The 230,686-nt window shown below is 31.7% G+C and carries 205 protein-coding genes and 2 tRNA genes (1 of these 207 cut by a window edge); 121 read left to right on the forward strand and 86 right to left on the reverse strand.

Going from position 1 to position 230,686, the window contains the following annotated elements; genetic code table 11:
• Positions 1-125 precede the first annotated feature (125 nt).
• Positions 126-617 (reverse strand): YciI family protein, encoded by a 492-nt coding sequence (locus LY08_RS00005; RefSeq protein WP_111658381.1) that lies wholly within the window; start codon positions 615-617, stop codon positions 126-128.
• Between the two features lie 12 nt (positions 618-629).
• On the reverse strand, positions 630-1,097 hold the full coding sequence (locus LY08_RS00010; protein ID WP_111658382.1) for a CYTH domain-containing protein: 468 nt from the start codon (positions 1,095-1,097) through the stop codon (positions 630-632).
• Positions 1,098-1,218: 121 nt separating this feature from the next.
• Between LY08_RS00010 and dinB the strand changes: the two genes are divergently transcribed.
• Complete coding sequence (dinB, locus tag LY08_RS00015; RefSeq protein WP_111658383.1) at positions 1,219-2,322, forward strand: DNA polymerase IV; 1,104 nt, start codon at positions 1,219-1,221, stop codon at positions 2,320-2,322.
• 254 nt (positions 2,323-2,576) lie between these two features.
• On the opposite strand, the gene pyk is transcribed toward dinB, so the two are convergent.
• From pyk to LY08_RS00040, 5 genes are all read right to left on the reverse strand, one after another.
• Positions 2,577-4,019, reverse strand: coding sequence for a pyruvate kinase (pyk, locus tag LY08_RS00020; protein WP_111658384.1), 1,443 nt, complete (start codon positions 4,017-4,019; stop codon positions 2,577-2,579).
• Complete coding sequence (locus tag LY08_RS00025) at positions 4,019-4,504, reverse strand: IPExxxVDY family protein (RefSeq protein WP_111658385.1); 486 nt, start codon at positions 4,502-4,504, stop codon at positions 4,019-4,021. Before LY08_RS00025 ends, pyk begins: the two co-directional genes overlap by 1 nt.
• 137 nt (positions 4,505-4,641) lie before the next feature.
• Complete coding sequence (gene rnc / locus LY08_RS00030; protein WP_111658386.1) at positions 4,642-5,388, reverse strand: ribonuclease III; 747 nt, start codon at positions 5,386-5,388, stop codon at positions 4,642-4,644.
• An 8-nt stretch (positions 5,389-5,396) separates the two neighbouring features.
• Entirely contained in the window at positions 5,397-6,647 is a 1,251-nt protein-coding gene (gene fabF, locus LY08_RS00035; RefSeq protein ID WP_111658387.1) for a beta-ketoacyl-ACP synthase II, read from the reverse strand.
• A gap of 12 nt (positions 6,648-6,659) precedes the next feature.
• Positions 6,660-6,893 carry an acyl carrier protein gene (locus LY08_RS00040; RefSeq protein ID WP_013869581.1) on the reverse strand — a complete coding sequence of 78 codons (234 nt, stop codon included), beginning with the start codon at positions 6,891-6,893 and terminating at the stop codon, positions 6,660-6,662.
• Between the two features lie 182 nt (positions 6,894-7,075).
• Here LY08_RS00040 and purN point away from each other — a divergent pair, with 182 nt between their 5' ends.
• The 4 genes from purN to LY08_RS00060 all read left to right on the forward strand — a co-directional run bounded on the left by purN (position 7,076) and on the right by LY08_RS00060 (position 11,314).
• Positions 7,076-7,642, forward strand: coding sequence for a phosphoribosylglycinamide formyltransferase (gene purN, locus LY08_RS00045; RefSeq protein WP_111658388.1), 567 nt, complete (start codon positions 7,076-7,078; stop codon positions 7,640-7,642).
• Positions 7,643-7,670: 28 nt separating this feature from the next.
• Positions 7,671-8,312: a ribonuclease H1 domain-containing protein gene (locus LY08_RS00050; RefSeq protein ID WP_111658389.1), complete on the forward strand. Its 642-nt coding sequence runs from the start codon at positions 7,671-7,673 to the stop codon at positions 8,310-8,312.
• A gap of 68 nt (positions 8,313-8,380) precedes the next feature.
• Complete coding sequence (locus LY08_RS00055; RefSeq protein ID WP_111658390.1) at positions 8,381-9,307, forward strand: PfkB family carbohydrate kinase; 927 nt, start codon at positions 8,381-8,383, stop codon at positions 9,305-9,307.
• 108 nt (positions 9,308-9,415) lie between these two features.
• Complete coding sequence (locus tag LY08_RS00060) at positions 9,416-11,314, forward strand: amidophosphoribosyltransferase (RefSeq protein ID WP_111658391.1); 1,899 nt, start codon at positions 9,416-9,418, stop codon at positions 11,312-11,314.
• A gap of 272 nt (positions 11,315-11,586) precedes the next feature.
• On the opposite strand, the gene LY08_RS00065 is transcribed toward LY08_RS00060, so the two are convergent.
• A complete protein-coding gene (locus LY08_RS00065) occupies positions 11,587-12,195 on the reverse strand; it encodes a superoxide dismutase (protein ID WP_111658392.1) in 609 nt (202 codons plus the stop codon).
• 194 nt (positions 12,196-12,389) lie between these two features.
• On the opposite strand from LY08_RS00065, the gene LY08_RS00070 reads away from it, so the two are divergent.
• The 5 genes from LY08_RS00070 (at position 12,390) to LY08_RS00090 (ending at position 22,026) form a co-directional block, all read left to right on the forward strand.
• Positions 12,390-15,545, forward strand: coding sequence for a UvrD-helicase domain-containing protein (locus tag LY08_RS00070; protein ID WP_111658874.1), 3,156 nt, complete (start codon positions 12,390-12,392; stop codon positions 15,543-15,545).
• Between the two features lie 73 nt (positions 15,546-15,618).
• Entirely contained in the window at positions 15,619-16,812 is a 1,194-nt protein-coding gene (gene kbl / locus LY08_RS00075; RefSeq protein WP_111658393.1) for a glycine C-acetyltransferase, read from the forward strand.
• Positions 16,813-16,937: 125 nt separating this feature from the next.
• Entirely contained in the window at positions 16,938-18,365 is a 1,428-nt protein-coding gene (locus LY08_RS00080) for an OmpA family protein (protein ID WP_111658394.1), read from the forward strand.
• 71 nt (positions 18,366-18,436) lie between these two features.
• The gene (locus tag LY08_RS00085) at positions 18,437-21,187 is read left to right on the forward strand and encodes a PD-(D/E)XK nuclease family protein (protein ID WP_111658395.1); all 2,751 of its coding nucleotides are present in this window, start codon (positions 18,437-18,439) and stop codon (positions 21,185-21,187) included.
• Positions 21,184-22,026: an alpha/beta hydrolase family protein gene (locus tag LY08_RS00090; RefSeq protein ID WP_111658396.1), complete on the forward strand. Its 843-nt coding sequence runs from the start codon at positions 21,184-21,186 to the stop codon at positions 22,024-22,026. The genes LY08_RS00085 and LY08_RS00090 overlap by 4 nt, the downstream gene beginning before the upstream one ends.
• Here the strand turns inward: LY08_RS00090 and LY08_RS00095 are convergent.
• The gene (locus tag LY08_RS00095; RefSeq protein WP_111658397.1) at positions 22,023-24,389 is read right to left on the reverse strand and encodes a 7TM diverse intracellular signaling domain-containing protein; all 2,367 of its coding nucleotides are present in this window, start codon (positions 24,387-24,389) and stop codon (positions 22,023-22,025) included. The two genes, LY08_RS00090 and LY08_RS00095, sit on opposite strands and share 4 nt — an antisense overlap.
• Positions 24,390-24,525: 136 nt before the next feature.
• Positions 24,526-25,323 (reverse strand): universal stress protein, encoded by a 798-nt coding sequence (locus LY08_RS00100; protein ID WP_111658398.1) that lies wholly within the window; start codon positions 25,321-25,323, stop codon positions 24,526-24,528.
• 90 nt (positions 25,324-25,413) lie between these two features.
• Between LY08_RS00100 and LY08_RS00105 the strand changes: the two genes are divergently transcribed.
• Positions 25,414-26,748, forward strand: coding sequence for an MATE family efflux transporter (locus LY08_RS00105; protein WP_111658399.1), 1,335 nt, complete (start codon positions 25,414-25,416; stop codon positions 26,746-26,748).
• Positions 26,749-26,770: 22 nt separating this feature from the next.
• Positions 26,771-26,941 (forward strand): hypothetical protein, encoded by a 171-nt coding sequence (locus LY08_RS13535; protein WP_170120589.1) that lies wholly within the window; start codon positions 26,771-26,773, stop codon positions 26,939-26,941.
• 93 nt (positions 26,942-27,034) lie between these two features.
• Here the strand turns inward: LY08_RS13535 and LY08_RS00110 are convergent, their stop codons facing one another.
• Positions 27,035-27,676 carry a 2OG-Fe(II) oxygenase gene (locus LY08_RS00110; RefSeq protein WP_111658400.1) on the reverse strand — a complete coding sequence of 214 codons (642 nt, stop codon included), beginning with the start codon at positions 27,674-27,676 and terminating at the stop codon, positions 27,035-27,037.
• Positions 27,677-27,768: 92 nt separating this feature from the next.
• Between LY08_RS00110 and LY08_RS00115 the strand changes: the two genes are divergently transcribed.
• Together LY08_RS00115 and LY08_RS00120 are read left to right on the forward strand one after the other, a co-directional pair.
• Complete coding sequence (locus LY08_RS00115) at positions 27,769-28,221, forward strand: 6-pyruvoyl trahydropterin synthase family protein (protein WP_111658401.1); 453 nt, start codon at positions 27,769-27,771, stop codon at positions 28,219-28,221.
• 144 nt (positions 28,222-28,365) lie between these two features.
• Positions 28,366-29,121, forward strand: coding sequence for a UDP-2,3-diacylglucosamine diphosphatase (locus tag LY08_RS00120; RefSeq protein WP_111658402.1), 756 nt, complete (start codon positions 28,366-28,368; stop codon positions 29,119-29,121).
• Here LY08_RS00120 and LY08_RS00125 read toward each other — a convergent pair.
• The 4 genes from LY08_RS00125 to LY08_RS00140 are packed head-to-tail and all read right to left on the reverse strand — an operon-like array spanning position 29,118 to position 33,253.
• Complete coding sequence (locus LY08_RS00125) at positions 29,118-29,777, reverse strand: peptidoglycan-binding domain-containing protein (protein WP_111658403.1); 660 nt, start codon at positions 29,775-29,777, stop codon at positions 29,118-29,120. The genes LY08_RS00120 and LY08_RS00125 overlap by 4 nt on opposite strands.
• A 36-nt stretch (positions 29,778-29,813) precedes the next feature.
• A complete protein-coding gene (locus LY08_RS00130) occupies positions 29,814-31,088 on the reverse strand; it encodes an MFS transporter (RefSeq protein WP_111658404.1) in 1,275 nt (424 codons plus the stop codon).
• 1 nt (position 31,089) lies between these two features.
• Entirely contained in the window at positions 31,090-32,778 is a 1,689-nt protein-coding gene (gene recJ / locus LY08_RS00135) for a single-stranded-DNA-specific exonuclease RecJ (RefSeq protein ID WP_111658405.1), read from the reverse strand.
• A 55-nt stretch (positions 32,779-32,833) separates the two neighbouring features.
• Positions 32,834-33,253, reverse strand: a complete 420-nt coding sequence (locus LY08_RS00140) for an OsmC family protein (protein WP_111658406.1) — start codon at positions 33,251-33,253, stop codon at positions 32,834-32,836.
• Positions 33,254-33,315: 62 nt separating this feature from the next.
• On the opposite strand from LY08_RS00140, the gene LY08_RS00145 reads away from it, so the two are divergent.
• Positions 33,316-33,906 (forward strand): carboxymuconolactone decarboxylase family protein, encoded by a 591-nt coding sequence (locus tag LY08_RS00145; RefSeq protein ID WP_111658407.1) that lies wholly within the window; start codon positions 33,316-33,318, stop codon positions 33,904-33,906.
• An 86-nt stretch (positions 33,907-33,992) separates the two neighbouring features.
• Here the strand turns inward: LY08_RS00145 and rsmI are convergent, their stop codons facing one another.
• Positions 33,993-34,667 (reverse strand): 16S rRNA (cytidine(1402)-2'-O)-methyltransferase, encoded by a 675-nt coding sequence (gene rsmI, locus LY08_RS00150; RefSeq protein ID WP_111658408.1) that lies wholly within the window; start codon positions 34,665-34,667, stop codon positions 33,993-33,995.
• A gap of 94 nt (positions 34,668-34,761) precedes the next feature.
• Here rsmI and LY08_RS00155 point away from each other — a divergent pair, with 94 nt between their 5' ends.
• The gene (locus LY08_RS00155) at positions 34,762-38,160 is read left to right on the forward strand and encodes a DUF7933 domain-containing protein (RefSeq protein WP_111658409.1); all 3,399 of its coding nucleotides are present in this window, start codon (positions 34,762-34,764) and stop codon (positions 38,158-38,160) included.
• Here LY08_RS00155 and LY08_RS00160 read toward each other — a convergent pair.
• Positions 38,157-38,888 carry a hypothetical protein gene (locus LY08_RS00160; RefSeq protein WP_111658410.1) on the reverse strand — a complete coding sequence of 244 codons (732 nt, stop codon included), beginning with the start codon at positions 38,886-38,888 and terminating at the stop codon, positions 38,157-38,159. The two genes, LY08_RS00155 and LY08_RS00160, sit on opposite strands and share 4 nt — an antisense overlap.
• 120 nt (positions 38,889-39,008) lie before the next feature.
• Between LY08_RS00160 and LY08_RS00165 the strand changes: the two genes are divergently transcribed.
• From LY08_RS00165 to LY08_RS00210, 10 genes are all read left to right on the forward strand, one after another.
• On the forward strand, positions 39,009-39,656 hold the full coding sequence (locus LY08_RS00165; protein WP_111658411.1) for a thymidine kinase: 648 nt from the start codon (positions 39,009-39,011) through the stop codon (positions 39,654-39,656).
• Positions 39,649-40,755: an alanine racemase gene (gene alr / locus LY08_RS00170; RefSeq protein ID WP_111658412.1), complete on the forward strand. Its 1,107-nt coding sequence runs from the start codon at positions 39,649-39,651 to the stop codon at positions 40,753-40,755. Before LY08_RS00165 ends, alr begins: the two co-directional genes overlap by 8 nt.
• Before the next feature lie 94 nt (positions 40,756-40,849).
• On the forward strand, positions 40,850-41,254 hold the full coding sequence (gene mscL, locus LY08_RS00175; protein WP_111658413.1) for a large conductance mechanosensitive channel protein MscL: 405 nt from the start codon (positions 40,850-40,852) through the stop codon (positions 41,252-41,254).
• A gap of 149 nt (positions 41,255-41,403) precedes the next feature.
• The gene (locus tag LY08_RS00180) at positions 41,404-42,393 is read left to right on the forward strand and encodes an aspartate-semialdehyde dehydrogenase (protein WP_111658414.1); all 990 of its coding nucleotides are present in this window, start codon (positions 41,404-41,406) and stop codon (positions 42,391-42,393) included.
• 103 nt (positions 42,394-42,496) lie between these two features.
• On the forward strand, positions 42,497-44,662 hold the full coding sequence (locus LY08_RS00185; RefSeq protein ID WP_111658415.1) for a prolyl oligopeptidase family serine peptidase: 2,166 nt from the start codon (positions 42,497-42,499) through the stop codon (positions 44,660-44,662).
• Positions 44,663-44,753: 91 nt separating this feature from the next.
• Positions 44,754-45,662, forward strand: a complete 909-nt coding sequence (locus LY08_RS00190; protein WP_111658416.1) for an ABC transporter ATP-binding protein — start codon at positions 44,754-44,756, stop codon at positions 45,660-45,662.
• Between the two features lie 121 nt (positions 45,663-45,783).
• Positions 45,784-47,790: a histidine kinase dimerization/phosphoacceptor domain -containing protein gene (locus LY08_RS00195; RefSeq protein ID WP_111658417.1), complete on the forward strand. Its 2,007-nt coding sequence runs from the start codon at positions 45,784-45,786 to the stop codon at positions 47,788-47,790.
• Positions 47,791-47,797: 7 nt separating this feature from the next.
• Positions 47,798-48,598 (forward strand): response regulator, encoded by an 801-nt coding sequence (locus LY08_RS00200; RefSeq protein WP_111658875.1) that lies wholly within the window; start codon positions 47,798-47,800, stop codon positions 48,596-48,598.
• Between the two features lie 111 nt (positions 48,599-48,709).
• The gene (locus LY08_RS00205; protein ID WP_111658418.1) at positions 48,710-51,262 is read left to right on the forward strand and encodes a T9SS type A sorting domain-containing protein; all 2,553 of its coding nucleotides are present in this window, start codon (positions 48,710-48,712) and stop codon (positions 51,260-51,262) included.
• On the forward strand, positions 51,259-51,813 hold the full coding sequence (locus LY08_RS00210; RefSeq protein WP_111658419.1) for a hypothetical protein: 555 nt from the start codon (positions 51,259-51,261) through the stop codon (positions 51,811-51,813). The genes LY08_RS00205 and LY08_RS00210 overlap by 4 nt, the downstream gene beginning before the upstream one ends.
• Positions 51,814-51,873: 60 nt before the next feature.
• Here the strand turns inward: LY08_RS00210 and LY08_RS00215 are convergent, their stop codons facing one another.
• The 12 genes from LY08_RS00215 to pdxA all read right to left on the reverse strand — a co-directional run bounded on the left by LY08_RS00215 (position 51,874) and on the right by pdxA (position 63,216).
• The gene (locus LY08_RS00215; RefSeq protein WP_111658420.1) at positions 51,874-52,335 is read right to left on the reverse strand and encodes a 3-oxoacyl-ACP synthase; all 462 of its coding nucleotides are present in this window, start codon (positions 52,333-52,335) and stop codon (positions 51,874-51,876) included.
• Positions 52,328-53,014, reverse strand: coding sequence for a monofunctional biosynthetic peptidoglycan transglycosylase (gene mtgA / locus LY08_RS00220; protein WP_111658421.1), 687 nt, complete (start codon positions 53,012-53,014; stop codon positions 52,328-52,330). Before mtgA ends, LY08_RS00215 begins: the two co-directional genes overlap by 8 nt.
• Before the next feature lies 1 nt (position 53,015).
• Positions 53,016-54,128 (reverse strand): NAD(P)/FAD-dependent oxidoreductase, encoded by a 1,113-nt coding sequence (locus tag LY08_RS00225; RefSeq protein ID WP_111658422.1) that lies wholly within the window; start codon positions 54,126-54,128, stop codon positions 53,016-53,018.
• Between the two features lies 1 nt (position 54,129).
• Positions 54,130-55,482, reverse strand: coding sequence for a hypothetical protein (locus tag LY08_RS00230; protein ID WP_111658423.1), 1,353 nt, complete (start codon positions 55,480-55,482; stop codon positions 54,130-54,132).
• A 6-nt stretch (positions 55,483-55,488) separates the two neighbouring features.
• Entirely contained in the window at positions 55,489-57,441 is a 1,953-nt protein-coding gene (locus tag LY08_RS00235) for a hypothetical protein (RefSeq protein ID WP_146603180.1), read from the reverse strand.
• 18 nt (positions 57,442-57,459) lie between these two features.
• Positions 57,460-58,134, reverse strand: coding sequence for a hypothetical protein (locus LY08_RS00240; RefSeq protein ID WP_111658425.1), 675 nt, complete (start codon positions 58,132-58,134; stop codon positions 57,460-57,462).
• Between the two features lie 85 nt (positions 58,135-58,219).
• Positions 58,220-59,572, reverse strand: a complete 1,353-nt coding sequence (accC, locus tag LY08_RS00245) for an acetyl-CoA carboxylase biotin carboxylase subunit (protein ID WP_111658426.1) — start codon at positions 59,570-59,572, stop codon at positions 58,220-58,222.
• Positions 59,573-59,656: 84 nt separating this feature from the next.
• Entirely contained in the window at positions 59,657-60,139 is a 483-nt protein-coding gene (accB, locus tag LY08_RS00250; protein WP_111658427.1) for an acetyl-CoA carboxylase biotin carboxyl carrier protein, read from the reverse strand.
• A 36-nt stretch (positions 60,140-60,175) separates the two neighbouring features.
• Positions 60,176-61,171: a beta-ketoacyl-ACP synthase III gene (locus tag LY08_RS00255; RefSeq protein WP_111658428.1), complete on the reverse strand. Its 996-nt coding sequence runs from the start codon at positions 61,169-61,171 to the stop codon at positions 60,176-60,178.
• Between the two features lie 176 nt (positions 61,172-61,347).
• A complete protein-coding gene (gene rpmF, locus LY08_RS00260; protein ID WP_111658429.1) occupies positions 61,348-61,548 on the reverse strand; it encodes a 50S ribosomal protein L32 in 201 nt (66 codons plus the stop codon).
• 9 nt (positions 61,549-61,557) lie between these two features.
• Entirely contained in the window at positions 61,558-62,097 is a 540-nt protein-coding gene (locus LY08_RS00265; RefSeq protein ID WP_111658430.1) for a YceD family protein, read from the reverse strand.
• 72 nt (positions 62,098-62,169) lie between these two features.
• Positions 62,170-63,216 (reverse strand): 4-hydroxythreonine-4-phosphate dehydrogenase PdxA, encoded by a 1,047-nt coding sequence (gene pdxA, locus LY08_RS00270; protein WP_111658431.1) that lies wholly within the window; start codon positions 63,214-63,216, stop codon positions 62,170-62,172.
• Between the two features lie 66 nt (positions 63,217-63,282).
• Between pdxA and LY08_RS00275 the strand changes: the two genes are divergently transcribed.
• A complete protein-coding gene (locus LY08_RS00275) occupies positions 63,283-63,873 on the forward strand; it encodes a riboflavin synthase (protein ID WP_111658432.1) in 591 nt (196 codons plus the stop codon).
• On the opposite strand, the gene LY08_RS00280 is transcribed toward LY08_RS00275, so the two are convergent.
• Positions 63,862-64,068: a hypothetical protein gene (locus LY08_RS00280; RefSeq protein WP_111658433.1), complete on the reverse strand. Its 207-nt coding sequence runs from the start codon at positions 64,066-64,068 to the stop codon at positions 63,862-63,864. The two genes, LY08_RS00275 and LY08_RS00280, sit on opposite strands and share 12 nt — an antisense overlap.
• A gap of 259 nt (positions 64,069-64,327) precedes the next feature.
• Positions 64,328-65,872: a hypothetical protein gene (locus tag LY08_RS00285; RefSeq protein WP_111658434.1), complete on the reverse strand. Its 1,545-nt coding sequence runs from the start codon at positions 65,870-65,872 to the stop codon at positions 64,328-64,330.
• Positions 65,873-66,021: 149 nt separating this feature from the next.
• Here LY08_RS00285 and LY08_RS00290 point away from each other — a divergent pair, with 149 nt between their 5' ends.
• Genes LY08_RS00290 through leuB form a run of 4 tightly spaced genes read left to right on the forward strand, consistent with a single transcriptional unit; the run spans position 66,022 to position 70,304 of the window.
• Positions 66,022-67,197 carry a 2-isopropylmalate synthase gene (locus tag LY08_RS00290; protein ID WP_111658435.1) on the forward strand — a complete coding sequence of 392 codons (1,176 nt, stop codon included), beginning with the start codon at positions 66,022-66,024 and terminating at the stop codon, positions 67,195-67,197.
• A 2-nt stretch (positions 67,198-67,199) separates the two neighbouring features.
• Positions 67,200-68,582, forward strand: coding sequence for a 3-isopropylmalate dehydratase large subunit (gene leuC / locus LY08_RS00295; RefSeq protein ID WP_111658436.1), 1,383 nt, complete (start codon positions 67,200-67,202; stop codon positions 68,580-68,582).
• 1 nt (position 68,583) lies between these two features.
• Entirely contained in the window at positions 68,584-69,174 is a 591-nt protein-coding gene (gene leuD / locus LY08_RS00300) for a 3-isopropylmalate dehydratase small subunit (protein ID WP_111658437.1), read from the forward strand.
• 11 nt (positions 69,175-69,185) lie between these two features.
• The gene (gene leuB / locus LY08_RS00305) at positions 69,186-70,304 is read left to right on the forward strand and encodes a 3-isopropylmalate dehydrogenase (RefSeq protein ID WP_111658438.1); all 1,119 of its coding nucleotides are present in this window, start codon (positions 69,186-69,188) and stop codon (positions 70,302-70,304) included.
• Between the two features lie 128 nt (positions 70,305-70,432).
• Here the strand turns inward: leuB and LY08_RS00310 are convergent, their stop codons facing one another.
• Genes LY08_RS00310 through LY08_RS00320 form a run of 3 tightly spaced genes read right to left on the reverse strand, consistent with a single transcriptional unit; the run spans position 70,433 to position 73,080 of the window.
• Positions 70,433-71,665 (reverse strand): ammonium transporter, encoded by a 1,233-nt coding sequence (locus tag LY08_RS00310; protein ID WP_111658439.1) that lies wholly within the window; start codon positions 71,663-71,665, stop codon positions 70,433-70,435.
• A gap of 5 nt (positions 71,666-71,670) precedes the next feature.
• On the reverse strand, positions 71,671-72,009 hold the full coding sequence (locus LY08_RS00315; protein ID WP_111658440.1) for a P-II family nitrogen regulator: 339 nt from the start codon (positions 72,007-72,009) through the stop codon (positions 71,671-71,673).
• Between the two features lie 54 nt (positions 72,010-72,063).
• The gene (locus LY08_RS00320; protein WP_111658441.1) at positions 72,064-73,080 is read right to left on the reverse strand and encodes an outer membrane beta-barrel protein; all 1,017 of its coding nucleotides are present in this window, start codon (positions 73,078-73,080) and stop codon (positions 72,064-72,066) included.
• A 457-nt stretch (positions 73,081-73,537) separates the two neighbouring features.
• Between LY08_RS00320 and gltB the strand changes: the two genes are divergently transcribed.
• On the forward strand, positions 73,538-78,034 hold the full coding sequence (gene gltB, locus LY08_RS00325) for a glutamate synthase large subunit (RefSeq protein WP_111658442.1): 4,497 nt from the start codon (positions 73,538-73,540) through the stop codon (positions 78,032-78,034).
• 3 nt (positions 78,035-78,037) lie between these two features.
• Complete coding sequence (locus LY08_RS00330) at positions 78,038-79,504, forward strand: glutamate synthase subunit beta (RefSeq protein WP_111658443.1); 1,467 nt, start codon at positions 78,038-78,040, stop codon at positions 79,502-79,504.
• 153 nt (positions 79,505-79,657) lie between these two features.
• Here the strand turns inward: LY08_RS00330 and argH are convergent, their stop codons facing one another.
• From argH to ilvD, 14 genes are all read right to left on the reverse strand, one after another.
• Positions 79,658-80,932, reverse strand: coding sequence for an argininosuccinate lyase (gene argH / locus LY08_RS00335; RefSeq protein ID WP_111658444.1), 1,275 nt, complete (start codon positions 80,930-80,932; stop codon positions 79,658-79,660).
• A gap of 86 nt (positions 80,933-81,018) precedes the next feature.
• Positions 81,019-82,080, reverse strand: coding sequence for a M20 family metallo-hydrolase (locus tag LY08_RS00340; RefSeq protein ID WP_111658445.1), 1,062 nt, complete (start codon positions 82,078-82,080; stop codon positions 81,019-81,021).
• Entirely contained in the window at positions 82,077-82,853 is a 777-nt protein-coding gene (argB, locus tag LY08_RS00345) for an acetylglutamate kinase (RefSeq protein WP_111658446.1), read from the reverse strand. The genes LY08_RS00340 and argB overlap by 4 nt, the downstream gene beginning before the upstream one ends.
• A 77-nt stretch (positions 82,854-82,930) precedes the next feature.
• Positions 82,931-83,866: an N-acetylornithine carbamoyltransferase gene (locus LY08_RS00350; protein WP_111658447.1), complete on the reverse strand. Its 936-nt coding sequence runs from the start codon at positions 83,864-83,866 to the stop codon at positions 82,931-82,933.
• Positions 83,867-83,931: 65 nt separating this feature from the next.
• Positions 83,932-85,071 (reverse strand): aspartate aminotransferase family protein, encoded by a 1,140-nt coding sequence (locus tag LY08_RS00355; protein ID WP_111658448.1) that lies wholly within the window; start codon positions 85,069-85,071, stop codon positions 83,932-83,934.
• 93 nt (positions 85,072-85,164) lie between these two features.
• A complete protein-coding gene (gene proC, locus LY08_RS00360) occupies positions 85,165-85,965 on the reverse strand; it encodes a pyrroline-5-carboxylate reductase (protein WP_111658449.1) in 801 nt (266 codons plus the stop codon).
• A 49-nt stretch (positions 85,966-86,014) separates the two neighbouring features.
• Complete coding sequence (argC, locus tag LY08_RS00365; protein ID WP_111658876.1) at positions 86,015-86,998, reverse strand: N-acetyl-gamma-glutamyl-phosphate reductase; 984 nt, start codon at positions 86,996-86,998, stop codon at positions 86,015-86,017.
• A 78-nt stretch (positions 86,999-87,076) separates the two neighbouring features.
• Complete coding sequence (locus LY08_RS00370; RefSeq protein ID WP_111658450.1) at positions 87,077-88,264, reverse strand: argininosuccinate synthase; 1,188 nt, start codon at positions 88,262-88,264, stop codon at positions 87,077-87,079.
• The gene (locus LY08_RS00375) at positions 88,254-88,880 is read right to left on the reverse strand and encodes a GNAT family N-acetyltransferase (RefSeq protein WP_111658451.1); all 627 of its coding nucleotides are present in this window, start codon (positions 88,878-88,880) and stop codon (positions 88,254-88,256) included. Before LY08_RS00375 ends, LY08_RS00370 begins: the two co-directional genes overlap by 11 nt.
• A 434-nt stretch (positions 88,881-89,314) precedes the next feature.
• Positions 89,315-90,583 carry a threonine ammonia-lyase gene (gene ilvA, locus LY08_RS00380; protein ID WP_111658452.1) on the reverse strand — a complete coding sequence of 423 codons (1,269 nt, stop codon included), beginning with the start codon at positions 90,581-90,583 and terminating at the stop codon, positions 89,315-89,317.
• A gap of 108 nt (positions 90,584-90,691) precedes the next feature.
• Positions 90,692-92,194, reverse strand: coding sequence for a ketol-acid reductoisomerase (gene ilvC / locus LY08_RS00385; RefSeq protein ID WP_111658453.1), 1,503 nt, complete (start codon positions 92,192-92,194; stop codon positions 90,692-90,694).
• 11 nt (positions 92,195-92,205) lie between these two features.
• Entirely contained in the window at positions 92,206-92,736 is a 531-nt protein-coding gene (ilvN, locus tag LY08_RS00390; protein WP_111658454.1) for an acetolactate synthase small subunit, read from the reverse strand.
• 1 nt (position 92,737) lies between these two features.
• Positions 92,738-94,471, reverse strand: a complete 1,734-nt coding sequence (gene ilvB, locus LY08_RS00395) for a biosynthetic-type acetolactate synthase large subunit (RefSeq protein WP_111658455.1) — start codon at positions 94,469-94,471, stop codon at positions 92,738-92,740.
• A gap of 18 nt (positions 94,472-94,489) precedes the next feature.
• Positions 94,490-96,169 carry a dihydroxy-acid dehydratase gene (gene ilvD / locus LY08_RS00400; RefSeq protein ID WP_111658456.1) on the reverse strand — a complete coding sequence of 560 codons (1,680 nt, stop codon included), beginning with the start codon at positions 96,167-96,169 and terminating at the stop codon, positions 94,490-94,492.
• A 389-nt stretch (positions 96,170-96,558) separates the two neighbouring features.
• Here ilvD and LY08_RS00405 point away from each other — a divergent pair, with 389 nt between their 5' ends.
• From LY08_RS00405 to LY08_RS00430, 6 genes are all read left to right on the forward strand, one after another.
• Entirely contained in the window at positions 96,559-97,866 is a 1,308-nt protein-coding gene (locus LY08_RS00405) for a tyrosine-type recombinase/integrase (protein ID WP_158526718.1), read from the forward strand.
• 11 nt (positions 97,867-97,877) lie between these two features.
• Complete coding sequence (locus tag LY08_RS00410) at positions 97,878-98,687, forward strand: hypothetical protein (protein ID WP_111658458.1); 810 nt, start codon at positions 97,878-97,880, stop codon at positions 98,685-98,687.
• Between the two features lie 95 nt (positions 98,688-98,782).
• Positions 98,783-99,070, forward strand: coding sequence for a helix-turn-helix domain-containing protein (locus LY08_RS00415; protein ID WP_111658459.1), 288 nt, complete (start codon positions 98,783-98,785; stop codon positions 99,068-99,070).
• A gap of 1 nt (position 99,071) precedes the next feature.
• Positions 99,072-99,734 (forward strand): hypothetical protein, encoded by a 663-nt coding sequence (locus LY08_RS00420; RefSeq protein ID WP_111658460.1) that lies wholly within the window; start codon positions 99,072-99,074, stop codon positions 99,732-99,734.
• A gap of 6 nt (positions 99,735-99,740) precedes the next feature.
• A complete protein-coding gene (locus tag LY08_RS00425) occupies positions 99,741-100,469 on the forward strand; it encodes a P-loop NTPase family protein (protein WP_111658461.1) in 729 nt (242 codons plus the stop codon).
• Positions 100,470-100,604: 135 nt separating this feature from the next.
• A complete protein-coding gene (locus LY08_RS00430) occupies positions 100,605-100,946 on the forward strand; it encodes a hypothetical protein (RefSeq protein WP_111658462.1) in 342 nt (113 codons plus the stop codon).
• Between the two features lie 68 nt (positions 100,947-101,014).
• Here the strand turns inward: LY08_RS00430 and LY08_RS00435 are convergent, their stop codons facing one another.
• The 16 genes from LY08_RS00435 to mce form a co-directional block, all read right to left on the reverse strand.
• Positions 101,015-102,778: a hypothetical protein gene (locus LY08_RS00435; protein ID WP_111658463.1), complete on the reverse strand. Its 1,764-nt coding sequence runs from the start codon at positions 102,776-102,778 to the stop codon at positions 101,015-101,017.
• 94 nt (positions 102,779-102,872) lie between these two features.
• Positions 102,873-106,334 carry a DEAD/DEAH box helicase family protein gene (locus LY08_RS00440; RefSeq protein ID WP_245907528.1) on the reverse strand — a complete coding sequence of 1,154 codons (3,462 nt, stop codon included), beginning with the start codon at positions 106,332-106,334 and terminating at the stop codon, positions 102,873-102,875.
• A 33-nt stretch (positions 106,335-106,367) separates the two neighbouring features.
• Positions 106,368-106,901 (reverse strand): hypothetical protein, encoded by a 534-nt coding sequence (locus LY08_RS00445; RefSeq protein WP_111658465.1) that lies wholly within the window; start codon positions 106,899-106,901, stop codon positions 106,368-106,370.
• A 2-nt stretch (positions 106,902-106,903) separates the two neighbouring features.
• Positions 106,904-107,503, reverse strand: coding sequence for a hypothetical protein (locus tag LY08_RS00450; protein WP_111658466.1), 600 nt, complete (start codon positions 107,501-107,503; stop codon positions 106,904-106,906).
• Positions 107,493-108,179 (reverse strand): hypothetical protein, encoded by a 687-nt coding sequence (locus tag LY08_RS00455; protein ID WP_111658467.1) that lies wholly within the window; start codon positions 108,177-108,179, stop codon positions 107,493-107,495. The genes LY08_RS00450 and LY08_RS00455 overlap by 11 nt, the downstream gene beginning before the upstream one ends.
• Positions 108,179-109,000, reverse strand: coding sequence for an EcsC family protein (locus tag LY08_RS00460; RefSeq protein WP_111658468.1), 822 nt, complete (start codon positions 108,998-109,000; stop codon positions 108,179-108,181). Before LY08_RS00460 ends, LY08_RS00455 begins: the two co-directional genes overlap by 1 nt.
• Before the next feature lie 15 nt (positions 109,001-109,015).
• Entirely contained in the window at positions 109,016-111,820 is a 2,805-nt protein-coding gene (locus tag LY08_RS00465; RefSeq protein WP_111658469.1) for a cold-shock protein, read from the reverse strand.
• Between the two features lie 309 nt (positions 111,821-112,129).
• Entirely contained in the window at positions 112,130-112,600 is a 471-nt protein-coding gene (locus LY08_RS00470; RefSeq protein WP_111658470.1) for a hypothetical protein, read from the reverse strand.
• 39 nt (positions 112,601-112,639) lie between these two features.
• The gene (locus tag LY08_RS00475; protein ID WP_111658471.1) at positions 112,640-113,773 is read right to left on the reverse strand and encodes a restriction endonuclease subunit S; all 1,134 of its coding nucleotides are present in this window, start codon (positions 113,771-113,773) and stop codon (positions 112,640-112,642) included.
• Positions 113,773-115,359: a class I SAM-dependent DNA methyltransferase gene (locus LY08_RS00480; RefSeq protein WP_111658472.1), complete on the reverse strand. Its 1,587-nt coding sequence runs from the start codon at positions 115,357-115,359 to the stop codon at positions 113,773-113,775. Before LY08_RS00480 ends, LY08_RS00475 begins: the two co-directional genes overlap by 1 nt.
• Positions 115,360-115,406: 47 nt before the next feature.
• A complete protein-coding gene (locus tag LY08_RS00485; protein ID WP_111658473.1) occupies positions 115,407-116,684 on the reverse strand; it encodes a DUF2130 domain-containing protein in 1,278 nt (425 codons plus the stop codon).
• A 67-nt stretch (positions 116,685-116,751) separates the two neighbouring features.
• Positions 116,752-117,933, reverse strand: coding sequence for a hypothetical protein (locus tag LY08_RS00490; protein ID WP_111658474.1), 1,182 nt, complete (start codon positions 117,931-117,933; stop codon positions 116,752-116,754).
• A complete protein-coding gene (locus LY08_RS00495; protein WP_111658475.1) occupies positions 117,933-120,428 on the reverse strand; it encodes an N-6 DNA methylase in 2,496 nt (831 codons plus the stop codon). Before LY08_RS00495 ends, LY08_RS00490 begins: the two co-directional genes overlap by 1 nt.
• Positions 120,429-120,487: 59 nt before the next feature.
• Entirely contained in the window at positions 120,488-121,486 is a 999-nt protein-coding gene (locus LY08_RS00500; protein ID WP_111658476.1) for a helix-turn-helix transcriptional regulator, read from the reverse strand.
• Between the two features lie 229 nt (positions 121,487-121,715).
• Positions 121,716-121,789, reverse strand: a tRNA-Ile gene (locus tag LY08_RS00505).
• Between the two features lie 56 nt (positions 121,790-121,845).
• Positions 121,846-122,247 (reverse strand): methylmalonyl-CoA epimerase, encoded by a 402-nt coding sequence (mce, locus tag LY08_RS00510; protein WP_111658877.1) that lies wholly within the window; start codon positions 122,245-122,247, stop codon positions 121,846-121,848.
• An 82-nt stretch (positions 122,248-122,329) separates the two neighbouring features.
• Between mce and rbfA the strand changes: the two genes are divergently transcribed.
• Complete coding sequence (rbfA, locus tag LY08_RS00515; RefSeq protein ID WP_111658477.1) at positions 122,330-122,725, forward strand: 30S ribosome-binding factor RbfA; 396 nt, start codon at positions 122,330-122,332, stop codon at positions 122,723-122,725.
• On the forward strand, positions 122,726-123,931 hold the full coding sequence (locus LY08_RS00520) for an ABC transporter permease (RefSeq protein WP_111658478.1): 1,206 nt from the start codon (positions 122,726-122,728) through the stop codon (positions 123,929-123,931).
• On the opposite strand, the gene dusB is transcribed toward LY08_RS00520, so the two are convergent.
• Positions 123,932-124,927 carry a tRNA dihydrouridine synthase DusB gene (gene dusB / locus LY08_RS00525; RefSeq protein ID WP_111658479.1) on the reverse strand — a complete coding sequence of 332 codons (996 nt, stop codon included), beginning with the start codon at positions 124,925-124,927 and terminating at the stop codon, positions 123,932-123,934.
• 71 nt (positions 124,928-124,998) lie between these two features.
• Between dusB and LY08_RS00530 the strand changes: the two genes are divergently transcribed.
• Genes LY08_RS00530 through LY08_RS00545 form a run of 4 tightly spaced genes read left to right on the forward strand, consistent with a single transcriptional unit; the run spans position 124,999 to position 127,517 of the window.
• Positions 124,999-125,742: a prolipoprotein diacylglyceryl transferase gene (locus LY08_RS00530; protein ID WP_111658480.1), complete on the forward strand. Its 744-nt coding sequence runs from the start codon at positions 124,999-125,001 to the stop codon at positions 125,740-125,742.
• Positions 125,732-127,126 (forward strand): radical SAM protein, encoded by a 1,395-nt coding sequence (locus tag LY08_RS00535; RefSeq protein ID WP_111658481.1) that lies wholly within the window; start codon positions 125,732-125,734, stop codon positions 127,124-127,126. Before LY08_RS00530 ends, LY08_RS00535 begins: the two co-directional genes overlap by 11 nt.
• Positions 127,123-127,323, forward strand: coding sequence for a hypothetical protein (locus LY08_RS00540; protein WP_111658482.1), 201 nt, complete (start codon positions 127,123-127,125; stop codon positions 127,321-127,323). The genes LY08_RS00535 and LY08_RS00540 overlap by 4 nt, the downstream gene beginning before the upstream one ends.
• Entirely contained in the window at positions 127,320-127,517 is a 198-nt protein-coding gene (locus tag LY08_RS00545) for a hypothetical protein (protein WP_111658483.1), read from the forward strand. The genes LY08_RS00540 and LY08_RS00545 overlap by 4 nt, the downstream gene beginning before the upstream one ends.
• Here the strand turns inward: LY08_RS00545 and LY08_RS00550 are convergent.
• Positions 127,485-127,883 (reverse strand): DUF4345 domain-containing protein, encoded by a 399-nt coding sequence (locus LY08_RS00550; protein WP_111658484.1) that lies wholly within the window; start codon positions 127,881-127,883, stop codon positions 127,485-127,487. The two genes, LY08_RS00545 and LY08_RS00550, sit on opposite strands and share 33 nt — an antisense overlap.
• Positions 127,884-127,976: 93 nt before the next feature.
• A complete protein-coding gene (locus tag LY08_RS00555; protein WP_111658485.1) occupies positions 127,977-129,203 on the reverse strand; it encodes a M28 family peptidase in 1,227 nt (408 codons plus the stop codon).
• 59 nt (positions 129,204-129,262) lie between these two features.
• Between LY08_RS00555 and LY08_RS00560 the strand changes: the two genes are divergently transcribed.
• Complete coding sequence (locus tag LY08_RS00560) at positions 129,263-130,372, forward strand: TolB family protein (protein ID WP_111658486.1); 1,110 nt, start codon at positions 129,263-129,265, stop codon at positions 130,370-130,372.
• Here LY08_RS00560 and LY08_RS00565 read toward each other — a convergent pair.
• On the reverse strand, positions 130,369-132,774 hold the full coding sequence (locus LY08_RS00565; RefSeq protein ID WP_111658487.1) for a TonB-dependent receptor domain-containing protein: 2,406 nt from the start codon (positions 132,772-132,774) through the stop codon (positions 130,369-130,371). The two genes, LY08_RS00560 and LY08_RS00565, sit on opposite strands and share 4 nt — an antisense overlap.
• Positions 132,775-132,931: 157 nt before the next feature.
• Between LY08_RS00565 and lepA the strand changes: the two genes are divergently transcribed.
• On the forward strand, positions 132,932-134,728 hold the full coding sequence (gene lepA / locus LY08_RS00570) for a translation elongation factor 4 (RefSeq protein ID WP_111658488.1): 1,797 nt from the start codon (positions 132,932-132,934) through the stop codon (positions 134,726-134,728).
• Positions 134,729-134,764: 36 nt separating this feature from the next.
• Here the strand turns inward: lepA and LY08_RS00575 are convergent, their stop codons facing one another.
• Positions 134,765-136,609 carry a cation:proton antiporter gene (locus LY08_RS00575; protein WP_111658489.1) on the reverse strand — a complete coding sequence of 615 codons (1,845 nt, stop codon included), beginning with the start codon at positions 136,607-136,609 and terminating at the stop codon, positions 134,765-134,767.
• A gap of 210 nt (positions 136,610-136,819) precedes the next feature.
• On the opposite strand from LY08_RS00575, the gene LY08_RS00580 reads away from it, so the two are divergent.
• The 7 genes from LY08_RS00580 (at position 136,820) to LY08_RS00610 (ending at position 145,139) form a co-directional block, all read left to right on the forward strand.
• Positions 136,820-137,683: an MBL fold metallo-hydrolase gene (locus LY08_RS00580; RefSeq protein ID WP_111658490.1), complete on the forward strand. Its 864-nt coding sequence runs from the start codon at positions 136,820-136,822 to the stop codon at positions 137,681-137,683.
• Positions 137,684-137,703: 20 nt separating this feature from the next.
• A complete protein-coding gene (locus tag LY08_RS00585; RefSeq protein ID WP_111658491.1) occupies positions 137,704-139,320 on the forward strand; it encodes a S8 family peptidase in 1,617 nt (538 codons plus the stop codon).
• Positions 139,321-139,397: 77 nt separating this feature from the next.
• Entirely contained in the window at positions 139,398-141,218 is a 1,821-nt protein-coding gene (locus tag LY08_RS00590) for a M1 family metallopeptidase (protein WP_111658492.1), read from the forward strand.
• A 138-nt stretch (positions 141,219-141,356) separates the two neighbouring features.
• Positions 141,357-142,157, forward strand: a complete 801-nt coding sequence (locus tag LY08_RS00595) for a LexA family transcriptional regulator (protein ID WP_111658493.1) — start codon at positions 141,357-141,359, stop codon at positions 142,155-142,157.
• A gap of 5 nt (positions 142,158-142,162) precedes the next feature.
• Complete coding sequence (rnpA, locus tag LY08_RS00600; protein WP_111658878.1) at positions 142,163-142,528, forward strand: ribonuclease P protein component; 366 nt, start codon at positions 142,163-142,165, stop codon at positions 142,526-142,528.
• A 37-nt stretch (positions 142,529-142,565) separates the two neighbouring features.
• Entirely contained in the window at positions 142,566-144,200 is a 1,635-nt protein-coding gene (locus LY08_RS00605; RefSeq protein WP_111658494.1) for a S41 family peptidase, read from the forward strand.
• Positions 144,201-144,260: 60 nt separating this feature from the next.
• Positions 144,261-145,139: an OmpA family protein gene (locus tag LY08_RS00610; RefSeq protein ID WP_111658495.1), complete on the forward strand. Its 879-nt coding sequence runs from the start codon at positions 144,261-144,263 to the stop codon at positions 145,137-145,139.
• On the opposite strand, the gene LY08_RS00615 is transcribed toward LY08_RS00610, so the two are convergent.
• The 3 genes from LY08_RS00615 to rpiB form a co-directional block, all read right to left on the reverse strand.
• A complete protein-coding gene (locus tag LY08_RS00615; protein ID WP_111658496.1) occupies positions 145,136-145,579 on the reverse strand; it encodes a GNAT family N-acetyltransferase in 444 nt (147 codons plus the stop codon). The genes LY08_RS00610 and LY08_RS00615 overlap by 4 nt on opposite strands.
• Positions 145,580-145,683: 104 nt before the next feature.
• The gene (locus LY08_RS00620; protein WP_111658497.1) at positions 145,684-146,601 is read right to left on the reverse strand and encodes a cation diffusion facilitator family transporter; all 918 of its coding nucleotides are present in this window, start codon (positions 146,599-146,601) and stop codon (positions 145,684-145,686) included.
• A 1-nt stretch (position 146,602) separates the two neighbouring features.
• Complete coding sequence (gene rpiB / locus LY08_RS00625) at positions 146,603-147,037, reverse strand: ribose 5-phosphate isomerase B (protein WP_111658498.1); 435 nt, start codon at positions 147,035-147,037, stop codon at positions 146,603-146,605.
• A 700-nt stretch (positions 147,038-147,737) separates the two neighbouring features.
• Here rpiB and LY08_RS00630 point away from each other — a divergent pair.
• From LY08_RS00630 to LY08_RS00650, 5 genes are all read left to right on the forward strand, one after another.
• Entirely contained in the window at positions 147,738-149,975 is a 2,238-nt protein-coding gene (locus tag LY08_RS00630) for a ribonuclease R family protein (RefSeq protein WP_111658499.1), read from the forward strand.
• Positions 149,976-150,089: 114 nt separating this feature from the next.
• Complete coding sequence (locus LY08_RS00635) at positions 150,090-150,392, forward strand: YbjQ family protein (protein ID WP_111658500.1); 303 nt, start codon at positions 150,090-150,092, stop codon at positions 150,390-150,392.
• A 131-nt stretch (positions 150,393-150,523) separates the two neighbouring features.
• Positions 150,524-151,201, forward strand: coding sequence for a LysE family translocator (locus tag LY08_RS00640; protein WP_111658501.1), 678 nt, complete (start codon positions 150,524-150,526; stop codon positions 151,199-151,201).
• Positions 151,202-151,212: 11 nt separating this feature from the next.
• A complete protein-coding gene (locus LY08_RS00645) occupies positions 151,213-151,737 on the forward strand; it encodes a GldL-related protein (protein WP_111658502.1) in 525 nt (174 codons plus the stop codon).
• A 9-nt stretch (positions 151,738-151,746) separates the two neighbouring features.
• Positions 151,747-152,097, forward strand: coding sequence for a ribose-5-phosphate isomerase (locus tag LY08_RS00650; protein WP_111658503.1), 351 nt, complete (start codon positions 151,747-151,749; stop codon positions 152,095-152,097).
• A 229-nt stretch (positions 152,098-152,326) separates the two neighbouring features.
• On the opposite strand, the gene LY08_RS00655 is transcribed toward LY08_RS00650, so the two are convergent.
• Positions 152,327-152,397 (reverse strand) — tRNA-Cys (locus LY08_RS00655).
• Positions 152,398-152,437: 40 nt separating this feature from the next.
• A complete protein-coding gene (gene folB / locus LY08_RS00660) occupies positions 152,438-152,809 on the reverse strand; it encodes a dihydroneopterin aldolase (RefSeq protein ID WP_111658504.1) in 372 nt (123 codons plus the stop codon).
• A gap of 147 nt (positions 152,810-152,956) precedes the next feature.
• On the opposite strand from folB, the gene LY08_RS00665 reads away from it, so the two are divergent.
• The 4 genes from LY08_RS00665 (at position 152,957) to LY08_RS00680 (ending at position 157,062) form a co-directional block, all read left to right on the forward strand.
• A complete protein-coding gene (locus tag LY08_RS00665) occupies positions 152,957-154,960 on the forward strand; it encodes a glutamine--tRNA ligase/YqeY domain fusion protein (RefSeq protein WP_111658505.1) in 2,004 nt (667 codons plus the stop codon).
• Positions 154,961-155,050: 90 nt separating this feature from the next.
• Positions 155,051-155,542 (forward strand): DUF1761 domain-containing protein, encoded by a 492-nt coding sequence (locus tag LY08_RS00670; protein WP_111658506.1) that lies wholly within the window; start codon positions 155,051-155,053, stop codon positions 155,540-155,542.
• Between the two features lie 67 nt (positions 155,543-155,609).
• Positions 155,610-156,767, forward strand: coding sequence for a GNAT family N-acetyltransferase (locus tag LY08_RS00675; protein WP_111658507.1), 1,158 nt, complete (start codon positions 155,610-155,612; stop codon positions 156,765-156,767).
• A gap of 85 nt (positions 156,768-156,852) precedes the next feature.
• The gene (locus LY08_RS00680) at positions 156,853-157,062 is read left to right on the forward strand and encodes a hypothetical protein (protein WP_111658508.1); all 210 of its coding nucleotides are present in this window, start codon (positions 156,853-156,855) and stop codon (positions 157,060-157,062) included.
• A gap of 51 nt (positions 157,063-157,113) precedes the next feature.
• On the opposite strand, the gene LY08_RS00685 is transcribed toward LY08_RS00680, so the two are convergent.
• The gene (locus LY08_RS00685; RefSeq protein ID WP_111658509.1) at positions 157,114-158,034 is read right to left on the reverse strand and encodes an SPFH domain-containing protein; all 921 of its coding nucleotides are present in this window, start codon (positions 158,032-158,034) and stop codon (positions 157,114-157,116) included.
• A gap of 77 nt (positions 158,035-158,111) precedes the next feature.
• On the opposite strand from LY08_RS00685, the gene LY08_RS00690 reads away from it, so the two are divergent.
• Positions 158,112-158,795 carry a hypothetical protein gene (locus LY08_RS00690; RefSeq protein ID WP_111658510.1) on the forward strand — a complete coding sequence of 228 codons (684 nt, stop codon included), beginning with the start codon at positions 158,112-158,114 and terminating at the stop codon, positions 158,793-158,795.
• A gap of 50 nt (positions 158,796-158,845) precedes the next feature.
• On the opposite strand, the gene gltX is transcribed toward LY08_RS00690, so the two are convergent.
• The 3 genes from gltX to LY08_RS00705 all read right to left on the reverse strand — a co-directional run bounded on the left by gltX (position 158,846) and on the right by LY08_RS00705 (position 163,678).
• Positions 158,846-160,354, reverse strand: coding sequence for a glutamate--tRNA ligase (gene gltX / locus LY08_RS00695; RefSeq protein ID WP_111658511.1), 1,509 nt, complete (start codon positions 160,352-160,354; stop codon positions 158,846-158,848).
• A 111-nt stretch (positions 160,355-160,465) separates the two neighbouring features.
• Positions 160,466-161,512, reverse strand: coding sequence for an alkane 1-monooxygenase (locus LY08_RS00700; protein ID WP_111658512.1), 1,047 nt, complete (start codon positions 161,510-161,512; stop codon positions 160,466-160,468).
• Between the two features lie 117 nt (positions 161,513-161,629).
• A complete protein-coding gene (locus LY08_RS00705) occupies positions 161,630-163,678 on the reverse strand; it encodes a T9SS type A sorting domain-containing protein (protein WP_111658513.1) in 2,049 nt (682 codons plus the stop codon).
• A gap of 256 nt (positions 163,679-163,934) precedes the next feature.
• On the opposite strand from LY08_RS00705, the gene LY08_RS00710 reads away from it, so the two are divergent.
• The 6 genes from LY08_RS00710 to LY08_RS00735 all read left to right on the forward strand — a co-directional run bounded on the left by LY08_RS00710 (position 163,935) and on the right by LY08_RS00735 (position 173,259).
• Complete coding sequence (locus LY08_RS00710; RefSeq protein ID WP_111658514.1) at positions 163,935-167,363, forward strand: DUF4175 family protein; 3,429 nt, start codon at positions 163,935-163,937, stop codon at positions 167,361-167,363.
• Complete coding sequence (ybeY, locus tag LY08_RS00715; RefSeq protein ID WP_111658515.1) at positions 167,356-167,775, forward strand: rRNA maturation RNase YbeY; 420 nt, start codon at positions 167,356-167,358, stop codon at positions 167,773-167,775. Before LY08_RS00710 ends, ybeY begins: the two co-directional genes overlap by 8 nt.
• 66 nt (positions 167,776-167,841) lie before the next feature.
• Positions 167,842-169,713 (forward strand): tRNA uridine-5-carboxymethylaminomethyl(34) synthesis enzyme MnmG, encoded by a 1,872-nt coding sequence (mnmG, locus tag LY08_RS00720; protein WP_111658516.1) that lies wholly within the window; start codon positions 167,842-167,844, stop codon positions 169,711-169,713.
• A gap of 47 nt (positions 169,714-169,760) precedes the next feature.
• Positions 169,761-170,621, forward strand: a complete 861-nt coding sequence (locus LY08_RS00725) for a class I SAM-dependent methyltransferase (RefSeq protein WP_111658517.1) — start codon at positions 169,761-169,763, stop codon at positions 170,619-170,621.
• Positions 170,622-170,852: 231 nt separating this feature from the next.
• A complete protein-coding gene (locus LY08_RS00730; RefSeq protein ID WP_111658518.1) occupies positions 170,853-171,353 on the forward strand; it encodes an OmpH family outer membrane protein in 501 nt (166 codons plus the stop codon).
• A 136-nt stretch (positions 171,354-171,489) separates the two neighbouring features.
• Positions 171,490-173,259, forward strand: coding sequence for a hypothetical protein (locus LY08_RS00735; RefSeq protein WP_111658519.1), 1,770 nt, complete (start codon positions 171,490-171,492; stop codon positions 173,257-173,259).
• A 9-nt stretch (positions 173,260-173,268) separates the two neighbouring features.
• Here LY08_RS00735 and LY08_RS00740 read toward each other — a convergent pair whose 3' ends face one another.
• Both LY08_RS00740 and LY08_RS00745 read right to left on the reverse strand, forming a co-directional pair.
• Complete coding sequence (locus LY08_RS00740) at positions 173,269-174,186, reverse strand: diacylglycerol/lipid kinase family protein (protein WP_158526719.1); 918 nt, start codon at positions 174,184-174,186, stop codon at positions 173,269-173,271.
• 1 nt (position 174,187) lies between these two features.
• Entirely contained in the window at positions 174,188-175,342 is a 1,155-nt protein-coding gene (locus tag LY08_RS00745) for a DNA polymerase III subunit (protein ID WP_111658521.1), read from the reverse strand.
• Positions 175,343-175,469: 127 nt separating this feature from the next.
• On the opposite strand from LY08_RS00745, the gene LY08_RS00750 reads away from it, so the two are divergent.
• Genes LY08_RS00750 through LY08_RS00765 form a run of 4 tightly spaced genes read left to right on the forward strand, consistent with a single transcriptional unit; the run spans position 175,470 to position 180,873 of the window.
• Positions 175,470-177,044 carry an SPOR domain-containing protein gene (locus LY08_RS00750; protein ID WP_111658522.1) on the forward strand — a complete coding sequence of 525 codons (1,575 nt, stop codon included), beginning with the start codon at positions 175,470-175,472 and terminating at the stop codon, positions 177,042-177,044.
• A 16-nt stretch (positions 177,045-177,060) separates the two neighbouring features.
• Positions 177,061-178,248 (forward strand): phosphoglycerate kinase, encoded by a 1,188-nt coding sequence (locus tag LY08_RS00755; RefSeq protein ID WP_111658523.1) that lies wholly within the window; start codon positions 177,061-177,063, stop codon positions 178,246-178,248.
• A 39-nt stretch (positions 178,249-178,287) separates the two neighbouring features.
• Positions 178,288-179,871 carry a lytic transglycosylase domain-containing protein gene (locus LY08_RS00760; protein WP_111658524.1) on the forward strand — a complete coding sequence of 528 codons (1,584 nt, stop codon included), beginning with the start codon at positions 178,288-178,290 and terminating at the stop codon, positions 179,869-179,871.
• 24 nt (positions 179,872-179,895) lie between these two features.
• Positions 179,896-180,873, forward strand: coding sequence for a DUF4837 family protein (locus LY08_RS00765; protein ID WP_111658525.1), 978 nt, complete (start codon positions 179,896-179,898; stop codon positions 180,871-180,873).
• A gap of 63 nt (positions 180,874-180,936) precedes the next feature.
• Here the strand turns inward: LY08_RS00765 and tatA are convergent, their stop codons facing one another.
• A complete protein-coding gene (tatA, locus tag LY08_RS00770; RefSeq protein WP_111658526.1) occupies positions 180,937-181,116 on the reverse strand; it encodes a twin-arginine translocase TatA/TatE family subunit in 180 nt (59 codons plus the stop codon).
• Between the two features lie 114 nt (positions 181,117-181,230).
• Here tatA and LY08_RS00775 point away from each other — a divergent pair, with 114 nt between their 5' ends.
• From LY08_RS00775 to LY08_RS00870, 20 genes are all read left to right on the forward strand, one after another.
• A complete protein-coding gene (locus tag LY08_RS00775; RefSeq protein ID WP_111658527.1) occupies positions 181,231-182,100 on the forward strand; it encodes a M23 family metallopeptidase in 870 nt (289 codons plus the stop codon).
• The gene (locus LY08_RS00780) at positions 182,100-183,602 is read left to right on the forward strand and encodes a GH3 auxin-responsive promoter family protein (RefSeq protein ID WP_111658528.1); all 1,503 of its coding nucleotides are present in this window, start codon (positions 182,100-182,102) and stop codon (positions 183,600-183,602) included. The genes LY08_RS00775 and LY08_RS00780 overlap by 1 nt, the downstream gene beginning before the upstream one ends.
• A gap of 38 nt (positions 183,603-183,640) precedes the next feature.
• A complete protein-coding gene (locus LY08_RS00785) occupies positions 183,641-185,323 on the forward strand; it encodes a DUF6909 family protein (RefSeq protein WP_111658529.1) in 1,683 nt (560 codons plus the stop codon).
• 13 nt (positions 185,324-185,336) lie between these two features.
• Complete coding sequence (locus tag LY08_RS00790) at positions 185,337-186,395, forward strand: GumC domain-containing protein (RefSeq protein ID WP_111658530.1); 1,059 nt, start codon at positions 185,337-185,339, stop codon at positions 186,393-186,395.
• Complete coding sequence (gene rfbB / locus LY08_RS00795; RefSeq protein WP_211305911.1) at positions 186,391-187,401, forward strand: dTDP-glucose 4,6-dehydratase; 1,011 nt, start codon at positions 186,391-186,393, stop codon at positions 187,399-187,401. The genes LY08_RS00790 and rfbB overlap by 5 nt, the downstream gene beginning before the upstream one ends.
• A complete protein-coding gene (gene rfbA, locus LY08_RS00800; protein WP_111658532.1) occupies positions 187,401-188,267 on the forward strand; it encodes a glucose-1-phosphate thymidylyltransferase RfbA in 867 nt (288 codons plus the stop codon). The genes rfbB and rfbA overlap by 1 nt, the downstream gene beginning before the upstream one ends.
• Before the next feature lies 1 nt (position 188,268).
• The gene (gene rfbC, locus LY08_RS00805; protein WP_111658533.1) at positions 188,269-188,814 is read left to right on the forward strand and encodes a dTDP-4-dehydrorhamnose 3,5-epimerase; all 546 of its coding nucleotides are present in this window, start codon (positions 188,269-188,271) and stop codon (positions 188,812-188,814) included.
• Positions 188,811-189,668, forward strand: coding sequence for a dTDP-4-dehydrorhamnose reductase (rfbD, locus tag LY08_RS00810; RefSeq protein ID WP_111658534.1), 858 nt, complete (start codon positions 188,811-188,813; stop codon positions 189,666-189,668). Before rfbC ends, rfbD begins: the two co-directional genes overlap by 4 nt.
• Positions 189,668-190,678: an SDR family oxidoreductase gene (locus tag LY08_RS00815; RefSeq protein WP_111658535.1), complete on the forward strand. Its 1,011-nt coding sequence runs from the start codon at positions 189,668-189,670 to the stop codon at positions 190,676-190,678. Before rfbD ends, LY08_RS00815 begins: the two co-directional genes overlap by 1 nt.
• Positions 190,679-190,696: 18 nt before the next feature.
• A complete protein-coding gene (locus tag LY08_RS00820; RefSeq protein ID WP_111658536.1) occupies positions 190,697-191,968 on the forward strand; it encodes a nucleotide sugar dehydrogenase in 1,272 nt (423 codons plus the stop codon).
• An 84-nt stretch (positions 191,969-192,052) separates the two neighbouring features.
• Positions 192,053-192,673 (forward strand): DNRLRE domain-containing protein, encoded by a 621-nt coding sequence (locus tag LY08_RS00825; protein WP_111658537.1) that lies wholly within the window; start codon positions 192,053-192,055, stop codon positions 192,671-192,673.
• A gap of 11 nt (positions 192,674-192,684) precedes the next feature.
• Complete coding sequence (locus LY08_RS00830; RefSeq protein WP_158526720.1) at positions 192,685-193,353, forward strand: DNRLRE domain-containing protein; 669 nt, start codon at positions 192,685-192,687, stop codon at positions 193,351-193,353.
• Positions 193,354-193,803: 450 nt separating this feature from the next.
• Positions 193,804-194,535, forward strand: a complete 732-nt coding sequence (locus LY08_RS00835) for a hypothetical protein (RefSeq protein ID WP_146603182.1) — start codon at positions 193,804-193,806, stop codon at positions 194,533-194,535.
• Positions 194,532-195,854: an oligosaccharide flippase family protein gene (locus tag LY08_RS00840; protein ID WP_111658540.1), complete on the forward strand. Its 1,323-nt coding sequence runs from the start codon at positions 194,532-194,534 to the stop codon at positions 195,852-195,854. The genes LY08_RS00835 and LY08_RS00840 overlap by 4 nt, the downstream gene beginning before the upstream one ends.
• A gap of 9 nt (positions 195,855-195,863) precedes the next feature.
• On the forward strand, positions 195,864-197,096 hold the full coding sequence (locus tag LY08_RS00845; RefSeq protein ID WP_111658541.1) for a hypothetical protein: 1,233 nt from the start codon (positions 195,864-195,866) through the stop codon (positions 197,094-197,096).
• Complete coding sequence (locus LY08_RS00850) at positions 197,093-197,926, forward strand: glycosyltransferase (RefSeq protein ID WP_111658542.1); 834 nt, start codon at positions 197,093-197,095, stop codon at positions 197,924-197,926. Before LY08_RS00845 ends, LY08_RS00850 begins: the two co-directional genes overlap by 4 nt.
• 7 nt (positions 197,927-197,933) lie before the next feature.
• The gene (locus LY08_RS00855; RefSeq protein WP_111658543.1) at positions 197,934-198,359 is read left to right on the forward strand and encodes an adenylyltransferase/cytidyltransferase family protein; all 426 of its coding nucleotides are present in this window, start codon (positions 197,934-197,936) and stop codon (positions 198,357-198,359) included.
• Positions 198,360-198,364: 5 nt separating this feature from the next.
• Positions 198,365-199,189 carry a polysaccharide deacetylase family protein gene (locus tag LY08_RS00860; protein ID WP_111658544.1) on the forward strand — a complete coding sequence of 275 codons (825 nt, stop codon included), beginning with the start codon at positions 198,365-198,367 and terminating at the stop codon, positions 199,187-199,189.
• 3 nt (positions 199,190-199,192) lie between these two features.
• Positions 199,193-200,023, forward strand: a complete 831-nt coding sequence (locus LY08_RS00865; protein ID WP_111658545.1) for a LicD family protein — start codon at positions 199,193-199,195, stop codon at positions 200,021-200,023.
• Positions 200,024-200,031: 8 nt separating this feature from the next.
• A complete protein-coding gene (locus LY08_RS00870; protein WP_111658546.1) occupies positions 200,032-200,535 on the forward strand; it encodes a metallophosphoesterase in 504 nt (167 codons plus the stop codon).
• Between the two features lie 219 nt (positions 200,536-200,754).
• Here LY08_RS00870 and LY08_RS13590 read toward each other — a convergent pair whose 3' ends face one another.
• The gene (locus tag LY08_RS13590; protein WP_211305907.1) at positions 200,755-200,898 is read right to left on the reverse strand and encodes a hypothetical protein; all 144 of its coding nucleotides are present in this window, start codon (positions 200,896-200,898) and stop codon (positions 200,755-200,757) included.
• On the opposite strand from LY08_RS13590, the gene LY08_RS00875 reads away from it, so the two are divergent.
• The 8 genes from LY08_RS00875 (at position 200,897) to LY08_RS00910 (ending at position 210,064) form a co-directional block, all read left to right on the forward strand.
• Positions 200,897-201,802: an O-antigen ligase family protein gene (locus LY08_RS00875; RefSeq protein WP_211305908.1), complete on the forward strand. Its 906-nt coding sequence runs from the start codon at positions 200,897-200,899 to the stop codon at positions 201,800-201,802. The genes LY08_RS13590 and LY08_RS00875 overlap by 2 nt on opposite strands.
• Positions 201,789-202,382 carry a sugar transferase gene (locus tag LY08_RS00880; RefSeq protein ID WP_245907529.1) on the forward strand — a complete coding sequence of 198 codons (594 nt, stop codon included), beginning with the start codon at positions 201,789-201,791 and terminating at the stop codon, positions 202,380-202,382. The genes LY08_RS00875 and LY08_RS00880 overlap by 14 nt, the downstream gene beginning before the upstream one ends.
• A 2-nt stretch (positions 202,383-202,384) precedes the next feature.
• The gene (locus LY08_RS00885; RefSeq protein ID WP_111658549.1) at positions 202,385-203,512 is read left to right on the forward strand and encodes a DegT/DnrJ/EryC1/StrS family aminotransferase; all 1,128 of its coding nucleotides are present in this window, start codon (positions 202,385-202,387) and stop codon (positions 203,510-203,512) included.
• Between the two features lie 100 nt (positions 203,513-203,612).
• Entirely contained in the window at positions 203,613-205,574 is a 1,962-nt protein-coding gene (locus LY08_RS00890; RefSeq protein ID WP_111658550.1) for a polysaccharide biosynthesis protein, read from the forward strand.
• Between the two features lie 5 nt (positions 205,575-205,579).
• Entirely contained in the window at positions 205,580-206,878 is a 1,299-nt protein-coding gene (locus LY08_RS00895) for a UDP-glucose dehydrogenase family protein (protein WP_111658551.1), read from the forward strand.
• Positions 206,878-207,867 (forward strand): UDP-glucuronic acid decarboxylase family protein, encoded by a 990-nt coding sequence (locus LY08_RS00900; RefSeq protein ID WP_111658552.1) that lies wholly within the window; start codon positions 206,878-206,880, stop codon positions 207,865-207,867. The genes LY08_RS00895 and LY08_RS00900 overlap by 1 nt, the downstream gene beginning before the upstream one ends.
• A gap of 6 nt (positions 207,868-207,873) precedes the next feature.
• Positions 207,874-209,283, forward strand: coding sequence for an exopolysaccharide biosynthesis polyprenyl glycosylphosphotransferase (locus tag LY08_RS00905; protein ID WP_111658553.1), 1,410 nt, complete (start codon positions 207,874-207,876; stop codon positions 209,281-209,283).
• A complete protein-coding gene (locus LY08_RS00910; RefSeq protein WP_170120590.1) occupies positions 209,252-210,064 on the forward strand; it encodes a glycosyltransferase family 2 protein in 813 nt (270 codons plus the stop codon). The genes LY08_RS00905 and LY08_RS00910 overlap by 32 nt, the downstream gene beginning before the upstream one ends.
• Here the strand turns inward: LY08_RS00910 and LY08_RS00915 are convergent.
• Positions 210,048-211,355: a phenylacetate--CoA ligase family protein gene (locus LY08_RS00915; RefSeq protein WP_111658554.1), complete on the reverse strand. Its 1,308-nt coding sequence runs from the start codon at positions 211,353-211,355 to the stop codon at positions 210,048-210,050. The two genes, LY08_RS00910 and LY08_RS00915, sit on opposite strands and share 17 nt — an antisense overlap.
• A gap of 164 nt (positions 211,356-211,519) precedes the next feature.
• Here LY08_RS00915 and purD point away from each other — a divergent pair, with 164 nt between their 5' ends.
• On the forward strand, positions 211,520-212,791 hold the full coding sequence (purD, locus tag LY08_RS00920; RefSeq protein ID WP_111658555.1) for a phosphoribosylamine--glycine ligase: 1,272 nt from the start codon (positions 211,520-211,522) through the stop codon (positions 212,789-212,791).
• A gap of 3 nt (positions 212,792-212,794) precedes the next feature.
• Here purD and LY08_RS00925 read toward each other — a convergent pair whose 3' ends face one another.
• Positions 212,795-213,022: a DUF6341 family protein gene (locus tag LY08_RS00925; RefSeq protein WP_111658556.1), complete on the reverse strand. Its 228-nt coding sequence runs from the start codon at positions 213,020-213,022 to the stop codon at positions 212,795-212,797.
• A 38-nt stretch (positions 213,023-213,060) separates the two neighbouring features.
• On the opposite strand from LY08_RS00925, the gene LY08_RS00930 reads away from it, so the two are divergent.
• The gene (locus LY08_RS00930) at positions 213,061-213,984 is read left to right on the forward strand and encodes a DUF6427 family protein (RefSeq protein WP_111658557.1); all 924 of its coding nucleotides are present in this window, start codon (positions 213,061-213,063) and stop codon (positions 213,982-213,984) included.
• On the opposite strand, the gene upp is transcribed toward LY08_RS00930, so the two are convergent.
• Positions 213,973-214,632 carry a uracil phosphoribosyltransferase gene (upp, locus tag LY08_RS00935; protein ID WP_111658558.1) on the reverse strand — a complete coding sequence of 220 codons (660 nt, stop codon included), beginning with the start codon at positions 214,630-214,632 and terminating at the stop codon, positions 213,973-213,975. The two genes, LY08_RS00930 and upp, sit on opposite strands and share 12 nt — an antisense overlap.
• Positions 214,633-214,744: 112 nt before the next feature.
• Here upp and LY08_RS00940 point away from each other — a divergent pair, with 112 nt between their 5' ends.
• A complete protein-coding gene (locus LY08_RS00940; protein WP_111658559.1) occupies positions 214,745-215,353 on the forward strand; it encodes a DUF4254 domain-containing protein in 609 nt (202 codons plus the stop codon).
• A gap of 37 nt (positions 215,354-215,390) precedes the next feature.
• Positions 215,391-216,416 carry a glycosyltransferase family 9 protein gene (locus LY08_RS00945; protein WP_317046865.1) on the forward strand — a complete coding sequence of 342 codons (1,026 nt, stop codon included), beginning with the start codon at positions 215,391-215,393 and terminating at the stop codon, positions 216,414-216,416.
• Positions 216,417-216,620: 204 nt separating this feature from the next.
• Here the strand turns inward: LY08_RS00945 and LY08_RS00950 are convergent, their stop codons facing one another.
• Positions 216,621-217,670 (reverse strand): ferredoxin--NADP reductase, encoded by a 1,050-nt coding sequence (locus tag LY08_RS00950; protein ID WP_111658561.1) that lies wholly within the window; start codon positions 217,668-217,670, stop codon positions 216,621-216,623.
• Between the two features lie 151 nt (positions 217,671-217,821).
• On the opposite strand from LY08_RS00950, the gene LY08_RS00955 reads away from it, so the two are divergent.
• The 15 genes from LY08_RS00955 to LY08_RS01025 all read left to right on the forward strand — a co-directional run.
• Positions 217,822-219,291: a DUF5687 family protein gene (locus LY08_RS00955; RefSeq protein WP_111658562.1), complete on the forward strand. Its 1,470-nt coding sequence runs from the start codon at positions 217,822-217,824 to the stop codon at positions 219,289-219,291.
• Positions 219,292-219,315: 24 nt separating this feature from the next.
• Entirely contained in the window at positions 219,316-220,026 is a 711-nt protein-coding gene (locus LY08_RS00960; protein WP_111658563.1) for an ABC transporter ATP-binding protein, read from the forward strand.
• Between the two features lie 149 nt (positions 220,027-220,175).
• Positions 220,176-222,722 carry a type IX secretion system periplasmic lipoprotein PorW/SprE gene (gene porW / locus LY08_RS00965; protein WP_111658564.1) on the forward strand — a complete coding sequence of 849 codons (2,547 nt, stop codon included), beginning with the start codon at positions 220,176-220,178 and terminating at the stop codon, positions 222,720-222,722.
• A 12-nt stretch (positions 222,723-222,734) separates the two neighbouring features.
• On the forward strand, positions 222,735-223,121 hold the full coding sequence (locus LY08_RS00970; RefSeq protein WP_111658565.1) for a bactofilin family protein: 387 nt from the start codon (positions 222,735-222,737) through the stop codon (positions 223,119-223,121).
• Positions 223,090-223,314, forward strand: coding sequence for an AtpZ/AtpI family protein (locus LY08_RS00975; protein ID WP_111658566.1), 225 nt, complete (start codon positions 223,090-223,092; stop codon positions 223,312-223,314). Before LY08_RS00970 ends, LY08_RS00975 begins: the two co-directional genes overlap by 32 nt.
• Positions 223,307-223,693, forward strand: a complete 387-nt coding sequence (locus LY08_RS13665; protein ID WP_111658567.1) for a DUF6168 family protein — start codon at positions 223,307-223,309, stop codon at positions 223,691-223,693. Before LY08_RS00975 ends, LY08_RS13665 begins: the two co-directional genes overlap by 8 nt.
• A 96-nt stretch (positions 223,694-223,789) precedes the next feature.
• Positions 223,790-224,980, forward strand: coding sequence for a F0F1 ATP synthase subunit A (gene atpB / locus LY08_RS00985; RefSeq protein WP_111658568.1), 1,191 nt, complete (start codon positions 223,790-223,792; stop codon positions 224,978-224,980).
• A gap of 38 nt (positions 224,981-225,018) precedes the next feature.
• Complete coding sequence (gene atpE, locus LY08_RS00990; protein ID WP_013993139.1) at positions 225,019-225,207, forward strand: ATP synthase F0 subunit C; 189 nt, start codon at positions 225,019-225,021, stop codon at positions 225,205-225,207.
• Between the two features lie 94 nt (positions 225,208-225,301).
• Positions 225,302-225,802, forward strand: coding sequence for a F0F1 ATP synthase subunit B (locus tag LY08_RS00995; protein WP_111658569.1), 501 nt, complete (start codon positions 225,302-225,304; stop codon positions 225,800-225,802).
• A gap of 7 nt (positions 225,803-225,809) precedes the next feature.
• Positions 225,810-226,346, forward strand: coding sequence for an ATP synthase F1 subunit delta (gene atpH, locus LY08_RS01000; RefSeq protein ID WP_111658570.1), 537 nt, complete (start codon positions 225,810-225,812; stop codon positions 226,344-226,346).
• Positions 226,347-226,352: 6 nt separating this feature from the next.
• On the forward strand, positions 226,353-227,933 hold the full coding sequence (atpA, locus tag LY08_RS01005) for a F0F1 ATP synthase subunit alpha (protein WP_111658571.1): 1,581 nt from the start codon (positions 226,353-226,355) through the stop codon (positions 227,931-227,933).
• A gap of 81 nt (positions 227,934-228,014) precedes the next feature.
• Positions 228,015-228,875 carry an ATP synthase F1 subunit gamma gene (gene atpG, locus LY08_RS01010; protein ID WP_111658572.1) on the forward strand — a complete coding sequence of 287 codons (861 nt, stop codon included), beginning with the start codon at positions 228,015-228,017 and terminating at the stop codon, positions 228,873-228,875.
• A gap of 169 nt (positions 228,876-229,044) precedes the next feature.
• Positions 229,045-229,506, forward strand: coding sequence for a hypothetical protein (locus tag LY08_RS01015; RefSeq protein WP_111658573.1), 462 nt, complete (start codon positions 229,045-229,047; stop codon positions 229,504-229,506).
• A gap of 16 nt (positions 229,507-229,522) precedes the next feature.
• Complete coding sequence (locus LY08_RS01020) at positions 229,523-229,984, forward strand: hypothetical protein (protein ID WP_111658574.1); 462 nt, start codon at positions 229,523-229,525, stop codon at positions 229,982-229,984.
• Positions 229,985-230,038: 54 nt separating this feature from the next.
• A protein-coding gene (locus LY08_RS01025; protein WP_111658575.1) for an oligosaccharide flippase family protein crosses the window boundary here: on the forward strand, positions 230,039-230,686 show its 5' end (the start). The gene runs 777 nt beyond the window's last position; 648 of the gene's 1,425 nt are visible here — the first part of the coding sequence; it begins with the start codon at positions 230,039-230,041; its stop codon lies beyond the right edge, outside the window.

Genomic DNA, 230,686 nt, shown 5'->3' on the forward strand with positions numbered 1-230,686 from the left:
AAGAAGTCAATTCTTTATCGTTAGTGGTAACCCACAAAAACAATAAAAACACACTAATAGTTTACAACCAAAACAAAATGTAAACCATAAAAAAAGCCTTACTAAATTTTAGTAAGGCTTTTTTGTTATCGTAAACTATATCCTTTAGCTGCCCACCATGGATGGAGCTCTATTACTAATCGTCCTGCCTTTACCATTGGATCAGAATTTGCTAAACTATCTGCCATTTTTAATGTTGGTACATTATAAATAGTAATACCTCTTATGTCTCCATCATCACCAAAAGGTCCTGAAATATCAGCATAACCTAAATCGTACATTTTGCCTAAATGTGCACGATGTTGCTTTTGTAAAATTGCAGCTTCTTCTTCATTTTGATTTCTTATTGGACCACTTTTTAAAAAGGCAATAAAATACTGCTGCATAATAACGGTATCTTTTGTTTTTTCATCAACATAATCAAACGTTTCAAAACCTTTAGATTTTAAAGAATCTAGTAGTTGTTTTGCTGTCTGCTTTACTTCTGTTTTTGCTTCTTTTAAAACAGGAGTTACTTCTTTTGTTTTGTTATTACAAGCCATTAACATGACCACAATAATTAATACTAATCTTTTCAAAATCTATTTATTTTACCACTTTTTAAATGGTGTTTTACTTAATTGCGAGTTATAATATTTTACGTCACCAGTGACTTCTTTACCCAACCATTTGGGTTTAGAAAAAGATTCTTTTTCTGAGGTTAGCTCTATTTCTGCAAGAATTAAACCTTCATTTTTTGCAAAAAATTCATCCACTTCAAAGATGTGGTTATCTACTTTTACTTCATAACGTATTTTATCAATTACGCCTTTTTTACAAATTTTTAAAAGTTGTTCTGCTTCTTCTTTTGGTATTTTTCTTTCCCATTCAAAACGCGACAGACCGTTTTTAGAGGATATCCCTTTTATAGTTAAAAACCCTTGTTCTCCTTTTAATCTTACTCGTACAGTTCGTCTTTTATTTGTGCTTAAAAAACCTTGAATTATTCTGGTTTTTTTAAAAGCTTCAGCTTTAAAAGCGTTACTAGTCACTAAAAATTTGCGTTCTATTTCAATCATGAGTTAAAAAGAGTTCTCGATACATTTTCATTTAAAAAATGAAAACACTCGAACTGACATTAGTATTATTTTTCTCTTTCATAGAGATTCCTGCCTACGCAGGAATTAGTAAATTTACAAGATGCAAAACGATTTACCAATAAGAAAGATTATTCATGTCGATATGGATGCATTTTATGCGTCTGTAGAGCAAATGGATAACCCAGAACTTAAAGGAAAACCATTAGCTGTTGGAGGAAGTGGAACGCGTGGTGTTGTTAGTGCTGCAAGCTATGAGGCTAGAAAATTTGGAGTGCGAAGCGCAATTAGTGGTGTTAAAGCAAGACGACTTTGTCCTGAATTAATTTTTGTACGACCACGATTTGATAGGTATACTGAAATTTCAAAAAAAATACGTGCCATTTTTTATGATTACACTGACTTGGTAGAACCTTTATCGTTAGACGAAGCCTACTTAGATGTTACCGAAAACAAAAAAGGAAACCCAAGTGCATCGCTTATTGCAGAAGAAATTAGAACTCGGATTTTTAATGAGGTAGGTTTAACCGCTTCTGCTGGAATTAGCATAAATAAATTTGTTGCTAAAGTAGCAAGTGATTACAATAAACCTAATGGTCAAAAAACAGTAAATCCGGAGGAAGTTTTAGACTTTTTAGAAGCATTAGACATTAGAAAATTTTACGGAATTGGTAAAGTTACTGCCGAAAAAATGTACCAAAAAGGTATTTTTACTGGTCTTGATTTAAAATCTAAAACTAAAGACTATCTAGAAGCTAATTTTGGAAAATCTGGCAAGTCTTATTATTATATTGTTAGAGGTATCCATAACAGTGAAGTCAAACCAAATAGAACCAGAAAATCTTTAGCAGCAGAACGTACGTTTAATGAAAACTTGTCTTCTGAAGTATTTATGCTAGAAAAGCTAGAACACATTGCAGAAGAGGTTGCACGACGTTTAAGCAAAAGTAAAGTGGCAGGTAAAACAGTGACTTTAAAAATAAAATATAGCGATTTTACCTTACAAACACGAAGTAAAACGTTGCCTTATTTTATTGCAGATAAAGCTGTTATTTTAGAAACCGCTAAAGAGTTATTGTATCAAGAAAAAATGAGCAACTCTGTACGTTTATTGGGTATTTCATTATCTAATTTAAACACCGAAAAGAAAGCTAAACCAATTACAAAAGACAAAGAGGTGAGTGTGCAGTTGCGTTTTGAGTTTTAAATTAAAAAAACCAGTTATATTTCTATAACTGGTTTTAATTATAAATACTATTGTTGGCCATGTACTTCGACTTCGTTCAGCATGACACGTTAGCGATTACTCATTCATTTTATTTAGGAAGAAATCGTGATTACTTCGTAGTTGAAACAACATCCTTTTTTGTGCGCGCTTATGCGCAAAAAAGATATAGTGGATAGCGCGACCCTTGTGGTAACGCCCAAAAAGAGATTCTTCACTTCGTTCTGAATGACAAACTAGAAACTACAACTAGTAATCTCTGTCACTCTTAACGTATTAACCATTCCTTTTTCTTGGATTGGCATAGCTGCTAAACTAATTAGCATATCTCCTACTTCTAAAAATCCTTTTTTACATGCAATTGCGTTAACGTCTTCAATGGTTTCGTCTGTGCTAACAAACTTATCGTAATAAAAGGCTGTAACTCCCCAAAGTAAACTTAACTGTGTTAAAATACGCTTATTTGAAGTAAATACTAAAATATGCGTGTTTGGTCGCCAAGCAGAAATCTGAAAGGCTGTATAACCACTATTGGTTAATGTTGAAATAGCTTTAGCATCAATATCATTAGCCATATGCGCTGCATGATAACAAATAGATTTTGTGATGTAACGTTTAGTACGAATATGTGGTGGTGATTGTGGCACTTGGATTAAGTCCGAATCTTCTACACTTTTTATAATGTTTGACATCTGACGGATAACTTGCACTGGATAACTTCCTACACTAGTCTCTCCAGATAACATCACTGCATCTGCACCATCCATAACACTATTGGCTACATCATTAACTTCTGCACGTGTCGGTGTTAAACTAGTAATCATGGTCTCCATCATTTGGGTAGCAATAATTACTGGTATTCTGGCACGTTTAGCACGAAGCACTAACTTTTTTTGAACTAATGGTACTTCCTCTGCTGGGATTTCTACTCCTAAATCACCACGTGCTACCATTAAGCCGTCACAATAGGCTACAATTTTGTCTATATTTTCTACTGCTTCTGGCTTTTCAATTTTAGCTATAATTGGAATTTTATGCTCGCTATGTTTTTTAATTAGCTCTTCCAATTGCATTAAATCTTCTGCATGACGTACAAAGGATAAAGCAATCCAATCTACACCAAGTTTACATGCAAAAATAGCGTCTTCGATATCTTTTTCTGTTAAAGCAGGTTGAGAGATATTGGTGTTAGGAAGGTTTACACCTTTTTTAGATTTAAGTGGACCACCTTGTATGACTTTGGCTTTAACTTCAGATTTTTTGTCTGTTGAAACAACTTCAAAAATTAATTTCCCATCGTCCAAAAGGATGCGCTCACCTGGATTAGCGTCTTGTGGAAATTTATCGTAAGTCATGTAAACACGTTGTTTAGTGCCTTCAAACTTTTTACCGGTTGCAAAAATAATTTCGTCTCCAGGATTTACTATAACTTCACCTTTCATGACACCAACACGAAGTTTTGGACCTTGTAAATCTCCTAAAATAGAAGCATTGTAACCAAACTCTTCGTTTAAATCTCTAATCATTTGTACACGTTCTTCAACGTCTTTATAATCTGCATGAGAAAAGTTGATTCTAAACACATTAGCACCTTCGTCTAACATACCTTTAAGGACCTCTTTACTACTGGTTGCTGGACCTAGCGTAGCTACTATCTTTGTTTTTTTTCTTTTTGGCATTAGTTGAATATTAAATTGTCTTTAGATTTTAAGGTGTCTGCAGCAATACTGTATGCAGTGACAACTTGCGGAATCTTTAGAATTTTATTTAAAATTTTTTTTTCTTTATGCTGAAACTCTGTTTCTATTTTTAACAGATAATTTACTTTTTTATATTCTGGCAACAGGTAATAATTAGTTGCTCCTGCTGTATCTTCTCCAAATAGCGAGTTTGATTGTTGCTTTAAGTTATCGTGTTGTACTTTACAAGTATTAGCTACTAAATGGTAGGTTGTTAGTTGTTTTTGATCAACCCATTCAAAAATAGAATATGCTGTACTTAGACTTGGATTGGTAACATCTTCAGATTTTCTTTTTAATTTGATGTCCAATGTTTTATTTATTAAAAAAGCCAAACGATAATCTTCTATTACACAATGAATACCAATTAATGCGTAATACTCTTCGTCTAAAAAATCGTCTAAAGAGAGTTTTCTAACAGCCATTTTACTTAGCAAATTAAATGTAAATATAGCATTAAAACACTTACTTGCAGCCTATTTTACTTAAACTTAACAACAAATAGTTACGAAAACGATATAGTAAAATCTTGACTTTTAAGTTAGAAAAGGATTAGCAGCAATTAAATAAATCCCGCTTTAGAAATTTGAGATTGTAAAGCAAAAAAAGCACGTTTTGAAGCTTTTTCTTCAGCTTTCTTTTTTGAAGTCGCTCTAGCTTTAGCTACAATTTTATCGTTTATGGATAGTTTTACTGAAAAATGTTTTACATCATCGTTACCTGTATCTTCATACACGTGGTAATCAAAAATCTTTTTTTCTTTTTGACACCACTCTATTAACAAGCTTTTATAACTAATAACTTTACCCTCTAATTTTTCTATATCTACATAAGGGTTAATTACGCGTTTTTGTATGAATTTCTCACAGTATTTATAACCTCTATCTAAATAAATAGCTCCAATTAAAGCTTCAAACAAATTTCCATGAATATTATCTCCAAATTGTCCTTTAGGTATTTTGCTTTGAACATGTTTAATTAATTCAAGATCTTTTCCTAATTCATTTAAATGCTCGCGACTAACTACTTTAGATCGCATTTTAGTTAAATACCCTTCATCACCTCCTGGTACTTCCATATACAAGTGATGGGCAATAACAGCGCTAAGCATAGCATCTCCTAAAAACTCTAACCGCTCATAATTAATGATATGACCTTTACCATCTTTTATGTTCATAGAACGATGTGTAAAAGCAGTTTGGTAATGCTTAATTGTTTTAGGTTTAAACTTTAAGATTTTAGAAATGGACATAAAAAAATCCCCATGGTCTTTAGACTGGGAATTAAATATGTTTCGAATGCGCTTCATTCGGGTAACTAATCTAATTTTTTAAACAATACACAAGCGTTGTGACCTCCAAATCCAAAAGTATTGCTCATAGCAACTTTTATGTTTCTTTTTTGAGGTGTGTTTAAAGTTAAGTTTAGTTCAGCGTCTATATTTTCGTCTACTGTTGTATGGTTAATAGTTGGTGGTACAATACCGTGTTCCATTGCTAATATAGCAGCAATAGACTCTACAGCTCCTGCAGCACCTAACAAATGACCAGTCATAGACTTGGTAGAATTAATATTAATAGTTTTAGCATGTTCGCCAAAAACTTCTTTAATGGCTTTTAATTCTGCGACATCACCTAATGGTGTAGACGTACCGTGTGTGTTGATATGGTCTACATCTTCTGGTTTTAATCCAGCATTTTCAAGACAATTTTTCATAACAGCAATAACGCCAATTCCGTCAGGATGTGGTGCTGTCATGTGGTACGCATCAGAAGATAATCCGCCTCCTAAAACCTCAGCATAAATTTTTGCGCCTCTAGCTTTAGCATGCTCATACTCTTCTAATATAATAGCTCCTGCACCTTCACCTAAAACAAAACCATCTCTAGTAGCATCAAAAGGTCTTGATGCAGTTTCCGGACTGTCGTTTCTAGTTGATAAAGCATGCATAGCATTAAATCCTCCCATTCCTGCAATAGTTACTGCAGCTTCACTACCTCCTGTTACAATAACATCACAATGTCCTAAACGAATATAGTTTAAAGCATCAATCATTGCGTTAGCAGAAGATGCGCAAGCAGATACAGTAGTATAGTTTGGACCCATAAAACCATTTTTTATCGAAATGTTTCCTGGAGCAATATCTGCAATCATTTTTGGTATGAAAAAAGGATTAAATCTTGGTGTTCCGTCTCCTTCAGCATAATTTAATACCTCGTTTTGAAACGTTTCTAAACCACCAATTCCTGCTCCCCAAATAACGCCAACTCTAAGTTTGTTGACCTTATCTAAATCAAGGTTTGAGTCCGCAATAGCCTCGTCTGACGCGACCATTGCGTACTGTGTAAACCTATCCATTTTTCGTGCTTCTTTTCTATCAAGAAAATCTGTAGCTACGAAGTTTTTTAACTCGCAAGCAAAGTTAGTTTTAAACTTTTCAGTGTCAAAATAAGTAATTGGTGCAGCACCACTTTTACCACTAATAAGACCAGACCAATACTCGTCTTTAGTGTTTCCAATTGGTGTTAATGCTCCTAAACCTGTAACTACTACTCGCTTAAGTTCCATAAATTATTGTGCTTATTTAGCAGCTTCAATATAAGATACAGCTTGACCTACTGTTGCAATGTTTTCTGCTTGGTCGTCTGGAATCTGGATATCAAATTCTTTTTCAAATTCCATGATTAATTCTACAGTGTCTAATGAATCTGCTCCTAAGTCGTTAGTGAAGCTAGCTTCAGTTACAACTTCGTTTTCATCAACACCTAATTTGTCTACGATAATCGCTTTTACTCTTGATGCAATGTCTGACATAATTTTAATTTTTTTAGTTTTAATTAAGTGGCAAAAATAAAAAACTTTAATTTAAAACACACGATTAGTTAAAAAATGTGCTACTAATTTAATTATTTAAATTGAAGAATTTTGGTTTTAGCCTGTAATTGTTAATAATTATTGCTTTTTTTGTTTGAAGATTTTAACATTGAAACTAGAAAATGAAACGTGTAGTAATTTTTGCGTCCGGAAGCGGAAGTAATGCTGAAAATTTAATAAGGTTTTTTCAAAATAGCGACAATGCGTCTGTTATTCAGGTACTAACTAACAATCCTCATGCCAAAGTATTAGAGCGTTGTAAAAAACTGAAAGTTAGCGCGTTATCATTTAACAAAATAGCATTTACCGAAACGGAAGATGTCTTAAACATCCTTAAATCATCCAATCCAGATCTTATTGTATTAGCAGGTTTTTTATGGAAATTTCCTGAAAATATTATTAAACAATTTCCAAATAAGGTGATAAATATTCATCCTGCTTTACTTCCAAAATTTGGTGGAAAAGGCATGTACGGGATGCATGTTCATGAAGCAGTTGTAGCTAATAAAGAAACCGAAACAGGGATAACAATTCATTACGTAAATGAACATTATGACGAAGGAACGATAATTTTTCAAGCAAAATGTGATGTTTTAACGTCAGATTCTGCTCAAGATGTTGCTGAAAAAATACATACATTAGAAATGGAACATTTTCCGAAAGTGGTAGAGAAACTATTGAAAAATTAAATAATTTCCGCTTTTGTAGTAATGAAAGATGAGTAAAAAAAAGAAAAAATATTACACCGTTTGGAAAGGGCATCACACAGGTGTTTTTGAATCTTGGGATGACTGTAAAGCCCAAATCAAAGACTATCAAGGTGCTATTTACAAGTCTTTCGCCACTTTTGATGCAGCTAAAAAGGCATTAAAAGGCAACTATAAAGACTATATAGGTAAAGACAAAACGTTTAAAAGTGAACTGAGCGAACTTCAGCTAAAAAAAATAGGACAACCAAATTATAATTCTATTGCTGTAGATGCAGCGTCTTCTGGTAATCCAGGAATTATGGAATATCGCGGAGTTGACACTAAAACAAAAAAACAATTATTTATTCAAGGTCCTTTTGATGAAGGCACCAATAATATTGGTGAGTTTCTGGCTATCGTCCATGGATTAGCATATTTAAAACAGCGTAATAGTGATAAACTTATTTACACAGACTCTAAAACTGCAATAAGTTGGGTGAAGAAAAAGCATTGCAACTCTAAACTAGAACGTAATGAGAAAAACAAGCCCGTTTTTGATTTAGTAGATCGTGCAGTTACTTGGCTAAAAACCAATACTTATACGACAACACTAGTTAAATGGGAAACTAAAGCTTGGGGAGAAATTCCTGCAGATTTTGGTAGAAAGTAACTAATACAATCTTTACTTAAATTAGTCCATAAAAATCGTATATTTGCGCCTTAATTTAAAACGCTTTTATGAGCAAATTAGTCATTGTTGGTACTGTAGCTTTTGATGCTATAGAAACACCTTTTGGAAAAACAGATAAAATTCTTGGTGGAGCTGCAACCTATATAGGGTTGTCTGCGTCTAATTTTAATGTTGATGCAGCAGCAGTTTCTGTTGTTGGTGGAGATTTCCCTCAAGAGTATTTAGACCTTTTAACAAATAGAGGTGTAAATATAGATGGTATAGAAATTATTAAAGAAGGAAAAACATTTTTCTGGAGTGGTAAATATCATAATGATATGAACTCTCGTGACACCTTAGCTACAGAATTAAATGTTTTAGAACATTTTAATCCTGTTGTACCAGGTGATTATAAAGATGCAGACATTGTGATGCTTGGCAACCTGCATCCTTCTGTACAACAAAGTGTTTTAGACCAAATGACAACAAAGCCAAAGTTAGCTATTTTAGATACCATGAATTTTTGGATGGATATCGCCTTAGACGATTTAAAATCTGTTATTAAAAACGTAGATGTAATTACTATTAATGATGAAGAGGCTAGGCAATTATCAGGAGAATATAGTTTAGTGGTGGCTGCAAGAAAGATACATGAAATGGGTCCAAAATATGTCGTGATTAAAAAAGGAGAACATGGCGCATTATTATTTCATAATGACGAGGTGTTTTATGCACCTGCTTTACCATTAGAAGAAGTGTTTGATCCAACAGGAGCTGGAGATACGTTTGCTGGTGGTTTTGCTGGATACTTAGCAAGCACAGGAGATACTAGTTTTGAAAATATGAAAAACGCTGTAATTTACGGTTCGACCTTAGCTTCGTTTTGTGTGGAAAAATTCGGTACAGAACGCATGCTAAATTTAACAGACAAGGAAGTGTACAAACGCTTACAGGCTTTTAAAAACTTGACACAATTTGATATCAAATTAACATAACAAAAAGCGCTCAAAATATAGAGCGCTTTTTTTTGTACTAGACTTGTATCAAAATGATTTTATAATATTTTTGTATAACAACATTGACCAACTCACAACACAACAACAATGAGTGATGCTTTAAAACACGAGTGCGGAATTGCACAAATTAGACTTCTTAAGCCTTTAGAATTTTACAAAGAAAAATACGGAAGCGCTTTTTACGGAGTTAATAAAATGTATTTAATGATGGAGAAACAGCACAATCGTGGTCAAGATGGTGCTGGATTTGCAAGTATTAAACTAGACACCAAACCTGGTGAACGTTATATTAGTAGAGTACGCTCTATCGCGCAACAACCTATACAAGATATTTTTGCTCAAATTAACGAACGTGTTAATAAAGAGTTGACAGAGCATCCAGAATATCAAGATAATGTTGGATTACAGAAAAAACACATACCATATATAGGAGAAGTCCTTTTAGGTCATGTTAGATATGGGACGTTTGGTAAAAACAGTGTAGAGAGTGTTCATCCCTTTTTAAGACAAAATAATTGGCAACATCGTAATTTAATTTTAGCTGGAAACTTTAATATGACTAATGTTAAAGAGCTATTTAAAAATCTGGTAGAACTTGGGCAACACCCAAAAGAATACACAGATACCATTACCATTATGGAAAAAATTGGTCATTTTTTAGATGATGCTGTAAGCAAAATTTATAGAGACCTAAAAAAGGAAGGATACGATAAGCATGAATGTTCACCGTTAATTGCAGAGCGTATAAAGATTCATAAAATCTTAAAACGTGCAGCAAAAAATTGGGATGGTGGATACGCTATGGCTGGTTTATTAGGTCATGGAGATTCTTTTGTATTGCGTGATCCAGCAGGAATCCGCCCAGCTTATTATTATAAAGATGACGAAATTGTTGTGGTTGCTTCAGAGCGTCCAGTAATTCAGACCGTATTTAATGTAGAATTTGATGATGTTAAAGAATTAAGTCCTGGACATGCAATTATTACTAAAAAATCTGGCGAGACTTCAATTAAAAAAATATTAGAACCTTTAGAACGTAAATCGTGCAGTTTTGAACGCATCTATTTTTCTAGAGGTAGTGATGCCGAAATCTATCAAGAACGAAAAATGCTTGGTCGATTATTGATGCCTCAAGTACTAAGAGCAATTGGTGATGACACCCAAAACACAGTGTTTTCATACATACCTAATACAGCAGAAACTTCTTTTTATGGTATGATTGAAACGGTTGAGGAGCACTTAAACCAGAAGAAAACTCAAGCTATATTAGACGGAAACGGTAAACTATCTGCAGAACATGTTACCTCTATTTTAAAAGAAAGACCTAGAATAGAAAAAATAGCCATTAAAGATGTTAAGCTTAGAACTTTTATTACAGAAGATTCTAGTCGTGATGATTTGGTTGCACATGTTTATGATGTGACTTACGGAGTTATTAAACCCACAGACAATTTGGTTATTATAGACGATAGTATTGTTCGTGGTACCACTTTAAAAAAGAGTATTATAAAAATGATGGACAGATTACATCCTAAAAAGATTGTAGTTGTATCCTCTGCTCCACAAATACGTTATCCTGATTGCTACGGAATTGATATGGCTAATCTAGAAACTTTAGTTGCTTTTAATGCAGCTTTAGAGTTATTAAAAGAAAACAATAAATACAGTTTAGTAGAAGAAGTCTACAAAAAGTGTAAAGCACAAGAGGATTTAGAGGATAAGGACGTCACTAATTTTGTAAAAGAAATTTACGACCAATTTACACCAGAACAGATTTCGGAAAAAATATCAAGTTTGTTAACGGATGATTCTGTTAAAGCAGAAGTAGAAATCATTTTTCAACCTGTAGACAATTTACATAAAGCTTGTCCAGATCATTTAGGAGATTGGTATTTTACTGGTAATTATCCAACGGTTGGTGGAAATAGAGTAGTAAACAGAGCGTTTATTAATTTTTATGAAGGTAACAAAGAGCGCGCTTACTAATTTTAATGCAGTAAGGTTTTTCTAGTTACACATCCTTTAACCGAATATTTTTACTTTTTAACTATATTTTATAATAAATCAATTTAAATGTCGTTATATTTGAGCTTACCATAACATAAGTAGGTTAAGTTCATGGTAGATTTGGGGCAAAAAAGGTGAACTCTCGTTCACCTTTTTTATTTGCCCAAACTTTTCTAAAAAACAACTTTTCAAGCATAAAAAAAGCAGACTTTAAAAAGTCTGCTTTTCTATTTTTATAAATGTGTAAAAGCCTATTTAGCTTCTGCGTAACGTCTTTCAACTTCATTCCAGTTTATAACATTAAAAAATGCATCGATATAATCTGGACGTCTGTTTTGATAGTTTAAGTAATAAGCGTGTTCCCAAACATCTAATCCTAATATAGGCGTCCCTCCACAAGTTACACCTGGCATCAATGGATTATCTTGATTTGGTGTAGAGCATACTTCTACTTTTCCACCTTTATGGACACATAACCAAGCCCAACCAGATCCAAATTGTGTTGCTGCAGCTTTACTAAATGCATCTTTAAAAGCATCAACAGATCCATAAGCTGCTTCAATAGCATCTTTTAAATCTCCAGATAAACGTCCTTTTCCTTCTGGATTCATCACTTCCCAAAATAACGAGTGGTTATAAAATCCTCCTCCATTATTTCTAACAGCCATGTTTTTCATATCTAAATTAGTTAGAATATCTTCTATAGATTTTCCTTCTAAATCAGTCCCTTCAATAGCACTATTTAATTTGGTTGTATAACCGTTATGATGTTTTGTGTGATGTATTTCCATTGTACGTGCATCAATATGTGGTTCTAATGCATCATACGCATATTTTAGTTTTGGTAATTCAAAAGCCATAATTGTATGTTTTTAAGTGTTAATATTCTATTACCTCAAAATTAAACATTAAAGCCCTCAATTGAAAATATTTAGACCATTGTTTAATTGTATTTAATAATACTTTAACATCGTAGTTTAAATATTGAAGATAGTTTTAAAAAAAATTTAGCAACCATTAATTTGTTATTATCTTGTCTAAAATTTAAATGTTAATGTCCAAAACCCCTTCCTTTAAAGTTTATGATGCTTCTGCTGGTAGTGGAAAAACCTTTGCTTTAGTTAAGGAGTATTTAAAGCTTTTATTTACGTCTACTTTTAATGATAGTTACAAGCATATTTTAGCCATTACCTTTACCAATAAGGCTGTAGCAGAGATGAAAACTAGAATTCTGGATGCATTACAAGAGTTTCAGTTTAGAGATAGTAGTATGTTTTTAGCTATTGTAGAAGAACTAAATTTAGACCCTGAATATGTCCGAAAAAAATCAAAAGCTATATTACATTCTATTATGCATAATTATGCTGCTTTTGATGTGTCTACTATAGATGGATTTAATCATAAGTTAATTAGAACGTTTGCACACGATTTAAAAATTCCAATAAATTTTGAGGTTGAACTAGACACACCTTCATTGCTTAGTCAAGCAGTAGATAGTTTAATTGCAAAAGCAGGTACCAACCAAAAATTAACCAAAATATTAATAGATTTTGCAATAGAAAAAGCTGATGATGATAAAAGTTGGGATGTCTCTACTGACTTTAACAACATAGCAAAATTGCTAATTAATGATAATGACTTACCACATGTTAATAGTATTAAACATAAAACGCTAGACGATTTTGATGCATTAAAAACACAATTGGTAAAAAGAATTAATACCATTGAAAAACAAATTGTAAAAGTTTCTGAAAACGCATTATCATTAATTAAAAATTCTGGTTTAGAATTTGAAGATTTTTCTGGAGGAAAAAACGCCTACATCCCAAAATATTTTTCAAAGCTAAAACACTTAGACATTAGCATAGATTATAGTGCATCTTGGGTGGTAAATCTTGAAGAAAAACCATTGTACCCTAAGGCTAAGAGCGATGAAATTAAAGCTGTTTTGGATGCTATAAAACCTGAAATTGTTTCTGCTTTTAACCAAACTAAAGCAGCAGTTTTTGATTTAAAGTTTTTAAAAGCTATTTACAAAAACATTACTCCGCTTTCTGTATTAAATGCTATAAATAAAGAGTTAACTACTATCAAGGAAGACGAAAACAAGTTGTTAATTTCAGAATTTAACTCGATTATTAGTAAAGAAATTAAAAACCAACCAACCCCTTTTATTTACGAGCGTTTAGGAGAAAAATTTAGACATTATTTTATAGACGAGTTTCAGGACACCTCAGAAATGCAGTGGGACAATTTAATACCCTTAATAGAAAACACACTTTCTGGTCAAAACCTTAAAGGTGAGAAAGGAACAGCAATGATTGTAGGAGATGCCAAACAAGCTATATATAGATGGCGAGGTGGAAAAGCCGAACAATTTATAGAGCTAACAAAAGATGAAGATAATTACCCACAACAAAACCCTTTTCCTGTAGAAAAACAAGTTGTAAATCTAAAAGCTAATTACAGAAGTCACAAAAACATTATACAATTTAATAATCAATTTTTTAAATATCTATCAGAACAAAGCTTCCGTAATACGGACTATTCAGAATTATATAAAAAAGCTACACAAGAGCCCATGCTAAAACCTGAAGGGTTTGTTAGTATTAAGTTTTTAGATATTCAAAAAGAAGAAGACCAAAATGACATTTATTCTCAAGCAGTTTTTGAAACTGTAGAGAAATGTCTAACAAATGGTTACCATTTAAAAGACATTTGCGTTTTAGTTAGAAAGAAAAAAGAAGGTGCAGCAATTGCCCAATTTTTAAGTGAAAAAGGAATAAAAATAACGTCCTCAGAAACCATGCTAATTGATAACTCTGAGGATGTAAATTTAGTGGTTAATATTTTTAGATTATTAATTAACCCTAAAAATATGGAAGCTAAAATCAAAATATTATATCATGTCGCTGCATTAAATAATATTAAAGATAAGCATCATTTTTTTATCACTCACTTAGCCTTATCCATTGATGCATTTTTTAAAAGTTTTACAAAATTTTCTATAGATGTTAACCCTTCACATCTATTACAATTGTCATTGTATGATATGGCAGAAACCATTGTTAGAAGTTTCAATCTAACAAAATCTTCTAATGCTTTTATTCAATACTTTTTAGATGTTGTTTTAGAGTTTTCGCAAAAGCAAATTTCAGATATTTCAGCATTTTTAGAATATTACGATGCTAAAAAAGAGAACTTAAACATTGTCTCGCCAAGTAATCAAGACGCTATTCAGATTATGACTATACATAAGTCTAAAGGATTAGAGTTTCCAGTGGTTATTTTTCCTTATGCCCAATTAGACATTTACAGAGAAAAAGGACCACAAGAATGGTTTCCTCTAGATAAAAATGAGTTTAATGGGTTTTCTAAAGCGCTTTTAAATTTTAATAAAGATTTTGAACAGTTTGGAGACATTGGTGAAGCCATTTATTTTAAGCATCGATCAGAACAAGAATTAGACAATATTAACCTGTTATATGTTGCCTTAACTAGACCAGTAGAACAACTTCATATCATCTCTAAATTAGATATATCTAAAAAAGATGGTGTACCATTTAAAACATATTCCGGATTACTTATTAATTATTTAATCCATAAAGGGCTATGGAATGAAGCCCAATTAGAATATAGCTTTGGAAATGAGAATAAAGATATCGAACAAGAAACTACAACCCATTCTACAATTGAAACCCAAAAATTTATTAGTGTAGCAAAACAAGATCATGACATAAAAATTATAACTAAATCTGGCTATTTATGGGATACAAACCAACAACAAGCTATTGAAAAGGGTAATTTAATTCATGATATTATGGCAGATATAAAAACCATAGCAGATGTAGAATTTGTAATTAATGATTATTTAAATACTGGAGTTATAAATAAAGAGCAATCGACTTTGCTAACTAACACAATTACAAGCATCATAAACCATCCTGAAATTTATAAGTATTACACCAATAACTATACAATTTATAACGAGCGTGATATCCTATCAAAATCTGGCACTATAGTTAGACCTGATCGCTTAGCAATTAAAGATAATGATGCTGTTATTATAGATTATAAAACGGGGCTGTCAAACCCTAAATACCAACAACAGCTTGAGTATTATTCTGATATTTTAAAAGAAATGAATTTTACAGTTAGTAAAAAAATTCTTGTTTATTTAAACCAGCAAATAGATATAGTGACTTATTGATAATAAAAGATTAATTTTTTAGGGTTTAATATGCTTAAAACCTTTTAAATTTGTTGAAACAAAATTATAGTGTATGTACAATAAGATAAAAGAACATTTACAAAAAGAATTACAGGACATAAAAGACAATGGGCTTTTTAAAGAAGAGCGTATTATAACCTCAGCTCAAGGGGCAGAAATCACTTTAAATACCGGAGAAACAGTTTTAAACTTTTGCGCAAATAATTATTTAGGATTATCCTCTCATCCAGAGGTTGTAAAAGCTGCACAAGACACAATGGAAACCCATGGTTTTGGAATGTCTTCTGTTAGATTTATTTGCGGTACACAGGACATACATAAAACTTTAGAACATAAAATAGCAGAATTTTATGGTACAGAAGACACCATATTATATGCTGCTGCTTTTGATGCTAATGGAGGGGTTTTTGAACCTTTATTAGGTAAAGAAGATGCAATTATCTCGGACTCTTTAAATCATGCTTCAATTATAGATGGTGTTAGATTATGTAAAGCTGCGCGTTACCGTTATAAAAACAATGATATGGCAGATTTAGAGCAACAGCTTATTGATGCTAATAAAAATGGGGCTCGTTTCAAAATTATCGTTACAGATGGTGTATTCTCAATGGACGGGCTAGTCGCACCTTTAGATAAAATCTGTGACTTGGCTGATAAATATGATGCGTTAGTAATGATAGATGAATGTCATGCAACTGGCTTTATAGGCGAAACTGGACGTGGAACTTTAGAGGAAAAAGGTGTAATGGATAGAATTGATATCATTACCGGAACTCTAGGTAAAGCTTTAGGTGGAGCAATGGGAGGCTATACAACAGGTAAAAAAGAAATTATAGAAATGTTGCGTCAGCGATCTAGACCTTACTTGTTTTCAAATTCGTTAGCACCAGCTATTGTTGGCGCTTCCATAAAGGTATTTGACATGTTAGCTAACGATAATTCTTTAAGAGATAAGCTAGAAGACAACACTAATTTTTTCAAAAAAGAAATGAAAAAAGCTGGCTTCGATATAATAGATGGAGATTCTGCTATAGTTCCTGTAATGTTGTATGACGCTAAACTCTCACAAACTATGGCAAATATGCTACTAAAAGAAGGCATTTATGTTATTGGATTCTTTTTTCCAGTAGTCCCAAAAGGAAAGGCTAGAATACGTGTTCAATTATCTGCTGCTCATACTAGACAACACTTGGAAAAGGCTGTTAATGCATTTGTTAAAGTTGGTAAAACACTTGAAATTATTTAGAAACAATCTATAATACCAAAACAAAAGCACGAAATAATCAATATTTTTATATATTTGTCTTTGTTAATAATATTTAACAACTTATTTTTGCTTCTAATTAACACTTAAAAATTAAATTTTTGAATATGAAAAATCTTAGCAGATTATTGTTCACAATGTTACTACTTACAAGTTTAGGTAACGTTATGGCGCAAGACCAAAACAACCCATGGGCAATCAACTTCGGTATAAACGCAGTAGATGTTTTCCCAGTAGGTGAAAACACTCCACAAGGAGGTTACTTTGATGAATTTTTTAACGTTGGAGATCACTGGAGTATTTTACCATCGTTATCTACCGTTTCTGTATCTAAATACGTAGGAGATAACTTTACAATCCAAGCTGGAGGTTCTATAAACAGAATTGACAAATGGGGACAAGATAGTACTAACCCAAGCCTTCCTGTTAATGATTTAGCTTACTATGCTATTGATGGTAATGTAAGATATCATTTAGGAAATTTAATCGGTTCAACTAAACTAGATCCAGCTATTGGAGTTGGTGGTGGTTACACTTGGATTGAAGAAGGAACTTATAACACATTTTCTACAACTTCAGGTAATGCAGTTGGAGCAGGAACTGTTAATGCTTCTTTAGGATTAACTTACTGGTTCTCTGATAACATTGGTTTCTTTGTTGAGTCTAAATACAAGCACTCTTTTGAGGATTATTTAACTAAGCACTTCCAACACTCTGCAGGTTTATCTGTAAGATTTGGAGGAACTGATACAGATGGTGATGGTATCTACGACAAAAATGATGCTTGTCCTGATGTACCAGGATTAGAGGCATTTAATGGATGTCCTGATACTGACGGTGATGGTATTGAAGATGCTAAAGATACTTGTCCAAACGAAGCTGGTTTAGCTGAGTTTAACGGATGTCCTGATACGGATGGTGACGGTGTTTCTGATAACAACGATGATTGTCCACAAGTAAAAGGATTAAAATCTTTAAAAGGTTGTCCAGATGCTGACGGTGACGGTGTTGCTGATGCTAAAGACAAATGTCCAAGTGAGGCTGGTCCAGCTGCAAACGGTGGATGTCCTTGGCCAGATACTGATGGTGATGGTGTTTTAGACAAAGATGATAACTGTCCAAAAGAAGTTGGAACTGTAGCTAACAATGGTTGTCCAGAAGTAGTTGCTCAGCCAACTCAAGAAGTTATGGATAAATTAAACAGCTATGCTAAAACAATCTTATTTGACACTGGAAAATCTAGCTTCAAAAAAGAAACTTACTCTGTATTACAGTCTATTACTGCAATATTAAAAGAGTACCCAGATTCTAACTTTACTATCGAAGGTCACACTGATAGTGTTGGAAGTAAAACTTCTAACCAAACTTTATCTGATGCTAGAGCTAACGCTGTAATGGCTTACCTTATCGAAAACGGTATTGATAGTGAAAGATTAAACGCTTACGGTTTTGGAGAAGATTACCCAATCGACTCTAACGCTACAAGAGCTGGTAGAGCTAACAACAGACGTGTTGAAGTTAAACTTAAAAAATAAGTTTTAACACATTCACATAAGTTTTATAGAAAAACGCTTCGGGAATCCGAAGCGTTTTTTATTTTTATATAATGACAAGTTTTATTCAAGATGTATTAATTGACCTTAAAAATAAAGACGAAGATTTTAGTCAACTTATCTTTGTGTGTCCAAGTAGACGTTCTGGTATTTTTCTTAAACAAGAATTAAGTCTACTTTTAAATAAAACCATCTTTGCACCAAAAATAATTAGTATTGAAAATTTTGTTGAGGAATTATCGCAATTAAAAACAGTATCTAATACAGAGCTGTTATTTCAGTTTTATAATACGTACATCCAAATTACTCCAAAAAGTGAGCAGGAAGGGCTTGATAGCTTTTCTAAATGGGCTCAAATCATTCTTCAAGATTTTAATGAGATTGATCGCTATCTAGTACCAGAAAAAAAGATATTTGATTACTTAAAAGCAATTAAAGATTTAGAGCATTGGTCATTACAACCCAATCAAACAGAAGTTGTAAGTAGTTACCTTAAATTTTGGAATAAGCTTAATGACTACTACACAACTTTTACTCAGTCTTTAATTTCCCAAAAAAAAGGATATCAAGGTTTATTATACCGTGAAGCTTTTGAAAATATAGAAGCTTACATAAATAGCACAACAAATAAACATGTTTTTTTAGGCTTTAATGCTTTAAATAAGGCAGAGGAAACCATCATTCAAGAGCTTCTACAAAATGATTTAGCTTCAATTTATTGGGATATTGATAGCACATTTATAGACCATAAAATTCATGATGCAGGTTTGTTTATTAGGCAACATAAAGCACAATGGAAATACTTTAACAAAACCCCTTTTAACTGGATTAAAAACTACTATAAGCAGCAAAAGAATATAAACGTATTTGGAGTTCCAAAAAATATTGGACAAGCCAAAGCTATCGGATCTATTTTAGAAGAACTATCAACTAAAGATGCTTCTTTAAAAAACACAGCATTGGTCCTAGGCGACGAAAACTTATTAATTCCAGTACTTAATTCTATTCCAGAAACTGTAGAAACGTTAAATATCACAATGGGTTTTCCATTAAAAGCTATTCCTTTAGCTTCTTTATTCGAATATTTATTTACACTACAAAAAAAGAATGGCAATACGTTTTATTATAAAGATGTGATAAGTATTTTATCACATCAATTTATACAACCCTTATTTAAAAAAGGAAGTGCTATAGGAATAATAGAATTGATTAATAAAAACAACCTAGTATATCTTACTAAAGACCGTTTATTGTCTATTTGTAAGGAAGAACAAGAATTATTAAGCATCTTATTTAGTAATTGGGAGAACAATCCGGAAATAGCTTTAAATAACTGCTTTAAACTTATTAATACAATTAAAATACAACAAACTGAGGATAAGAAAAAAAATCAACTAGGATTAGAGTATTTATATCGATTTAACACCTTGTTTAACGAAATAAAACGACTTAATGATACTTACAACCACATAAAAGATATTAAGGCGTTATATAGTATATATAAAGAATTATTAAGTTCTGAAACATTAGATTTTCAAGGAGAACCCTTGCAAGGTTTACAAATAATGGGTATGCTAGAATCTCGTGTTTTAGATTTTGAAACCGTAATAATCTCTAATGTTAATGAAGGTATTTTACCCTCTGGAAAAACTAACAACTCATTTATTCCTTTTGATGTTAAGATAGAAAACAACTTACCTACTTATAAAGAAAAAGACGCTGTATATACTTACCATTTTTATCATTTGCTACAACGTGCAAAAAATGTTTACATTTTATATAACACAGAAATTGATACTCTGGTTGGAGGCGAAAAAAGTAGGTTTATCAAACAACTAGAACTTGAGGGTATACATGATATCAATCATAAAATACTTACCCCTAAAGTGCCTAACTTTAACAACCAGCCTGCATCCATTATAAAAACAGATGCTGTAATTACAATTTTAAAAAAAATTGCTGAAAAGGGATTCTCTCCTTCGTCCTTAACTAGTTATATTAGAAATCCATTAGATTTTTATTATCAAAAGTTATTAGGGGTTTCAGATTTAGAGGAAGTTGAAGAAACTATTGCTACCAATACACTTGGTACAGTTGTACACAATACATTAGAGACTTTATACTTGCCTTTTATAGGAGAATACTTAACAGTCGCTAAAATAAATGCTATAAAACCAAAAATTGACACCCATATCTCTAACTTTTTTAAAGACGAATATAAGGAAGGTGATATGACCAAAGGTAAAAACCTTATTGTCTTTGAAATTGCAAAACGATATGTTCTTAATTTTTTAAATCTAGAAATTAAGTCTCTTGAAAAAGGAAATACAATAAAAATAATAGCTTTAGAAGCTAAAGTAGAACGAATACCTTTACAAATAGACGAATTAGATTTTACAATACATTTAAAAGGTACTGTTGACCGAGTTGATGAGTATAACGGAACCATTAGAATAATAGATTATAAAACAGGACAGGTTGATCAAAGCAAGGTGTCTGTTATAGAATGGCAAGACTTATTAATAGATTATACAAAATATAGTAAATCTTTTCAAGTATTAATGTATGCTTATATGCTTTATAAAGCTAGGTTAGTTACATTACCTTTAAATGCGGGAATCATATCATTTAAAAATTTAGGTGTTGGATTTATTCCGTTTACAAAAAAAACAAGTTCACATAGTAGAAATAATGAAACATTAATCACTAAAGATATGTTAGATTTATTTGAAACCCAGCTTAAAACCTTAATATTAGAAATTTGTAATCCAGAAATTAATTTTATCGAAAAAGAGCTAAAATGATTCTAAAAAATCAAATTTTAACCAGAAATAAGCAAAAACCTATAGTTTTTGACCTTTTTTTTAATAAATCCTCCAAATCTAAACCACTAGTTATTTTTTGTCATGGTTATAAAGGTTTTAAAGATTGGGGAGCTTGGGATTTGGTCGCTAATACATTTAAAGACCATGATTTATTTTTTGTGAAATTTAATTTTTCACACAATGGTGGCACTGTAGATCAACCAATAGATTTTCCGGATTTAGACGCTTTCGCTGAAAATAATTATAGTAAAGAGTTAAAAGATGTAAATGATATGCTTTCTTTTTTATGTTCAAAAAAAAATTCTTACTTAAACCAAATTGATACCACAAATATTATTTTAATAGGTCATTCTAGAGGTGGTGGAATAGCAACAATAAAAGCAAGTGAAGATAATAGAGTCACCAAATTAATTACTTGGGCAAGCGTTAGTGCATTTGGACAACGCACCACTACTACAGGCGATTTAGAACAATGGAAAAAAGATGGTGTTAAATACGTATTAAATGGTAGAACTAAACAGCAAATGCCTCATAACTATCAATTTTATCTAGATTTTAAAGCAAATGAAGACCGCTTAAATATTAAAAAGGCTTGCAAGAATATTCAAATACCACACTTAATTATTCACGCAAAAGACGACTTAACCGTTACATTTAAAGAAGCAAAAGCTTTACATAACTGGAGCCCTAACAGTCAATTAATTGCAATAACTAATAGTAACCATGTTTTTAACACAAAACATCCTTGGGTTAAAGACACATTACCAAAATCAATTAATTCTGTAATAGAAAGCTCTATTGCTTTTATCTTAGATTAAGCAATCTTTAAGTGGTTATTAACGCACTTAGATATTTTTTGTAATAATTCTTTTTTATTAACTGGTTTAGTCATGTAGTCGTTCATCCCAATAGCTAATACTTTTTCTTTTGTTTGTTGCATTGCATCTGCTGTTACAGCAATAATAGGTATAGATTTAATTTTAGGACCATAAATACCGCTTCTAATTAGTTTTGTAGCTTCATAACCATCCATTACAGGCATTTGTAAATCCATTAATATTAAATCAAAATTGTCTTTATTTAGCATTTGTATTGCTTCCTCTCCATTTTTAGCAATACTTAATGAGATTTTATTATCAGCACCAAGTAATTTTTTAATCACCATTTGATTTAATCTATTGTCCTCTACAGCTAAAATATGTACTTCTCTATTTAAAAAATTGTCTTCATTAGGGAATTTACTTTTATAAACATCTATCTTTTTAACCTTTAAAGGTAAATCTATAAATACTCGTGTTCCTTCATTAAGCTGACTTTCTATTTTTAAGTCACCTCCAAATAAATGTACCAATTTTTTTACAATTGTTAAACCTAATCCTATGCCTCCAAATTTTCTTTTGTGATTATTCTTCATTTGGTTAAAGCTTTCAAATATTTTATTCTTAACCTCCGTAGTCATTCCAACTCCAGTGTCGGAGACTTGTATTTCAAAACAATTAATATTATCAGCTTTAGGACAGCAATTTATTTTTACTTCAATATGCCCTGAGGAAGTAAACTTAACTGCATTACTTAATATATTATTTAAAATTTGAATAAACCGTTCAGAATCACTTTCTACAAATTCTGGAATGTTTGAATCCATTATAAAATTAAATTCTAGTCCCTTTCTTTCAGCTTCAACTTTCCAGTTATTACAGATTTCATTTAAAGGTACTAAAGGGTTAAATACTTCTTTATTTAATTCTAATTCGTTTCTAACTAATTTATCAAAATCTAAAATATCATTGACGTTACTTAATAAACTAATGGATGAGTTTTTAATTATCTCATAATTTTTTTTAGTGTCTTCATCTGCATCTTTTTCTAATTCTGTCTCTGCAATTCCCATAATAGCATTAATAGGTGTTCTAAGCTCATGACTTATATTAGACATAAAAAAAGATTTAAGTTGAAGTATCTCTTGGGATTTATTTAGTGCTATTTTTTTGGACTCTACTTCAGAATATTTTAGTCTTTTTATTAGATTGGTCATCGATAACGATAAAAAGATTACTTCAATAGCACTTCCTATTTTAACACTATTTTCTGTAAAAGCATTGTTAGGAATAATGCTTAGGTTATTCATAACAAATCCTAATAATCCTACTATTAAAAATAAAATACCTATTGAAAAATAAATATCTACAAATACTTTATTATATCGAAGTGTTAATATGGTACCTAAAATTAAAACTAAACTCACTAGTCCATTAATGTTACTAAGTGGGTAAGCATATTCCATTGTTTTTGGTGATAAAAACAACATTATAAATGCCACTCCTAAAGAACAGAAAATAACATTATAATAAATTTTAAATTGTTTTAATTTTTTGTTTACTCTTAGAAAATATTGGCAATATTTAAGTAAGAATAAATTAGATAATATCCCTGTAATTAATACTGCACGACTATTTATATACCCAGATCCTGGAAAAACAAATTCAAAGATATAACCATCTAAAGCTGCTTGTAATAGTGCTATAGAAAACACATATAATCCATAATACAAAAATATCTTATCCTTTAAACTTGTGTAAAAAAACAAATAAGATATACCTGCTAATAACAGTAAACCATAAAACAATCCAAATAACAGCTGTTGCCTATAGTTCATCCACCAAAATTCAGACTCTGTATATAATTTAAGTGGGACATTTATGGTTTCGCCATCGCTGGCAAACTCCATATAAACATCTTGCTTGGAGTTTGGTTCTAAATTTAACTTAAATACAGTTGATCTGTGTTTGACTTGCCTTTCGGAAAATGGAATTTGGTCTCCGCTTTTAAATTTTTTAATATCAGTACTAGCACTATCTATAACAAATAAATTAGCCTTATCTGTAATTGGTCTTGCTGTTTCTAAGTAATAGGTTAATGGTCTGTCTGAACTGTTTTTTAGGGCAAATTTAACCCAATAATGGTCTGAAGTAAAACCTAGATTTAAGTTATCTGAATCTAAATCTTCAAATTTTAAATCTTGTTTAGTTAAAAACTCATCAATAGTTAAATCTGTTTTTCCTAAACAAGTGTACTGCGCATAATGGTATAGCTCGCCTTTACTTACTAATGGGTCAAAGGGTGTGTTTTGACCGCAAACAGTAAGGCTAATAAAATAGATAAAAATGAATATCTTTCTCATTTACAAGCTTCTTTTTCATAAAACTAGTAAAAAGATACTACTTTTTTTTAATAAGATATAAAATTTTGAAGCTATTTAAATGTTCTCGCTAAAAAGACTCGTTAACCGGATTAAAAGGAAGAAATATTTTTTAGTTTTATTTTAAACCACTAAGTACCAACACTGGTAGCGTCGACACATAGAAATCTTTTTTTAAGATGCTGTTTTTTTCCCACATCTTAGCAAAAAAACCTCGTTTACGTCTAACTACACAAAGTAAATCAGGATTGTAAGTTTTATAATGTTCTAAAACTCCCTGAAAAGTTGTGGCATTCTCTGTTTCTTCAACAGAAGACACAATGGTTTTAAGCTCTTCATTAATATTAAAATCATTACTATTATGAAATGGTGTTTTAACTAACAACAAATCCAACTTAGCTTTATATTGATCTTTAATATCTTTTAAAGGTTTTAATGCGTTTTCTTTATTGATAATTGCAGATTTAACTGCCATTAAAATTGAATTAATTGGTTTGTATGTAAAATTTTCTGGTACAATTAAAGCTGGTATGTTAGTTTGTTTTACAATTTTCCCAGAGGTTTTACCTAAATAAACTTCATCTTTTATAGAATTAGTCCTAGGTTCTACCAATATCAAATCAATTTCTAAAGTTTTACAAACTAACTCTAAGGTATCAACTAATTTGCCTTTAAAAGTTTTTACTATTACTTCTACATTTTTAGTGTCTACTTTTGCGATATGATTGTTTAAAAACTCTAAACTTTCGCGTTCTAAAATATGGTCTATTTTAATCATGGTTCCAGATTTAGTGTACACATTGTAAACTTGTACCACATATAATTTAGCGCCAAAAGCTTGAGCAAAATCTACAGCATATTGTAAGTGACTTTGTGCATTTTTTGAGGATCCAACAGGTACTAAAATAGATTTCATAGTAATTATATTTAAGAAACAAAAATACAGATTTTTATTCAGTAATTTAGCAGTAATTTTTATGACCTTAGCAATACCATTATAATTGTTTTGAATAATCCCATCAGTTTCAAAAATATAAACAGATTAGCTATTCCTGCATTAATTTCAGGTATTTCAGAGCCTATTTTGTCTTTAACTGATGCTGCTGTGGTAGGAAATGTAGAATTAAATCCAACAGAATCTTTAGCTGCTATAGGAATTGTAACTACGTTTTTGTCCATGTTAATATGGGTTTTAGGCCAAACTAGAAGTGCTATTTCTTCTATCATCTCTCAGCATTTAGGCGCTAATAAATTAGATAAGGTAAGAGAATTACCGGCTCAAGCCATCTTTTTAATTACATCATTAAGCCTAATTATTATTGCATCCACTTATCCATTTGCCTCGCAAATCTTTAAATTGTATAACGCTTCAAATTTAATATTAGAATATAGTGTAGACTATTATAAAATTAGGGTGTTTGGTTTTCCGTTTACCTTATTTGTCATTGCTGTTTTTGGTACCTTTAGAGGATTACAAAACACGTTTTACCCTATGGTAATAGCCATTTTAGGGGCTTTATTAAATGTGGTCTTAGACTTTGCTTTAGTATATGGTATTACTGGTTTTATAGACCCTATGCACATACAAGGTGCTGCTTATGCTAGTGTTATTGCTCAAATATTTATGGCTGTATTATCTGGTTATTTACTGCTAACTAAAACCTCTATTCCGTTACGACTTAAATTTCCTTTTAATGCACAAATTAGCAACTTTGTTTTAATGATTTTAAATCTTTTTATTAGGACTTTAGCCTTAAATATTACACTATATTTTGCCACAAAATATGCGACAGGTTATGGTAAAAATTACATTGCAGCATACACTATTGCTATAAATTTATGGTTTTTAGGTGCATTTATTATAGATGGTTATGCTAGTGCAGGTAATATCCTATCTGGTAAGTTATTTGGCGAGAAAAACTACAAAACATTATTGCAACTAAGTACAAGATTAATTAAAATAGGTATTCTATTAGGTTGCGTGGTTGCGGTTATTGGAGCTATATTATATTATCCAATTGGAAGAATCTTTACTCAAGAACCTGAAGTATTACAAGCCTTTTATGAAGTGTTTTGGATAGTCTTAGCCATGCAACCGTTGTGTGCATTAGCATTTATTTTTGATGGTATGTTTAAAGGACTTGGTAAAATGAAAGACTTACGCAATCTACTTTTACTGTCTACCTTTTTAGTGTTTTTACCTGCTTTATTTTTGGCAGATTATTACCATTTAAAGCTCACAGGAATTTTTATTGCATTTACTTTGTGGATTGTCGCTAGAGGTTTTCCGTTAATTATTAAATTTAGAAAACAATTTTTGCCACTAGCGCAAAACCATTAACTTTACTTTAAATTAACCAACTATGCTTCTAAGTATCTTACAAGTAAATATTGAAGAAAAAATAAAGAATGCTCCAGAGGATAGTGGTTATGAAATTGGCATATTGATAGGCTCTTATTTACCTTTAATGGTACTTGTAGTATTAGCCTATTTACTTTACAGATATAACAAAAACAGAAATTCAGATCTTTAATCTAAACACAATATCATGGGAAACAGAATTTTTCTAATACTAGCAGTAGTTTTAATTGTCATCTACTTTTATAACCGCAATAAAAGACGCTAACTATCGTGTTTTTAACCAACCCGTAATGCTTAAACGCTTAGTTTCTACAGGCTTAACCTCGTGTTCTAAAACTTGGCTTTCAAAAATTACTACACGACCAGGAAAAGGATAGATAACTTGTTCTGTCTCTTGACCGTTTGAATTTAAATACAATACCAATTCGCCACCATTTTCAGGTTGCCAATCTTCATGATTTAAATAACAAACAAAAGATAGTTTACGTCTGTCATCGTTTTTAAACGTGTCTAGATGTCGTTTATAAAAAGTACCCTTAGGGTACAACGCATAATGAAACTCTTTATATAATATTCCTAAAAAACAGGTAGTATTTAAATAGCTAATTAGGTTATTTATTTTATCAAAAAATAAAAGTTCGGCAGAATTTGCTGTAGTTTCATCAATCCATAAAATAATATCACCTCTTATAGATTTTACAATGGTTTCATCAAACTTATTGCCAATTGCTGCTTTTTTAAATGCATCTTCTTCATGTTTCTGTATTAAAGATTCACGTAAAACAGCAACCTCATCTTCTGTAAAAAAATCATTTACAACACTATATTTTTGCGTAGCAATCTCAGAAATAATACGCTCATAAAGCGGATTTTCAACAAAATCTAACGCTTCAAAAAGCTGGCTCATACCATATCTATAATTTAAAGAGTGCGCAAATGTAATCTAATATCCATTCGCTTTTACAAAATCAATATCTTTGTGCAATAAATATTTGGTTAATGAGCAACATACGCATTACAAAACAATTTACTTTTGAGACTGGTCACGCACTATATGGCTATGACGGAAAATGTAAAAACGTCCATGGACACAGCTACAAATTAGATGTAACTGTTATTGGTAAGCCTATTTCGGACACTACAAATGTTAAGTTTGGGATGGTTATAGATTTTTCCGATCTTAAAAAAATTGTCAAAGAAGAGATTGTAAATGTCTTTGACCATGCAACTGTTTTTAACAAAAACACACCACACGTAGAGCTTGCTAAAGAGCTTGAAGAAAGAGGTCACAATGTGCTACTAGTAGATTATCAACCAACCAGTGAAATGATGGTGATTGATTTTGCAGAAAAAATAAAAAACAGGTTACCCAACAGTATAAAACTACACTCGTTAAAACTATCCGAAACTGCAACCAGTTACGCACAATGGTATGCAAGCGATAACCAGTAAATAATTTGGGCGTTACCACAAGGGTCGCGCTTTACACTATATCTTTTTTGCGCATAAGCGCGCACAAAAAAGGATGTCGTTTTAATCGCTAACGCACGCACCAGCTAACCAATAGCATTCACAGGAATTAATTATATTTACAACATGCAAATTCCAGAAGGAAAAAAAATATACTTCGCCTCAGACAATCATCTGGGTGCGCCAACAAAAACAGACTCACTTCCTCGAGAAAAAAAGTTTGTCGCTTGGTTGGACATGATTAAAGATGATGCTGCTGCTATTTTTTTATTGGGCGATTTATTTGACTTTTGGATGGAATACCGCAGAGTCATCCCAAAAGGGTTTACCAGAACGTTAGGGAAGTTAGCAGAAATTAGTGACTCTGGAATCCCAATTTACTACTTTGTAGGTAATCATGATTTATGGATGAATGGTTATTTTGAAGAAGAGCTTAATATCCCAGTGTACCATAAACCACAAGAATTCACCTTTAATAATAAAACCTTTTTTATTGGTCATGGAGACGGTTTAGGACCACATGACAAAGGATATAAGCGCATGAAAAAACTGTTTACCAATCCAGTTGCAAAATGGTTGTTTCAACGGTTATTGCATCCAGATTTTGGCATGCGATTAGGTAATTATCTGTCTGTAAAAAATAAAATGATTTCTGGTGATGAAGACGCTAAATTCTTAGGAGAAGATAAAGAATGGTTAGTACAATACTGCAAGCGTAAACTAGAAACCAAACATCGTGATTATTTTGTGTTTGGACACAGACATTTACCACTTAATATAGATTTAGGAAATAATTCTAAATACATCAATCTTGGCGATTGGATCCAGTATTTTACTTATGGTGTTTTTGATGGAAACACTATGGAGTTGAAAGAGTATTAATCCAACAAAGCTTCTAAAGTAACCTCATCTATATTACCATCTGCAAATAAATTATTTTTAGCTTCAAAGTCCTTAATAGCATTAGCAGTAATGGTCATGTAAACACCATCTACAGGTATATCATATCCTTTTTTAACCAATAGCTTTTGTATTTCAAAAACAAAAGGGCTTCTTTCACCTGTTCTTAAATTGGTTTTAGGAAGTGCGTTTAGTAATCTGTTTTTAAATTTTTCGTTATTTACATGAGTATTGTAAGCTTCTACTGTTAATCCTATCTGTTCAAAATTCTGAATATCTGCGTTAGTATATCCTTTATCTTTTAATTGTTTAGACTGTTCTAATTTAGTTTCGTAAAACTTCACTTTTGCTAACTTTTTAGCATATGTATTAACTGCCAAAGTGGTTTCTGCATCATCACTTTCTGGGCTTTTAACATCTATTTCATTAGCGCTCCATTGCATAGTTGCATAGCTATTTAGTTGCTCAACCGCTTCATTATAGTTGTAAACCATTTCTTGATTATGGTAGTTTAAATCTATGGATTCACTAATTTTATAATTAGCATGTTTTGGATGAAAACGCTGGAATTCTTTATATTGGTTGTAAGAAAATATCAATACAATTACGACTAATATAGCGATTAGAATTTTTTTCATTTTAATTGAAGTTTAAGACTTTACAAATATAATAGATTAATTAGTTTCACTTTCGTGCTCCTCAATATCTTTAGTTAAATCCAGATTTCTTAAGGTTTTATTTTTAGTTCCAATAGCTACTACAGTTAGCAAAGTCATAATACCTCCAAAAATAACTGCTCTTGCAGCTCCACCTAAGTATTTAGCAGCTACACCACTTTCAAAAGCACCAAGCTCGTTAGAAGATCCTACAAACATACTATTTACAGAGGCTACACGTCCACGCATGTGGTCTGGTGTTTTTAGTTGTAAAATCGTTTGACGGATTACCATAGACACACCATCTGTTACACCAGAAAAGAACAAGGCTACAACACTTAACCAAAATAATTTTGACATCCCAAAAATGATGATACATACTCCAAATCCAAAGATTGAAATTAATAACTTTTTTCCTGCATTTTTACTAACTGGAAGGTAGGTTGTAATAAACATGGTTAAGATACTTCCAATAGAAATAGAGGCATTTAAAATACCAAATCCTTTAGATCCAACATGTAGAATATCTTGGGCAAAAACCGAGAGTAATGCTACTGCACCTCCAAATAAAACTGCAATCATATCTAAAGATAAAGCCCCTAAAATTGCTTTATCACTAAACACAAATTTGAGTCCAACTTTTAAACTCTCTTTTACAGACTCGCCAATATTTGGATTTAAAATTGGTTTTTTCTGAATTTGAAAGGTGATAATAAAAGATAGTGCGACTAAAATAAATACGGTACACAAGGTCATAGCTACACCAATCCAATCGATTAAAAATCCTCCAAATAGTGCACCTAAAACTGTTGCTGCTTTCCAAGTACTACTACTCCAAGTTGCTGCATTTGGATATATTTTTTTAGGAACTATTAGCGCGATTAACGAGAAAATAGTCGGTCCAAAAAACGATCGTAAAAACCCTCCAAAAAATACTAATGCGTATATACCATACAAAATAGACTGTGTAGACCAGTCTCCTACTACTTTATCCCAAGTCAGTAAAAACAAACCTAAACTAATTAACGAAAAAGCAGCAATGCATAAGGCTAGTAGATTTCGTTTTTCTTTTTGATCGACAATATGTCCTGCAAACAACGCCATAGTGAAGGCAGGAATAATTTCCATTAAACCTATTAAACCCAGGTATATGGGTTCTTTGGTAAGTGTATACACTTGCCATTCGATGACAATAAATTGCATAGACCAACCAAATACTAAAGCAAAACGCAATAATAAAAATATGTTGAATTCTTTAATCCTAAGCGCAGCGTATGGGTCGTTTTTTTGCATATTAGGCTTTTAAATCTCTTATTTTAAGTTGAAGCGACACATTACCATTCCAGTGGTTTTCATCTATAGAATACACAGCTCTAAACGGTTTATTATCTTTTATCAAATTTAGCTTATCGCCTAAATTAAAACCAATACACACTAATTTTTGTCGTCCATTAGTAGCAGTAAATCTAAGGTGTTTGTCATCTTCTCCTACACATTTTCCATAACCTGTATCTTTTAGATTTTCGGTCATAAATATAGGCGTCATATTACCTGGTCCAAAAGGTGCAAACTGACTTATAATACGCCAAAACTTATCGTTAATAGTATCCAAATCTAACGTTGTGTCTATCTTAATTTCTGGCGTCAATAAACTTTTGTCAATAGTTTTACTAACTTCATCTTCAAACGCTTGTTTAAAGGCGTCGTAATTTTCTTCTTTAAGGGTTAATCCAGCAGCGTATTTATGTCCTCCAAACTGCTCGATATGTTCCGCACACGCTTCTAAAGCATTATAGACATCAAATCCAGAAACCGATCTAGCAGATGCTGCTAATTTGTCTCCACTTTTTGTAAACACTAAAGTTGGCCTGTAATGGGTTTCAATTAATCTAGATGCTACAATACCAATAACACCTTTATGCCAATTATCTTGATATACAACGGTTGTAAGCCTATCTTCTTCTTTGTTCTTTTGAATTTGCTCTAAAGCTTCAATAGTGATGTTTTTATCGGCTTCGCGTCTGTCTGTATTAAACTCTTCAATTTCTTGAGCATATTTTACTGCAGTTTGCAAGTCCGTTTCGGTAAGTAAATCCACTGCATATTGACCATGTTTCATGCGTCCAGCTGCATTAATACGAGGTGCAATAATAAAAACCACATCCGTAATAGTTAGTGTGTCTTTTTTAATCTGATTAATTATAGCTTTAAAACCAGCTCTTGGGTTTTGATTAACGACTTGTAATCCAAAGTAGGCTAACACTCGGTTTTCACCAGTTATTGGTACAATATCTGCTCCAATTGCTGTTGCTACTAAATCTAAATATGGTATTAAATCGTCTATAGTTTCGCCTGATTGTTCAGCAAGAGCTTGAATAAGTTTAAACCCAACACCACAACCGCATAATTCTTTATATGGATAGTTACAATCGTCTTGTTTTGGGTCTAAAACTGCAACTGCATTTGGGACTTCGTTTCCTGGTCTGTGGTGGTCACAAATAATAAAATCAATTCCCTTTTTTTCCGCGTAAGCGACTTTATCTATTGCTTTTATACCACAGTCTAATGCAATTATTAAACTAAAACCATTGTCTTCTGCAAAGTCAATACCTTTGTATGAAATCCCATAACCTTCATCATATCTATCTGGAATATATGTGGCTACTTGAGGTGTTTTAGTCTTTAAATAAGAAGACATTAATGCAACCGAAGTGGTACCATCTACATCATAATCGCCATACACTAATATATTTTCATTAGACTTTATTGCTTGTAGAATTCTAGCAACAGCTTTGTCCATATCTTTCATTAGATAAGGATTATGAAGGTCTTCTAAACTTGGTCTAAAAAAGGTTTTAGCCTCTTCAAACGTTTCGATGCCACGTTGCACTAAAAGTGACGCTATAGATGGATCTACTTGTAAGCTATTGGCTAATGCATTTACAGTTTCAGGATTAGGTTTTGGTTTTAATGTCCAGCGCATTTAGTTAGTTAAAAAGTTTTAATGTTGAAAGTATAAAAAGTTGGCTTAGTAAAATCTAAACATTATGAAAATGAATATTAGTTTTTACTTCGGCAAATTGCCTAAACATGTCCATGACTCCGCAATACTTTTCAATAGATAATTGTACTGCTCGATTTATTTTTTCTTTGTTTAAATCTTTTCCTGTAAAGTGATAATCAAGAGTTACTGTATGGTAGGTTTTTGGATGCTCATCTGTTAATAAACCTTCTACTTCCATTTTAAAGTCATCTACAACTACTTTCATTTTTTCTAAAATAGACACTACATCCAAACCCGTACAACCTGCAAGTGACGATAACATTAAGGCTTTAGGAGATAAACCTTCCCTAAGTTGTCCTTCTACATCAGTATCCATTAATACATGGTGACCACTAGGGTTATCAGAATCAAACAGCATGTTTCCTTTCCAATTGGTTGTTATTTTATGAGTCATAATTAAATTATTTTTCGTTTATTGATATCAATCAAAAATACTACTTAAAATTCAAAAAAACCATGCCATTAGTAACTCCTTTACCAGCAGAACACGATTTAGAAACCAAAGAATTAGCCGATTTTTTTAATGAAACTCTTGGATTTTGCCCAAACTCGGTATTAACCATGCAACGCAGACCTGCTATTAGTAAAGCGTTTATAAATTTAAATAAAGCGGTTATGGCAAATGAAGGACGCGTGACCTCTGCTTTAAAACGCATGATTGCTTGGGTAAGTAGTAATGCTACTGGTTGTAGATACTGTCAAGCTCATGCTATAAGAGCTGCAGAACGTTATGGTGCAGAACAAGAACAATTAGATAATATTTGGGAGTACCGCACACATCCCGCTTTTAATGAAGCAGAACGTGCTGCTTTAGATTTTAGTTTGGCTGCTAGTCAAGTACCTAATCAAGTAGATGGTGTTATTAAAAAACGCTTACACGAGCATTGGGATGAAGGCGAAATTGTAGAAATGTTGGGTGTAATTTCGTTATTTGGCTATTTAAATAGATGGAACGATTCAATGGGAACTACCCTTGAAGAAGATGCTATTGAAAGCGGAAACCAATATTTAGGAAAACATGGTTTTGAGGTTGGGAAGCATGTGTAAATAGTTTGCAGTAAAAAAGTCTTAGTTTGCAATACTTACTGTTGTAAAATATAGAACAAAACCTTACTAGAGATAGTAAGGTTTTTTTATTTAAATTTACCTCCAACACAAATCACAATCTCTCCTTTTGGTGGTTTGTTTGTGTAATGTTCTAATACTTCTTTTGCTGTACCACGTATGGTTTCTTCATATAATTTTGTTAATTCTCTAGATACAGACACTGGTCTGTCTTCTCCAAAATACTCGCAAAATTGAGTGAGTGTTTTAATAAGTTTATGCGGACTTTCATAAAATATAATCGTCCTAGTTTCTTCAGCTAATAGTTTTAATCTGGTTTGACGTCCTTTTTTTACTGGTAAAAAACCTTCAAAAATAAATTTATCATTAGGAAAACCACTATTGACTAATGCAGGTACAAAAGCGGTTGCACCAGGAAGACAATCGACTTCTATATTGTGTTCTATACACGCTCTGGTTAGTAAAAATCCAGGGTCAGAAATGGCAGGTGTACCAGCATCACTAATTAAAGCTATAGTTGTTCCTGCTTTTAGTTTTTGGATCAAGCTGTCTACCGTTTTATGCTCGTTGTGCATATGGTGGCTTTGCATTGGTATGCCAATCTCATAATGTTTTAATAATTTTCCTGAAGTCCTTGTGTCTTCTGCTAAAATTAAGTCAACGTCTTTTAAAACTTCTATTGCTCTAAAAGTCATGTCTTTAAGGTTTCCTATAGGTGTAGGAACGATATAAAGTTTGCTCATTATATTTTTGCTTGTAATTCAAATTTACAATCTTTTTAAGATAGTTAGCGCAACCTTTTACTTATTTAGACATCTACTAAGAAACTAACCAACTATGAAAAAATCGCTATATCTAATCTTTTTGTGTTTTTCTATTCTCGTAAGTCATGCACAAACTACAGATTTATCAATAGTAGTAGAAGCGCAAAATTTATCTGGTAATCCAATCTCACAAGTCAATATTTATGAAGATTATCAATATCTAGTAACTATTTTTAATTCTGGTGATGCTGTAAATAACGCAACATTTTCTCAGACATTAGATCCTAATTTAACTATTGAAAATGTTACAAGTCTTAATCCAACTGGAGGAGCAAGTTTAGTAACTGCATTAACTATTAGTGGTAATACAATAAATGGTACAGTTGCAAACCTACCTTCAAATAGTAATGTACAAGTTAAAGTTATAGTAAGAGCTCCTTTAATTCCTGGTGGAATTGCTACAACTGTATCCATTACAGAACCTAATGGAATAGTTGATACTAATACTGAAAATAACATTTCTATTATATCATTTAACGTTGTAGAGTTTCCTGTTAATTTCTCGGTCGTTTATAACCAAATATCACCTACACCAGGAAATTCTATTACGGATTGGAATCAAACCATAACCTATCAATTTACCATTACAAATAACACTAATGTTGTTTTTCCTTTACAAGGGTTTAAAAGTCAGTTTTATAACAATCTTAGTGTACTAAATGGTGTTCCTGTTGTAAAGCTAAATAGTTTACAATGTATTGGAGCCACAAACGGAATGACTTGTCCTGACGTTTCAGGAGTTTTAGGTACACCTGTTAGTGTGTCTTCTACAGCTGATTTATTTAGTTTTAATTCAGAAATCGAGTTTAGTGTAGGTGGTTCTCTAACTTTTGAAATGGAGGTTTTGTATCAAGAACCAGAATGTGGAACAGAATCAAATCCACTAGAATTGACTAGTTTAATAGAATTAAGTTTCACTCCTTTTTTTATAAATCAATCTTCAAATTTATCCAATGACATTACAAACCCATTACCTTTTGGAGAAATATGTGGTTTTGCAGATTTGTGTATTAGTACAATACAAATTAACCCAAATACATCTCAAGTAGTAGATTGGTTTGAAAACGTTACTTTAGAAACTACCATTTGTAATATGGGACCTGAAGAAGCCTATATGCGCTTCTTCTTATTAAATCTATCACCTATACCTTGGGATATAACCTCAATAACTTGTGATGGTACTAATGGAAGTGTGTCTTGTAGTGATTTTACTATTACAAATCAAGGTCAATTTTGGGAAAGTAATGAGTTTTTTCTACCAGCAGGAACAACTATTACTATTACAACAGTTTTAAATTATCCTTTACCTGATGGCTGTTCTGTTGTGCCTGAAAATATCAATGCACTTTATGCAAGTAATGTAAATTTATTAGATAATTTACTTGTTGACCCTATTGAGATAAATGATTTTGATTTTGATCAAACTTTACTACCTTCATTACCATTATGTGATGATACTGATGGAGATGGAGGAAATGGCACTCAGCTTTCAATAACTAAAACACAAATTGATCCTGTGTTTCCTATTGGTTCTGGTACAAATAATACTGCTGCTTGGGGAGAAATAACCTACGAAATTATAGCAACTAATAGTGGAGAATTAGCTGTTAATGTAGAGATAATTGATTTTCTGTCCACACAAACTCTAGGAACTTTAGTAAGTGTTGATTGTGTCGCAACTACAGGAAATGCAGAATGCTATGATATTATAAATGCTAATATTGGAGTCTTACAAGATGGAATACCTGAAGTTGGACAACAAGATGTTTTTTGGGAAATTACGCCTGCTGAAAATTTTTTCTTACCAGCGGATAGCTCTATTACTTATCACGTTGTAATCGATTGGCAGCCAGAATGTAGTATTGCTTCAATACCTGTACAAAACAATGTAAAGATTAATAATCTAAGTAATTTTGAAGAAGCAGATTTAACTGATAATGAAGCTTCATCTATTTCTTATTTAGCACCTTGTATAGACTTAATAGTCCAAACATATCCAGAGTTTACTTCAGTTGGTGTTTCAGAAACATTTAATTGGTATATTGATATTACTAATAGCGATATTAGTACTGAAACTTTTAATATCTTTTTTGAAAATACATTAGGCTCTCAATATAATATTAATGGTACTCCTACTTGCGCTGTAACAAATGGTAGTGCAACTTGTATCTCTAGTTTTAGTGTAAGCGGTAATACCATTACAGGTGTAATACCAAGTATGACTGCAGAATCTACATTACAAATAACCATTCCTGTGATGGCTCCTAACTTTGGTGGTGCTTTTACTAATTCCGCAGAAGCAACTCCGGAGCCAAATGATTTTTATGAAATAACTCCTGAAACCAATATATCCATTAGTAATGTTCAAGTTATAGCACCAGAAATAGAAAAATCGTTTACTCCTAATCAAATTATTGTTGGACAACAAAGCATATTAGAGTTTACCGTTTATAATCTTGCAGGTAATCCGGCTCAATCTAATATAAGTTTTACAGATAATTTACCAACAGGAGTGACTGTTTCAGGTCCAATAAGTTGGGTAAATGCTAATGGATGTACAGCTATTTTTACAAGTACAATTGGTGGAACAACTATTGGTGTAACTGATCTAACCATTCCAAATGGAGTAGACAGTTGTACGTTTTCTGTTAACGTTACTTCTTCAGTAGTTGGTGATTATTTAAACAACGCTACAAATTTTACAGACCAAAATAATATTGACAGCTCCCAAGCAAGTGCTACCTTAGAAGTATTAGAAGACACCTCTAATGTTGACATAGAAGTTTTAAAATCGGTTACACCAACCGAAGCCTCAATTGGAAATCTTGTGGTTTTTACTGTCATTACAACTAATGCTGGTACAACAGAAGCAACAAATATTTCTATTTTAGAAAATTTACCAATTGGGTACCAATTTATTTCTGAAGTAACTAGTTATGGGACTTATGATATATTAACTTCGTTATGGAGTTTACCAAACTTATTACCAAATCAATCTGAAACATTACACATAACTGCTCAAGTTATTTCATCAAATAATTTATTAAATGTTGCAAGTTTAAACAGTGTCTTAGAAGTGGATCGTGATGATACTAATAACGAAGATTATGCAGAGGTTACTGTTGATGGGTGTTTACAAATCCCAAGCGGTTTTTCACCAGGTAATGATGCTGTAAACGACACTTTTGTTATCCCATGTATAGAAGATTATCCAGAAAATATTCTAAAAATTTATAATAGAAACGGGACTTTAGTTTACCTAAGCAATAATTATATTAATGATTGGAATGGCATACCAAATCAAGGACCAATAAACCAGAGCAAAGTGTTACCAGTTGGTACGTATTATTATGTGTTGACTATAAATAGTATTAAACAACCATTTGTTGGTTATGTGTATTTAAATTACTAATCAAATTTAGCTTCAATAATTTCCATAAATCTTGCTTCATAATCTTCTTTTCCATCCCAATTATTATAATCTGGTTTAACCACATTTCTAATTAGGTTTGTTGCTTCAGCTAAAGATGTTGTGGTGTTTAATTGAGATAATACACGATCATAATCTTCATTTTTACCATCAAACAAGTGCTTGATGAATGCTAATTTATCGTTAAGACCAATAGTTAAGCCTAATTTTAGTTTATCGTTTAACGACTTTTTTTCATTGTTTTCAGACTTAATGACTGGTTCAAAAATTGGTGTTTCTTCAAATCCAGCGGTAATTTCTTCTAAATCGTTTTTATGGTACTCTGTTTTAGGGATTACCTCTTCAATTAAAGCATCTACTTGGTGGGTTTCGTTAGGCATTTGCGCAACCATATCTTTAATTTTTTCCATTACAGGCTCCATGATATCATCATCTTCAACATCATCTAAATTAATATAGGTTTTATTATCAACTTCAATATTGTCACTAACTTTATTATTAAATGCCGAGTCCAACATCTCAAAAAATGACGAGTCGTTTCCAATAGTTGGTAGGTCGCTTTCAAAATTATCGTTAGCAAATTTTAAAACCGTCAATTTTTCATATAATGCAGCAACCTCTGCATGCATTTTATTAACATCATCTTTACCGCCTAATTTTAGAATCCTGTGCGCAATACTCATTAATTCTGATTCTAATTTCTTCTTCATGGATTTATTTTTTTATAATTATTTTGAATTTATTGCAAGTTACCCTTTTGATTTTTAATAAATTTGAGCCACCTTTATACAAAACGTAAACACATTACGTTTTAGTGCTAAATTTACGAAATGTTTCTTGAAAATACAGTAAATCAAAAAGAACAATTTGGATGGATTGAAGTCATCTGCGGATCGATGTTTTCTGGTAAAACAGAAGAATTAATCCGACGATTAAAGCGTGCGCAATTTGCAAAACAAAAAGTAGAAATCTTTAAACCTGCAATTGACGTGCGTTATGATGATGAAAAAGTCGTGTCTCATGACGCCAACGAAATTAGATCTACACCTGTTCCTGCTGCTGCAAATATTCCAATTTTAGCAGATGGTTGTGATGTGGTTGGTATTGATGAAGCACAGTTTTTTGACGATGAGATTGTTAGAGTCTGTAACGACTTAGCCAATAAAGGTATTCGCGTTATTGTTGCTGGATTAGATATGGATTTTAAAGGTAATCCTTTTGGACCAATGCCTAATTTAATGGCAACTGCAGAATATGTTACTAAAGTACACGCTGTTTGCACCAGAACAGGAAACTTAGCGCAATACAGTTTTAGAAAATCTAAAAGTGATAGCTTAGTATTATTAGGTGAAACAGAAGAGTACGAACCACTAAGTCGTGCTGCTTATTACAAAGCTACTATGCGTGAGAAAATAAGACACATGAAAGTGAATGATGCCGAAGAATTAGACGCAAAATCCAAAACATCTAATGGCTAAGGCACAAGAAACTATTTTAGAAATAGATTTAAAAGCACTACAACATAACTTTGAGTTTTTAAAATCTAAACTGTCTACAAACACTAAATTTTTAGCAGTTGTAAAAGCGTTTGCTTATGGTAGTGATGCTATCGAAGTGGCTAAATATCTTCAAGATTTAAACGTTAATTATTTTGCAGTAGCTTACACCTATGAAGGTGTTGCTTTACGCAATGCAGGAATCACAACACCTATTTTAGTGTTACATCCGCAACCCAATAGTTTTGATACTATAATTGAGCGTTGCTTAGAACCTAGTTTATATTCGCACCGAGTTTTGGATTTATTTATCGCTTGCGCTGAACAACATAAGCAGAGTAACTATCCTATTCATTTAAAGTTTAACACAGGCTTAAATAGGTTAGGATTTGCTGAAGAAAATATTTCGCAAATAATTGATCGTTTAAGTAAAACTGAAAGTATAAAAGTGCGTTCTTTATTTTCGCATTTAGCTGAAAGTGAAGAATTAATAGATACAGACTTCACTTTAAAACAAATTGAACACTTTACAAATAGTTATAAAAAAATTTACAAAGCACTAAATTATCAACCATTTCTTCATTTATGTAATACGTCTGGAATTATCAACTACCCAGAAGCCCATTTTGATATGGTTAGAAGCGGTATTGGTTTATATGGTTTTGGTAATGATCCAAAGGTTAATCAATATTTAAAACCTATAGCGTCTTTAAAAACTATTATTTCTCAAATACACACAATTAAAAAAGGAGAAAGCTTAGGATATAATAGAGGGTTTATAGCAACGCAAGAAACAAAAACAGCAACTTTACCTATTGGTCATGCAGATGGTATTAAGCGTCAATATGGTAATGGAAACGGATTTGTAACCATTAACAATCAAAAAGCCAGTATTTTAGGAAATGTCTGTATGGACATGATTATGGTAGATGTGACCAATATTAATTGTCAAGAAGGAGATGAAGTTATTGTTTTTGACCAAAATCATACTGCCGAAACTTTAGCAGAAAATGTCAATTCTATCTCCTACGAATTACTTACAGCTATATCTCAACGTGTAAAACGTGTATTTCGTCGATAATTTGTTATTCAGTCACCATCGTAATTCTTTTTTGTGTTAAAATTTTAACTAAATTCAGCATAATTAATATTAACTAACATTAAAATTTAACATTATGCTTAAAGAATTTAAGGATTTTATTATGACAGGAAATGTGATTGAATTCGCAGTTGCTGTAATTATGGCTGGAGCATTAGGCCAAGTAATTAATGGTTTTGTAAACAACATAGCAATGCCATTTGTAGGATATTTTGCAGGAGGAATGAATTTTGGAGACCTTCATATTGCAATGGATGGAAAAGAATACGAAACTTTAGCAGCAGCACAAGAAGCAGGAGGAGCTGTAATAGCTTATGGAAGCTGGATTAATTCAATAGTAAATTTAATTATTGTTGGATTAGTAATGTTCATCATTGTTAAAGCTTATAATAAAACTAAAAAACCAGCTCCAGATGCACCACCAGCTGGACCAACAGATAACCAATTATTAATGGAAATTAGAGATGCTTTAAAAAAGTAATCTAAATTTTTAAATTATCATTAAAACCGATTTTAAATTTAAAATCGGTTTTTTTTATGCCTAATTTTTAGGAAAAAATTAATGTCTTTTTTAACTCTACTTCAACCAAATACGCTAATTTTAGTCGCTCAAATTTAAAAGTACTTAAAATGAAAGTAGCAGTAGTTGGCGCAACAGGAATGGTTGGCGAAGTCATGTTAAAAGTTTTACAAGAAAGACAATTTCCGGTAACCGAATTTATACCAGTAGCTTCAGAGCGATCTGTAGGTAAATCTATTTCTTTTAATAATAAAGACTATACTATAGTTGGTTTACAAGACGCAGTAAACTTAAAACCTGATATTGCTTTGTTTTCTGCAGGCGGAAACACCTCTTTAGAATGGGCTCCAAAATTTGCAGCGGTTGGCACAACAGTAATTGATAATTCTTCAGCATGGAGAATGGATCAAGATAAAAAATTAGTGGTACCAGAAATTAATGCAAATCAATTAACTAAAGACGATAAAATTATTGCCAATCCTAACTGTTCTACCATTCAAATGGTGATGGTTTTGGCGCCACTTCATAAAAAATATAAGATTAAAAGAATTGTTGTTTCTACTTATCAATCTATTTCTGGAACTGGTGTAAAAGCTGTTCAACAACTAGAAAATGAATTAGCAGGAATAAAAGGAGAAATGGCATACCACTATCCTATCTTTAAAAATGCAATTCCGCATTGTGACGTGTTTGAAGATAATGGTTACACAAAAGAAGAATTAAAATTAGTTAGAGAAACTCAAAAAATATTAGACGACAAATCTATTGCAGTTACAGCTACAGCGGTAAGAATTCCAACAGCAGGTGGACACAGTGAAGCAGTAAATATTGAGTTTGAAAACGATTTTGACGTAAACGACATTAGAGACATACTAAGCAAAACAGATGGTGTCGTGCTTCAAGACAATGTAGATGTAAACACCTATCCAATGCCTCTTTACGCTAATGGTAAAGATGATGTGTTTGTTGGTCGTATCAGACGTGATTTGTCTCAAGCTAACTCCATAAATATGTGGATTGTTAGTGATAATTTACGTAAAGGAGCAGCAACCAATACTGTACAGATAGCAGAATACTTAATTAAAAATAATTTAGTGTAAAGCTTAAACAATTATTAAAATAAATCTCTTAAAAAGCACTTGTTTATAATATTCAAGTGCTTTTTTGTTTAAATTTATTGTCGAAATAAAAATCCCTATTAATATGAAGAAATTACTTATTAGTTTTTTAACGGTTATTATTATTATGTCTTGTAAAGAAGAAACCAAACAAATAGAGCGAAACATTGTAGTTGATTATCCTGTGACAGCACAAGTTGACACAGTAACAAACTATTTTGGAACCGAAGTTAAAGACCCTTATCGTTGGTTAGAAGATGATAGAAGTCCAGAGACAGAAGCATGGGTAAAAGCACAAAATAAAGTAACATATGGCTACTTAGATAGTATTCCGTATCGTGACCAATTAAAAAAACGTTTAGAGAAATTATGGAATTACGAAAAAATTGGTGCACCATTTAAAGAAGGCGACTACACTTATTTTTATAAAAATAATGGCTTACAAAACCAATATGTAATATATCGTTATAAAACCGGTGAAGATCCAAGTACAGCAACCGTGTTTTTAGACCCAAATACATTTAAAGAAGACGGTACTATTTCGCTTGGAGGCTTAAGCTTTTCTAAAAACGGAAAAAAATTAGCGTATTCTATATCTGAAGGGGGAAGTGATTGGCGTAAAATTTTAATCATGGATGCAGAAACTAAAGAGATTATTGAAGATACTCTAGTAGACATTAAGTTTAGCGGTATGTCTTGGTATAAAAACGAAGGATTTTACTATTCTAGCTACGAAAAACCTAAAGGAAGTGAATTATCTGCTAAAACCGACCAGCATCGTGTGTTTTATCATAAGTTAGGGACGCCACAAAAGGAAGATCAATTAATTTTTGGTGGTACACCTGAAGAAAAACACAGATACATTTATGGAACTGTAACAGAAGATGATAGATACTTATTAATAACACCTCGTGTGTCAACTTCTGGAAACAAATTATATATCAAAGATTTAACGCAACCAAATTCTAAATTAGTAGAAATTATTGGCCATACAGATAGTGATACTTATGTTATAGAAAATGAAGGCTCAAAGCTATTTATAGTCACTAATTTAAATGCACCAAATCAAAAAATTGTAACGGTTGATGCGTCAAATCCAACTCCAGAAAATTGGGTGGATTTTATTCCAGAAACTAAAAATGTTTTAAGCCCATCAACAGGAGGTGGTTATTTCTTTGCAGAATATATGGTAGATGCGGTTTCAAAAGTATTTCAATATGACTATAACGGTAAATTAGTACGCGAAGTAGAATTACCAGGTGTTGGTAGTGCTGGTGGTTTTGGTGCTAAAAAGGAAGACAAAGAACTGTACTATTCGTTTGCTAATTACGTAACTCCCGGAAGTATATATAAATATGATATCGAAAAAGGGACATCGGAATTATTTCGTAAGCCAGATATAGATTTTAATCCAGAAAATTACGAGAGTAAGCAAGTATTTTATACCTCTAAAGATGGTACCAAAGTTCCAATGATAATCACACACAAAAAAGGATTAGAACTTAACGGTAAAAACCCAACCATACTATATGGTTATGGTGGTTTTAATGTTAGTTTAACACCAAGTTTTAGCATAGCTAATGCGGTTTGGATGGAACAAGGAGGTGTTTACGCAGTGCCAAATTTACGAGGTGGTGGCGAGTACGGAAAAGCATGGCATGATGCAGGAACACAATTAAAAAAGCAAAATGTGTTTGACGATTTTATTGCTGCTGCAGAATATCTTATAGAAAATAAATATACCTCATCAGATTATTTAGCGATTAGAGGAGGCTCTAATGGTGGATTATTAGTGGGTGCAACTATGACACAGCGTCCAGATTTAATGAAAGTGGCATTACCAGCAGTTGGTGTTTTAGATATGTTACGTTACCATACATTTACAGCTGGAGCTGGTTGGGCTTACGACTATGGGACAGCAGATGATAGTAAAGAAATGTTTGAGTACTTAAAAGGATACTCGCCAGTGCACAATGTTAAAGAAGGCGTGCAATATCCAGCGACTTTAATTACCACTGGAGATCATGATGACCGAGTAGTACCTGCACATAGTTTTAAATTTGCTGCCGAATTACAAGCTAAACAAACAGGTAACAATCCAACTATAATACGTATTGAAACAGATGCTGGTCATGGTGCCGGAACACCAGTTAGTAAAACTATAGAGCAATATGCGGACATTTATGGGTTTACCTTATTTAACATGGGATTTGATGTATTACCAACTAAAATTGAAGATTTTAAAGACTAATTTTAGATTGTACTAAATATAGACTAAGAGTCCTAAAATTTAAAACCGTTCAAGTTATTGAGCGGTTTTTTTATACTATTTTTGCTACACGATGCTAACAGTAAAAAACCTGTCTTTTTCATACCAAAAAACACCAGTTTTAAAAGGGATATCTTTTAAAGTTAAACAAGGTGAATACCTTGCAGTTATTGGAGAAAGTGGATCTGGAAAAAGCACTTTACTTAATCTTTTATTTGGTGAATACGATTTAGATAAAGGCGAAATATTTTGGAAAGACAACCAAATTTTAGGTCCAAAATATAATCTAGTTGTTGGTTACGATTTTATGAAGTATGTGCATCAAGAATTCAATTTGATGCCCTTTATAACTGTTGAAGAAAATATAGGCAAACACTTATCTAATTTCTTCAAAAAAGAAAAAAAAGAACGTACTGCAGAATTATTGGAAGTTGTCGAGCTAACAGCATTTGCAAAAACTAAAGTTAAAACTCTAAGTGGTGGACAAAAACAGCGTGTTGCACTTGCACGTGCTTTGGCAAAGCAAACCGAAATTATATTGTTAGACGAGCCTTTTAGTCATATCGATAATTTTAAAAAACAATCACTACGTAGAAGTGTTTTTAAATATTTAAAAGACAATAATATCACTTGTATTGTTGCCACACATGACAAAGAAGACGTGTTAGGTTTTGCAGATAATATGATTGTTTTACATGATACTAAAATAGCAGTTAACAACACACCTGAAAATCTATTTAAAAATCCTAAAACACCATTAATAGCCTCGTTTTTTGGTGAGTTTAATGTGATAAATAATGATATTATTTACGCACATCAATTACAAGTAGTCGAAAAATCTGAGCTGAAAGTAATTGTTACTAAAAGCTATTTTAAAGGTCATTATTATTTAATTGAAGGTGATTTAGATGGTGAGACTGTGTTTTTTGAACATGAACATAAACTAAAAGCAAACCATTCTGTTTATTTAAAAAAGAAATAAGTTCTCAGTCTAGTGAAAATCTTTAAGTTTTCGATGAAAATTATGCAATTATAATTTTGTAGGATAAAACTGTTGTTTTACAGTATTTTAACTTTTATCTTTAATGTCTAACTACTAATCAATGAGACATTTATACCTTTCAGCACTTTTTTGTGTTTTTTCTATTTTTCTTTTTGGGCAACAAACAAATATTGATAGCTTAAAGCTAGAATTAAAAAAATTATCTACTAAAAACGTAAATGAAATTTATAATTTTTGTAAATCTAAAATTGATGAAAGCGATTTAGAATCTTACAAATATTTAGTCGAATTTCTACTAGAAAAATCTAATAATAAAAACGATTTTAAAATTAGTGCTTTAGGTAATCAACTATTATCTGACAAATATCAACGAGTAGGAAAATATGATAAATCCATTTTATATAGCAATAAATCTCTAAGAATTGCTAAGAACAATTTGAATGATTCACTTAATATCATTTTTTTAAATCAAAAAGCAACTGTTTATAAATTTTTTGACAAGGTAGATAGTTCAGAATATTATTTTCAAAAAGCAATTGACTTGGGTTTAAAATCAAAACAATATAGTCCTTTAGGTTATTCATACAATGGTATGGCTTCTTTAAAAATGAATATTGGTAAATACACTGAGAGTATTAATATGCAATTAAAATGTTTATCAATTGCATCTCAACATAGTCTTGAATATCTTGAAATTTCTTCGTTGATTAACTTAGGTTGGCTATATATAAATTTAGAAAATTATGATAAAACAATAGAATATTTAAAAGATGCTCAAACAAGATATTTTACACATAAAGAAAGTAATAAAGAACAATTATGTGATATATATAGGTTTATGGGATTAGCACATTCAAGAAAAGGAAATCTTGAAGAGGGCAATAAATTAAATAAAAAAGCACTTCATTGCTTAGAAGAAACGGGGAATTTAATGCTAGCTGCTGATGTTACAAATACAATTGGAGTAAATTTTATTAGAAACAAACAATATAGGGAGTCTATACCTTTTTTTAAGAAACTCATTCATAATGCTCAATCTTTAAAATCTAAAGGTCTTGAAAACTACGGAATTATTAATTTGTCTAGCGCATATATAGAAACTAATAATCTAATTGAAGGAGAAAAAATTTTATTAAAAATTTTAAATGACACTATAAATAAAGAGATTTTACCCAAAGACCTGGAAAAAGTTGTTTATCAAAATTTATCAGATTTATATGATAGAGGTACAAATTTTAAAAAAAGTTTACATTATCATAAAAAATTTAAGCATTTAGAAGATTCACTAAACCAAGTAAATAATGTAAATGAAGCAATAGAAATAGAAACTAAATACCAAACCGAAAAAAAAGAAAAAGAAAACCTTCAGCTAAAAGCTGAAAAAGCACAGCAAGCAGAACTATTAGCAAAAGAAAGTAAACGCAAATGGCAATTTGGAGGTGGTTTAGCAACAGCGCTTATAGGACTTGGAGTTTTTACATTTTATTACAGACTTAATAAAAAACAAAAAACGGTTATTGAAAATCTTCAAAAAGAGTTACATCATCGAGTAAAAAATAATCTAGCAATTATAGATACCTTTATAGAAGTTGTTAAAGACGAATTTGATGACCAAGCAATAGGATTAAAACTAACCGAACTTCAAAATAGAATTGACAGTATTAACGAAGTACATAAACAACTGTATACAAGTGATAATGTAACCAATTTAAACTTAAAAAAGTATATCAACTCTTTAGCAAATAATGTGCAGCAGTCTTTTAATGTTGAACATGTAATAATAGATCAAAGCATAGACGAAACACTAAATATTAGCCCTGAAAAATCATTCCCAATAGGTTTAATAATTAATGAGTTTGTGACAAATTCTTATAAATATGCTTTTTCAGAAAACAAAGGAAACATTGGAATAAAAATAGAAGAGATTGGCAATAAAATTAGTTTATCATTATCAGATAATGGAAAGGGCTTATCAGAAGATTTTTCTATAGCAAATGCAAGTACTTTTGGTATTAGAATTATGAAATTATTAACCGATCAATTAAACGGAAGCTTCAATTTAACCAATGATAATGGTGTAAAATTACATGTTGAATTCCCAAAATAGACAAAAAATGAAAGAGCATATTTTAATTGTAGAAAACGAAGCTATTTTGTATGAGCGTTTACGCTCTAAACTAATCAAAGAGCATTATAGTATAGATGAGTTTACACCTAGCGTAGAAAGTGCAATTGCTAAAATAAATAGTAAGCGACCAGATTTAGTGCTATTAGATATCCATTTAGAAGGGAAACAAACAGGGTTAGATTTAGGAGAATTATTATCTAAAACCTATAACATACCTTTTATATATGTCACACAATTTGATGATGACCAAACATTTTATAAAGGTTTAAGTACCAATCATGAAGACTTTGTGGTAAAAACAAAACCTAGATTAGATATAAAAGAATTAGTCAGAAAAATTCAAACGGTATTACAGCGACATCTAAAGCCTAAAAACTCAAATTTTAAAGAGGGGATTATGGGTCTTATTTACTATCTAGACAATATTAAAGACCTTGACAAAAATACCATTACAAGAGTCCCAATACAATATAAAGATATCGCCTTTTTTACAGTAAAACCTTTTATTAATGAAGACAATAAAGAAGAGGCTTTACGTGCTAACTATTTGTGGTTTCAAACCAAAAATAAAGATTATTTTTTCTTAAAAACCTCACTTCGTGATTTACAAAAATCGTTACCATACCATTTTGTCCGAATTAACGAAAGTTATATAGTTAATATAGCTCCAGATATGTTTGATGGACGTATTAATGGGGCAAAATTGTCTATTCTAAACCAAGAGTTTATTATTAACTCAACTTACAAAGAAGAAGTAAATTCAAGGTTAAAACATTACTATTCTTAATAAGTAACTCTAAGTCTTTTTATATTATCACTAGTATCCATAGCATTTTCACTATTAATTTTTTAGCTTAGAATTTTGTTTCATTTTAGTTGTTAACATAAACAATTACTAATGAAACGAATTTTGTTTTTACTACTCTTTCCATTGTTTGGATTATCTCAAAATCAGTATGTTGCTTTTTCAAAAAAAAGTGAAGTGGGTAATTTTGGAACCATTATTAAAATTAATGATAATGTGCCACAAACTATATTTGACTTTAATGATAATGGACAATTTCCTTATGATTATTTTGTTGAAATTAATCAAACAATTTATGGAGTTACAGAAGACAATGGAGGGTTAAATGGTGGGACTTTCTATAAATATGATTTAATCAACAATAATTTTGAGATCTTAATCCATTTTGAACCCATAGGCCCTAATTCATATTTTAACAACCTATGTGCAGGAAATGGGAAAATATATGGTATCAGAACAGATTTCTTTTCTGGAACAACACTTATAGAATTTGATATAACTACTCAATCAACAACAACCCTTACGTCATTAGCTGTAGGAGAAATTAAAGATTTAGAATTTATTAATGGAAAAATATATGGTGTTACTGATGTTAGCACAGGAAGTAATATACTTTTCTCTTATGATTTAAACACAAACATAGTTACAACAGAATTTACATTTAATAACACAGATGGAAATTTCTGCCATTCAATTTTAGCTCACAGTAATGGGAATATTTATGGAGCGACAACCTATGGTGGTACAAATAGTGAAGGTGTTGTTTTTGAATTTAATACAACCACAAACACTTACAATAAATTATATGATTTAACTTCTTCAGAAAAAGCAGATAATCTAACTGAAGGAAGTAATAATGATTTATATGGATACGTAAATCCAATTACTGGTGGTGGTGGAAGGATATATAAGTTTGACTTAAGTAATAATTCTTTTACAAACCTTCACTATTTTTCTTCTAGTTATACACTTAATGGTAACGAAGCATGGTTCAGAGATTTTTATCCTCCTGTATTCAATAATGGTTATTTATATGGAGTTAGTGGAACAACTAATACCCAAAATGCTCTTTTGTTTAAGTATGATATTAGCAACAATTTCCTTGATGAATTCTCTATAAAAAGACCTTCTTCGCCTTTAATGTTGGCTAGTAATGGTGAGTTTCTGTATCAATCAAAATTTGAAACTACAAATGGCGGATTATTGAAATACGATAATACCACTAATATTATAACAAGAATTGATGAAGCTGAATTTGGTAATAATGGTTTAAAACCATACAAGATGATAAAAGCATCCTCTGGATTAATTTATGGTATAACTTCAGGTGAAGACTCTAATATAATCCCAACAGGTGTTAGGCTTTTTAGCTACAACCCAAATACTGAAGAATATAATGTATTAGTAAATTGTGAAGAAGAAAATTATGGGACGCTACCTACAGATATTATAGAAACAACAAGTGGTAAAATATATTTTTATAATTCTTATCAAACATCCTCTGGTGGAAAACTAATAGAATATAACCCTGTAACTAATACTCATTCTTTGGCATATGATTTTGGAAGTTTATGGACAAGTTCTCCATCTGTAGAAAACATACGATTCTTTGAAAAGGACAATATACTCTATGGAATTGTTGGGTATGTTGGTAATGAAACAAACACTACTGGTATTATTTTTTCTTATAATACCTTAACCAATACATTTAATATTTTGCATCAATCTATAGATATGGCAAAAACAAGATGGACTTATTTATCATCAAATAACATTATGTATGGAGTAACATTTTTACCAGGTGTAAACACAGGAGATTTTCCTACGTACAAAGATTTGTTTTCATATAATCTAATAACAAATAATTTCACAATTTTAGAAACTAATATTGGAGGGACTATCTCTGGTAATCGTAATCTATTTGTTGAAACAGAATCTAACGAGATTTTTGGTTATTTTACGAATACTAGCTCAAGTAATGGAGAAATTTTTAAAATCGATACTAACACCAATGCATATTCTGTTTTTTATGATTTTGGAAATACCACTGGAGGAACTATTCCCTTTAATCCTTTCGGAATTAAAGCTGTAAATAATAATATTTATGTAGCAAGTCAAAGAGCTTCTAGTACAACTTATGCAAGAAATTATTTATTAGAATTTGATTCTCTAGATGCATCTTCTTATAACACAATATTAGAAGTCACTACAACAAATAATAATATCAGTGAGATTATAAAAAGTGAAATGTATGTTACTAATGATGATAAATTGTTGTGCAGTACAGATGTATTTGCTTTTTCATTTACTCAAGGAGATACAAGTGCTCAACCTATTTTTAATTTTGACTCAAATATAGAAACAGCTTTTAATTTTATTGATTTAAATGACCCTCAATTATCAATAAATGATTTTAGTCTAGAAACGAATATTTCTATCTACCCAAACCCAACTACAACCTACATTAATATCAATAGTGAAACTAATTTAAATAATGTTACACTATACACAATCAACGGACAAAAGATAAAAACAGATATACTAGATAATAAAATAGATGTTAGACATCTTACTAATGGGCTATACTTTTTAAATATTATAACTGAAGACAACCAAACTAAAACCTTTAAAATAATAAAACAATGAAAAAACTTAACTTAATTATTGTATTCCTCTTTACTATTACTTGTTATGGTCAAAAATGTAAAGCTCATTTAACGAATACAGATGAAATTACTGAAGTAAAAACAGAGCTTTGGGGAGGAAAATTACATTCTAAATCAACTATAGTAAACGGAAAAGGTCATGATATTAAACTATTAATTGCAAAAGATAAAGACACAAACAAATCCTATGTGATTTTAAATATAGTTAGTAAAGCACCTGCTGACGATTCTGATATTTTTGATGTTAATTTCACTGAAGGTGTTGACTATATTTTAAAAACAGAAGGTGGTTTAATTAAACTTAAAATAGATAAAATTTTTAAAAGTAATAACCGATTTATGAGTACTTATTCGGTAACTAATCAAATTATAAGTTATTTAAGTGATGAAGATTTAAAATTATTAACCACAAAAAGTTTAACTATGTTTAGAGTTGTTACTGAAAATGGTCAAAAAATTGAAGGAAAAGTAAGCAAAAAAAATTCTAAAAAATTAAAATCTCAATTTGAATGCTATATAAATAATAACTAATTTGCTATTAACCAATTTTAATTAGTTAGTTAGCCTCCAATATGTTTTATTGGAGGTTTTTTATATCACACTGTTTACTTTAATTTCCTGTCCTCTAAAAACCACCTCATCTCCAACTGTTTTTCCTATTAATAATTGAGCTATTGGTGTGTTGGCAGCAATCGCATAAAACTTAGTGTCTTTTATTATTAATTCACCTGCACTAATTGCAATATAGTAGTTAGCTTGTGTGGTATACACGACACTACCTAAGCTAATTGTTTTAGAAGTACTTTCCGTACTAATTTTAGCTAATAATTGATTGATTTTTTGGATTTCCGACAATTGCTTTCCTGCCTTCTCGCGTTCTAATTGTAGCATCGCGCGACCAGTTTCATGCTTATCACCTGCACTACTTTTAGTTTCTGAGGTTAGAGAGTCTTGTAATTCTTGTATGGTGTTATTAATGGTATCCAATCTGTGTTGCGTAAACGCTACACATTTGTTATATAACTCTAATTTTATATAGGTTTTGTTACTCATTTTTAGAATTATAATTTAATTGACCTACAACATTCATTTGAGTTAGTATCCAACGTTTTCTGGATGCAATATAATGTGTCACTGGATTGGCTTTATAGTTTCTAGGATTGGGTAAAATAGCAGCTATTGCAGACGCTTCTAACTTAGAAAGTTTTGAAGCAGGTTTTTTAAACCAATATTGTGCTGCTGCTTCTGCACCATAAATACCATTACCCATTTCTATACTATTTAAATAGACTTCCATTATACGCTCTTTAGTCCAAAATAATTCGATTAAAAAAGTAAAATAGGTTTCAAACCCTTTGCGTAACCAACTACGTTGTGGCCATAAAAACACGTTTTTAGCTGTTTGCTGACTTATTGTGCTACCTCCTTTAATACGTTTGCCTTTTTTATTGTTTTCAATTGCTTTTTCTATTGCTTTAATATCAAAACCGTTGTGCTTTAAAAAGTTTTGATCTTCGCTACAAACAACTGCTAATTGTAAGTTTTTAGAAATATTTTCAATAGGTTCCCAATCGTGTTTTAATAGTTTTGGACTGTCTTTTTCAAAATATCTAATAACCATTAATGGCGTTATAGGTACTGGAACCCACTTAAAAAGTATGACTAATCCGATAGATATAATAAAAAACCAAGCTATTGTTTTTGCAATAAATTTGAAAAGTCTTTTTATCATTTTAGTCAATAAGATTAGCTAATTCTTGACCAATCAAACTACCTATAGCAACTCCCATTCCTCCCAAACGCACACCACAAAACACATTGTTGCTTAGAGGTTTTACAATAGGCTTTTTCTGATTTCCAACACCCATAATTCCGCTCCAGCGATGTTCAACTTCAAAAGAAATATTAGGCAAAATGGTGGTTTTTAAAAGGTCTTCTAATTTATTTTGAATTAAAGCTGTTTGTGATAACTCTGTAGTTTCTTCACCTTTAAAATCGAGATTACGACCACCTCCAAGTAGTATTCTGTTATCTATGTTTCTGAAATAATAATAGCCTTCATCTAAATGAAACGTGCCTTTTATATGAAGGTTTTTTATGGGTTTAGTAATTAATACTTGTGCTCTAGCGGGTTTGACCTCTGGAATATTTAAAGTAGAAGCAAAGCCATTTGTAGCAATCAATAGTTTAGAGGTAGAAAAATCAAACTGATTGGTTTTTACGTTTACAGAATTTACATCTTCTGAAAAACCTTCGACAGACACATTGTTAAGAATTTTAATGCCTTTTAAGAGCGCTTTTTGCAATAAAGCCTCCATCATCTTACCTGTGTCTATTTGTCCTTCAAATTGATTAAAAACGTATTGGTTACGGATGTTTTTAAAACCAAACGTATTCTGTTTTAAACTGAAAACCTCAGCATTGAAAATTGGCTTTAGCAGTTTATTAATTTGACTTTTTCTTTCAATACAGTTTTCAAATAAATTATCAGTTTCTGTAAACAACTCGTAGCCACCTAACTGTTGGTAGTCAATAGTTTTGTCTCCTAAAGTGTTTCTTAATAATTGAAGTCCATTAATTCGTTTTTGAACTAATTCTAAAACTTCTTCTTCTGTGTGTGTTTTTAGATCGCTAATAATTTCGCTCAAGCTACCAAAGCAAGCAAATCCTGCGTTTTTGGTACTTGCGCCTTGTGGTAACGTGCCTTTTTCTAGAATAAGAATATTTGCATTTGGAAAACGATTTTTAAGTTGTAATGCACAATTAATTCCTACAATTCCGCTTCCAACAATAGTATAATCTATGTTGCTAAGCCACGATTTTATTTCCCAGTAACTTAAATTCATTTTACTCTAAATTTTCCATGACTAATTGTACCAATGCATTAATATCTTTATTTGCAAATTGGACTTTTCCTTCTATTTGTAGGGTTTCGTCTTTGTTAAAAGTACCAATTGTTTTTAAGGTTAACAATTGTTCTAAATAACTGTTTAACATCGGGAAGTGGTTTTGTTGCTTCAGTTTTTTAAAATCTATATTCAACTCTAAAACATTTGTGTTTTCTGTTTCTATAAACACTTCAGGTTTATGTATGTTAGTACTGGCTAATAAACTGGTTGTTGTTGTATCTATTTTAAATTGATATAACGGAAATAGCTCTTTATTTAACATACCTTGTTTAATTATTGATGCGCGTTCTAGGTACTTATACAGTTTAGAACCCTTTGAAGAAAGCTGCACATTAATTTCTGGCACCTCCTTTTTAACTGCAGATTTAGTTTCTACCTTTTCAAAATCATCATTATATGTATAAGAAATGATAGAATCTATTTGCGTTGTTGTTTGTGCAATTTCTAATGCGATATGCCCATTATAATAGTCGTTTAAACTATCTACTTTAATCTCTGTACCTTCAAAATCAAACGATACATACTGTAGTGTAGAAAACACATTTAGATTTAATGTTGCGCTAGCATCCTTAGAGAATTGCACTCCTGTATAAGTTCTTGGCACATTTAAAAATACTGGTAACTCTAAATTTCCAGTAATAGAAATGTTTCCAGAATTAAAATCTAAGTGTAAGTTATTGTTTTTGGTTACATAGTTAATATGTGAGTTGGCGTCTTTAATTTTTGACCATTTTTCATCGGATTTACTAAGTGTTTTGTTATCTATTAATAACTCTGAAAACACCTCGTTTATATTTTCTTTACTTGGGTTATATGCCATTACACATTGCTTGTCGTTAAACGCAATTAAGAAGTTATGGTCGTTAGTTGTAGCGATTGTAATACCTTTGGATGTTTCAAAATTTTCAATTTTAAAATCAGACATTAAATGGTTTGTAAAATTGGAAGAATCCGTTAATTTTAATGACGTAAAAAAAGTTGTTGAAGGTTTGTTTTTTATGGTATACACAAACAGATTGGCTGGAATTGAAAATCCTTTACCTGTTTTTTTATCTGTTTTAAGTGAGTCTTTTTCTGTGGATGTTCTGTTATAAAATGATGGATTAGAAATTGCATTAAATACAATAGTTTGTATCAAACCATCAACTTTTACTTTTATAATATGGTCTGCATTTTCATGAATGACATCTTGATAAGATGCATAATTACGATACATCAAAAAACCCTTAAAAAGCAAAAGCAGCACACTAATGATAATGGCTGCTCTTATTACTATTTTTTTAATATTCATTAAAAATTATTTTGCAAATGTTTCAATAATATTGAACATGTATTTTAAAGCATTCTCTTCTGTAGATGGGATGTTAACTACTAGTTCTGTCTCTAAAGTATTTCCTTTTATTTTAGACGCTTTCATATAAGCATCTTCAGACGTATTTAAAAACCATTCTAGTTTTCCTGATCTATCTATACCCATTTCTTTAATAGGTAATTGTGATGCCAATTGTTTTGCGCTTATAAAAAATGAATAGCTATTGTTTAGCATCATTTTTTTATGTGTTGAAGAGACTTTAGCATTAAAATTTCCTGAAACAATTTTTCTCATTTCTAAATCTGATGTACCTAAAAACACAATACCATCTTTAATCATAAAATGAACTGCTAAAGGACTTTGTGGTGTTTTAAACGTATAATACCCATTTTGAAAGGTCACCATCTCTTTATTTCTAGTATAATTAATTAACTTGGTTAACATACTTGGATCTTCTGTAGATGCCATTAACAAAAAGTCTGGTAAGGTTTCTGTTTTGGTTTTTTCAACCTCAATATACTCGTAATCATCATTATACTCGTAGCTAGTATAAGTTACTTCTTGTTGCGAGATTCCGGATAATAAAAACAACATATCGCCTTTTAATACTTTAGCTACTGCTTCTTCATCTAATAATAATGAAAACAAGTCGATACCTAAACTAGCTTCTTCACCATAATAGGGCATGCTTCCATAAATAGATTTCATAAGTTTTGGATACTCTTCCAGGGTTGCTTTTGTATCTACAGAATAGCTTAAGTAACCAATCATTCTATCTTCATTAACATAATTTAAAAACTTTTTATTAAGTTTTCTAGAAGTCATTTTTTTATAGCTACTTGCCATCTCATCAGACATAGTATACGTTGTATTCAACATCATTTTATCGTCTTCCATAAACAATTTAGCTGTCAGACCATTATTAGCATACATACTTGCTAAATCCATGCCTAGCATATTATTGTAGTAAGAATTGCTTAAAAAACTAGCATACAATTGTCCAAAATCGTTAACCCAAAGTGTTGCTTCTGCTTTATTGTCTAAGCTTTTTACATACGATTTATTGTTTAAGATAGAATTGCTTTCTGGTTGCATCAAGATTTGTTTTGCCTTTAACATTGACCATTGTTTAGCAAGTTCTCTTTTTAAGGTATAACTAGAGTTTAGATTGTCGTAATAGTCGTAGTTATAATCTTCACCTTCGGTAGATTCAATAACTGTTTCTTCAACTTCTTCCTCATCATAATCGTAACTTTCAGTAGATTCAATTACTGTTTCTTCAATCTCTTCGTCTTCATAATTATAATCTTCTGCAGACTCTATAACTGTTTCTTCTATTTCTACTTCCACATCTTCATCTGCTTCTTCATAGGCTGCAGCTGGAGCAGGTATAGCTTCTACTTCATAAGCTGTTTCTGGCCAACCGTAATTTTCGGTCTGTATACCATAGCGTTCTGACACGTCTTCGTTTTCAAAATAAGCATAATTGGTATCTCCCATAACCACCACTAATGTCGTATTATCCCAAACAATTGCAGGACTATTGTCTCCAGAAATAGTTTTTATTCCGTTTTGATTTACTATTTCTTCTTTATTAGATCTAGTAATCAAGTCCTCAAACTGACTTACATTTTTTAATGGAATAACAAAAGCATTATAATTAATGCTATCGTTGACTTGCATAAAATAATGTGCAGACGCATTTAAATTAAATCCAAAATCTTCTAAAGATGAATAAGTGTTGCCTCCTCTAGATAATTCTTTTAAAATTTCTGATCCTAAAAAAGAGTTGTTTAACTCTTCCATAGATATTAATTGTAATAAATTTTCGCCTTTAATTGTTGCTACTATTGAAGCGTCACTGGGTATTTTTGAAGCTGTGTTTTGGGCAAATGTATATGACGATATACATAATAATAAGCAAAGTAATTGTTTCATTGGTTTATTAGTTTGAGGTTATTTTTGTAATGTTATCTGTGTACTAAAGTTTCCTGTTCCGTTAATAATATCTAATGCGCTAACACGTTGCATAACTGCTTTTTTAGAATTAGAGACTTTAGCTTGTTTGTTGTTTTGAGATTCCACTTCTTTATCAAATCTATAGATTACGGTATAAGAGGCATCATCAAATACTTTTTTGTTTTCGGATTTTAGCTTATTGTATTGTTTTTTTACGTCGCTAGAATAGGTGTATTTTCTTTTAAAACTTCCATTATTCTTATCAAAAAAGTAAGCGTTTAATCCTGTATTATGCTTTTGCTCTCCTGCTACTTTGTTAGTTAATTTGTTGATGTTTTCTATAGATTTAAAATCGCACTTCACAGAAAATATAAAGTTATCATAATCTGCTGTTTTCTTGATGTTAGTTAATCCTTCTGCTTTGTTTAATTCAGACACCATTTGGTCTAAGCTTTTTTGGATGTCTGCTCTAGAAGGCACTTTATATCCATTAATAGAATCTAAAAGCATAATAGAAGCTAGCTTACTTTTACTTTTACTCATGTTTAAAGTAAACGTCATTGTGCCTGTACCATCACTTTTCAAGTCTATTTCTTCTATGATTTCAAAACAAGAGGTTAGCCCAAAAAAGAGGAGTAACAAACAAGCTTTTAAGCTATTAGATAATTTCATTTACTTTAGATTTATATTCAAATATACAGAAGCTTTTTGGCTAACAAAAAAAAACTCCGAAATTCATTTCGGAGTTTTTTAATATTTATTCTTCTGTTGGTTTTTCCATAACAAAATCTTCCATAAACTTTGTTGTGTAATTACCAGCTAAATAATCTGGATGATCCATTAATTGTCTATGAAACGGAATGGTAGTTTTAATACCTTCAATAACAAACTCGTCTAAAGCACGTTTCATTTTATTAATTGCCTCTTCACGTGTTTGCGCTGTTGTAATTAACTTAGCAATCATAGAATCGTAATTTGGCGGAATACTATAACCTGCATAAACATGCGTATCTAAACGAACTCCATGTCCTCCAGGCGCATGTAGTGTTGTTATTTTTCCAGGAGATGGTCTAAAATCATTATACGGATCTTCTGCATTAATACGACATTCAATTGAGTGTAAGTTAGGTGTATAGTTTTTACCTGAAATTGGCACACCTGCAGCCACTAAAATTTGCTCGCGTATTAAATCAAAATCAATAACTTGTTCTGTAATTGGGTGCTCTACTTGAATACGTGTATTCATTTCCATGAAGTAGAAGTTTCTGTGTTTGTCTACTAAAAACTCTACGGTTCCTGCACCTTCGTATTTAATATATTCTGCTGCTTTTACTGCTGCTTCACCCATTTTTTTACGCAATGCAGTTGTCATAAAAGGAGAAGGTACTTCTTCTGTTAATTTTTGATGACGACGTTGTACAGAACAATCTCTTTCTGATAAATGACAAGCTTTACCAGTAGAGTCACCAACAATTTGTATTTCGATATGTCTAGGCTCTTCAATAAGCTTTTCCATATACATATCATCATTACCAAATGCTGCTTTAGATTCTGTTCTAGCAGATTCCCAAGCATTTTGTAAATCTTCTTCTTTCCAAACAGCACGCATTCCTTTACCTCCACCTCCAGCAGATGCTTTTAGCATGACTGGGTAACCGGTTTCTTTTGCAACTTTAAGGCACTCTTTAAAATCTTTAATAATACCGTCACTTCCTGGGACTACAGGTACACCTGCTGCAATCATTGTTGCTTTGGCGTTTGCTTTGTCTCCCATTCTGTCTATCATTTCTTCTGAAGCACCAATAAATTTTATTTGATGTTCTTCACAGATTTTAGAAAATTTTGCGTTTTCAGATAAAAAACCATATCCAGGGTGTATGGCATCAGCATTAGTGATTTCTGCTGCAGCAATAATATTAGACATTTTTAAGTAAGACTCGCTACTCGCTGGTGGACCTATACAAACTGCTTCGTCTGCAAACTTAACGTGTAAGCTTTCTGCGTCTGCAGTAGAGTATACTGCTACTGTTTTAATGCCCATTTCTTTACAGGTTCTAATAACACGTAGTGCTATTTCTCCTCTATTGGCAATCAATATTTTTTTAAACATCTTTATTAAATTAGATAATTAGACAATTGGATTATTTTACTTTTCGATTTTTTTAGATAAATCGAAAGCACTAATAACCTAAATTTAAGATGGGTCTACTAAGAATAATGGTTGGTCAAATTCTACTGGAGAAGAATCGTCAACTAAAATTTTAACAATTTTACCTGATACTTCAGATTCTATTTCGTTGAATAACTTCATAGCTTCAATAATACAAAGTACATCACCTACTGCTATGGTTTGACCAACTTCTACAAACAATGGTTTATCTGGAGAAGGTTTTCTATAAAATGTACCAATAATTGGTGATTTTATAGTTATATATTTTGAATTTTCGTCAGCAGCTGCAGGTGCATCTGTTGTTGCAGCAGGTGCAGGTGCTGGAGCCTGAGGTACCGCTTGTTGCATTGGCATTTGTGCTTGCATTGGTACTTGCTGAACGTAAGTTGTTTCTGTTTCAGAACCTGTTCTTATAGTTATTTTAACGTCTTCTGTTTCTAATTTAACTTCACTTGCACCAGATTTGGCAACAAATTTAATTAAGTTTTGAATGTCTTTTAAATCCATAATAATTAAGTTATTAATTTAGTTTTAGTTAGTTTGTTAAGAATTGTAAGCCCATTTAAGATAAATAGAACCCCAAGTAAAACCACCTCCAAAAGCTGCAAATATAATATTGTCACCTTTTTTTAATTGTGATTCGTAATCGTTTAATAATAATGGTAAGGTTGCTGAAGTTGTATTACCATATTTTTCAATATTCATCATCACCTTTTCAGGTTCTAATTCTATACGGTTAGCAGTTGCATCTATAATTCTTTTGTTTGCTTGATGGGCTGCTAGCCATGCAATATCATTTTTTGTAAGGTTGTTGCGCTCTAAAATTTTAACTGCAACATCTGCCATATTAAAAACCGCGTTTTTAAAGACGGTTTTACCATCTTGAAAAACAAAGTTTTCTTTTCTGTCTATTGATTCCTTAGTGACTGGATAAGAAGAACCACTTGATTTTACTTGAAGAAATTCTCGTCCATCTCCATTACTTCTTAAATATTCGTCTTGAAGCCCTAAACCGTCTGTATTTGGTTCAAACAAAACTGCTCCTGCACCATCTCCAAATATGATACATGTTGCTCTGTCTTCATAATTAATCATTGAAGAGTTTTTATCTGCACCTATTAGAAGAACATTTTTATATCGACCAGACTCTATATATTTTGCAGCTACAGACATACCATATAAAAAGCTAGAACAAGCTGCTTCTAAATCAAAAGAAAAGGCATTGGTAGCTCCTATTTGTGTTGCAGTATAAGCAGCTGTAGATGCTGCTTGCATATCTGGTGTTGCGGTAGCAACGATAACTAGTTCTATATCTTTAGGGTTTAAGCCTTTTTTATTTAAAAGGTCATTGGCAGCTTTTATAGCCATGTAAGAAGTCCCCTTTCCTTCTCCTTTTAAAATGCGACGTTCTTTGATTCCCGTTCTAGTGGTTATCCATTCGTCATTTGTATCAACCATAGTTTCAAGAATTTGATTGGTTAATACATATTCTGGCACATAGGCACCAACAGCGGTAATTGCAGCAGAAATTTTGCTCATATTTTAGCTATTTTAGTCAAAAAAAGGTCAAAAATGACCAAATTTGACTTTAATTTAATAAAATTAGTCATTTTAGGACTAATTCTATGCAAAGTAAATGCTTTTTAACGTAAAGAAAAATTAATCATAAAAAAAACGCCCACGAATGAGCGTTTTATTATATGCGTGCATAATAATTATGCTTCGTTTTCTTCTACTGAATTGTCAATTAACACTTGACCTCTGTAGTAAAGTTTTCCTTCACTCCAGTGTGCTCTATGATATAAGTGAGCTTCACCTGTTGTTGGGCAAGTTGCAATTTGTGGCGCAGTTGCTTTGTAATGTGTTCTTCTCTTATCTCTTCTAGTTTTCGAGATTTTTCTTTTAGGATGTGCCATTTTATATTGTTATTTATCCGTTAATAGTTTTTTTAATGTATTCCAACGAGGGTCTGTTTCCTCTTTGTCTTCTTTTGTGTCTTTTAGCTTTGGGCTAAGTTCTTCTAATTTATCAAGTATTTCTGAATCTAATGTTCCGTCTTCAATTCCAGGATGCACACGTTTACTTGGTAATGCTAACACGACTAATTCATATATATATTGTTGGATATTAATTTCATATTCGCCATGTGGAATAATTAATATGTCAATATGTTCGTCGTTATATTCCTCGCCAAACTTTACTACCAATTCAAACTCATTAGAAATGGCTTGATCGTAAGGCTCGTTAGTAACATCACAGTTTACATTTACTGTTCCTGTAATTTGGAAATTTAATTCTAGTAACGTTGATTTTTTTTCTAATATTAAATCAACCTGTATGTTGCAAGAATTAAAGTCTTCATACTCAAAATGATTAAAGAACGTTTGATCTATACTATAATCAAAATGATGTTTTCCTACCTTTAAACCTACAAATGGTATTGTAAATTCTTTTAATTGCTTCATTACCACATCTATTTTGAGCCTGCAAATATATAAAATTTTCTTTATTTAGTAGACTTATAAACAATTTTTTGTTTATATCTTTCGTTTGGAAAATCCTAGTGGGTTTTGACTGATCTCTTGATACTCTTTTCTGTTTCTAAAAATTTTAATTCCGGTAAAAATAGCTTCTTTAAAAGAGCTAATGTCTGCAGTCCCTTTTCCTGCTATTTCATAGGCTGTTCCATGATCTGGTGAAGTTCTGACACGGTTTAATCCTGCAGTATAATTAACTCCTTGTCCAAAGGATAAAGTTTTAAATGGTATTAATCCTTGATCATGATAGGATGCAATTATAGCATCAAAGTTTTTATAATTGTTAGAACCAAAAAAGCTATCTGCTGCATATGGCCCAAAAACTAATTTACCCGATTCTTTAATTTTATTTAAGGTAGGGCGTAATACCTCATCGTCTTCGTTTCCTATTACACCATTATCTCCTGTATGTGGGTTAATACCTAAAACCGCAATTTTAGGTTTGTTAACTTTAAAATCTTGTTTGAGAGAAGCGTATACGGTGTTTATTTTTTCTTCAATAAGTTGTGGTGTAATATGGTTGGCTATATCTTTTACTGGGACATGATCTGTAAATAATCCTATTCTTAACCCTTCTGTTACCATAAACATAAGACTATTACCTTCTAATTCTTGGTTTAAATAATCTGTATGTCCCGGAAATTTAAAAGTTTCAGATTGAATATTATGCTTATTTATTGGAGCGGTTACTAAAAGGTCAATATCTTCGTTTTTTAATGCTTTTGTTGCTTGTTCTAAAGATTTTATAGCATACTCACCAATTTTTAAATCTTCTTGTCCAAAAATAATATTAACGTTTTCTTTCCAGCAATTTAATACATTAACACGACCAGTTAAAGCCTGTCCGACAGTATGAATACCATTTAATTTAATATCTAAGTTAAAATGGTTTTTTACAAAACTCATGGTTTTTATAGATGCAAAAATAATTGGCGTACAAAACTCTAACATCCTATTATCTTCAAAAATTTTTAAAACAACTTCTGCTCCAATACCGTTAAGATCGCCTATAGAAATTCCTACTTTAATATTTTCTTCTTTCTTCATTAATACTACTAACTATTGTTTGTAAATTTACCAAAGCAAATTTAACTAAATAATACGATTAAGTTTATGTTTACAGGAATAATTGAAACACTAGGCACCGTAAAGCAATTATCTACCAAAAAAGGTAATCTAGATATCACTATTGCTAGTGATATAACTAGCCAATTAAAAATAGATCAAAGTGTTGCACATAATGGTGTGTGTTTGACTGTTGTTAGAATAAATAATAATGAATACACTGTAACTGCAATAAAAGAGACTCTAGATAAAAGTAATATAGGTGATTTAAAAGTTAACGACCAAGTAAACTTAGAACGTGCTATGAAACTTGGTGATCGATTAGATGGTCACATAGTTCAGGGTCATGTGGACCAAACTGCTACATGTATAGAAGCTAAAGAAACTAATGGAAGCTGGTTATATACTTTTGAGTATGATCCAAAACTAAACAATATCACTATTGAAAAAGGATCTATTACAGTAAATGGAGTAAGTTTAACAGTAGTAAATTCGGCTAAAAACAGCTTTAGTGTTGCAATTATACCTTATACTTTTGAGCATACAAATTTTAAAACCTTTAAAAAAGGCACTAAAGTAAATTTAGAGTTTGATGTAATAGGAAAATATGTAAAACGTTTAACCGAACTAAACGTTTGATTTTTTTATAGATAAGATAAGTTTGTAAACACCATAAATTAATCCCATAACAACTAAAATAACAACACCATTATCTATAGGAAGACCAGGTGGAGGTGGTTGTTGTGGAGGTGGTGGTGTCACAATTTGAGACACACCAATTACGCTTATTAATAAAAATAAGACTGTAGCTATTAATGTTTTCTTTTTCTTCATCGCTGATTTGAGGGTGTAAATGTATGAAAAAAACTATGCTATCAAAACTTTTAAAACCCTTTTTTATATAAAAACCTCTTTAAAACGCTATTTTTATCGTTAAAATGCTAAATTTAGTCGTTTTTAGTATGATTTTTGACAACTTGGTTATATGACTTTACACTTAATATTTTATTAAGCCTTGTATAACTAACTAAAATGCTAAACATTTATTTTAAAAACAGTTTAGAATTTTACTTATTATTTCTTAATCAGATTATTAGGCATAAAGTTGTAAATATTTATCTTTTACTATTTGGCCTACTGGTTTGTTTTCAATTTTACTTTCAAGCCAAGAGATGATATCTAGATATAAAAACGCACGACGCTCGTATGGATGGTCTTCATATTGTTTTAAAACTTCTAGTAATTTTTTAAATTCGGATTTAATATCCTGTGGATAAATATCTTGCAACCCTCTTATAAATTTTATCATTTCTTTTTGGACTTCATGTAAGTCATTCATTTTTATTAAAAACTTATACGTACTACGTAATAAAGATTCTAAATGATAATCTAAACCTGCTTCGTAGTGTGCCACAAGGTTAAGAACCCTAGAAAAACAAAGAAGGTCCTCACGCATTGACAAGGATTTATTAGATATAATTTTATCTAAATATTTTATGCAATCTTTATTGTTTCCTACTCCAAAATGTAAGCTAGCAAACTTATAGTAAAAAATCATTTTATGATGTTCGTCTATTTTACTTTCAAACTGGGTTAATTCTGCTTCTATCTTTGGTATCATTATCAAACCCTCTTCAAAACTACCATCTATAAAATGCTGATTGATATTATGAAAATTACCATATAAAAAAACTAACGTAGATACGTTTTCGTCTTTTGGAAAATTGGATTGACTAACTACGGTATTAAATTCATTAAGCTTACTAATAAATTTTGGCTTATTTTTTATAAAGTACAAAGCTTCTAGTAAATAGTTGTTTCCTTTTAAGAAAAAAACTGGATTTAAGCTTATCATATTTGGGTTTTCATAAAATAAGTTAACCCATTTTAACGCGTATTTATAGCAGTTTAAAAAATCTTGCATTAAAAAACTATACCACAAATGTGCTTTGTAATACCATAGTTTTTCTCTAAAACCCAATTCAGAGAATGTAAGTTTTGGCAATCTATCGTTAAAATATTTGGTAATGGCTTTGCTTTCTGCTTCGTTTTTAACGTAACCTGTTTTTAAAATAATACTATACAGCTGTAATGATAAATTAGAAAGTTTGCTTGTAATTACATTTAACTCGCTTAATTCTTTTGCTTGAATGGTTAGTTGATCTGCACGATTACTAATACTTCTGGTGATGTACTGAGCTTCAATAATTTTTTCAAGCTCTACAATTTCAAAAGCTAAGTTTTTTTCTTCATTAACAATAGCTAATTCTTTTGCCTTATCTAAAATTTTTAAGCTTTGTTTATACAATCCTTTATGATACAAAATGGAAGCAAAATCCAATTGTTCTCTAATCTGAGAGCGGATATTTTGGTGCGATGGATTTAATTTTAAGCTTATTAGAATCTGCTTATATAAATGGGCTTTGACATTTGCTAATTGCTGTTTTTTAACAATTCCACTTTTTAAAATACTTGTTTCGTCATAAACCTGTGCTTTATCTAAGAGATTAAAAAGGTTTAAAAATTTAGAATCAGAATTAACACCAAGTCGACCAACATACAATTTAAATTGACGTTTTTCAGATTTAGTTAAGGATTTAACCAATAAAAATAAATTATCTTTTTGCTCTTTAGTCATCAACTAATTTGTTGTTTAAAGCTTTGATTATCAGTGTTTTGTATTGCATTTTATTAGTTGAACATCGTAACATATACAATGTTCAATAATTGTAACAGATAACCAAAGTATAAATTAGTCTTTCAAAAGAAAAATAATTCTCTCTTAAAATGTCAAAAAACAAGATTCAAATATTTGATACTACGCTTCGAGATGGCGAGCAAGTACCTGGTTGTAAATTAAATACAGAACAGAAAGTTGTTATTGCTAAACAATTAGATGGCTTAGGTGTAGATGTCATTGAAGCTGGCTTTCCAGTCTCTAGTCCAGGCGATTTTAAATCGGTTGAGGCCATTTCTAAAATCGTAAAAAACGCTACTGTTTGCGGATTAACACGTGCTGTAGAAAATGATATAAAAGTTGCAGCTGAAGCTTTAAAATATGCTAAAAAACCTAGAATACATACTGGGATAGGCACCTCTGACTCGCATATAAAATTTAAATTTAAATCAGACAGAGAAACCATTATACAACGTGCTTTTGATGCTGTAGCTTACGCAAAATCGTTTGTAGAAGATGTCGAATTTTATGCTGAAGATGCTGGTCGTACAGACAACGAGTACCTAGCTAGAGTTTGTGAAGCAGCTATTAAAGCTGGTGCAACAGTTTTAAATATTCCGGATACCACTGGTTATTGTTTACCAAGCGAATATGGTGCAAAAATGAAATACCTTATGGAAAACGTTAAAGGTATTGAAAAAGCTATTTTATCTTGTCATTGTCATAACGACTTAGGACTAGCTACTGCAAATTCTATTGAAGGTGTTATTAATGGTGCGCGACAAATTGAATGTACCATAAACGGTATTGGTGAGCGTGCAGGAAATACCGCTTTAGAAGAAGTGGTTATGGTTTTAAAACAGCACCCTTATTTAAATCTAGACACCAATATTGATACCACTAGGCTATATGGTATCAGTCAATTGGTAAGTGATAGTATGGGTATTTACACACAGCCAAACAAGGCTATTGTAGGTGCTAATGCATTTGCGCATAGCTCTGGAATCCATCAAGATGGTGTGATAAAAAACCGTGAAACATACGAAATTATTGACCCTAAAGATGTTGGTGTTACAGAATCTGCAATTGTTTTAACCGCTAGAAGCGGAAGGGCTGCTTTGGCTTACAGAGCTAAAAACGTTGGTTATGAGTTAACCAAATTGCAATTGGATGATGTGTATGCTAATTTTCTTGATTTTGCAGATAAAAAGAAAGAAATAAACGATACTGACATTTATCAAATTATTGAAACTAGTAATGTGTATCAACAAATAATATCGGCTTAATTATGGCAAAAACACTGTTTGATAAAGTTTGGGATGCTCATGTAGTGGATACTATTAAAGATGGTCCTCAAGTTTTATATATAGATCAACATTTAATTCATGAGGTTACAAGCCCACAAGCGTTTAACGAGTTGGAACAACGTCACATTCCCATTTTTAGACCTAACCAAATTGTGGCTACCGCAGATCATAACACACCAACGTTAAATCAGCACTTACCTGTCAAAGATTTGTTGTCTAGAAACCAATTACAACAACTGTCTGAAAATTGTAAAAAAAATAATATTACCCTATACCAATTAGGTCATAAATACAATGGAATTGTCCACGTAATGGCTCCAGAACTAGGGATTACACAACCAGGAATGACCATTGTTTGCGGCGATTCTCACACCTCAACTCATGGTGCTTTTGGGACTATTGCTTTTGGTATTGGTACCAGCCAAGTGGCTCAAGTTTTTGCTAGTCAATGCTTGTTATTAACCAAGCCAAAAAGTTTAAGAGTAACTGTTAATGGTCAATTAAAAAATGGGGTTTTACCAAAAGATGTCATTTTATATATTATCGCCAAATTAGGTACTAATGCAGGTACAGGATATTTCTGTGAATATGCTGGAGATGTTTTTGAAAACATGTCTATGGAAGGTCGTATGACAGTTTGTAACATGAGTATCGAAATGGGAGCACGAGGTGGCATGATTGCACCAGACCAAACTACTTTTGATTACGTAAAAGGACGCGAATTTGCACCAAAAGGAGAAGCGTTTGATAAAAAAGTAGCCTACTGGAAAACATTATCTACAGATGAAGGAGCGACTTTTGACAAAGAATACTTTTTTGATGCAGAAGATATTGAACCTATGGTTACTTATGGTACAAATCCTGGAATGGGAATAAAAGTATCCGAAAACATACCATCGGTAAATGATGCCTCTTTCGAGAAATCTTTGGAATATATGAATTTTAAGAAAGGTGAGTCTCTTATTAATAAACCCATTAATTATGTGTTTATTGGCAGTTGCACAAATTCTAGAATAGAAGATTTTAGAGTTGCTGCTAACTACATTAAAGGAAAACATAAAGCAGAAAATGTCACTGCTTGGTTAGTACCAGGAAGTAAACAAGTTGAAGCTCAAATTATTCAAGAAGGTTTAAAGGATATTTTTGATGCTGCAGGCTTTGAGTTACGTCAACCTGGTTGCAGTGCATGTTTAGCAATGAATGACGATAAAATCCCGCAAGGCGAATATTGTGTTTCAACTTCTAATAGAAATTTTGAAGGTAGACAAGGACAAGGATCACGTACTATTTTAGCTAGCCCATTAGTGGCTGCAGCTACAGCGGTAGAGGGTAAAATTGTGGATATCACTAAACAATTAAATTAAGATGGAAAAATTTACAACATTACAATCTACAGCAATTCCGTTAGCAATTGAAAATATAGATACAGACCAAATCATTCCTGCTCGTTTTTTAAAAGCAACAGACAGAAAAGGTTTTGGCAACAATGTGTTTAGAGATTGGAGATACAATAAAGATGGTTCAATAAACAAATCCTTTGCTTTAAATAACCCTAAATACTCTGGAAGTATACTGGTTGCTGGAGATAACTTTGGGTGTGGATCTAGTAGAGAACACGCAGCTTGGGCTTTAAACGATTATGGCTTTAAGGTGATTGTGTCTAGTTTTTTTGCAGATATCTTTAAAGGAAACGCATTAAATAATGGGTTACTACCAGTACAAGTTTCTCCAGAATTTTTAAACGTGTTATTGACTGAAGTCTCTGAAAAACCTGAAATTAAATTAGAAGTAAATCTAGAAGCTCAGACAATTTCAGTGGAAGGCACCTCTTTTAGTGAATCTTTTGAGATTGATGCTTACAAAAAAACCTGTATGATTAATGGTTATGATGATATAGACTATTTATTAAGTAAAAAAGAAATGATTACAGCTTTTGAAGCTAAAAAAACAGACTAATTAAATATAAAATGAAATTAAATATAGCAGTTTTATCAGGCGATGGTATTGGTCCAGAAGTCACCGACCAAGCCATAAAAGTATTAAAAGCTATTGCTTTAGAGTTTGACCATACCTTTTTGTTTAAAGAAGCTCCTGTAGGTGCTATTGCAATAGACCAACATAACAATCCTTTACCAGACCCAACTTTAGACTTATGCAAGTCTAGTGATGCCATTTTATTTGGTGCGATAGGTCATCCAAAATACGATAATAACCCTAACGCAAAAGTACGTCCAGAACAAGGATTACTTAAGCTTAGAAAAGAATTAGGATTATACGCCAATATTAGACCTGTTAAAGCCTATGAGACGCTATTAGATAAATCTCCTTTAAAAAGAGATATTATAAACGGGACAGACATTAGTATTTATAGAGAATTAACTGGAGGAATTTATTTTGGAAAAAAGTATCTAAGCGAAGACGGTAATTCAGCATCCGATTTATGTGAGTATTCTCGTGAAGAAATCGAACGTATATCACATTTAGCTTTTAAAGCTGCTCAAAGCAGAAAGAAAAAAGTGACTTTAGTTGATAAAGCCAATGTTTTAGAAACCTCTCGTTTATGGAGAAAAGTGGTTACTGAATTAGCAATAGATTATCCAGATGTGGAGCTAGACTTTTTATTTGTAGATAATGCAGCTATGCAAATGATTTTAAATCCAAAACAGTTTGATGTAATATTAACAGAAAACTTATTTGGAGACGTTATTAGCGATGAAGCTAGTGTTATAGGTGGATCTATTGGATTATTAGCTTCAGCATCTGTTGGAGACAAATACGCCATGTTTGAACCTATTCATGGGTCATATCCACAAGCAACAAGTAAAGGTATTGCAAACCCAATTGCTTCTATATTAAGTGCTGCTATGTTATTAGAACATTTTGGATTGTATGACGAAGCAGAACTGATAAAAAAAGGGGTTGATAAATCTTTAAAATTAGAAATAACAACTCCTGACTTAAATACTAAAAACGATAATGTTACCACTTCTAAAGTGGGCGATTTTATAGCCGATTTTATAAGTAACCCAAATGATACGAATATTAACTTTGCTAATATTCATTTAGGACAATCTACAATTATATAATATTTTATTATTAGTCGTTAAATACTCAGTAATTATATTACTGGGTATTTTTTTTGCTGAAAAAATCATACAAAAAAAACCCTCAAAGCATAATGCCTTGAGGGTTTTTCAAACAAACTAACTAAATTCTAATGCTCATTTAGTCTAAAGTCTGGATAAGCATCCATCCCATGTTCATGAGCATCAAGTCCTTCTAATTCTTCTTTTTCAGAAACTCTAATACCAACGGTTTTCTTCATAATAAAAATGATTATAAACGAAGACACTATACAAATAGCTGCATAAGAAGCCACACCAATTAGCTGACTTACAAACTGTGCACCACTTGCTAAATTTCCAAAAATACCTACTGCTAATGTTCCCCAGATACCGCATACTAAGTGTACTGCTATGGCACCAACAGGATCATCTAATTTTAACTTATCAATTAACGATACTGCAAATACAATAATAGCACCAGCTACTGCTCCAATTATTACAGCATCTGTTGGGCTCATTTGGTCAGCTCCTGCTGTAATACCAACTAAACCTCCTAAGATTCCGTTTAAGAACATTGTTAAATCTAAATTTTTATGTAATACAGTAGAGGTTAGGGCTGCAACAACACCTCCAGCTGCTGCTGCAAGACAGGTTGTTACTAATGTTAACGAAGTTAAAGATGGATCTGCAGATAATACAGAACCTCCATTAAATCCAAACCATCCTAGCCAAAGGATTAATACTCCAGCTGTTGCTAACGGAATGTTATGTCCTGGTATGGCTTGTAATTTACCATCTTTAAATTTACCAATTCTTGAGCCTAATAAACAAACTGCTACTACAGCAGCCCATCCACCAACAGAGTGTACTAACGTAGAACCTGCAAAGTCATAAAAAGGGGTTTCTAAGCTGTCTAAAAATCCGCCTCCCCATTTCCAAGATCCTGCTATTGGGTAAATTAATCCAACGTAAAGTATGGTAAAGACCATAAATGGTCCTATTTTCATACGCTCTGCTACAGCTCCAGAAACAATTGTTGCTGCAGTAGCTGCAAACATCCCTTGAAACAAAAAGTCTGTCCAGTAAGTATACCCTTCGTTATAAGCTAAATCTAAAGCGCCTTCTGCAGTTAAAGGAGCGTCTAAACCAAATCCTGCAAATCCTAAGAAACCATTAAATTCTCCTGGATACATTAAATTAAATCCCACTAAGCAATACAATAGCAGTCCTACTGTAATTATAAAAATGTTTTTAAAAAGTATATTAATTGTGTTTTTTTGACGTGTCAGTCCAATTTCTAAAAATGCAAATCCTAAGTGCATAAAGAAAACCAGTGCTGTACAGATCATCATCCATACATTATTTGTTGTAAGTAATTCCATGTTTTTTATTTTAAAGTGTTACCGCCTTTTTCTCCTGTTCTTATTCTGTAAACTTCATCGATTTTTGAAACGAATATTTTACCATCACCTACTTCACCAGTGCTACCTGCCTCAAGTATGGCTTTGATGGTTACCTCTTCAAAATCGTCATTTACAACTATGGATAAGTAACGTCTTTGTATATCGCTTGTACTGTAAGACACACCTCTGTAAACGTGACCTTCTTTTTCGTTTCCAAGTCCTGTAACATCCCAATACGAGAAGAAATTAACACCTACTTCATGTAGTGCCTTTTTAACTGCAGAAAATTTAGATTTTCTGATAATTGCTTCAACTTTTTTCATTTTTTTGAGTTTTTAATTTCCGCTATAGCGAAAACCTTATTAATATTTAGTTAGTTAAAATCTATAAATAGCTGCTAATGTAAACGCAGATAAGCTACTTGCATCTTCTCCATCTGCATCAAAGTATGCAGCATCATTATTACTCCAAGAGTCTAATCTAATTTCTGGCTTAATAATTAAATTGCTGTCCACTGTGTAACTTCCTGTTAAAGTTGCAGCAAATACACTTGGTAAATCATCAATATCTTTATCGTGATACCCAAAATACTCTCCTCTTAACCCAATGCTAAAATCGTCTGATGTTGCAAATTGAGGATATATAGCAGCTCCATAAAACCCACTCCCATCATTGTCATTGTATGCAGCATTAATTCCTAAAAATAAATCTTCAGACACATCAAATCCACCAGTATAATCAACTTCAAAACCTAATCCTCCATTATTACCACTGTCATAGTAAAAATTTAAGAATTGACCTGAATAGCCTAATTGAGCACCAAATGAATATTCACCTGTAAAAGAAGTGTCATTAGTATCCCAAGGGTTCATCACTGCTAACATTAAGCTAAAGTCATCAGATAAAGCAAAATCAGCTTTTAAACCAACATGAGAGAATGGTCCGTGAGAAAATAAATAAGAGGTACTGTAGTTAAAGTTTGCTGCTGGTGCAATAACTTCGTAACCTAAAAAGGTATTAAAACGTCCCATTGTTAAGGTTGTTTTTTCTGAAACATTCCAGTAAGCATAAGCTTGGTTTACAATTCCATCAACAATATCATTGCTAAAAGTTGCTCCTGCACCTCTTGGTCCAGTTACTAAATCAAGTACAGCTCCTACTTTTCCACTTTCGTAGCTAGCAATAATGTTACCCATACCTAAAGCAAATCCTGTTTGCCCTGCAAAAGCAGTCCCAAATGATTGTCCTGAATCATCAGAAGCTGTTAAATATGTTTGATAATAAGCATCAACACTTCCTTCGAAAGTGAATTTTTTTTCTGGAGTAGTTGTCTCGTCCTGTGCAATTAAAATTGTTGTTGCAAATAGAAGTGTAAGGGTCAATAATTGTTTCATAATATTTCTGTGTTAATAATTAGTTTTCAATTAGTTTTCGTTTTCAAATCTATATTAAAAAATAATTAACCCCTAAAAAAATAGGGTTTCAACACTCATTTTTATTAATATTAAAATTATACCCCTATTTTTTGAGGGGTATATTAATTTGTATGTTGCTTTTTTATTAAATTCATATTAACGGAATTGCTTTAATCTCAACAAAAAAGACTTTTTAGTAAATTTTATTCAAATTTTTAATTATTACGAAAACGTTTTCGCAATTATTGTGTGTTTTTATTGAGATTATTCTATTGTTTATTTCTTAAAATAAGCGCCTTTTAATTACTCAAATTGCATTTTAAACCTGTCTCATTCAGAATTTCGAAAAAGTGAACGGAACGTTTTCATTATCAAACATTAGCATATATATTAGAAGCTAAATAAGGTGGTAAAATGCCTTAAAAATTGAAGAGTTATGCTAAAAAAACAAGGACTGTATTTACCAGAATATGAACACGATAATTGTGGTGCTGGTTTTATCTGTAGTTTAACAGGAAAACGTTCTAACGATATTATACATAAAGCGTTAGAAATTTTAGTGAAATTAGAGCATCGTGGTGCAGTAAGTGCAGATGGAGTTACAGGTGATGGTGCAGGTATTTTAATTGATATTCCACATAAATTTTTTAAGATTTTTTGCGAATTTGATTTACCTGAAGCTGGAGACTATGCTGTAAGTAATGTGTTTCTGCCTAAAAAAGAAAATCAGCGTCAATATTGTATTGATGTATTTGAAAAAGAAATTGAAAACCAAGGGTTAAAATTGATTGGCTGGAGAGATGTCCCTGTTAATAGTGACGTTTTAGGTGAAATTGCTAAAGTCACAGAGCCTTTTGTTAAGCAAATTTTTATAGGTAAAGCAAACGACCAACAAACCGAAAGAGAATTTAACTTAAAACTTTTTGCTGCACGTAAGATTGCAGAACATATTATATATGGTTCTAAATTATCAGAATCTAAATTCTTCTATCTTCCAAGTCTGTCCACAAAAATTATCATTTTTAAAGGCTTATTAATGCCAGAACATATTAACGAGTATTATTTAGACTTGTTTAATTCGGCATTAGATACACGTTTAGCGTTAGTACATCAACGTTTTTCTACCAATACCTTCCCTACTTGGGATTTAGCGCAACCGTTTAGATACATCTGCCATAATGGTGAAATTAATACCGTTAGAGGTAATGTGTCTCGAATGTTTTCTCGTGAAGAAATCATGGAAAGCCCATTGTTTGGTGACGACATAAAAAAGATAATTCCAACTGTTTTAAAAGGAAAATCAGATTCGGCAACCTTAGATATGGTTGTAGAATTATTATTAATGACTGGCAGATCACTTCCAGAAGCTATGATGATGCTTGTCCCTGAAGCATGGGAGAAAAATCCAAACATGTCTGATGCCAAAAAAGCGTTTTATGAGTATAATTCTTGCCTTATGGAACCTTGGGATGGACCAGCTTCCATACCATTTACAGATGGTAATTTTATTGGTGCTGTATTAGACCGTAATGGTTTACGTCCTTCAAGGTATACTGTTACAAAATCTGGAAACGTAATCATGTCTTCAGAAACTGGAGTAGTAGATATTAAACCTGAAAACGTTGAGTATCATGGTCGTTTAGAACCTGGTAAAATGTTTCTGGTTAACATGAATGAAGGCAGAATTGTTAATGACGAAGAAATAAAAGAAGAAATTGCATCAAAACATCCCTATAGACAATGGTTAACTGAAAATTTAGTACACCTTAGAGATATTGAAGCTAAAAAAGGACCTATACAGCATGACGAAATTGAGTTATCAAAACGTGAAGTTGTTTTTGGGTATACTGAGGAAGATTTAAACACCATTATTCGTCCGATGGCGCAATTAGGAAAAGAGCCAATTGGTTCTATGGGAAGTGATGCGCCTATTGCAATTTTATCTGAAAGACCTCAACTGGTGTATAACTATTTTAAACAGTTATTTGCTCAAGTTACTAATCCGCCTTTAGATGGTATTCGTGAAGAATTAATTACAGATATAAGCTTAACTTTAGGTAGCGATGTCAACCTATTTGATATTAATGCAGAGCATTGTAAAAAACTAAAAATACAGAATCCTGTCATCTCTAAACACGATTTAGATAAGATTAAAAACTACGATACTAATCCAGATTTTAAAGTCGAATCTATTTCGATGTTATACGAAGTTAATCGAGGATTAAATGAATTGGAAGTAGCTCTAGAAAACTTAGTCACTAAAGCCTCTAAAGCGATTGACGAAGGTGCTAACATTATTATTTTATCAGACAGATTTGTGGATGAAAACCACGCACCAATTCCTGCACTATTAGCTTGTTCTTACGTAAATCATGCGCTTCATAAATTAAAAAAACGTTCAAAAATCAGTTTAATTATTGAATCTGCTGAGCCTAGAGAAGTACATCACTTTGCTTTACTTTTTGGTTACGGAGCAAGTGCTGTAAACCCATATATTGTTAATGAAATTGTTCAGAAGCAAATCAATAATAAAGATGTTACCGATTTAGAGTATTTAACTGCTATTAAAAATTACAACAAAGCAGTTGGAAAAGGTATTCTGAAAGTGATGAACAAAATCGGAATTTCAACTTTAAATTCTTACAGAGGATCTCAATTATTCGAATGTATTGGAATTAACTCAGCAACGGTTGAAAAATATTTCCCAAATACAACTACTAGAATTCAAGGTATTGGATTAAGAGAAATTGAGCAAGAAATAGTAAAACGTCATAAAAAAGCATTTCATAAAAATATAGAACCCGCTATTGAAGTTGGAGGTGATTATAGATGGAGACGTGGACAAGAAAAACACATGTTTAACCCGTTAACAGTTGCTAAACTTCAAGAATCGGTAAGAACTAATAAAGCCTCTACCTTTAAGGAATATTCGGAATTGGTAAATAACCAATCTAAAAACTTAATGACTATTAGAGGGTTGTTTGAATTTGATCAATTTGACCCTATTCCAATTGATGAAGTAGAACCTTGGACTGAGATTGTAAAGCGTTTTAAAACTGGGGCGATGTCTTATGGTTCTATTAGTAAAGAAGCTCACGAAAATTTAGCAGTAGCTATGAATAGAATTGGAGGAAAATCTAATTCTGGAGAAGGTGGCGAAGATCAAGAACGTTTTTATAAATCTTCACAAGGCGACTGGAAAAATTCAGCAATTAAACAAGTAGCATCTGGTCGTTTTGGAGTAACATCAAATTACTTAACAAGTGCAAACGAAATTCAAATAAAAATAGCTCAAGGTGCAAAGCCTGGTGAAGGTGGACAATTACCAGGACCAAAAGTCAATCGGGAGATAGCAAAAACCAGAAACTCTACACCTTATGTCGGATTGATTTCGCCTCCACCACATCACGATATTTATTCTATTGAAGATTTATCACAATTAATATATGATGTAAAATGTGCTAACAGAGAAGCCAGAATTAATGTAAAATTAGTATCGGAAGTTGGTGTTGGTACTGTAGCAGCAGGAGTTGCCAAAGCAAAAGCAGACGTGATTTTAGTCTCTGGTTTTGATGGTGGTACTGGAGCATCACCTTTAACCTCCTTACGTCACGCAGGATTACCATGGGAACTTGGTATTGCAGAAGCACAACAAACTTTAGTGATGAACGATCTTAGAAATCGTGTGGTTTTAGAATGCGACGGACAGTTAAAAACAGGACGTGATGTCGCGATTGCGTGTTTATTAGGAGCAGAAGAATTTGGTTTTGCAACCGCACCTTTAGTAGCTTCGGGTTGTATTATGATGCGTGTTTGCCATCTAAATACGTGTCCAGTTGGGATTGCAACACAAAACCCAGAACTGCGTAAAAAGTTTAAAGGCAAACCAGAACACGTGGTTAACTACATGTATTTTGTTGCTCAGGAATTGCGTGAGATTATGGCTAAATTAGGATTTAGAACCATTAATGAAATGGTTGGTCAATCCCAAAAACTAAACAGAAATAAAGCGATTGACCATTACAAATCTTCAGGTATTGACTTAACACCAATTCTTCATAAAGTTGAAGTTTCAGAAGATGTAAAATTATTTAATACCTACTGTCAAGACCATAACTTAAATGTGCACTTAGATTTTAAGATTATCAAGCAAGCACATCAGGCTTTATTCCGAAGACAAAAAACACATTTAGAACTACCAATTACAAATATCGATCGCGCTGTTGGCGCAATTGTAAGTAACGAAATTTCTAAAATTTATGGTGCAGATGGTTTACCAGAAGATACTATAGATATTGAATTTAGTGGTTCTGCTGGTCAAAGTTTTGGTGCATTTGCAACCAAAGGTTTAAAGTTTACTGTTCACGGAAACACCAACGATTACTTAGGAAAAGGATTATCTGGAGCCAAATTAATTATTAAAGTACCGGAAAAATGCACGATTGTCCCTGAGGACAACATCATTACAGGAAACGTGACATTATATGGTGCAACTTCCGGAGAAGTCTACATCAATGGAAAAGCAGGCGAACGTTTTTGTGTGAGAAATTCTGGTGCAAAAGCAGTAGTAGAAGGTATTGGAGATCATGGTTGCGAATATATGACTGGTGGTGTGGCTGTTATTCTTGGTGCTGTTGGGCGAAATTTTGGAGCAGGAATGAGTGGCGGAATTGCTTATGTTTTAGATGAAAATGATACGTTTATACAACACTGTAATTCTGAAGATTTAAATATCGATCCTATTGAAAATGTTGAAGATCAATTACAATTAGAACAGCTTATTGAAAACCACTATATAGCAACAGGAAGCCCGTTAGCAAGACGTCTTTTAGATAATTGGAAGAACAGCTTGACTAAGTTTAAAAAAGTGTTGCCAGAAGAATACAGACAAGCTTTAGAACGATTAGAAAAAGAAGAATTAGAATTAGCGTAAATTATGGGAAAGATAACAGGATTTTTAGAATATGAGCGCCAAGACGAGAGTTACATTGAGCCAAAAAAACGAATTGAACATTATAAAGAATTTACAGTTCCGTTAAAAGAAGAAAAACTTAAAGATCAAGGTGCACGCTGTATGGATTGCGGAATTCCGTTTTGCCATAGTGGTTGTCCTCTTGGTAATTTAATTCCAGATTTTAACGATAAAGTCTATAAAGGCAAATGGAAAGAAGCTGCCGAAATTTTACACAAAACCAACAACTTCCCAGAGTTTACAGGTCGTTTATGTCCTGCTCCTTGTGAAGAGGCTTGCGTTTTAGGTATTAATGAAGACCCAGTAACTATTGAAAACATTGAAAAAAATATTGTTGAAACTGCTTTCAAAGAAGGTTGGATTACTGCAAAACCACCAAAAGTAAGAACCAAAAAAACAGTTGCAGTAATTGGTTCTGGACCTGCTGGATTAGCAGCTGCACAACAATTAAATAGAGCTGGACATACGGTTACTGTTTTTGAACGTGACGAAAAAGTGGGTGGATTATTACGCTACGGAATTCCAGATTTTAAAATGGAAAAACATGTGATTGACAGACGTATTAAAGTTTTAGAAGATGAAGGCATCGTATTTAAAACCAACGCACATGTTGGAGAAAATGTCGATGCTAACAAACTTAAAGCTGACTTTGATGCTGTTGTTTTATGTGGTGGAGCAACCGTTAGACGACATATTCCAATTCCTGGAGCCGATTTAAAAGGTGTCACCCAAGCAATGGATTTTTTAAAACTAAACAACCAATATGTAGATGGATTAGTTGATTTTAAGGATGTAATTTCTGCAGAAGGCAAAAATGTAATTGTAATTGGTGGAGGAGATACAGGAAGTGATTGTATAGGAACTTCTAATCGTCATGGCGCAACATCGGTTACTAATTTTGAAATCTTAAGCAAACCAACCGAAGGTCGTCCAGTACACCAACCTTGGCCCTATTGGCCAATGAAGTTAAAAACGACCTCATCACACCAAGAAGGTGTGGAACGTTTTTTTAGTATTTCAACAAAAGAGTTTATTGGAGACCAAAAAGGAAACTTAAAAGGATTAAAAACCGTGGAAGTTGAATGGATTTTCAAACCAGGAGAACGACCACAACTTAAAGAAATTGAAGGCACAGAAAAAGAATGGAAATGCGACTTAGCCTTATTGGCTTTAGGATTTACAGGAGCCGAAAAAACATTAGCAGACCAGTTTGGTTTAAATATGGATTTTAGAACCAATATCGAAGCGTCAACCAAAGATTACGCAACTAACGTTCCTGGTGTTTTTGCTGCTGGAGATATGCGTCGTGGACAATCGTTAATTGTTTGGGCAATTTCTGAAGGAAGACAAGCAGCTCATCATGTAGATACCTACTTAATGGGAGAATCAAGCTTGCCTTTAAAGGATGATAGTGATTTACCAAGGGTGTAATAAATTCCTGCATTGGTAGAAATCTTATGGCTAAATAGAAAACAGTAGAGCTATAATCTAATGTCACATTGAGCGCAGTCGAAATGCTTTAAAAAGATAAATTCTTAGGTTTTCGACTGCGCTCAAACTGACAATCTCATATTTTGTAACTTTTTACTTTGGAAACTTTTCTCGTATTTCCTTTAAACACAAATTACCAATACTCCCAACATGTGTATGTTGTTTTGAAGTATCTGGTTTATAGGTTCCGTTTTCAACTTCGCTTCCAATTTTTTGATACGCTTCTCTAAATGGCATCCCTTCTACCACCAAAGTATTAATATTGTCAACCGTAAAAAGGTATTGATATTTGGCATCGTTCAAGTCAATCTCTTTTACTATAACTTGCTGAATGGCGTAATTAAAAATATCTAAAAGATCTTTTACATCTTCAATTGCAGCAATGATGTTTTCTTTTAACAACTGAAAATCTCTATGGTAACCACTTGGTAAATTATTGGTAATTAACACCATTTCAGTATGTAGGGCTTGAATTTTATTAGCTTTACCTCTAATTAATTCAAACACATCAGGATTCTTTTTGTGAGGCATGATGCTACTTCCTGTAGTGAGCTCGTCTGGAAACGCTATAAATCCAAAATTCTGACTATTATACACACAAATATCCATTGCAAAACGTGCCAATGTGTTGCATACACTTCCTAAAGCTAAAGCAATAGTTCGTTCGCTTTTTCCTCTGCTCATTTGTGCAGCAACCACGTTGTATTTCAAAGTGGAGAAGTTTAATTCTTTTGTCGTTAATTCTCTATCAATTGGAAATGAACTTCCGTAACCTGCTGCAGAGCCTAACGGGTTTTGGTCAACCGTTTTTAATGCTGCGTTTAGTAAATACACATCGTCAATTAAAACCTCAGCGTAAGCAGAAAACCATAATCCGAAAGAGGAAGGCATAGCCACTTGCAAATGTGTGTAACCCGGAAGGAAAACGTCTTTATGGGTTTCGGATAATGTTAACAACGTATTGAAAAAGACTTCAGTTTTTTCATTAATCAACCTTAAGTTGTCTTTATAATAAAGCTGAAGTGCCACTAAAACTTGATCGTTTCTTGATCGTGCTGTGTGTATTTTTTTTCCGACGTCTCCTAAGGTTTTTGTGAGTTCGTATTCTATTTTAGAATGTACATCTTCAAACGATGCTTCAATAACAAAAGTTCCGTTTTCAATGGTTTCAGCAATAGCTTGTAAGCCAATTTTTAGTTGCTGCAATTCTTCCAAAGAAATGATGCCAATCGACTCCAACATAATAGCATGTGCTAAGGATGCTTGCACATCATATTTTGCAATATGCAAGTCAATTTCTCTGTCGTTTCCAACAGTAAATTGTTCTATTTTTTTATCGATGCTAATTCCTTTATCCCAGAGTTTCATAATTTCATTTTTTATTGTCATTGCGAATGAAATGAAGCAATCTCATGGTGTGATAACTTCGTCATTCTTCCTCGTTATGACGTTTGCTACAATACTTTTTCTAATAATTCAATATATATTTTAATACCTTCTTCAATCTCATTTACATAAATAAATTCATCTGCAGAATGCGATCGAGTGCTATCACCTGGACCTAATTTTAAAGACGGACAAGTCAACACAGCTTGGTCTGACAAGGTTGGCGAACCGTAGGTGCTTCTGCCAATTTCTATTCCTGCAATTACCAATGGATGATCGATAGGAATGGAAGACGAATTTAATTTAATACTTCGTGGAATTATACTATCACAAGGTGCTTCCTTTTGCAAAATATCGACGATGTCTTGGTTGGTATATTTATCGTTTACACGAACATCTATTACCAATTTTACATCTGCAGGCACTGCGTTATGTTGTTTTCCTGCATTGATTTGTGTAACGGTTAATTTCACATCACCTAAAGCTTCTGAGGTTTTACTAAATGTGTAATTTTTAAACCATTCTAAAACTGGAATGGTATTATAAATGGCATTATCGTTATTTGGATGCGCAGCATGACTTGGTGTTCCTTTTACAATTGCATCAAACACGACTAAGCCTTTTTCGGCAACTGCTAAGTGCATTAAGGTTGGTTCTCCAACAATAGCGACATCAATTTTTGGAATCACACTTAACATACTATTTAAACCGTTTGGACCACTACTTTCTTCTTCTGCGGAAGCGACAATAACCAGATTGAAATTTAAGTTTTCTCTATTATAGAAATAGGCGAATGTTGCTAATAAACTCACCAAACAACCACCAGCATCATTGCTTCCTAAACCATATAATTTCCCGTCTTCTACAATAGCCTTGAATGGATCTTTGGTGTACCCATTATTTGGTTTTACTGTGTCGTGATGCGAGTTTAATAATAATGTTGGTTTGCTGTCGTCAAAATATTTATTGGTTGCCCACACATTATTTTTAGTTCTTTGATAAGGAATATCTTGTTGGTTAAACCATTGCTCAATATGAAGTGCTGTCTGATCTTCTTCCGAAGAAAACGACTGCGTTTCTATGAGTTGCTTTAACAAAGCAATAGCTCTTGTTGTTAATCTTTCTATCATTTGGTAATGGTTGTGTGTTTAATATTTTTATCGAAAAGCATGTCTGATTTACCAATACACACTTTCTGCACTTGATGATTTATAGCATGAAAACAGTTGTTTAATTTTGGCAACATACCTTCAAAAATCACTTTGTTTTCTACTAATGTTTTATACGATTCTGTGTTTATGTTTTCGATAACAGAATGGTCATTATTTACATTTTTTAAAACACCATTTTTTTCGAAGCAATAATACAATTCGGTGTTATATTTACTTGCAAATCCTATGGCTAATTCTGAAGCAATGGTATCTGCATTTGTGTTCAGTAATTGTCCATTTTTATCATGAGTAATCGCGCAAAACACAGGTGTAATTTCGTTATTTAAAAGAATTTCTAACGTTTCAGTATTTACCTTTTTGACGTCTCCAGCAAATCCATAATCGATAGGTTTTGATGGTCTTAAATCTGAAACTATCGTGTTGCCATCTGCTCCTGAAAACCCAATTGCATTGCAGTTATTTGCTTGTAATTGCGCTACTATATTTTTATTGATTTTTCCAGCATACACCATAGTGATAATATCTAAAGTCTCTTGATCTGTAATGCGTCTGCCATCCACCATTTTAACGTCCACTTGCATTTGCTGTGCTAATTTTGTGGCTAATTTTCCGCCTCCATGCACTAAGATTTTAGGAGTGGTTATTGTCGAAAAATCACTTAAAAACTGTTGCAATGCTGCTTCGTTATCGATGATATTTCCTCCTATTTTTATGATTTTTAATGTTTTCATATTCTTATAATCACTTAGACAAGCTCAGTGTGACATTTAGATACTATTTGTCAGTCTGAGCTTATCGAAGACTTTTTTTATAATTCTTCCAAAATTTGCTTCAGTACAATTTGCGCTGCATATGTTCTATTATTTGCTTGCTGAATTACAACTGAATTTTCACCATCTAAAACAGCATCTTCCACCACAACATTACGTCTTACAGGTAAGCAATGCATAAATTTGGCATTGCCAAGCTTAGCTTTGGTCATCATCCAATTCTCGTCCTGACTAAGCACTTTTCCGTAGTCTTTATAATTACTCCAGTTTTTGACGTATACAAAATCGGCATCTTTTAAAGCCTCCTCTTGATTGTGACTTATTGGTGTGTTTTTCGTGATTGCTTCACTTAATTCATAACCCTCAGGGTGTGTAATGGTTAAATCGACATCCATTTGTTGCATCATTTCTATAAACGAATTCGCAACTGCTTGTGGTAAGGCTTTTGGGTGTGGCGCCCAGGACAACACCACTTTTGGTTTTGATTTTTCGGTTAGCTCTGTAATAGTAATTGCATCTGCCAACGCTTGTAAAGGATGTGCTGTTGCGCTTTCCATATTAATTATTGGCACGGTTGCATATTTTACAAAGCTATTCATTACAAGTTCACTTTCATCTTTTTGCTTATCTGTTAAACTCGGAAACGCTCTCACAGCAATCACATCTGCGTATTGTGAAATGACTTTCGCAGCTTCCTTAATGTGCTCCGAGGTGCTTGCATTCATGATGGTTCCGTCTTCAAACTCTAAATTCCATGCATCATTGACGTTTAAAATCATGACATCCATTCCTAAGTGTTTTGCTGCTTTTTCGGTGCTTAATCGAGTACGTAAACTGGAATTAAAAAACAGCATGACTAAGGTTTTGTGCTTTCCTAAGTCTTGAAACTCAAACGGATTCATTTTTAATAAAATAGCATCCTTTATAGTGTCTTGAAGGTTTGAAATATCTTTTATTTTGGTGTATTTTTTCATATTAAATAGGTCTCGACTGCGCTCGACCAGACAGTGTTTAGTCTCCTCGAGCGCAGTCGAGAGGTTTAAGTTGTTATCTTTTTTAATTCACTTTTTAAAGCCTCAAAAAACAAATCGACATGTTCTTTTTTAATGGTTAAAGGCGGAAGAATTCTAATTAAATTGGGGTTTTTAGCGCTTCCTGTAAATATTTTATGGTCGAAAATTAGCTTTTTACGAAGCTCAGCAATTGGAAAATCGAATTCTAATCCTAACATCAAACCTCTTCCTTTTATCTTTTTTATAGCTGTAATTTCTTTTGCTTTCTCTATAAAATAAGTAGAAATCTCTTTTGCATTTTGCATAAGTTGTTCTTCTTCAATAACTTCTAAAACCGTTAATGATGCAACACATGCCAAATGGTTTCCTCCAAATGTGGTTCCTAATAAACCAAAAGAAGCTTTGATATTAGGATGAATTAAAATCCCTCCTATTGGGAAACCATTTCCCATTCCTTTTGCAATGGAAATAATATCTGGCGTCACCTTATATTTCTGAAACGCAAAGAAATCGCCAGTTCTTCCAAAACCAGATTGTACCTCATCTGCGATAAAGCAGGTGTTGTACCTTTTACACAATGCATCAACACCTTCATAGAACGTTGCAGTGCTTTCATCTAATCCACCAACGCCTTGAATGCACTCTATAATTACTGCGCAAACATCGTTTTTTGCTAATGCTTTTTCTAACGACTCTAAATCGCCTAAAGCTAAAATCTCAACCTCTTGTTGCGCATTTATTGGCGCAATAATTTTAGGATTATCTGTTGCTGCAACTGCTGCAGAAGTACGACCATGAAACGAATTTTTAAAAGCGACTACTTTTTTCTTTCCATTGTGAAAAGAGGCTAATTTCAACGCATTCTCATTAGCTTCTGCTCCTGAATTACATAAAAACAAGTCGTAATCTTTACAACCTGATAATTGCTCAAGTTTGTCTGCTAATTGTACTTGTAACGGATTTTGAATCGAATTGCTATAAAACCCTAATTTAGACACTTGCTCTGAAATAGCAGCCACATATTTAGGATGCGAATGACCAATAGATATCACTGCATGTCCACCATATAAATCTAAATATTTGGTGTTGTTTTCATCAAAAACAAAGACATCTTTAGCCTTTACAGGAGTAATATCGAATAATGGATAAACATTAAATAAGCTCATATTTGTTCTTTTTTTGTTATTCAGAGCGAAGCGAAGAATCTTTTCATTTAATTAGATTCTTTAGTCATATTTCCTTCTGAATGACACCTTTTTTTATATCTGTTCTTTTTTGATATTGTTGATTTTGTTGAATGAAGCCACCATACCTTGAATTAAAGACGAGCTTAATCCTTTGTGTTCCATTTCGTTTAACCCTTCAATTGTACAGCCTTTTGGCGTGGTTACTCTGTCAATTTCTTCTTCCGGATGATCACCATTAGTGATTAATAAATTGGCAGCTCCTTCGCAAGTATGCATGGCTAATTCTTGTGCTTCTTTGGCATCAAATCCTAATTGGATGGCTGCTTGAGTGGTTGCACGAATCAGTCGCATCCAAAATGCAATTCCGCTGGCACAAACCACAGTGGCTGCTTGCATTTGCGTTTCTGGAATCACTAACGAATGTCCCAAACGGTTAAAAATAGCTTGAGCGATTTTAATGCGTTTTTCACCTTGCTCGTTACTACACAAACAGGTCATCGATTTACCAACTGCAATTGCTGTATTTGGCATTGCACGAATGATAAATTTATCTGCACCAACTTGTGCTTCAATTTTAGGAATTAAAAAGCCTGTAATGGTTGAAATAATGACATGTTTATCGGTTAGATGTGGTTGTATTTCATTTAAAATATTCTCAAAATGAGAAGGTTGTACCGCAAAAATTAAAATGTCAGATTGCTTTACCGCTTCAGCGTTATCTGTTGTTAAATACACATTTTTATAACCCTCAAATTCTTGAATGTCTTCTAAGTTTCGTTTGGTTAAATACAAACTGGTAATGGCGTTGTTGGTTATCAATCCTTTAGCGATGGATTTTCCTAAGTTACCTGTTCCTATAATTGCTATTTTCATAATAAAGTTGTTAGTTTTTAGTAGTTAGTAATTAGTGCTTACTCAAACTCTAAAAATATGTTGCTTTCAATTTTAATCCTTCTGCTTCTTCAAAACCATACATTAAATTCATGTTTTGAATGGCTTGTCCGGAAGCGCCTTTTAATAAATTATCGATGATGCTTGTCACTAATAATTTGTCTTCATATTTATGCAAATGAAGAATGCATTTATTGGTATTTACTACTTGTTTTAAATGAATTTCTTCTTCTGAAATTATAGTAAACGTAGCATCTTTATAAAATTCGCTATACAATGCTTTTGCGTCTTCCAGGCTTCCTTTAAACTTAGTATACATGGTTGCAAAAATGCCTCTTGAAAAATTGCCTCGATTTGGCACGAAATTAATATCCGAATTGAAGTTAGATTGCAATAATTTTACTGATTGATTAATCTCGCCTAAATGCTGGTGTGCAAAAGCTTTATAGTGTGAAAAATTATTATCTCGCCACGTAAAATGTGTGGTTGCTGATAAGGATGTTCCTGCTCCAGTTGCACCAGTTACTGCATTAATATGCACATCGTTTTGCAATACTTCAGCTTTAGCTAAAGGCAATAACGCTAATTGAATAGCTGTTGCAAAACAACCTGGATTTGCAATATAATTGGCTTTTTTAATGGCCTCTTTATTTAATTCTGGCAAACCGTATATAAAAGTTTTACCATTAAATATTTCATCCTTTTTTAACCTGAAATCGTTACTTAAATCGATGATTTTAGTGTTATCTGAAAAGCTATTATTCTCTAAAAATGCTTTAGAATTTCCGTGACCTAAACACAAGAATAATACATCAACTTCAGAATTAATTTTATTAGTAAAAACTAAATCTGTGCTACCAATTAGATCTTGGTGTATTTTACTGATTTTGTTACCAGCATTGGATGTACTATAAATAAAATTGATGTTTGCTTTTGGATGATTTAACAACAATCTAATAAGTTCTCCAGCTGTATAACCTGCACCTCCAATGATTCCTATTTGTAATTTTTTCATTTTGATTCTTATACTTAGAGATTCTTCGTTTTGCACTTCGACTGCGCTCAGTGTGACACTCAGAATAACAATTAATCCTTATGAGTTTACTTGTTGATAGATTTTGTTCTGATTCCCTACAATTTTGATAAACCCTTTAGCTTCTTCAGCTGTCCATCCTTTATTTTCTTCGCCATAACTTCCAAACTTTGCTTGCATTAAATCGTGTTTGGAAGAAATTCCATCTAAATTAAAATGATACGGTTTCAACGTTACAAAAACATCTCCCGAAACTTTATCTTGACTGCTTTGTAAAAAGGCTTCCATGTCGCGCATTACTGGATCTAAATATTGTCCTTCGTGCAGATGCATTCCATAGAAACTTGACAAATATTCTTTGTGTTGTAATTGCCATTTGGTAAGCGTGTGTTTTTCTAATAAATGATGTGCTTTTAAAGTTACCAAAGCACCTGCAGCTTCAAAACCAACACGACCTTTAATACCAACAATTGTATCTCCAACATGTATATCTCTACCAATCGCATAAGCCGAAGCCAAATTATTTAGTACTTCAATATTTACTTCTGGATTGTTTTCGATTCCGTTAACAGCAACTAATTCTCCTTTTAAAAAGGTTAACTTTACTTTCTCTTCTTTTGCATGTTTTAATTGTGATGGGTAGGCTGAATCTGGTAAAGGTTTATCGGAAGTTAAGGTTTCTGAGCCTCCAACACTGGTTCCCCAAAGTCCTTTGTTAACCGAGTATTTTGCTTTTTCCCAAGACATATCAATTCCGTTTTCTTTAAGGTAATTTATTTCTTGTTGTCTAGTTAAACTTCCGTCTCTAATTGGTGTGATAATCTGTATATGTGGTGCTAAGGTTTGAAAAATCATATCAAATCGCACTTGGTCGTTTCCTGCTCCTGTGCTTCCGTGTGCGATATATTCGGCATCAATACTTTTTGCATATTCGATAATTTCGATAGCTTGAATGATACGTTCGGCACTTACAGATAACGGATAGGTGTTGTTCTTCAAAACATTTCCGAAGATTAAATACTTAATCACTTTTTGATAATAAGAAGAAATAGCGTCAATATTTTTGTACGTTGACACTCCCATTTTATAAGCATTCGCTTCAATAGTTTTTATTTCTTCAACTGTAAAACCACCAGTATTAACACTTACTGCGTGCACATCATATCCTGCATTACTTAAACTCACAGCGCAATAGGATGTGTCTAATCCACCACTATATGCTATTACTAATTTGCCTTTATTTTTCATTTTTATCTTTTTTTAGGAACATGGATTGCTTGATATTTTTTAATCTGGTCCACACTTTTTTATCGTATTTGTGTTCGTGCGTTTGTTTTACTTCTTTTGAAGGATTGTACAGCATACCTGTACACAAACACATTTTTTGCTCTGTACGCTGTAAAACATCGTAGTTTTTGCAGGTTTGACAACCATTCCAGAAAGTTTGATCTGTAGTTAACTCTGAAAATGTTACTGGTTTATAGCCTAAGTCGCTATTCATTTTCATGACTGCTAAACCTGTGGTGATACTGAATATTTTTGCATCCGGAAATTTTTCTCTGGAATGTTTAAACACCTTTTGCTTTATCTGTTTGGCAAGACCAATATTTCTATAATCTGGATGTACTATTAATCCTGAGTTTGCCACGAATTTTCCATGACTCCATTGTTCGATATAGCAAAAACCTGCAAATTTATCGCCATCTAAAGCAATAACAGCATTACCATTTTCCATTTTGGTAATAATGTATTCCGGTTTACGTTTTGCAATACCAGTACCTCTTACTTGCGCAGCATCTGCAATGGTTTCGCAAATAATATCTGCGTAAATACTATGTGATTTATTTGCAATAACAATTTCCATTGTAATTGAATTTTTAATTAAAAAATGTGATAATTTTTGTTTTAAGAGATTCCTGATTTTTACAGGAATTTGGTTTTAAAAGCAGAACCGGACTCACCTAAGTTCTATAAATAGAAGTACACCCTAAGGGCGACGACGGAAAACGGGACGCACAACATGCCTATTATTGATTTCAATAATTAGGTTTAAAAAGAAAATAAATTGTGATGAATTGTACATTTTGAAAAATAAAAAACGGGTTAACTAATTTGCTACAGAAGGATGTGCATTAGCGACGTCGTCTGCGTGTTGGCAAACTTGTGGGTCTTTCGTTTTTATTTAAAGATGTAATCATGGTACAAACGTAAAATTAAAATTAATACAACAATCGTTTTTTATTAGTTTTTCGTCAATTTTTACGGATTTAATAGAATTTTGAATAAAAACTATCAAAATCACACTAAAAATTGAAACAAATCTGTTTTGTCATTTAAATAATCTCCATAAAAATTATGAAGTTTCATTTTGGTAATTAATGGCTCTAAATCGTCTGGAGATTTTAATTCTAAACCAACCACAGCTACATCATTTTCTCGATTTGCTTTTTTTGTATATTCAAAATGTGTGATATCATCGGTTGGACCTAAAATATCTACAACAAAATCTCTTAAAGCTCCAGCACGTTGCGGGAATTTTACAATGAAATAATGTTTTAAATTAGAATATAGTAGTGCGCGTTCTTTAATTTCGGCAGTACGTGTAATGTCGTTATTACTTCCACTAATCACACAAACAACATTTTTACCTTTTATTTCTTCAGAAAACAGATCTAATGCACAAAGACTTAAAGCGCCAGCTGGCTCTACAATAATGGCATCTTTATTATATAAATCTAAAATGGTTTGGCAAATTTTACCTTCATCTACAGTAACTACTCGATGTAACGTTTCTTTACAAATGGCAAAATTTAAATCGCCAACACGCTTTACTGCTGCACCATCTACAAAATTGTCAATAGATTTTAAGGTTATATTCTTATTATTTCTAATAGAATTTAACATCGCAGGAGCGCCTTTAGGCTCTACACTTATAATTTTTGTTTGAGGTGATAATAGTTTAAACACAGAAGATAATCCTGCAGCTAATCCACCTCCACCAACAGGTACAAACACATAATGAATAGGATGCTCTTGTAATTGATCAATAATTTCTAAACCAACTGTGGCTTGACCTTCAATAACTTTTTGGTCGTTAAAAGGATGAATGAACGTTTTATTTAAACGCTCGCAAGCTTCCATTGCTGCATGATACGCATCATCAAATGAGTCGCCAACCAAAACGACGTCTATATAATCTTCACCAAACATTTTTACTTGTTCAATTTTTTGATTTGGTGTTGGTGAAGGCATAAAAATAGTGCCTTTTATTTTTAATAATTTACAAGACAATGCAAATCCTTGTGCATGATTTCCTGCACTCGCACATACAATTTCGTTTTCAATTTGCGTCGCATTTAGCGATGAAATTTTATTATAAGCACCACGAATTTTATAAGAGCGTACTTCTTGTAAATCTTCTCTTTTAAAATAAATATTGGCTTGAAACTGCTTAGAATACCTTGCGTTTTTAGTCAAAGGAGTCACAGATGCAATTCCTTTTAACTTTTCTGCTGCAGCTTCTATAGCTTCTAAAGTTGGTCTGTATGTGGTTTTGGTTTCTTCCATATTCAGTTCCCAATAAAATGGGAATCTTTTTTAATTCTATCTGTCTGGTCGAGCGCAGTCGAGACCTATATAACCTCTCGACTGCGCTCTAGGTGACATCAATTAAAATTACGCTAACACTGAATCTTCAGTTTTTACATCAGATTTTATAATTTTCATGGCAGTCATTGCTGCTCTTAATCGTTTTCCTACTGCTTCAATTGGGTGATTTCTAATCGCATCGTTTACTGCAATTAACTCTACATTATCTACTCCATTCGTCTTTGAATAAGGTTTACCAATAATATCTGTTTTCACCGTTTTCATAAAGTCAGTTAGTAATGGTTTGCAAGCATGATCAAATAGGTAACAACCATATTCTGCAGTATCAGAGATAACTCTGTTCATTTCAAATAATTTTTTTCTTGCAATGGTATTTGCAATTAATGGTAGCTCATGAAGCGACTCGTAATATGCTGAATCTTCAATTATTCCTGCACTTACCATAGTTTCATAAGCTAATTCTACTCCAGATTTTACAAAAGCTACTAACAAGGTACCATGATCAAAATATTCCTGTTCAGAAATATGATCTGTTGTTAATGCTGTTTTTTCAAAAGCAGTTTCGCCAGTTGCCGCTCTCCATTTCAACAAGTTTACATCGTCATTAGCCCAATCTTCCATCATGGTTTTAGAAAAGTGACCCGAAATGATATCATCCATATGCTTTTCAAATAACGGACGCATAATATCTTTTAATTCTTCAGATAATTGGTATGCTTTTATTTTTGCTGGATTTGATAAACGATCCATCATATTAGTTATTCCGCCATGCTTCAAGGCTTCTGTAATGGTTTCCCAACCAAACTGGATTAACTTTCCAGCATATCCAGGTTCAATACCTTCTGCAACCATTTTATCGAAAGATAAAATAGCACCAGTTTGTAACAAACCACATAAAATGGTTTGCTCACCCATTAAATCGGATTTTACCTCAGCAATAAAAGACGATTCTAAAACACCTGCTCTGTGACCACCTGTTGCTGCAGCATACGCTTTAGCTTGCGCCCAACCTTTATTTTCTGGATCGTTTTCTGGATGTACAGCAATTAATGTTGGTACACCAAAACCACGTTTATATTCTTCACGTACTTCTGTTCCAGGACATTTTGGAGCCACCATAATAACGGTTAAATCTTTACGGATTTGTGTACCTTCCTCCACGATGTTAAATCCGTGAGAATAACTTAGTGTTGCGCCTTTTTTCATTAAAGGCATCACTGCTTTTACCACATTGGTGTGTTGTTTATCTGGTGTTAAGTTTAATACCAAATCTGCTGTAGGAATTAACTCTTGGTAAGTCCCAACAGTAAACCCGTTGCTTGTTGCATTTTTATAAGACTCGCGTTGCTCATCAATTGCAACTTGACGTAATGCATAAGAAATATCTAAACCAGAATCTCTCATATTTAAACCTTGGTTTAAACCTTGTGCACCACAACCTACAATTACTATTTTTTTTTCTTTTAATGCATTTACACCATCTTCAAATTCTGAAGCATCCATAAATCGACATTTTCCTAATTGTTCTAATTGGTTTCTTAATGATAATGTGTTAAAGTAATTTGACATTTTCTTGTTTTTTAATTGTTGAATGCTAAAAGCATTTTTGATATTTCCATTGCGTCTTTAGTCACTGCAATACGACCAGATCTGGTAAATTGCAGGATTCCAAATACGCTTAATTCTCTGTGTAATAATTCTACTTCTTCGCGTCTTCCAGATTTTTCTAACACAAAAAAGTCTTTATTAACTGTTACAATTCTTGCGTTACTTTCTTTTATTATATTCTGAATTTGACGTTCGTCAAATAACAAATCCGATTTAATTTTAAACAGACAAGACTCTTGATAAATCGTGTCTTCGTCTTTATGAAAATAGGCTTTAATAACTTCGACTTGCTTTTCTATTTGACCAATAATTTTTTTCATTTGGTCTTCAGTAATTTCAACTACAATGGTAAATTTTGAAACCCCTTCAATTTCTGAAGCTGAAGTATTTAAACTTTCAATATTGATATGTCTTCGTTGGAAAATTGCCGAAATACGGTTTAATAATCCAATATTATTTTCGGTGTAAACCGAAACGGTATATAAGTTTTTTTCTGCTTCCATATTATTCTAATCTTATGTCTGAAACTGACGCACCAGAAGGTACCATTGGGAAAACATTATCTTCTTTTTCTACACAAACTTCTAAAAAATAAGGTCCATCTGTGTTAATCATTTTAGCGACAGCCTCTTTAAGTTCTTCGCGTTTGGTTACTTTTTGAGCATCAATGGAATAGCCTTTTGCAATAGCAACAAAATCTGGATTGACCATTTCTGTCGAGGCATAACGTTTATCAAAAAACAGTTGTTGCCACTGTCTAACCATACCTAAAAACTCGTTGTTTAAAACCACAATTTTTACTCCTGCTTTTTGCTGAAAAATGGTACCTAATTCTTGAATTGTCATTTGGTAACCACCATCTCCAGAAATAGAAATCACTTCACGCTCTGGAGCAGCCATTTTAGCTCCAATTGCTGCGGGAAGACCAAATCCCATTGTCCCTAAACCTCCTGAGGTAATATTACTTCTAGTTTTATTAAAGTTAGCGTAACGACAAGCTATCATTTGATGTTGACCTACATCTGAAACAATAGCAGCATCACCTTTGGTTTGGCTATTAATTTCTTTTAAAACTTCACCCATAGTTAAGCCTTCTTTAGTAGGATGTAAATCGTTTTTGATGACTTTTTCAAACTCAGTAGCATACAAATCTTTAAATTTTTGATGCCATTCTGGATATGTTTTTTCTTGTAAAAGTGGTAGTAAAGCAGCTAAACTTTCTTTGGCATCTCCTAAAACAGCTACATCTGTTTTTACATTTTTATCTACTTCTGCAGGATCAATTTCAAAATGAATAATCTTTGCTTGTTTAGCATAGGTAGCTAGGTTACCAGTTACACGATCGTCAAATCGCATACCTATTGCAATTAATACATCACACTCGTTAGTTAACACATTTGGTGCATAATTACCATGCATACCAACCATACCAATGTTTAAGGGATGAGACGTTGGAATGGCTCCTGCACCCAGGATAGTCCAAGCAGAAGGGATTCCTGCTTTTTCTACAACTGCTTTAAATTCTGCTTCAGCTTCACCTAATGATACCCCTTGTCCCCAAACTATCATTGGTTTTTTGGCTTCATTAATCAATGTTGCAGCAGCTTCGACTGATGCATTATTTAATTTTGGAACAGGAATATAACTTCTGATTCCATTACATTTTTTGTATTTAAAATCGAACTCTTCAAACTGAGCATCTTTAGTAATATCTATTAAAACCGGTCCTGGACGACCACTTTTAGCAATGTAAAATGCTTTAGCGAACACTTCTGGGATTTCTGAAGCTTTTGTAATTTGACAATTCCATTTGGTAACTGGCGTAGAAATACCAACAATATCTGTTTCCTGAAAGGCATCACTACCTAATAAATGCGAAGCTACTTGACCAGTAATACACACCATTGGCGTACTATCTATTTGCGCATCTGCAATACCTGTAATTAAGTTTGTAGCTCCTGGTCCTGAGGTTGCAATGCAAACTCCAACTTTACCCGAAATACGAGCATAGCCTTGTGCAGAATGTGTGGCACCTTGCTCATGACGTGTTAACACATGATGAATTTTATCTTGGTACTTATATAATTCGTCATAAACTGGCATAATAGCTCCTCCTGGATATCCATAAAGGATATCAACACCTTCTGCTAATAAGCATTTTATGATGGCTTCACTACCAGAAATACGTTCTGTTTGTTGTGAAGATTTTTGTGTGTTTTTTATGGTTTCTGCTTCCATATATGTTTGTTTTATTATCTATAAATCAGTAACACATCCTTTAGATGCTGATGCTACAGATTTTGCGTATTTGTATAAAATTCCTTTGTTATGTTTTAATGGAGGTGCTTGCCATTTTGCTTGTCGTTCTGCTAGTTCTTGTTCAGAAAGTAAAACGTTAATGGAGTTGTCCTCTGCGCTGATTCTAATTTTATCGCCTGTTTTAATTAAAGCTATGGTTCCGCCTGATTGTGCTTCTGGTGTGATGTGACCCACTACAAATCCGTGAGTTCCGCCTGAAAAACGACCGTCTGTTATTAATGCTACAGATTTACCTAAACCTGCTCCCATAATTAATGAGGTTGGCTTTAGCATTTCTGGCATGCCTGGACCACCTTTTGGACCAACATATCTAATGACGACGACATCTCCTTTTTCAACTTCTCCATTAGATATCCCTGTGTTTGCTGCTTGCTCACCATCGTAAACCACTGCTTTTCCTTCAAACAGTAACCCTTCATTTCCTGATATTTTTGCTACTGCACCTTCTGTTGCTAAGTTTCCATAGATAATTTGAATATTTCCAGAGGTTTTTAAAGCTTTATCCTTTGGGTAAATGACATCTTGGTCTTCAAATTCCATTGGCTTAACATCTGCTAAGTTTTCTGCTAAAGTTTTTCCTGTAACTGTTAAGCAGTCACCATGCAAATAGCCATTATCTAGTAAGTATTTCATGATTGCTGGTGTACCACCAACTCCGTGAACATCTTCCATTAAATATTTACCAGAAGGCTTTAAATCGGCAATTAATGGTGTTCTGTCACTTACGCGTTGAAAATCTTCTAAAGTAAAATCGATATCTGCAGCATGCGCAATTGCTAAAAAGTGTAATACAGCATTAGTGGAACCACCTAAAGCATTAACTATAGCAATAGCGTTTTCTAAAGATTTTTTAGAAATAATATCTAAAGGCTTTAAGTCTAGTTCTAGTAAGTTTTTAATAGCTATAGCTGTTCGTTCTGCTTCCGATAATTTATTTGGGTTTTCTGCAGGAATAGACGAATTATAAGGCAGCGCAAAACCCATACATTCTATAGCGGAAGCCATCGTGTTTGCAGTGTACATACCACCACAAGCACCAGCTCCTGGAATAGCTCTTTTAATAATTTCTCTGTATTCTGCTTCGTCTATTTCTCCAGCAACTTTTTGTCCTAAAGCTTCAAAAGCAGAAACGATATTTAGTTTTTTTCCTTTGTAATTTCCTGATGCAATGGTTCCGCCATACATCATAATTGATGGACGATTTAATCGCAACATGGCTATAACAGCTCCTGGCATATTCTTATCACATCCAACAACAGAAATTAAGGCATCATAACTTTGTGCATTCATAACCGTTTCGATAGAATCTGCAATAATATCTCTAGATGCTAGAGAATAATTCATACCAGAAGTACCCATAGAAATTCCGTCGGAAACACCAATAGTATTAAACCCTAAACCTACTAAACCTGCTATTTTACATTCTATTTTAACTTCGCCAGCCAATCCATTTAAATGCATGTTACAAGGGTTGCCATCGTATCCTGTACTTGCAATACCTACTTGAGCTTTCTGCATATCTTCATCTGTTAAGCCTACTGCATAAAGCATGGCTTGTGATGCTGGTTGGGATTGGTCTTGTGTTAGTCTGCGACTGTGTTTGTTTAATGGACTCATTTATGGTCTTCTTCTTTTTTAAAAAAACTAAATTAAAGGTTTGACCTTTTCTTGTTAAGTAGAAGAAGAAAATGAGATTAAAGTCATAGAGTTGAAATACATATTAAAATACTGATTAACAGTGTTTTAGGTGTATTTTCTTATGATACCCAAAGCTATTTTTTAATTGAAAATAAATTTATTAGGAAGCTAAATAGAACAAAAAAACCGATTCAAATGAATGAATCGGTTTTAAAGGTGGTCCCACCTGAACCATATACAACTTTACTTCATTTGATTCCATTTGAACTTAAACTTACACATATTGTTTGTTATTATTACAATCTATAGATTTTAAAATAAATTAAGTACATTTGAAATAACAATAATTAAATCAAATGTTGTCCCTTATGTTGTCACAAAATAAAACAAACATTGTTAATTCAACAACCGGCACTATAACCTTTAGACTTAAAGATTCAAAATCAAAAAAAGAATCTCCAATAATCTTTGATTACAGTTTTGGTCGCGGTAATAGAATAAAATACTCAACAGGATTTAAAACCATACCTAAAAACTGGGATCATAGTAATCAAAGAATTCGCGCAGTTTCTACAATAAAAAACAGGGAAGAGGTAAATAACAAATTGCTAGAAATAAAATCTGACTTTTTAAAAGCTGTTTCAAGGCTGAGTAAATCAGATCAACAAAAAAAAGCTGTTTTAAAAACTATATATGACAACGTCATAGGAAGAGAAAAATCAGATAATACCACAAGTATTAATTTTTTTAAATATGCAGAGAATTTTATCAATTCTCACAAATCTAATAACACAGCAAAAATCACAAAACTATCAGATGTAACAATAAGGTCTTATAAACAGACCATTAATAAGTTAAATAAATTTAATACCTCAACTAGTTTTAATCTGAACTTTGAAAAATTTGATATTGAATTTTATCATTCTTTTATAGATTTCTTGGAGGAAGATAACTACTCCACTAATACCATTGGTAAACACATAAAAAATATAATTGCTTTATTAAATAGAGCTACTGAAGACGGTGTAAACAAAAACTTAAAATATAAGCACAGAGATTTTAAACGAATTTCAGAAAAAACAACTTCAATTTATTTATCTAAAAACGAAATAGATACTATTTATAATTTAGACCTCTCTAATACACCTAACTGGGAAAGAGCTAGAGATATATTTATTATTGGTTATTACACTGGACAAAGAGTATCTGACTATAACGGTCTGACTAATAAAAACATTAAAACTTTTAACGGTAAAGAAGTTTTTGAAATTCATCAAAAAAAAACAAAGAAAACAGTTTATATTCCAATTCATAAAAAAATAAAAGCCATAATGAATAATAGTTACGCAGGAGGATTACCAGAAAAAATGTCAGATCAAAAAATAAATAAATTCATCAAGAAGGTTTGTCAAAAGGCAAAAATCAAAGAAGAAATTACAACGAAAATCACATTAGGAGGTAAAATAATAGAAAAATCAGTGCCAAAATATGATTTAGTAGGCACACATACTGCTAGACGTTCTTTTTGCACAAATGCATACTTGTCTAAAATGCCAGTAATAGACATAATGGCCTTAAGTGGACATGTAACTGAAAAAGAATTTTATAATTATATAAAAGTTACACCTCAAGAACGAGCAGTAAAAATTGCAGATTCACCTTTTTTCAATAATTAAAATATGACAATATGAATTATAATGAAGTATTCGTCGTTAATAAAGTTTTTTTTAAAGAGCTAAAAGAGCATGAAAAAAAAGACAAAAATAAATTTGAGTTAGATAACTATGATTATTACAAACCTAAGCTTGTAGATGATTTTTATTTAAAACAATTTATAAGCAATTTATTATTTGATATAGATATATTAAATGTAAGAGAGTTCCTTGAGTTTCACTACGACAATTGTAAAGATCCTGATAATTTTTTAAATGTAATAGAATTTAAGGTTCTAACTATATCTAAAGATATTATTGCTAATGCTCAAGAGTTATTTGGGCATCAGGGTTATTATGGTCAAATTAAATTAGAAGATGACTTTGTAGAAACAGAGGGTAAAATAAAGTGTTATAAATATGATATACCTTTCTTTTATCATTCAGCAGGTGTTAGAAAAAACAAAGCTGAACTTTTGAAAAGAATTGACATTTTAAATTCCTTTTTAGAGAAATTACTTGATGTAAATAAAGAAATTAAAGACGCTCCATTAAAATGGTTAGCTGGCTCAGCTCAATTAGGCTTTATAATTTCAAAATTAATTGAAAATGGATATATCGAACCCCCTACAACTCAAAGTAAAAGAGGTGATCAAAAAGGAAAACTAAAAACTAATCACTCTCAATTAGCTAGAGACGTACTGACCGCTTTTAAAATTCCTGGGCAGGGCTCAGAACATACATTGAAAGCCTACTTAAACACTGAAAGTATCAAGAATATTGAGATAGGTAAAAGTTTCCATGCAAATGGTTTTTTATTACCAAATCATAAAGATTTAGACTAAGTATTAATACTTATTAATACCCTAAAAAGCTTTAAAAAAAGATTTTTAAAAATCAAAAAATATAGCTTTGACCCATCAAGATAAATTAAGTTATTATGGAGTCAAAGCAAGTATATATATATCCATATAGTCAAGAAGAGCTAATAAAAAAGCTTTTAAAGACTATAGAAAGTCGAATAGAAGTATTAGACAAAAAAAGAAAAAAAACTGTAATAGAACATGAAGAGCTTCTAACGGTAGAGGAAACCATGAAGCTACTTAAATGTTCTAAACAAGCATTATGGAATTGGCGTAAGAATGGCATACTCCCAAGCTATAGATTAGGCAACCGTGTTTATTACAAACATAGTGAAATATTAACCAAACTAATTAAACAAGAATAGTATGGTTGGCTTTATTTTACTACATAGAGATATTATAGAATGGGAGTGGTACCACAGCCCAGAAGTTTTCCGTTTATTTATTCACTTGACACTTAAAGCTAACTATAATGACAAAAAGTGGCAGGGGGTACAGGTTAAAAGAGGACAACTGATAACCTCAATTGCTCATCTGTCATCTGAACTTATGCTATCTCAACAACGAATAAGAACTGCACTAAAAAGACTAGATTCAAGTGGTTACATAAAACGTCAACCAACAAACAGGTTTACCTTAATAACCATCTTAAACTATAACAAAAGACAATCTATAGACAATACAATTAACAAGCAAACTCCTCTCCTAACAACAAACAAGCAACATTCAAATAACAAACAACTAACAATAACTAAAGAAAAGAATAAAAGAAAAAATATAAATAACTTAAAAATTAAAGAGAGTAAGGAAAAATTCAAAAAACAAGTTTTTGAACACTCTCAATACTCAAATAAAATTTTAAATGGATTTTTTAGTTACTGGAGTGAACTTACCCCCTGTAAAACACAAATGCGATTTCAAGATGAAAAGTTTTTTGAAGTAGAAAAACGTTTAGCAAAGTGGTCGCAAAATGAAAATATGTCTAATATCAAAAAAGGTTTAGAAAAAAAATTATTAACTAATAGATAGTTTATTATGATTAGAGAAGGTAAAACAGAAAAAATAAGTCAAACGATAAACATGTTTGTTAATAGCCGTAAAAACTTTCAACAAAAGAAGCCAATTCCTTATACTATAATTTCAAAACGGGATCTTTGGTTTCAATTCTTAAAAATTTTTAGGTCATCAACTGGAACACCGCTAATTAATGACAAGCAAACTACAAATAATTTAAAAGTACTTTTTTATTATTTTCTTAAGGATGATTATTTTTTTAAGTGCGATAACTTACGAGATGATATTTCAAATCCCTCCTTCAATAAAGGACTATTAATAATAGGAGCCCCTGGAGTGGGTAAGACTAGTTACCTTAGAGTGTTGGAAGAAATTTTTATGAAGTATCCTTGTTTTAGATTTAAAGGAGAAAGCAGTAGTGATTTGGTGACTCAATACGAGACTTGTTCAACACCTTCTGATAAAGAATTGTTTTTTAGGAAGCACAATCGAAAACGACTTTTTATAGATGACATTAACTCCGAGAATATCGCAAGTAACTATGGAAAATATGATGTTGTTGGTGGTATTTTAACATCACGACATGAAAAGGGGTTGATGACTTATGCAACAACTAATTACGTAACATTGGACAATTCAGTTACACATACCCTAGAAGCTTTAGGTAAAAAATATGGTTTTCGAGTGTATGATAGGTTGTTTGAAATGTTTAATATCATAGAATTTCACGGTAGAAGTTATAGAAGGTAAAAGGTTAAATTAAACTTTATTTAACTGATTTAAATCAAATAAATCATGAAAAAACAAAAAAACTGTAAATATTGTAACGAATTATTCACTTCCAGAAGGCGTAACCACTTATACTGTTCCTCTAGCTGCAAAACTATGGCCAGCTATAAACGTAACAATTACAAATATGTAGCTGGCCATTATCAAAGAGACGAAATAGTTAAAAAAGAAAACTTATCCGCTCCTGCAAATCAAAAGACTGAAAAATCTTTACCAACACATGATGTATATGCTCGAAAAATGAATGGTGTAAACGCCTCTTCTATTACTAATTTAGCATTGGGTTCTCTGGCAGCTAGTACGGCAATAAATAGTGCAAAACGTATATTTGCTCCCAATACTTTACCTGCAAGTAAAGGTGATGTTGAAAAATTGAAAAAAGAAATCAACGAACTAAAAACTCTACTAAAATCCAAAAATCAGTCTTGGATGCTTTAACTAACAATATCATATAAGGTATATGATTCTGCAAGTATTAATGATATTAAAATAATCAATATAAAAGTTTAATTTTCCGAAACATTGCCGTACATAGAATTATTTTGCACATTGGTTTCTTGGTCACGCCATTCTTGCTTCCCTGATTTAAGAATTTTTATACCAGTAAATCCTAAAGTATTACGAACATCGTCGATAGGGTAGTTGCTGATTAAAATTCCATAATTGTAAGGAAGTTTTTTAAAGAAAATATTACCAAAATCATCATTTAGGTTACAGTTCCAATTTCGATACACACGGTTACTTGCTTGGTTATAACCAGAAGCAATACGCACTGTAACACCCTTTTGTTTGAAACGTGTTCCTTTTGTAGAAACGTTATAAAAGTTGGAATCGAAGTAGTCTAGTAAACGGTGGTACGCATCATCATCAATAAAAGACAAACTTTCTCGTCCATCTTCACCTAACAAATCGTTATAAGTTAATGTTTGAATATCTTCAATAGGAGTAAAGGCTCCTTCGGATTGGGTTTTTACAAATTTGGTATGTGTACTCAAGCCTCTAACATTACTATTGTATAAATCGTTACGCCAGTCTTCGTCTGCAAAAATCTCCCAATCTTGTTCAAACTGTGCATAATGTTCTAATAAACTTTTACTAGCCATTAGTTTAAAATCACGATTCTTATGATAGCCACAAAAACGGCCTGTAATTCCTTGCGCACCGTTTGCCAACTGTCTATCTCTTGGCTCAATACCGAAACGTACTTTTTCTTTAATAATACCTAAATCTTTTCCAGCTGTTAAAGCCTGAACTATTATAAGAACAACACGTTGCCCTCTTTTTAGAATTAAATCAGAGATTTCCTTAATTCCTTCATTAATACTAAAATCACAAGCAACATCGGAACCGATTACGATAATATTACATTGCTTTTTATACTGGTCATTTAGTAATCTTCTAAGCTCAATCGCTCTTGAAGTATTCGATTCTCTTATTATTCCTAAGCCATTTTCAAAAGTCATTAGATGATTTACATATTCTTCGGTTTTTGGGTGAATTGAGTATAGAGGTTCTCCTTCTACGTCTTGAACTTGTAAAGGTCTAAACCCTTCTGGTATGTCTTCAATAATGTCATCAGCTAACATTTCAGAAATACCATAATATTCTGGTGGACGAACACCAACTATTACATCTACATCTGTTGCTCCTGTAAATTGTGCGTCTAAAATATCATAAGGTGTAGCACTTACTGCAAGTAATTTTATATCTGGCATTCGGTAACGCAACTCAGCAAAAAAGGCTAACTCAAATGAAGATTCTACACCAGAACCATATTGGTCCTCGTCACGAACAATTAGCTGCACATCAAATTCGTTTACGACTTTATGAGGGTTTGGATGATTAAAGAAATCACTCATTTTCATTACTTTTAATACCGAAGGTTTCATGTCACCTGTTACACAATCGTAATATTCGCGTTGTAATACACGACAATTCTGATTGTATAAATCTGTATCACGCATACTCGTAACAAATAAGATAGATTCGTATTCTTTAATCAAACCTATAGCAGGTAATACATAATTGCACAGAAAATATACCGTGCCAGACTTACCACTTTGCATAGATGCTACAAATGCCATATTCTGATTGCCTTCTTTTAAAGACAAACCAATACGAAGTGCGTTAATAATTTGATTAGGGAAGATTCCGGTTCTTCTTGAATTGTTTAATGTGTCCACTATATTCTCTTCTAGAGATTGTGGTGCGTCTAATTGCTGAAGAAGTGCTTCTATCTCAGCGTCCCAAAAGTTTTGATATGCAGTCATAAGAACAGTATTTAAGATTAATACTGCAATATTACGACCTTACTATGCGGAGTAATTGCATAGTTTGAAGTTAGAGCTATTTATAATTTAAAAATCAACCAGCATTATTATTAATAATATCTATTAATGATATTATCTGTCTAACCTCTCCTTCATCTTTAAACAATCCAAAAATACCTTCGTCATGATTTTCAGTAAACGGAGGTTTAATTAATAGTGATTTATCTAAAGTACCATTTACGTTTAAAAAGTTAATTAAGGTTTGTATAAAAGTAATTTGTTGTGGATTTAAGTTTTCTTTATGAATATAATCAGCAAATAAATCGTTTACTACTGCTAAATCTAAACCAACAACACTTCTTACAAATTTACCTAATGGCAATTCTCCGTACTCATTAGTATATGCCTCTTTTGTCCCAAGGGATTCATTAATTAAAAATTGTTCAAGAAGTTCTAATTCTTTACTTGTAATGGGTATGTTTTTATGTAATTTATCAATAACTAAATGGGACTTATTCTTACGAATAAAACTTTCTACTCGATCTTTATAGCTTTGAAGTTTAGTATAGCCTTCTAAAATATCTTTTTCTTTTACTTTGTCGTGGTCTAGTACGTCTGTGAAATCTGTATATACTGGTTCTAAACTCTCTTTTTCAAGAAACTTAACTAAGTCTCTTATTTCTGCTCTGACTTCTTCAACAGTTTCAATATCAATATTTGTCCAAAATGATAAATCTCTAATTTTATTAATAATTCCTATTTTATTTGAAACTGCTGGTATATTTCTTTTTTTATGAAGTTGTACACCAACTTTATAAATAATAGAAATAAAGTTTTCTTGAGATTTAGCATCATTTAATAATGCTAATTGTAATTTATAAGCAATTAAATCAAACCTCTTAGCAACTTCATCATCTGTTTCACTATAACTAGACAAACCAAAGAGGTTATCACATAAAATGGTTTCATCAGTTAATGAAATACTGTCCCAATTAGATTTAATTTTAAAATGCTTAACATGACGTAATACTTTTTTTACTTCAAAACGTTTTTCATCTAACGCATCTATACTCTTATATAGCTTATTAACTAAGTCATTTGCAAACTCATCTTGCTCTTTTGTTGCCTCAGATTTATTTCTAATTACTTGTACAATATGCAACATAGTTTCATAAATAAGATGAGATATACTTTTAGAAATACTTGTTTTTGCTCCTTCTGGATATTCTTCGAAATATTCAAAATTACCACAAAAGTCAAAAATTATAAATTCTGTTTTATCTTTACCTGGACCAAAAAGATTAGGTCTTAAACGTGTGCCTCTACCAATCATTTGCCAATATTTAGCAAAAGACTTTACAGGTTTAAAAAACACTAAGTTTACAACTCTAGGTGCATCAACACCAGTATCCATCATATCTACAGAAACTGCAATTTGTGGATCTTGTTCTTGTTTATCATCACAAAAGCGTTCCAATAAATCTTGTGCTTTAGAAGCATAGTTATCTATAACTTCTAAAAAACTTCCTTTAAATTGTGGGTAATTTTTATTAAAGCGCTCTTTAATAAATTCTGCATGATTATGGTTTTTTGCAAAAATTATTGTTTTTCCAAGCTTATCTCCTCCATTAACTTTTAAACCATTTGTAAACAAATAATCTAATACCATATCTACTGTTTTGGTATTAAATAAATAAGAGTTCATTTGACTAGATGAAATACCTAAACTTTCTAATGCTTCATCATCCTCTTCTGGTTCAGGTATACCAAATTTCTCTTCAAATTTAGCCTTATCTTTTTCTGATAATTCATTGTATTTAACCCCTTCTTGCATGAATTTTAAGGGCACACTAATACCTTTTGGAGGATTTAGATGACCATCTTTTACTGCTTGATCTAATTCATATACAAAAGTTGGATTATCATCTTCAATTCCAAATAACCCATATGTATTATGGTGAATATCTTTTTTTGGAGTCGCTGTTAGTCCTATTAAAATAGCATCAAAATAATCAAATATAGCTCCATATTTTTGATATACAGATCGATGCGCTTCATCAATAATAATCACATCAAAATGTCCTATACCATAAAAACGTTCTTCACTAGACCTCACTTTATCTATTTTATTTAAAATAGTAGGATAGGTAGAAAATACAACTCGAGTTCCTGTATCTTCTTTTTCTTTAGTTAAATCTATAGCTGATAAATTAGGTAGAAGCTCTTTGAATGCATTTTTAGCCTGAGTCACTAAAGCGTTTCTATCTGCTAGAAACAAAATACGTTTCGCCCAATGACATTTAGTCAACATATCAACAATAGCAGCTGCTGTTCTTGTTTTGCCACTTCCTGTAGCCATAACCAATAAAGCCTCTCTGTTTTTACCAACTAAGCCTTTTTCTGTTTTTACCATTAAAGCTTCACCAACACGCTTTATAGCTTCTAATTGATATGGTCTTTTATATCCTGCAATGTCTAAATTTACTTTAAAAGTTGATAAATCTTTGCGTGTTTTACGCTGTTCTATTAAATAAGCTAGCTCTTCTTTGGTATAAAAACCATAAATTAAACGCTCTGTATAAAAGGTATCATCCCATATGTAAGTGTCAAATCCATTAGAGTAAAATATTACAGGTCTTTGCCCTGTCATTTGCTCTAAACAATCCGCATATAGTTTAGCTTGATGTTTTCCTTTGGATGCACTGTGTAAAGATTGTTTAGCTTCTATAACAGCTAATGGCAAACCATTATTTCCCCATAAAACATAATCTACGAAACCTTTTCCTGAAGGATTTGTAGTTAAAGGCATTCCGACAACTGGATATTCTATATCTGTACCTTCTTTCAAATTATTCCAACCAGCTTCTTTTAATAATTCATCTATGTATAATTGACGTGTTTCTTGTTCTGGTGTTAACTGTGGAATATCTTTTTCTAAAATAACTACTTTTTGGCGCTTTTCTTTTCGTTCTAATAATTGAGCTTGTTGTAGTTGAAATTGATGTTTAAGTAATTCATTTTCTTTTTGTAATGCCAGCGATTTTTCTTGTTCTACTTTTAAAGCTTTTAATTGTTTTTTGGAAGCTTTAACCTTTTCATCAATTTCTGCTTTTACGTTTTTAAAACTAATACCAATTCCTTGAGGTAAATTATCTTCTCTGAATACAGGTGTTTCTATTAAATTTTCCCCATAATATTTTACTAAATAGACACCAAAGCTAAAAATAGATTTAAGTGCAATTAATGCCTTTTTTTGAGATACTGGATTACCATGAGCCCCATCATTCCCAAAACGTCTTACAAGATCTAAATTATGGAATAAAGATGGTTTTATACTACTTTTAAAGTCGTAGTGAAATAATAAAGAAACTAATTTAGTATCGTAAGGTTTTGTAAACTCTACATCGTTATCATACAACCAATTTAAGCCTAGTTCTAAAAATGATCGACAAGATACTGCAGCTAACTTAGGCACAGCAAAGGTTATTTGCTCTGCTATTTTAGCTTCTGCATAAAGCTGAGGAAAGTCTTGTTTTAAAAATTCGAAATTGCTCATAATAATTGGTTAGGTTATTAATATTTAAAAGTATTAAAAATAATCATTACGCCTGCTAAAAAGACTTAATTCTATAGTTGCTAATGAAGTATAGCTTTCATCTTTAGGATTGATTTTAGTTCTTGCAAAATTTACAATAGACATATAGTCTTCTGGAGTTTCAATTTTTGTCCAAGCTATAATAGGTTTAAGCTTTAATTTTTGCTGAATAACTCTATCTACAGGAAAATGTGGTGGTTCTGGTATAACTTTTAAACACCATAAATATTTTAGATATAAATTTAATAGCTTCTGGCTTACACCGAAATTAAATTGTCCATTGGTTAATAGTTTGCCAAAATTAGAAGTGTATTGCTGTACACTCTTAATGTTTTCAATATGTACATCATCAGATATGTTACTACTTTTATAACCAGGTACAATAGTATTATCTATATAACCTTTAAGCTTAAATTTAAAATCTTTTTTATCCTTTTCTAATACATTTGGCTTATACACATTAGCACGTTGAAAGGCGCCACCAATAGTTAATGACCAAATTTCTGAATTTATAAATTTATTTCTCATGATTATTTATCTTCTACAGTAATTGAAATATTTTTAATAGTACAATATTTACTAAAATCTTCTAATTGTTTTAATGCGTTTTCTTCAGTAAAAAACAAATCCAAATCATAGCTTTTCCAAACCATATTAGTGTTTTTTGCTTGACCATGAGTATTTAATATAAACTCTTTACTATAGTGCTTAATTTCTTCCCACCAATTCCACTCGTTTTGTCCTGCAACAAAAATTAATTTTGTTTTAGAGTCTTCTACATTTTTAAATTGCTCGACCTCTAAATGTCCCACTTTTTTATCATTAGCTTCTGCATTTTCATAATTAGCTTCAAAAAAGCCAGAATCGTTTAATAAGTAAACAGACAAAAATATTTTTTTGTCTTTTACAGATGTATCATTAAAATGGAATGCATAATAATACATGTTTAACCAATCCCATGACCAATTATCTAATTTATTACTACCTCGTCCACTAAATTTAGGGTGTCCTTTTACAAATGGGATTGCATAAGTCTGACCAATAAATTTCATCAGATCTAGTATTCTAGATTGATAATCAAATAATAGCCTGTACGCTTTTCTAACATCTAATAGTGGATTATCTGACATTTGTCTTGTATTTAAAATTGATTATTTGCGTTTGTTTAATTGTTTGTTTAGGCATTTTAGATAACCATTTTTTTGTATGATAGCCATGTATAGCCAACACATTTATTACATCTTCTAGAAGTAACAACATTGGTTTTTGATGTGCTAAATCTTGTCTCTCTATTGTTTTTTTTAGCGATGCTATTGTAGTTAATAAGCCACTCCATTTTATTTTTGAAAGCTTTACCGTTTTATCGTAAATAGTAATTTCTTCTCTAAGGTCTTCTATGTGTAAACCACCTAGCAATATGTAATAAACCTCTTTTGGCTCGTTATCTTTAAACTCATTAAAATAAGCTACTAATTGATCTTTATGTTGTTTTGAGTTTTGTTGTTTCTCGTCATAACGTTTAGCCTCAATTATTACATCAAAATCTGAAAAGTTTATAAATACATCTGGTTCTATATATTTAGTATTACTAATTTCATCAACATCTTTAACAGACCATTTAGGCCAAAACTCTATATGTTGTATATTACCAGCTACACTTGGCAAGGTATCTAGTAACAAGCTACTCTTTAAAATTTGCCAAAAAAGATCAGCTGGTAAGTACTTTAATATATCAAATACTCCAGCAGTACAACTATCTTCGCACTTACTTAAACTACCTGATCCGTTTGTATAATAGGAAATCATTACTTTTTTGTTTGCTTGTTTTCTATTAATATATTCTTAAATTTTTCCTGAATAATATCTTGCCCATATTTTCTCTCTAACTTTTTTATAGTAAAATGTGCAGTTGCCATTTTTTGAAAATGATCTATAAAAATGTAATTTATAGTTCCACCACCAATACCACCAAGTACAGGAACAGCTTGCGCAATAAATTTTTCGCTAACTGTAATGCTATATCGCGTTGCTATTTTAGATATAAGATTAGCAATTGCACCAGAACCTGACAAAGAAGCATTATTTATAAAGGAGCTTAAACCTGTACGCAATGCATAGTAACTTGTTTCTAAACCATCATCGTTTTTAGAGTCTCCACCTAATGCGAATACTTCTAAACATGCTATTTGAGTTTCAACGTTATAAAGGTCTTCTCCTTGACTACGCGCAATATCCATTATAGAACGCATAATAAACTTTGTAGTTAAAGTTAATTCTGAAATAAAAATTGGTGTACCTATTCCTGATGCTGACCCAAAAAAACCACTTAAAAAACCAGAACCTGTAACCACTGCTTTATATGTTTTTTTTGATGGTTTACTAAACGTCTTGTTTTTATTTATTGTCTTTAAATTTGCTTTAATAATACCCTTTAAAATAGACTCGGTTGCCTGCTGTAGTTTATGTATATACTTTTCTGGTACTAGTTTTATTTTAGACTCTATTGTGTCTCCTACTAAATTAATATTTCGCATTGCCCAACTTAAATTGTGCATAGTGGATTTTGCATTTTTCAATGCTTCTAAATCTTCGGGAGAAATATTATATTCTAATAATTCTTTACTCATAAAGCATTAATATAGTTAAGTTCTTTCATGATCTGGGAAAATTATATTATGAAAATATTTAATTGCACTCACTCTTTCAAAATTAAATAATTCATTATCTGATAATTCAATTACGTTTTTACAATTAGGACAGTCAAAAATTTTTGCTTCATCATTATTCTCGACAAAAGGTTCGGCAATAAATTGAACATCATCACCTGTTTCTAGATTAGGTACCTGAAAACCATTATCTTTTAGAGACGTTAACGCATTAAAAAACTCTTCAAAATATAAATCTCCTCTACACCACCTAAACCACCATTTACCATCTTGACGCTGACCACTATTTTCAATAGTTTCAGTTCCAATTTTACTAATAAACCAATCTAATTGTTGTCTATATAACTCTGTATTTAAAACTCTTTTAATTGTTTCAAATCCACATTCTGAACAACATAGCACTCCTCTATCTCTATGCCCATTAATATGGCATTTATATTCTTGACCAGATTGTTCTATTATACTTTTTCTGCTTTGCAGTTTTTCTGAACTACAGCAAGCATAACAATTATTACAAATATACCAACCACAATTATCTGGATTTTCTATTGTTGAAGGTCTGCATTTTTTTGATTCTCGGCTATCAATATAATCTTCGCATTTACCATTCATGCAATGTGATAAATACACGTTTTTATCTGGTGTTTCACATTGCTTATTTGTACAAGAGAACATACTAACACCATAAAACCCATAATTACCTCTACCATTTGGTCTTAAAATAGTATTACAACATTTACATTTTAGATGTTCAAGAAACCTGTTTACTCTATTAATAATACTTAATACAATTTCATATTGTCTTTCACTATAATTAATACCTAAAATTTTTAAAACATTTTCTAATGTATAATCCCTCCAGTTATTTGCACTTACGGGTTTTCTACAAGTTTCAAAACAAGGTGTGTTTTCACACCACCAAAACTCCATTTGTTCTCTTCTAGATAGTAGTGGCCTATTACTATTTTGTTCTAAAGCCTTTCTTCCATCGCAAAACGTTTTAAATCTAGGCAGCTTATCAGATTTCTTTTTATAATACGTGGTTATCGTTTTTCCGTCTATAGTTTTTGTTGTTTCCTCTGCAAAAGTTCTTCCGTCACATTTTTGAAAAAAACCATCTATTACTAATAAGTCTTGTGGCGTTTTTATTTGATTTGCAATAATGTCAAAAATTGAATTTCTGTTTGTTATCTGGTTTTGTCTTAAATCTGTTGCTATTTTTAGAATGATACTTAGTGTAAAATCTAAACCTACGCCATCAATTTCTTTGGCATACTGGTTATCTGTATAATTATAAGTAGTTATTTTGTTTAAGTCAATTAATGTAAGATCTAGAACCTTGGTTTCTATTAGCATTAAAACTTTTTTGAAAAACAATTTTTGGTCTGATGCTGATAATAAACCTGTATAAATAACAACGTCGTGAAAATTAACTGAATCTGTATAGTCTGAAATAAATAACTGTAGTTTTATATAATCTGTAGCTTTACTTTCTACAACAGTTACAAACTTTTTATATAACACTTCATCTTTTGTATAGTCAAGAAAAAAGGTGGTTTGATTATATATTTTTATAGTATCTATTTCTTCATAATTATTGTATGTCTTGTAAAATAAGTTTACATGCTCTTCTTGAGTTACTTTATCTAATACTTGATAAATCTTACCTTCTAAAAGCTTAATAGTTTCTTTATTAAACGTTTTATCTAATTGCGCTTTAATTTTAAATAAATAGCTATAAACTGCATCTAATGGGAAGTTTTCTATTAGATTATTAAGCCACAATATTGTGATTTGCTCGTCGCTAAGTTTAGTATAATCTATACTAATAGCATTCCATTTAACAAATTCTATAAGTGAATGATAATTATCTTGTTCTGGTTTAGATACTAATGTATTGAAGACCTCTTCTAATATGTACTCTAAATCTTTAGAATCTAATTTACTAAGCAAAAATTGACTGTTAGCTGGATTATTTGCTATGTACTCAATAAGTTCTTCTTCAATAGTACTTATTGGTAATAAATAATTGGTTTGAGAAAACAATTGAAATTTTTGATGACTATCTAAACTACTGTCTATTTTATCTATCTGTTCTTTAGTTAGCATTATATCTAACTGAGATGCTATATTTACAATAGAAATTACCTTATCTATAGTTATAGTAGGATTACTAAAATAGTCGCTAAATAATTGTTCTACTTCAAGTTTAGTTGATGGTTTTATGGTAAAACCATCTTGAGTGATAATTTCTGTTAATCGATTTAAACATTTTACATTGTTTTTAAGTATTCCTAAATAAATTAAAAACAAAATGTCTGTTTCGTGGGCTATATAATGTAATGTAGTTGCTTTAATTCTATCTCTATTAATAAAATCTTGTTTACTAATAGTAAATATTATGTCTTCATTTTCTCTTAAGTTTCGAGGATTTACACCTTTAACTACACTACCTCTAAAAAATATCTCTTTTAATTGTTCATGCTCTGCAAAACCGTATTCACCATCATTAGCTTGGTTATAGTACCATTTTACTTTACCAATAAATTTACATTGGTTGTTTACTAGACACCCATTATAGTTACTAATTTGATCGTTTATTGCTAAATCGTCTAATTGATTTTGTATTTCTTTATTATTATATAATGCAATTATTTGTAAATAGGTATCCTCATCTAACTCTTGGTTTGGACTAGTAATAGGTGTCTCTAAAAATATATTATATCGAGTTAACCTCTTGTAAGATATTTTTAATTCTTTAAGTAGTTTAGATACACGCATAATTAATTTAATTTAATATCAAGTCTTTAAATTTTTAAATAGATATTTTATATGTGAGGTTACTTGAAACTTTACTTTTGCCGGAAGCTTTGATGCTTTTACTGTAAGCTGTATGTCCACTAGTTGTTTTGAGGTTATATCATCATTAATATTAATATTGGCTTGTTCTAAAATATTATTATAATCCTTAAAACAAAACAGTTTTAATATATATTCTGTTAGTAAAGGCTTTGTTTTTTAGCTAAACAATAAGTAACATAACTTACTATGTTGTTTATTGATAGGGCTTTTCAGCTCTTACAAATTATCTTATAAAGGTTTAACTGATAGCTTAAACATTTCTTGTTTTAAATTCTTGAGAAATGTTTTTTTTACTAAAACCCCTAAACTTGGTTTTTGAATAGTATCAAAAATGATTGATTCAGAGAATGGACTATCTGGTATAAACCTATTTTGAACACTGTGATACTCAACAATAATTTTGTTATCTGAATCAAACCTTTTCAAAAATCCATCAGTTTTAAAAATAGATTTTATAGATTTAAATAAAAAAACTAGATCATCATTATCAACTGGCAAATTTGTTACCTCAACTATTTGTATTGAAAAATATAAATCTTTATTTATAATTTTATTTGTAGATAACACCTTAACCTCTATAGAGGTCATAATTTTTTCAACTTTTGCAATTAAATTTTGTCTTTCTTTATTATTAGCCTCTATTAAATGCTTTGACAGTGGTTTAGATTTTCCAAATAATTTGTTTTTTTTCTCTTCCATGTCTTTTTTACTTTATGCTAAAACTAATAAAAATAAGGTTTACTTTACCAACTCGCCTTTAAAAGCCTTTTGTAACAAACTATTAAACAAGTCTTCAGTTTTTTGTAAGCTTTGTTGGGCTTGTGCTTTTTGTTGCTCTATTAATGCTACGCGTTCTGCAAATTGGTTTTGGAGGTTTATTGGAGGAAGGGGAATTTTCATTTTTTTTATTTCAATAAGATGAAGATTTGTAATTGTTCCTGTTTTTGAATGTTTTTTTGCTTGATTTAATGCATAAGGTGTATTCAGGAAAGTTTCCAAAAACTTATTATTGATTTTTTCATGTTTAGGTTTTATCAAACACAAACTAACAAATACACTAAATTCATAATCCCAATCAACTATTTTAGCAACTCCAATAGTACCATTTTTTGTATATAAAATATCTTCTTTTTCTGGATTACATCTTTTTATTAAAACCTCATGCTCTTCCTTGGAAATAAATTTCTTTGAATCATTACTTTTAGTAATGTCTGTAACTCTTAAAAAAGGAATTCCACTATCAGTATAAGTCGGTGTGTGATGCGTTCCATCTGTTATTTTATTTACAAGTTCAATTAATTCAACTTGTTCAAACTTCTTTTCTTTAACAAACATCTCTAAAAACAAACTTTGTGTTAAGGCATCGTATTTAGCAATAAGGTCTTTATTGAGCTGACGTAGTGTATCGGCTTCGTCTAAAATAGCAGCTATCTTTTTTTGGGTTGCTAATGGTGGTAGTGGGATTTTAACTCTTGAAATAGTCTTAAAGTTAATTGCAGGCATTGAAGTTTTTTGAGAAGAATTTAGTATCTGATTTTGAATTAATTCGCTTCTTAAAATTCTGTACAAAAAATCTGAATTAAGTAATTCTTCATTATAATTAATCTTAAACATATTATTTGCTAAAACACCAGTAAAACCTCTACCGACAAATCCAACAGCTCCATATCTCACCATAATAATATCGTCCTTAGAAACTAAATACTTAGGATTTTGCTTAGGTATATATCTAAAATCTGTTGAGTTTTGAGTGTAATTAATAATTCTTAAAAATATATCAGAACCTTCAAAATAGTCTTTACTTTGGTCTTTTATAGAAACTTGTTGACCTTGACTAAAAGTTGCTAAGTTTCCTAATTCAACTAACTCCATTATTGCATCATCTTTTCTAAATTCAACATAGCATTAGTTCTTTGTTTATCTAAAGCTTTAATGTCTGCCAAAATGGTTTCTGGTGCATCGTACTTAATTTCTTCATACACAATTTCTTTGTAGCGGTTAATAGATAAATCGTAATCGTTAGCTGCTATGTCTGCTTTTGGTATTAAAAAACTTGGTTTGGTTTTGTCTTGATATTGTGCTTCCATTTTAGACCTTTCGACTGCGCTCAAGGCGACAGTGGAGTTCATTATAACCTTAGCGTCTAATAGTATTTGTGCAATATCGCATTTACCTTCTACTTCTTTAACAATGTTTTCTGGTTCTGTAAAGCATTGCTCTAAAGCCTCTTCAGTTACTAAAAGGTTACGTTTATCGTCTAGGCTTAAACCGTCTGCTTTCATATCGTAAAACCATACCTTATCTGTACCTCCAGAATTGGTTTTTGTAAATATTAAAATAGCTGTACTAACACCTGCATACGGTTTAAAAACTCCACTAGGCATAGAGATTACGGCTTGTAATTGTTGGTTTTCTACCAACTCTTTACGTATGCTTTTATGCGCTGTACTGCTACCAAATAATACACCATCTGGTACAATTACTGCTGCACGACCACCAACTTTAAGCATACGTAACATTAGGCTTAAAAATAGCAGCTCGGTTTTTTTTGTTTTAGTGGTTTTAAGCAGGCTACTTTCTACCTCGTCATAATCTAAACTGCCTTTAAATGGTGGATTAGCTAATATTAAGGAATAGGCATTTTCTATATCCGCATTACTCTCGCTAAGTGCATCTTTACCTATTAAGGTTGGGTTGTCTAAACCATGTAATTGCATATTCATAGCACCAATACGTAGCATGGTAGGATCAAACTCGATACCATTAAACATGTTGTTATGAAAGTGCTCTCTAAACGTGGCGTTATTAAACCAATCTAAATGTTTGCTTTGTATATACTCGCCTGCGCTTACCAAAAAACCAGCAGTACCACAAGAAGGATCGCAAATGGTATCGTCTTGTTTAGGTTGTGTTAGCTCTACCATCATGCGAATGATGTGGCGAGGTGTTCTAAACTGTCCGTTGGTACCTGCTTCTGCTATTTTAGACAGCATGTACTCGTACAAATCACCTTTTGCATCTTTATTATCTAACTCTAAAGTATCTATTTGTTGTACTACTTTATCTAGTAATTTAGGCGATTGTATCATGAAAATAGCACCTTTCATGTACTTTGCAAACACACCACCTTGTTTACCAATGCCTTTCATAAAATCGAAAACAGTAAGATCATCCAATGCTGCTTGCGGTCTTGTAAACAGATTAAACATGGTTTCTGGATCTTTTTCTTTAAAACTAGACCAACGCAAAGGTCTTTGTGCCTCAGTATAAATTGGGTTTTCGGTTGGCACACCTAATAGGTTGGCTTTTTTCTCGTTTACAATTTGTTTATCGTCTAGTTGCTTGATAAATATCAAGTAGGTAAACTGCTCTATTACGGTTAATGGATTAGAAATTCCGCCTGTCCAGAAATCGTTCCAGATTTTATCTATTTTACTTTTAAGTTCTCCTGTAATCATGCTTAGGAATTGGTTTTTTAATATTTGTTATGTGTTATTGCGTGGATTTAATTTTTTAAATCCTCAAACTTCTGTTTCATTGTAGAATTACCATACGTTAACCTTTTAATAGTTAAATCCTCTGCTTTGTTATTAGCTAAACGTAAGTTGTTTTCAGAAGATAATAAAGCTGCTTTTGTCTTTTCAAGATGCGAAATGGTTTTATCAATTTCACTAATAGCAGTCATAAATTTACGACTAGCTAAGTCATAATTACGAGCAAAACCGGTTTTAAACTCCTCAATTTTATCTTCAAAGTTTGTAATATCAATGTTTTGATTTCTCATGATATTTAGCTCTTGCTTGTACTCTAAAGATTTCATTCCAGAATTTCTTAATATGGTAATGATTTGTATGAAAAATTGAGGACGTACTACAAACATTTTAGGGTATTTATGAGATACATCTACAATACCCGTGTTGTAATAATCACTATCAGCTTCTAACATAGAAACCAACACAGCGTATTCACAGTTTTTTGCTATTCTATCTTTATCAAGTTTAGCAAAGAAATCTTCGTTTTTCTTTTTGGTAGCGGTTTCATCATTTTGATTTTTCATCTCAAACATAATGGACACAATCTCATTACCATGTTCATCTTCTTCTTTGAAAATGTAATCTCCTTTTGTGCCACCTGAAGCATCATTATCTTTTTCAAAATAGGCGTTCTGGAAACCTGTTGCTCTTAGCTGATTGAAACTGTTTTCACAATGTTGTTCTAGATTTTCTCCCAACATTTTGGTAGATTGTTTTTGTTTAAAATCTTTTAAACGTTCTATTTCTTCATCTCTATATTTGATGACCTGGTCTTTGGTTTCTAATTCTCTTCTAAAATCGTCTTTTAATGATTTTTCTAGTAGCTCTTTTTCAGTGTCTTTTACTTTAAGGTTATTTTCGAGCTTATCTTTTTCTTTTTCTAAAGCATTTACAGCTTGTTGCAGTTCTAACTGTTTTTGTGTTTCTGCTTGTGCTAACTTTGACTGAAGGTCTTTTATATTGCTATCTTTTTTTGATATTTCTTGAATAAGCTCGGTTTTGCTTTTTTCACGTAGGGTATCTATTTCACGTTGCTTTTCAGCTAATTTTTGTTGAAAGTCGTATAGTAACTGAGACTCTTTTAATTGAAGTGCATCTGCCTTTTGCTTTTCTGCAATTTCTAATCGGTTGTTAATTTCGTCTTGAAACTGCTGATCCCTAATTTGCTTTACAATATCAGTATACACTGAATCGTCTACTTTAAATACTTCTTGACAGTTTGGGCATTTTACACTTGTATTCTCACTCATTTTTTTCGGGTTTTGATTAATAACACTACAAATATATGTTTTGTGTGTGCAGAGTAATTGCACAAAATTATAGCTTGATAATATTTTGAGCTTGAGAGGAATCTTTAATAGTAAACTTAATTGTATCTCCAGTATTAAGATTAAGGTTATTTACATCTCCTTTATAAACACTTATACTTTTGGTTCCATCTTCAACTAAAACAGAAGCCCATCCATTTGCTGCTACTTTTACTATTTTAGCTGTTTCAATTTTATTTCCATCTTTATCATATTCTAAATCCTTCCAATAAGACTTATTGAGAGCTATATCACTATTTGATTTTGAATATCCGTCAAACCAAATCAAAATATCCATTAATTGTAATGCTAATGAATATAATAGGTAAGGCGTATTTATACTTTTTCGATATGCTTGAATGTGTATGTTTTGAGTAACATCTACAGTAGTAGTATGAGAAGCTGCTCCGGTAGTATGAATTATATTTTTTACGTTATTCGCAATTATCTTTGGAAAGTGTGTTACGGAACAACTTACTTTCAAGTGATTTGTATCATAACCGGAAAGGAACAAGCAAGATTCGTTTAAATTAACTTTATCACCTCCAACTTGGACACATTTATCATGTAATAATCCGTAAGTATTTGCCATTCTAAACATGGTTTCAAGAATTATTCTTATCTGTGTAAAGTACAATTGATCATCAAAATGATTATTAAAACCTTTAAGACCTTTAAAAATTGCTATGAAGGTATCTCTTATTGTATCTGGATATTTATTTAATATTTCAAATAGTAATTGATTTTCGTGTTTTATTTGAAGGTCTGTTTGCATATCTGCTTCAGCCTTTATGTTCTGCAATAATTCAATTACATCCTCAGGATTCTTTTTATTGTAGCATCTTAGTTTAAATGCTTCAAGTATGGGATTTGTGACTTCGGTAAAATGTGTTTGACCAGATAATACAAAATATGGAAAGGATTTTTTATTTCTTAATTCATTAATTTTCTGAATAGCTGATCCCAAGCCAGCAGGATTGGGTGTTTGTGAGTTTTCATCTTCAAAAAATAATGCATCTAATAAAATAACGTCATAGAAATTAATGTTAGCCTCTAGAGCGTTAAATCCTTCTTTAAAAGAACCATAACCTTCTAGTACAATATCTTGTTGTTCTGCTTGTAAGATAAATGGAAAAAGCGCTTCATCATTGTGTTCATCATCAATCCAAAGTATGTTATATGTCTTACTCATTATAGTATAGGTATTATAAAAGATACTGTTGTAGTGTATTCTGAGTCTTCTTTGTTAGAAATAATGTTCAAAGCATTTTTGCCTTCATTATGAGCTTTTAGTATTTCATTGACTTCATAACCTCCTAATCCTCTATTACGTGTTTTTCCGGCTGCAAAATTTTTACGCACATAATCTTTTAATGTAAAGTCTTTTGGAAAAGATAATCCGGTATTTGAGACTTTAACTTCAACATAAGATTTTTTACCATCAATATCATAATTAAAGTAAGAAGCTTCCTCCTCATTTTTTATGAATGGTAAAATCTCAATATTAATTTTATTGGACTTCTCTTTATTTGTAAATGCATGATTTTTAGCATTATCCAATAAATTAACCAAGACGATTCTTAGTTTTTGTGAATTTCCTTTTATTAAAACTTGATTATCCATTAATTCTTTAATATCCTCATGAATATCTAGTTTAAGACTAATGTTATTGTTTAAGCTTTTCTTCTCGTCTTTAACAAATTCTGATAAAAATTTGAGGAAGTGAAGTTCTGTTAGTTCAAAATTAGATACACTTACTAATGACGTGTTTTTATCAGCTAGTTCCTGTATATATTTAACATTTTTAGTTATGGAATCGAAAGCATCAATTAATGTAAATTGTCTTCTTTGACTAATTAAATGACTTTTCCAATCTGGATCCAAATTAGATAAGGCATTTTGAATAATTTCTATTGACGAACCTATGCTAAGTAAAGGTTTACCTAATATATGACTTAAAGACGTAGAGCTTTCAGTTTCCTCTTTATGAATACCACTAAGTATATTTTCTTTTTCTGACTCTATTTTTCTCAGTCTTTTTGAGAGTTCAATGATTCCGCTAACTTTTGCCTTTTGCTCTTGCATGGTAGGCAATTGGAATATGATATTTTCTAAATCATTTTTTCTTAGCATTGGTTGCACAGAACCAACTCTATAACTATTTAATTGTTCTTGTACATAATCGGCAGAAAACTCATTTATTAGAAATGTTGGATTAACAATATTTTCATCTAGCCTTAATGCGACTACAGCTTGAGATATGACTATTGGCTCTCCAGTATAATTAAAAAACGTAGGTTTTAACGTGTTCCATCTTGTTGCGATTAGTAAACAAGATTCATCAATAATCCTAAATGTTTCTCTTTTTATAAGTGTATTTTCTAATTCATCACTAGTCAATACACTATCAAAAACATCATCCTTTAGATTTCGTATTTGGACTTGTTTCATGCGTTCATTGATAGGCGCTCTTAAACCTCTAATAATAGAAGAAAACTTGGAAAATCTTGTTCCTTGAATATCTTTTAAAAAATATCTTCCAACAGATAAATCAAAATCATTTTTATAAATATCATCAGTTGTTACATATTTAAGAAATTCGTTTTCTATATCTTCATGAACAAGCTCAACAAGCTCTTTATCTTTTAATAATTTATTAGGACCATTTTTAACAAAGAAACTAGACGCATCTATAAATTTCACATATCCTGGTCGTGAAGAGATTGTTTTAAAAATTATTACGCAAACTGGAATACTTGTATTTGATAGCAAACCAGAAGGTAATGTAATTATGGTATCAATAAGATCATTGTCTATTAACCATTTTTTTAGTTTTGCTAAACGACCACCACTAAAAAGAAAGGAAAGTGAAAATACAGTAATAAGTTTTCCGTTATTACTTAAGGAATGAATTCCTTTATCGATTAGAAAACTTTCGACATCTCTATAATTATCATTAATTACATTTGAATAAAAAGGTCTTTGAAGACGCATTTTAAAAGGTGGTGTGGCAACAATAAGATCAAACTTTTGAGAATCATCCCAATTTTCAATAGAATCATTAAGTTCAAATTTTGAGCTTGAATTTTTATTATGGGCTTTTAATCTCATCAGAGCAATTGCCCAGGTTGCTGGGTTCCATTCTTGAGCTTTATATTTCTGGTTTTTATCTAAATAAATTCCAAAAGAAGCTAAGCCAGCAAAAGGATTATATACTTTAGCTTTGTTCTCTAAGTTAGCTAATTCAATAATTAATCTACTTATCTCTTTTGGTTGCACTGATTCTCCAGACCTTTTCCCTTGATAATTAAAAAGCCTTTTTAATAGAAGTTCAAAAATGACAACAAAATTACTTCTAAGTTGAGACTTATTTATTAATTCTAATCTCTGGATTATTGAAGCCAGCTGTCGATGGTCTAAACTTTTTATAGTTGGTGAATAAATCTCTACTATTTCTCTATAAAATTCATCTTTTTCTGCTTTAATATGAAAAAACGCAAATTTATTGGAACCTCTGCCGAGTTCTTGAATTGATGGTAGAGCCTCATCTTTATATGCGGATATTAAATAAAGAACAAAATGCAAAGAATTACTAGCTACTGAGACCCTTAAAATTTCAGCACAACTCCACACCTGATTACAGATGTATTCAACAACTTCACGATTCTTATAATTATCTTCTGTCATAAACTTCTTTAAATTCAACTTTACAAATAAACAACTTAACTATGCAATGTAATTGCACATTACTCTTGGTAAAATTGTTGAATTGATTTTGAATGCTCTCTCATTTGTTTTTTTAATGATTCTGGCTCTAGCACCTCTACATCCTTACCGTATGATAATAGTTGCTGGACTAACTCTTTATTTATTATGGTTTCAAACCAAACCTGATCCTGTTTTTCTTCTTCAAAAAACTCTTCATAATCTGGTTGAAATGGTTTTGTTTTAAAATAATTTTCTCTTCCATTATGGAAACGAAGAACTACTCTTTCTACATTTTCGTTTATTCTCGTTACTCCAACCATAGTTCTGAAAAACAGATCCCAATCTTTGTCTGAATCTAAATAATTGACATCTTCAAGTGTTTTAAAACTAATAAGCCTCTCATCTAATGGTATACTCCATGCATTAACATCTTTAGTATTATTATATCCAAAGACAAACCATCGTCTATTGTATTGTTTTAAAATATGTGGATGAAATTCAAAAACTGATGATTCCATGTCTTTAAAGCCCCTATAAATTACCTGCAAAACTTGCTTTTTCTTAATAGCTAGATATAATGGCTTAAGGTGATTTATACCTTTATATTCTTCATTATGGTCATAAAACAAAATTCTTGATTCATCGTTTTCTTGTTCTTCTTCATTTTGAAACTTAATTAAGGCTTCTGCCAGTTTGTTATACTTAGGGTGATTTTCAAATCTTGATAATAGTTGCTGTGCAGCTTCAATTAAGTATTTCTCGTATTTCTGTAAAGGTCGCTGTGCAATAGAGAAATTAGTGTCTGAGTACTTATAAATTCTCATTCCTTCTTTTAGCGGTGCACCAAATCCGTCTTTCTTATCTCTAAAAACTTTAATGTCTTCACGTAAGGTTCTTTCTGAAATTTTTTCTCCAGGATATAGCTCTTCAATACCTTCATTGACCGCGTTTAATAATTCTTCAAAACCATAAGACTTATTACGGAAGCAATGGTCTAGAATATTATATCTAAAATGTGCGTGTGTGCTATTTGCCATAGAGTTATTTCAACAATTTTTGATTTGACATTAAAAGTATTAAAAATTCAATTTTGAAATAAATACATTATCAAAAATTGTTTGTTTTTAAATATAAACAACTCAATATGCATAAAAGATTTATAATTTTTAAAGATAGAATATTAATAATATCGTACCTTTTGTTGTCTCTTCTAAAAACAAAAAATCCGTAAAAGCTTAAAAATAAGCGATTTACGGATGTTTTTTGTGGTCCCACCTGGGCTCGAACCAGGGACTTTCTGATTATGAGTCAGATACTCTAACCAACTGAGTTATAGGACCCGAAATTGGAGTGCAATATTACTACTATTTTTAAAATACTGCAAACCTTTTTTTAATTACTTAATCTCTTGACAGAGCTCAATTAACACTCCGTTAGACGATTTTGGATGTAAAAAAGCAACTAACTTATTGTCTGCTCCTTTTTTAGGGGTTTCGTTTAACACAATAAAGCCTTCTTTTTTTAATCGTTTAATTTCTTTTTCAATATTAGCAACATCAAAAGCAATATGATGAATACCCTCTCCTTTTTTTTCTATAAACTTAGCGATAGGACTATCTGGTTTTGTGGCCTCTAATAATTCTATTTTATTAGGTCCAACTTTAAAAAAAGAGGTGTTTACGCCTTCACTTTTTACAGTTTCGGTTTTATAATGTGCTTTTCCAAAAAGCTTCGCGAAAAGCGTATTTGAAGCTTCTAAATCTTTAACTGCAATTCCTATATGCTCAATTTTTTTCATTTTTATGTATTTTAAGGTACAATAATTGCTTAAATATGCCTTAAAAGTAATATATTCTTGTAATAACAACTATTTTTGCACTATGGAAGAAAGTCAAAGACAAAAAAAAATAGCTTCGGTTTTACAACGTGATTTAGTAGACATCCTTCAAGGTGCTGCTACTCAGGGTGGTATGCGAGGTATAATAATATCGGTTTCTAAAGTTAGAGTGACCGCAGATTTAACAGATGCTAAAGTGTATTTAAGTATTTTTCCAAACGAAAAAGCTAAAGAACTTTTAGAAGGTATTAAAGCCAATAAGCCAATGATAAGACATGAGTTGGCACAACGCACCAGAAATCAATTACGTAGGATGCCTGTTTTAGAATTTTATGTGGATGATAGTTTGGAGCATATTGATAATATCGAAAAATCGCTTAAAGGTGAGGACAACCCAATTAAGAATCCTGATTTACTAGATAACCGAAAAAAGGGATAATTGAACTTTCCGTTATACATAGCAAAACGTTACATACGCAGTAAAAGCAGTAATAATGCTATTAACTTTATTACTATCATTGCTATTGTAGGCATTATTTTAGGCGCAGCTTCATTATTTATTGTGCTCTCTGGTTTTGCAGGTTTACGGGATTTTACCTTAGAGTTTTCTAGTATTATAGACCCAGATTTAAAGGTTGAAACCACCAAAGGAAAGTCCTTTATTTTAGACGAAAATCAAGAAAAACAATTATTAAATATTAAGGGTGTTGCTAATTTCTCAAAAATAATTGAAGAACGTGTTATAGCATCATCAGACGGTAATAATCACCCTGCTTATATTAAAGGGGTTGACCAAAATTATAATAAGATTACAGCAATTGACTCGGTAATTCCGTACGGAAATTGGTTGTATCCTGACACACCACAGATTGTGGTTGGTTGGGGAATATCTAACCGTTTGTCTGTATTTATTAACGATTATGGTAAAGCAGTCACGCTATCAGTGCCTAAACCAGGAAAAGGTCAGATTAGCTCTCAAAGTCAAGCATTAAATCAAGTAAATACGGTTAATGTTGGTATTTATGATATAAACGAAGAACTAAATAACAAGTACATATTTACTTCTATACAAACTGCTAGACAGTTGCTAAATTACGAACCTAATCGAGTGACTAATTTAGAGTTTAAATTAACTGAAAATGCAGACGAAGACCAAGTAAAAGAGGATATTAAATCTATTTTAGGAGATACTATAATTGTAAAAAATAAAGATCAGCTAAACGATGCCATTTATAAGATGCTAAACACTGAAAACCTTGCAGTGTACCTTATTTTTACATTAGTACTTATCATTGCGTTATTTAACGTTATAGGCTCCATTGTGATGATGATTTTAGATAAAAAGAAAACCTTAAACACCCTTTTTAATATAGGTGCAACGGTTAATGACATTAGAAACATCTTTTTTTACCAAGGAGTTTTGATGACGTTTATTGGAGGTTTTGTTGGATTAATTGTTGGTTATATTATTATCCAATTACAGTCTAGTTTTAGCCTTGTAATGATTACACCAAGTTTGCCTTACCCAGTTGCTATTCATTTTAAAAACTTTGTGATTGTAATGATTACAATTAGCGTTTTAGGTGTTATTGCTTCAAAAATTGCAGCGTCAAGAATTAGTCGTGATTTGGTGAAAACGAGTTAGTTACTCTGCAAACTGAAAATCGCCAAACTTTTCCAACACCTCATCAAAAGCAGCAAAAACATCTGCTGAAGCATCACTAGTGACCATTTTCATTCGGTGTTCTTTAAAATGTGGAATCCCCTTAAAGTAGTTGGTATAATGTCTTCTAGTTTCAAAAACACCCAATATTTCTCCTTTCCAATCAATAGACATTTGTAAGTGTCTTCTAGCAGCTTCTACGCGCTCTTGCATAGTGATTGGTCTGTAGTGTTCTCCTGTTTCAAAAAAGTGTTTGACTTGCTTAAAAAACCAAGGATTACCAATGGTTGCACGACCAATCATAGCGCCATCTAAACCATATTCGTCACGCATTAACATGGCTTTTTCTGGACTATCTACATCACCATTTCCAAACACAGGAATATGCATACGTGGGTTGTTTTTTACAGCTGCAATTGGTTTCCAATCGGCTTCACCTTTATACATTTGTGCTCTAGTACGACCATGTATGGCAATAGATTTAATACCGACGTCTTGTAAACGTTCAGCCACCTCAACAATTCTAATTGAATCATGATCCCAACCTAATCTGGTTTTTACAGTCACAGGTATGTCTGTACGTTTAACCATTTCGGCAGTCAATTTTTCCATTAAACAAACATCCTTTAAGATGCCTGCTCCTGCACCTTTGCTTACTACTTTTTTTACTGGACATCCAAAATTGATATCGATAATATCAGGCTTAGACTCTGCAACAATATCTATGGTTTGTAACATACTGTCTAGATTAGCACCAAAAATTTGGATACCAACAGGACGTTCTTTTTCGTAGATGTCTAACTTCATCACGCTTTTAGCAGCGTTACGGATTAGACCTTCACTAGACACAAATTCTGTATAGACCACGTCTGCACCTTGCTCTTTACACAAAGCACGAAAAGGAGGGTCTGAGACATCTTCCATTGGTGCTAACAACAATGGGAAATCTGGAAGTTCTATGTTACCTATTTTTACCACGAAAACAATTTTGATGCAAAATTAAGGTTTTTTAGGTAATTGTTTATCTTTAACTAATAATCTATCAATAATTGCAAATCCCATTCAACCCTCAGCTATTTGGTTATGATATAAACATTCATCTTGTTTTAGAATACCTCGCATTCTTTTTAGCCTTTAGATATTATGTGATTTTAAGACGAAAAATTACAGACAAAATCAATACAAATAACCGTTTGTCCATCATTCTTGGAGCAGCATTAGGTGCTCTAATTGGTTCTAGGTTAATTGGTTTTTTAGAAAATCCTTTAATCGAATTCTCTCAGCAAAATCTAATACAATTACTTAACACTAAAACCATAATGGGTGGCTTATTTGGAGGTTTACTTGGTGTTGAAATAGCTAAAAAGATAATTAACGAAAAACAGTCGTCAGGAGATTTGTTTGTTTTCCCTATAATTTTAGGCATTTTTATTGGTCGTATAGGTTGCTTTTTATCTGGAATTAACGAGTTTACTTATGGTCTCGAAACTTCATCAATTTTTGGTATGGATTTAGGAGATGGTTTATTGAGACACCCAACATCTTTGTACGAGCTAGTTTTTTTAGTACTGCTGTTCTTCATTTTAAAACGTATAGCTTCTCATTTCACTTTAAAAAATGGTGACTTATTTAAGCTGTTTATGCTAAGCTATTTTGGATTTCGATTTTGTATCGAATTTTTAAAACCAAATATATTTTACATTTTTGGGTTAAGTACCATTCAAATTTTATGTGTAATTTGTTGGTTGTATTATAGTCCTTTTATCTTTCAAAAACTAAAACATGCCAGTTAGAAAATATACCTATTACGATTTTACTTTAAGTCTCTGTCCAGAGTGTTTACGACGTGTAGATGCTAAAATAGTCTTTGAAGATGGCAATGTTTACATGCTAAAACGTTGTAAAGAACATGGTAACACTAAAGTGTTAATTGCAGACGATATCGAGTATTACAAAAACATACGCAACTACAATAAACCTAGCGAAACACCTTATACTTTTAACACCAAAACCGACTATGGTTGTCCATACGATTGTGGTTTGTGTCCAGACCATGAGCAGCACAGTTGCTTAACAGTTGTAGAGGTCACAGATAGGTGTAATTTAACTTGCCCAACCTGTTATGCTGGCTCGTCGCCAACCTATGGACGACATCGTACCTTAGACGAAGTCAAAGCGATGTTAGACACTATTGTTAGTAACGAAAAGGAACCTGATGTTGTACAAATTTCTGGTGGAGAACCAACCATACATCCTCAGTTTTGGGAAATTATGGACTACGCAAAATCCTTACCTATTCGACATTTAATGTTGAATACTAATGGAATTAAAATAGCTAAAGATGTCGCTTTCGCGGAAAGACTAAAAACCTACGCTCCAGATTTTGAAATCTATTTACAATTTGATTCGTTTGAAAACAGCGTTTTGCGCGAATTACGTGGTGCAGATTTAAATGACATCCGTAAACAAGCAATTGAAAACCTGAACAAATTAAACCTATCAACTACTTTGGTAGTCACGCTTCAAAAAGGATTAAATGATGGTGAAATAGGAAAAATTATTGACTACGCATTGAAGCAAAAATGTGTTAGAGGTGTCACCTTACAACCAACGCAAATAGCAGGACGATTAGAGCATTTTAATCCAGAAACGGATCGCATGACTTTAACAGAAGTACGTAGAAAAATACTGGAACAAACCAACGTTTTTAATCCAGACGACCTGCTTCCAGTACCTTGTAATCCTGATGCTTTGGTTATGGGTTATGCACTTAAATTAGAGGACGAAGTGTTTCCGCTAACACGCTATATTAACCCAAATGATTTGTTAGATAATAGCAAAAACACGATTATTTATGAGCAGGACGAACAGCTTCAAGACAAAATGATTGAGTTGTTTAGTACAGGTAACTCGGTTGAAGTTGCGGAAGAAAATCTAAAATCTATTATGTGTTGTCTGCCGGATATTGATGCCCCACATTTGGGTTACGATAATTTGTTTAGAGTGATTATTATGCAATTTATTGATGCTTATAATTTTGATGTTAGAGCCATTAAAAAATCTTGTGTACATATTGTAGATAAAGACAATAAAATTATCCCTTTTGAAACTATGAATTTGTTTTACAGAGATAATAAAAAAGCACGTTTGGAAGAACTTAGAAATGAAGTGATATGAATGTTTTAATAGAAGGAGGTGATTATACAATGGTAATATTAATAGTCTTATTAATAATGTTTGGCATTCCTGTTATTTTAAGTCTTATTGCATTCTTTTTAAAAAACAAAAAGCCTAAAACAGCAAAAGTTTTAGGAATAATTGCGTTAGTATATTTAATAATTAGCTTAGGCTATTGTGGAGTTTTAGCAATATGATAAATCTAGAAGTAAACTTAGACGGAATAGTAGAAATGATGCTAGCCATGATGTTTGGTCCAGCAATAATTTTAGCTTTAATTGGATTTGTACTACAAAAACGAAATAAAAAAGCAGCAAAAGTCTTTTTTATACTTGCTGTTACTTATGTTATTGTAAGCCTAGGTGTTTGTGGTGTTTTGATGACGCAATAACACCCAAAACCCATAACACCCTAAAAACAATTCTGCAATTGTCCCAAATTGGTAACCTAAAGTTGGAGTGCCGTCAATAATAATACTTAGTAATCTTCCTAAACCTAATCCTAGCATAAATACCACATTAGTGATTAATGCTATTTTAAGATAGTTAGCTTTAAAAACGCCTAAAACCCATAACACAGAAACCCCTAAATACAAACCCATAATGGCTTTAAAAAAATTATGCTCGTCTATAGTGTTTAAATGAATGTCAAACTGGGAGCTTGGGTTAAACCCATAAACCAAAGACACTGGCACTACAATACATACAGAGATTACTAAATGTATTTTGTTGATGATGTCTGTATTGGAAATATTCATGTTGTTTTATTTTGTCATTCTGAACGCAGTGAAGAATCTTAATCCTTTAACTGTTTGTTTGAGATTCTTCACGACGTTTAGAATAACAGAGTTTTAAAACTGGATTTTTGCCTCAACTAGTTTTCCTTTTCTATCTACAGTAACAATTGTTTTATCTCCTTCTTCAAAAGTAGATAAAGCCATCATATAGGACATCATATCTGTGACTTCAATATCACCTAACTTTACTACAATATCGCCTTTTTGTAATCCTGCCTTTTGTGCTGGTTTATCTTCACTTACACCATCTATACGCATACCTTTTCCGTCAAATAAATAGTCCGGAATAACACCTAAACCAACCTTAAAACGTGGCACTTCTTCACTTTCGTTTTTTGTTTTTCTAAACGGTAATTTTCCGTTGTTATCAAGGTCTGTAATTATATTAAAAATGTAATTAGATATCACTTGCATTCCGTTAAAATGTAAACGCTCTGTATCGTCTGTTGGTTTATGGTAATCTTCATGCTGTCCAGTAAAAAAGTGTAATACCGGAATATCTACATTATAAAAACTAGTGTGATCACTTGGTCCAACTCCAGATTCCTTTTGTACTAATTTAAAACGGTTGTTATGCGCTTTTAAAGTTTGTTTAAATATTGGAGAGGTTCCAACACCATAAACTGCCAAAGTACTATCTGCTTTTAAACGACCAACCATATCCATGTTAATCATATAATTGGCTTTATCGTTACTTATTGTAGGGTTTTTGGTGTAGTAATTAGAGCCTAGTAAACCCATTTCTTCACCTGAAAAAGTGATGAATAAATAGTTGTTATTAATATTTTTATCCTTTAGCTTTTTAGCTAAGTTTAAAAGCACAGCTACACCACTTGCATTATCATCTGCTCCATTGTGGATTTGTGTACTGTCGCCTCTATACAAACTGCCTTCTGCGCCATAGCCCAAATGGTCGTAATGTGCACCAATAATAACCGTGTGTTCTGCTTTATTGTCTATAAACCCAATAACATTTGTTGCAGTAATCGTGCTATCACCATCTTTAACTGTGTAATTTACTTCTTGATGCGGATCTGTTTTTGGTTTAAAAGAAAACCTCTGAAAGTAACCCTCTGTCCCTTTAGGTTGTAAACCTAAATTTTTAAATCGGTCTGCAATATAGTTTGCTGCTTTTTGCTCGCCATCTGTACCTGTTTGACGACCCTCTAACGCATCATCTGCTAAAAATTCTACGTCCTCTTGAATGGTGATTTCTTTTAAAATTTCATTTTTACATGAAGTAAAAACAAGTAAAAAAGCCAGCAGTTTTAAGTATTTCATTATAAGAAGTATTAATTTTGTATAAAATTAGGCAAATAAAGCCATTTATTAAAGTTATTATGAAGACTAAATTGTTCGGAATCTTATTAATTACTATTGTGTTTTTTTCTTGTAAAGAAGAAAACCAATCCACCTCTCAAGACACTTCTAAAACAGAAGTAAAAGCATCTGATAACTCATTAATTTATCCTGAAGAAAAGCACTTTAAAAGTTTACGTCAAGTAACGTTTGGTGGAGATAATGCAGAAGCGTATTGGAGTTTTGATGATAAGCAACTTGTGTTTCAGTCTAATTATGATAAATGGAATGTAAGCTGTGACCAAATGTTTTTAATGAATGCAGACCAGACTTTTGATAGCATAGCGCCTCCAATGGTTAGCACAGGAAAAGGTCGTACAACCTGCTCGTACTTTTTACCAGATAACAAGCATATTATTTATGCCTCAACCCATTTAGGAGATGAAAACTGTCCAGATACACCTTTACGTAAAAACGGAAAATACATTTGGCCAGTTTATGATACGTTTGACATTTTTGTAGCCGATTTAGAAGGAAATATTGTAAAACAACTAACCCATGAGCCTGGTTATGATGCAGAACCAACCGTGTCGCCAAAAGGAGATAAAATTGTCTTTACCTCAACCAGAAGTGGCGATTTAGAATTATATACCATGAATTTGGATGGTACAGATGTTAAGCAAATTACTAACGAATTGGGTTATGATGGTGGTGCGTTTTTCTCACCTGACGGAACAAAAATAATCTTCCGTTCGTCTCGTCCTAAAACAGAACAAGAGATCAAAGAATACAAAGATTTATTAGCTGAAGGTTTGGTAGAACCAACAGATATGGAGCTTTACATTTGTAATGCAGATGGTAGTGATTTACGACAATTAACCGATTTAGGAAATGCTAATTGGAGTCCGTTTTTTCATCCTTCTGGAGAAAAAATATTATTCTCGTCTAACTTTGAGGCAGAGCGTGGTTTTCCGTTTAATTTATACTTAATCGATATTGATGGTAAAAATTTAGAACGCGTCACACACAGTGAAACGTTTGATGCCTTCCCTGTGTTTTCTAACGATGGTAAAAAGCTAGCGTTTTCTTCTAACCGTAATAATGGTGGTGGACGTGATACTAATTTGTTTATTGCGGAATGGGTAGATTAATCCTCTAATCGCTCGCGTTCTTTTAGTTCTTTAGTACGCTCGTTAGTTTCTAAAGTAGTGTTTCCAAACTTATAACTAAAACCTAATTTGACATAACGGTTATCCAGGTTGGTAAAGTTTCGGCTGTTTTGATTAGCGTATTTTGAACGTACTGCAAAGTCTTGTTGATTAAATAAATCTGCAAACGCTAAGGATATGGTCCCTTTCTTTTTAAATACTTTTTTACTAAACGACAAATCAGACACCAAACGCGTATCAACAATTTGAAACCCTTGTTGGTTTTTTCCAACATATGTCAGTGTAAAGTTTGCTGTTAAACTATTGTCTTTTAAAAACGAAAAATCATTGCTTAATACAGAATAGTTACTCCATTGATCTGTTTTAATTAATTGATTATTAAACATGGCTTCATCTTCAATATTATAAAACGAGGTCACAAAATAAACAGACCAATTGTCCAACATGTCAAAATAGGTGATAAAATCAAAACCAAATTCTGTGGTGCTTCCAATATTGGTAGGAGAATATATTAGCACATTATTATCGTTGTCTTGTAAAGGCAGTTCATTAATTTGATTAGAGATATCTTTATAATAAGCTTCAACAGTAAATCGTTGATTAATCTCTGAACCAACTACAAAATGATTGGTAAACGATGGTTGTAAGTTTGGATTTCCTGTGACAATAGTATTATCGTTTAAAAAGAAATTAAACGGGTTTAAATCTTGATAATTTGGACGTTCTATAACACGTTTATAATTAGTGTACAGACTAGTGTTATCAAACGCTTGCCAACTTAGATTAAGGGTTGGGAACAATTCTAAATAATCTTGTGTATTATTAAGATTAGTCATTGGCGACTGACCCTCTAAGTCGGTATATTCTGCTCTTAACCCTCCAGAAAAACTCCATGTTTCCCAACTTTTATTATAGCTAAGGTAACCTGCAATAATGGATTCGTCATAATTAAAAGCATTAGTATTAGCTGTATTTAATGTTTGTTCTCCAGTGGTTTGATTAATATCAAACTGAGTAATATCACTAGTTGTATTAACCATAGAAAACTTAGCACCAAAAGACAGGTTAGAGGTATCGCTAGTTGGTAAATCAAAATCTAACTGAGAGGTTAATATATCTGTAGTTTGATTATTTTTAGTGTTGAATGCAGTACTAAAATTAGAGGTGTTATTTGGGAAAAAGTAATCTGAATTTACATGTTGTTTTCTGTTATAATCATACTTAGTAAAATGAGTATTTAATAACAGTTTCGCGCCATTTTTAAATTTAAGAGTGTAGTCTAAATCTGTTCCAATATTATATTTATCGTCTTGAGAATAATTAATGGCGTTAAAACGGTAATCATCCGGTCCTTGTAAATCGTCTACATTGGTTTCTCCTTTTGTGAGATAATCAAAATAAGGTAAGTACAATATGGTTGATGATAGACTTAAGGTATTATTATCATTAATAAAATAGTCAAAATTAAGGTTAGCGTTGTGGGTTTTAGAGGTTGTATTTCTGTTAATGTCTGTTATCCAACGCTCTGACACAGTGTTATTATCTAGATAATTAATTTCTTCGTCATTATCTCTATTAATTTTGCTATGGTTATAGTTATAATTAAGATTGATATTTATTTTTTGGGTTTTATAAAACTGGCTTAGTCCTGCATTATATCTTGGAAAAACACCTTGAGTATAATTACCAAAAACCGTCCCTCTGTAACCAGTTACCAGATTTTTAGACATGACAATATTTAACACAACACCACTATCTGCATCATATTTTGCGGGTGGATTAGTAATCACTTCAATTTTTTGAATACTATTTGCTGAAGAATTAGATAGTAATTGATTTAACTCGGTTGCAGATAATTGTACTTTTCTATCGTTAATATACACGGTTGGCGAGCTGTTTTTAACAGAAATAACATCTCCTAAAATTAAAACTCCAGGTGTGCTGCGTAACACATCTAGCATGCTTCCTTCGCTTAACGAGGTATTGGCAACATTAAAAATTAGTCGGTCTACTTCTTTTTTTAATGTTGGTTTATTGGCCACAATTAGCACCTCGTCTAAGTTTTGGTTTTCTTCAATTAGTACCAAAGACAAATTAATGCTTTTATCCAAATCAAACTGTTGGTCTACTGTTTTGTACCCTATGTAACTTGCTGTAATTCGGTATTTACCAGAAGATAATTCATCAAACTGAAACAAGCCATCTTCATTAGAAGAGACACCTTTAGTTACAGAAATACCTTCAGAAGACAATTTATACAATACAATGTTTGTAAAGGCAATAGGCTGATTGTTTTCATCAGAAATTTTTCCAGAAACCTTTAAATCTTGACCATAACCTAAAGTATAAAAACATAGAAAAAATAAGTAGAAAAAATGCTTCATTTAAAATAACTTGGGTATGCAATATAGCAATAGTTTTAGACTTTTTGTTGTGGGAAAAACCATAAATTAGGTTACGGTTCAATTCCTAACAAAAAAGAAAAAAAGCCCAATAAATACTTTATATTTGCAGCATCTTTATTTATGAAGAGATTTGACTATGAAGAACATAAGAAACTTTTGCATTATTGCACATATTGATCACGGTAAAAGCACACTTGCAGACCGTTTGTTAGATACAACTGGATCTGTAACAGCTCGTGAAAAGCAAAACCAGCTTTTAGATAATATGGATTTAGAGCGCGAACGTGGTATTACCATTAAGTCGCACGCCATCCAGATGGATTATATTTATGAAGGAGAGCATTATATATTAAACCTTATTGATACACCAGGACACGTAGATTTTTCTTATGAAGTGTCTAGGTCTATTGCTGCTTGCGAAGGGGCTTTACTAATTGTAGATGCTGCACAAAGTATACAAGCACAAACCATTTCTAACCTATATTTAGCGCTTGAAAATGATTTAGAAATAATTCCTGTGCTAAACAAAGTAGATTTACCAAGCGCAAATCCAGAAGAAGTAACCGATGATATTGTTGATTTATTAGGGTGTGACCCAAGCGAAGTCATCCATGCTAGTGGAAAAACTGGATTTGGCGCAGAGGATATTTTAAAAGCTATTATCGAGCGTATTCCTGCTCCAAAAGGAGATCCAAACGCGCCATTACAAGCTTTAATTTTTGATTCGGTTTATAATACTTTTAGAGGAATTGAAACATATTTTAGAGTCTTTAACGGAGAAATTAAAAAAGGACAACATATTAAATTTGTTGCTACAAATAAAGATTATCACGCAGATGAAGTTGGTACACTAAAGCTTACTCAAGTTGCTAAACAAAGTGTAAAAACTGGAGATGTAGGTTATTTAATTACCGGAATTAAAACCGCTAAAGAAGTAAAAGTAGGAGATACTATTACAGATTTTGAAAACCCTACCACAAATATTGTCGAAGGGTTTGAGGATGTTAAACCTATGGTTTTTGCAGGAATTTACCCTGTAGATACAGAGGATTACGAAGAGCTAAGAAATAGCATGGAAAAGCTACAACTTAACGATGCGTCTTTAGTATTTCAGCCAGAAAGCTCTGCAGCTTTAGGTTTTGGTTTTAGATGTGGGTTTTTAGGAATGCTTCACATGGAAATTATCCAAGAGCGTCTTGAAAGAGAGTTTGATATGACCGTAATTACAACAGTACCTAACGTATCTTATCACGCCTTTACAAATAAAAATCCTGACGATGCTTTTATTGTCAACAACCCAAGTGATTTACCAGATCCTTCTACTGTTAATCGTGTGGAAGAGCCTTTTATTAAGGCTACAATCATTACAAAATCAGACTTTGTTGGTAACGTAATGAGTTTGTGTATTGAAAAACGAGGCATGATTACAAATCAAACCTATTTAACACCAGAGCGTGTTGAATTAACTTTTGAAATGCCTTTAGCAGAAATAGTTTTTGATTTTTACGACAGACTTAAAACTGTATCTAAAGGATATGCGTCTTTTGACTACCATCCAATAGGAATGAAAGTGTCAAAATTAGTACGTTTAGATGTCTTATTAAATGCACAACCTGTTGATGCGTTGTCGGCTTTAATACATGCAGATAATGCACACAACATTGGTAAAAAGATGTGTGAGAAGTTAAAAGAATTAATACCGCGTCAGCAATTTGATATTCCAATTCAAGCTGCAATAGGAGCAAAAATTATAGCAAGAGAAACGGTAAAAGCATTACGAAAAGATGTGACCGCTAAATGTTATGGTGGTGATATTTCGCGTAAGCGAAAGCTATTAGAAAAGCAGAAAAAAGGTAAAAAACGTATGCGACAAGTTGGTAATGTAGAAATACCTCAACAAGCATTTATGGCTGTTTTAAAACTTAATGATTAATAAAAAAAGCGTTGATAATTTCAACGCTTTTTTATTTTATACTGTTTCTACTTGCTCAACATCCAAAGGTTTTCCTAAATATACCAAAGCGTAACCTTCTTCTACATCTTTAATCTCTGTATTGTTAGACGGAATGATGTGTAATTCTCCTTCATCGTCTTTTATAAATAAAGGAACTATATCTTTATCCTCGTTTGTGATTTTAATTAAATCATCTAAATGTGCTTTATCAATAATTTCAATTTCTTGAATACTTGGGTAACTTCTAGTGACATCTAGCAAAGAGTTATAGTCATCTGTATGAGAAAATAGCCCTTCAAGAGGAGATTTGGTTTCATCACGCATTTCTTCAGTGGACACCAATCTAAACGAACCATTCTCTCCAAATTGCTTAGAAAATTTGCTGATCGCGTATTTATTAATATCTGTATTTCCTGTAAGTGCCATTAGATATCCAACATCATTTAATTCTATATCATCTAATAGATTATCAGAATAAATATTTGTGTTTAAAGCTTCTAAGCCAAGCTCTTTAGCTTTATTTATATTGTTTTGGTTACTATCAATTAGCACGACATGTCTTCCGTTAGCCACTAAATAATGTCCTATTAATCGTGATACTTTTGAAGCGCCAATAATTAAAATTCCGTTAGATTGCTTTAAAAACACACCCACTAATTTTGCAAATAATCTAGCAGTAGTTGCATTTAATAAAACGGTTCCTAATACTATAACAAACACTAAAGGCGTTATATATTCTGCACCAGGAACACCTTTGCTTGCTAATTTTAGACCAAATAGTGACGCAATACCTGCAGCAACAATTCCGCGTGGTCCAACCCAACTTATAAATAGCTTTTCGTTTAGCTTTAATTTAGACCCAATGGTACTAAGAAATACACCTAATGGTCTGATTAAAAATACTACTGAAGCAAATAACGCTGCGGTTTTCCAATTATAAATTAATAATAGCTCACTAAAGTTAATATTGGCAGCTAAAAGAATAAATAATATTGAAATTAATAACACACTTAAGGACTCTTTAAAGTACAATAGCTCTTTTAAGTACGCCGATTTAGAATTACCTAAAACCATACCCATAACCACAACAGCTAATAAGCCAGATTCGTGCGCAAATGCGTCTGACAATACAAATACACCAAGTACTGCAGCTAATGCAAATACGTTTAATAAGTAATGAGGTACCCATTTTTTATTAATTATAAAATTCATGGCATGCGCAAAAGTAAACCCAAATGTAGCTCCGAATAGGACAATTTTTCCAAATTCAATCAGTGCTGTTTTTGTGAATTCACCTCCAGCATCAACGCTGATAAATTCAAACACTAATACCGCAACTAAAGCACCAATAGGATCTATTAAAATTCCCTCCCATTTTAGGACTGCAGACACGTCTTTTTTAAGCGGAATATTCCTTAAAATTGGTGTTATAACTGTAGGTCCAGTTACTATGATTAATCCAGAAAACAAAAATGAAATCTCCCAGCTTAAATTTATGATGTAATGCGCAGCTATTCCTGCTCCAAAAAATGTAACAAGAGACCCAAGCGAAATTAACTTAGTAATTACTGGTCCTACATTTTTTATTTCACTCATTTTTAGGGTTAAACCACCTTCAAATAATATGATGCTAATGGCTAAGGACACAAAATAAAACAAGCTTTCGCCAGGAAATAAACCTTCGTCTCCATTCCAAATAGGCTCTATCCATTTTGTTCCATCATTACTTAAATATTCTGCTGCAATAGGACCCACTAACAATCCAATAAGTATTAAAGGTAAAATGGCTGGGATTTTAAATTTCCAAGCCACCCATTGTGCTAATATTCCTAAAATTATAATTCCTGCTAATTCTAACATACACTTTTTGTTTTTGTGAAATTACTAATTCTTTCAATTTTTTCGAGCAATTTGAAATTTTTTTAATTAATCTATAGTGTCAATAATTAACAAAAAAACACTTTTTTATTAAAAACGCGACTAAGTGTACTATTAATAAAATGCTAAAGTAACTTGCTATATGACATTATTTAGTAATTTGCATGGTCTTTTAACACGCAACAATATTTAATGACACTTTACCCTATTCAAGCAGGACATTTTAAATTAGATGGAGGCGCCATGTTTGGTGTAGTCCCAAAATCGTTATGGAGCAGAACCAATCCTGCAGATAACAATAATATGATTGATATAGCAGCACGCTGTTTATTAATTGAAGACGGAAACCGTCTAACATTAATCGATACAGGTATGGGTAACAAACAAAGCGATAAGTTTTATGGTTACTACCATTTGTATGGAGATGATTCGATTGAAAAATCACTTAAAACCGCAGGATTTTCTAAAGATGATGTTACAGATGTATTTATGACGCATCTTCATTTTGACCACTGTGGTGGTAGTATTCAATATAATAAAGACAGAACCCTTTTAGAACCAGCCTTTAAAAATGCAAAGTTTTGGAGTAATCAAGACCATTGGAAATGGGCAACACAACCAAACAGACGTGAAGTTGCTTCGTTTTTAAAAGAAAACATATTACCAATGGAGGACAGCGGTCAATTACATTTTACCAAACTTCCTCAAGAAGATATATTAAAAAACTCTCAATTAGGTTTTGATATTTTTTTCGCCAATGGACATACGGACAAGCAAATGATTCCTATGATACATTACAACGATAAAACTATTTGTTTTATGGCAGATTTATTACCAACCGTTGGACACCTTCCAATTCCGTTTGTAATGGGTTATGACACAAGACCATTACTAACTTTAGACGAAAAAGAAAAATTCCTCAATTTAGCAGCAGATAACAATTATTACTTATTTTTGGAACATGATGCACATCACGAGATTATTACTGTGCAGCACACAGAAAAAGGTGTTAGATTAAAAGACACCTTTACTTGTCACGATATTTTTAATTCATAAACTCAAACACAATACAAACAATGAAGATTAATTATAGACCAATTGTATTATCCGCTTTTACAGCTTTAGTATTATCAAGCTGTGGTGGTGGTGCGCCAATACTTTCAACACCTATTGAAAATATTGACAATACACCAATTAAAGAATCTCCTTTAACAGAAGCAGAAGCACAAAATTGGGGACATTTAGATTTAGTTAAAGACACTATTCCTGGAATGAGTGTTGATAAGGCTTACGCCGAAATTATTAAAGGTAACAAAGGACAACAAATTATTGTTGCAGTTATTGATTCTGGAATAGATATTACGCACGAAGATTTAGATGGTGTGATTTGGACTAATCCTAAAGAAATTGCTGGAAACGGTAAAGATGATGATGGTAATGGTTATGTGGATGACATCCATGGATGGAACTTTTTAGGTGATGCCTATAACGAGCAATTAGAAATGACGCGTATAGCTGCAAGTGGTGACACTAGCATCCCAAGATATGCTGAAGCTGTTGCACAATTAGAACAAGATTACCAAAAAGCAATGGGTGGAAAACAACAATACGATCAGATTTTTACCCAAGTTAATAGTGCACATGAAACATTAACAGCTCATTTTAATAAAGCAGATTACACACCTGCAGAAGTTAATGCATTAACACCTACAGAAGGGTCAGAATTAGCAACAGCAGTAGGTACAGCTAAGTTTATTTATGCTAACGGTATCACCTCTATCGAAGACGCTATAGAGCAAATTAAAGGAGGTGTAGAATATTATACAGATCAAGTAAACTATAACTTAAACAAAGACTTTAAAGGACGTACAACTGGAGATAATCCAGATGATTTTAACGACAAACCAGGTTACGGAAACGGAAACGTGATGCCAGTTAAAAAATCTGAAAGTCATGGTACTCACGTAGCTGGTATTATTGCTGCAGAGCGCAACAATGGTTTAGGTGCAAATGGAGTAGCAAATAATGTAAAAATAATGTCAATTCGTGCAGTACCAAATGGTGACGAGTATGATAAAGACATTGCTAAGGCTATTAGATACGCAGTAGATAATGGAGCAAAAATCATTAACGGTAGTTTTGGTAAAAGCTTTTCTACGCATCCAGAATGGGTAAGAGATGCTATTAAATATGCAAGCGATAAAGGTGTTATTTTTGTTCATGCTGCTGGAAACGACAGTAAGGACGTAGATACTAAACCAAACTTCCCAGACGATAATGTTAATTTTGTAGAGGTTAGTGATACGTATATTCGTGTTGGAGCTTTAGCGCCTAGTTATGGTACTAAAGTAGTTGCTGGATTTTCTAACTACGGTAAGAAAAATGTAGATGTTTTTGCGCCTGGAGCTCAAGTATATTCTACAACTCCAGAAAACGAGTATGACACTAAAGGTGGAACTAGTATGGCTGCTCCTGCAGTAGCAGGTGTTGCTGCTTTAGTATGGTCACAGTATCCTAAACTAAAAGCTTCACAGGTAAAGCAAATTATTATGGACTCTGGTTTAGCTATTCCAACTCAAGTTGTTGTTGGTGGAGATGCTAGTAATGTTCAGCCATTTGCTAATTTAAGCAAATCAGCAAAAATTGTAAATGCCTATAACGCATTGGTTATGGCGTCTCAAATTTCAAAATAAATGATTTTATAATATTAAAAGCCTCAACCCTTTTATAGTTGAGGCTTTTTTATTTCAACTTTAAAATAAATTTAAAAATGAGAAAACTTCTTCTTTTAGCTTTTGCCTTTAGTGTATTAGTAGCTTGTAATTCAACCAAACCTGCAGCATCTGCTCCAGTAAATAACACTGCTACTAAATCGACTTATTGGCAACAACATGTAGATTATAAAATGGACATTGATATGGATGTTACTACCTATCAATACAAAGGAAAACAAACGTTGGTCTACACCAACAACTCGCCAGACGTGTTAGACAGAGTGTATTATCATTTATACTTTAATGCGTTTCAACCTGGTAGCGAGATGGATGTACGCTCAAGAACTATTGAAGACCCTGATCGTCGAGTTGGAGATCGTATAAGCAAGCTAGCACCAAACGAGATTGGTTATATTAAAGTTAACAGCTTAAAACAAAACGGTACTGCATTAAATCATGACACTGTTGGAACAGTTTTAGAGGTGGATTTAGCTAAACCAATCCAACCAGGAGAAAGTGTAACCTTTACAATGGATTTTGATGCGCAAGTCCCTAAACAAATCCGTCGTTCTGGACGTGATAATGCAGAAGGAGTCGCCTTATCCATGACACAATGGTATCCTAAATTAGCAGAATATGATTTTGAAGGTTGGCACGCTCATCCATACATTGGTAGAGAGTTTCATGGTGTTTGGGGTGATTTTGATGTAACATTAACCATTGACAAAAACTATGTGGTTGGAGGTACTGGTTACCAACAAGGTGATGCTGTAGTAAAAGGAAATAAAAAAACACTTCATTTTAAAGCTCCAAAAGTACATGACTTTACTTGGGCTGCAGATCCTGATTATATTCACGATACCATGCAGGTACCAAATGGACCACTACTTCATTTTTATTACAAAAAAGATCTACCTGCAGAAAACTTAGAACATTGGAAAAATTTACAACCAAAAACGGTTGAGTTAATGCAATATTTTTCAGAAAATATAGGAGAATATCCTTACGACCAATACTCGGTTATTCAAGGTGGTGATGGTGGGATGGAATATGCCATGTGTACTCTAATTACTGGAAAACGAAGCTTTGGAAGTCTACTAGGTGTGACAGCACATGAATTAGCACATACTTGGTTTCAGTTTTTATTAGCAACTAACGAAGCTAAACACGAGTGGATGGATGAAGGATTTACAAGTTACATCAGTGATTATGCTATGGACTATGTGATGAAAACGAATAAAGAGAATCCTGCTGAAGGAGGTTATGGTGGTTACTACTATTTAGTAAAATCTGGAAAAGAAAAACCTCAAACCACACATGCAGATCGTTTTGAAACTAACTTAGCTTACGGTATTGCAGCTTATAACAAAGGGTCTGTGTTTTTATCGCAATTAGCTTACGTTATTGGAGAGGACAATTTAAAGAAAACTTTAAAGCAATACTATACAGATTGGGCTTTCAAACATCCAACGCCTAATGATTTTATTAGAGTTGCAGAAAAAGTGTCTGGTTTAGAGTTAGATTGGTATTTAACAGATTGGACCATGACCACTAATACAATCGATTATGCTGTGACTTCTACAGAAGAAAATAACAACATTACTACCGTTAATTTAGAACGTAAAGGATTAATGCCAATGCCATTAGATTTGGAAGTAGAATTTACAGACGGAACTACAGAGCAATATTATATCCCTTTACAAATGATGCGTGGTGAAAAGCCAGTAACAACTGAAACTAAAATCTTAAACGATTGGGCTTGGGCTTATCCAACCTATAGTTTTAGTATTAGTAAGCCAAAAAGTATGATAAAGTCTATTACAATAGATCCTAAACAACGTATGGCAGATATTGATAAATCAAATAATACATTATAATATCTGTATTATAACTTTTATATATAAAGCCTCTTTATTGAGGCTTTATTTGTTTAGTAGACTCTTACAAATGTTTAACTTTTATTAATTTGTATATTAGCATATTGTTTAAAATAATATGCTATTAAATAGTAAAATATGCTACAAATAGACCAAAAAATTACTGCTATAATTAACCATTTTAAGCTTAATAACTATGCGTTTTCAAAACGCATTGGTGTAACCGGAACTACTATAGATAGTATAGTTAATGGTAGGCCACAACAAGATGGTACGCGTAAAAAAACAAAACCTGGTTATGATGTTTTAAGTGCTATTATTAATGAATTTAATATTAATCCAGATTATCTTTTTGGAAAAAGCGAGGTGATGTTAAAGCAGGATTTTAAACAAATTCAAACATATTCTGGAATACCGCAAGTAGTTACTGTTAATCAAGATGATAAAGAAAATGTAGTGTTTGTACCTGTAAAAGCTAGAGCTGGATATTTAGATGGTTATGGTGATACAGAGTTTATAGAGACTCTTCCTTCGTTTAATATGCCACATTTAAATAATGGTACTTATAGGTGTTTTGAAGTTCAAGGCAATTCAATGATACGTACGTTTTTTGATGGTGATTTAGTCTTTGGTAAATATGTAGAAGATGTAAACGATGTAAAAGATGGACAAGTTTATGTTATAGTTAGTAAAAATGATGGTGTCGTTTTAAAACGTGTTATAAATCAAATTGAAGAGCGTAGAAAATTAATTTTAAAAAGCGATAATAAGGATGGGAATTATCCATCGTATAGCATAAACGCAGAAGATATTATGGAAATCTGGCATGTTATTATGTTTGCTTCTAAACAGGTTCCAGAACCGTTTGATGTTTATGATAGATTGCATAATCTTGAAAGCAAAATAGAAGAGCTTCAAGAGCAGGTCAAAAAAAATTAATGGTTATGCGCTTAACATTCAACAAAAAAGAAAAGCTTAAAAGCCAAAAAGCTATTGAGCAATTATTTGCTGAGGGGAAATCTGTATCTGCGTATCCTTTACGCATGGTGTATATAAAAAATAACGATACTTTAAAAGTTGGTGTGTCTGTTAGTAAGCGTCACTTTAAAAAAGCTGTAGATAGAATTCGTGTTAAAAGGCTACTAAGAGAAGCGTATCGATTAAATAAAACTATGTTAATAGACAATAATATTGACCATTACACGCTAATGATTTTATATATTAGTAAAGACATGCCAGATTTTCAGCTAGTTGATGCTAAAATGAAGACATTACTATCTAAATTTAAAGACCAAGTTGTAAAGCCTTAAACTGCTATTTAAGACTTTCAAGAAACACATATTACAAATGAAAAACTTACTAAAACGACGCATTTTAATTCCAATATTTGCTGTCACTATCCTGTTTACAGGAACTGCATTTAAGAACGATTTTTTTGAAATTGCTAAACAAATAGAGATATTCACCACGCTTTTTAAAGAGCTGAATATGAACTATGTAGACGAAACTAATCCAGCAGATTTAATGGATAATGCCATTAAAAACATGTTAAACGATTTAGATCCTTACACTAAGTTTTATAACGAGCAAGATGTAGAAGCAGAACGCATACGTCGTACAGGAGATTACACAGGTGTTGGTGCAAGAATAAGAACTCTAGAAAATAAATTAGTAATCGTTGAGCCATACAAAGGATATCCTGCAGATAAAGCTGGTTTAAAAGCTGGTGACGAGATTATTGCTGTAGATGGAGTGTCAGTATCTGGATATGATGGTGATGCCTCTAACTTACTAAAAGGAGCACCAAACTCTGCTTTACAAGTAACTTACAAGCGTCAAGGAAAAACTAACACAACATCAGTTACACGATCTGAAATAGAAATTGATGCTGTGCCACATTTTTCAATGATAGATGATAAAACAGGATACATCGTTCTTCAAAAATTTAACAATAAAGCTTCTTTACAAACAGGTTACGCCTTAAAAGATCTTAAAGCTCAAGGCGCAAAGCAAATTATATTAGATTTAAGAAGCAATCCAGGAGGATTACTTAATGAAGCTGTAAATGTAGTTAACCTTTTTGTGCCAAAAGGTCAATTGGTAGTAACCACAAAATCTAAAGTAAAAAAATACAACAAAACATATTACACAAAAAAAGAACCTGTTGATACTGAGATTCCTGTAGTGGTTTTAATAAATGGTCGTAGTGCTTCCGCATCAGAAATTGTTGCAGGTACACTTCAAGACATAGATCGTGCGGTTATTGTGGGATCTAGAAGTTTTGGAAAAGGGTTGGTACAACGTCCAAAAAAGCTAACTTATGGTACACAGCTTAAAGTAACTATCTCTAGATATTATACACCTTCTGGAAGATGTATTCAAGCTTTAGATTATTGGAACAGAGACGAAAATGGTAATGCTGTTCGAGTAAAACAAGAAAATTATAACGTATTTAAAACTAAAAACGGTAGAAAAGTATTTGATGGTGGTGGAGTGTTTCCAGATGAAGCGGTTGATGTTACAAAAAACACAGCTATAACTGATGCAATCTTAAACAGTCAAAGTATTTTTGATTTTGCAACTAAATACTATTACTCTAATACAATAGATGATATTTCAGATTTTAATTTTTCGGATTCAGAATTTAATGCCTTTAAAAACTACTTAAATACTACAGGTTTTGAGTTTGAAACCGAAACTGAAAAAGCACTAAAAAAAGCGTTAGAAGTTGCTAAAACCGAAAATCTGGACGATGACATCAACAGAGATTATAAAACCTTAATTACTAATCTAGACAATTCTAAAGCAAAAGCTGTAGAGGATAATAAAAAGCAACTTATAAATTTATTAACCGAAGAAATTGTTAAGCGTTACGTATACAGAGAGGGTTTATATGAGTATTATAAAACTAATGATGAGGCTATTAATAAGGCAAGCGAAATACTTTCAAATCCTTCAAAATATAATAGATATTTAAACTAAAAGACCACAAAAATTTTAACATATTTAATTTTTGGTATATTTAATGTTAGTTTAAACGTTATGAAGCACCTTTTACTATTCATATTACTTAGTACATCTATGGTTTTTTCTCAAGAAGAACTAACCCATGATGTCTACTTTAATACAGACGAATATGACGTCCCTTTAACAGAAGAAAACCGAATACTGCTGTTTATTTCTAGCTTAGATACCATTCCTATCCAAAAAATATCTATTTATGGGTTTTGTGACGATAGAGGCTCTGACGATTATAACCTTGAACTCTCTCAAAACAGAGCAAATACGATAAAAGAATTGTTTTCTGGTTATGGGATTGATGAAAGCTTAATTACCAACGTTAATGGTAAAGGTGAAATTTTGTTAAAAGTATTAAATGAAGAAGAGGTCCATAAAATTAGAGGTTTAAACCGTAAAGTTGAAATAATAGTTACCCCTAAGACAGAAGAAAAAAAACCTAATGAAAAACCTGTTGAAGTTGTTAAAACAGAAGAGGAAAAACCTAAAGAAAAAAAGAAAAAAACGACTGAAGATATTGCTAAAGGCACCATAGAAAAAGGAGATAAAATTATTTTAGATAAAATATATTTTAAAACTAGTTATAGTTACGTTACTCCAGAATCTAAAAAAACTTTAGAAGATTTAGCAAAGTTATTAGTAGAAAAAAAGAATATTTATTTTACCATTCAGGGTCATGTGTGTTGTACACAAATGAGTCGTGATGCTATTGATAAAAAGACAAAAAAACGAAACTTATCTGTTGCGCGTGCTAAGTATATTTATGATTATTTAGCAAAAAAAGGCGTCAATAAAAAACGTATGAAATATGTTGGTATGCGTCGTAAATTTCCCCTTGGTGGTGACCCAAAATTTGATAGACGTGTCGAGATTTTAGTGACTTATGTTGCTAAGGAAGATTAAGTTTTAATCATTGCAACATGAGGGATTCCGTCTTCTAGGTACTCCTCTCCTACTTCAAAAAAACCTAAATTATTATAGAAACTTTTTAAATAACATTGTGCCGAAATTTTTATTTCGGTTTGCTTGTAATAGGTTTTTATGGCATCAATAGACGCTTTCATAATAGCATTACCGTATTTATGATGTCTTTCGTTTTCTGCAACCACTACTCTACCAATACTTGAAAATTTAAAATAATCTCCTGGTTTAAAAAGACGTGTATAAGCCACCACTTTGTTATTTTTAAAACCAATAACATGTAATGCTTTTTGGTCTTTACTATCAATATCTTGATATACACAATCCTGTTCTACTACAAACACTTCGCTTCTAAGCTGAAGAATATCGTACAACTCTTGAGTGGTGAGTTCTTGAAAGGTTTTTACTATAATATTTAGCATATATATTTATTTGGCTAGTTCCAGTAATTAGACGTAGGAGAATTGTATCGAGAACTGTTTAAAATGTCTAGTTTAATTTAAAAAGACAAATTCCAACGCAGGAACTAGTCTTGAACAATCACATCCTTAGCATCATCCTTATCATATTCTGGTTGGATATTAACGTGATTAATTTCAAATTTATGATATAATAATTCTTCAACCTTATGTAAAATATTATCAAACTCTGACAAAGTAATATCGTTTTCAAAATCGATATGCGCTTCAAAATGAATTTCATCTTCATTTAACTGCCAAACATGTATGTGATGGACGTTTTTAATTTCCGCGAAAGCGTTAATTTCTTTTACAATCTCATCTACAGGAATTTCATCTGGAGTAAACAACATCAATACTTTAGTGGATGCTTTTAACAAATCAAATCCCATGTATATTAGGTATAATGCAATTGCTAAAGTTAAAGCGCTATCAACCCAGTAGATTTGGTAATATTTCATTAATAAACCACCAATAAACACTGCAACACTTGCCATCATATCTGTTAATAAGTGTAGATATGCACTGCGCATATTCATGTTAGATTTACTGTCATTTTTAAGAAGCAACACGCTAAATCCATTACCTAAAATAGCGATTAAAGATAACCAGATAACTAAATTACTTTTAATGTCTTGTGGGTTTTGAAAACGCTCTATAGCTTCAATAATTAATAATACTGCAACAATAATTAAAGTTGCTGCATTAATAAAAGCTGCAAGTATTTCGGCACGTTTATAACCAAAGGTTTTATTTAAAGAGGCTTTACGTTTAGATAATCTGTCTGCAACATAACTTACAATTAAAGATAATACATCACTAAAATTATGTAAAGCATCACTTAATAAGGCTAAACTACCAGAAAGTATTCCGCCTATTACTTGAGCAACAGTAATAAGTATATTTAAAAAGATAGAAATTAAAAGATTACGTCCTTTTACATTTCCATGATCATGAGAGTGGTTATGTGAGTGCGAATGACCCATTTTAACAACTTAAAGGTATTTTGTCCACACGATTTTGGTGACGTCCTCCTTCAAATGTAGTATCTAAAAACACTTCAACCATTGCTATTGCTTGTTGTACAGCTGTGTAACGTGCAGGAATACAAATAATATTAGCATTATTGTGTTGTCTAGTTAGTTCGGTAATTTCTTTAGTCCAACATACACCAGCTCTTACCTGTTGATGTTTGTTAGCGGTCATTGCAACACCATTGGCGCTTCCACATATTAAGATTCCGAAATCTACTGCTTTGTTTTCTACATCTGTAGCTACTGGATGTACAAAATCTGGATAATCTACACTATTATTAGTATCTGTACCATAATTAGTAATAGTATATCCTTTGGCTTCTAAATGTTTAACGATTGCAAATTTATAGTCAGTACCTGCGTGATCGTTTCCTATTGCTATTTTCATTGTAGTAGTGTGTTGTTTAGACTTCAAAGTTAATAATTGCTTACAAGTATTAATAACTAATACAAGGTAACTTATTCATAAAAATTAATTTTGTTTTTGTTTCTAAAAATAAAGTGCTTCCATAGATTGTTAACTTCTCATGGTTTAAATATTCATTACTTGTTAATATCTTCTTATTCTTTTTTAAAACTTTTATTAGGATTATAACTTCTTTTTTACAAGCTAAAATAGGTTATTAACTACCAAAAAAGTTAGTCTTTATTTTTTAGTCATTTATAAGCATAAAAAAGAGGTTAATACACAGTAAATTTTAAATTACTTATTAAAAATTAACCGTTAATAGCTAATATTAACAATTGTTAATAGCGCACTTAAGTTACTTAAAAATAAGAGTTTTAACTAGCTAATAAATTGTTAATAGACTGGTTTAAGTATTAAATCAAATTAAAATCTTAAAAAGTTATACCGCTATTAACAAGCAATAATCATCATCATTATTTTTTAAAATTTTTAAAAGAAATAAATGATATATAATATAAATGTGGATAAGTCTAAAATTTCAATTTAATAATTCTTTAATATTGATTTAATATTAAAAGCGTAGCTTTGCATAAACTTAATACCCTCTCTTCTCTTATATTAAGTTAGAAAATAACAGAATTTCAGTTAACTTTAGAAATTCAATACATTAAAAAATTACATGAGTAAAAAGAAACACAGGAAATCATCAAATAACAAGATTTCCAATCTAACAAATACTATTCTAGGTATTTTAAAAAAAGATAGAAACCAATCCTTTAATTATAAACAAATAGCTGCTAAACTTGGGGTTAACGATGCTAGTAGCAGAAATCAAATTATAAAAACACTTGCTAAACTTGCTTCAAAAGAAGAAATTGAACAAGTAGATCGTGGTAAGTTTAAAGCTATTGTAAATACCGAGTATCATACTGGTATTTTTGATGCTGCACAACGTGGTAACGGTTACGTTATTTGCGATGCTTTTGAAGATGATATTTATATAGCATCTAACAATGTTAATAAAGCTCTTAATGGTGATGAGGTAGAATTATATGTTTATAAACGCAGAAAACAAGGTAAACTTGAAGGTGAAATAACCAATATAATTAAACGAGCTAAATCTGAATACGTTGGTATTATCCAAATACACAAAAACAAAAATTTTGCTTTTGTAGTAGTGGATGGTAATAAAATGCATACAGATATTTTTGTACCTATTAACAAAACTTTAAAAGCAGAAGATGGTGACAAAGTTGTAGTTACCATGGAGGATTGGCCAGAAAAAGCCGATTCGCCAAATGGACGCGTCATTAAAGTTCTTGGAAAAGCGGGAGAACATAATACCGAAATACACGCTATACTTGCAGAATACGGTTTACCATACGAGTTTCCACCAGAAGTTGAAGACTATGCAAATAACATAGATTTAGACATTAAAGCAGAAGAAATTGCAAAGCGTCGAGATATGCGTAAAGATTTAACCTTTACTATAGATCCAAAAGATGCTAAAGATTTTGATGATGCGTTATCTTTTGAAGTCTTAGATAATGGGTTATATGAAATAGGAATCCATATTGCAGATGTGTCACACTACCTTAAAGAAGGAACCGTTTTGGATGACGAAGCGTATGAACGTGCAACCTCTGTATATTTAGTCGATCGTGTGGTACCTATGTTACCAGAAATACTCTCTAATGGAGCATGCTCGTTACGTCCACATGAAGAAAAATACACCTTTTCTGCAGTATTTAAAATAAATGATAAAGCCGAAATTAAAGACCAATGGTTTGGTAGAACTGTAACCTACAGTGATGCACGATTTGCTTACGAAGAAGCACAAGCTGTAATAGAAAATAATACAAATTTTACGGTTACTGAGCGTAGTCTAAGTGATATTAAAACCGAAATTCCAGAAGACGTTTCACTAACAGGAAAAACTTATAATACACAACCAGAAATTGCAGAAGCTATCCTAGTTTTAGACCGATTAGCCAAAAAAATGCGTAGTAAACGTATGCGTGAAGGAGCAATTAGTTTTGATAAAGTAGAAGTAAAATTCTCTTTAGATGAACAGTCTAATCCAGTTGGAGTACATTTTAAAACCAGTAAAGATGCTAATAAGTTAATTGAAGAATTTATGCTTCTAGCCAACCGTAAAGTATCTGAGTTTGTATCTAAAATGAAACCACCAAAAACGTTTGTGTATCGTGTACATGATGAACCAGACGAAAGTAAGTTAGCAGCCTTACAAGGTGTTGTAGCTAGATTTGGACATAAATTAAATTTTAAAAGTCGCGATAATATAGCAGCTTCTTTAAATAAATTATTGTCTGATGTACAAGGACAGAAAGAGCAAAATTTAGTAGATACATTAACTATACGTACCATGTCTAAAGCAGAGTATACCACAAATAATATTGGACATTACGGTTTAGCTTTTGATTATTATAGTCACTTTACCTCACCAATTAGACGTTATCCAGATGTGATGGCACATCGTTTATTACAACGCTATTTAGATAAAGAAAAATCTGCAAATGCAGAGGTGTATGAAGAAAAATGTAAACACTCTTCTAACATGGAATATCTTGCAACTAAAGCAGAACGCGACTCGATTAAGTACATGCAAATTAAGTTTATGCAAGACCATCAAGACGAAGAATTTGTTGGTGTTATTTCTGGAGTTACAGATTGGGGAATTTATGTCGAGATTATTTCTAATAAATGCGAAGGTATGGTTAGAATTAGAGATATAAAAGACGACCATTATGACTTTGATCAAGATCAGTTTGCATTAATTGGACGCGAAACTAAAAACATGTATCAACTTGGTGATGAGGTTGTAGTTAAAGTTAAACAAGCAGATTTAGTTAAGCGTCACCTTGATTTTGAATTAATAGGAAAATATGAAGAATAAAGTCATTGCAAGGCACGAAGCAATCTTTTTAAAAACTTGTAAGTATTCTTAAAATAGTTTTTAAAGCTGTAACATTTCATTAAATTTAACTACCAATAATAAAAATTAGCAACCATGGTTTTAACAACAACAAACTCTATTGAAGGTTTTAGAATAATAGAATATAAAGGGATAGTTTCTGGAAATTCTTTTGAAACTAAAACTAAATTTTCTTTTAAAACAGAAAAGAATAAAGCATTAATGGATGATGTTATTAATGAAGCTAAAGAAGTAGCTTTTCAAAAGTTAAAATCTAATGCTAAAAACTTAAATGCTAATGCAGTTGTTGGTATTAATGTAGATTTTGAAACCGTTAATGGATCCTATTTTTTTGTTTCAGTTACCGGAACAGCAGTAAGTGTAGCAACTGATAAATAATAATTAAAATTAACCTTAATAACACGTAAAAGCTTCAAATTATATTTGAAGCTTTTGTATTTTATGTACTATCTACTTATGTGTTAATTAAATATTTTCTTTACTTTGTAATTCACGTATGTAAATAATTCATGTTAGACGATATTCTTAAAGCAATTCCACTTGGTATACTATTATCTTTTACCGTAGGTCCTGTTTTTTTCGTTTTATTAGAGACTAGTGCTACTAAAGGTGCAAGAAGTGCATTAATTTTTGATGCAGGTGTGATTTTAGCAGATATATTATTTATTGTTATCGCTTATTTTAGTACAGAAAAACTGGTTGGTAAAATAGAAAAAGACCCTAATTTTATCATTTTTGGAGGTGTTTTATTAGTTATTTATGGTATCATCACTTTTATAAAAACATCACGCTCCTTTAGATCTATAGTTAGAGAATATCATAAAATAGAAATCAGAAAAGGCTATGGAAAACTCTTCCTTAAAGGGTTTTTACTAAACTTTATAAATATTGGTGTATTACTAGGTTGGTTAGGCTTTATAGTATTAGCTAATACAATTACCTCTTCAGAAAATGGAGTTATTGTGTTTATAAGCACTATGTTAATTGCTTATTTTTTAACAGATTTAGTAAAGATTGCAATTGCTAAACGATTAAAAAATAAATTAACACCTAGACTTATTTTTAAAACTAAAAAGATAATAGCTTTAGTTATTTTAGGATTTGGAATCTTACTATTAGTTCAAGGTTTTTTTCCTGAAGAAAAAGAAAAACTTAAAGAAAAATTAGAGCAAATTAATCCTTTATAACTTTTATATATTTGGATAATTCTCAGTCTAAAAAATTAAGTTTACTACTTCGTATTTGTGTTTCAGTTTTATTAATTGGAGCCTTATTTAAAATTAGGCATTGGCCATATTCTAATGTATTAATTAGTAGTGCAATTGTTGGGATTTTAATCTTTTATCCTGTTCGATTTTTTTTAAAGCCACAAAAACATAGTATGGATTATGTTAAACTAGCAATGGTTTTGTTATGGTGTTTAATTTATGGTACAAAAATTTTTCATCTATATCTTCCTCCTTTAGTTTTTAATATTCTACTAGCACTATTGTTTGGATGGTGGTTTATTAATCAGGGCACAGCGTATATTACAGATAGAAAATTTAAAGTTAGTACTGGTTTACAATACATGTATTATGTGTTAGCTGTATTTAGTATAGGCTGTGTTGTTTTGGGTACTATATTTAAAATTCAGCATTGGCCATATGGTTCTTTCTTGTTTACTATTGGAGTAATAGGTACTGCAATACTGGTTATTATTGACTATTTTGTAAGAGAATAATTAGTTAGTATGCCAAAAACACAATACCATATTTACGTTGTAGAACTCAAGAAAAAAGTATTTACAGAGCATGCTAAGTTTAGAGCTGCAAACCCACAATTTAATGGTGTTTTAGAGTGTTTATATGTTGGTATGACTAGTAAAACACCTCAAGAGCGTTTTTTACAACACAAAACTGGTTACAGGAACAAAAAAGGATATAAACTATCGTCTAACATTGTCCAGAAGTATGGTAGTTATTTAAGACCAAGTCTTTACAATCATATTGATCCAATAACAACTAGAGCAGAAGCTTTAAAAATGGAAGAAGCGTTAGCATTAGAGCTTAGACGAAAACGTTACGCGGTTTGGTTTAATTAATAAATTCCTTCGTAATCATTGTAATCTTATCTTTAAAAACAAATGTCATTACAAGCAAAGAAGCAATCATTTCGTTCTTAAAAATTTACATTTAAAAAACCCTCAACATGTGTTGAAGATTTCTTTCAAACGTCGAATAAAACTCTCGAATCGCTGTACTTATCTTAATTTAAATTTTCTTAAAATTTATAAATAAAAAAACCCTCAACATGTGTTGAAGGTTTCTTAGAGGCGTCGAGCGGATTCGAACCGCTGTACAAGGTTTTGCAGACCTCTGCCTAGCCACTCGGCCACGACGCCATAATTGAGGAGCAAATATAAAAATATTTAACTTTTTACACTACTTCGCACCTACTTTTCTTTTTTCGGTTAATTCTATCGTAACCATTTGCACATCACCACCAATAGGAGGATTAATCTTGCTTACCGCAACCGTTGCTACAGTAATTAATTGGTCTTCTTTAAAAATTCGGTTTAAAATACGTTTAGCAACATGCTCTAAAAGTGCACTAGGTTTAGCCATTTCTTCAACCACCACTTTATTTAAAAACACATAATCTACTGTATCTGCTAATTGATCTGAAGAGGCACTTTTTTGTAAATCGGCAGTGACTTTTAAATCAACCTTGTAATCGCTACCAATTTTAGTTTCTTCTTTTAAGCAACCATGATACGCGTAAACTCGTATATTTTCAACTTTTATAATTCCCATTTTGTATTTAATTTCTGCAAAAATACCTAAAATACTGTTCTACTTAATTTTTAAATGCTAGAGGAATTCATTTCAACTAAAAAATAACTAATTTTACATCCAATTATAAGTATTGATTAATAACAATAATCAATAAAAAAAACAGGTATGTCTGAAGATAAAAAATCACTCAATTTTTTAGAGCAAATTATAGAAGAAGATTTAGCTAATGGTTTAGACCAAAGTAAGTTACGTTTTCGTTTCCCACCAGAACCTAATGGGTACTTACACATAGGTCACACTAAAGCTATTGGAATTAGTTTTGGTTTAGGAGAAAAGTACAATGCGCCTGTAAACCTACGTTTTGATGATACCAATCCAGCTAAAGAAGAACAAGAATATGTAGATGCTATCAAAGAAGATATTACTTGGTTAGGTTACAAATGGGCTAACGAGTTATACTCCTCAGACTACTTTCAAATTTTATTTGATTGGGCTGTAAACATGATTAAAGAAGGGAAAGCGTATGTGGATTCTCAATCTTCAGAAGCTATGGCAGAGCAAAAAGGGACACCAACACAACCAGGTGTTGATGGACCCTATCGCAATAGAAGTGTAGAGGAAAACTTAGACTTATTCATGAGAATGAAAAATGGCGAGTTTGAAGAAGGCGAACATATTTTACGTGCTAAAATTGATATGCAACATCCAAATATGTTGATGCGTGACCCTATAATGTATCGTGTGTTAAAAAAGCATCACCACAGAACAGGAAACGATTGGTGTGTCTATCCAATGTACGATTGGACACATGGTGAAAGCGATTATATCGAGCAAATTTCCCATAGTTTATGCTCGTTAGAGTTTAAGCCTCACAGAGAGCTTTACGATTGGTTTAAAGAGCAAGTATACACTTATGCTAAGGACAAGTATCCAATGCTTCCTAAACAGCGTGAATTTGCGCGTTTAAACCTTAGCTATACAATTATGAGTAAGCGTAAACTACTTAAACTAGTAGAAGATGGAATTGTAAATGGTTGGGACGATCCACGTATGCCAACCATTTCTGGTTTACGTCGTCGTGGCTATACTCCTGCTGCAATTAGAAAATTTGTAGAAACTGCAGGCGTTGCAAAACGCGATAATATTATAGATGTAGCATTATTAGAATTTTGTATTAGAGAAGACTTAAACAAAAAGGCACCTCGTGTTATGGCTGTTTTAGATCCTTTAAAAGTAGTTATTACTAACTATCCAGAAGATAAAGTAGAGTGGCTAGAAGCAGAAAACAATCCGGAAGATGCGTCTGCTGGATTTAGAAAAATACCTTTTTCTAGAGAAATTTATATCGAAAAAGAAGATTTTAAAGAAGAAGCTAGTAATAAGTTTTTTAGATTAAAATTAGGTGGTGAAGTTAGACTTAAAAACGCCTACATTATTAAAGCAGATCATGTAGTAAAAGATAGTAATGGAAACATTACAGAAGTCCATTGTACTTATTCTGAAGACACAGAACGCAGTATAAAAGGCACATTACATTGGGTAAGCATTAAACACGCTATTAAAGCAGAGGTTAGAGAATATGACCGATTGTTTTTAGACGAAGCACCAGATAGTCATGACGATAAAGATTTTATGGAGTTTATTAATCCAAACTCATTAAATATTATTGAAGCATTTGTAGAGCCAAGTTTAGCAGATGCTAAAGTAGGAGAGCAGTTTCAATTTCAACGTTTAGGATATTTTAATGTTGATAACGATTCAAAAACAGGTGCTTTAGTGTTTAATAAAACGGTTGGGTTACGTGATAGTTGGGCAAAACAAAAGCCAAAGCAAAACAATGCTCAAAATCAGCAAAAACCACAAAATAACCGTCCAGCAATAGAGCAAATCAAATCCTATGGTAAAAAATATGATAGGATGAAAGAAGAGCAACAAAATAAGGCTAAAGCCGAAATACAAGCACTAGCTAAAGATGTCGATTACAAAGACTTAGAACCCTTGTTTGGGACTTCTGTTAAAAAGACAGGAACACGAATTATTACCATGATAACGCTAGGAGTGCTATTAGAAAATGGTTTAGAAAAAAATGATGCTATACATGATTTTATTAACAAAGCGTTAGAAGATAAAAACCAATTATTAGTTGCAGAAGCTAAAGCAATAGGATAATATTTAATCTATTAATTATCAAACCGCTAAGGATAACCTTAGCGGTTTTTTTGTACATTTAATACTTACTAACTAATAAATTAAAAAATTATGGAACAATTACCTATTAATCCACTTGCAATTCCTGTTGCAGCTGTTGCTGCATTATTTATAGGGTTTATCTGGTACAATCCTAAAGTATTTGGCATTGTTTGGATGCGTGAATCTGGAATGACCGAAGAGAAAATTAAAGGCGGAAATATGGCAGTTATTTTTGGATTGGCGTTATTTTTTGCAGCTTTACTAGCTATTTTATTAATGCAATTTACAAACCATCAATGGGGTGCATTAGGTATGGTTGGTGGAGATCCAACGTTAGCTAAAGAATCTTTTAATGTATTTATGGAAGACTATGGTACAGCTTATAGAACCTTTAAACATGGAGCATTTCATGGATTATTGTTTGGAATTTTTGGTGCCTTACCAATAATAGGAACAAATGCTTTGTTTGAGCGTAAAAGCTGGAAATATATTTTAATTAACACAGGTTATTGGATTGTTACTTTAATGGTTATGGGAGCAATCATTTGCGGATGGGTGTAAATTTTATGTAACTTTCTAAACAACATAAAGACTGATAGTGTAACTTTCAGTCTTTTTATTTGCACTTTTGATACACTTTAAAATTTATAACTCAGTAAACAACCTTCCTAAGTCTTGGGATAGTTTACTGACTAATGATGTGCTTTTAAAAACACCGTTTTTAAAAGCATTAGAGTGCTCTTGTCCACAAAACATACATACCAATTATGTTGCAGTTTATAAAAATGAAGTATTAGTAGGAATAGCCATTATCCAGCGTGTCGAGATGTATATAGAGGATGTGTTCAGAAAAACATCCGATAATGCATTAAAACGTATCGGAAAAGCTATCATAGCTAAAATAGTAAGAGGCAACGCGTTAATTGTTGGTAATTTAATGCATACAGGACAACATGGACTGTTTTTTAATTCAGAAGTGGTATCTCAATCTATTTTTTTAGAAACTGTTTTTAAAGTAATAGATCAACTTACCATTCAGATTAAAAAAGATTTAAAAAAGAACATCAGAATTGTTGGGTTTAAAGATTATTTTGAAACTGATAGCATCCATCAACACGTCCATCTTTTCACTAAAAATCATTTATACAAAGTCCAAGTACAACCCAATATGATTATGGACATTCCTGACTCATGGAATAGTATTGATAATTATATTTTAGCACTAGATAAAAAGTACAAACGACGCTATAAAACAGCTCTTAAAAAAGCAAGTCAAATCACTAAAAAAGAAATGAATTTAGATGCTATTGATGTTGCTTCTACACAATTATACAAATTATACAAATGTGTGTCCGATAAAGCAAAAGTTAACTCTTTTGTATTACACGATAGACATTTTTTCAACTTAAAAAAAGAATTAAAAGACCAGTTTAAAGTATATGGATATTATCTAAATGAAGAACTAGTAGGTTTTTACACGCTTATTTTAAACAATCAAACATTAGAAACTTATTTTTTAGGGTATCAAGCAGAGTTACAACAACACTATCAGTTGTATTTAAACATGTTGTATGATATGCTAACCTTTGGTATAGATAACCATTTTAAAAGGATTGTGTACGCCAGAACAGCTATGGAAATTAAAAGCTCTGTTGGAGCTAAACCACACACCATGCACATTTACATGAAACACACTAATAATTTTATAGCAAATAACGCTTTAAAATTTATTGTGAAAACACTTAACCCTATAAAACAATGGGAGGAAAGGCACCCATTTAAATAAAATTTTAATAAAGCTTTAATATTTTATTTTTTGAAATGTTATTAACTTAAATTATTTTAAATCAATAATTTAAAACATTTTAATTATGAATACGATACAGGGTTTATTAACTAAAATATCAGAAAAAACTAGAGAAATAGAAGAGCATTATCCAGAGTTGCAAAAATACCTTAACGAAACAAGAATTACTTTACCACATGGAGATGATGACTCTCCAGAAATAAATAAAGAAGCTTTAGAAAACCATTTAAATAGCTTAACCGAAATGGTTGAAAAATATAAAGCACATAAATAAAAAAAAAACCTCATTTTAAATGAGGCTTTTTAAGATACATTAAAAATAGTATTACTCTTTCTTTTTAGCATTTTTCATTGCTTCACCAATCTGGTTACTAGCAGTAAAACTTGCAACCATATCATTTAGCATATTACTTCCTGCTTGTGGCGAGTTTGGTAATAAAATTAAGTTTGTATTTGTTTCGCTTCCAATAGCTTGTAAGGTGTCATAATGTTGTGTAACAACAATTAATGCAGATGCTTCTTGACTATTAATACCTACTTTATTTAATACCTCAACAGATTCTTCTAATCCACGTGCAATTTCTCGTCTTTGATCGGCAATACCTTGACCTTGCAGTCGTTTACTTTCTGCTTCTGCTTTTGCTTTTTCAACAATTAATATACGTGCTGCATCACCTTCGTATTGAGCAGCAGTTTTTTCTCGGTCTGCAGCGTTAATACGGTTCATTGCAGCTTTTACTTGTGCATCAGGATCTATATCTGTTACTAAAGTTTTAATAATATCAAAACCATAATCTAACATCGCATCATTTAATTCTGTTTTTACAGCAATTGCAATGTCATCTTTTCTAACAAATACGTCATCTAATTTCATTTTTGGAACTTCCGCACGCACAACATCAAAGACATAACTTGTAATTTGCTCGTGTGGATAATCTAACTTATAAAACGCATCATAAACTTTTTGACTTATAACACGATACTGTACAGAAACCTTAAGTCTTACAAATACGTCATCTAAGGTTTTTGTTTCGATAATAACGTCTAATTGCTGAATTTTTAAACTTAAACGTCCTGCAATTTTATCAATTAGCGGAATTTTTAGGTGTAATCCAGATTGTCTAATACTGTGGAATTTACCAAATCGTTCTATAATAGCTGCTGTTTGTTGCTTAACAACAAAAAAAGCAGAAATCAATATAATTAGACCTAAGACTACAAATGGGATTAATGCTACATTGTTCATGAAATACGGTTTTTAATGGTTATACTAAATGGATTACTAAATTAAGTTATATTTGCTCAAAACTCCCTTAAATTAAAATGAAAAAACTTCAATTCATTGTATTAGTAGCACTAACATTAGGTTTTGTTACAAAAAACTTTTCGCAACACGGAAATTACACTATCCAGAATGGCTTTGCACTAGGAGGAGGAATCACACAGTTTGATATTATTACAGATAATTTTAAAACGACAAAAGGAGATGGTTGGATAGGCCATATGTCTGCAACTGTAGACATACCTCAAAAATGGTATAATATAAGCTACGGTATGCAATTGTCCGAAAACACCCTAAGTCTAAATGGATTAGCATCAAGCACATCTTCTACGTTTCAACCTATAGACTACAAGGTTTTTGCGGTTCAAGTGGCTTTTTTATGGCATGCCAAACCATTTAGAACACCACATTTTACTATTGATTTTGGTCCTATGGTTCAATATAATAGTGACCTAGAATTAAGTAATGATAATCAAGAAGATTTTATAATAACAGATTTAGACACCGTTTTAGCCAAAGATGTTAAAGAGTTAAACAACTTTAATGTTAATGGAGCAGTAGGAGCTACTTTAGGATTTGGACACTTTAAGGTTAAGGCGCAATATATCTATGGATTTACCAATATTTTAGGCGCTTTTAACGATTCTGATTTTAATCAAACATTAAACAGACAGTTTAAAGGAAACCAAAGTATGTTAGCTTTTTCGGCAATGATTACTTTCTAAAAAACGATACTATAAAAAAAGCGAGCTATTTAGCTCGCTTTTTTTTTGTTTTATACTGTTTCAATAAGTTTTTCTATACGTTTTATACTTTCGTTTTTACCAATCATATACATGATATCAAAAACGTCAGGACCTTGTAACGCTCCAACTAAAGCTAGGCGTAAAGGCATCATTACTTTACCAAAACCAATCTCGTTTTTAGTAATCCAACCTTTAATCTCTGTTTGTAGCGTGTCTACCTCAAAATTATTGATGTTTGACACAATGGATAACAATTCTGTCATTAAAGACTTAGTATCGTCTTTAAATGCTTTTTTAGAGGCTTTTTCGTCATATGTATCTGGAGCAACAAAAAAGTAATGGCTTAAATCCCAAAAGTCATTAACAAACGTTGCACGTTCTTTAATTAATCCAATAACCAAAGCAATAAAGTTGACGTCAATATTTTTTAACTGTGAATGGTTTTTTTGGAACACTTCAGCTAATGCTTCATTGCTTTGTTCTTGCATGTAATGATGATTAAACCACTTAATTTTATCTGGATCAAAACGTGCTCCAGCTTTATTAACACGATTTAAGTCAAAAGCAGCAACTAATTCATCTAAACTAAAAATTTCTTGTTCGGTTCCAGGATTCCAACCTAAAAAAGCTAGAAAATTAACAACCGCTTCTGCAAAATAACCTTCTTCTCTGTATCCTTTTGCGATATCACCAAATTCTGGATCCCATTCTAAAGGAAATACCGGAAACCCTAACTTATCACCATCACGCTTACTTAATTTTCCTTTTCCTGTTGGTTTTAAGATAAGTGGTAAGTGTGCAAATTCTGGTTTGTCCCAGCCAAATGCATCGTATAATTGATAATGAAGTGCTAAACTAGGCAACCATTCTTCCCCTCTAATAACATGTGAGATTTCCATTAAATGGTCATCTACAATATTAGCTAAATGGTACGTTGGCATACCATCGCTTTTAAACAAGACTTTATCATCTAAAATGTTGGTGTCAATGTTAATATCGCCACGAATAATATCTTTTAAATGAAGTGTTTGATCTTGTGGGCTTTTAAATCTAATTACATAATCCTCTCCAGCATCTAATTTAGCTTGTACTTCTTCTTCTGTAAGCGATAAAGAGTTACTAAGCTTTAAACGGTTATGCCAATTATAGATAAAGGTTTTGCCTTTAGACTCGTGATCTGTTCTGTGATAATCAAGCTCTTCTGAAGTGTCAAACGCATAGTAAGCATTTCCGCTAGCGACTAATTGGTCAGCGTATTGCTTGTATAAATGTTTACGCTCACTTTGTCTGTAGGGTCCAAAGGTTTCGTTTATATTTGGTCCTTCATCAAACGGAATGTTACACCAATTTAAGGCATCAATTATATACTGCTCTGCACCTTCTACGTAACGATTTTGATCTGTATCTTCAATACGCAAGACAAATGTTCCGTTATGTTTTTTAGCAAATAAATAGTTAAAAAGTGCTGTACGCACACCTCCTATATGTAATGGTCCTGTTGGACTTGGTGCAAAACGCACTCTGATTGGTTTAGACATGATTTAAGTATTGTTGGAGCAAAGATAGAATAGAGTAGAGGAAACAACAAAGAAAAGAGAGTAAAGAGATGAGAATAATATAAATCTTCTGTCTTCTTATCGCTTTTTTATTTAGTCTTTAACAATCATCTCCTTGGGTACACGCTTATTCATAACCGCAAACCATAATGGTGGACACAAGGACAACACCATTGAGGCTGTATAACCAAAAGGCATTTGTGGGCTATTGTCATGACAATTTAAAATTTGATACTTTTTAGAGGATTTGTAGTGATGATCTGAATGTCTAGTTAATTCATACAAAACAATTCGACCTACAATATGATTGGAGTTCCATGAATGAATCTCTGCAACTCGCTCATAACGTCCTGTTTTAGTTTTTAATCTTAATAACCCGTAGTGCTCTATGTAATTAACGGTCTCTAACAACAGAAAACCTGAAATACCAGCTAAAACCGCAAATAATAGTACAGCTTTACTAAAAACCAACACTATGCTTGTTAGGTATAAAAATTGAAACAAGGTATACCACAACATATCGTTTTTTACAGAAAAGAAACGTTGGTTACTATTCTTCAACAACTTGCTTTGAATCCTCCAAGCACTAAAATACTGTCTTATTGTAGAGGTAATCCAAAATGAATATACACTTTGATTGTATCTAGCAGTAGCTGGATCTTCTGGTGTTGCTGCGTGTAAATGGTGACCATAATTATGTTCGATATAAAAATGCATATAAAAACTTGGTAGTAGTAACGCTTTACCAATAAATCGTTCATTAGATGTTTGTCTATGACCAAGCTCGTGTGCTACGTTTATTCCGTTTGTCCCTAATACTATCCCAACAGAAAATATTAAGCCAACAAATTCATAAGTTTCTAAAGATTGAGTATTTACTGTAATGAAGCTCCAAATTAACAACCCAAAGACTATTGGTAAATTTAAGTACAATAGCCAATCAAAAAATGTTTTATTGAGTTTGTTGTTTACTTCCTCTTCTTCTAGGTTAGAGGATTCTACAGGTAACAATAGCTCTAAAAAAGGGATGGCTATAAAAGCATAAACAGGGGTTAAAAACACAAAAACCCCTTTAAAATAAAGCCCTATAAAAGCCATAAGCGGGATTGAATATGCTGCTAAATACTTTAAATCTTTCATAACATATAAGGGGTTTGTTATTTTGTGTAAAAATAATGTTTTACAATTTATAATTATTTACCAATAAAAAAACCCTTCAATTTAATTATTGAAGGGTTTTTACTAGTAAATTATAGTTTACTTTTTAATAAATTTTAAGGTTTCTTTTTTACCGTCTTCTGTTTTAACTGTTATAAAGTACATGTTACTTTGAAGGTTAGAAATGTCTATTTGCTTAACATCTGAAACTTTAGACAGTATTCTTTTTCCAAGTGTATCATAAATCTCATAAGATTTTATGTTGTTTTCATAATGTATAGTAATAATGTCATTACTTGGGTTTGGGTAAATATACATTGAACCCTCGTTATTATTCAATGGGACATTTTGACCAAACTCTCTAAACATAGATTTTAAATACTCTCTTACTTCTTGTGTAAAAACACTTCCTGTATAAGTATTATTAGCATCAATTCTTCCACTGTTAAACGTTAATTGATAGGTCCAAGCCTCATCATAACAACTGTCGCAACAAGACGGAACATACATACCAATGACATAAAGTTTATTATTGTCAAAATAGTAATTTGGAAAATTAGTTGTAAGATTCCAAACCGGGTTTGTTGATGTTGCTGGTGGTAATTGTGTACTAAAACCACCCAAATTACTTGACCATGACCAAGAGTTTGGCGCCATATTAATAAAATCTATTGGCGCATTAAATGGATAAGTAGTTAACTCATACACAAACCAATAATATTGGTAACCGTTGTTTATTTCTGAACATTCGTCTCCAATTAAAATAGCATCATCTGTATTAGAAATAGTGTTAACAGACCCAATAATTTGTTGAGGATTTCCTTGGTGTTGTACAGTAATACTTAAATTTTGATCTAGTTTTTCTTGTACAGAAATATCGTCTATAGCCAAATCATTACCATCTCCATTACCGTCTTCTTTTAAATGAATTTTAATATTAGCCTGATCATTATCACCTACAAAACATTCTGTTAACTCAATCCAATCACAAGGGTCAGATGGGTCTGCGTTAATGATTTCCCATCCATAAAGAAAGCCATTTATTTCTATCTGGATTTCTGGTAAAATATCAAATGTACATTGTGGCATGTTTTTAAAATTAGCACACAACTTATAGTTTTTATCTGGCTGTATACTTATGGTTTGCTCCCATATAACGCTTGTTGTTCCACTAGGTTGTTGGGTTTTTCCGTTAACAACCATAAACATATCATTATATTGATAGTTTGTAGGGTCTTGGCAATTAGAATGGTCGTTTATTGTTGCATTAAAGTTTGATGCCGAAGTAACTACATCATATTCTCCTGGATAAGTTGCAGAAGACACTGTGTATGAACTTGAAAAACTTGTATTACCAAATTCAAAATTACCATTTTGAACTAAGTTGGTATTTTGTGTACCATCGCTAACTTCACAGCAATAAGCACCGTCATTTGTTGGTTCTGGATCAGGAATCAGGGTACTATCACAAATATCGCTTATACAGATATTGTCAATTCCAAATTTTTCATCTCCACCAGCAACGTCTACTAAATAACCTATACCGTTAACTCCAGAAATTAATGTATCCCAATCAGACGCTAATCCGGTATTTATGGTCCATTGTCCATCAGCATTACTAGGTAAATTACCTGCTGAATCACTAAAGTCAATTGGCGCACAAATTCTAACCCAACCTAAGCTAGAGTTGATAGGTACATTTAGAACAAAAGTTGCAATTAAAGTAGAATTAGCTGGATCTGTACCATTATAGATTCGTAAAGAATTACCGCTTAACGTACCTGTTGCAATATGAAAGGTTTTAAAGTCATAACAAAAACATCCATCTCCTTGTACCATTTGTGTCCAATCTCCTGAATAATCTGTAGAATTGTAAATCCAACTGGCACCATTACCGCAGGAACCATCATCCATAAATAAAAACACGTCACCTGGTCCGTTTTGACTACCAACATCTTCATATTTTATAGAGGTATTGATAGTTCCCCAATTATTTAAAACATTGTTTACTGGCACTCCTGGACATCCCAATCCCATAAGGCTGGTAGTTGCGTGTTGATCAAACTGTTCACAAAAAGCAGTTTGTGCTTGCATTGTCATTATTGACATTATAAATGCCAAATAATAAATTAGTTGATTTTTTTTCATGATTAATAGTATTAATTAGCCTACTCTGTTTTGGCTTTTCGGCTTCCGCCATTCACTATTAAATATACTGATAATCAGTCACTTATAAAAATATCGTTTTTATAACTGAACAGTTTAAGCTTATAAACAAACAACTTTAATCGATTAATGGTAATTTTAATACATATAGAATTTTAACACTTTTGTAGGTTTTTACAGAGCTTTAACAGAGAGAGAAAAAATAAAACTGTATTTTAGTAAGTTAAATAGCAGTTACTTGAACAATTTCAATATCATACAGACCAAACTAGAGCAATTTATTAGAAAATATTATACTAATGAGTTGATAAAAGGTGCTATCTTATTTTTTAGTATTGGGTTGCTATACTTTATTTTTACACTTTTAATCGAGCATTTTTTATGGTTAAATTCAAGTGCTAGAACCATTTTATTTTGGCTGTTCATTACTGTGGAAATAGCCTTGTTTGCTAAGTTTATAGCCTTACCAATAGCAAAACTATTTAAACTTCAAAAAGGAATAGATTATAAAAAAGCATCTACTATTATTGGTAATCATTTTCCTGAAGTCAATGATAAGTTATTAAACGTTTTGCAATTAAAAGAGGAGAACAAAGCATCAGAATTATTATTGGCAAGCATCGATCAAAAATCTGAAGAGCTCAGTCCAATTCCATTTAAAAGAGCAGTAAATTTTAAGCAAAACACAAAGTATTTAAAATATGCAGCTATTCCTGTGGCTATAGTTTTAATTTCAATTATTTCAGGAAAGTTTAATTGGTTTAGCGATAGTTATAAGCGTGTTGTAAATTACCAAACCGCTTATGAGCCACCAGCACCATTTCAGTTTTTTGTACTAAATGATAATTTACAAACTATTGAAAACAAAGAGTTCAGGTTGATGGTTTCTACACAAGGAGAAGTAATTCCTGAAGACGCACAAATCACGTTTAATAACGAAACTTATTATTTACAACAACGTGAAGCGGGACATTTTGAGTATGTTTTTGAACAGCCAAAACAAGACCTTACATTTAATTTGTACGCAAACGGTATTACCTCTAAACCCTACACATTAAAAGTGGTTGAGGTACCAACTTTGCTAGGCTTTAAGATGATATTAAATTATCCAAATTACACCAATAAACGTGATGAGGTTTTAAAAGGAGTTGGTAACGCAGTGGTTCCGCAAGGGACAAGGGTAACATGGCAATTAAATACTAAATCTACAGATGCAGTAGATTTAATTAGTAAAGACACTTTGGCTTTTACTACAGACCAATTTGGTGTTTTTGAAGTCTCTAAAAACATTTATAATAATTTAGATTATAATATTAGTACAAGTAATAAAAACTTAAAACATTACGAGAATTTAGCGTATAGTATCTCTGTAATTAAAGATCAATATCCAGAGCTAAAAATTGAAGCCAAAACAGATAGTTTAGACCAACAATCCTTATATTTTAAAGGTCAAGTAAGCGACGATTATGGATTAAGCAAATTACAATTGGTGTATTATCCTAACGGAAATGAATCCGAAAAGAAAACACAAAACATTCCCATTTCTAAATCAAATTTTGACGAGTTTATTAGCGCGTTTCCAAACAATTTAATTATTGAAGAGGGTGTTTCGTACAACCTGTATTTTCAGGTGTTTGATAACGATGCGGTTAATAAAAACAAAAGCACAAAAAGTGTCGTGTATAACTACAGAAAGCGCACACAAGACGAAGACGAGCAAAAACAATTACAAGAGCAAAACCAAACTATTCAGGATTTAAATAAATCTTTAGAAAAGTTTGACAAGCAACAAAAAGAGCTTCAAGAACTATCTAAAACACAAAAAGAAAAGTCAGAACTTAATTTTAATGACAAAAAGAAATTTGAAAACTTCCTAAAGCGTCAGAAGCAGCAAGAGCAGATGATGAAACAATTTAATAAGAAGTTAAAGGATAATTTAAACGAATTTCAAAAAGAAAATAAAGAAAAAGACCAGTTTAAAGAAGATTTAAAAGAACGTTTAAAAGACAACGAAGAACAACTTAAAAAAGACGAAAAACTTCTTGAAGAATTAGAAAAGTTAAAAGACAAATTTAGTAAAGAAGAATTCTCTGAGAAACTTGATAATTTGGCTAAAAAGGCTAAAAGTCAGAAGCGAAGTTTAGAACAGTTATTAGAATTGACTAAGCGTTATTACGTGACCAAAAAAATGGAAAAAATTGGTGACGAATTAGAAAAATTAGCTGAAGAGCAAAATAAGTTAGCCAACTCTAAAGACGAAGAAAACACAAAAGAGAAACAGGATGAGATTAATAAAAAGTTTGAAGACATCCAAAAGCAGTTAGAAGAACTTGAAAAAGATAACCAAGAGCTAAAAAGCCCAATGGATGTACCTCGTGATAAAAATAACGAGGAAAACATTAAAGAAGAACAACAAGAAGCAAGCGAAAAGCTTCAAGAAAAGCAAGATAGCCAAGACCAAAAAGAAAAACAAGAGAAACAACAATCTGCAAAACAAAAACAAAAAAGTGCTGCCCAAAAAATGAAAAACATGAGCATGAAAATGCAAATGCAAATGGGTGCTTCTGCACAACAACAGTTATCCGAAGATATCGAAATGTTACGTCAAATTTTGGACAATTTAGTAGTATTTTCTTTTGATGAAGAATCGTTAATGAATCAATTTAAAAGCATCGAAATTAATCATAACGAATACGCAACCTATCTAAAAAAACAAAAAGAACTTCGTACTCATTTTGAGCATGTAGACGATAGTTTATTTGCTATTTCGTTACGTCAACCAATGTTTTCAGAAAACATCAATAGAGAGATTAACGAAGTGTATTTTAACATTGACAAATCTTTAGAACAACTGTCAGAAAATATGTTATATCAAGGCGTATCCTCTCAACAATATGCATTAACATCTGCTAACAATTTAGCCGACTTTTTAAGTGGAGCTTTAGACAATATGCAAATGCAAATGGGTATGCCATCTCCAGGACAAGGAGAAGGAGGTATGCCACTACCAGATATTATAATAAGCCAAGAAGAATTAGCTAAAAAGATGGAAGACGCCATGAAAAAAGGTGAAGAAGGTAAAAAAGGAAAGGAAGGTAAAGAGGGTGAACAAGAAGAAAATGAAAAAGGAAATAAACCAGGAGACAAAGAAGGAGAGCAGGGTAAAAAAGGAAATAAAGGTAAAAAAGGTGGAGAGAATGGAGAAGGTCAAGGAGGTGAACAAGAAGGAGAAGATGGTTATAACGAAGATATTAATGGTGAATTATTTAAAATTTATCAAGAACAACAGCTTTTAAGACAAGCTTTAGAGGAGCGTTTAGATAAAGAAGGTTTAGGTGAAAACGGAGATGCTAAACAACTTCTAAAAGACATGGAAGAGGTAGAATTAGATTTAATAAATAAAGGATTTACTAATGAAACGCTAAGTAAAATGATGAACATTCAACATCAATTACTTAAACTTAAAAACGCTGTTTTACAACAAGGACAAGAACAAAAAAGACAATCTGAAACTAATAAAAAAGAGTTTAAAAACACAACCATTAATCAAGTAGATAAAGCCAAACAATATTTTAATACTACAGAAATATTGAATAAGCAAACCTTACCTTTGCAACAAATTTATAAGCAAAAAGCACAACAATATTTTAAGCAAAAAGATGATTAGTTTTAATTACGAAACCAATTTTAAACTTACAGAAGAGGATAAAATTACAACTTGGATATCTTCTATTATAAAAAATGAAAACTGTGTTGAAGATGAAATAAATTATGTGTTTTGTAATGATGCGTATTTACACAAATTAAATCTTGAATTCCTTCAACATGATACATTAACAGATATCATTAGTTTTGATTACTCGGTAGGAAAAAGATTACAAGGAGATATATTTATATCTGTAGAACGAGTAGAGGATAACGCAAAAGATTTTAATGTTGATTTTGACACTGAATTACATCGTGTTATTATTCATGGTATTTTGCATTATTGTGGCTATAAAGATAAAACAGAATCGGATGCTAAAATGATGAGGTCTAAAGAAAACGAGGCTCTAAAGGTCTTATCAGAAATGTCATAGTTTGTTGTATATTTGCACGCTAATTAAAAATTAAATAAAAACGTTCCACGTGGAACAGTATTATATATGTTTAACGAAGTTTACGATGTCATAGTAGTTGGTGCAGGACATGCAGGTAGTGAAGCTGCAGCTGCAGCTGCCAATATGGGAAGCAAAACATTGCTAATTACCATGAATTTGCAAAACATTGCGCAAATGTCTTGTAATCCTGCTATGGGAGGAATTGCTAAAGGTCAAATTGTAAGAGAGATTGATGCGCTTGGAGGTTATTCGGGAATTGTTAGTGATACATCTGCTATCCAATTTAAAATGCTAAACAAGTCTAAAGGACCTGCTATGTGGAGTCCAAGAGTGCAAAGTGACAGAATGCGTTTTGCTGAAGATTGGCGTTTACTTCTAGAGCAAACTAAAAACTTGGATTTTTACCAAGAAATGGTTTCTGGTTTAATTGTAGAACAAGGAAAAGTTACAGGAGTAAAAACATCATTAGGTGTAACTGTAAAAGCTAAAACGGTTGTGTTAACAAATGGAACATTCTTAAACGGGTTAATACATATTGGAGACAAAAATTTTGGTGGAGGTAGAGCTGGTGAAAAAGCAGCTACAGGTATTACAGAGCAGCTTGTAGATTTAGGTTTTGAATCTGGCAGAATGAAAACAGGAACTCCTCCACGAGTAGATGGTCGATCTTTAGATTTCTCAAAAATGATCGAGCAACCTGGAGATAAAAACCCTGAAAAATTCTCGTATTTAGATATTACAAAACCATTAACCAATCAGCGTTCTTGTCACATGTCCTATACTAGTGAAAAGGTTCATGATTTACTTAGAGAAGGTTTCGATCGTTCACCAATGTTTAACGGTCGTATTAAAAGTTTGGGTCCAAGATATTGTCCATCTATTGAAGATAAAATTAACCGTTTTGCAGATAAAGATAGACATCAACTATTTGTAGAACCTGAAGGTTGGAATACAGTAGAATATTACATTAATGGGTTTTCTACATCACTCCCAGAGGATGTACAATTTAATGCTTTACGATCTGTAGTTGGTTTTGAAAACGTGAAGTTTTTTAGACCTGGATATGCAATAGAGTATGATTATTTTCCGCCTACTCAATTAAAACATACATTAGAAACTAAGTTGGTAGATGGGTTGTTTTTTGCTGGTCAAATTAACGGAACTACTGGTTATGAAGAAGCAGCTTCACAAGGATTAATGGCTGGTATAAATGCTGCGTTAAAAGTACAAGAACGCGACCCTTTTATCCTTCAACGCGATGAAGCTTATATAGGTGTTTTAGTGGACGACTTAATTACAAAAGGCACAGAAGAGCCTTATCGTATGTTTACTTCTAGAGCAGAATATAGAACTTTATTACGTCAGGATAATGCAGATATCAGATTGACACCTAAAGGATATGAATTAGGTTTAGCTTCAGAAAAACGTTTAAAACGAATGGAAGAAAAACACGAAGCAGCAGAAAAATTTGTACAGTTTTTTAAGCAGACTAGTGTTACTCCAGAAGAAATTAATCCTGTTTTAGAAGCTAAAAATTCGGCTGCAATAAGACAACAAGACAAGATGTTTAAAATGTTTGCTAGACCTAATGTGGATATTGAAGACATGAAACAAATTAAATCTGTATCAGAATATATACAGCAACATAATTTGGATAGTGAGATTATTGAGCAGACCGAAATACAAGTTAAATATTCAGGTTATATTGAAAAAGAAAAGAATAATGCAGACAAGTTAACACGTCTTGAAAATATAAAAATTCCAGCTAATTTTGATTACTCAAAATTGCAATCTATGAGTTTAGAGGCTAGAGAAAAACTTAAAAAAATTCAACCTGTAACCATTTCTCAAGCGTCAAGAATTAGCGGTGTATCTCCAGCAGATATTTCTGTATTATTGGTTTATATGGGAAGATAATTTTAAACAAAAAATTAAAACGTTCCACGTGGAACGTTTGTTTTTTAATGAATAACAAAAAAGAAAATAACACGCTCTTAGAAGTAAAAGACCATTCCGTTTCTGGTGAAGTTTTTCAATTAACAGAAAACAAAACTTACGGGTTTTTAGAAACCACTCCAAAACCAGCAATTGATAAATTACCTGACTATTATAAAACTGAAGATTACATTTCGCATACAGATGCTAGGCGAAATATTTTTGAAAAAGTATATCATAGTATCAGACAGATTTCTTTAAAAAAGAAATTAAAATTAATAAACTCGTTTAAAACAGAAGATAAAAACCTATTAGATTTTGGTTGCGGAACAGGAGATTTTTTAAAAACCTGCCAAGATAATGGTTGGAATATAATTGGAATAGAACCTAACGAAGAAGCTAGAACAATAGCAAATAAAAAAACTAAGAATACTGTATTTAATTCAGATCATTTAAATGTTTTAGAAAAACATAGTTTTGATGTTATTACTCTTTGGCACGTGTTAGAACATGTACCTAATTTAGAAGAACAGATTACACAGATAAAATCTCTTTTAAAAACTAATGGCGTATTAATTGTTGCTGTACCAAATTATAAAAGTTACGATGCGCTAAGTTATAAACAGTTTTGGGCTGCTTATGATGTGCCAAGACATTTATGGCATTTTAACCAAGAATCAATTTCAAAATTATTTTCAAGTTTTAATATGAAGATTGTTAATACCAAACCAATGGTTTTTGATTCTTATTATGTAAGCTTACTTTCAGAAAAATATAAAACTGGGACTATGAATATCTTTAGGGCTTTTTGGATTGGTTTGAAGTCAAACTTAAAAGCTAAGACCACAGGTGAGTATTCATCCTTGATATATGTTATTAAAAACATCTAAAATCTATTTAAACAACTTTAAAAAGGGTTTTAGCGGGTTAATCTATAATTTCCCTTTAAAATTTTTAAAACAAGCTTAAAACCTTTTATTTGAAGCTGTTTTTAATCAGTATTTCTTATTGAATATTATATTTTCTATAAATTTTTCTTATCACAATTAAAATTCTTAAAAAAGTAATTTTCAATTTGTATAATTATTTACATTTGCCCAAATTCAGAAAACAGATATAATATGAAAAAGTTAATAGGATTAATATTGGTAGCTTTAGTTTTAACATCTTGTCAAAAACAAAAAATAGCATATGTAGACAACGGTGTATTAATTAATGAGATTAAAGAAAAATTAGATATCGAGGCAAAGTATACTATCAAGGATTCTTTATTTAAAATAAAAGTAGATAGTTTCCGTCAAGTATTTCAAGCAGATTATCAAAAAATAGCAGCACTTTCTAAGAGCAAGCAAGAATCTGAGTTACAATTGTTAAATCAAAAAGCGCAAGGTTTACAACAAGCTTGGCAAATAGAACAACAAGGCTTTCAAAAAGAATATCAAGTAGAAATTGATAGTTTGATATCTAAAGTTAAAACGTTTGTACAAGATTATGGAAAAAGTAATGGCTATGACTATATTTTAGGTACGGTTGAAGCTTCTCCAAGCGTGATGTATAGTAAAGAAGAAAACAATATTTCTCAACAAATAAAAGAAGCATTAGACGCTGCTTATAGCAAATAATAAGTTTTAATTTAGCATTCAAAAAGGCGGTTAACAGCAGTTAATCGCCTTTTTTTTGTATATAATAGTTTATATATCAGTGATTTTGGTATAAATACTTATATTTAAAGCGCTATTAATTATATACTTAAAAAATATGAAAAGCTTGTTGTGGCTTTGCGCTATCTTCTTTTCTTTTATTCATATATGTCCTTCACAAGAAGCTGTACCTTTTAAAACACAGAAGGCGTTTTATATTTATGGTGATGCAGTTACTATTGGAAATAACATACTAAGTAAGGACACTAATAAACCATTTAACAATATTCAGTTAACAAATGATGATATTGATATGGTTTACGTAGATATAGACCAAGATGACACTACGTTTTCTTCAAGCTCGGCAACCCTTCAACTACCAGACAACAAAAAAGAAATAGCCTATGCAGTCTTATATTGGTCGGCAACATATAGTTATATAAAAGGGTCTAGAAGAGAGGAAAATTCTCAGTTTTATTTTCAAGGAAAAAGACAAAGAAATAGAACATTAATAAACAAAATTAAACTTAAATTACCTGGTGAAGACTATCAAGATATAAAAGGAAAGGTTGTATTTGATGGCGCTACACAACCTTCGTATGCTTTAAATGCGCCTTATGTTTGTTATGCAGATGTAACCAAACAATTAAAAGAAGCTAAAACGGTAAATGGCGAATATACCGTTGCAAATATTTTTGCAACAGAAGGTTTTGTTTCTGGTGGAAGTGCTGCAGGTTGGATGTTATACATTGTTTATGAAGCACCAACAGAAAAACCAAAATACATTACAACGTTTAACGGTTTTGTACATGTAGGTAACGAACCAGTAGTCATTAATTTAGATAATTTTAAAACACCAGAAACAGGAGCTACAACTACAGATTTAACCATAGCTGCTTTAGAAGGAGATTCTGACATAACAGAAGACGAATGTGTAATTGCTAACCCTAAACTAAAAAAAGCGTGGCGTTTAAGTACTGAAAACAGAGACGAAAAAAACTTTTTTAGCAGTCAAATCACATCATCTAAAAAAGCAAATCTAAAACGAAATCCAAGTAGTGATAATACGTTAGGGTTTGATATAGCATCATTAACCTTACCAACCAATGAAGACGCTGTTATTGTTAATAATACAGATCAAGTCGAGCTGTACTTTAATACCAAACAAGACCGTTTCTATTTGTTTTTTACTGCATTTCAAACAGAAATAAGTGAAACGTTTTTTAAAGAAATAGAAAACAATATACCAACAAATGCGCTAGTCATGGCGTCTCAAAAACCAAAAGCAGAGCCTATTGTTTTAAAAGAAACCAAGCCAGAACCCATCCCAAAACCTATAACCGCTAGTGTTTTAACTATAGAAGCCAAACCTATAAAAGAAACTCCTAAACAAGAGATAAAACCAACAACAATAGCATTAAAACAACCAGAAGTTATAGAAGCGCTACCAGAAAAAGAAGAAATAAATCCTTTTTCTTCAGAGATTACGACCTCTCCAGCTCAAAAACAAGCCTTAGCAGAAGGTGAAGTGTATATTAGTTCTTCAACGTATGTAAAAGCTTTAAAACTTGAAGACAAACCCTTAGAAACACAAGCGTTTAAGTTACTTTTAGAAAAAAACGCAGCTCAAATAGATGGTGTTAAAAAAGGGTATTATGTAATAAATAAATTCTTTTCTGAAGCAAAAAACGCAATCGCGTGGCAAAATCAGCTAAAAGATCTAGGTTTTGATAGTGATATTTTAATTGATGATAAGAAAGAACTGTATTATGTTTATGTTTTTCATACAGAAAACTTTTATGACGCCTACATGCAACACAAAACATTGATTGTTAAAGAACCATTCAAAGAAAACTGGGTGTTTAAAGTCAATATGACCGAATACTAAACTACTTTTTTAACAATAAAAACGAATGGCATTTTGTAAAACGGACAGCTCAATATTACTAGTTGCTAATTGTTCTCCATCAGCTTGAATTAATGGCTTAGGATCTTCAAAATCAAATTGTAGATTACTAGTTTTAAAAGTTATTACTTTTTTATGATTTACAATTTGTCCATTAAACAGTTTAGGAAGATTTCTTATAACATCCCATTTAGTTAAATGTGTAGCAATAGTGATGTCAAACAAACCGTCTTTAGGGTTTGGTTGCTTAGTAAGTTGCATACTAGAACCTGTATATTTACCAATACCAATTTGAATTATAAAACATTTTGAGTACTTTATTAATTCATTATTTACAACTACAGATACATCAAAAAGTTTAACATTAGATAACCCTTTAATCGCTCCTAAAACATAAGTAAATTTACCATAGGATCGCTTATCTTTTACAAGACTTACAACTAATCCATCGTAGCCAACACCTGCTAAATTTATGAAATAAGTGTTTGGTATTTGATTGTTCAAGTAATTTACACATCCAACATCTTGAGTATTAGTATGTCCATTTAAAATGATTTGTAAAGCTTTATTGATATTTTTAGGAATACCATGTGTTTTTACCCAATCATTTCCAGTACCAACAGGTAGGACTCCAAATGTAATTTCAGAGGATGCAATATTGTTTTGACTGAAAACTCCATTAATAAAATTGTTTAAAGTTCCATCTCCACCAATAATTATAAAATGCCTAAAGCCATTTTTAATAGCAGTTTTAGTTATTTCAATTTCATGTTTTGCATAGTTGCTATATGCAAATTGTATGGTGTAATTTTGGTTAAGTTTAGATTTAATTTGCTGCCAAACTGTTTTACCTTTTCCGTTTCCAGAAACAGGATTGATAATTACAAAAAGAGATTGTTTGGTAGTCAAGTTAATCTTGTTTAGCGTGAAGTAAACGTGTTAATTTAATGGATAAATCAGTAAGTATAATTTTAGAATTTCCATTGCGTTCTATATGGTAAATAGCATCATTTAGCTCGTTAGAAATATCCAGAATATTGTTGTTATGCACAAAAGGAGCAAATTTAGCCAAATCAAAATTTTTGCTCTTGGTATCAAAATAAACCAATTCTTCTGCTCCGTAATTTAATAGCATTGCTTGTCTAAAAAAGTCTAAACAAAAGTTTAAAAACTGCTTTTGAGTTTCTCGACCAGTTTTAGCAATATCTTCACTCCAACCTATTAAATCATGTATGGCAGATTTATTCCCTTTGGCTTTAAAAGCAGCTCTAATCCAGAAAATAAACCATTGTTCAAATTGGTCATCTTCACTATCATGATACACTAAATCGCAAGCTTTATTGTAATTACCATCAGATTGATGTGCAATTTTAGTAGCAGTAGCTTCATTTAGATTAAACTGCTTAATGATTCCGTTTTTTATATCCTCTTCAGCCAATGGAGGAAAATGCAATATCTGACATCGTGATCTAATGGTGCCTAATATTTGTTCTTCCTCTTCAGCGATTAGTATAAAAACGGTTTTGTTAGGTGGTTCTTCAATTAGTTTAAGAAGTTTATTGGCAGCTTGTGTATTCATTTTTTCAGCCATCCAAATCAACATTACTTTGTAACCGCCTTCATAAGACTTCAAACTTAAAGCCTTTACAATATCTAAAGCTTCATCAACACCAATTTGACCTTGTTTGTTGTCTACGCCTAATAAGCGGTACCAATCAAACAAGTTACCATAAGGTTGCTCTTTTAGTAATTGCCTCCATTCTTCTAAAAAATGAGAAGATACAGGGTGTTTTTTAACTTTAACTGTAGAGGTAACCGGAAATGCAAAATGTAAATCAGGATGCGAGAAGTTATTAAACTTTAAATTACAAGATTCGTTTTCCCCATTGTTTTCTCCATCAGTGTTATTACACAATATGTACTGGGCATAGGCAATAGCCATAGGTAATGTACCAGACCCTTCTGGACCAACAAAAAGCTGAGCATGTGGTATACGACCATTATCTGCACTTGTTGTCAGGTGTTTTTTGATATGATTTAATCCTAAAATATCACTAAAAAGCATAGCGCAAATATAGTTTTCCTGACAATTATAAACTATTTTTATTAAAGATTGATTTTAGCTCTACAAATTTAAAGTATCGTTGTATTTGCATATATTTGAAGTTTATAAACCGTTTTAATTTATTAAAATGAAAAGTGTAATATGTTTACTGTTTTCCCTTATAAGTTATAGCTACGTCATTGCTCAAGATTCAGAGTTAAAAGCTAACGCTTTTGGAGATGGAGTAGATTTTAAATCTCAAAACGAGTTTTATATTTTTGGTGATGTTGCAGTTATAGGTAATAATATTTTAAGTGAAGATATTAAAGATGCCTTTAACAACACTTTAGTTAATAATGACGACATCAAAATGCGCTACGTGGATATAGATAGCGATAAAGAAACATTTTGTTCTAGTCAAGCGACACTTAATTTACCTTCAGATTTTAAAAAAATTGCCTACGCAGGATTGTATTGGACAGCCACTTACGCTTACGAAAAAGGAACCCGTAAAGAACAAAAAGGAAATTATGACTATAGAGGTAATGGAGAGCGCTCTGAAGTTATTAACCAAATAAAATTTAAATTACCCAATCAAGACTATCAAGACATTACAGGGCAAGTCATTTATGACGGTTCAACAAATGTCACACATGCAATCAACTCTCCTTATGTATGTTATGCAGATGTTACAAAACTTTTAAAAGATGCAGAAACCATATCGGGTGATTATGTAGTTGCTAATGTAAAAGCTACGCAAGGTTATTTGTCTGGCGGAAGCGCTGCAGGATGGATGTTATATGTAGTGTATCAATCTCCAACAGACAACCCTAAATATATATCTACTTATCACGGTTTTGCTTTAGTTAATAAAGAAGAACCTTTAGATTTAAACTTTAAAAATTTTAAGTCAGTCGAACAAGGCGATGTTAAAACATCTGTTGTTTTATCAGCAATAGAAGGCGATGCTGCTCTGGAAGGCGACGAGTTTGCAATTATCAAACAACGTGACGGTAGTTTCCAATCGTTAAGTAATGGTGCGCGTTTTCAGCAAAACTTTTTTAACAGTTCTATTACTAACAATAGTATGAAGAACAGAGACAGATTACCTAATAGCGAGAACACTTTAGGATTTGATATTGCCAAACTAGACATTCCAAATTATAACAACTCAATCATCAGTAATAGTACCAGTGAAACTACATTGCGATTAAAAACACAATCAGACCGTTTTTACCTTTATTTTACTGCATTTCAAACAGAAATTGCTCAAACTTATTTTGATGATATCGTTCAAGAAAACAATCCAGATGCAAGCCAAAAAGCTAATGTGGCTCCAGAGATAGTTAGAGCGCAACCAGAAACAGATCCAAGTTTTGATACCAAAGAAAAACGTAAACCTTACCGCTATTTTAAAAGAGGCTTAAACTCTAATGCGTTTAATTACTTAAAAAATAAAAAATCGACTGCAATTGCAGGAATAGAAGGTGGTTATTACGTCGTCACAGGTGTTTTTGCAGAACCAGCAAGAGCAGGTAAATGGACATCAAGTCTAATAAAAAAAGGATACGAAGCTAATGCATTTATAAATCCAAAAAACAACTGGAATTACGTGTATTTATTAAGAAGCGACACACCAGAAGACGCTTTTAAATTAATGGAAGATTTAAAAACAAATTACAGATACAGAGACACTTGGGTTTTAAAAGCAAACCTTGACTAAACACACAATTTAATTAATGAAGACACTTAACGATTTTAATTTTAAAGACAAAAAAGCTTTAATACGCGTAGATTTTAACGTACCATTAGATGCAGATTTCAATGTTACAGATGCAACCAGAATACAAGCTGCAAAACCAACAATTATTAAAATTTTAGAAGATGGAGGAAGCTGTATTTTAATGTCGCATTTAGGCAGGCCAAAAGGCGTGCAAGAGGAGTTTTCGCTAAAACATATCGTTAATAAAGTTGAAGACATTATTGGTGTAGAGACTCAGTTTGTATCAGATTGTGTTGGACCAGAAGCAGAAAAAGCAGCTTCTAATTTAGAACCTGGTAAAATCTTGATTTTAGAAAACTTGCGTTTTTATGACGAAGAAACTAAAGGAGATACCGCTTTCGCGGAAAAATTGGCCAAACTAGGAGACATTTACGTTAACGATGCATTTGGTACTGCACATAGGGCACATGCATCTACAACAATAATTGCACAGTTTTTTCCAGAAAAAAAATGCTTTGGACATTTATTAGAGCAAGAAATAAAAAGTATTGATAAAGTAATGAAGACTGGTGAAAAACCAGTTTTAGCAGTGCTTGGAGGCGCAAAAGTGTCTTCAAAAATTACAATTATTGAAAATATTTTAGACAAAGTAGACCATCTAATCATAGGAGGCGGAATGACATTTACCTTTATAAAAGCTCAAGGAGGAAGTGTTGGAGACTCTATTTGTGAAGACGACAAAATGGACTTAGCATTAGATATTTTAAAACAAGCAAAAGCTAAAAATGTTCAAATACACTTACCAGTAGACGTATTAGCAGCAAATGCTTTTAGTAACGATGCAGATACTCAGGTTGTGGACGTTACTAAAATACCTGACGGTTGGCAAGGATTGGATGCAGGTCCAAAATCTAAAGCTATATTTCATGATGTGGTGATGAAATGTAAAACCATCCTTTGGAATGGTCCATTAGGCGTATTTGAAATGGAAAGCTTTGCAAACGGAACCATAGAGCTTGGTAACTCTATAGCAGAAGCAACCAAAAATGGTGCGTTTTCATTAGTAGGAGGAGGAGACTCTGTTGCAGCAGTAAAACAATTTGGTTTTGAAAATAAAGTAAGCTACGTCAGTACTGGTGGTGGAGCAATGCTAGAAAGTCTAGAGGGTAAAACGTTACCTGGTATTGCAGCTATTTTAGAATAATTTTAGGCTTTCTAACGTTATGCAATAAATAACAGATAAATGCAGCAAGTAAAAACACATATCGTTTTAGTTATATTATTATCAGTAAGCTTTTTTAGTTTAGCTCAAGACAATTCTAATACGCGATTATCTCAAGATCAATTAATAGAAGGAGAAGATTATGTTATTGACACTATTATTGATGGTCAAGCCTACTTTAAAAAATCTATAGAAGCGCTTCAATCGGCAGAATTACCAAAAGTACTACAAGATGATGTGTTAGCATCTAACATCGATAAAAAATGGCTGGAAGAGCTGTACAGCACAACTCTTTTTGACACTATTTATAGAGATGTGTCAGATTTAAAGTACAATGCGGTGTATTACCCAGAATTAACTACAGACACATTAAAAGCTAGGTTAGCACGCTTAAATGCTAAAACACCGTTTAATGTCGAATATAATCCTGCATTAGAAAGTGTTATCAAATCTTTTTTAAAAAATCGTCATCAATCTTTTGAGCGTCTCATGGGACTAAGTAATTACTACTTTCCAATGTTTGAACGTGAGTTAGACAATCAAGACATTCCGTTAGAAATGAAATATCTAGCAATTGTAGAATCTGCATTAAAACCTCGTGCTCGATCAAGAGTTGGTGCTACTGGTTTATGGCAATTTATGTTTGCTACAGGTAAACAATATGGATTGGATGTTAGTAGTTATGTGGACGAGCGTAGTGACCCAATTAAATCTACTAAAGCAGCTGCAACATATTTATCAAGATTGTACAAACTATTTGGTGATTGGGACTTAGCTTTAGCAGCATATAACTCTGGACCAGGAAACGTCAGCAAAGCTATTAGACGTTCTGGAGGTTACCAAAACTATTGGAATATTCGCCAAAACTTACCTCGAGAAACAGCAGGTTATGTACCAGCTTTTTTAGCAACAATGTATATTTTTGAATATGCAAAAGAACATGGATTTGTGCAACACAGACCAGAGTTTCATTTAATAGAAACAGATACCATCCACGTGAAACAAATGATAAGCTTAGATCAGGTGTCCGAATTTACAGGTGTAGAGATAGAAACACTTCAGTTTTTAAATCCAGCGTACAAATTAGACATCATTCCTTTTATTGAAGGTAAAAACTACACACTACGTTTACCAATAGAAATTGTTGGTGCATTTGTAAATAACGAAGACCAATTGTATGCCCATGCTAAAGCAGAATTTGAAAAGCGTGAAAAGCCACTACCTCAATTTTTTAACGCAGACACAAAAACACGATATACCGTTAAACAAGGTGATTATTTAGGAAAAATTGCCAGACAATATGGTGTTAGAGTGAGCCAGATTAAACAATGGAACGGATTGCGTAGCAATAATTTAAAAATTGGACAACGCCTAACCATTTACCCAAGAAACGGTGTAGCAGTAAACAAACCTACAGCTTCAGCATCAACCAAAAAAAGCACTAAACCTATAAATGGTGAAACTTACACCGTACAACAAGGCGATAGCTTATGGAGTATCTCCCAAAAATTTACTGGAGTTTCTGTTCAAAATATTAAAGATTGGAATGATATTAGTGGTACTAAATTAAAACCTGGAATGAAGTTAATAATCTCTAAAGGGTAAATAGTCACTTAAACTTTTTATAAAATGAAAAAACTAGCTGTATTAATTGTATTAGTAAGCACAATCTTATCGTGTGAAGAAAGTAAAAAATCAGACCAACGTATAGTACCAAAATCTTCAGGTAATCTTTATAACGTTAATGTTGTTGTCAATAACGATTTGTGGAGTGGTAAGGTTGGAGATGCCATAAGAGACGTGTTAACAACCACAGTACCAGGATTGCCTCAAGATGAGCCAATGTTTGACATTAATCAAATTCCTCCAAAAGTATTCTCTGGATTTGCAGCAAAAAACAGAACCGTTTTAAAAATAGAAACAGGTGATGAGGCAGGACTTAAAATTGGCACAGATGTGTTTGCAAGACCTCAAAAAGTCATTGTTATAAGAGGTAAAGACAACAATCAAATTGTTGAAACTTTAAAAGCAAATAAAGAAAAAATTCTAGAGACCTTTAAAAATCAAGAACTAGAAGCGCGTCAAGCATTAACCAATAAATCACTTCATGTTAATAATAACATCGAAAAAAAATTAGGAATAACTCTTAAGTTCCCTTCTGTTTACAGAATTGCAGAAGAAGATGGATCCTTTTTTTGGGTTAGAAAAAACCTAACCACAGGAACTAACAATTTTATGGTATATCAAATCCCTTTAGATGCAATTGATAAAGAGGGAGACATCATTCAACAAGTTATAAAAATTAGAGATAGTATAGGCGAAAAATACATTCCTGGTCCAATTGAGGGTTCTTATATGAAAACGGAAGAAGCGTACACACCTTTTTTATTCAATACTATTATTGATAATAAACCAGCCTATGAAGTTAGAAGTACTTGGGACATAAAAGACACCTTTAACGCTGGTCCATTCTTAAACTATATGGTAGAAGACAAAATTAACAACCGTTACGTTGTTATAGAAGGCTTCACCTTTGCACCTTCCGTAAGTAAACGTGACTATGTGTTTGAACTAGAGTCTATTATTAAATCGCTAAAAATTAAATAAAATAATCCATAAAAAAAACCCAATGCATCGCATTGGGTTTTTTATTATTTGTTAAACACGTAATTATTTTGTGTCCTCTTTTTTTTCTTCTTCTTTACTTGCGTCTTTAAACTCTTTAATTCCGCTACCTAGTCCACGCATTAATTCTGGGATTTTTTTCCCTCCAAAAAGTAGTAATACTAAAACGACTACTACAGCAATTTGCCAAGGTCCAATTGCTAAAAATATACTTGATGAAATCATAACTTTAAATTTAGACCACAAAGTTAATAATTAAACTTTAATAATAACGTTTAAATGCTAACTTTAGCATAAGGTTAAAATCTAACACATAATTTATTTACTTTTGTTTTTAATATGGCAAAAACAGAAAAAAAATCTAAAAAAATCAAGAAGAAACTGTTACACAGGTATCGTTTGGTGGTTCTAAATCAAGATACTTTTGAAGAACGGTTGTCGCTTAATTTGTCAAGGCTAAATGTATTTGTTTTAGGATCGTTATCTGCAATACTTTTAATTGTACTAACCACTATTCTAATAGCCTTTACGCCCTTAAAAGAATATATTCCAGGGTATTCTTCCACGTCATTAAAGAAACAAGCAGTTCAACTCAGTTTTAAAACAGATTCATTACAACGTGTTATTGATTTAAATGAAAAATATTTCGCCTCCATAAAGCAAGTCTTACAAGGCGAAGTCAGTACAGTTAATTTCAATAAAGATTCTATAATAGAGGCAGCAAAACTAGAAGCAAGTCAAGTAGATTTAAACCCAATAAAAGAAGATTCTATACTTCGTGAAAAAGTAGATAAAGAAGACAAGTATAACTTATTTGAAACAGCTACTTCCAGAGCAAATTTTGTGTTGTTCCCTCCAGCAAATGGTACAATTAGCGAAAATTACAACAGCAAAACAAAACATTACGCTGTAGATATTGTACTAGCAAAAGACACACCAATTAAGGCAACAGCAGACGGAACAGTAATTTTTGCTGAGTGGACAGCACAAACTGGACACGTTATAATAATTGAACACAGTTATGGACTAATATCGGTTTATAAACATAATGCCTCATTAACCAAAACTCAAGGTGATTTGGTAAAAGCAGGAGAGGTTATAGCCACATCAGGAAACACAGGAGAATTAAGCACAGGACCACATTTACATTTCGAGCTTTGGAGTGATGGCTATCCTGTAAACCCTACTAATTTTATAGATTTTAAATAATGCTTTCAATAAAATCAGCTTTAGCAAAACCCTTTGCCAAACGTGTCTATAAAAAGATTCAGAAATGGGCAAACAACCCAATTGAAACTCAGGACAAAGTATTTCAAAACTTAATAAGTGAAGCTGCTGGTACTGCATTTGGAAAAGACCACGATTTTATAAGCATCAATAACCACCAAGACTTTGTAAAACGTGTACCAATTAGAGATTATGAACAGCTCAAACCCTATGTAGATCGTGTTGTAGCTGGAGAGTCTGACGTGCTTTGGAAAGGTAAACCATTATATTTTGCTAAAACCTCTGGAACAACCTCTGGTGCTAAATATATTCCGTTAACCAAACAAAGTATGCCAACACATGTTAATGCTGCAAAAAATGCTATTTTGCTTTACATCCATGAAACTGGAAATTCAAAATTTGTAGACGGTAAAATGATTTTTCTTCAAGGTAGCCCGGTGTTAAAAGAGCAAAATGGAATACAATTAGGACGATTATCTGGAATTGTAGCGCATTTTGTACCAAAATACCTTCAAAAAAACAGAATGCCTTCATGGGAAACCAATTGTATTGAAGATTGGGAAACTAAAGTTGACGCTATAGTGGAAGAAACCTTGCCTGAAAACATGACTGTTATTTCTGGAATCCCATCTTGGGTACAAATGTATTTTGAAAAATTGCAGCAAAAAACAGGAAAAAAGGTTGGTGACATTTTTAAAAATTTCAACTTATTCATATTTGGTGGTGTTAACTACGAGCCCTACCGTGCAAAATTTGAGAACTTAATAGGCAGAAAAGTAGATAGTATCGAGCTGTATCCTGCTAGCGAAGGGTTTTTTGCATTTCAAGATAAACAAAACAAAAAGGGAATGTTGCTGCAGTTAGATTCTGGCATGTTTTACGAGTTTGTAAAAGCAGATACTTTTTTTGATGACAACCCAAAACGCCTTACCATAAAAGATGTTGAAGTAGGTGTCAATTACGTGATGATTATATCAACTAACGCAGGTTTATGGGCTTATAATATTGGCGATACAGTAATGTTTACTAGTACTAAACCTTACAGAATTATCGTTTCGGGACGTATCAAACATTTTATATCAGCATTTGGAGAGCACGTTATTGGTAAAGAAGTGGAGCAAGCCATGAAAGAAGCTACAAATAACTCTGAGGTAAGAATCAATGAGTTTACTGTTGCGCCACAAATAAACCCAGAGTCAGGATTACCTTATCACGAATGGTTTATAGAGTTTGAAAACGAACCAGAAAATATGTCCGCTTTAGCAAAAAAAATTGATGACTCCTTACAAAAACAGAATAGTTATTATCTAGATTTAATTGAAGGTAAAGTATTACAACCTTTAAAAATTAGTAAAATTGAAAAAAATGGCTTTCAGCAGTATATGAAATCTATAGGAAAATTGGGCGGTCAAAATAAAATACCAAGATTATCCAATGATAGGAAAATAGCTGACGCCTTAAAACCCTTTATTTTACTTAAATAATATTATATTTGTCAGTCAATACAGACCTAAACAATAGTATGATAAAACAACATGAAAGAACGAGAGCTCAAGAAAGCTCAAATGCAATTGAACGTATGTATATTACTATGCGTCACCTGTTTAACAGAGGGTTTTATAAACCTATGGGAGTATCTGGTGAAACACTTCGTGAAGCATTATTAGTATTAAGACCAGAAATTTATGGGTCTATAGCTGAAGAAAAAGCGGAATTAGAAGGATTACTTTATGTAATTGATAGACTTCCTCATGGTATAGAAGAGTGTCGTTTTATAAATTTAACAAGTGATGAAGGGTATAAAGACTCTCATTTTGAAGCTATAATTCCACCAAAAAGACGTCGTAATTGTTATCGTATAGATGACGAGCAAATGAATATTGAAATTACGCGTGGACGTTCAGAAATTTATGATATACTAACCCATTTAACGTTTTTATTTGTAGAATCTCATAAAATTAGTAAACGCGTAATTATTGACGAGAATGGCGCAACAACTAGAGATTGGCAAAAGCTAGAAAAAGCAGTATTATCAAAAAAGAAACTGACACAAAAAGAACGTGAAATAGCCATTACCCATACAGCAAATATCTTAGGACGAACATTTAAAGAATTATCTAATGTTTATGGTGCATTTGCTTTACAAAATAAACCAGAACGTTTACTACATATCGTATATTGGTTAGGTAAATTAGCTATTGATGAGGTAGTAAATAACAATAAAAGAACAGTAACCTTTAGCCCTGTTTTAAGAGAGCGTTTAGGACATCATATTCATGGAGAAATATGGGCAAATACCATAAAAGACACCTTAAAAAAACATAAGCTTTTAGATCGACCAATACATATTATTAGTGCAAATCTGCATAGTGTTATGAATACTCTTTTTGCACCTGTTGCGCTTAAAGCAGAGTGTGCAAAAACAGAGATTTTTAAAATATATGAAGCCCTAAGTAATAGCAATAATAAAGCACTACGCAATAAAGTGACTCAAAAAGCGTTACAGCAAGGAATGATCTTTATTGAAGATACTTCAGGAACCAACATAGATGTACAAATTTTTGATACCTCTAAAATAGATTTGACTAAAACCGACCTTAACTTACCAAAACCAAACAAAGACGCAGAAGCACCTGTGCTTTTTGTTATGGACTACGCTTTTGGTGAGCAAGCTTACGAAACAATAGACGAATTACTTAAACCTTTTAGAGAAGGAGACACAAAAACACACCTAAATGTAGAGTCCATTTCAATAATGGGTAAAGCAGGTATTTTAGAAGGCGGAAAAGGAGATATTATGATACCTTCAGCACATATATTTGAAGGCACAGCAGACAACTACCCTTTTAAAAACGAATTAAACAAAGCAGATTTAGAAGGAGAGGGTGTAGCGGTTTATGAAGGATCGATGATAACGGTTTTAGGGACATCCCTTCAAAATAAAGATATTTTAAAATTCTTTTTTAATTCAACTTGGAATGTTATTGGGTTAGAAATGGAAGGAGCACATTATCAAAAAGCAATCCAAGCAGCATCAAAAGTAAGAAGTAGCATCAATCCAAATGTTAAAGTACGATATGCTTACTATGCTAGTGATAATCCGCTTGAGACAGGTAGTACATTAGCGTCAGGAGGTTTAGGCACATCAGGTGTAAAACCAACGTATTTAATAACTAGAAAAATATTACAACAAATATTTAATTAACCATTATACTATTATGAGTAAAGAGCTACCCTCAAAACCAAGCAGTAATGAAGAAGTAGATTTAATTGTGTTCTTTAACTTAATTGGCGCAGCAATTACAAAAGTGCTTAATTTCTTTTATAAGATTATTAAAAGATTTTTCTCAGCTTTAATGTATGCTTTAAAAGCGCTATTTAAAAACTGGAAAATTGTACTTGGTATTATGTTTTTAGCTGCAATTGTAGGTTATGGATTAGAAAAAATCAAGCCCAATACCTATAGTACAAGTATGCTGGTTGAACCATATTTTAATTCAAAATATCAATTAGTAAACAACATAGATTATTTTAACGCCTTAATCAAAAATGAGGACAAAGAATCCTTAAAATCTATCTTTAAAGTAAATGATGAAATTCTGGATAAAATTATCGCATTTGAAATTGAACCAGGTCCAGAAACAGAAAATGATAGACTCTTACAATATGAAGATTTTATATCTAAATTAGATTCTGTTAGAGCTCAGCAATACTCGTATGAAGATTTTATAGAAAATAGAAGTGTTTATTCTGGAAGATATTTTTTAATAAAGGCATATGCTTCAAAACCCAACATATTTAAAGATTTAGAAGAGGGTATTTTAAGTTCTTTTGTTAATAATTACTCTAATAAAGCAATGAAAAGGCGTGATGAGTTATTAAAAGTTCAAAAAGAAAATTTAGAAGAGCAATTAAGACAAGTTAAAGAACTTCAGAAAGTATATATTGACGTAATCGAAAAAGAATCAGATAATAAACAAAATAGTCTTAAAGTAGGTGATATATCTATTTCTGGCAGTGATAAACAAAACACTAAAGAATACGAGTTGTTACGTGAAGAACAACGAATAAGAAACGAGCTTAAACAATTAGAAGAAAAAAAGATTGAAGAAGACGTTATTTTTGAAGTGATTTCAAGCTTTCAAGAAGTTGGAAATGTATCAAGAACATGGAAAGATAGATACATGATTATCTTCCCATTACTGTCATTTGTTTTATTGGTACTTTATTTTATAGCTAAAAAAGTAATCACATTTACTTTAAATTATGAAGATTAAAACCATTTTGGTTACAGGAGGAGCCGGATTTATAGGATCTAACTTTGTACCCTATTTTTTAAAAGAATACCCTAACACACATTTAGTTAATTTAGATAAATTGACTTATGCGGGTGATTTAACTAATCTTAAAGACGTTGAAAACCTTCCAAATTACACTTTTGTAAAAGGAGATATTTGTGACAGAAAATTGTTAGAAAATCTGTTTGATAAACATAATTTTGATGGTGTAATTCATTTTGCTGCAGAATCACATGTCGATAATTCTATAACTAATCCTGGAGCTTTTATAGACACCAATATAACAGGAACATTTAATTTAATAGATGTAGCAAAAAAGCATTGGATGGATGCTCCTTTTAAAGTTAAAACAGGTTGCGAAAATAATAGGTTTCATCACATCTCTACAGATGAGGTTTATGGTACCTTAGGTGAAACAGGATTGTTTACAGAGGACACACATTATGCTCCAAACAGTCCATATAGCGCCTCAAAAGCAGCTTCAGACTTTGTGGTTAGAAGTTATTTCCATACTTATGGAATGAATGTAGTCACAACTAACTGTTCCAACAATTATGGACCAAAACAACACAACGAAAAACTAATTCCAACTATAATTAGAAAGGCAATTTCTGGAGAAAATATTCCAATTTACGGAGATGGAAAAAATATTAGAGACTGGTTATATGTTTTAGATCATTGTAAAGGTATTGGCTTAGTATATAAAACAGGAAAAGCTGGAGAAACCTACAATATTGGAGGTAGAAACGAACGTAATAATTTATATATAGTAGATACTATTTGCTCTATTTTAGACGATATTAAGCCAGCGTCAAGGTCTTATAAGGAACAAATCACTTTTGTTAAGGACAGACCTGGACATGATTTTAGATATGCAATTGATGCTTCAAAAATTGAAAATGAGTTGGGCTGGAAAGCAGACGAAAATTTCGAGTCTGGTATCCGCAAAACCATTGATTGGTATTTAGATAAATACAATAGCTAATGAAAGGAATTATACTAGCAGGAGGATCTGGAACACGACTTCATCCATTAACAAAAGTATTGAGTAAACAATTAATGCCTATCTATGATAAGCCAATGATTTACTATCCTTTGTCGACATTAATGCATGCTGGGATTAGAGAAATATTAATTATCTCTACACCAGAACACCTTCCTCTATTTAAACAATTACTGGGTGATGGTGCTCATTTAGGTTGTAATTTTCAATATGCAGTACAAGAGGCTCCTAATGGATTAGCAGAAGCGTTTATTATAGGTGCAGATTTTGTTGGAAAAGATAAAGTAGCTTTAATTTTAGGGGATAATATTTTTTATGGTACAGGACTTTCAGACCTTTTAAAAGCCAATAACAATCCAGATGGTGGTATTGTTTATGCATATCATGTTACAGATCCAGAGCGTTATGGAGTTGTAAATTTTGATAGTAATGGTAAAGCACTTTCAATAGAAGAAAAACCTGAAAAGCCTAAATCTAATTACGCTGTACCTGGTATATATTTTTATGACAATAATGTTATAGATATAGCTAAAAACATCAAACCAAGCCACAGAGGAGAGCTAGAAATAACTGATGTAAATAAGGAATATCTTAAACAAGGTAAATTACAAGTTTCTATATTAGATAAAGGAACCGCTTGGTTGGATACAGGTACATTTAATTCGCTAATGCAAGCGTCTCAATTTGTTCAAGTTATAGAAGAGCGTCAAGGATTAAAAATAGGCGCAATAGAAGAGGCAGCCTATAGTAGCGGGTTTATTACAAAACAACAATTAATAGATTTAGCGACACCACTATTAAAAAGTGGCTATGGAGAGCATTTAATTAGCTTAGTTAACCAAGATTAAAATGGAAGCAATAGAAACCATTTTAAAAGATTGCTACGTCCTAGAACCAAACGTTTTTGGAGACGAAAGAGGATATTTTTTAGAAAGCTATAACAAAAAACAATTTGATGCATTAATTGGAAAAGAGGTCAACTTTATACAAGACAACGAATCTTTTTCTAGTCAAGGCGTTCTTAGAGGTTTGCATTTTCAAAGTGGAGAACATGCACAAGCAAAACTTGTAAGAGTCACTCAAGGAAAAGTATTAGATGTTGCTGTAGATTTACGCACAAACTCACCATCTTTTTTAAAACATATAAGTGTAGAATTATCTTCAGAAAACAAAAAGCAACTATTTGTACCTAGAGGTTTTGCGCACGGTTTTATAGTTTTAAGTGAGACAGCTGTATTTAATTACAAAGTAGATAATTGGTATAACAAAGCCTCAGAAGGAGGTATTATTTATAACGATAAAACGTTAAATATAGATTGGGTTTTAGATAAAGAGCTATTAACTATTTCAGAAAAAGATAAAGTTTTACCTACTGTAAAAGAACTGTTTGAATGAAAAAAATTCTGGTAACTGGAGCTAATGGACAACTAGGACTATGCCTTAAAGAACAATCTAACGATTTTAACACGTTAGATTTTGTGTTTTTAGACAGCCAACAATTAGATATTACCAATCCTGAACAAATAGAATTAGTATTTAATATACACAAGGCAGATTATTGTATAAATTGCGCTGCTTATACTGCAGTAGATCTTGCAGAGGACAATAAAGACTTAGCCTACAATATAAACACATTAGGAGCTAAACAATTAGCTGAAGCATGCAAAAAACACAAAGTGACCTTAATCCATATATCAACAGATTTTGTTTTTGATGGTAATAATAGTATCCCATATAAAGAAAGTGATAAAACTAATCCGTTAGGTGTCTATGGTTTTACAAAACTTGAGGGAGAAAAAGAAATAATTACTATTTTAAAACAGCATTATATAATCAGAACATCCTGGCTATATTCTAAATACAAGTCTAACTTTGTAAAAACAATGTTAAACTTATCGATTGATAGAGATGAGTTAAATGTAGTTAATGATCAAAAAGGAACACCTACTAATGCATTAGATTTAGCAGAAGCATTAATTAAAATCGTAAAATTAGACAATTCTAAATACGGTATTTATCATTACAGTAACTTAGGAGAGGCTACTTGGTACGAGTTTGCTAAAACTATTTTTGAATTAACTAAAACTAATATTAAAGTTAATCCAGTAACATCAGATGCTTTTAAAACAAAAGCTAAAAGACCAAAATATAGTGTTATGGATAAAACAAAAGTTAGCATAGCGTTTAAATTAAACATTCCTAAATGGAAATCAAGCTTAAAAACAACATTAAATTCTATTAACTATTAATGTATACTCATCAATATCATACAAAGGAATTATCAAATCTCTCTTTTTTAGTTACAGGAGGTTCTGGATTTATTGGTTCTAATATTGTAGAATATTTATTGAAGTATAATGCTAAAAAAATAGTTGTTATGGATAATATTTCTACTGGAAATATACAAAACATAGAACCTTTTTTAGGTTCACCAAAAGTTACATTTATTAAAGGTAATATAGAAGATTTAAAAACGTGTAAAATAGCAATGGAAGATGTAGATTATGTTTTACATCAAGCCGCTTTAGGTTCTGTACCAAGATCAATAAACAACCCAATAGCAACAAATAACACAAACATTACAGGGTTTTTAAATATACTGGTAGCAGCTAAAGAAAGCAATACAGTAAAACGAGTTGTTTATGCAGCATCTTCTAGCACTTATGGGGACAGTCCTTCATTACCAAAAAAAGAAGATAAAATAGGAAAACCCCTTTCACCTTATGCTGTTACTAAATATGTAAACGAATTGTATGCTGATGTGTTTTATAAAACTTATGGATTAGAAACCATAGGCTTAAGGTATTTTAATGTGTTTGGCCCAAAACAAGACCCAAATGGTGCTTATGCTGCTGTAATCCCAAAATTTATTGGGCAAATGTTGAAAAATGAAAATTTAACAATAAACGGAGATGGCTTACATTCCAGAGACTTCACTTTTGTGGAAAATGTTGTACAAGCTAATATTAAGGCTGCACTAACAACTAATTCTGGTGCTGTAAATCAGGTGTTTAATGTTGCTTGTGCAGAAAACATTAATCTGAATCAACTAACAGACCACATCAAAAAAAGCCTTTCAGATTTAAATATTAAAACTCAAAGTCAGATTTTTTACGGTCCATCTAGAAAAGGGGATGTCAAACATTCATTAGCAGATATTAATAAAGCAACTAATCTTTTAGAATATTTACCTAAATTTAAATTTAACGATGCCATACATATAACTACTAGATGGTTTGTTAATAATGCTACTAAATAATAAAGCGCCATACAATTTATGAAAAATAATATTGCAATTTTAGGTTTAGGTTATGTGGGTTTACCATTAGCAGTAGAGTTTGCTAAAAAATTTAAAGTTGTTGGGTTTGACATCAATAAAAACAGGGTAGAAGAGTTAAAACAAGGATTAGACAAAACATTAGAAGTAACTGAAGATGACCTTAAATCTGTGCTTAACCCACAAAACGATAAAGGTTTGTCCTTATCTTGTTTGTCATCAGACATTAAGGATTGTAACATATTTATTGTTACTGTTCCAACACCAGTTGATAAAAATAACAGACCCATTTTAACACCATTAATAGAGTCCTCTAAGACTATTAGTCAGATTTTAAAGAAGGAAGACATTGTTATCTATGAATCTACTGTTTATCCCGGAGTAACAGAAGAAGTGTGTGTACCTGTTTTAGAAAAATCAAGTGGACTAACATTTAATAAAGATTTTTATTGCGGTTATTCACCAGAAAGAATAAATCCTGGAGATAAATCACGTACTATTACAAAAATTAAAAAAGTAACTTCTGGGTCGACTCCAGAAATTGGAGTTAAAATTAACAACCTATATGCTTCAATAATTACCGCTGGAACCCATTTGGCTCCTTCAATTAAAGTTGCAGAAGCAGCTAAAGTTATAGAAAATGCACAACGTGATATCAATATTGCTTTTGTAAACGAATTAGCTAAAATTTTCAACAAATTAAATATAGACACACAAGAAGTACTAAAAGCAGCATCTACTAAATGGAATTTTTTACCTTTTCAACCCGGATTAGTTGGAGGACATTGTATAGGTGTTGATCCTTATTATTTAGCTCAAAAAGCACAAGAAGTTGGTTACCACCCAGAAATAGTTTTAGCCGGAAGACGTTTAAATGATAGTATGGGTGAATATGTTGCTACTCAAGTTTTAAAACTTATGGTACAACACAACATCTCTATTAAAAAAGCTAAAGTACTTATGCTAGGTGTAACATTTAAAGAAAATTGTCCTGATACCAGAAACACAAAAGCAATTGACGTTTATAACACGTTAAAATCTTTTAATTTAAATGTTGAAGTTTATGATCCTTGGGCTAATAAAGAAGAAGTACAAAAAGAGTTTAATTTAACTTTAATCGATAAATTAAATCATAATTACGACACCATAGTCCATACTGTGTGCCATGATGAGTTCAAGAAAATAAATTTCAATGATATTAAATCTAAAAATGGATTAGTATATGATGTAAAAGGAACTTTAAACATCAATGATATTTCTGGAAGATTATAACTCATTTTATTCATTAATAATTTGAATATGTTTAATAGATGTATTAAATTTTAAAAAGCACATTATCAACCAATTAATTAAAATATGAAATTATTTAAACCACTAAGTTTTGTTTTAATCATACTAGTTATGGTTTCATGTAATAAAAAAGAAACTAAAATTGCAGTATTTCAACCTAATGATCAAAATGGAAAAGACACAGCAATTTCAGAGAGCAACCCTAGTGCAAATTACTCAACATTAGATAGGATTCATATGGTGTCTTTATCATCAAACGACTCGATTAAAAACGATGTTAGATCATTACTTAGGTTTGGTTTTGCTACTTTAAAAGAGGGTATTAGTATAGATTCTGCATTTGTTCACCTTTATGCAATAGATCCCGGACATTTTGGTACTAATAACTCTTTTGTATTGATTCCAGTTAATAAAGTTTGGATAAATGATGAAGTAAATTGGAATAATCAACCTGAAGTAGATACTAGTCAAACAATTACTGTTGAAGCACCTACAGACACTAATCAAGATTATAAAATAGATGTCACTAACTATGTAAAAGCAGTTCATCAAAACAACCAGCCAAATTATGGTTTTATGATTAAGTTAGAAGATGAAAAAAACGCATATAAAGGACTTAGGTTTCATTCTAGTAATAGTAAAGAAGTTAGCAAGCATCCGAAATTAGAAGTGTTTTACACAGAATAAACAGATTAAAATTGATTAAAATTATATACAAACAACTTATCTTATTAAAAGCGCTATTAAATAAACACTTAAATTTTTTAGTGCTTTTATTTTTATGCTTTTTTGTGTCTTGTAGCACCAAAACAAGTAATGTGTATATACCAAATAATCAATTAGGAATTGACACTTACATTGATAGCGAATTTAATAGTTTAAATTTTTCATCTGATACAGAATTAAAAATAGCTAATTATTCTAATAAAGACTTTTTAAAAAAAGAAAAAAGAGCTTTATTAAAAATAAGATGTTCTAGTATTCCTGAAAAAGCAGTTGTAGACTCAGCTTACTTATACCTATATATTTCCAAAATAGATAACAAAAATTCTACATTTAATATTACAATAGAAAATATTATAGAAGACTGGGATGTTACTAATGTAAATTGGATACATCAGCCTAAAACAGACTCTAAAACAATAGCTCAAATTACAGTTGATAAAAATAAACGAAATTACTACAAGGTCGATGTAACAAGTTTTGTGAGGGCATTATCTAATAACGAATTTAATAATTATGGGCTGCTTTTTAAAATCCTTCCAGAAAATGGTAATGAAGGGTTCATAAGTTTTTTATCAAGTAATACTAAAGATTTTGATAGTAGGCCAAAATTAATTGTTTACTTTAATCAAAACATTATTTAAATAATGAGTTTTATTAGAAAGCATATTGAAAATAATAGCCTAAAACAGTTCTTTCTAAACAACTTGTTAATCCTTTTTCTTGGGTACGATTTTTTAATTAAAATCATAGTACATTATACACAGATAAGCTTGTTTTATAACTATGTTATTGTTTTTAAGGTCATCATAGTGTTTGCTGTAATACTTGGTTTTGGTTTAAAAAACATAAATAAATCCTATATATTTTCTTTATCAAGTTTAATACTAGCATATGCAATAACTCAAGTTGTTAATTACAAAGATTTGTCTTTAGACGACATTCAATTTAATGGATATTATTTTTTAAGTAGTGTAATTCCAATAGTATTTTTGCTTTATTGCCACAATTATAATCTTAATATAACCAAAACCCAAATCAATAAAGTTGTTTGGTTTTTAGTTATTAGCTCATGTTTTTTGTTAGTAGGCTATTTGTTTCAAATAGAAGTGTTTAGGTCTTATTTTAGAGGGGGAAGGTTTGGTTACTCAGGCTTTTTACTATATCACCACGAAGCTGGTTTTATTTATTTTATAATAATTAATCTACTTTATTATAAACTTAAAAAAAATAAAAATAATACAAACATAACCTTGTTTTTGATTGTTTTGTTTTTATCCCTACTTGTTGGTACTAAAAAAACATTGTTTTTTAATATTATATTTTTCTGTTACTTATTTGTAGATAATATTAAAAATAGAAAAGCAGTATTTTTAACTACAATTACCGCAGTTTTAGGGTTATTATTATTTAACAAAAGCCTCCTAAAGTTTTATAATCTTTTTAAAGAAATTTATGAAAAAGACGGTTTTTGGAGTTCGTTTTTGTCTTTCAGAAACATTTTATTTAATGAAAGGTTTTATCCATATGTCACAGAAAATAATTCAATTATAAACATTATTTTTGGCTGGCCATTTTTTAATAATCATAGAACAGAAATGGAGATATTTGATGTTCTATTATTTTTTGGGCTAGTAGGTCTTATTAGCTATATTATTTTGTTTGTTAAGATTTTAAAAGGAAAAAACAAATTGTCATATTTTTTAGTGTTAACACTTTTAATAGGTACTGTTTTTTCCGGTAATTTACTAGCTAGTGTTAATGTCATGATTTTACTTTTTATAACATTAAAATATATTAATTTACAAGAAACAATTAAGCATTGAAATCTATAAAAAACAGTATTTACGCAACTCTAGACGTTGTCTTTGCTCCTTTCTTTTTGGTTATAGCAACCCCTATATTTATTTCTCAAATAGGAATAGAAAAATACGGGCTTTGGATTCTTGTAAACAGTGTATTGGCATCGCTTTCAATTTTCAATTTTGGAATTAATGAAACAATTATTAAATACATTTCTGAAAGCAAATCAAAAAACGATAACTTATTTCAAAGCAAGGTTTTTAGCTCTGTAATTTTATTTCTTGTTTTATTATCAGTAATTGTATTAGGAACCATTTATTTAATCTTTTTTAGTAATTTCTTTTTTAATTTTTTTAAAGTAACCGAAATCATTAAAATTTTACTCTTTGCTTTTCCCTTATTTTTTATCAAGCAAATAGAACAAGCTTTGTTTGCACTTCATAAGTCTCATGAAGATTTTAAACATTTAGCCAAACAGTCATTTATATCTAAAGCCCTTCTTTATTTATCTCAAATAATAGCTGTTTTTGTTTTTAAAGATGTTAAAAGTGTATTTATGGTTTCTGTAATTGTAGCAGGGTTATATCTATTATATCAATTTTATGAACTAACTGATAAATACGAGTCTGTATTTGTCAGTAAAAATGCTAGTGTATCTGTATTTAAAGGGATTTTAGGCTATGGTAAATGGGCGTGGTTTTCTAGTACTATATTGATTTTTAGTGCTCATATTGATAAATGGATTGTAAGCTCTTTGTTAGGGCTTAAAATTTTTGCATATTACTCAATAGGTGTTTCTGTCTTAAATCAGTTAAAAACTATACATACAGCTTCGATATCATGGGTGTTTCCAAAAATATCAGGAAATCAACTATCCGTATCTGAAAGAGCCAACCTTCATTTTAAACTCACAGTTTTTGTTAGTTTATTAGGTTTAATAGTTAGCTTTTTTTTAGTAAAAACAGATTTCTTGTTTAAGCTTTGGTTAGGTGATTTTACGTTTCAAAATAGTAAATTATACTTACATACCTTTTTATATTTACTACCTATTTGGTTAATGTCTGCTGCTTCATTTTATTATTTACAAGGGTTAGCAATAGTTAAGAAAAAGTTTTTTGCAGATTCGTTAGTGTTAATACTTAAAATAGTAGTGACATTTGTAGCTTTGCTAAAATTAGATATCGAAAGATGGCCTATTTTGTTTTTTATTCCAATGTTAGTAGAAGTAATTCTTTTTTCTAGTATTGTTAATAAGCATAGTAAGTTGAAAATGACGTATTTAAATATGTTTGTAGCATTTAATTTTTTAATATTGTTTTTAAGGTATAAAGGCATTCTATAAGGTATCTAAATGTTAAAAGAAGTTAGCCATTTTAAGATTGTAACAGGAGTAATAGTCGCTCTCTTTTTTTTCCCGTCTATTACTTTTGGTTTGCTGCAAGCAGAGGTTTTTCCATGGGGTATTATCTTGTCAACATATATCATTTTAAGACAAAAAAAGATAAATAAATTTTACATTTTATTTTTAGCAAGTTTATTATTCAATGTTGTTGTTTTCTCGCTGTATTATTTCCCGGATATAAAAATACCTGAAGTTGTAAGATCTCTTTTAGCTTATATTAATAGCTCAATTTGTTTTGTTGCCTTTTATCAGGCTTCAAAATCGTCAACATTAAAAACTATAAAATTAGTTAAGGTGTTGTTTGTGTTTTTAATCGCTTTAGGCCTTTTTCAGTATTTAGGGTTATTAAAAATTTTTGATCCTGTCTTTAAATTTTTAATTCCAAGAGCCAGTTCTGAAGCATTAGCACGTGTTAGACGAGGTGTAACATTACTTGCTACTGAACCAGCTAGAGCAGGAGTAAGTTTGGTTTTTTTATATGTAGTAGTAAGAACAGTTTTTGTAAAAAGTAAAAAAATTATAAGTGATATTTTATTTCTGTTTTTTTTAACAATCATTATAAAGTCAATAATGGCTTTAGGTGTGTTTTTTGTATTTATTTTAATTACTTACAGAGCAAAATTAATACGTTTTTTAGCAGTAGGTTTAATTGTTATGTTTTTAATTGATTTATCTGGTGGTGGAGGTAGATCAGAACAAATGATTAGAAAAATTAAAGATCAAAAAAGTTTTGGAGATGCAACAATGGTTGTTGTAGATTTAGCAGGACCTAGATTAATCTCTGTATACTCTTCCTGGTTACATACATTTAGCCACCCAATTGGAGGAGGAATTGGTCACTGGGAAAAAACTTCTGTAGACGCATTATTGATGACAGGGATTGATTTTAGCGAAATAAATTACTTTAAATTTAAAGGTAACTCTAAAGCCATTCCAACAAGGTCCAGTGGATATGTGTCTAATCTTGTTTTAGACACTGGATTTTTTGGAGTTTTCGTATTTTTCGTATTTTTGTACTCAATTCTCAATAAATATTGGAAGATAGACACAGATGCCAAAAACATCATCATTTTATTTTTATTTAAAATTATGTTTATTGGTTCTGTTGGACCTCCAGATGCATGGATTGCAACTATTATCTCGTTAAAATATTTACATTATAAAGCCCTCAATAAAGCATGAGCTTAGAATTACCTAAATTTTCAGTTTCAATGTCTGTATATAAAAATGATAATCCTGATCATTTTTATCAAGCCATTAATAGTTTAATTAATCAAACAGTAGTCCCTAATGAGATAATCATAGTGGTAGATGGACCAATACCAGAAATTACAAATCAAGTATTGGAAAAATTTAAAACAGATAACGAAAATGTAGTTATACACAGACTAGAAAAAAACATGGGACATGGATATGCAAGGAACATTGGTTTACAAAACAGTACTTATGACTATGTTGCATTAATGGATAGCGACGATGTTTGTTTAGACAACAGGTTTGAATTACAACTTAACTTTTTTAAGAATAATGAGGATGTTAGTATTTTAGGTGGAACTATAGAAGAATTTTATGATGATGACTTAACAACAATATCTAAAAGAAAACTACCAGTTTTAGACTCAGATTTAAAACAATACATGAAGTATAGATGTCCATTTAATCAAATGAGTGTGATGTTTAAAAAAGCACATGTTTTGGATGCTGGAGGTTATCTAGATTGGTTTTGTAATGAAGATTACTATTTATGGATTCGCATGGCTTTAAAAAGCTACAAGTTTCATAATCTAGAAGAAACACTTTTAAAAGTTAGAACCAATAAAGATTTCTATAAGCGAAGAGGTGGATTTAATTACTTTAAAAGTGAAGCCAAAATTCAGAAACTAATGTTAACTAAAGATATCATATCTTTGCCCACATATTTGTATAATGTTAGTATAAGGTTTGTTGTACAAGTATTAATGACGGACGGTTTAAGAAAATACTTTTTTAAGACCTTTACAAGAACAAAATAAAATTACATTGAAAAAAGAAATTATAGGATACACTTCAGGAGTTTTTGACATGTTTCATGTTGGACATTTAAATATTTTAAAACAAGCTAAAAAGAATTGCGACTATCTAATAGTTGCTGTAAGCCCTGATGAGCTAGTTTTTTCATACAAAGGAAAAAAACCAATAATGTCTTTGGAAGACAGAATGGCTATTATAGAAGCAATTAAATATGTTGATAAAGTTGTTATCCAACATGATCGGGATAAAATTAAAGCTTACCATAATTATAAATTTGATGTAATGTTTGTAGGAGATGATTGGAAAGGAAACCCTCTTTTTGAGGAAGTTGAAAAAGAGCTTATAAAACACGGAAGTAAGATTCAATTTTTTTCTTACACTAATAAAGTATCTTCAACTAAACTTAGATCCATTTTAAAGGACGAAATTAAATAGTCATTATGCGTTTTACTTATAAGCAGTTTAATAGTATTTGTAAGAAAGCTGTTGAATTAAAAAAAACGATTACAGCTAATCAAATATTAACCCACAACACAAAAGATGACAATTGGATTGTTTTTAAGCATGATGTAGAAACCAACGTCGAACGTGCTTTAAAAATGGCTAAAATCGAGGCTAAACATGGTATTAAAGCGACATATTATGTACAAGGATATCTTTTAGAAAACAATGTTAAACTTTTAAAAGACATATCAGATTTAGGACATGAAGTCACATACCATTATGATGTCTTAGATGCTAATAATGGAGATTTTGAAAAAGCTAAAACCGAGTTTATTCAATATGTCACTGCTTTTGAAAAATATGGTTTTAAAATAGAAACTCTTTGCCCACATGGTAACCCATTAATGATTAGAAATGGGTGGAATTCTAACAAAGATTTTTTTAGAAAGGAATCAATTGCATCAGAGTTTAGTAACATGTTAGATATCGTAGTGCAACTACCAGCAACTTTAGCTTCAGATTATATTTATATTTCCGATGCAGGATTTCAATTTAAAATAATTGTTAACGTTGAAGATAATGACATTAACAATGGAGGCGATATCAATATTCATACCCTTAAAGAATTTGAAAATATTTGTACAGAAAACAAAAAAATAATTTTTAGTACACATCCTCACCGATGGAAAACATACACTCTTTCTGCTATTGCTAACAAATCAAAATTTAAATTTATTAGAGGATTAGCTTTGTTAGTTTCAAAAAATAAAACAATTAAAAAGTTTTTAAGTAAATTCTACTTTTTAGCTAAAAAAATATAGAATATGACTGATGAGGAACTTAAAGCGATACATTCTAAACTATTGGTTATAGCTAATTACTTTGACCAATTTTGTAAAGAAAACAATATTGAATATTATTTAATGGGTGGTACTGCTCTTGGTGCTATAAGACATAAAGGATTTATCCCATGGGATGATGATTATGATACCTTTATGGATTACAAAAACTACACAAAATTTAAAACTTTAGCAAAACAAAAATTAGATACAAACCAATATTATTTTCAAGAAGAAGACACAAAAGAGTTTCCGTTATTTTTTAGTAAAATTAGAATGAATGGCACTACTTATATTGAAAAAGACTCTGTAGGAAGAGATATGCACCACGGATTATTTATAGATATCATGTGTTTAAATAATACTTTTGAAAACAAAACCTTAAGGTATTTACAATATTTAGCTGCAAGAATAGTAAACGCTAAAGCATTAGGAGAAAAAGGCTATTTAACAAACAGTAAAATAAAAAAAATAGCAATATATTTAGCAAAAGTATGTGTTAGAGGTCCTATTAAAAAAGGATTGCTTAGTTTTATAAGAAGCTTAAATAATAAAGAGACTAAGTATTTGGGACATTTTTTTGGGAGAGCGCCTTTTAAGCGCACCTCTTTTAAAAGAAGCTTAATTGGTCAAAGTAAACATGTAAAGTTTGAGTCTTTGTCATTGCCTGTTTTTTCTAATGTAGAGGATTATTTATCAATTAGATACGGAGAAAAGTTTATGGAATTACCATCACAAAAGGTAAAAGATCTGTACCCATCTCATGCTTTTATTGTAGATTTAGAAACCTCATATAAAAATCACATGCCAAAGTAAATAGTATTATGAAAATTGGAATTTACTCAGATATACATGATCATATTTCTAATTTAGAAAAGACACTTCATTATTTTAAAAATCATAATATCGAGCACACTTTTTTTTGCGGAGATTTTTGTTCTCCAATTCCTGCAAAAGTTATTGGCAACAGTGGTGTTTTAACCCACTGTGTGTTTGGTAATGGGGACGCAGATAGATTTACCATTCAAAACCTTGCTTTCAATCAATTCAGTAATCTTAAACTAAATAGTGAGTACGCAGTTATTGAATTAAATAACAAAAAAATAGTCATGACCCATTATCCTTTTTATGCTAAAGCATTAGCAAAATCTGGAGAATATGACTTGGTGCTTTGTGGGCATACACATGAATCTAATATCGAACTAATAGACCAAACATGGCTGATTAATCCAGGAGAGGTCATGGGGTGGAAAGGAAACCCCTCATTTGCTGTTTATGATTTTAAAACCAATACAGTGGATTTGATAAAAATTAATGATTTACCTTAAATATTATATGAGGGCTTTAAATCTTGATTTAGTTAAAAAAACAGAAAAGTTACCATACTTGCTATTATTTCTGTTGTCCTTTTTTCCTATTTTAAACATCAAGACTTTATCTATTTTATCACTCCTTTTTTTTTCGTCAGCGATATTTTTAAATCTTAAAAAAATCCAAAACAACATCAATAAAATAGGCTATAAACCACTATTAATTAACAGTTTGTTTTATTTGATATTAGTTGTATCAATGTCATATTCTCCTTTAAAGTCAACTGGAATAGATTTTTTGTTAAGACAAATAGGATTGTTACTAATGCCCATAATTTTAATATATGCTATTAAAATTCCAGAGAAGTTACTTAAGAACATGACAATAGTTTTTATAGGGTCTAATATTTTGGTTGTTATCTATTTTATAATCAAGCTTAATTTAATTCAGGATCTTATAAGTCAACCCTCAACCTTTTTCAACACCTCCTATTTTATAGAAATATCCAATAACTTAGGATATAAAGATTGGCATGCAACTTACATAGCTTTAAATAATTTATTGGCTTGTGTTTTCTTATTAAATTATACTACAAAGCCAAAACCACTTAAAAAAAAAGCGTTAGCAATTTTTATAATAGTACTTTTCTTGGCTTTTTCTTTAATTCTTAATTCTAGAATAATATTTTTATTAAACCTATTAATAATTCCGTTTTTCTTGTTTTTTAAAATCAAAACAGTGAAGTTTAAAATTATTATGGTTATATCAATGTTGCTTTTGTTTTTTACCCTTTTTAAAGTGTCTAATAACAATAAACTAGGACGAATTTTTGAACACCCCATTCAATATTATGTTAGTAATTTTAGTGCTAAAACTATTTTGGGTGTTAGGTATCAAGTTCAAGAATGCAGTGTCGAGCTTATTTCAAGAAGTCCCATTCTTGGTTATGGTATTGGATACGAAAAAAAATTGCTAACAGATTATTGTTTTGAGGTTAAAAACTTTCAAAATAAGTACTTAAAATCCTACACTTCTCATAATGTTTATTTATCTATTATGTTTTCTGCAGGAATTTTTGGGCTCTTAGCTTTAGTATACATGCTGTTCAATAATTTAATTTTAGGTATAATGCAAAGAGATTTAATCTATGTATCGTTTCTTATTATTTTTATTATTGCTTTCCTAACGGAAAATTATCTTATTAGATTAAACGGAATATTGCTATTTGCTTTTTTAAATAGTTATTTTTACCAAAAAAATTATATTAAAATTGAAAAGATCTGATAAAATCATCAAACGATTATTTGACATTATAGTTTCATCTATAGGATTATTATTGGTAGGTTGGATTATAATTATTGCAGCCATTATTGCTAGATTTGACACCAAACTCAGTGGTTTTTTTAAACAAAAAAGAGTTGGACAACATGGTAAAATATTTAAAGTTTTAAAATTAAGAAGCATGAAAAATGTTGAAGGTATCAATACCACTGTGTCAACTATAAAAGACCCAAGAATAACTAAGATTGGTAACTTTTGGCGACGATCAAAAATAGATGAACTACCTCAATTAATCAATGTGTTTTTAGGTGACATGAGCTTAGTTGGACCAAGACCAGATGTGCAGGGCTTTGCAGACCAACTTGAAGGCGAAGACAGAATTATACTAACCATTAAGCCAGGTATTACAGGTCCAGCCTCAATTTTTTTTAAGGACGAAGAAAACCTCTTAGCAAATCAAGACAACCCAGAAGTTTATAACAAAGAAGTGATTTGGCCAAAAAAAGTTGAAATTAATAAAGCATATATACAAAATTATAGCTTCTTTAAAGACATAAAATATATCATTAAAACATTTTTTTAAGGATGAAAAATAAAATATGGCTATCCTCACCACACATGGGAGGAAACGAACAAGCATACATCAAAGAAGCTTTTGATACTAATTGGATTGCTCCTTTAGGACCTAATGTTACTGGTTTTGAAACAGATTTAGAAACCTATTTGGGTCAAAATAAAAAAGTCGCTTGCCTATCCTCAGGTACTGCTGCAATTCATTTAGCATTAGTTCAGTTAGGTGTTGGTTTAAATGATGAGGTTATTTGTCAAACATTTACCTTTTGCGGCTCTGCAAACCCAATAACTTATCAAGGTGCAAAACCTGTTTTTGTAGATAGCGAATCTGACACTTGGAATATGTGTCCCAACCATCTAGAGTTAGCTATAAAAGACAGGATTAAAAAAGGTAAAAAACCCAAAGCAATTATTATAGTTCATCTTTATGGAATGCCTTCTAAAGTAGACGAATTATTGGAGGTTGCAAAAAAATATCAAATCCCTGTTATTGAAGACGCTGCAGAAGCTTTAGGCTCTACTTACAAGGGTCAAAAATGTGGAACATTTGGTGACTTTTCTATTTTATCCTTTAACGGAAATAAGATTATTACAACTTCTGGAGGAGGAGCTATGGTCTGTAACTCTGTAAAAGATAAAAATCAAACCATATTCTATGCAACACAAGCAAGAGATAATGCACCTCATTACGAACATTCTAAAATAGGATATAACTACAGAATGAGTAATATTAGTGCAGGAATAGGTAGAGGTCAAATGGAAGTTTTAGATAAACATGTTAGCTTAAGACGAAAAATAAACCAATTTTATGTAGACCTGTTTAAAAACATTGAAGGTATAGAGGTTCAAAAAGAACCATCTTCAGAGTTTCATTCTAACTTTTGGTTAAGCTGTATTTTAATAAAAGAAAACGCGCCTTTTACCATTGCTCAATTTCAAGAGGCAATGACCAAAGAAAACATCGAGACTAGACCGCTTTGGAAACCAATGCATTTACAACCCATATTTAAAAACCAACCCTATTATGGAGATGGGCTAAGCCAGTTGCTATTTAAAACCGGTCTTTGCCTACCAAGTGGCTCAAACTTAACAGAAGGTGATCTGCAAAGAATAGCATTAGTAGTAAACAATCTGACCTAAAATAGATTACAAATCCCTAAAATAAAGGCTTTAAGTATAATTTTGATTATATTGTCATTATAATTTAAGATATTTGCTATCTGTTTTTATAAAGACCCAAATGCTTAAACAACTAAGACAAGCCTTATTTCAAGTTTTAGAATCTAGTAGAAAAAAAATAGATTTTAAAAACATTAACTATCTTCCAAGATGGGCTATTTTGTGTTTTGACATTGCGATACTTCTAATTGCTTCATTTTTTACTAAAATAATAGTTAGTAAAATTCAAAAAGCTGCATTTTTTAGTTTAGGTTTTTCCACAGAAGAAGTAATAATTGTTACCATAAACGTCTTGTTTTTTGTGCTATTTAGGACCTATGCAGGGCTTATTAGACACTCAACATTTATAGATGCAGCAAAATTCTTTTTAGCATCAATAGCTACTTCAATAACTGCATTAGCAGTGTATTACGGATACTTATTTTTAGTCGGACAAGAGTTGTTTTCAATTCCACAATTATTTATCTATTCCATAGTATCGTTTTGTGGATTATTTTTATTTAGAATTTTAGTTAAGCAAGTATTCCAGGTCTATCAACGTTACAACGATGAGGAAGCTAGACTAAATGTATTAATTTATGGGACTGGTGAAAATGCAATTGCAATTGCTAGTGCATTAAAATCCGAAAACCCTTCTCGTTATAAAATACTAGGATTTATAGATAAAGATGGTAAAAATAAAAGTAAAGAAATTTTAGGATTACCAATAATTCATCTCAATCGTAAAACAGCTGTTTTATTAAGAATTTATAATGCACAAGCATTAATTATAGCAGACAGCACACTAACAAAAGAAGAAAACATCAGAATTGTTGACAATTGTTTAGAATATAATTTTAAAGTCTTTAGAGCGCCATTAATTTCTGATATCGAAAAGCATACTAATCTGTCCAATCAGATTCAAAAAATCCAAATTGAAGACATTTTAGAAAGAGAGCCAATTAAATTAGACAATAAATTAGTTGCTAAAGAAATTTTTAATAAATGTATATTAGTAACAGGTGGTGCAGGCTCTATTGGCAGCGAAATTGTAAGACAAGTTGCTAATTACAAACCAAGCAAATTATTGATTTTAGATCAAGCTGAATCCCCTTTGTATAACATACAATTAGAGATTAAAAATAATTTTCCTAATCTAAATTTTGAAGCCATTATTGCAGATGTAAGAAAAGGAGAAGTTATTGAAGAAGTATTTAAAGAGCACAAACCTCAAGTCGTTTATCATGCAGCAGCATATAAACATGTACCGTTAATGGAAAAACATCCTTCAGAAGCAATTTTTGCTAATGTATTAGGTACAAAAAATGTAGCAGATTTATCTCAACGTTTTAAGGCAGAAAAATTTGTAATGGTTTCTACAGATAAAGCAGTAAACCCAAGTAATGTTATGGGTGCTTCTAAGCGTATAGCAGAAATTTATGTCCAAGCATTACAGCACAAAGTGTTAGCAGATAGTAAAAGTAAAACACAGTTTGTAACCACAAGGTTTGGTAATGTATTAGGTAGCAATGGGTCTGTAGTTCCACTTTTTAAAAGACAAATTGAAGAAGGTGGACCGTTAACTATAACCCATCCAGATATTATTAGATATTTTATGACCATTCCAGAAGCTTGTCAACTTGTTCTAGAAGCAGGAGCTATGGGTAATGGTGGAGAGATATTTATTTTTGATATGGGTGAGGCGGTAAAAATTATAGACTTAGCCAAAAAAATAATCCGTTTAGCAGGTTTTGTGCCCTACAAAGACATAGACATTAAGGTTGTTGGCTTAAGACCTGGAGAAAAATTATACGAAGAATTATTAAGTGATAAATCAACGACATTGCCTACTTACAATAATAAAATTATGATTGCCAAAGTAGAAAATTGTTCACATTCACAAATTAATAAAGATATACACGAGTTGATTACACTTGCAAAGGAAGACGAAAAAAATGCAATTGTTAAAAAGATGAAAGACATTGTTCCTGAGTTTTTAAGCATGAATTCAGACTTTGAAATTTTTGATAAAAAGATAGTTTAAGATAAATGAAAATAGCAGTAATTGGTACAGGTTACGTAGGCTTAGTAACTGGTACATGTCTAGCAGAAACAGGAAACGAAGTACTATGTATAGATATAGACAAAAATAAAGTAAAACAAATGCAAGAGGGTGTGGTACCAATCTATGAGCCACATTTAGATGTTTTATTTGAAAGAAATATTAAAGCTAATAGGCTTAAATTTTCAACTAGTTTAGAAGAAGGATTGGAGCATGGAGACATTATATTTTTAGCGTTACCTACTCCAGAAGATGAAGATGGATCTGCAGATTTAAAATACATTCTTGGTGTAGCAGATGAAATTGGTAAACTGATTAAAGACTATAAAGTAATTGTCGATAAAAGTACAGTTCCTGTTGGCACTTCAGATAAAGTTAAAGAAGCCATTTCTAAAAATGCTAAAGTAGATTTTGATGTGGTTTCTAACCCAGAGTTTCTAAGAGAAGGTTTTGCAGTAGACGACTTTTTAAAACCAGAACGTATTGTTGTAGGATCTAGTAGTGATCGCGCAACCAAGTTAATGGAAAAACTGTATAAACCATATGTACGTTCAGGCAATCCAATAATTGTTATGGATGAGAAGTCTGCAGAGTTAACCAAATACGCTTCTAACGCCTTTTTAGCAGCTAAAATTACCTTTATGAATGAGATTGCTAACTTTTGTGAAAAAGTTGGTGCAGATGTCGATAAGGTAAGAATTGGAATGGGGACAGACTCTCGTATTGGAAAACGATTTTTATTTCCAGGTATTGGTTATGGAGGTTCTTGCTTTCCTAAAGACGTCAAAGCATTACACAAATCTGGATTAGAAAATAATTATAACTTTAAAATTTTAGATGCTGTAATTAATGTTAATGCAAGACAAAAACTGGTTTTAATTCCTAAAATAGAAAACCATTTTAATAATAATTTAGAAGGTAAAAACATAGCTATTTGGGGATTAGCTTTTAAACCAGAAACAGACGATATACGTGAAGCACCTTCACTTTACATGATAGATGCTTTATTAGAAGCTGGTTGTAATATTACAGCTTTTGACCCAGAAGCAATGCCAAATGTAAAACGTAAATTAGGAAATAAAATTCAATTTGCAGATAGTATGTATGACGCATTAAAAGATGCAGATGCATTAGTAATATCAACAGAGTGGAGTATTTTTAGAACTCCAGATTTCTCTAAAATAAAATCATTAATGGCTAGTCCAACTATTTTTGATGGTCGTAATTTATACGATGTTAACGATGTTAAAAACGAAGGATTTAAATACGTGTCAATAGGAAGATAATGAGCCAAAAAAGAGTTTTAATTACAGGTGCAGCAGGATTTTTAGGATCACACTTATGTGACCGATTTATCAGTGAAGGTTACTTTGTAATAGGAATGGATAATTTTATTACTGGTGACCCAAAAAATATTGCCCATTTATCTTCTAACTCTAACTTCTTATTTATTCAACATGATGTTACTAACTTTATAAATATCGAAGGTGGTCTGGATTATATTCTACATTTTGCATCTCCTGCAAGTCCAATAGATTACCTTAAAATTCCTATTCAAACCTTAAAGGTTGGTAGTTTAGGTACGCACAATTTACTAGGTTTAGCTAAAGCAAAAAACGCAAGATTATTAATTGCTTCAACTTCTGAAGTGTATGGTGATCCTTTAGTACATCCACAAACCGAAGACTATTATGGTAACGTAAATACCATTGGACCTAGAGGTGTGTATGACGAGGCTAAACGCTTTCAAGAATCTATAACTATGGCATATCATAGGTTTCATGGTTTAGAAACACGTATTGTTAGAATCTTTAATACCTATGGACCAAGAATGCGACTAAATGATGGACGTGTTATTCCTGCATTTATGGGTCAAGCGCTTCGTGGTGAAGATTTAACAGTGTTTGGTGATGGTAGTCAAACACGATCATTCTGTTATGTTACAGACCAAGTAGATGGTATATATAGATTGCTTTTAAGTGATTATCCTAACCCAGTAAACATTGGAAATCCACACGAGATTTCTATTAAAGATTTTGCTGAAGAAATTATTAAACTAACAGGAACAACACAAAAAGTAATTTACAAAGATTTACCAGTTGACGATCCAATGCAGCGTCAACCAGACATAACATTAGCAAAAAAACTATTGCAATGGGAACCAAAAGTGGGTCGTGAAGAAGGTATGAGAAAAACCTTCGATTACTTTAAAAACTTAACAGAAGAAGAACTTCATAAAAGCGAACATAAAGATTTTTCTAGTTATAATAAGTGATAATATATGGAGTATAAACGCGGAAGATACTCTTGGTTACTAAGACCTTTTCTTATCATTTTTGATATTACTGTCATTAATGTTTTAGCGTTTTATTTTTTCAATTTTAACGAAGCTAATCTTTACTTTTTTTCATCAGCATTTTTAAACAATAAGCACCTGTTGTACATTGTTTATTCCATAGTTTTATGGTTAGTTTCTACATCATTTTTAAAGTTTTATCATGTGTATCGCTACACATCAACTATAAATATTATATCGCTTATTATTAAGCAATTTTTAGTCTTTGGCTTAATTGTTTATGCGTTTATAGGTGTGTTTAGAAGTATAGATATACAAGCTTTTACAACCTTAAAATATCTAGTATATTCTTTTTCCCTTATCGGAACAATAAAACTAGTTAGCTACTTTGGTTTAAAAACATATCGTTCTTATTTAAAAGGAAATGTAAGGCGTGTCATTATTATAGGTAAAGGTGAGGGTGCAGAAGAATTGAAACAGCTTTTTACAAAACGAAAAGAATTAGGCTATGCACTTAAAGGCGTGTTTGCCAATTCTGAAAATCAAAAATTTACCGGTAACATTGCTGATAGCTTTACCTTTTTAGATCAAGACAAAAGTATAGACGAAATTTACTGTGCAATTGATGAGTTAACAGAAAAGCAAGTCAATGATTATGTGAAGTATGCCGAAATCAACCATTGCAACATCAAGTTTATACCTAAAACCAATAAGTTATTAACCAAACGACTCAAAACAGATTATTACAATTACTTACCAGTATTATCTATGCCAGAATTGGCTTTGAATAACGAATTTAACACCTTTATTAAACGGGTTTTTGATGTTGTTTTTGCTTTATTAATGATTGTGTTGGTTTTATCATGGTTAACACCATTATTGTTTATTTTAATAAAATTAGAATCTAAAGGACCCTTATTTTATAAACATAAACGAAACGGGATTAACTATAAAGAATTTGATTGCTATAAGTTTAGATCATTAAAAACTAATAAAGCAGAAAAAGGAACTTACATTACCCAAAACGATACACGAGTAACTAAAATTGGTAAGTTTTTGCGTAAAACAAGTTTAGATGAATTTCCTCAATTTTACAACGTGTTAAAAGGAGATATGAGTGTAGTTGGACCACGTCCACATATGTTGTCTTACACAGATGATTACTCTAAAAAAATAGATAAATACAACTTTATTTTTAGACACAACGTCAAACCAGGTGTTACAGGATTGGCTCAAATTAAAGGGTATAGAGGCGAAATTAAAAATGACGAAGACATTATAAACCGCATAAAATATGATAATTTTTATATCGAAAACTGGTCGCTAGTCTTAGACTTAAAAATAATATTCCAAACTATGATTAATGTCTTTAAGGGACAAAAAGAAGCCTATTAAAGTGAAATCTTTAGTCTCCATAATAACACCACTGTACAATTCGGAAGCCTTTATAGAGGATACTATAAACAGCGTGTTACATCAAACATATACAAACTGGGAACTTATTTTAATAGACGATTGCTCAACGGATAACACCATTGCAATAGCAGAAAAATTGGTCTCAAAATATACTAACATAAAACTTCTTAAAAATCAAATAAATTCTGGAGCAGCAGTCTCAAGAAATAAAGGAATACATGAAGCCAATGGACATTTTATAGCCTTTTTAGATGCAGATGATGTATGGAAACCTAATAAGCTGGACGTTCAAGTTAACTTTATGCAAACCAATAATTGTGATGTGTCTTTTAGTAGCTACGAGCAAATAAATGAGGCAGGACAACCATTAAATAAACTAGTCAAAGCTCTACCTAGTTTAAGTTATAACAAATACTTAAAAACCAATTATATTGGTAACCTTACAGGAATGTATAATACAAGTTCACTAGGCAAAATAACGTCTCCTAACTTACGCAAACGTCAGGATTGGCTATTATGGCTTGCTGCCATAAAAACTTCTGGTAAACCTGCTTTAGGTATTCAAGAGTCATTAGCGTTTTATCGTGTAAGAGCTAATTCTATTTCTTCTAATAAACTAGAGATGCTTAAATACAATTATTTGGTTTATAAAAAAGGGTTAGGGTTTTCTACGCTAAAATCTTTGTACAGAATGATTCTTTTTATTTGGGAACAGTTTTTTGTAAAATCTAAATTGATTGTTTCTATAGATAAGAAGTAAACTGTTTCAACTTCCCGCTTTTTTGACGATTTAAAACCGTTTCTTGTTCAAAGTATAATTTTAAATTAGGCTCTAAATAGATGTCTACTGCTTGTTGCACAGCTTCTTTTTGGGCTTCGGTTAAAGTTTCAGTTGCGACATAACTAACTCTAAAAGTATCTAATTCAAGTTGTTCTATAATAAATTCTTTAACATTGGCTTCTTTGCTCATTACAGTTTTTGTTACATAGTAAAAAGTTAATCCAGCAGCTTTTTTACCTGAAGGCAATTGTACCAAATCGCTAGTACGTCCAATTAACTTCTCCAAAACAGGATGTTGTAATGTGCTTTTTGTAGATAGGCTTCCTAAATCACCAAGTTCATAACGTATAAAAGGATGTGCTCTGTTGTATAAATCGGTTATTACTATTTTGCCAGTTTGTCCATAAGGCACAGGCTGGTTGTTGTCATCCAAAATTTCGACATACAAATGGTTGCTATTAACCAACCAATTATTGTGTTTATCCTGAAAAGCAATTAAACCTAATTCTGCTGCGCCATATTCGTTAACAACAGGAATTCCAAATTGTTGTTCTAGTAGTTTTTTGTCATCATCAAACAACATTTCAGAGGTCACAATACAGACGTTTAATGTAGGACATATGGTTTTTAAAGTGATGTTTTTTCGCTCTAAAAACTTTGCAAATTGTACAATTGCACTGGTATAACCGTTAATATAACTAAATTGGGTGCGTTTAAATTTACGTAAGACTTTTTCTAATGCATCATCACTTAAATCAAAAACCGAAAAGCGATATCTGTTACCCAACCAATCCTTAAAACGTTCTTTGTAATACCCTTTTGTATCTAACGGAATACCATAAAATCGTGCTTGTTTAGACGTGTTTAAATCAATATTAAACCAACCATAGCGTTGCATAAACGTAACCCATGTTATAGCATGAGCAAAATTATCTTTAGCAAAAACAAAAGGTGTCCCAGAAGATCCAGAGGTTTTATTGGTGTAAATTGTTTTTGGTGTATACTTATCAGATAATCTATGCTCTAAAGGCTGTTGTAAATTAGATTTATTTAATACTGGAAGATCATTCCAGTTAGAGGTGTCAATACATTCACATAACGACTTGTAAAACGGAGTGTGTTCTAAATGAAAGTCCACAATTGCCAACAACTGCTTACTTAAATAGTTGCTGTATTGCTCTGTAGTTAAGTTTTCAATAACGTTAAGCGTTTTTTTAGCTTCATTTATTGGGAAGCCTTTTAAGCGCAATGACCATTCAAATAGTTTCAATTTTTTAAAATTTTATGAAAAGTAAAACAAAAATAATGAAAATTGGTTCCTTTTTAGGGTTAGCTGCAATTTGGTTTTGAAATCTAAAAACAGAAAGGGTTTTTACCAAAAACACATTCATTTTTTCATTCAAAAGACTATTTTTGTACAAACAACTACAACGCATGAATATCTTAATATTAGGTTCTGGAGGAAGAGAACACACTATAGCTTGGAAACTAAAACAAAGCCCAAAATGTAGCTCACTTTTTGTTGCTCCTGGTAATTCAGGAACCGCTCAAATTGCTAAGAATGTACCAGTAAGTGTTACCGATTTTAAAGCCATTAAAGAGGTGGTTTTAAACAACAACATCACTATGGTTGTAGTGGGACCAGAAGACCCTTTAGTACAAGGTGTTCATGATTTTTTCTTAGCAGATGAGGCACTTAAAAACGTGGCTGTTATTGGTCCACAACAAGCTGCTGCAACTTTAGAAGGTAGTAAAGAATTTGCAAAACAGTTTTTGTTTAGACACAACATTCCTACAGCAGCTTACCAAAGCTTTGATGCACAAACAGTAGATAAAGGCTATGCGTTTTTAGAAACATTAAATCCACCATATGTATTAAAAGCAGACGGATTAGCTGCAGGAAAAGGAGTCGTGATTTTAAATGATTTAAATGATGCTAAAACCGAATTAAAAAGCATGTTAGTGGATGCCAAGTTTGGTCAAGCCAGCACTAAAGTGGTTATTGAAGAATTTTTAGACGGAATAGAACTAAGTTGTTTTGTGTTAACCGATGGTAAAAACTATAAGATTTTACCAACTGCTAAAGATTATAAGCGAATAGGCGAAGGTGATACAGGCTTAAACACAGGCGGAATGGGAGCTATATCTCCTGTACCTTTTGCTAACGAAGCCTTTTTAAATAAAGTAGAAGAGCGAATTGTAAAACCAACTATTGCTGGTTTACAAAAAGATAATTTACCCTATAAAGGATTTGTGTTTATTGGTTTAATTAAAGTTGGTGACGACCCAAAAGTTATAGAGTATAACGTGCGTTTAGGTGATCCTGAAACCGAAGTTGTCTTACCAAGATTAAAAAACGATTTGGTTGAGGTTTTTGAAGCAGTAGCCAATCAATCCTTAGACAAAATTGATGTTGAAATTGATCAACGTGCAGCAACAACAGTTATGCTAGTGTCTGGTGGTTATCCAGAAGCCTATGAAAAAGGTAAAGTAATTACAGGTATTGAAACTATAGAAGATTCAATAGTATTCCACGCAGGAGCACAAGAAAAAGACGGTAAAATAGTTACTTCTGGTGGTCGTGTTATGGCAATTACAAGCTATGGTGAAACGTACAAAGAAGCCATAAAAAAATCTTACCAAAACATAGAAAAACTACATTTTGATAAGATGAATTATCGTAAAGATATTGGTTTTGACCTTTAAAGTCTATAAGTAAGAATGAGACGAAATGCTCTTGTCTTCTTCGTTATTAGCATCAAACGCTTTTAATTGAATCATCCAATAAGTAAAGGCTACTAAACCAATAATGGCAAAAATCCAAGTCATAAAATTTGCTGCCCACCAGTTTTCTAGCTCTAAAGCTCTTAAGGCATCATATGGCGCAAACAATATATTTACAAATAAGTCTTGTATTGCGTAAAAGAAATCTTTCATAGTAGTATATTTATAGCACAAAAATACAAAAAGAGTTAATGATTACAACTATTTTTAGTAAATCCAAACCAATAAATTTTTTAATTGTATTTAGTATTACATTAATTGCTAATGTGATGTTGCATATTAAGTATCCTGAAACTTTGGATAATAGTGTTAGTTTATTACAAAATATTGGTGTCTTCTTAACTGTTTTTCTTTCTATTTTAATTCTAAATTTTGTTGTTACTAAAAACTTTTTGTCCCAACAAAATAATTATGAAATATTGGTTTTTGCGTTATTTATTCTAGCTATACCTCAAGTATTTTTAGATTATAAAATTGTAATTTCTAACTGTTTTACACTGTTAGCATTAAGACGTATTATAAGCATCAGGTCAAAAAAAGAAATTATTAAAAAGCTATTTGATAGTGGGTTTTTAATAGGTATTGCCTCTTTGTTTTATTTCTGGGCAATTTTATTTTTTCCTTTAGTATTTATTGCTTTGTTATTATTTTCTGAAACAAATCCCAAATACTACTTAGTTCCATTTATTGGCTTGGCAACTACTACAATTTTAGCTATAAGTTATTCTATAATTGTTTATGATGATTATTTTGTGGCATTACATATTAACCCAACATTTAACTTGGATTTAAGTCAATATAATTCTTTACAATTTATAACAGTAATAACTATGTTGTTGTCGTTTGGGCTTTGGTCCTCTTTATTTTATTTAAAAGACATTAAAAAGAAAATGAGAAGCTACAGACCATCCTACAAAATTTTATTTATAGCATGTGTTTTAGCATCCATAATTGTGCTGTTTGCACCTAAAAAAAACGGAAGCGAATTTTTATTTCTTTTTGCACCCTTAGCAGTTATCATTATTAATTACATTGAAACCATTGAAGAAGCATGGTTTAGAGAAGTCTTTTTAGGCTTACTAACTATTATTCCAATAGTATTATTAGTGCTGTAGTTTTTCACCAAACGCTAAATCACCAGCATCACCTAAACCTGGAACGATATACCCTTTGCTATTTAAAGTTTTATCTATTGCAGCTATCCATAACGTGGCATCATTAGGTAAATTATTTTTTAAATAATCCACACCTGCTTCGGCACCTATAACTGCCATAATATGGATGTCTTTTGGTGTTCCAAAAGGTTGTAATGCTTTGTAAGTAGCCACAAGAGATTGTCCAGTTGCCAACATAGGGTCAGCCAATATTAAAGTTTTGCCTGTTAAATCAGGACATGCTAAATACTCAACCACAATTTCAAAAGTTTCAGGGTTTTCTAAATGGTGTCTGTAGGCAGAAATAAATGCATTTTCAGCTTGATCAAAATAATTAAGTAGCCCATTATGTAAAGGGACTCCTGCTCTTAACACAGAGCATAGTACAACATCATTTTTAGGCAAATAGCTTTCTATTGTATCTAAAGGTGTAGTAATAGATTTGGTTTCGTAGGTTAAGGATTTACTCATTTCGTAACCTAAAATTTCTCCTATACGTTCAATATTTCGTCTAAAACGCATTCGGTCTTTTTGTATAGAAACGTCTCTTAATTCTGCAATAAATTGATTTAAAATCGAATTATTTTCAGATAAATTATGTATTTGCATGGTTTTAAAAGTTCTTTATTCAGTAAAGTTACTCTAATATTTAAAAGGTTAAAGTATCACTAATAAAAATTCATTTTAAATTATGTAATTTTACACTCTTAAAAATCACACTATGTTTACTACAAAAGCAAATAAAATATTTCAAGAGGTTATAATAAAATATCACATTATAAATACAGTAGATCAACCTTTTACTAATATTTACGATAAAGAGTCAGAGTTAATCGAACATCTTTTATACAGAAAATGTTGGATAGATACTGTACAATGGCATTACGAGGATATTATCCGTGACCCTCAAATAGATCCTGTTGCTGCATTAACATTAAAGCGTCAAATTGATGCTTCAAATCAAGACAGAACGGATATGGTGGAGTATATAGATAGTTATTTTTTAGATAAATATAAAGATGTTACTCCAAAACCAGATGCAACAATAAATACAGAAAGTCCTGCTTGGGGAATTGATAGACTTTCTATTTTAGCTTTAAAAGTGTACCATATGGAAGAAGAAGCAACACGTAAAGATGCTTCTGATGCACACAAAGCAGCATGCCAGAAAAAATTAGATATTTTATTAGAGCAGCGTGTAGATTTAAGTACTGCAATAGATACCTTGTTGTCTGATATTGAAAAAGGAGATAAATACATGAAAGTGTATAAACAAATGAAAATGTACAACGACGACGAGCTTAATCCTGTACTTAGAGGGCAAAAATAATGTTTTCAATTTTTAAAAAATTGAAAGACCTAATGGTTTGACAAACACACCAAAACATATCTTAGTTATTCGTCTCTCTGCAATGGGTGATGTTGCAATGACTGTTCCTGTGTTACGTGCATTATTACAACAATATCCAGAGGTTAAATTAACAGTGTTAACCCGTCCGTTTTTTGCTCCTTTTTTTAGAGATTTAGAAAACGTTACGGTATTTCCTATAGATATTAATAAAAAACACAAAGGGGTTTTAGGCTTATATAAATTATCAAAATCCTTAAAACAACTAAATATTGATGCTGTCGCAGACTTGCATAATGTGTTAAGAACTAAAATCTTAAAGTTCTTTTTTTTAAAACAGCCATTTAAACAAATTGATAAAGGGCGTGCAGAGAAAAAAGCTTTAATTAAAGGTGACGTTTTTAAGCCATTAAAAAGCACTCACCAGCGGTATGCAGATGTTTTTGAGGCTTTAGGACTAAAAATAAATTTAGAAAACCCTTCGTTTCCTGAAAAAAATAGTATTCCAGAACCAATTTTAACAGATGTAGAACATCTAAATAAAAGACTATGGGTTGGGATTGCTCCATTTGCTCAATACCCATCAAAAATGTATCCTTTGCACTTATTAAAAGAAGTAATTAATAGCTTAAAAAAAGATTATACAATCTTTTTATTTGGTGGAAAAGCAGAAAAAGAACAATTAGATGCATTAACATTATCTGATAAAAACATTATAAATGTGGCAGGAAAATGTGATTTAAATCAAGAGCTGGATTTAATGTCAAATTTAGATGTTATGGTGTCTATGGATTCTGGTAATGCGCATCTTGCAGCAATGCTAGGTATAAAAGTAGCAACTATTTGGGGAGTGACGCACCCTTATGCAGGTTTTGGAGCGTTTAATCAACCAGAAACTTACCACATACTACCAAATAGAGATAGGTATTCTAAAATTCCTACTTCTGTTTATGGTAATACATATCCTGAAGAATATAAAACAGTTGCTGGCAGTATAGATCCTAATTTAATTGTAGCTAAAATCAAAGCTATATTAACAAACTAAAAAAAGCCTCACGACTGTGAGGCTTTTCGATTCTAACTACTAATATAAAATATTAATATTATCCCTTAAACTAACAAATTTTTTAGCGTTATAATCTTATGCAAAAATAGGTTGTTTAATGGTTAAAAGGTATTTGTAAACTCATAATATCAGTCTAATCGATAAAAAGTAAATAAATTCGATTAAGCGTAAATAAATAATATATTAGACATCATCATAATCTACAACTAGTGTTGGTGTAGTAGGATGCGCTTGACAGGTAAGTACTAATCCTTCAGCAACCTCTGCGTCTGTCAATATGTTATTTTGCCTCATAAGTGCTTTTCCGTCTGTTATTCTAGCAATACAACTACTACACACACCTCCTTGACAAGAATAAGGTGCATCTAAGTCTTGTTTTAATGCAGCCTCTAATACTGTTTGTTTTTGAGACATAGTAAAAGTTTCCGTCTCGTCGTCAACAGTTATTGTAATTTCTGTATCACCTTCTGCAACGTCTAAAGAAGATGTTTGTGTTGAAGCGGTAAATAATTCAAAATAAATACTGTTTTCATCAATATTATTTTCAAGTAATACCTCTTTAACAGTGTTAATCATCGCTTCTGGACCACAAAGATAAAACGCATCAATAGCCACATCTTTATATCTGTTTTTAACTATAAGATTAACAGTGCTTTTTTCTATTCGACCAAATAAAGCATTGTCTTCTTGAGATTGACTGTATAAAAACTGTATATGTAATCGGTCTTTAAATTGATGTTGTAGCTCTAATAATTGGTTTAAAAAAATAGTATCGTTAAGAGTTTTATTTCCGTAGACTAGTACAAAATTACTGTTTGGCTCTTCATTTAAAGCGGTTTGAATAATACTTAAGATGGGTGTAATTCCGCTACCTGCAGCAAACGCAACAATAGTTCTTGAAACATTGTTTTTTGGTTCAAAAATAAAACGACCTTGTGGTTTTGCAACGTCTAAGGTGTCTCCTTCTTTTAAATTATGATTTGCAAGTTTAGAAAAAGTTCCGTTTTCTACTTCTTTAACTGCAACGGTTAGCTTTCGGCTTGACGGAGAAGAGCATAACGAATAATCACGTCTAACCTCTTGACCATCTATATTAGTTTTAAGCGTAATGTATTGTCCAGCTTTAAAGTTGTAATCGTTTTTTAAATGCTCTGGGACGTCAAATGTAATTGTGACACATTTATCAGTTTCGCGATGAATGTTAGATATAGTTAGGGTGTGAAATTGAGACATACTTGTATTTTTTTGTAAAAATAATGAAGCTATTACACTTAGCCTTCAGTTTATAAAAAAATTAATATCTATTTTAACAAATAAGAAACTACTTTGTAACAAATCTATAATTTTATAGACTTACATTACAACCAAACCAAAACCGTGTTTTATGATTTTTAAATTTTTAAGTTTAGAGTGGAAGTCTTTTGTACGTTCGGCTAGTTTTGGAAAAAGCCTAGCAGTTAAAATAATAATGGGCTTTTTTGCACTGTATTTTATACTTTCTTTTTTAGCTATAGGTATTGGTGGATACTATCTTATCAAGAAAGAACTTCCTGGTTCTGACCCATTACAAGTGGTAAATTCGTTCCTGCTTTTTGCTATTTTAGGAGATTTAATTTTTAGATATTTAATGCAAAAGCTACCAGTAATGAATATTAAACCATTACTAACGTTACCTTTAAAAAAAAGCACGCTAGTCCACTACGTATTAGGTAAATCTGCTTTTTCTGGGTTTAATATTTTAGGCTTGTTTTTTTACATACCGTTTTCAATAGTATTAATTAAAGAAGGGTATGATGTTCTTGGGGTTTTAGGATGGTTGTTTGCCATGATATTAATTATTCAGTCTGCTAACTTTTTAAATTTTTTAATCAATAAAAACAATGTAGCTTTAGTAGGTATTGTTGTTTTATTGGTTAGTCTAATTGGTTTACAAAAATTTCAAATTTTTGATGTTGTGGGTTTAGGCGGTCAAATGTTTGACGCTATTTATGCTAATCCAATATATTCTCTAGCCATAATTATTATTTTGGCAACTTTATATTATTTAAATTTTAAGCAATTACGCAATCTAGTCTATTTAGACGAAGCTGTTGCAACTAAAGTAAAAGAGGCTAATTCGGTTGATTTATCTTGGGCTGATAAGTTTGGAGATGTTGCACCTTTTATAAAAAATGATATTAGATTAATTTGGAGAAATAAACGAACTAAAACCGTTTTTTTAATGTCATTCTTGTTTCTTTTTTATGGATTAATCTTTTTTACTAATGATATATATAGCACAAAGATGCCAGCAATGCTCATGTTTGCAGCATTGTTTGTTACTGGAGGTTTTACTTTAAATTATGGACAATTTATACCAGCTTGGGACAGTGCACACTATAAAATGTTAATGACTCAGAGTTTTAGATACAGAAAGTTTTTAGAGTCTAAATGGGTGTTAATGGTATCTATGACAGCAATCTTATACTTTTTAAGCATTCCGTATTTATATTTTGGTTTAGATGTGTTTTTAATGATTACTGCTGGAGCAATATTTAACATAGGATTTAACTCACTTTTTTTACTGTTTGCAGGATCTTTTAACAGAAAACGAATAGATTTAAATAAAAGTGGATTTGGTAATACGCAAGGGACAAGTGCAACCCAGTTTATAATAATAATTCCATTAATGCTATTTCCAATGCTTGTGTTTTGGGTGTTCAACAAGTTTGTAGGACATAATTCTGGGTTTATTGCAGTAGCAACTATTGGAGTTTTAGGGTTAATTTTTAAAAATTATTTTATGAATGTTATTGAAAATAAATACATCAAAGACAAACATGAAATGGTCGCTGCTTTTGGAAAAGAAGAGTAATTCAACATTTAAAGACAAATAATTATGATTACAATAAATAATATTTCAAAAAAATATAGAGGAGTAGAGGTTTTAAATGTTCCAAATATTGATATCCCAACAGGACAAAGTTTTGGTTTAGTCGGTAATAATGGTGCAGGAAAAACAACCTTATTTAATATTTTGTTGGATTTAATTAGACCAACAACAGGTAAAATAACCAACAATAATATTGTAGTAAATGCTAGCGAAGAGTGGAAAACATTTACAGGCTCATTTATAGACGAATCGTTTTTAATCACTTATTTAACTCCAGAAGAATATTTTGATTTTATTGGTGATTTAAGAGGAATGAATAAAGCAGATGTCAAATCTTTTTTATCTCAATTTGAAGAGTTTTTTAATGGTGAAGTCATTGGAAAGAAAAAATTTCTTCGCGATTTAAGTAAAGGAAACCAGAAAAAAGCTGGTATTGTTGCTGCATTAATTGGAAATCCTGAAGTTATTATTTTAGACGAGCCTTTTGCTAATTTAGATCCAACAACACAAATTAGATTAAAACAAATCATTAAAAATTTAGCTGAAAAGCAAGGTATAACCGTTTTAGTATCTAGTCACGATTTAATGCATGTTACAGATGTTTGCGAGCGTATTGTGGTACTAGAAAAAGGGCATGTTATTAAAGATATACAAACCAGTCAAGCGACTTTAAAAGAATTAGAAGCACATTTTGGTGCAACAATAAATCCAGAATAATGTCTTCTTAGTTTTTCAAAAGGTAGAACTTTCAGTTCTTTTTTTGGCAAAAAGACAAAAAGATGCTTATTTTTACGCACTTGTCAGCCTTTTTAATATAATAAAAACGCTTACATAGAGTTTATGTAATACATAAAAATAAACCAGCATTGAAAATAGCATATAAAATCTCTCTAATTTCTGTTCTTGCTTTAGTCACTGTAACTAGTTGCTCTAGAAAAAAAAACAGTTTTATTAATCGTAATTTTCATGCGGTTACAGCAGAGTATAATGCGCTTTTTAATGGATATAATGCATTGGAGCAAGGTCGCCAAAGTCTAAATAATGGTTATAATGACAACTATTGGGACATCTTACCAGTAGAGCGCATGCAAATTGAAGAAGATATTGTTTTACCTGGACAATCTAAAAACCAAGATTTTACTACAGCAGAAGAAAAAGCAGTAAAAGCAATTCAAAAACACGGGATGAATATTCAAGGTAAAGAATATAACCCACAAATAGACGAAGCCTATTTACTACTTGGTCAAGCCAGATATTTTGACCAACGCTTTGTGCCAGCTTTAGAAGCATTTAATTACATTTTATATAAGTATCCAGCATCAGATAAAATAAATACTGCTAAAGTTTGGAGAGAAAAAACTAATATTAGACTGGAAAATGACGAGCTAGCTATTAAAAATCTTAAAAGACTTTTAAATCAGGAAGAATTAGAAGGACAAGAGCTAGCAGATGCAACCTCCATATTAGCACAAGCTTACATAAATACTAAATCATTAGACAGTGCTCTAGCCCAAATAAAAATTGCTGCTAAAGCCACAAAAAAGAATGACGAAAAAGGACGCTTTCATTTTATAAAAGGGCAATTGTATAATGCACTAACTTATAAAGACAGCGCAAATTTAGCGTTTAATGAGGTTATTGAGTTAAATAGAAAGATTCCACGTCGTTATTTAATGGCAGCTGAGGTTGAAAAAGCTAAAAATTTTGATTACGAAAAAGGTGACAAAATTGCCTTTTTAAAGCATTTAACCAAGCTTGAAAAAGACAGAGAAAACCGTCCTTATTTAGATAAAATTTATCATCAAATTGCTCAATTTCATCTTACAAATAAATTTGATTCATTAGCGGTTGCGTATTACAATAAATCGTTAAGACAAAACTCCACAGATAAAATATTAGTTGCCAAAAACTATGAGACTTTAGGCGATTTTTATTTTGACAGAAACAAGTACAAAACTGCAGGCGCTTATTTTGATAGTACAATGACAAGTATGGTTGAAAACAGCAAACCTTACAGAACTATCAAGCGTAAACGCGAAAACCTAGATGATGTTATTTATTATGAAGGTCTAGCAGAAACTAACGATAGCATCCTTAAGTTAGTTAGAATGAGTGAAACCGAACGGTTGACCTTTTTTACAGAATATACTGCTGAGCTAAGACAAAAACTTGAAGCAGAAAAAGAACGTCAAGAAATTGAAGCACGTAAAAAAGGCTTAGCCACAACTAACATTCCTACCAATAATGCAACCAAGCCAAGAGGTGGCTTACCAGGAGCTGCTTCTAATTTTTACTTTTATAATCCAAGTACTGTAGCTTATGGTAAAAATGAGTTTACACGTGTTTGGGGTGACCGTAAAAACGAAGATAATTGGAGATGGTCCTCAACTAGAGCAGGTGGATTTAATAACCAAACAGGACCAGACGTTGTAGCAGATAATGGATTAGACGAAACCCTTTTGGACCCACAGTACTACATCACACAAATTCCTTCTGCTAAAGTAGAATTGGATAGTATTAAAAAAGAACGTAATTACGCCTACTACCAATTAGGATTGATTTATAAAGAAAAATTTAAAGAATACAAATTGTCTAAAAGCAAGTTTTTAAACTTATTGGCAAGCAACCCAGACAACAAATTAATACTTCCTGCAAAATATAATTTATACAAAATCTATGAGATTTTAGGCGAAGAGCAAGAAGCTCTTACTGCAAAAACAGATATTATTTCAAACTATGCAAGTTCTAGGTATGCAGAAATACTTAAAAATCCAGAATTAGCAGCAACCAAAGACGAAAGCAGTCCAGAAAGCCTTTATGAGGCAACATATAAGCTTTTAGAAAACCAAGAATATGCTCAAGTCATTGCCAAATCAAACCAATACATGAAGTTTTTTGATGGTGAAGCTATCGTGCCAAAGTTTGCACTGCTTAAAGCGACAGCAAATGGTAGGTTAAATGGTTATCAAGCTTATGTAGACAGTCTTAATGATGTAGCTTTAGCATATGCCAACACAGAAGAAGGGACTCAAGCACAAGCAATTGTTAATAGCTTAAAATCGGTAAGTGACAAAACCTTTAAGCCTGATGCAGAATCATCTTCATTTAAAGTTGTATTTCAATTTGATAAAAATAAAACTGAAGCAATTAGTGATTTTAAAAAGGTATTAGACGACATCACTCCAAAAATTGAATATTACGATTTAACAACATCCATAGATGTTTTTAATCCAGAAACCACCTTTATAGTGGTTCATGGTTTAAAAAGTGTAGAAGGTGCAAAAGGATTTGCAGATATTGTAAAAGCAGAAGATAAGTATAAAATAACCAGACCGTATTTTGGCATTTCTTCGGACAATTACAAAACGCTTCAAATTCATAAAAATTTAAACGAATATCTAGCAAATAAATAATCTCCTTTAACCATGAAAAATAAGCAGCAAGAGCAATTTTCTATTCAAAATATTATAGCAAAAGGCACTAAAATAGTAGGTGACTTTTTTAGTGAAGGCGACTTACGTATTGACGGAATTATTGAAGGTAATATTGAAACTCCTGGAAAAGTTGTAATAGGTAAAGATGGAGAAATTATAGGAAAACTTAAATGTAGTAACGCACATTTTGAAGGAAAATTAAACGGAACAATAGAGCTTACAGAAACATTAACGTTAAAAGCTACTGCACATATAGAAGGTGATGTAGTGACTCAAAAATTAGCGGTAGAACCTGGAGCAACCTTTAACGTAACGTGTGTTATGAAAACCACAGTAAAAGACTTAAATGGCGGATCCAAAACCCAAAAAACAGCCTAACCCATACGTTAGATTTATTGCTGTAGGTTTCCAAATGGGAGCCACTATATGGTTGGGAAATCTTTTTGGAGAATGGTTAGACACTAAATACCAAACCACCTATTGGGAAAATGTTATAACGCTTCTAGCAGTTTTTATGTCCATGTATTTAGTTATCAGTCAAGTTTTAAAACTATCTAAGGACAATGATTAAAAAAATTATTTTTTTTCTATTGGCTTTTTTGGTGTTGTTTGTTGCAACTTTTGTATTGCATGATTACATACTAAACAGTAATTCTATTTACCTAAGGTTTTTGTTGTTACCAGTTTACACGTTTCATTTTGTGTTTTCATTTATAATAAGTGCCCTTTTTTTACTGCTTTCAAATTCTTCTAAATGGCAAACACAACTAGGATTCTTGTATATTTTTGCACTTATTACCAAAGTGTTGTTTTTTGCAATTGTGTTTAAAGATTCCATATTTAACCTAGATAATTTAACTAGAATGGAAAGCTTTAATTTGTTAATTCCACTATTTCTATTTCTGTTTCTTGAAGTGTATTTTATAGCTAATATTTTAAACAAAAAATAGTCTAAAAAGTTATTCAATAAAAATTAAATTTATTTTCAAATAATTACCTACCTTTGCACGGAATTTAAAAACGCGGTTTTTTTGATTTTTTTAACAATGAAGGTAGCTAAACAAACTTTTAAATTTTTCGTCTTAATCTCAATGCTATTTGCAAGTACTATTGCATTAGCAGAAACACCAGTTAAAGATGGTGCAAATGATGGAGGTCAAATAGATACTAAAACTGAGGTAGAAGAGTATATTTTACACCATATTCAAGACTCTCACGATTTCCATTTATTTTCTTATACAAACGACGCTGGAGAGCGTAAACACATTGGGTTTCCGTTACCAGTTATTATTTGGACTAGCAATGGATTGACTACGTTTATGTCATCTGAGTTTCATCATGATGATAGTGGACAGGTTATAGTTGAGAAAAACGGATTAAAATTCACAAAAATTCATTCTAAAATATACGAGCTTGATGCAGGAGCTTCAACAGTCGCTTTTGATGAAGATCACCACGCAACAAACGCTCACAAAGTATTAGACTTTTCAATCACTAAAAGTGTTGTAGGTGTATTATTAATTGGTTTGTTGATGTTTGTATGGTTTTCACGTTTAGCTAAACAATATAAAAAGAAAGCTATACCAACAGGATTTGGTCGTGTGCTAGAACCATTAGTTTTATACGTTAGAGACGAGATTGCAAGACCAAATATTGGAGAAAAGCATTACAGAAGATTTACTGGTTATTTAATGACGGTATTTTTCTTTATCTGGATATTAAACTTATTAGGATTAACACCATTTGGGTTTAACGTTACAGGACAATTAGCTGTAACAGCGTGTTTGGCAATATTTACATTAATTATATATACAGCAAGTGGTAATAAGGACTATTGGATGCACATCTTATGGATGCCTGGTGTGCCAATTTTAATTCGTCCAGTTTTAGCACTTATAGAATTAGCAGGAGCATTAATTATTAAACCATTCTCATTATTAGTACGTTTATTTGCAAATATATCTGCAGGTCACATTGTAGTTATGAGTTTAATAGCAATTATGTTTACTCTTAAAAAATCTTTAGGAGTTGTTGGTGCGACAAGTTTATCATTAGTATTATCATTTTTTATAACATTAATTGAAGTGTTAGTAGCTTTCTTACAAGCATATATCTTTACGATGCTTTCAGCATTATTTATTGGTATGGCAGTAGCAGAGCACGACCACGATCATGATCATGATGATCATGGTCACGAAATCCCTGATGCAGAAGATGTCAGAGCAGATTTCATTTAAATAAGAGTTTTTTTAATTTAACTATAAATCTATTTATTATGTACAATTTAATTGGAGCAGGTTTAATCGTAATCGGAGCAGGAATTGGTCTTGGTCAAATTGGTGGAAAAGCAATGGAAGGTATTGCACGTCAACCAGAAGCAACAGGAAAAATCCAAACAGCGATGATTATTATTGCAGCACTTTTAGAAGGGTTAGCATTTGGTGCTTTATTCTTAGGAAAATAAGCAGCAAACAAACTATAAAACACACATCTGCAACGGTTGGTTGCAGGTTGTGTTTTTAAATTAAAAAAAGAAAAAATTTCAAATACACTTAAGTATGGACAAGTTATTAAATGATTTTTCACCAGGACTATTTGTAGTTCAAACTATATTATTATTACTATTAATCTTTTTAATGGTAAAATTTGCGTGGAAACCTATTTTAAATTCTTTAAATGAAAGAGAAGAAGGGATTCAAGATGCATTAGACGCTGCAGAAAAAGCAAAGTTAGAAATGCAAAATCTTCAAGCAGATAACGATAAGTTATTAAAAGAAGCACGTGCAGAACGTGAAGCTATGCTTAAAGAAGCTAGAGAACTTAAAAATAAAATGATTGACGACGCTAAAACTGAAGCACAAACGCAAGCAAACAATATGATTGCTCAAGCACAAGCTGCTATTGAAAGCGAAAAAAAATCTGCTATGGCTGAATTAAAAAGTCATGTATCTAGTCTTTCTATCGAGATTGCAGAAAAAGTAGTACGTCAAGAATTATCTAACAAAGACAAACAATTTGAGTTAGTAGAGTCTATGTTAGGTGATGCAAAATTAAACTAGTCAAAACATGGCAGGAGAAAGAGCAGCAATACGTTACGCAAAAGCAGTACTTAGCTTAGCAACAGAAAAGAAAACCGCTGAGGTTGTCAATTCTGATATGGAGCTAATTACTAACACTATAGCGCAAAGTAAAGACTTAAAAGATATGCTTTACAGTCCTGTAATACGTTCGTCGGTTAAAAAGTCTGCATTATTAGAAATTTTTAAAAATTCTAACGAAGCAACAACCAATTTAATAGACGTACTTATTGCTAATAAGCGTACTTCTTTATTACCAGAAGTGGCAACAACTTATACAAGGTTGTTTGAAGAACAAAAAGGAAGTCAAATTGCAATTGTGACGACAGCAGTACCTTTAACGGATGCTTTAGAAACTAAAGTTTTAGCAAAAGTTAAAGAGTTAACAGGAAAAGACACTGCAATTAAAAATATAGTAGATGAAAACATTTTAGGTGGTTTCATATTAAGAGTTGGAGATACAGAGTATAACGCAAGTATCGCTAACCAATTAAATAAATTAAAAAGAGAATTTACTTTAAATTAAAATAAAATGGCAGAAGTAAAACCAGCTGAAGTATCAGCAATCTTAAAACAACAGTTATCAGGTTTTGAAGCTAGCGCTTCATTAGACGAAGTTGGAACAGTATTAACAGTAGGTGATGGTATCGTTCGTGCTTACGGATTATCTAACGCACAATATGGTGAGTTAGTAGAATTTGATGGCGGATTAGAAGGTATCGTACTTAATCTTGAAGAAGATAACGTAGGTATTGTATTGTTAGGAACTTCAGTAGGAGTTAGAGAAGGATCTACAGTAAAACGTACTAACCGTATTGCCTCTATTAATGTAGGTGAAGGTATTGTTGGACGTGTTGTAGATACTTTAGGTAACCCAATTGATGGTAAAGGACCAATCACTGGTGACACTTATGAAATGCCTTTAGAGCGTAAAGCACCTGGAGTTATTTACAGAGAGCCAGTAACAGAACCATTACAAACAGGTATTAAAGCAATTGATGCAATGATTCCTGTAGGTAGAGGTCAACGTGAGTTAGTAATTGGTGACCGTCAAACAGGTAAAACTACCGTTTGTATTGATGCGATTTTAAATCAAAAAGAATTTTACGATGCTGGTAACCCAGTATATTGTATATATGTTGCAGTTGGGCAAAAAGCATCAACAGTAGCAAACATTGCTAAAACTTTAGAAGAAAAAGGAGCTTTAGCTTACACAACAATAGTAGCTGCAAACGCATCAGATCCTGCTGCAATGCAAGTTTATGCACCAATGACAGGAGCATCTATTGGAGAATATTTTAGAGATACTGGTCGTCCAGCTTTAATTGTATTTGATGATTTATCAAAACAAGCAGTTGCATATCGTGAGGTATCTTTATTATTACGTCGTCCACCAGGACGTGAGGCGTATCCAGGAGACGTTTTCTACTTACACTCAAGATTATTAGAGCGTTCTGCAAAAATTATAGATAATGATGCAATTGCTAAAGAAATGAATGACTTACCAGAGTCATTAAAACCAATCGTAAAAGGTGGTGGTTCTTTAACAGCATTACCAATTATCGAAACGCAAGCAGGTGACGTATCAGCATATATTCCAACAAACGTAATTTCTATTACAGATGGACAAATCTTTTTAGATGGAGATTTATTTAACTCTGGTGTACGTCCAGCAATTAACGTAGGTATTTCGGTATCTCGTGTTGGTGGTAACGCACAGATTAAATCTATGAAAAAAGTATCTGGAACATTAAAATTAGACCAAGCACAATTCCGTGAATTAGAAGCGTTTGCTAAATTTGGTTCAGATCTAGATGCAGTGACATTAAACGTAATTAATAAAGGAAAACGTAACGTAGAGATCTTAAAGCAAGCTCAAAACGATCCGTTTACAGTAGAAGACCAAGTAGCAATAATCTACGCAGGTTCTAAAAACTTATTAAAAGACGTACCAGTTGAAAAAGTAAAAGAATTTGAACGTGATTACTTAGAATTCTTAAACGCTAAACACAGAGGTGTTTTAGATACTTTAAAAGCAGGAAAATTAACAGATGAGGTTACAGATACTTTAATGACTGTAGCAAAAGACTTATCTGCTAAATATAGAAACTAGTAATAAGTAAATAGTCTTTAGTATAAAGTAACTATTTAAATAGATCAAACACTTTACACTAAAGACTTAATACTATCAAAGATGGCTAATTTAAAAGAAATACGTAACAGAATATCTTCAGTATCTTCAACGATGCAGATTACTAGTGCCATGAAAATGGTATCTGCTGCTAAGTTAAAGAAGGCTCAAGATGCGATTACTGCAATGCGTCCGTATTCGGATAAGTTAACAGAGCTTTTACAAAGCTTAAGTGCAACTTTAGATGCAGATTCTGGAAGTAAATATGCAGAACAACGCGACGTAAATAATGTGTTAATTGTTTCTATTACTTCTAATAGAGGATTGTGTGGTGCTTTTAATTCTAATATTATTAAGCAAACACAACACTTAATTTCTAATGTGTATGCAGGTAAAAAAGTATCTGTATTAGCAATTGGAAAAAAAGCAAACGATGCATTTTCAAAGCAAGGTATTGTTATTGCAAATAAAAGTTCTGTTTTTGATGACTTAACTTTTGATAATGTAGCTGAAATTGCAGAAATGCTAATGGATAAATTTACTGAAGGCGAATTTGATAAAATCGAAATCGTTTACAATAAGTTTAAAAATGCTGCCACTCAAATTGTAATGACAGAGCAGTTTTTACCAATTGTACCAATAGAGGGTGAAGCAGAAAACAATTCAGATTATATTTTTGAACCTTCAAAAATTGAAATCGTAGAGCAATTGATTCCTAAGTCGTTAAAAACGCAATTATACAAAGGGATTAGAGATAGTTTTGCAAGCGAGCATGGTGCACGTATGACAGCTATGCACAAAGCAACAGATAACGCAACCGAGTTGAGAGATCAATTAAAGTTAACGTACAACAAAGCACGTCAAGCAGCAATTACCAACGAAATCTTAGAAATTGTTGGTGGTGCAGAAGCATTGAACAATTAGAGCAAGCGATAGCGAAGTCAAATTTTCAATAAAGAGAAGCTTTAAATAATTAATCTGTCATTCCTAAATAGCTAGGAATCCACAATAATTTACTAAAACCTTATTCAATTTGAATAAGGTTTTTTTATGGAATACATTTTGATTAATTACCTTTATAAAAAACATAATTATGCAATTCTTTAAATACCTAAGCGTTACTGTATTATCAAGTGTTCTTTTTATGCAGTGTTCAAGCACAAAACAACTTCAAAAGGAAGCATCTTTTAAAACAGATCAAGTCTATTACCAATCATGGGTTGCTGGAGTTAAAGGTGGTGGTTCAGGTATTAATGTTTTTATTCCTATAACTTCAGAATTAAAAACTTTAAAATTGGACAGTTTGTATTTTAGACAATATAAAATGGCGTTGCAAACACAACCAAATAATCCAAATTTGTATATAGGACGTATCTTAACAAAGGCTAATCAACAAGAAGGCTTTAAAGAAGAAACGACCAAAATTCCTTTTGATTTACAACCAAACGAAGCTGTTGTGAGTTATATAGAAAATAATGATATTAAGTATTATAAAATTGAAAATATCATAGAAAAACCAGCAGAACAATATCCAAGCGCGCCTCCAAAAAATTAATTATTACCACCCATCAATGAAACCTACTATTACAAATAATCTATTACTATTATTGATAATCGTTTCAATATTTAGTTGTAAACCGTCACAATATGCATTTCAAAAAGAAGCGCCTTTACAATTAACTCGTGCTTATTTTAATAATTGGACTACTGGAGTTAAAATAGGGAGTGTGGGTGTTAATATATACTTTGCAAACCTTATTCCAGAACACAATATTACTATTGATAGTGTTTATTTTAGACGAATGAAAGGTAAGCTTTATGAAGGTAAAGGCTTGTATAAATCTAGATTAACCAAAAGATTGACAAACGCAGAAGACAATGCTTTGACCACTACTGGCTTTTTTCCTTTTGACCTAGGTAACAGAGAATGTGCAATTAGTTATATTGAAGATGGTGTAACTAAATACTACAAAGTTGACTATGTTGCAGAAAAAGAAGGCGTTTACTATCCTGATGGTCCACCTAACGACTAAGGTTTTTTAAACTGCAACAAATTCAATACATTTAAGCCAAATTAAACAACTGCTTTGAGCGTACTAAAAAAGTTTTTTAAAGACACAATTATTTATGGTTTAGCAACCGTTTTACCACGTCTAATGAACTTTATTTTAGTACCACTACACACAGACAAATTAAAAACAGTTAGTTACTCAGACAACACCACGTTTTATGTCTATGCTGCTTTTTTTAATGTGCTTCTAACGTATGGAATGGAAACTGCGTTTTTCAGGTTTTTTTCTAAATCTGAAGAAAAAGATAAAGTTTTCTCCACTACTTTTATTAGTTTAATTGTGACTACAGTAGTGTTTTTAATTGGTGTATTGCTGTTTAATCAGCAACTTTCTGTGTGGTTAGATATAGACCCTAAATACTTTAAGCTTTTAATTGGTCTATTAGTGTTGGACACACTAGTCGTTGCACCATTTGCATATTTACGCGCAACTGGACGACCAATAAAATTTGCTTCAATTAAAATAGCAAATATCTTAATTTATGTCATTCTTAATTATTTCTTTCTTTGGGCAATTCCTAAATTTGAAATGGATTTTTCTTGGTATGATAAAACCGATTTAGTACAATATATTTTTATAGCCAATTTAGCAGCAAGTATTTTTACATTTATACTATTAACACCTTACTTTTTTAAAACCAAACTACAGTTTAGTACTACTATT

The sequence above is a fragment of the Olleya aquimaris genome (genome assembly GCF_003259525.1).
Classification (GTDB): Bacteria; Bacteroidota; Bacteroidia; order Flavobacteriales; family Flavobacteriaceae; genus Olleya; species Olleya aquimaris.

Bases quoted from the DNA above. Each gene is read 5' to 3' on its own strand.
- LY08_RS00010 (WP_111658382.1), bottom strand. From the start codon at position 1,097: ATGATTGAAATAGAACGCAAATTTTTAGTGACTAGTAACGCTTTTAAA.
- dinB (WP_111658383.1), top strand. From the start codon at position 1,219: ATGCAAAACGATTTACCAATAAGAAAGATTATTCATGTCGATATGGAT.
- pyk (WP_111658384.1), bottom strand. From the start codon at position 4,019: ATGCCAAAAAGAAAAAAAACAAAGATAGTAGCTACGCTAGGTCCAGCA.
- LY08_RS00025 (WP_111658385.1), bottom strand. From the start codon at position 4,504: ATGGCTGTTAGAAAACTCTCTTTAGACGATTTTTTAGACGAAGAGTAT.
- rnc (WP_111658386.1), bottom strand. From the start codon at position 5,388: ATGAAGCGCATTCGAAACATATTTAATTCCCAGTCTAAAGACCATGGG.
- fabF (WP_111658387.1), bottom strand. From the start codon at position 6,647: ATGGAACTTAAGCGAGTAGTAGTTACAGGTTTAGGAGCATTAACACCA.
- LY08_RS00040 (WP_013869581.1), bottom strand. From the start codon at position 6,893: ATGTCAGACATTGCATCAAGAGTAAAAGCGATTATCGTAGACAAATTA.
- purN (WP_111658388.1), top strand. From the start codon at position 7,076: ATGAAACGTGTAGTAATTTTTGCGTCCGGAAGCGGAAGTAATGCTGAA.
- LY08_RS00050 (WP_111658389.1), top strand. From the start codon at position 7,671: ATGAGTAAAAAAAAGAAAAAATATTACACCGTTTGGAAAGGGCATCAC.
- LY08_RS00055 (WP_111658390.1), top strand. From the start codon at position 8,381: ATGAGCAAATTAGTCATTGTTGGTACTGTAGCTTTTGATGCTATAGAA.
- LY08_RS00060 (WP_111658391.1), top strand. From the start codon at position 9,416: ATGAGTGATGCTTTAAAACACGAGTGCGGAATTGCACAAATTAGACTT.
- LY08_RS00065 (WP_111658392.1), bottom strand. From the start codon at position 12,195: ATGGCTTTTGAATTACCAAAACTAAAATATGCGTATGATGCATTAGAA.
- LY08_RS00070 (WP_111658874.1), top strand. From the start codon at position 12,390: ATGTCCAAAACCCCTTCCTTTAAAGTTTATGATGCTTCTGCTGGTAGT.
- kbl (WP_111658393.1), top strand. From the start codon at position 15,619: ATGTACAATAAGATAAAAGAACATTTACAAAAAGAATTACAGGACATA.
- LY08_RS00080 (WP_111658394.1), top strand. From the start codon at position 16,938: ATGAAAAATCTTAGCAGATTATTGTTCACAATGTTACTACTTACAAGT.
- LY08_RS00085 (WP_111658395.1), top strand. From the start codon at position 18,437: ATGACAAGTTTTATTCAAGATGTATTAATTGACCTTAAAAATAAAGAC.
- LY08_RS00090 (WP_111658396.1), top strand. From the start codon at position 21,184: ATGATTCTAAAAAATCAAATTTTAACCAGAAATAAGCAAAAACCTATA.
- LY08_RS00095 (WP_111658397.1), bottom strand. From the start codon at position 24,389: ATGAGAAAGATATTCATTTTTATCTATTTTATTAGCCTTACTGTTTGC.
- LY08_RS00100 (WP_111658398.1), bottom strand. From the start codon at position 25,323: ATGAAATCTATTTTAGTACCTGTTGGATCCTCAAAAAATGCACAAAGT.
- LY08_RS13535 (WP_170120589.1), top strand. From the start codon at position 26,771: ATGCTTCTAAGTATCTTACAAGTAAATATTGAAGAAAAAATAAAGAAT.
- LY08_RS00110 (WP_111658400.1), bottom strand. From the start codon at position 27,676: ATGAGCCAGCTTTTTGAAGCGTTAGATTTTGTTGAAAATCCGCTTTAT.
- LY08_RS00115 (WP_111658401.1), top strand. From the start codon at position 27,769: ATGAGCAACATACGCATTACAAAACAATTTACTTTTGAGACTGGTCAC.
- LY08_RS00120 (WP_111658402.1), top strand. From the start codon at position 28,366: ATGCAAATTCCAGAAGGAAAAAAAATATACTTCGCCTCAGACAATCAT.
- LY08_RS00125 (WP_111658403.1), bottom strand. From the start codon at position 29,777: ATGAAAAAAATTCTAATCGCTATATTAGTCGTAATTGTATTGATATTT.
- LY08_RS00130 (WP_111658404.1), bottom strand. From the start codon at position 31,088: ATGCAAAAAAACGACCCATACGCTGCGCTTAGGATTAAAGAATTCAAC.
- recJ (WP_111658405.1), bottom strand. From the start codon at position 32,778: ATGCGCTGGACATTAAAACCAAAACCTAATCCTGAAACTGTAAATGCA.
- LY08_RS00140 (WP_111658406.1), bottom strand. From the start codon at position 33,253: ATGACTCATAAAATAACAACCAATTGGAAAGGAAACATGCTGTTTGAT.
- LY08_RS00145 (WP_111658407.1), top strand. From the start codon at position 33,316: ATGCCATTAGTAACTCCTTTACCAGCAGAACACGATTTAGAAACCAAA.
- rsmI (WP_111658408.1), bottom strand. From the start codon at position 34,667: ATGAGCAAACTTTATATCGTTCCTACACCTATAGGAAACCTTAAAGAC.
- LY08_RS00155 (WP_111658409.1), top strand. From the start codon at position 34,762: ATGAAAAAATCGCTATATCTAATCTTTTTGTGTTTTTCTATTCTCGTA.
- LY08_RS00160 (WP_111658410.1), bottom strand. From the start codon at position 38,888: ATGAAGAAGAAATTAGAATCAGAATTAATGAGTATTGCGCACAGGATT.
- LY08_RS00165 (WP_111658411.1), top strand. From the start codon at position 39,009: ATGTTTCTTGAAAATACAGTAAATCAAAAAGAACAATTTGGATGGATT.
- alr (WP_111658412.1), top strand. From the start codon at position 39,649: ATGGCTAAGGCACAAGAAACTATTTTAGAAATAGATTTAAAAGCACTA.
- mscL (WP_111658413.1), top strand. From the start codon at position 40,850: ATGCTTAAAGAATTTAAGGATTTTATTATGACAGGAAATGTGATTGAA.
- LY08_RS00180 (WP_111658414.1), top strand. From the start codon at position 41,404: ATGAAAGTAGCAGTAGTTGGCGCAACAGGAATGGTTGGCGAAGTCATG.
- LY08_RS00185 (WP_111658415.1), top strand. From the start codon at position 42,497: ATGAAGAAATTACTTATTAGTTTTTTAACGGTTATTATTATTATGTCT.
- LY08_RS00190 (WP_111658416.1), top strand. From the start codon at position 44,754: ATGCTAACAGTAAAAAACCTGTCTTTTTCATACCAAAAAACACCAGTT.
- LY08_RS00195 (WP_111658417.1), top strand. From the start codon at position 45,784: ATGAGACATTTATACCTTTCAGCACTTTTTTGTGTTTTTTCTATTTTT.
- LY08_RS00200 (WP_111658875.1), top strand. From the start codon at position 47,798: ATGAAAGAGCATATTTTAATTGTAGAAAACGAAGCTATTTTGTATGAG.
- LY08_RS00205 (WP_111658418.1), top strand. From the start codon at position 48,710: ATGAAACGAATTTTGTTTTTACTACTCTTTCCATTGTTTGGATTATCT.
- LY08_RS00210 (WP_111658419.1), top strand. From the start codon at position 51,259: ATGAAAAAACTTAACTTAATTATTGTATTCCTCTTTACTATTACTTGT.
- LY08_RS00215 (WP_111658420.1), bottom strand. From the start codon at position 52,335: ATGAGTAACAAAACCTATATAAAATTAGAGTTATATAACAAATGTGTA.
- mtgA (WP_111658421.1), bottom strand. From the start codon at position 53,014: ATGATAAAAAGACTTTTCAAATTTATTGCAAAAACAATAGCTTGGTTT.
- LY08_RS00225 (WP_111658422.1), bottom strand. From the start codon at position 54,128: ATGAATTTAAGTTACTGGGAAATAAAATCGTGGCTTAGCAACATAGAT.
- LY08_RS00230 (WP_111658423.1), bottom strand. From the start codon at position 55,482: ATGAATATTAAAAAAATAGTAATAAGAGCAGCCATTATCATTAGTGTG.
- LY08_RS00235 (WP_146603180.1), bottom strand. From the start codon at position 57,441: ATGAAACAATTACTTTGCTTATTATTATGTATATCGTCATATACATTT.
- LY08_RS00240 (WP_111658425.1), bottom strand. From the start codon at position 58,134: ATGAAATTATCTAATAGCTTAAAAGCTTGTTTGTTACTCCTCTTTTTT.
- accC (WP_111658426.1), bottom strand. From the start codon at position 59,572: ATGTTTAAAAAAATATTGATTGCCAATAGAGGAGAAATAGCACTACGT.
- accB (WP_111658427.1), bottom strand. From the start codon at position 60,139: ATGGATTTAAAAGACATTCAAAACTTAATTAAATTTGTTGCCAAATCT.
- LY08_RS00255 (WP_111658428.1), bottom strand. From the start codon at position 61,171: ATGAGCAAAATTTCTGCTGCAATTACCGCTGTTGGTGCCTATGTGCCA.
- rpmF (WP_111658429.1), bottom strand. From the start codon at position 61,548: ATGGCACATCCTAAAAGAAAAATCTCGAAAACTAGAAGAGATAAGAGA.
- LY08_RS00265 (WP_111658430.1), bottom strand. From the start codon at position 62,097: ATGAAGCAATTAAAAGAATTTACAATACCATTTGTAGGTTTAAAGGTA.
- pdxA (WP_111658431.1), bottom strand. From the start codon at position 63,216: ATGAAGAAAGAAGAAAATATTAAAGTAGGAATTTCTATAGGCGATCTT.
- LY08_RS00275 (WP_111658432.1), top strand. From the start codon at position 63,283: ATGTTTACAGGAATAATTGAAACACTAGGCACCGTAAAGCAATTATCT.
- LY08_RS00280 (WP_111658433.1), bottom strand. From the start codon at position 64,068: ATGAAGAAAAAGAAAACATTAATAGCTACAGTCTTATTTTTATTAATA.
- LY08_RS00285 (WP_111658434.1), bottom strand. From the start codon at position 65,872: ATGACTAAAGAGCAAAAAGATAATTTATTTTTATTGGTTAAATCCTTA.
- LY08_RS00290 (WP_111658435.1), top strand. From the start codon at position 66,022: ATGTCAAAAAACAAGATTCAAATATTTGATACTACGCTTCGAGATGGC.
- leuC (WP_111658436.1), top strand. From the start codon at position 67,200: ATGGCAAAAACACTGTTTGATAAAGTTTGGGATGCTCATGTAGTGGAT.
- leuD (WP_111658437.1), top strand. From the start codon at position 68,584: ATGGAAAAATTTACAACATTACAATCTACAGCAATTCCGTTAGCAATT.
- leuB (WP_111658438.1), top strand. From the start codon at position 69,186: ATGAAATTAAATATAGCAGTTTTATCAGGCGATGGTATTGGTCCAGAA.
- LY08_RS00310 (WP_111658439.1), bottom strand. From the start codon at position 71,665: ATGGAATTACTTACAACAAATAATGTATGGATGATGATCTGTACAGCA.
- LY08_RS00315 (WP_111658440.1), bottom strand. From the start codon at position 72,009: ATGAAAAAAGTTGAAGCAATTATCAGAAAATCTAAATTTTCTGCAGTT.
- LY08_RS00320 (WP_111658441.1), bottom strand. From the start codon at position 73,080: ATGAAACAATTATTGACCCTTACACTTCTATTTGCAACAACAATTTTA.
- gltB (WP_111658442.1), top strand. From the start codon at position 73,538: ATGCTAAAAAAACAAGGACTGTATTTACCAGAATATGAACACGATAAT.
- LY08_RS00330 (WP_111658443.1), top strand. From the start codon at position 78,038: ATGGGAAAGATAACAGGATTTTTAGAATATGAGCGCCAAGACGAGAGT.
- argH (WP_111658444.1), bottom strand. From the start codon at position 80,932: ATGAAACTCTGGGATAAAGGAATTAGCATCGATAAAAAAATAGAACAA.
- LY08_RS00340 (WP_111658445.1), bottom strand. From the start codon at position 82,080: ATGATAGAAAGATTAACAACAAGAGCTATTGCTTTGTTAAAGCAACTC.
- argB (WP_111658446.1), bottom strand. From the start codon at position 82,853: ATGAAAACATTAAAAATCATAAAAATAGGAGGAAATATCATCGATAAC.
- LY08_RS00350 (WP_111658447.1), bottom strand. From the start codon at position 83,866: ATGAAAAAATACACCAAAATAAAAGATATTTCAAACCTTCAAGACACT.
- LY08_RS00355 (WP_111658448.1), bottom strand. From the start codon at position 85,071: ATGAGCTTATTTAATGTTTATCCATTATTCGATATTACTCCTGTAAAG.
- proC (WP_111658449.1), bottom strand. From the start codon at position 85,965: ATGAAAATAGCAATTATAGGAACAGGTAACTTAGGAAAATCCATCGCT.
- argC (WP_111658876.1), bottom strand. From the start codon at position 86,998: ATGAAAAAATTACAAATAGGAATCATTGGAGGTGCAGGTTATACAGCT.
- LY08_RS00370 (WP_111658450.1), bottom strand. From the start codon at position 88,264: ATGAAAAATAAAGGCAAATTAGTAATAGCATATAGTGGTGGATTAGAC.
- LY08_RS00375 (WP_111658451.1), bottom strand. From the start codon at position 88,880: ATGGAAATTGTTATTGCAAATAAATCACATAGTATTTACGCAGATATT.
- ilvA (WP_111658452.1), bottom strand. From the start codon at position 90,583: ATGGAAGAAACCAAAACCACATACAGACCAACTTTAGAAGCTATAGAA.
- ilvC (WP_111658453.1), bottom strand. From the start codon at position 92,194: ATGTCAAATTACTTTAACACATTATCATTAAGAAACCAATTAGAACAA.
- ilvN (WP_111658454.1), bottom strand. From the start codon at position 92,736: ATGGAAGCAGAAAAAAACTTATATACCGTTTCGGTTTACACCGAAAAT.
- ilvB (WP_111658455.1), bottom strand. From the start codon at position 94,471: ATGGAAGCAGAAACCATAAAAAACACACAAAAATCTTCACAACAAACA.
- ilvD (WP_111658456.1), bottom strand. From the start codon at position 96,169: ATGAGTCCATTAAACAAACACAGTCGCAGACTAACACAAGACCAATCC.
- LY08_RS00405 (WP_158526718.1), top strand. From the start codon at position 96,559: ATGTTGTCACAAAATAAAACAAACATTGTTAATTCAACAACCGGCACT.
- LY08_RS00410 (WP_111658458.1), top strand. From the start codon at position 97,878: ATGAATTATAATGAAGTATTCGTCGTTAATAAAGTTTTTTTTAAAGAG.
- LY08_RS00415 (WP_111658459.1), top strand. From the start codon at position 98,783: ATGGAGTCAAAGCAAGTATATATATATCCATATAGTCAAGAAGAGCTA.
- LY08_RS00420 (WP_111658460.1), top strand. From the start codon at position 99,072: ATGGTTGGCTTTATTTTACTACATAGAGATATTATAGAATGGGAGTGG.
- LY08_RS00425 (WP_111658461.1), top strand. From the start codon at position 99,741: ATGATTAGAGAAGGTAAAACAGAAAAAATAAGTCAAACGATAAACATG.
- LY08_RS00430 (WP_111658462.1), top strand. From the start codon at position 100,605: ATGGCCAGCTATAAACGTAACAATTACAAATATGTAGCTGGCCATTAT.
- LY08_RS00435 (WP_111658463.1), bottom strand. From the start codon at position 102,778: ATGACTGCATATCAAAACTTTTGGGACGCTGAGATAGAAGCACTTCTT.
- LY08_RS00440 (WP_245907528.1), bottom strand. From the start codon at position 106,334: ATGAGCAATTTCGAATTTTTAAAACAAGACTTTCCTCAGCTTTATGCA.
- LY08_RS00445 (WP_111658465.1), bottom strand. From the start codon at position 106,901: ATGAGAAATAAATTTATAAATTCAGAAATTTGGTCATTAACTATTGGT.
- LY08_RS00450 (WP_111658466.1), bottom strand. From the start codon at position 107,503: ATGTCAGATAATCCACTATTAGATGTTAGAAAAGCGTACAGGCTATTA.
- LY08_RS00455 (WP_111658467.1), bottom strand. From the start codon at position 108,179: ATGATTTCCTATTATACAAACGGATCAGGTAGTTTAAGTAAGTGCGAA.
- LY08_RS00460 (WP_111658468.1), bottom strand. From the start codon at position 109,000: ATGAGTAAAGAATTATTAGAATATAATATTTCTCCCGAAGATTTAGAA.
- LY08_RS00465 (WP_111658469.1), bottom strand. From the start codon at position 111,820: ATGCGTGTATCTAAACTACTTAAAGAATTAAAAATATCTTACAAGAGG.
- LY08_RS00470 (WP_111658470.1), bottom strand. From the start codon at position 112,600: ATGGAAGAGAAAAAAAACAAATTATTTGGAAAATCTAAACCACTGTCA.
- LY08_RS00475 (WP_111658471.1), bottom strand. From the start codon at position 113,773: ATGGAGTTAGTTGAATTAGGAAACTTAGCAACTTTTAGTCAAGGTCAA.
- LY08_RS00480 (WP_111658472.1), bottom strand. From the start codon at position 115,359: ATGATTACAGGAGAACTTAAAAGTAAAATAGATAAAATCTGGAACGAT.
- LY08_RS00485 (WP_111658473.1), bottom strand. From the start codon at position 116,684: ATGAGTGAGAATACAAGTGTAAAATGCCCAAACTGTCAAGAAGTATTT.
- LY08_RS00490 (WP_111658474.1), bottom strand. From the start codon at position 117,933: ATGAGTAAGACATATAACATACTTTGGATTGATGATGAACACAATGAT.
- LY08_RS00495 (WP_111658475.1), bottom strand. From the start codon at position 120,428: ATGACAGAAGATAATTATAAGAATCGTGAAGTTGTTGAATACATCTGT.
- LY08_RS00500 (WP_111658476.1), bottom strand. From the start codon at position 121,486: ATGGCAAATAGCACACACGCACATTTTAGATATAATATTCTAGACCAT.
- mce (WP_111658877.1), bottom strand. From the start codon at position 122,247: ATGAAAAAAATTGAGCATATAGGAATTGCAGTTAAAGATTTAGAAGCT.
- rbfA (WP_111658477.1), top strand. From the start codon at position 122,330: ATGGAAGAAAGTCAAAGACAAAAAAAAATAGCTTCGGTTTTACAACGT.
- LY08_RS00535 (WP_111658481.1), top strand. From the start codon at position 125,732: ATGCCAGTTAGAAAATATACCTATTACGATTTTACTTTAAGTCTCTGT.
- LY08_RS00540 (WP_111658482.1), top strand. From the start codon at position 127,123: ATGAATGTTTTAATAGAAGGAGGTGATTATACAATGGTAATATTAATA.
- LY08_RS00545 (WP_111658483.1), top strand. From the start codon at position 127,320: ATGATAAATCTAGAAGTAAACTTAGACGGAATAGTAGAAATGATGCTA.
- LY08_RS00550 (WP_111658484.1), bottom strand. From the start codon at position 127,883: ATGAATATTTCCAATACAGACATCATCAACAAAATACATTTAGTAATC.
- LY08_RS00555 (WP_111658485.1), bottom strand. From the start codon at position 129,203: ATGAAATACTTAAAACTGCTGGCTTTTTTACTTGTTTTTACTTCATGT.
- LY08_RS00560 (WP_111658486.1), top strand. From the start codon at position 129,263: ATGAAGACTAAATTGTTCGGAATCTTATTAATTACTATTGTGTTTTTT.
- LY08_RS00565 (WP_111658487.1), bottom strand. From the start codon at position 132,774: ATGAAGCATTTTTTCTACTTATTTTTTCTATGTTTTTATACTTTAGGT.
- lepA (WP_111658488.1), top strand. From the start codon at position 132,932: ATGAAGAACATAAGAAACTTTTGCATTATTGCACATATTGATCACGGT.
- LY08_RS00575 (WP_111658489.1), bottom strand. From the start codon at position 136,609: ATGTTAGAATTAGCAGGAATTATAATTTTAGGAATATTAGCACAATGG.
- LY08_RS00580 (WP_111658490.1), top strand. From the start codon at position 136,820: ATGACACTTTACCCTATTCAAGCAGGACATTTTAAATTAGATGGAGGC.
- LY08_RS00585 (WP_111658491.1), top strand. From the start codon at position 137,704: ATGAAGATTAATTATAGACCAATTGTATTATCCGCTTTTACAGCTTTA.
- LY08_RS00590 (WP_111658492.1), top strand. From the start codon at position 139,398: ATGAGAAAACTTCTTCTTTTAGCTTTTGCCTTTAGTGTATTAGTAGCT.
- LY08_RS00595 (WP_111658493.1), top strand. From the start codon at position 141,357: ATGCTACAAATAGACCAAAAAATTACTGCTATAATTAACCATTTTAAG.
- rnpA (WP_111658878.1), top strand. From the start codon at position 142,163: ATGCGCTTAACATTCAACAAAAAAGAAAAGCTTAAAAGCCAAAAAGCT.
- LY08_RS00605 (WP_111658494.1), top strand. From the start codon at position 142,566: ATGAAAAACTTACTAAAACGACGCATTTTAATTCCAATATTTGCTGTC.
- LY08_RS00610 (WP_111658495.1), top strand. From the start codon at position 144,261: ATGAAGCACCTTTTACTATTCATATTACTTAGTACATCTATGGTTTTT.
- LY08_RS00615 (WP_111658496.1), bottom strand. From the start codon at position 145,579: ATGCTAAATATTATAGTAAAAACCTTTCAAGAACTCACCACTCAAGAG.
- LY08_RS00620 (WP_111658497.1), bottom strand. From the start codon at position 146,601: ATGGGTCATTCGCACTCACATAACCACTCTCATGATCATGGAAATGTA.
- rpiB (WP_111658498.1), bottom strand. From the start codon at position 147,037: ATGAAAATAGCAATAGGAAACGATCACGCAGGTACTGACTATAAATTT.
- LY08_RS00630 (WP_111658499.1), top strand. From the start codon at position 147,738: ATGAGTAAAAAGAAACACAGGAAATCATCAAATAACAAGATTTCCAAT.
- LY08_RS00635 (WP_111658500.1), top strand. From the start codon at position 150,090: ATGGTTTTAACAACAACAAACTCTATTGAAGGTTTTAGAATAATAGAA.
- LY08_RS00640 (WP_111658501.1), top strand. From the start codon at position 150,524: ATGTTAGACGATATTCTTAAAGCAATTCCACTTGGTATACTATTATCT.
- LY08_RS00650 (WP_111658503.1), top strand. From the start codon at position 151,747: ATGCCAAAAACACAATACCATATTTACGTTGTAGAACTCAAGAAAAAA.
- folB (WP_111658504.1), bottom strand. From the start codon at position 152,809: ATGGGAATTATAAAAGTTGAAAATATACGAGTTTACGCGTATCATGGT.
- LY08_RS00665 (WP_111658505.1), top strand. From the start codon at position 152,957: ATGTCTGAAGATAAAAAATCACTCAATTTTTTAGAGCAAATTATAGAA.
- LY08_RS00670 (WP_111658506.1), top strand. From the start codon at position 155,051: ATGGAACAATTACCTATTAATCCACTTGCAATTCCTGTTGCAGCTGTT.
- LY08_RS00680 (WP_111658508.1), top strand. From the start codon at position 156,853: ATGAATACGATACAGGGTTTATTAACTAAAATATCAGAAAAAACTAGA.
- LY08_RS00685 (WP_111658509.1), bottom strand. From the start codon at position 158,034: ATGAACAATGTAGCATTAATCCCATTTGTAGTCTTAGGTCTAATTATA.
- LY08_RS00690 (WP_111658510.1), top strand. From the start codon at position 158,112: ATGAAAAAACTTCAATTCATTGTATTAGTAGCACTAACATTAGGTTTT.
- gltX (WP_111658511.1), bottom strand. From the start codon at position 160,354: ATGTCTAAACCAATCAGAGTGCGTTTTGCACCAAGTCCAACAGGACCA.
- LY08_RS00700 (WP_111658512.1), bottom strand. From the start codon at position 161,512: ATGAAAGATTTAAAGTATTTAGCAGCATATTCAATCCCGCTTATGGCT.
- LY08_RS00705 (WP_111658513.1), bottom strand. From the start codon at position 163,678: ATGAAAAAAAATCAACTAATTTATTATTTGGCATTTATAATGTCAATA.
- ybeY (WP_111658515.1), top strand. From the start codon at position 167,356: ATGATTAGTTTTAATTACGAAACCAATTTTAAACTTACAGAAGAGGAT.
- mnmG (WP_111658516.1), top strand. From the start codon at position 167,842: ATGTTTAACGAAGTTTACGATGTCATAGTAGTTGGTGCAGGACATGCA.
- LY08_RS00725 (WP_111658517.1), top strand. From the start codon at position 169,761: ATGAATAACAAAAAAGAAAATAACACGCTCTTAGAAGTAAAAGACCAT.
- LY08_RS00730 (WP_111658518.1), top strand. From the start codon at position 170,853: ATGAAAAAGTTAATAGGATTAATATTGGTAGCTTTAGTTTTAACATCT.
- LY08_RS00735 (WP_111658519.1), top strand. From the start codon at position 171,490: ATGAAAAGCTTGTTGTGGCTTTGCGCTATCTTCTTTTCTTTTATTCAT.
- LY08_RS00745 (WP_111658521.1), bottom strand. From the start codon at position 175,342: ATGCTTTTTAGTGATATTTTAGGATTAAATCATATCAAAAAACACCTG.
- LY08_RS00750 (WP_111658522.1), top strand. From the start codon at position 175,470: ATGAAAAGTGTAATATGTTTACTGTTTTCCCTTATAAGTTATAGCTAC.
- LY08_RS00755 (WP_111658523.1), top strand. From the start codon at position 177,061: ATGAAGACACTTAACGATTTTAATTTTAAAGACAAAAAAGCTTTAATA.
- LY08_RS00760 (WP_111658524.1), top strand. From the start codon at position 178,288: ATGCAGCAAGTAAAAACACATATCGTTTTAGTTATATTATTATCAGTA.
- LY08_RS00765 (WP_111658525.1), top strand. From the start codon at position 179,896: ATGAAAAAACTAGCTGTATTAATTGTATTAGTAAGCACAATCTTATCG.
- tatA (WP_111658526.1), bottom strand. From the start codon at position 181,116: ATGATTTCATCAAGTATATTTTTAGCAATTGGACCTTGGCAAATTGCT.
- LY08_RS00775 (WP_111658527.1), top strand. From the start codon at position 181,231: ATGGCAAAAACAGAAAAAAAATCTAAAAAAATCAAGAAGAAACTGTTA.
- LY08_RS00780 (WP_111658528.1), top strand. From the start codon at position 182,100: ATGCTTTCAATAAAATCAGCTTTAGCAAAACCCTTTGCCAAACGTGTC.
- LY08_RS00785 (WP_111658529.1), top strand. From the start codon at position 183,641: ATGATAAAACAACATGAAAGAACGAGAGCTCAAGAAAGCTCAAATGCA.
- LY08_RS00790 (WP_111658530.1), top strand. From the start codon at position 185,337: ATGAGTAAAGAGCTACCCTCAAAACCAAGCAGTAATGAAGAAGTAGAT.
- rfbA (WP_111658532.1), top strand. From the start codon at position 187,401: ATGAAAGGAATTATACTAGCAGGAGGATCTGGAACACGACTTCATCCA.
- rfbC (WP_111658533.1), top strand. From the start codon at position 188,269: ATGGAAGCAATAGAAACCATTTTAAAAGATTGCTACGTCCTAGAACCA.
- rfbD (WP_111658534.1), top strand. From the start codon at position 188,811: ATGAAAAAAATTCTGGTAACTGGAGCTAATGGACAACTAGGACTATGC.
- LY08_RS00815 (WP_111658535.1), top strand. From the start codon at position 189,668: ATGTATACTCATCAATATCATACAAAGGAATTATCAAATCTCTCTTTT.
- LY08_RS00820 (WP_111658536.1), top strand. From the start codon at position 190,697: ATGAAAAATAATATTGCAATTTTAGGTTTAGGTTATGTGGGTTTACCA.
- LY08_RS00825 (WP_111658537.1), top strand. From the start codon at position 192,053: ATGAAATTATTTAAACCACTAAGTTTTGTTTTAATCATACTAGTTATG.
- LY08_RS00845 (WP_111658541.1), top strand. From the start codon at position 195,864: ATGTTAAAAGAAGTTAGCCATTTTAAGATTGTAACAGGAGTAATAGTC.
- LY08_RS00850 (WP_111658542.1), top strand. From the start codon at position 197,093: ATGAGCTTAGAATTACCTAAATTTTCAGTTTCAATGTCTGTATATAAA.
- LY08_RS00860 (WP_111658544.1), top strand. From the start codon at position 198,365: ATGCGTTTTACTTATAAGCAGTTTAATAGTATTTGTAAGAAAGCTGTT.
- LY08_RS00865 (WP_111658545.1), top strand. From the start codon at position 199,193: ATGACTGATGAGGAACTTAAAGCGATACATTCTAAACTATTGGTTATA.
- LY08_RS00870 (WP_111658546.1), top strand. From the start codon at position 200,032: ATGAAAATTGGAATTTACTCAGATATACATGATCATATTTCTAATTTA.
- LY08_RS00875 (WP_211305908.1), top strand. From the start codon at position 200,897: ATGACAATAGTTTTTATAGGGTCTAATATTTTGGTTGTTATCTATTTT.
- LY08_RS13590 (WP_211305907.1), bottom strand. From the start codon at position 200,898: ATGTTCTTAAGTAACTTCTCTGGAATTTTAATAGCATATATTAAAATT.
- LY08_RS00885 (WP_111658549.1), top strand. From the start codon at position 202,385: ATGAAAAATAAAATATGGCTATCCTCACCACACATGGGAGGAAACGAA.
- LY08_RS00890 (WP_111658550.1), top strand. From the start codon at position 203,613: ATGCTTAAACAACTAAGACAAGCCTTATTTCAAGTTTTAGAATCTAGT.
- LY08_RS00895 (WP_111658551.1), top strand. From the start codon at position 205,580: ATGAAAATAGCAGTAATTGGTACAGGTTACGTAGGCTTAGTAACTGGT.
- LY08_RS00900 (WP_111658552.1), top strand. From the start codon at position 206,878: ATGAGCCAAAAAAGAGTTTTAATTACAGGTGCAGCAGGATTTTTAGGA.
- LY08_RS00905 (WP_111658553.1), top strand. From the start codon at position 207,874: ATGGAGTATAAACGCGGAAGATACTCTTGGTTACTAAGACCTTTTCTT.
- LY08_RS00910 (WP_170120590.1), top strand. From the start codon at position 209,252: ATGTCTTTAAGGGACAAAAAGAAGCCTATTAAAGTGAAATCTTTAGTC.
- purD (WP_111658555.1), top strand. From the start codon at position 211,520: ATGAATATCTTAATATTAGGTTCTGGAGGAAGAGAACACACTATAGCT.
- LY08_RS00925 (WP_111658556.1), bottom strand. From the start codon at position 213,022: ATGAAAGATTTCTTTTACGCAATACAAGACTTATTTGTAAATATATTG.
- LY08_RS00930 (WP_111658557.1), top strand. From the start codon at position 213,061: ATGATTACAACTATTTTTAGTAAATCCAAACCAATAAATTTTTTAATT.
- upp (WP_111658558.1), bottom strand. From the start codon at position 214,632: ATGCAAATACATAATTTATCTGAAAATAATTCGATTTTAAATCAATTT.
- LY08_RS00940 (WP_111658559.1), top strand. From the start codon at position 214,745: ATGTTTACTACAAAAGCAAATAAAATATTTCAAGAGGTTATAATAAAA.
- LY08_RS00950 (WP_111658561.1), bottom strand. From the start codon at position 217,670: ATGTCTCAATTTCACACCCTAACTATATCTAACATTCATCGCGAAACT.
- LY08_RS00955 (WP_111658562.1), top strand. From the start codon at position 217,822: ATGATTTTTAAATTTTTAAGTTTAGAGTGGAAGTCTTTTGTACGTTCG.
- LY08_RS00960 (WP_111658563.1), top strand. From the start codon at position 219,316: ATGATTACAATAAATAATATTTCAAAAAAATATAGAGGAGTAGAGGTT.
- LY08_RS00970 (WP_111658565.1), top strand. From the start codon at position 222,735: ATGAAAAATAAGCAGCAAGAGCAATTTTCTATTCAAAATATTATAGCA.
- LY08_RS00975 (WP_111658566.1), top strand. From the start codon at position 223,090: ATGGCGGATCCAAAACCCAAAAAACAGCCTAACCCATACGTTAGATTT.
- LY08_RS13665 (WP_111658567.1), top strand. From the start codon at position 223,307: ATGATTAAAAAAATTATTTTTTTTCTATTGGCTTTTTTGGTGTTGTTT.
- atpB (WP_111658568.1), top strand. From the start codon at position 223,790: ATGAAGGTAGCTAAACAAACTTTTAAATTTTTCGTCTTAATCTCAATG.
- atpE (WP_013993139.1), top strand. From the start codon at position 225,019: ATGTACAATTTAATTGGAGCAGGTTTAATCGTAATCGGAGCAGGAATT.
- LY08_RS00995 (WP_111658569.1), top strand. From the start codon at position 225,302: ATGGACAAGTTATTAAATGATTTTTCACCAGGACTATTTGTAGTTCAA.
- atpH (WP_111658570.1), top strand. From the start codon at position 225,810: ATGGCAGGAGAAAGAGCAGCAATACGTTACGCAAAAGCAGTACTTAGC.
- atpA (WP_111658571.1), top strand. From the start codon at position 226,353: ATGGCAGAAGTAAAACCAGCTGAAGTATCAGCAATCTTAAAACAACAG.
- atpG (WP_111658572.1), top strand. From the start codon at position 228,015: ATGGCTAATTTAAAAGAAATACGTAACAGAATATCTTCAGTATCTTCA.
- LY08_RS01015 (WP_111658573.1), top strand. From the start codon at position 229,045: ATGCAATTCTTTAAATACCTAAGCGTTACTGTATTATCAAGTGTTCTT.
- LY08_RS01020 (WP_111658574.1), top strand. From the start codon at position 229,523: ATGAAACCTACTATTACAAATAATCTATTACTATTATTGATAATCGTT.